At 45.0% G+C, this 176,828-nt stretch carries 159 protein-coding genes, 7 pseudogenes and 1 riboswitch; of the genes and pseudogenes, 65 read left to right on the top strand and 101 right to left on the bottom strand.

What is annotated here, in order from left to right; genetic code table 11:
- Both NL646_RS19240 and NL646_RS19235 read right to left on the bottom strand, forming a co-directional pair.
- On the bottom strand, positions 1-967 hold a 967-nt coding region (locus tag NL646_RS19240), incomplete at its 3' end, for a tandem-95 repeat protein (RefSeq protein WP_253664566.1).
- Positions 897-3,716 (bottom strand): tandem-95 repeat protein, encoded by a 2,820-nt coding sequence (locus NL646_RS19235; protein WP_253664565.1) that lies wholly within the window; start codon positions 3,714-3,716, stop codon positions 897-899. The genes NL646_RS19235 and NL646_RS19240, both read right to left, overlap by 71 nt.
- A gap of 399 nt (positions 3,717-4,115) precedes the next feature.
- On the opposite strand from NL646_RS19235, the gene NL646_RS19230 reads away from it, so the two are divergent.
- The 4 genes from NL646_RS19230 (at position 4,116) to NL646_RS19215 (ending at position 8,718) form a co-directional block, all read left to right on the top strand.
- Complete coding sequence (locus tag NL646_RS19230) at positions 4,116-5,426, top strand: TolC family outer membrane protein (RefSeq protein WP_005464216.1); 1,311 nt, start codon at positions 4,116-4,118, stop codon at positions 5,424-5,426.
- A 2-nt stretch (positions 5,427-5,428) separates the two neighbouring features.
- Positions 5,429-6,049: an OmpA family protein gene (locus tag NL646_RS19225; RefSeq protein WP_021453008.1), complete on the top strand. Its 621-nt coding sequence runs from the start codon at positions 5,429-5,431 to the stop codon at positions 6,047-6,049.
- 150 nt (positions 6,050-6,199) lie between these two features.
- Positions 6,200-6,553, top strand: coding sequence for a DUF2750 domain-containing protein (locus tag NL646_RS19220; RefSeq protein ID WP_005477755.1), 354 nt, complete (start codon positions 6,200-6,202; stop codon positions 6,551-6,553).
- A 188-nt stretch (positions 6,554-6,741) separates the two neighbouring features.
- A complete protein-coding gene (locus NL646_RS19215) occupies positions 6,742-8,718 on the top strand; it encodes a GGDEF domain-containing protein (protein WP_253664564.1) in 1,977 nt (658 codons plus the stop codon).
- Between the two features lie 8 nt (positions 8,719-8,726).
- On the opposite strand, the gene queC is transcribed toward NL646_RS19215, so the two are convergent.
- Positions 8,727-9,425 carry a 7-cyano-7-deazaguanine synthase QueC gene (gene queC / locus NL646_RS19210; protein WP_025518541.1) on the bottom strand — a complete coding sequence of 233 codons (699 nt, stop codon included), beginning with the start codon at positions 9,423-9,425 and terminating at the stop codon, positions 8,727-8,729.
- 14 nt (positions 9,426-9,439) lie between these two features.
- Positions 9,440-10,090 (bottom strand): 7-carboxy-7-deazaguanine synthase QueE, encoded by a 651-nt coding sequence (gene queE, locus NL646_RS19205; RefSeq protein ID WP_045607852.1) that lies wholly within the window; start codon positions 10,088-10,090, stop codon positions 9,440-9,442.
- Between the two features lie 165 nt (positions 10,091-10,255).
- On the opposite strand from queE, the gene NL646_RS19200 reads away from it, so the two are divergent.
- Positions 10,256-11,065 (top strand): Cof-type HAD-IIB family hydrolase, encoded by an 810-nt coding sequence (locus tag NL646_RS19200; RefSeq protein WP_025500068.1) that lies wholly within the window; start codon positions 10,256-10,258, stop codon positions 11,063-11,065.
- Between the two features lie 111 nt (positions 11,066-11,176).
- Here NL646_RS19200 and NL646_RS19195 read toward each other — a convergent pair whose 3' ends face one another.
- From NL646_RS19195 to NL646_RS19150, 10 genes are all read right to left on the bottom strand, one after another.
- A complete protein-coding gene (locus NL646_RS19195) occupies positions 11,177-12,640 on the bottom strand; it encodes a bifunctional NUDIX hydrolase/phosphatase PAP2 family protein (RefSeq protein ID WP_170927696.1) in 1,464 nt (487 codons plus the stop codon).
- Between the two features lie 306 nt (positions 12,641-12,946).
- Entirely contained in the window at positions 12,947-14,497 is a 1,551-nt protein-coding gene (locus tag NL646_RS19190; protein WP_253664563.1) for a trypsin-like serine protease, read from the bottom strand.
- A 199-nt stretch (positions 14,498-14,696) separates the two neighbouring features.
- Entirely contained in the window at positions 14,697-15,179 is a 483-nt protein-coding gene (locus NL646_RS19185) for a GNAT family N-acetyltransferase (RefSeq protein WP_253664562.1), read from the bottom strand.
- Between the two features lie 195 nt (positions 15,180-15,374).
- A complete protein-coding gene (locus tag NL646_RS19180; protein WP_253664561.1) occupies positions 15,375-17,252 on the bottom strand; it encodes a propionyl-CoA synthetase in 1,878 nt (625 codons plus the stop codon).
- Between the two features lie 57 nt (positions 17,253-17,309).
- The gene (gene prpF, locus NL646_RS19175) at positions 17,310-18,497 is read right to left on the bottom strand and encodes a 2-methylaconitate cis-trans isomerase PrpF (protein WP_253664560.1); all 1,188 of its coding nucleotides are present in this window, start codon (positions 18,495-18,497) and stop codon (positions 17,310-17,312) included.
- A 9-nt stretch (positions 18,498-18,506) separates the two neighbouring features.
- A complete protein-coding gene (acnD, locus tag NL646_RS19170; protein ID WP_193231952.1) occupies positions 18,507-21,098 on the bottom strand; it encodes a Fe/S-dependent 2-methylisocitrate dehydratase AcnD in 2,592 nt (863 codons plus the stop codon).
- A 225-nt stretch (positions 21,099-21,323) separates the two neighbouring features.
- A complete protein-coding gene (prpC, locus tag NL646_RS19165; protein WP_005500536.1) occupies positions 21,324-22,466 on the bottom strand; it encodes a 2-methylcitrate synthase in 1,143 nt (380 codons plus the stop codon).
- 131 nt (positions 22,467-22,597) lie between these two features.
- A complete protein-coding gene (prpB, locus tag NL646_RS19160; RefSeq protein WP_005464610.1) occupies positions 22,598-23,494 on the bottom strand; it encodes a methylisocitrate lyase in 897 nt (298 codons plus the stop codon).
- Between the two features lie 12 nt (positions 23,495-23,506).
- A complete protein-coding gene (locus NL646_RS19155; RefSeq protein ID WP_005464619.1) occupies positions 23,507-24,220 on the bottom strand; it encodes a GntR family transcriptional regulator in 714 nt (237 codons plus the stop codon).
- A 264-nt stretch (positions 24,221-24,484) separates the two neighbouring features.
- Positions 24,485-24,883 carry a GFA family protein gene (locus tag NL646_RS19150; protein ID WP_005477765.1) on the bottom strand — a complete coding sequence of 133 codons (399 nt, stop codon included), beginning with the start codon at positions 24,881-24,883 and terminating at the stop codon, positions 24,485-24,487.
- Positions 24,884-25,150: 267 nt separating this feature from the next.
- Between NL646_RS19150 and NL646_RS19145 the strand changes: the two genes are divergently transcribed.
- The 4 genes from NL646_RS19145 (at position 25,151) to NL646_RS19130 (ending at position 29,451) form a co-directional block, all read left to right on the top strand.
- The gene (locus tag NL646_RS19145; RefSeq protein ID WP_253664559.1) at positions 25,151-26,122 is read left to right on the top strand and encodes a tripartite tricarboxylate transporter substrate binding protein; all 972 of its coding nucleotides are present in this window, start codon (positions 25,151-25,153) and stop codon (positions 26,120-26,122) included.
- Between the two features lie 241 nt (positions 26,123-26,363).
- The gene (locus NL646_RS19140) at positions 26,364-26,858 is read left to right on the top strand and encodes a tripartite tricarboxylate transporter TctB family protein (RefSeq protein ID WP_015296786.1); all 495 of its coding nucleotides are present in this window, start codon (positions 26,364-26,366) and stop codon (positions 26,856-26,858) included.
- A 19-nt stretch (positions 26,859-26,877) separates the two neighbouring features.
- Positions 26,878-28,404, top strand: coding sequence for a tripartite tricarboxylate transporter permease (locus NL646_RS19135; RefSeq protein ID WP_005464542.1), 1,527 nt, complete (start codon positions 26,878-26,880; stop codon positions 28,402-28,404).
- Positions 28,405-28,680: 276 nt separating this feature from the next.
- Entirely contained in the window at positions 28,681-29,451 is a 771-nt protein-coding gene (locus tag NL646_RS19130) for a sulfite exporter TauE/SafE family protein (RefSeq protein ID WP_025546085.1), read from the top strand.
- A 127-nt stretch (positions 29,452-29,578) separates the two neighbouring features.
- Here the strand turns inward: NL646_RS19130 and NL646_RS19125 are convergent, their stop codons facing one another.
- From NL646_RS19125 to vopN, 13 genes are all read right to left on the bottom strand, one after another.
- Positions 29,579-30,550, bottom strand: a complete 972-nt coding sequence (locus NL646_RS19125) for a TAXI family TRAP transporter solute-binding subunit (protein ID WP_005464586.1) — start codon at positions 30,548-30,550, stop codon at positions 29,579-29,581.
- Positions 30,551-30,778: 228 nt separating this feature from the next.
- A complete protein-coding gene (gene vopD / locus NL646_RS19120) occupies positions 30,779-31,783 on the bottom strand; it encodes a type III secretion system translocon subunit VopD (protein ID WP_005464399.1) in 1,005 nt (334 codons plus the stop codon).
- An 11-nt stretch (positions 31,784-31,794) separates the two neighbouring features.
- Positions 31,795-32,994: a type III secretion system translocon subunit VopB gene (vopB, locus tag NL646_RS19115; protein WP_253664558.1), complete on the bottom strand. Its 1,200-nt coding sequence runs from the start codon at positions 32,992-32,994 to the stop codon at positions 31,795-31,797.
- A 3-nt stretch (positions 32,995-32,997) separates the two neighbouring features.
- On the bottom strand, positions 32,998-33,486 hold the full coding sequence (gene vcrH / locus NL646_RS19110; protein WP_005464462.1) for a SycD/LcrH family type III secretion system chaperone VcrH: 489 nt from the start codon (positions 33,484-33,486) through the stop codon (positions 32,998-33,000).
- Between the two features lie 12 nt (positions 33,487-33,498).
- On the bottom strand, positions 33,499-35,322 hold the full coding sequence (gene vcrV, locus NL646_RS19105; protein ID WP_253664557.1) for a type III secretion system needle tip protein VcrV: 1,824 nt from the start codon (positions 35,320-35,322) through the stop codon (positions 33,499-33,501).
- A gap of 4 nt (positions 35,323-35,326) precedes the next feature.
- Positions 35,327-35,611, bottom strand: a complete 285-nt coding sequence (vcrG, locus tag NL646_RS19100) for an LcrG family type III secretion system chaperone VcrG (protein WP_005464408.1) — start codon at positions 35,609-35,611, stop codon at positions 35,327-35,329.
- A 60-nt stretch (positions 35,612-35,671) separates the two neighbouring features.
- Positions 35,672-36,085 carry an LcrR family type III secretion system chaperone VcrR gene (gene vcrR / locus NL646_RS19095; RefSeq protein ID WP_015296792.1) on the bottom strand — a complete coding sequence of 138 codons (414 nt, stop codon included), beginning with the start codon at positions 36,083-36,085 and terminating at the stop codon, positions 35,672-35,674.
- Positions 36,085-38,211: a SctV family type III secretion system export apparatus subunit VcrD gene (gene vcrD / locus NL646_RS19090; protein ID WP_080524939.1), complete on the bottom strand. Its 2,127-nt coding sequence runs from the start codon at positions 38,209-38,211 to the stop codon at positions 36,085-36,087. Before vcrD ends, vcrR begins: the two co-directional genes overlap by 1 nt.
- Positions 38,195-38,539 (bottom strand): type III secretion system chaperone VscY, encoded by a 345-nt coding sequence (gene vscY, locus NL646_RS19085; RefSeq protein ID WP_005500523.1) that lies wholly within the window; start codon positions 38,537-38,539, stop codon positions 38,195-38,197. The genes vcrD and vscY overlap by 17 nt, the downstream gene beginning before the upstream one ends.
- A gap of 5 nt (positions 38,540-38,544) precedes the next feature.
- Positions 38,545-38,922, bottom strand: coding sequence for a type III secretion system protein VscX (gene vscX, locus NL646_RS19080; protein WP_005500522.1), 378 nt, complete (start codon positions 38,920-38,922; stop codon positions 38,545-38,547).
- The gene (gene sycN, locus NL646_RS19075; RefSeq protein ID WP_021448584.1) at positions 38,922-39,293 is read right to left on the bottom strand and encodes a type III secretion chaperone SycN; all 372 of its coding nucleotides are present in this window, start codon (positions 39,291-39,293) and stop codon (positions 38,922-38,924) included. Before sycN ends, vscX begins: the two co-directional genes overlap by 1 nt.
- Positions 39,280-39,564 carry a TyeA family type III secretion system gatekeeper subunit gene (locus NL646_RS19070; protein WP_005464474.1) on the bottom strand — a complete coding sequence of 95 codons (285 nt, stop codon included), beginning with the start codon at positions 39,562-39,564 and terminating at the stop codon, positions 39,280-39,282. The genes sycN and NL646_RS19070 overlap by 14 nt, the downstream gene beginning before the upstream one ends.
- Complete coding sequence (gene vopN, locus NL646_RS19065) at positions 39,545-40,438, bottom strand: SctW family type III secretion system gatekeeper subunit VopN (RefSeq protein ID WP_005464652.1); 894 nt, start codon at positions 40,436-40,438, stop codon at positions 39,545-39,547. The genes NL646_RS19070 and vopN overlap by 20 nt, the downstream gene beginning before the upstream one ends.
- Positions 40,439-40,624: 186 nt before the next feature.
- On the opposite strand from vopN, the gene vscN reads away from it, so the two are divergent.
- Genes vscN through vscU form a run of 8 tightly spaced genes read left to right on the top strand, consistent with a single transcriptional unit; the run spans position 40,625 to position 47,497 of the window.
- On the top strand, positions 40,625-41,947 hold the full coding sequence (gene vscN, locus NL646_RS19060) for a SctN family type III secretion system ATPase VscN (RefSeq protein WP_069521563.1): 1,323 nt from the start codon (positions 40,625-40,627) through the stop codon (positions 41,945-41,947).
- Positions 41,944-42,405 carry a type III secretion system central stalk protein VscO gene (vscO, locus tag NL646_RS19055; RefSeq protein ID WP_005464592.1) on the top strand — a complete coding sequence of 154 codons (462 nt, stop codon included), beginning with the start codon at positions 41,944-41,946 and terminating at the stop codon, positions 42,403-42,405. Before vscN ends, vscO begins: the two co-directional genes overlap by 4 nt.
- 9 nt (positions 42,406-42,414) lie before the next feature.
- Positions 42,415-43,755, top strand: a complete 1,341-nt coding sequence (gene vscP, locus NL646_RS19050) for a type III secretion system needle length determinant VscP (RefSeq protein WP_253664556.1) — start codon at positions 42,415-42,417, stop codon at positions 43,753-43,755.
- Positions 43,731-44,717 (top strand): SctQ family type III secretion system cytoplasmic ring protein VscQ, encoded by a 987-nt coding sequence (gene vscQ, locus NL646_RS19045; protein WP_079857775.1) that lies wholly within the window; start codon positions 43,731-43,733, stop codon positions 44,715-44,717. The genes vscP and vscQ overlap by 25 nt, the downstream gene beginning before the upstream one ends.
- On the top strand, positions 44,714-45,364 hold the full coding sequence (gene vscR / locus NL646_RS19040; protein ID WP_005377232.1) for a SctR family type III secretion system export apparatus subunit VscR: 651 nt from the start codon (positions 44,714-44,716) through the stop codon (positions 45,362-45,364). Before vscQ ends, vscR begins: the two co-directional genes overlap by 4 nt.
- A 13-nt stretch (positions 45,365-45,377) precedes the next feature.
- Positions 45,378-45,644 (top strand): SctS family type III secretion system export apparatus subunit VscS, encoded by a 267-nt coding sequence (gene vscS / locus NL646_RS19035; RefSeq protein WP_005464497.1) that lies wholly within the window; start codon positions 45,378-45,380, stop codon positions 45,642-45,644.
- Positions 45,641-46,426 (top strand): SctT family type III secretion system export apparatus subunit VscT, encoded by a 786-nt coding sequence (gene vscT, locus NL646_RS19030; RefSeq protein WP_005464642.1) that lies wholly within the window; start codon positions 45,641-45,643, stop codon positions 46,424-46,426. Before vscS ends, vscT begins: the two co-directional genes overlap by 4 nt.
- Before the next feature lie 15 nt (positions 46,427-46,441).
- Complete coding sequence (gene vscU / locus NL646_RS19025) at positions 46,442-47,497, top strand: SctU family type III secretion system export apparatus subunit VscU (RefSeq protein ID WP_005477705.1); 1,056 nt, start codon at positions 46,442-46,444, stop codon at positions 47,495-47,497.
- Between the two features lie 110 nt (positions 47,498-47,607).
- Here the strand turns inward: vscU and NL646_RS19020 are convergent, their stop codons facing one another.
- Positions 47,608-48,525 carry a LysR family transcriptional regulator gene (locus tag NL646_RS19020; protein WP_015296802.1) on the bottom strand — a complete coding sequence of 306 codons (918 nt, stop codon included), beginning with the start codon at positions 48,523-48,525 and terminating at the stop codon, positions 47,608-47,610.
- Between the two features lie 128 nt (positions 48,526-48,653).
- Between NL646_RS19020 and NL646_RS19015 the strand changes: the two genes are divergently transcribed.
- From NL646_RS19015 to NL646_RS19005, 3 genes are all read left to right on the top strand, one after another.
- On the top strand, positions 48,654-49,568 hold the full coding sequence (locus NL646_RS19015) for an alpha/beta hydrolase (RefSeq protein WP_253664555.1): 915 nt from the start codon (positions 48,654-48,656) through the stop codon (positions 49,566-49,568).
- 71 nt (positions 49,569-49,639) lie between these two features.
- A complete protein-coding gene (locus NL646_RS19010; RefSeq protein WP_140128131.1) occupies positions 49,640-50,578 on the top strand; it encodes an alpha/beta hydrolase in 939 nt (312 codons plus the stop codon).
- A gap of 87 nt (positions 50,579-50,665) precedes the next feature.
- The gene (locus NL646_RS19005; protein WP_253664554.1) at positions 50,666-51,292 is read left to right on the top strand and encodes a hypothetical protein; all 627 of its coding nucleotides are present in this window, start codon (positions 50,666-50,668) and stop codon (positions 51,290-51,292) included.
- Positions 51,293-51,364: 72 nt separating this feature from the next.
- On the opposite strand, the gene vopQ is transcribed toward NL646_RS19005, so the two are convergent.
- From vopQ to NL646_RS18905, 20 genes are all read right to left on the bottom strand, one after another.
- Positions 51,365-52,843, bottom strand: coding sequence for a type III secretion system effector VopQ (gene vopQ, locus NL646_RS19000; protein WP_025574044.1), 1,479 nt, complete (start codon positions 52,841-52,843; stop codon positions 51,365-51,367).
- A 9-nt stretch (positions 52,844-52,852) separates the two neighbouring features.
- Positions 52,853-53,311 carry a CesT family type III secretion system chaperone VecA gene (vecA, locus tag NL646_RS18995; RefSeq protein WP_005464648.1) on the bottom strand — a complete coding sequence of 153 codons (459 nt, stop codon included), beginning with the start codon at positions 53,309-53,311 and terminating at the stop codon, positions 52,853-52,855.
- Between the two features lie 226 nt (positions 53,312-53,537).
- Complete coding sequence (vopR, locus tag NL646_RS18990) at positions 53,538-54,515, bottom strand: type III secretion system effector VopR (protein WP_047123552.1); 978 nt, start codon at positions 54,513-54,515, stop codon at positions 53,538-53,540.
- Between the two features lie 10 nt (positions 54,516-54,525).
- On the bottom strand, positions 54,526-54,975 hold the full coding sequence (locus NL646_RS18985; protein WP_005464342.1) for a type III secretion system chaperone: 450 nt from the start codon (positions 54,973-54,975) through the stop codon (positions 54,526-54,528).
- A 242-nt stretch (positions 54,976-55,217) separates the two neighbouring features.
- The gene (gene vopS, locus NL646_RS18980; RefSeq protein WP_253664553.1) at positions 55,218-56,381 is read right to left on the bottom strand and encodes a T3SS effector adenosine monophosphate-protein transferase VopS; all 1,164 of its coding nucleotides are present in this window, start codon (positions 56,379-56,381) and stop codon (positions 55,218-55,220) included.
- Positions 56,382-56,384: 3 nt separating this feature from the next.
- On the bottom strand, positions 56,385-56,813 hold the full coding sequence (locus NL646_RS18975) for a CesT family type III secretion system chaperone (protein WP_021822432.1): 429 nt from the start codon (positions 56,811-56,813) through the stop codon (positions 56,385-56,387).
- Between the two features lie 212 nt (positions 56,814-57,025).
- A complete protein-coding gene (vscL, locus tag NL646_RS18970; RefSeq protein WP_005464499.1) occupies positions 57,026-57,664 on the bottom strand; it encodes a SctL family type III secretion system stator protein VscL in 639 nt (212 codons plus the stop codon).
- The gene (vscK, locus tag NL646_RS18965; protein ID WP_021448596.1) at positions 57,643-58,308 is read right to left on the bottom strand and encodes a SctK family type III secretion system sorting platform protein VscK; all 666 of its coding nucleotides are present in this window, start codon (positions 58,306-58,308) and stop codon (positions 57,643-57,645) included. Before vscK ends, vscL begins: the two co-directional genes overlap by 22 nt.
- Positions 58,301-59,047, bottom strand: a complete 747-nt coding sequence (vscJ, locus tag NL646_RS18960) for a SctJ family type III secretion inner membrane ring lipoprotein Vsc (RefSeq protein ID WP_005500485.1) — start codon at positions 59,045-59,047, stop codon at positions 58,301-58,303. Before vscJ ends, vscK begins: the two co-directional genes overlap by 8 nt.
- The gene (gene vscI / locus NL646_RS18955) at positions 59,047-59,391 is read right to left on the bottom strand and encodes a SctI family type III secretion system inner rod subunit VscI (RefSeq protein ID WP_005464519.1); all 345 of its coding nucleotides are present in this window, start codon (positions 59,389-59,391) and stop codon (positions 59,047-59,049) included. Before vscI ends, vscJ begins: the two co-directional genes overlap by 1 nt.
- A gap of 8 nt (positions 59,392-59,399) precedes the next feature.
- Positions 59,400-60,026 carry a YopR family T3SS polymerization control protein VscH gene (gene vscH / locus NL646_RS18950; protein WP_253664552.1) on the bottom strand — a complete coding sequence of 209 codons (627 nt, stop codon included), beginning with the start codon at positions 60,024-60,026 and terminating at the stop codon, positions 59,400-59,402.
- Positions 60,023-60,382, bottom strand: a complete 360-nt coding sequence (gene vscG, locus NL646_RS18945) for a YscG family type III secretion system chaperone VscG (RefSeq protein ID WP_005477707.1) — start codon at positions 60,380-60,382, stop codon at positions 60,023-60,025. Before vscG ends, vscH begins: the two co-directional genes overlap by 4 nt.
- Positions 60,383-60,385: 3 nt before the next feature.
- Complete coding sequence (gene vscF / locus NL646_RS18940) at positions 60,386-60,634, bottom strand: type III secretion system needle filament protein VscF (RefSeq protein ID WP_253664551.1); 249 nt, start codon at positions 60,632-60,634, stop codon at positions 60,386-60,388.
- An 11-nt stretch (positions 60,635-60,645) separates the two neighbouring features.
- A complete protein-coding gene (locus tag NL646_RS18935) occupies positions 60,646-60,855 on the bottom strand; it encodes an EscE/YscE/SsaE family type III secretion system needle protein co-chaperone (protein WP_015296814.1) in 210 nt (69 codons plus the stop codon).
- Positions 60,842-62,143: a SctD family type III secretion system inner membrane ring subunit VscD gene (gene vscD, locus NL646_RS18930; protein WP_005464668.1), complete on the bottom strand. Its 1,302-nt coding sequence runs from the start codon at positions 62,141-62,143 to the stop codon at positions 60,842-60,844. The genes NL646_RS18935 and vscD overlap by 14 nt, the downstream gene beginning before the upstream one ends.
- 5 nt (positions 62,144-62,148) lie before the next feature.
- Complete coding sequence (gene vscC / locus NL646_RS18925; RefSeq protein WP_253664550.1) at positions 62,149-64,047, bottom strand: SctC family type III secretion system outer membrane ring subunit VscC; 1,899 nt, start codon at positions 64,045-64,047, stop codon at positions 62,149-62,151.
- Entirely contained in the window at positions 64,035-64,463 is a 429-nt protein-coding gene (vscB, locus tag NL646_RS18920) for a YscB family type III secretion system chaperone VscB (RefSeq protein WP_065767454.1), read from the bottom strand. Before vscB ends, vscC begins: the two co-directional genes overlap by 13 nt.
- A gap of 12 nt (positions 64,464-64,475) precedes the next feature.
- Positions 64,476-65,474 carry a type III secretion system regulon anti-activator ExsD gene (gene esxD, locus NL646_RS18915; protein ID WP_074534445.1) on the bottom strand — a complete coding sequence of 333 codons (999 nt, stop codon included), beginning with the start codon at positions 65,472-65,474 and terminating at the stop codon, positions 64,476-64,478.
- Between the two features lie 131 nt (positions 65,475-65,605).
- Positions 65,606-66,466 carry a type III secretion system transcriptional regulator ExsA gene (exsA, locus tag NL646_RS18910; protein ID WP_253664549.1) on the bottom strand — a complete coding sequence of 287 codons (861 nt, stop codon included), beginning with the start codon at positions 66,464-66,466 and terminating at the stop codon, positions 65,606-65,608.
- A gap of 621 nt (positions 66,467-67,087) precedes the next feature.
- Positions 67,088-67,504 carry a YscW family type III secretion system pilotin gene (locus tag NL646_RS18905; protein ID WP_253664548.1) on the bottom strand — a complete coding sequence of 139 codons (417 nt, stop codon included), beginning with the start codon at positions 67,502-67,504 and terminating at the stop codon, positions 67,088-67,090.
- 388 nt (positions 67,505-67,892) lie between these two features.
- Between NL646_RS18905 and exsC the strand changes: the two genes are divergently transcribed.
- The gene (gene exsC / locus NL646_RS18900) at positions 67,893-68,339 is read left to right on the top strand and encodes a type III secretion system regulatory chaperone ExsC (RefSeq protein ID WP_020840558.1); all 447 of its coding nucleotides are present in this window, start codon (positions 67,893-67,895) and stop codon (positions 68,337-68,339) included.
- A 7-nt stretch (positions 68,340-68,346) separates the two neighbouring features.
- On the top strand, positions 68,347-68,658 hold the full coding sequence (gene exsE2 / locus NL646_RS18895; protein ID WP_021448606.1) for a T3SS regulon translocated regulator ExsE2: 312 nt from the start codon (positions 68,347-68,349) through the stop codon (positions 68,656-68,658).
- A gap of 107 nt (positions 68,659-68,765) precedes the next feature.
- Here the strand turns inward: exsE2 and NL646_RS18890 are convergent, their stop codons facing one another.
- Complete coding sequence (locus NL646_RS18890) at positions 68,766-70,286, bottom strand: aldehyde dehydrogenase family protein (protein WP_053812619.1); 1,521 nt, start codon at positions 70,284-70,286, stop codon at positions 68,766-68,768.
- 235 nt (positions 70,287-70,521) lie between these two features.
- Between NL646_RS18890 and NL646_RS18885 the strand changes: the two genes are divergently transcribed.
- Complete coding sequence (locus NL646_RS18885) at positions 70,522-72,282, top strand: sigma-54-dependent Fis family transcriptional regulator (protein WP_140338648.1); 1,761 nt, start codon at positions 70,522-70,524, stop codon at positions 72,280-72,282.
- Positions 72,283-72,342: 60 nt separating this feature from the next.
- Here NL646_RS18885 and NL646_RS18880 read toward each other — a convergent pair whose 3' ends face one another.
- Positions 72,343-72,480, bottom strand: coding sequence for a hypothetical protein (locus NL646_RS18880; RefSeq protein ID WP_005464410.1), 138 nt, complete (start codon positions 72,478-72,480; stop codon positions 72,343-72,345).
- 579 nt (positions 72,481-73,059) lie between these two features.
- Between NL646_RS18880 and NL646_RS18875 the strand changes: the two genes are divergently transcribed.
- A complete protein-coding gene (locus NL646_RS18875; RefSeq protein ID WP_005464314.1) occupies positions 73,060-73,263 on the top strand; it encodes a hypothetical protein in 204 nt (67 codons plus the stop codon).
- 496 nt (positions 73,264-73,759) lie between these two features.
- On the opposite strand, the gene NL646_RS18870 is transcribed toward NL646_RS18875, so the two are convergent.
- The 6 genes from NL646_RS18870 to NL646_RS18845 all read right to left on the bottom strand — a co-directional run bounded on the left by NL646_RS18870 (position 73,760) and on the right by NL646_RS18845 (position 81,195).
- Positions 73,760-74,302, bottom strand: a complete 543-nt coding sequence (locus NL646_RS18870; RefSeq protein WP_031839630.1) for a hypothetical protein — start codon at positions 74,300-74,302, stop codon at positions 73,760-73,762.
- A gap of 232 nt (positions 74,303-74,534) precedes the next feature.
- The gene (gnd, locus tag NL646_RS18865; protein ID WP_005477829.1) at positions 74,535-75,983 is read right to left on the bottom strand and encodes a decarboxylating NADP(+)-dependent phosphogluconate dehydrogenase; all 1,449 of its coding nucleotides are present in this window, start codon (positions 75,981-75,983) and stop codon (positions 74,535-74,537) included.
- Positions 75,984-76,022: 39 nt separating this feature from the next.
- Positions 76,023-76,739 carry a 6-phosphogluconolactonase gene (pgl, locus tag NL646_RS18860; protein WP_253664547.1) on the bottom strand — a complete coding sequence of 239 codons (717 nt, stop codon included), beginning with the start codon at positions 76,737-76,739 and terminating at the stop codon, positions 76,023-76,025.
- Entirely contained in the window at positions 76,736-78,238 is a 1,503-nt protein-coding gene (gene zwf, locus NL646_RS18855; protein ID WP_005500460.1) for a glucose-6-phosphate dehydrogenase, read from the bottom strand. The genes pgl and zwf overlap by 4 nt, the downstream gene beginning before the upstream one ends.
- Before the next feature lie 654 nt (positions 78,239-78,892).
- Positions 78,893-79,579 (bottom strand): response regulator, encoded by a 687-nt coding sequence (locus tag NL646_RS18850; RefSeq protein ID WP_017448947.1) that lies wholly within the window; start codon positions 79,577-79,579, stop codon positions 78,893-78,895.
- Positions 79,576-81,195 (bottom strand): sensor histidine kinase, encoded by a 1,620-nt coding sequence (locus NL646_RS18845; RefSeq protein ID WP_253664546.1) that lies wholly within the window; start codon positions 81,193-81,195, stop codon positions 79,576-79,578. The genes NL646_RS18850 and NL646_RS18845 overlap by 4 nt, the downstream gene beginning before the upstream one ends.
- Positions 81,196-81,690: 495 nt before the next feature.
- Between NL646_RS18845 and NL646_RS18840 the strand changes: the two genes are divergently transcribed.
- The 6 genes from NL646_RS18840 to NL646_RS18815 all read left to right on the top strand — a co-directional run bounded on the left by NL646_RS18840 (position 81,691) and on the right by NL646_RS18815 (position 88,176).
- Positions 81,691-81,918: a hypothetical protein gene (locus NL646_RS18840; protein WP_005500455.1), complete on the top strand. Its 228-nt coding sequence runs from the start codon at positions 81,691-81,693 to the stop codon at positions 81,916-81,918.
- A gap of 134 nt (positions 81,919-82,052) precedes the next feature.
- Positions 82,053-83,468, top strand: coding sequence for a TolC family protein (locus NL646_RS18835; RefSeq protein ID WP_005500452.1), 1,416 nt, complete (start codon positions 82,053-82,055; stop codon positions 83,466-83,468).
- Between the two features lie 3 nt (positions 83,469-83,471).
- Positions 83,472-84,452, top strand: a complete 981-nt coding sequence (locus tag NL646_RS18830) for an HlyD family secretion protein (RefSeq protein ID WP_005500450.1) — start codon at positions 83,472-83,474, stop codon at positions 84,450-84,452.
- A gap of 20 nt (positions 84,453-84,472) precedes the next feature.
- The gene (locus NL646_RS18825; RefSeq protein WP_025525144.1) at positions 84,473-85,639 is read left to right on the top strand and encodes an ABC transporter permease; all 1,167 of its coding nucleotides are present in this window, start codon (positions 84,473-84,475) and stop codon (positions 85,637-85,639) included.
- A complete protein-coding gene (locus tag NL646_RS18820; protein ID WP_129830038.1) occupies positions 85,636-86,787 on the top strand; it encodes an ABC transporter permease in 1,152 nt (383 codons plus the stop codon). Before NL646_RS18825 ends, NL646_RS18820 begins: the two co-directional genes overlap by 4 nt.
- A gap of 402 nt (positions 86,788-87,189) precedes the next feature.
- Complete coding sequence (locus NL646_RS18815) at positions 87,190-88,176, top strand: cytochrome-c peroxidase (RefSeq protein WP_025625392.1); 987 nt, start codon at positions 87,190-87,192, stop codon at positions 88,174-88,176.
- Between the two features lie 71 nt (positions 88,177-88,247).
- Here the strand turns inward: NL646_RS18815 and NL646_RS18810 are convergent, their stop codons facing one another.
- From NL646_RS18810 to NL646_RS18780, 7 genes are all read right to left on the bottom strand, one after another.
- A complete protein-coding gene (locus NL646_RS18810) occupies positions 88,248-89,672 on the bottom strand; it encodes an aspartate kinase (protein ID WP_100088234.1) in 1,425 nt (474 codons plus the stop codon).
- A gap of 91 nt (positions 89,673-89,763) precedes the next feature.
- Positions 89,764-90,150 carry an ectoine synthase gene (locus tag NL646_RS18805; RefSeq protein ID WP_005464385.1) on the bottom strand — a complete coding sequence of 129 codons (387 nt, stop codon included), beginning with the start codon at positions 90,148-90,150 and terminating at the stop codon, positions 89,764-89,766.
- A 15-nt stretch (positions 90,151-90,165) separates the two neighbouring features.
- Positions 90,166-91,431 (bottom strand): diaminobutyrate--2-oxoglutarate transaminase, encoded by a 1,266-nt coding sequence (gene ectB / locus NL646_RS18800; protein ID WP_023584215.1) that lies wholly within the window; start codon positions 91,429-91,431, stop codon positions 90,166-90,168.
- A gap of 34 nt (positions 91,432-91,465) precedes the next feature.
- Positions 91,466-91,999, bottom strand: coding sequence for a diaminobutyrate acetyltransferase (ectA, locus tag NL646_RS18795; protein ID WP_042770575.1), 534 nt, complete (start codon positions 91,997-91,999; stop codon positions 91,466-91,468).
- Between the two features lie 301 nt (positions 92,000-92,300).
- Positions 92,301-93,962 carry a BCCT family transporter gene (locus NL646_RS18790; protein WP_253664545.1) on the bottom strand — a complete coding sequence of 554 codons (1,662 nt, stop codon included), beginning with the start codon at positions 93,960-93,962 and terminating at the stop codon, positions 92,301-92,303.
- A gap of 188 nt (positions 93,963-94,150) precedes the next feature.
- Positions 94,151-94,897, bottom strand: coding sequence for a 3'-5' exonuclease (locus NL646_RS18785; RefSeq protein WP_005485660.1), 747 nt, complete (start codon positions 94,895-94,897; stop codon positions 94,151-94,153).
- Positions 94,894-96,774: a DUF294 nucleotidyltransferase-like domain-containing protein gene (locus tag NL646_RS18780; RefSeq protein WP_005485718.1), complete on the bottom strand. Its 1,881-nt coding sequence runs from the start codon at positions 96,772-96,774 to the stop codon at positions 94,894-94,896. Before NL646_RS18780 ends, NL646_RS18785 begins: the two co-directional genes overlap by 4 nt.
- Positions 96,775-97,212: 438 nt before the next feature.
- Here NL646_RS18780 and proV point away from each other — a divergent pair, with 438 nt between their 5' ends.
- The 13 genes from proV to NL646_RS18715 all read left to right on the top strand — a co-directional run bounded on the left by proV (position 97,213) and on the right by NL646_RS18715 (position 110,406).
- Positions 97,213-98,400, top strand: coding sequence for a glycine betaine/L-proline ABC transporter ATP-binding protein ProV (gene proV / locus NL646_RS18775; RefSeq protein ID WP_193262885.1), 1,188 nt, complete (start codon positions 97,213-97,215; stop codon positions 98,398-98,400).
- A 3-nt stretch (positions 98,401-98,403) separates the two neighbouring features.
- Positions 98,404-99,489 (top strand): glycine betaine/L-proline ABC transporter permease ProW, encoded by a 1,086-nt coding sequence (gene proW, locus NL646_RS18770; RefSeq protein WP_021823169.1) that lies wholly within the window; start codon positions 98,404-98,406, stop codon positions 99,487-99,489.
- Complete coding sequence (gene proX / locus NL646_RS18765) at positions 99,482-100,489, top strand: glycine betaine/L-proline ABC transporter substrate-binding protein ProX (RefSeq protein WP_023584220.1); 1,008 nt, start codon at positions 99,482-99,484, stop codon at positions 100,487-100,489. Before proW ends, proX begins: the two co-directional genes overlap by 8 nt.
- A gap of 276 nt (positions 100,490-100,765) precedes the next feature.
- Complete coding sequence (locus NL646_RS18760; RefSeq protein ID WP_015296838.1) at positions 100,766-101,377, top strand: thermostable hemolysin; 612 nt, start codon at positions 100,766-100,768, stop codon at positions 101,375-101,377.
- 80 nt (positions 101,378-101,457) lie between these two features.
- Complete coding sequence (locus tag NL646_RS18755; RefSeq protein ID WP_253664544.1) at positions 101,458-103,017, top strand: AMP-binding protein; 1,560 nt, start codon at positions 101,458-101,460, stop codon at positions 103,015-103,017.
- Positions 103,018-103,042: 25 nt separating this feature from the next.
- Complete coding sequence (locus tag NL646_RS18750; protein ID WP_020840540.1) at positions 103,043-103,726, top strand: TenA family transcriptional regulator; 684 nt, start codon at positions 103,043-103,045, stop codon at positions 103,724-103,726.
- A gap of 8 nt (positions 103,727-103,734) precedes the next feature.
- Positions 103,735-104,529: an SDR family oxidoreductase gene (locus NL646_RS18745; RefSeq protein ID WP_253664543.1), complete on the top strand. Its 795-nt coding sequence runs from the start codon at positions 103,735-103,737 to the stop codon at positions 104,527-104,529.
- Positions 104,530-104,543: 14 nt separating this feature from the next.
- Positions 104,544-105,182, top strand: a complete 639-nt coding sequence (locus NL646_RS18740; RefSeq protein WP_005485703.1) for a hypothetical protein — start codon at positions 104,544-104,546, stop codon at positions 105,180-105,182.
- 3 nt (positions 105,183-105,185) lie between these two features.
- On the top strand, positions 105,186-105,842 hold the full coding sequence (locus tag NL646_RS18735; RefSeq protein ID WP_005464355.1) for a response regulator: 657 nt from the start codon (positions 105,186-105,188) through the stop codon (positions 105,840-105,842).
- Positions 105,832-107,244, top strand: a complete 1,413-nt coding sequence (locus tag NL646_RS18730) for an ATP-binding protein (RefSeq protein WP_005500417.1) — start codon at positions 105,832-105,834, stop codon at positions 107,242-107,244. The genes NL646_RS18735 and NL646_RS18730 overlap by 11 nt, the downstream gene beginning before the upstream one ends.
- 203 nt (positions 107,245-107,447) lie before the next feature.
- Entirely contained in the window at positions 107,448-109,397 is a 1,950-nt protein-coding gene (locus NL646_RS18725; protein ID WP_024700571.1) for an LTA synthase family protein, read from the top strand.
- A 158-nt stretch (positions 109,398-109,555) separates the two neighbouring features.
- Positions 109,556-109,921 carry a VOC family protein gene (locus NL646_RS18720; protein WP_020840697.1) on the top strand — a complete coding sequence of 122 codons (366 nt, stop codon included), beginning with the start codon at positions 109,556-109,558 and terminating at the stop codon, positions 109,919-109,921.
- 101 nt (positions 109,922-110,022) lie between these two features.
- The gene (locus NL646_RS18715) at positions 110,023-110,406 is read left to right on the top strand and encodes a hypothetical protein (RefSeq protein WP_253664542.1); all 384 of its coding nucleotides are present in this window, start codon (positions 110,023-110,025) and stop codon (positions 110,404-110,406) included.
- 81 nt (positions 110,407-110,487) lie between these two features.
- On the opposite strand, the gene NL646_RS18710 is transcribed toward NL646_RS18715, so the two are convergent.
- Positions 110,488-111,222: a hypothetical protein gene (locus NL646_RS18710; protein WP_005464478.1), complete on the bottom strand. Its 735-nt coding sequence runs from the start codon at positions 111,220-111,222 to the stop codon at positions 110,488-110,490.
- Between the two features lie 31 nt (positions 111,223-111,253).
- Entirely contained in the window at positions 111,254-111,412 is a 159-nt protein-coding gene (locus NL646_RS18705; protein WP_005477734.1) for a hypothetical protein, read from the bottom strand.
- Positions 111,413-111,940: 528 nt separating this feature from the next.
- Positions 111,941-112,042: riboswitch (glycine riboswitch) on the top strand.
- A gap of 117 nt (positions 112,043-112,159) precedes the next feature.
- On the opposite strand from NL646_RS18705, the gene NL646_RS18700 reads away from it, so the two are divergent.
- Positions 112,160-113,536 carry a sodium:alanine symporter family protein gene (locus NL646_RS18700; RefSeq protein WP_229617369.1) on the top strand — a complete coding sequence of 459 codons (1,377 nt, stop codon included), beginning with the start codon at positions 112,160-112,162 and terminating at the stop codon, positions 113,534-113,536.
- A gap of 108 nt (positions 113,537-113,644) precedes the next feature.
- On the opposite strand, the gene NL646_RS18695 is transcribed toward NL646_RS18700, so the two are convergent.
- A complete protein-coding gene (locus NL646_RS18695) occupies positions 113,645-114,211 on the bottom strand; it encodes a hypothetical protein (protein WP_005477711.1) in 567 nt (188 codons plus the stop codon).
- Entirely contained in the window at positions 114,212-114,847 is a 636-nt protein-coding gene (locus NL646_RS18690; protein ID WP_005464660.1) for a LysE family translocator, read from the bottom strand.
- 221 nt (positions 114,848-115,068) lie between these two features.
- Between NL646_RS18690 and NL646_RS18685 the strand changes: the two are divergent.
- Both NL646_RS18685 and NL646_RS18680 read left to right on the top strand, forming a co-directional pair.
- Positions 115,069-116,286, top strand: a pseudogene (locus NL646_RS18685) (carboxypeptidase M32); the annotation flags it as partial.
- 77 nt (positions 116,287-116,363) lie between these two features.
- Positions 116,364-116,654 (top strand): hypothetical protein, encoded by a 291-nt coding sequence (locus NL646_RS18680; RefSeq protein WP_253664541.1) that lies wholly within the window; start codon positions 116,364-116,366, stop codon positions 116,652-116,654.
- 325 nt (positions 116,655-116,979) lie between these two features.
- Here the strand turns inward: NL646_RS18680 and NL646_RS18675 are convergent.
- Positions 116,980-117,367, bottom strand: a pseudogene (locus tag NL646_RS18675) (IS5 family transposase); the annotation flags it as partial.
- A 373-nt stretch (positions 117,368-117,740) separates the two neighbouring features.
- Positions 117,741-119,300 (bottom strand): methyl-accepting chemotaxis protein, encoded by a 1,560-nt coding sequence (locus NL646_RS18670; protein WP_253664540.1) that lies wholly within the window; start codon positions 119,298-119,300, stop codon positions 117,741-117,743.
- Between the two features lie 264 nt (positions 119,301-119,564).
- Here NL646_RS18670 and NL646_RS18665 point away from each other — a divergent pair, with 264 nt between their 5' ends.
- A complete protein-coding gene (locus NL646_RS18665) occupies positions 119,565-121,097 on the top strand; it encodes an EAL domain-containing protein (protein WP_253664539.1) in 1,533 nt (510 codons plus the stop codon).
- A 1,085-nt stretch (positions 121,098-122,182) separates the two neighbouring features.
- Here NL646_RS18665 and NL646_RS18660 read toward each other — a convergent pair.
- Positions 122,183-124,270, bottom strand: a complete 2,088-nt coding sequence (locus tag NL646_RS18660; RefSeq protein ID WP_253664538.1) for a replication endonuclease — start codon at positions 124,268-124,270, stop codon at positions 122,183-122,185.
- A gap of 263 nt (positions 124,271-124,533) precedes the next feature.
- Between NL646_RS18660 and NL646_RS18655 the strand changes: the two genes are divergently transcribed.
- From NL646_RS18655 to NL646_RS18645, 3 genes are all read left to right on the top strand, one after another.
- Positions 124,534-125,205, top strand: coding sequence for a hypothetical protein (locus NL646_RS18655; RefSeq protein ID WP_253664537.1), 672 nt, complete (start codon positions 124,534-124,536; stop codon positions 125,203-125,205).
- A 192-nt stretch (positions 125,206-125,397) separates the two neighbouring features.
- Positions 125,398-126,555: a hypothetical protein gene (locus tag NL646_RS18650; protein ID WP_253664536.1), complete on the top strand. Its 1,158-nt coding sequence runs from the start codon at positions 125,398-125,400 to the stop codon at positions 126,553-126,555.
- Positions 126,556-126,936: 381 nt separating this feature from the next.
- Entirely contained in the window at positions 126,937-127,248 is a 312-nt protein-coding gene (locus NL646_RS18645) for a hypothetical protein (protein ID WP_253664535.1), read from the top strand.
- An 11-nt stretch (positions 127,249-127,259) separates the two neighbouring features.
- Here NL646_RS18645 and NL646_RS18640 read toward each other — a convergent pair whose 3' ends face one another.
- Positions 127,260-128,858, bottom strand: a complete 1,599-nt coding sequence (locus NL646_RS18640) for a recombinase family protein (protein WP_253664534.1) — start codon at positions 128,856-128,858, stop codon at positions 127,260-127,262.
- Between the two features lie 56 nt (positions 128,859-128,914).
- Here NL646_RS18640 and NL646_RS18635 point away from each other — a divergent pair.
- Positions 128,915-129,178: pseudogene (locus NL646_RS18635) on the top strand (carboxypeptidase M32); the annotation flags it as partial.
- Positions 129,179-129,268: 90 nt separating this feature from the next.
- On the opposite strand, the gene NL646_RS18630 reads toward NL646_RS18635, so the two are convergent.
- Complete coding sequence (locus tag NL646_RS18630) at positions 129,269-130,228, bottom strand: LpxL/LpxP family Kdo(2)-lipid IV(A) lauroyl/palmitoleoyl acyltransferase (protein WP_005500398.1); 960 nt, start codon at positions 130,226-130,228, stop codon at positions 129,269-129,271.
- Positions 130,229-130,913: 685 nt separating this feature from the next.
- Between NL646_RS18630 and NL646_RS18625 the strand changes: the two genes are divergently transcribed.
- The gene (locus NL646_RS18625) at positions 130,914-132,341 is read left to right on the top strand and encodes an APC family permease (RefSeq protein ID WP_253664533.1); all 1,428 of its coding nucleotides are present in this window, start codon (positions 130,914-130,916) and stop codon (positions 132,339-132,341) included.
- Positions 132,342-132,453: 112 nt separating this feature from the next.
- On the opposite strand, the gene NL646_RS18620 is transcribed toward NL646_RS18625, so the two are convergent.
- Positions 132,454-132,813: a hypothetical protein gene (locus NL646_RS18620; protein ID WP_005485673.1), complete on the bottom strand. Its 360-nt coding sequence runs from the start codon at positions 132,811-132,813 to the stop codon at positions 132,454-132,456.
- Between the two features lie 377 nt (positions 132,814-133,190).
- On the opposite strand from NL646_RS18620, the gene metA reads away from it, so the two are divergent.
- From metA to NL646_RS18585, 7 genes are all read left to right on the top strand, one after another.
- Positions 133,191-134,132 carry a homoserine O-succinyltransferase gene (metA, locus tag NL646_RS18615; protein WP_005464332.1) on the top strand — a complete coding sequence of 314 codons (942 nt, stop codon included), beginning with the start codon at positions 133,191-133,193 and terminating at the stop codon, positions 134,130-134,132.
- Positions 134,133-134,280: 148 nt separating this feature from the next.
- Positions 134,281-135,006 (top strand): type IV pilus biogenesis/stability protein PilW, encoded by a 726-nt coding sequence (gene pilW, locus NL646_RS18610; protein ID WP_005477819.1) that lies wholly within the window; start codon positions 134,281-134,283, stop codon positions 135,004-135,006.
- Positions 135,007-135,336: 330 nt separating this feature from the next.
- Positions 135,337-136,266 carry a phosphate/phosphite/phosphonate ABC transporter substrate-binding protein gene (locus NL646_RS18605; RefSeq protein WP_253664532.1) on the top strand — a complete coding sequence of 310 codons (930 nt, stop codon included), beginning with the start codon at positions 135,337-135,339 and terminating at the stop codon, positions 136,264-136,266.
- The gene (locus NL646_RS18600; protein ID WP_253664531.1) at positions 136,266-138,425 is read left to right on the top strand and encodes a GGDEF domain-containing phosphodiesterase; all 2,160 of its coding nucleotides are present in this window, start codon (positions 136,266-136,268) and stop codon (positions 138,423-138,425) included. Before NL646_RS18605 ends, NL646_RS18600 begins: the two co-directional genes overlap by 1 nt.
- Positions 138,426-138,599: 174 nt before the next feature.
- Positions 138,600-141,755, top strand: coding sequence for a response regulator (locus NL646_RS18595; RefSeq protein ID WP_253664530.1), 3,156 nt, complete (start codon positions 138,600-138,602; stop codon positions 141,753-141,755).
- Between the two features lie 17 nt (positions 141,756-141,772).
- Positions 141,773-142,246 (top strand): hypothetical protein, encoded by a 474-nt coding sequence (locus NL646_RS18590; RefSeq protein WP_021454613.1) that lies wholly within the window; start codon positions 141,773-141,775, stop codon positions 142,244-142,246.
- Between the two features lies 1 nt (position 142,247).
- Positions 142,248-143,336 carry a sulfate ABC transporter permease gene (locus NL646_RS18585; protein ID WP_253664529.1) on the top strand — a complete coding sequence of 363 codons (1,089 nt, stop codon included), beginning with the start codon at positions 142,248-142,250 and terminating at the stop codon, positions 143,334-143,336.
- Between the two features lie 80 nt (positions 143,337-143,416).
- Here NL646_RS18585 and NL646_RS18580 read toward each other — a convergent pair whose 3' ends face one another.
- From NL646_RS18580 to NL646_RS18555, 6 genes are all read right to left on the bottom strand, one after another.
- The gene (locus NL646_RS18580) at positions 143,417-144,043 is read right to left on the bottom strand and encodes a sugar O-acetyltransferase (RefSeq protein WP_025610125.1); all 627 of its coding nucleotides are present in this window, start codon (positions 144,041-144,043) and stop codon (positions 143,417-143,419) included.
- Between the two features lie 182 nt (positions 144,044-144,225).
- A complete protein-coding gene (locus NL646_RS18575; protein WP_253664528.1) occupies positions 144,226-144,558 on the bottom strand; it encodes a hypothetical protein in 333 nt (110 codons plus the stop codon).
- 183 nt (positions 144,559-144,741) lie between these two features.
- On the bottom strand, positions 144,742-145,287 hold the full coding sequence (gene cyaB, locus NL646_RS18570) for a class IV adenylate cyclase (RefSeq protein ID WP_063517429.1): 546 nt from the start codon (positions 145,285-145,287) through the stop codon (positions 144,742-144,744).
- 87 nt (positions 145,288-145,374) lie between these two features.
- Positions 145,375-145,809: a DUF962 domain-containing protein gene (locus tag NL646_RS18565; protein WP_005477866.1), complete on the bottom strand. Its 435-nt coding sequence runs from the start codon at positions 145,807-145,809 to the stop codon at positions 145,375-145,377.
- A 124-nt stretch (positions 145,810-145,933) separates the two neighbouring features.
- On the bottom strand, positions 145,934-146,287 hold the full coding sequence (locus NL646_RS18560; protein ID WP_062867046.1) for an MmcQ/YjbR family DNA-binding protein: 354 nt from the start codon (positions 146,285-146,287) through the stop codon (positions 145,934-145,936).
- 32 nt (positions 146,288-146,319) lie between these two features.
- Positions 146,320-146,802, bottom strand: coding sequence for a MarR family winged helix-turn-helix transcriptional regulator (locus tag NL646_RS18555; protein ID WP_005464470.1), 483 nt, complete (start codon positions 146,800-146,802; stop codon positions 146,320-146,322).
- Between the two features lie 120 nt (positions 146,803-146,922).
- On the opposite strand from NL646_RS18555, the gene NL646_RS18550 reads away from it, so the two are divergent.
- Positions 146,923-147,810: a DMT family transporter gene (locus NL646_RS18550; RefSeq protein WP_253664527.1), complete on the top strand. Its 888-nt coding sequence runs from the start codon at positions 146,923-146,925 to the stop codon at positions 147,808-147,810.
- A 67-nt stretch (positions 147,811-147,877) separates the two neighbouring features.
- Here the strand turns inward: NL646_RS18550 and NL646_RS18545 are convergent, their stop codons facing one another.
- The 13 genes from NL646_RS18545 to NL646_RS18485 all read right to left on the bottom strand — a co-directional run bounded on the left by NL646_RS18545 (position 147,878) and on the right by NL646_RS18485 (position 164,357).
- Entirely contained in the window at positions 147,878-148,705 is an 828-nt protein-coding gene (locus NL646_RS18545; protein ID WP_253664526.1) for a helix-turn-helix transcriptional regulator, read from the bottom strand.
- 134 nt (positions 148,706-148,839) lie between these two features.
- On the bottom strand, positions 148,840-149,481 hold the full coding sequence (locus NL646_RS18540; RefSeq protein ID WP_020838923.1) for an alanyl-tRNA editing protein: 642 nt from the start codon (positions 149,479-149,481) through the stop codon (positions 148,840-148,842).
- A 111-nt stretch (positions 149,482-149,592) separates the two neighbouring features.
- A complete protein-coding gene (locus NL646_RS18535; protein ID WP_253664525.1) occupies positions 149,593-151,758 on the bottom strand; it encodes an Ig-like domain-containing protein in 2,166 nt (721 codons plus the stop codon).
- 557 nt (positions 151,759-152,315) lie between these two features.
- Complete coding sequence (locus tag NL646_RS18530) at positions 152,316-153,824, bottom strand: EAL domain-containing protein (protein ID WP_021453483.1); 1,509 nt, start codon at positions 153,822-153,824, stop codon at positions 152,316-152,318.
- 352 nt (positions 153,825-154,176) lie between these two features.
- Complete coding sequence (locus tag NL646_RS18525) at positions 154,177-155,166, bottom strand: manganese-dependent inorganic pyrophosphatase (RefSeq protein WP_253664567.1); 990 nt, start codon at positions 155,164-155,166, stop codon at positions 154,177-154,179.
- Positions 155,167-155,452: 286 nt separating this feature from the next.
- Entirely contained in the window at positions 155,453-156,724 is a 1,272-nt protein-coding gene (gabT, locus tag NL646_RS18520) for a 4-aminobutyrate--2-oxoglutarate transaminase (RefSeq protein ID WP_253664524.1), read from the bottom strand.
- A gap of 14 nt (positions 156,725-156,738) precedes the next feature.
- Positions 156,739-158,166, bottom strand: a complete 1,428-nt coding sequence (locus NL646_RS18515) for an NAD-dependent succinate-semialdehyde dehydrogenase (RefSeq protein ID WP_253664523.1) — start codon at positions 158,164-158,166, stop codon at positions 156,739-156,741.
- A 54-nt stretch (positions 158,167-158,220) separates the two neighbouring features.
- The gene (gene aguA, locus NL646_RS18510; protein WP_253664522.1) at positions 158,221-159,303 is read right to left on the bottom strand and encodes an agmatine deiminase; all 1,083 of its coding nucleotides are present in this window, start codon (positions 159,301-159,303) and stop codon (positions 158,221-158,223) included.
- Positions 159,304-159,315: 12 nt separating this feature from the next.
- A complete protein-coding gene (gene aguB, locus NL646_RS18505; protein WP_025611931.1) occupies positions 159,316-160,182 on the bottom strand; it encodes an N-carbamoylputrescine amidase in 867 nt (288 codons plus the stop codon).
- A 17-nt stretch (positions 160,183-160,199) separates the two neighbouring features.
- Positions 160,200-161,477 (bottom strand): FAD-binding oxidoreductase, encoded by a 1,278-nt coding sequence (locus NL646_RS18500; RefSeq protein ID WP_253664521.1) that lies wholly within the window; start codon positions 161,475-161,477, stop codon positions 160,200-160,202.
- A 37-nt stretch (positions 161,478-161,514) separates the two neighbouring features.
- Positions 161,515-162,999 carry an aldehyde dehydrogenase gene (locus tag NL646_RS18495; protein ID WP_253664520.1) on the bottom strand — a complete coding sequence of 495 codons (1,485 nt, stop codon included), beginning with the start codon at positions 162,997-162,999 and terminating at the stop codon, positions 161,515-161,517.
- Between the two features lie 35 nt (positions 163,000-163,034).
- Positions 163,035-163,592 carry an HTH-type transcriptional regulator PuuR gene (puuR, locus tag NL646_RS18490; protein ID WP_005464588.1) on the bottom strand — a complete coding sequence of 186 codons (558 nt, stop codon included), beginning with the start codon at positions 163,590-163,592 and terminating at the stop codon, positions 163,035-163,037.
- A gap of 18 nt (positions 163,593-163,610) precedes the next feature.
- Entirely contained in the window at positions 163,611-164,357 is a 747-nt protein-coding gene (locus tag NL646_RS18485; RefSeq protein WP_253664519.1) for a gamma-glutamyl-gamma-aminobutyrate hydrolase family protein, read from the bottom strand.
- A gap of 340 nt (positions 164,358-164,697) precedes the next feature.
- Here NL646_RS18485 and NL646_RS18480 point away from each other — a divergent pair, with 340 nt between their 5' ends.
- Together NL646_RS18480 and NL646_RS18475 are read left to right on the top strand one after the other, a co-directional pair.
- Positions 164,698-166,041, top strand: a complete 1,344-nt coding sequence (locus NL646_RS18480; protein ID WP_005485605.1) for a glutamine synthetase family protein — start codon at positions 164,698-164,700, stop codon at positions 166,039-166,041.
- An 18-nt stretch (positions 166,042-166,059) separates the two neighbouring features.
- Positions 166,060-167,535, top strand: coding sequence for a Na+/H+ antiporter NhaC family protein (locus NL646_RS18475; RefSeq protein WP_021449153.1), 1,476 nt, complete (start codon positions 166,060-166,062; stop codon positions 167,533-167,535).
- A 91-nt stretch (positions 167,536-167,626) separates the two neighbouring features.
- On the opposite strand, the gene NL646_RS18470 is transcribed toward NL646_RS18475, so the two are convergent.
- Positions 167,627-168,088 (bottom strand): hypothetical protein, encoded by a 462-nt coding sequence (locus NL646_RS18470; protein ID WP_005500350.1) that lies wholly within the window; start codon positions 168,086-168,088, stop codon positions 167,627-167,629.
- Between the two features lie 341 nt (positions 168,089-168,429).
- On the opposite strand from NL646_RS18470, the gene NL646_RS18465 reads away from it, so the two are divergent.
- Both NL646_RS18465 and NL646_RS18460 read left to right on the top strand, forming a co-directional pair.
- Positions 168,430-168,876, top strand: coding sequence for a DUF3291 domain-containing protein (locus NL646_RS18465; protein WP_005500348.1), 447 nt, complete (start codon positions 168,430-168,432; stop codon positions 168,874-168,876).
- Positions 168,877-168,989: 113 nt separating this feature from the next.
- Positions 168,990-169,235 (top strand): annotated as a pseudogene (locus NL646_RS18460) (lactoylglutathione lyase); the annotation flags it as partial.
- 111 nt (positions 169,236-169,346) lie between these two features.
- Here the strand turns inward: NL646_RS18460 and NL646_RS18455 are convergent.
- From NL646_RS18455 to NL646_RS18445, 3 genes and pseudogenes are all read right to left on the bottom strand, one after another.
- Positions 169,347-170,305 (bottom strand): annotated as a pseudogene (locus tag NL646_RS18455) (IS1595 family transposase).
- A gap of 496 nt (positions 170,306-170,801) precedes the next feature.
- Entirely contained in the window at positions 170,802-171,296 is a 495-nt protein-coding gene (locus NL646_RS18450) for a hypothetical protein (protein WP_129147797.1), read from the bottom strand.
- A 3-nt stretch (positions 171,297-171,299) separates the two neighbouring features.
- Complete coding sequence (locus NL646_RS18445; RefSeq protein ID WP_025534831.1) at positions 171,300-171,737, bottom strand: DUF5675 family protein; 438 nt, start codon at positions 171,735-171,737, stop codon at positions 171,300-171,302.
- Positions 171,738-172,038: 301 nt separating this feature from the next.
- Here NL646_RS18445 and NL646_RS18440 point away from each other — a divergent pair.
- Positions 172,039-172,377 (top strand): annotated as a pseudogene (locus NL646_RS18440) (transposase); the annotation flags it as partial.
- 690 nt (positions 172,378-173,067) lie between these two features.
- Here the strand turns inward: NL646_RS18440 and NL646_RS18435 are convergent.
- The 5 genes and pseudogenes from NL646_RS18435 to NL646_RS23460 form a co-directional block, all read right to left on the bottom strand.
- Positions 173,068-173,484 (bottom strand): hypothetical protein, encoded by a 417-nt coding sequence (locus NL646_RS18435; protein ID WP_154215590.1) that lies wholly within the window; start codon positions 173,482-173,484, stop codon positions 173,068-173,070.
- 344 nt (positions 173,485-173,828) lie between these two features.
- On the bottom strand, positions 173,829-174,245 hold the full coding sequence (locus NL646_RS18425) for a lysozyme inhibitor LprI family protein (protein WP_025534833.1): 417 nt from the start codon (positions 174,243-174,245) through the stop codon (positions 173,829-173,831).
- A 625-nt stretch (positions 174,246-174,870) separates the two neighbouring features.
- Positions 174,871-175,314 (bottom strand): hypothetical protein, encoded by a 444-nt coding sequence (locus NL646_RS18420; RefSeq protein WP_029863876.1) that lies wholly within the window; start codon positions 175,312-175,314, stop codon positions 174,871-174,873.
- Between the two features lie 177 nt (positions 175,315-175,491).
- Entirely contained in the window at positions 175,492-175,965 is a 474-nt protein-coding gene (locus NL646_RS18415; protein WP_029863877.1) for a GNAT family N-acetyltransferase, read from the bottom strand.
- 664 nt (positions 175,966-176,629) lie between these two features.
- Positions 176,630-176,828, bottom strand: a pseudogene (locus tag NL646_RS23460) (hypothetical protein); the annotation flags it as partial.

Here is a 176,828-nt window from a genome sequence, read left to right as displayed (position 1 = left end):
TTGAGTTGTTTTCTAAAGAAACGGTTAATTGGTCTTCTGGCGTATCAGTATCAGCGACTTCCAACGTTGCAACTACCGTATCGGTACTCACCGCGTCTTCAGTGATGCTTTCTACAGCATCGACCTTGATGGTTGGTGCATCGTCCACTGGGTTAACGGTAACAGTCACTTTCGCTTGGTCAGTCAGTGCACCATCAGTAACGGTGTAAGTGATTTCGGCGTCGCCATTGAAGTTTTCTGCCGGTGTGAAAACAAGTTTGCCATTCACCACTTCAACCGTACCCTGCTCTTTAGGAACAGAGGCTGATTCAATACTCAGCTTGTCGCCATCCACATCAGTATCGTTTGGCAGGACATCAATCGTCACTGGCGTGTCTTCGTCAGTAATCGTCGTGTCATCTTTTGCCACTGGTGCATCATTCTCTGGCGTCACATCAACGTTCACCGTGGTGGATTCCGATACCCCACCCGACGTGACGATGTAGGTGAAGCTGTCTGTACCGTGGTACTTGTCATTTGGCGTGTAAGTCACGCTGCCGTCAGGATTGACCGAGACCGCGCCGTTGGCTGGGCCGTTATTGGCATCGAGCGACACCACTTTACCGTCGCCTTCGAACGTGTCGTTACCTAAGACCTTGATGATGGTTGGTGTGTCTTCCACAACCGTCGCTTTGTCTGCCACAATGTCCGCCACAGACGCAACCGTAAAGTCCACCCTTTGGCTAATGCTTTCGCCGCTTGGATCAGTGGCAGTAAAGGTTAGGGTCTCTGAGCCGTTCCAGTCTGCTGTTGGTGAAATGGTCGCGATGCCATTTTCAATCGAAACCAGCACGTTGCTGTTGCCAGACACTGAGAAGTTCAGTGCGGAGTCGCTATCTTTAAATGCGTCGTTTAAATCAATCGTGTAGGTCGCAAAGTCTTCCGATAACTCTATGATCTGCAATGGCATTTTCAACAGTCGGTGCATCGTTAACACGATTCACAATCAAACTGTCACTGTCGTTAGCTGTTGGATTTACACCATCCGACACTGACGCGCTGATTGTTAGGTCTTTAAGGTTGAGCTCATCGTTGTTAACTGCATCGACGCCCGCTTGAGTCAGCTTGACTTCATCGCCAACTAACACAAAGTAACCGTTTGAGTTATTTTCTAAAGAAACGGTTAGTCGGTCTTCAGGCGTGTCAGTATCGCGAACCGTTAAGGTTGCGACTACCGTATCAGTGCTCACTGCGTTTTCAGTGATGCTTTCTACGGCATCAACCTTGATGGTTGGCGCATCGTTTACTGGATTTACTGTAACAGTTACTTTCGCTTCGTCGGTCAATTGGCCGTCCGTTACGGTGTAAGTGATTTCGGCGTCGCCATTGAAGTTCTCGGCCGGAGTGAAAACAAGTTTGCCATTCACCACTTCAACCGTACCCTGCTCTTTAGGAACAGAGGCTGATTCAATACTCAGCTTGTCGCCATCTGCGTCGGTGTCGTTTGGCAGGACATCAATCGTCACTGGCGTGTCTTCGTCAGTAATCGTAGTGTCATCTTTTGCCACTGGTGCATCATTCTCTGGCGTCACATCAACGTTCACCGTGGTGGACTCACTGACGCCACCGGAAGTGACGATGTAGGTGAAGCTGTCTGCACCGTGGTAGTTGTCGTTTGGCGTGTAAGTCACGCTGCCGTCAGGATTGACCGAGACCGTGCCGTTGGCTGGGCCGTTATTGGTATCCAGCGATACCACTTTGTCAGTGCCTTCGAACGTGTCGTTACCTAAGACGTTAATTATGGTTGGCGTGTCTTCGACTACATTTGTGCTGTCAGCCTTGATGTCGACTACTGGTGCAACCGTGAAGTTCACCGTTTGGCTAACGCTTTCGCCGCTTGGATCAGTGGCAGTAAAGGTTAGGGTCTCTGAGCCGTTCCAGTCTGCTGTTGGTGAAATGGTCGCGATGCCATTTTCAATCGAAACCAGCACGTTGCTGTTGCCAGACACTGAGAATTCTAGCGCTGAGTCGCTATCTTTAAATGCGTCGTTTAAATCAATCGTGTAGCTCGCGAAATCTTCCGATAACACTTGGTCTGCAATGGTATTTTCAACAGTCGGTGCATCGTTAACACGGTTCACAATCAAACTATCACTGTCGCTAGCCGTTGGATTAATACCATCCGATACTGACGCGCTAATAGTTAGGTCTTTAAGATTAAGTTCATCATTATTAACTGCATCAACGCCTGCTTGAGTCAGCTTGACTTCATTGCCAACCAACACGAAGTAGCCGTTTGAGTTGTTTTCTAAAGAAACGGTTAATTGGTCTTCTGGCGTGTCAGTATCGCGAACCGTTAAGGTTGCGAGTACCGTATCGGTGCTCACTGCATCTTCAGTGATACTTTCTACTGCATCAACCTTGATGGTTGGCATATCGTTTACTGGATTTACTGTAACAGTTACTTTCGCTTCGTCGGTCAATTCACCGTCCGTTACGGTATAAGTGATTTCGGCGTCGCCATTGAAGTTTTCTGCCGGAGTGAAAACAAGTTTTCCATCCACCACTTCAACCGTACCCTGCTCTTTAGGAACAGAGGCTGATTCAATACTCAGCTTATCGCCATCCACGTCGGTGTCGTTAGTCAGTACATCAATGGTAACTGCGGTGTCTTCTTGTATAGATGTGGTGTCATCAACTGCAACAGGACTGTCATTTACAGGCGTAACCGTAACAGACACTTTCGCTTCGTCCGTCAAATCGCCATCAGTTACGATGTAAGAGATGGTCGCTTCCCCATTGAAGTTCTCAGCTGGCGTGAACACCAGTTTGCCGTCGACAATGTCAACTGAGCCTTGCTCTGAAGGAACTGATGCTGATTGAATGCTGAGTACGTCACCTTCAACATCACTATCATTGACTAAAACATCAATCGTAACAGCGGTGTCTTCTTCTGTCGTAATTACATCATTTTTTGCGTTTGGCGCATCATTGATAGGCAGAATATCGAGATTTGCAGAACCAGATACCACTAGGTCTTCGTCATCAATAATGTCGAAAGTGAAAGAGACTTCTGTGTCATCATCGATTTGCGGAGTGAAAGTCCACGTGCCATCACCATTGTCGACAAGAGTGCCATTCCCTTTATCGATAATGAGGTTCTCAACAGATAATGTGTCTTTGTCTTCATCATCAACATTTGACAGTAACTCTTCCGTCGTAATGATGATTGAACCACCGTCCTCTTCAATCGCATCTAGAGTAACTGGCGTTGTTGCCAAAGGTTTATCAGTGCTGTCAGCACTCGTTTGAAGATTACTTCGGAATAGATCGTTCAGTGCTAGAACTTGTGTTTGCGATAGTCCTAGAGACTCAATACCAATGGTTTCAAAACTGGTGGATGCCAAGAGTTCAGTACCATCGCGAACAATTGTCGCACTGGTTTGCAGGCTAGAGCCGCCGTTCTCACCAGCTGCTGGCGCAAACTCTTCATCTACAGCAGAAGGGTCTTGTCCTTGTTCGATTGCACTAATAATTTGTAAAACATCATCAGTGACATCTTTAGAACCCTGCTCTTGAGTCAATTGCACGTTTAAATCCAGAGGGCCAACATCTGTTGATGTCACAACCACTTCTCCTGGTCGTGGCTGTTGTCCCTCCGTTAGTACTCTCAGCTTCCCATCTAATCCTATTACAACGACTTGATTGCCGAGTGAAACTAACGCTGTACGATCCATATAAAACTTCACCCCAAATTACTGTCAACTTTTTGACTAACGATACTAATTTGCTAAATATTGCCCGAATATATACTGCAATAACAGTAATTTGATGCCTATTTTCAACTTATAAGTCACAATTTTCCCATATTGTCGATTTTCAGTTGGTGGGTGATTTAGATCTCTGTATAAGCAACTATAAATGTAACAAAACCAAATAAAGGTGATATTAGTTCGAAGTTAAGCCCCGAGCAGGCGTATTTTCGTATCACTTTTGAAACACATTCTAAACAAAGCGATTGGTTACATCGTCGATTATTAGTGGTATTGTGCGCTAAATTATTGACGCCCTTATAGGTATTCCACTTATAAGCCCTCTCGCCTCGAGAAATTACATAACCATCTAGGAGAATCACAGTGAAGTGGACTCGTGCCAACGCCTTTTGTATTGGTGTATTCGCCGCTAGTCATGCTTTTGGGCAAACACTAGAGCAAGCCGTAGAAAATACGCTAAAAACAAATCCCGATATTAAAAGCGCGTTCAATGAATTCGTTAGCAAGCAGTATGTGAATGAAGCATCTGGCGGTGCTTACCTCCCTTCCGTCGATCTTGACGCAGGTATCGGTTACGAAGGTATAAATCCTGCAGAATCAGGACGAGACTCAACCGATCTGACTCGTAAAGAAGCCACTATCACTTTAACGCAATTGATTTGGGATGGCTCTGCCACTCTTAATGATATGGACCGTACTGCTGCAGATGCAGAATCTGTGCGATACCAACTACTTGCGGATGCGCAAGACACTGCGTTGGAAGTGACTAAGGTGTACTTAGATTCCGTTAAAGCGTATGAAATTCTTTCTCTTTCAGAGAACAACCTGAAAGTTCATAAGAAAATTTATGAAGACATTAAAAAACGTGTCAACTCAGGTATCGGCTCGACCGCAGACCTGACTCAAGTTGAGGCGCGTTTAGCAAAAGCGCACGGTAACTTAGTTGCGGCTCAAAATAACCTGTTTGATAGCCAAACGATGTTTACGCGTCTTGTCGGACAATCGCCACAAGGATTGATCTTCCCACGCGCGGATCAAAACTTCATCCCATACACAATCGATGAAGCGATTGACTTGGCATTTGAATCTCACCCTGTCATCAAAATCTCGGTTGCAGATGTGGATTCAGCTAAGTTCCAGTACAAACAATCGAAAGGAACTTACTACCCGACCATTTCTGTAGAAGCAGCACAAACATGGCGCAACGATGCCGGCGGTATTGAAGGCAGCAGCGATGAAACGACAGCAATGCTTCGAATGCGTTACAACTTGTTCAACGGTGGTAGTGATGTTGCGAACGCAGAAAGCTTTGCATATCAGTTAAACAAAGCGAAAGATCTACGAGAGCGCGCATACCGAAATGTCGAAGAAGGACTTCGCTTGTCTTGGAGTGCGTTAGATTTAACTCTGCAACAAAAAGAGTTTTTAGCTGACCACGTAGACTCAGCTTCTGAAACGGTCATTGCTTACGAAAAGCAATATCGCATTGGTAAGCGTACTCTACTTGACCTTTTGAATACTGAAAACGAACTGTTCGAAGCAAGAAAGAACTATTTAGACGCTAAATACGCGGAACAATACGCGAAGTACCGAGTGATGAATGCTACGGGTCAACTGTTGAATGCTTTGCGTGTTGATGTACCAACAGAATGGAACCAGAAGGTGGAGTACTAATCATGAAACCGATGAAACTGCTATTGGCATTAAGCGTTATCGCCGTTACGCAACAAGCAATCGCTGAAGATGAGTACGATTACCGTGCATTCCCTACCGCAGAACAAATTGCTGACTTACAAGACGAAGATAACGACGGTGTGATTAACGCTCGCGACCTATGTCCGGGGACGCCAGCTGGCTCTGAAGTTGACAATGATGGCTGTGGCGAATACATCAAAGCATCTGAGAAAATGCAAGTTCGTGTGCTATTTGCCAACGATTCTGATGAGATCAATCCGGTATTTCGTCGTCAAATTCGTGAGTTGTCCGAGTTCTTGAAGGATTACCCAACGACCTCGATTGAACTACAAGGTTACGCGAGTAAAACAGGTGGTTCAAAACACAATCAAGATCTCTCTGAACGACGAGCGAAAAACGTGCGTGACGCGCTATTAAGTTACGGTATTGAACCAAATCGTGTTCGCATCATTGGTTTTGGTGACACACATCTAGCAGAGCAAGGCACCGATCAGGTAAGTCACGCACTTAACCGCCGAGTGACCGCATCTGTTGTTGGTTACAAGGGTAAAGTTAAAAAAGAGTGGACGATCTTTACGACGCTTCCTGAAGCAGAAAGCTAATCTAAACTTTTACACTCTCACATCGCACTCAGATTTGACAAAAGGAGCTTCGGCTCCTTTTCTTTTCATAGTGGCTTGAAGCCGTATTATGCTTTAGGAATCGGCGCTTTAGTGGTAATCTAGCGGCGTCATAACAATGAGAGTTTTGAAATGAGCAAACTTACATCAGATATCCAAGCAAACCTTGATCTTTTCGTAGCAGAAACGAAAGAAAACCAACTCGTTTGGGGTCTACGCAATGAAGAAGGTTGGTTGTCTTGCGATTCAACTGAGTTCGAAAATAGCGAAGTAATGCCTTTCTGGTCTTCAAAAGAAGATGCTGAAGCGCACAACGTTGAAGAGTGGGCAGATTTTACTGTTCTTGAAATTCCACTAGATATCTTTGTAGAAGATTGGCTTCTGACTCTTGCTGAAGACGGCGTTCTTGTTGGTACAAACTGGAATGATCAGCTAGAAGGCAAAGAAATGGAGCCTCAAGATCTAGCGAAGCTATACGTAGACTAATCGCGTTGACCTCGGCACTTGTGCCGGGGTTTCTATTCCCTCCCCTAATTCTCAACACAAATATCGACCCACTTCATAGTTTTTCCATTCAGTATTGTTTATTCACTTCACGTGGTCACATCGCCTATAAGATAATGGGTATAACATACTGAAAAGATTATATAAGAAAAACAAAAGGCTACTTCCTTATGCGCGCGCTGTCTCCTTTGCTTGCGTCACTGCTTTTTTGCAGTCAAATATACGCAAGTGACTCTACCGAGATTGAACACACCCAAAACTTTACGCAATGGCACGCTGTCTATCAAACAACGTTACACAACGATGCGGCTTCTGCTCTTAGCATGCTTCAAGACCGTTATCATACTTCCGTCTCTGACAGCGAGAGACTTTACGTCAGTGGGTTGATTTATGAGTACATGGCCAACATTAAGCAGCCTTATTACGGAAGTAGCCAAATCTTAAACAATGATTTCGCGAAGTTAGAATCTGAGTACATTCTCGCTTTAAACGAACGTAAACATGGCAGTTATGACGCTTCAGTTGCCAGTTTCAACTCGTTAAGGCAAAAGATGAAACAAAATGGTGACGTGGAAGGTAAAGCGTTGATGAATTACCAGCTTTGCTACACGCTAAACCAGCAAGGCCGTTACCACAAAGCAAACTTCTTTTGCTCATCTCTCGAAAGCCATTTAGACGATAAGCACGCAGAGGCCTTTCCTGCAGACTTGGCGTTGCGAGTCGTAGCGAACAACTACAATTATCGCGGCGACTACGAAAAAGCTCTGAGCTTGTACCGCCGCCTGCTTGCCAATATGTCTTATCAAAGCGACCCATCTGGTATTTATAACGATGTCGGCAATTTACTCGCCGAATTAGGACAGTTTGAGCAATCGGAGCAATACCTCATCCAATCCTTGCTTGCGCGCCAACTTGAGGAGGCCCCACTCAAAGTGGCGCAAGTCGAACACAGCCTAGCTCGGATGTATAACAAATCGAAAGATTTCGATAAGGCCATTAACCACTACCAGAACTCATTGAAAATCTTGGAAGAGATCCACTATCCGTATGGACAAGGCTTGGCGTATTTGGGGCTTGCTTCCGCCATTGCTGAAACTGGCAACCTTGAACAAGCCGTCAAATACATTAACAAAGCACTCGGTTTGGGCGAACGATACGAAAACAACCATTTACAAACCGAGGGGCATTTAGCCGCTGGTTTTGCTTATCTGAAAAATGGCGCGCCAGAAAAGGCGATCGAGCACGGAAAAGAAGCGTTCACACTAGCAATGGAAAACTCAAGGCCATTGCTACAAGCGAGAGCGCAACTGTTGCTGTCCAATGCTTACCAAGAACTTGGGGATTACAAAGCGGCGCTAAGTCACTATGAAGCGTATTCAACATTGGAACTAGATAACCGAGACACCAGCAACATCAAGGCAATGGAAGCTCTCGACCTCACCAAAAATGAGTACGAATACGAACTGCAACTGATCAAACTTGCGAACGAGCGGAATTTAAAGCAGAGCGAGTTTGAAAAGCTTACAGATCAAAAACGCGCGTACAATTTTGTGGTTGCCTGCTTAGTGCTTCTTTTGGTGTTGGCAATAATGGCTCAGCGACAAACTCGAAATAAAGCACGGATAGACAGTTTAACGTGTGCCTTAAACAGAACCGCGATCATTGAAACCATCAAAAGCCAAACCTCGAAAACTCATCAAGAGATGCGATATGTTCTGGCTTTAATTGACTTAGATAACTTTAAAGCCATCAATGATACCTACGGCCACCCTACAGGCGATTTGGTTTTGAAACACGTTTGTCAAAGCATCCGCGTAAAACTCAATAAAGGTGAATACATCGGGCGTCTAGGTGGAGAGGAATTTGTTCTTTTACTCAAAAACGTTGATGAAATTGATGTACCGTTCCGAGTTCAAAGCTTGCATAAAACCATTTCGGAAAAACAAATCAAAACGGAAAGAAATGAAGACCTTCGTGTAACGGCAAGCTTGGCCTACCTATCGACATCAATGCCACTCACCAACTTCGATGAGCTGTACTCGATATTAGACCAAGCTTTGTATCAGGCGAAGAGAAATGGCAAAAACGCGGTTGTTGATGCGTATAATGAGCCAATTAACCTGAGTTCAGAATTTGCAAATTCGTGAAGGTCTGTTTATAGACCTTCTGATTCCTGCTTTTGAACCAAAGATTTCATAACTGCATCTTTGTTATTCAAGTAATCATCGAGCCCGGCTTTGCGTAAATCACACGATGGGCAATCGCCACAACCATCACCGATGATGCCGTTGTAGCAAGTTAGCGTGTTTTCACGCACCAGTTGTAAAGCATTGTATTGATCCGCTAACGCCCATGTTTCTGCCTTATTGAGCCACATCAGCGGTGTTTTAATCGTCAGAGCTCGATCCATACCTTTAACCAACGCCGTGTTCATTGATTTCACAAAATCGTCTCGGCAATCTGGGTAGCCACTAAAGTCCGTTTCACACACGCCAGTAATCACCGTATCGGCACCGATTTGGTAAGCGTAAATGCCAGCAAGAGTTAAGAACAAAATATTACGGCCAGGCACAAACGAGTTCGGCAAACCATTCTCTTGTAATTCGTGAGAAACAGGGATGTCATCACGCGTCAGAGAGCTGATAGCAAGTTCATTCAGTAAACCAACATCCATCACTTTATGCGCTTTCACATCAAGATCTTTGGCGATCTTTTGTGCAACTTCGATCTCCAGTTTATGACGTTGGCCATAATCAAAAGTGATTGCATGCACTTCATCAAACTCTTTAAGGGCTTGCACGAGACAGGTTGTCGAGTCTTGTCCGCCACTGAAAACAACAACAGCTTTTTTCATTTTACTCTCCGAGCTTAAGCAATACTTAGGTATTTATGAGTTTGAATAGATAGACGCCAATTGCGCGAGATGCACGTTTCGATACACAACTGAGTTGCGCGAGGCTTCTGGCTGATTGGTTGTAAAGCGATCACCGTTTCTGTCTTTATATCAGCGTTTACAAGTAATTCATCAAGATGGTCGATGTCTTTTTGCGTACCGACTGGGTGCTTGATTTCATTAGCACGCTCCAACGCACTTTTCAGTACGGGCAATTTACCTTTCATCGCCACTTTTGGTGACACTGTCACCCACGTTTTTTCAGACGTGACGACTTCTGATGTCCCACTGGTTTCAATCTGGCACTGACAGCCCATATCTTCAAACGCTTTGCTCAACGGACGCAAATCGTAAATACACGGTTCACCACCAGTGATAACAATATGCTTCGCATTGAAGCCTTGCTGTTTGTATTGTTCTACGATGTCTTCAGCCGATGCCGTGCACCAAGTCGGAGAATCTTCCGTCTTCACCAAAATATCACCGATAGGACGCTGATCCTTTTCTTCGGCATCCCACGTTTGTTTTGTATCACACCAACTGCACCCCACTGGGCACTCTTGCAAGCGAACGAAAACGGCAGGAACACCAGTAAAGATCCCTTCCCCTTGGATGGTTTCAAACATCTCATTTAGCTTATACAACGCAGAACTCACTTAACTCATAAAACTTCGAGGCGAAGACCTTAATGGAGAGGCGTGTCTAGGTCAATTCAAACCAAAAATTAATTGTTAAAATAGCCCATTTTGTAGTTTCATACTCAGGTTCCCATTATTTTAAGGTAAGTAAAGATGTACAAACTGATCGCCCTAGACATGGACGGCACGTTATTAAACAGCGACAAAGCGATTTCAGAAGAAAACAAACACGCTATCGCGAAAGCTCGTGAAGCTGGCGTTACTGTCGTTTTGGCTTCTGGCCGCCCACTTGAAGGCATGCAGGCAAAATTGGATGAGCTGAATATTCATTCCGATAAAGATTTTGTCCTTTTCTACAATGGTTCTATGGTTAAAAACGTAGGTACAAACGAAATTATCCACCAGCAAATCATTGATGGTAAAGCTGCTAAATTAGTCGCTCGTAAAGCGAAAGAATTAGGCGCTTATGTGCACGCATTCAGCCAAGTGCACGGCTTGATCACTAATGAGAACAACCCATACACTGACATCGAAGCCAACATTAATGGCTTAGACGTGACAGAGATGAATTTTGAATCGTTAGAAGATGATCATCCAATCATCAAAGCAATGATGGTTGCCGAGCCAAGTAAACTCACCGAGGTCATCGCTGCGCTTCCACCTGAAATGCGTGAAGAGTTTACTGTTGTTCAAAGTGCCCCATTCTTCCTAGAGTTTCTTAACCCAGCGAGCAACAAAGGCATCGGAGTTGCAGCGATTGCTGAGTACTTAGGAATTCAACCAGAAGAAGTGATCTGTATGGGTGATGCTGAAAATGACCACCACATGCTGAAGTACGCAGGTCTTGGTATCGCGATGGAAAATGCGATGGAAGAAACCAAGAAAATCGCAGATTACATCACTGAAAGTAACGACGACCACGGCGTAGCGAAAGCAATTGAGAAATTTGTTCTTAACGCTTAGATCTCGCTTTATAAAAGTAGCTTTAATAAAAGTAGCGTTACAGAAGTAAGCGCCTAAAACACAAAAAGCCTCGCGAATTGCGAGGCTTTTTACTTGATACCGAAGAACTTATTATTCTGACAGTTTGAGCTCTTCTTGGTACTGATTTTGATGAGTCAATCTTCTTGCCATAAAGATGAACAACAGCATCAATATCGGATAATGGAACGTCATAAACACCAATGACCAAAAACCGCTGGAAGAGACGCTCGTCGCTGCAAACAAATACACCTGCTGAGTCAATATCAACGCCAAAGTGACAAAAATCATCTGCTTACTGTTTAATCTCACCTGAGACTCCTTAAACGTAAGCACGAGTGCAGAAGCCGTGATCAACATCGCTAACCAGTTGCCAAACACAGGTAACGGCCAAATCACCGAAATAACGACTGTCACAGCAGTCAACGTAAACCACACTCCTTTTGAGCTGAGGAGTTGATCAACATTGACCTCTGGATTCGTTTCCAAACGTAATACGTGCCAAGCAACCAAGATGCCCAACAAGGCGCCCAATAACATATCAAGAATAAACGCAGAACCTAGGAAGAACTTGCACAGCATGACTATTAGCGTAATAGCGGCCATCAACACCGTGGTACTGTTAAATCCAAAGCTGTGCGTTCTTTGGAACAAAAATGTCAACACACAGAACCAAACCGCAATAGGCAAGCTTGGAAAACTAAAGCCGTAACTGTTTGGAAGTTCCGCCATAGGCACGTACACATGCGGCCTTGGTAGAGAAAATCCCTGCTGTGCCACCAAAACCATTAAAGATGTCGCGGTAATGGCGAAGAACAGTCGGTACACAAAGCGACTATCAAAGCGCATCATGACGAACGGGAATAAAAACAGCAAAATAGTCGGCGTCGTCAGCTCCATCACTACGCTTGCAAAGTCGTACGCGGCTTTGTAACTGTTGTCTGAAAGCTCACCAATCCAACCTTGTAGTTCCATCACCCAAGAGAGCTCGACCTGACGGAATGTAGGTGCAGACTCAATTAGCTGTGTAACGTAAGAAACCGGCTGGTTTGTTGCATTAGCAAAAAGGTTAACAACTTCTGGCCATTGAGCCGGATAGCGATATTGAGATGCCGTAAGTTCACTTGGGTTAAGCAGCATGGCAGAAGCCACTTCCACACCGTAATGAGGCGCAAACCAAGAAGGCAGCTCGTTTCCACCCAATGAGTTATTCATAGAAAAAGCGATAACTTCAGAATCAGATACGCAGTCGAACAAGATCGCAGTTGAGGTTCTACCCAACTCATTACCGACAGTTACTGCAAGCCCCGTTTCTTCCCACGTTTCTCGTTGCGCGGCAATTTCTGGAGATTCACCTTCAATAATAGTACCTCCCGGCAAGGAGATTTTGTTAGTGAGAATTTCATGAACCAGTACAAGCTTATCGTCGGCTCGAACAACACAGAGCGCGCCTTTAATTCCATTCAATGACGCACCGGATACCGATTTTGCCATTGTCATTGAAGACGTAGAAAGCAAAGCAGAAAAGAGAGTGAGAAAAAACAACTGTCTCAGCACAAGATAAACCTTTAATGAAGAGAATAATGACCAATGCATGATGGCAGTATTACCAATATTTTTCGACATAAATTAAGTAACGAGTTATGCATATGATGCACAAGTCAAAAAAGTCATCGGAGAAAATTCTTAATGTAAATCTGACAAAAATCAGACAAAACGTGAAATATTGATCGCAATTCTGCCAGTTATATAAGCAAACTGTCAGGATAAAGTCATAGGTATTTTGTGGGTTCTCATATTTAAAACAACAAAAAGGAGCTTATTATTCGAAAACAATAAACCCCATTTATGATTAGTATGACTTTATAGCTTTATCCACGCATGAGTCCATGCAGAACCTAAGCCCGGCTCATAAGCGCTTGGCGTCGAACCACACCAAAGACTATGTGGCCACGGTAAACATTGATAAGACGAGCCCTGATTAGTCACAACATCGCCAGCGAGGTATTGAGCTCCAGCTTGATAGATGTTAATTGAAGGAACAGACACAACTGGCGGCTCAGTCGGCGGGATGACAGGATCTTGATGTGACGTACAGTTTGCATCGCTCACTGCTTGCCAAACGCCCCAGGAACCCGATTCTGCTGGGTTATCGCCTTGAGTCCACCATTGTGCTTGCCACACTTTTCCATTCCACGTGACAGTATCGCCTTTATTGTAAACAGATGAGGCTTTCCATTCGTTTGCACAGCTTCCTGTTGGTGGCGACGTTACCGATTTGGCTGTTGCAGACACAACCGCTTGATATAAAGTACTGGTTTTATCAACACCGAAGTTCAACGTCACTCTAGCTTCACCCGCTTGTGATGCGCCAAACTCCACATCCACACGACAGCTCGTATTTGCAGCTAACGTTGTTTGAGAACATTGATCGTTGGCAATCAGTGCTGCATCAGTCACTCCTGAGCCGCCAATGTGTACATTTTCGACAGTGAATGCAGTATTTCCCGAATTACTAATCACAAATCCATGCTGCTTGAGTTCGCCAACATTAAACGCAGGCAACGTTTGATTAGCAGTGTAACCAACAGAAACGTTATCTTTCGGAGGCGTTGAAGTGCCGATGACGCCATCCACAAAACTGCGCAATGCTGCAATATCACTGTACACGCCGTACATACCCGGACGTGCACACCCTATTCCCCAGCTAACCACGCCAAGTTGGGTAATCGCACCGCCGCGATTAATAACGATCGGGCCACCGCTGTCACCCTGACATGAATCTATCCCACCTTGCGGAATGCCTGCACAGAATGCCACTTCCCCAACGGTGGTGTAGTTTCCACCCGCCTGACGACAAGTGGCATCCGACACCAGAGGAACATCGACTTCTTGCAATCTTGTTGGCGAACTACCGCCTTCTGACGTTCGACCTAAACCTGCAACTGTCAACCAATCTCCAATACTGGCGTATTGCGCCAAGCTGCCGTCAGCAATTTCAACGGCGGATACACCTTGAGGGACAGAATCTAGCTTTAGAACCGCAATATCATAAGAAAGCGTGGCGCGGCGATAAGACGGATGCATGTGGATTTCACTCACATTCGCTCTTACTCCATCGGTGCCGTTGTACACGACGCCACCAATTTTCACGGCAATTTGACTCGGTGAATCGCCCTCCACACAGTGAGCCGCCGTCAATACATAGCCATTGCCGATGTAACTGGCACCGCAATAGGAGCGGTTACTGTAGCGACTTACAATTTGTGTGTAGAACTTCCATTCAGTTGGATCGGCGGTAATGCCGCCCACGATTTTCGGTTGAATGATGTGGTTTTGCGTCTGTGATAAATCATCAGCACTTGCAAACATTGGCAAGACTGCCAAAGCAAGTAACGATTTTGATAGTTTCAAAGTATTATCCTCTTGTTTTTGTAAGCACGATCCTCGTGCTACTCATAAAACAAGCAGACAAATTCAATGTTACCAATGTAAGTTGAGTAGCAAATTCATAGCTTGCGAGCCACTTAAACGCAAAAGTCTATTGATGAACTGAATGATTTCAATTCCACATGGTTTCTGTCACTGAATTACCGTCAACGAGACGTATTAATTACGATGGATTTAAGGGCTTTCGCAAACAGTGAATATGATGCCCAAACCCTTGTTTTTCATACAATCCGAGAGCTTGGCGGTTAAAACTCCAAACCTCAACAAACATTTGGGTCGCGCCGTAATCGATAAAGGTAGCTTCTATCTTATCGAGCAAAGCTTGAGCCGTTCCTTGCTTTCGATATTCCGGCATCACATACAACTCATCCACACTACCCATCATCACAGGTTGGCTGACAACGGAAGTTAACTCACAAAAGTGACCAGAGACAAAACCGATAACTTCATCTCCGACTTTCGCTACATATACCAAACACTCGGGATTATCGATGTAACGAGCAATGCTTTTCTCTTGCTCGATTTCTTCGGCAGTTTTAAACAATTCAAGGGATTGAACATGGTGCTCATCGTGCAAATCGAACATAAGATCGTTGAGCACTTCTAAATCATCAAAACTCGCAGCTTTGATTACAAATGCAGACATACTAAGGGTTACCAAAATTTGAGTCCGTATAGTGTGTTGCGAAAACACAGGCTTGGCAAGCCACAAAAGCGCCTACTCACGATTGTTTTCTGGAGCACCAACGCAAAAAAGCCCCTGTACAAATCAGCATACAGAGGCAGAACCAAACTACGGAGTTCGAGGATCAGGGTTTCATTTGAGTACGACGATAAATTGTTAGCGTCGTAATACTCGCTCTATTTCATTAAGGCTCGTTGGATCATCAATCGTCGATGGCACGGTGTATTGTTCACCATCAGCAATTTGGCGGATGGTTCGACGCAGAATTTTACCCGAGCGTGTTTTCGGTAAGCGATCTACAACCAGTGCGTGTTTGAAGCATGCAACCGCGCCAATCTCATTTCTCACCTTGCCCACAAGTTCGCCTTCTAGCGCTAACTCATCAACCTTGACGCCATCTTTCAGCACAACGAAACCAAGTGGTAGTTGCCCTTTCAGATCATCGTGAATGCCAACAACCGCACATTCTGCAATGGCTGGGTGACCACCAACAATTTCTTCCATTTCACCAGTAGACAGACGGTGGCCAGCCACGTTAATCACGTCATCGATTCGTCCCATGATGAACAAGTAACCATCTTCATCAAGGTAGCCGCCATCGCCAGACACATAGTAACCCGGGAATTGGCTTAGGTAGCCCGTTTCAAAACGATCATGGTTTCGCCATACCGTTGGTAAGCAGCTTGGCGGTAACGGACGTTTTAGCGCAACGAAACCTTGTTGATTAGGTTTTACTGGTTCACCCAGCTCATCGAGGATTTCTACTTGATAACCCGGAATAGGCTTAGTTGAAGAACCCGCTTTTACTGGCATCATTTCAATGCCCGTTGGGTTCCCTGCAATCGCCCAACCTGTCTCTGTTTGCCACCAGTGATCGATAACTGGTTTGTCGGTTTTACTTTGTACCCATTCGAGCGTAGGAGGATCTAAACGCTCACCAGCCATAAAGATAGTTTTCAGGTTTGACAGATCATACTGCTTTAAGAACTCGCCTTCTGAATCTTCTTTCTTAATCGCGCGGAAAGCGGTAGGCGCAGAGAACAACGCATCCACCTTGTACTCATCACAAACACGCCAGAATGCCCCCGGATTCGGAGTTCTGACTGGCTTACCTTCAAACAGTATTGTAGTGCAACCGTGAATTAATGGCGCGTAAACAATATACGAGTGACCAACTACCCAGCCCACGTCGGATGCCGCCCAGAACACACCACCTTGCGGGATGTTGTAGATTGCACTCATTGAGTACTTCAGTGCCACGGCATGACCACCGTTATCACGCACTACGCCTTTTGGTTTACCTGTCGTACCCGAGGTGTAAAGGATATATAGCGGATCTGTCGCCAGTACTGGTACACAAGCATGTGGAAGTGCTTGGCTGTACTCTTGCTGCCAGTCCAGATCTCTCTCTTGGTTTAGCTCGGCTTCACATTCTGGACGCTGGAAAACAAACACTTTCTCTGGCTTCCAACGACTGTCCATGATCGCTTTGTCAACCAAAGGTTTGTACGGAATGATTTTGCTGATTTCAATGCCACACGATGCCGTCATAATGACTTTTGGCTCTGCATCTTCAATACGTACCGCCAGCTCATTAGGCGCAAAACCACCAAACACAACTGAGTGAATCGCACCCAAACGTGCACAAGCAAGCATTGCCATTGCCGCTTCTGGGATCATCGGCATGTAAACAACAACTCGGTCGCCTTTTTCAACGCCTTGGGCAGACAGCATACCGGCAATTTTCGCAACTTGATCGCGTAGCTCTCGGTAAGTGTAAGTCTTTTTATTTCCCGTTACTGGTGAGTCATAAATTAGCGCAGTATTATCACCACGTCCTTGTTCGCAATGGTAATCCAGTGCTAACCAAGACGTATTCATCACCCCATCTGGGAACCAACGTTCGATGCCGTTCTCATCAGATTTCAAGATGGTTTTAGGAGATTCAAACCAGTCGATATTCTCCGCTTGAGCGCGCCAAAAACTCTCCGGTTCGTTTTTCGCCCATAAATATTCTTTTTCGTATGAAGACATATTGCTTCCTCCAGTATGTCCTGACATTGCTCTCGTTCTATTCAAAGACCGTTCTTTTCACTCAAAGACATCAGAGGGTACACGCACAAATCCCTCCATTAGTATTCTCGCACTTCGGCTCATGATGGCTTTTTGTACCACCCAGCCTTGTTCGGTTTGCTTCGCTTGTGCTCCGACTTTTAGCGTCCCTGACGGATGACCAAAAGTCACTGACTCTTTTTCGCCTCCACCAGCAGCCAAATTGACTAATGTTCCCGGTACACACGCCGCCGAAGCAATCGCAACGGCTGCTGTTCCCATCATTGCATGGTGAAGTTTGCCCATCGACAACGCACGTACCAGCACATCAATTTCCGACTCATTGACCGCTTTACCACTTGAGGACTGGTAACTTTTCGGCTTGGATACAAACGCGATTTTTGGTGTGTGCTGGCGTGTCTGAGCTTCTTCAAGCTCAGAAATCAGACCCATTTTTAACGCACCATGCGCACGGATGGATTCAAACATCGCTAATGCTGCGTCATCGTTGTTGATTTGCTCTTGCAGTTCTGTGCCCTGATAGCCAATCGACTCAGCATCAATGAAAATGGTTGGAATACCTGCGTTGATAAAGGTAGCGTTAAACGTACCCACATCAGGCACCACCAAATCATCGACTAAGTTGCCAGTTGGGAACATGCTGCCTTCCCCATCTGCCGGATCGACGAAATCGACCTGAATCTCAGCGGCCGGGAACGTCACGCCATCAAGTTCAAATTCTCCGGTCTCTTGTACGAATCCGTTTACAATCGGCACATGAACTAAAATAGTTTTGCTGATGTTTACCTGCCAGACACGTACAGTCACAATGCCATTTTCTGGAAGTCGATCTTGCGGGATCAGACCAGCATGAATCGCAAAAGGCCCAATTGCGGCAGACAAGTTCCCGCAGTTCCCACTCCAATCGACGAATGGCTTATCTATCGACACTTGTCCGAACAGGTAGTCGACATCGTGGTCGTCTCGGCTGCTGCGCGAAACAATTACCGTTTTACTGGTACTAGAAGTGGCGCCGCCCATTCCGTCGATTTGTTTAGCGTAAGGATCAGGACTGCCGATAACTCGCAACAACAGTTTGTCACGCGCTTCACCTGCGACTTGCGCCTCTGGTGGCAAATCTTCAAGGTTGAAAAAGACACCTTTACTCGTGCCGCCACGCATGTACGTCGCAGGCACTTTAATTTGGCTAGGAGTACTGTTTTCCATAATTACTCCTTATTGCGCTAGGAAATCTTGTGCGAAACGCTGCAGTACACCACCTGCGTTATACACGTGCACTTCGTCAGCGGTGTCTAAGCGACAAGTAACCGGAACGTCGACTTTCTCACCGTTGCTACGTGTAATAACCAAGGCTAAATCTGCACCCGGCTTGATTTCACCAACCACGTCATACAGTTCAGTACCATCCAGTTCTAATGTATTGCGGTTAACACCCGGCTTAAATTGCAATGGTAACACGCCCATGCCAACCAAGTTAGTTCGGTGAATACGCTCAAAGCCTTCTGCAACGATGGCTTCTACACCAGCCAATCGAACGCCTTTTGCTGCCCAGTCACGAGATGAACCCTGACCATAATCAGCACCAGCGACTACGATCAGTGGCTGTTTGCGGTTCATGTAGGTTTCAATCGCTTCCCACATGCGTACAACCTGACCTTCTGGCTCGATTCGCGCCAGAGAACCCTGAACCACTTCACCGTTCTCTTTCACCATTTCGTTAAATAGTTTCGGGTTAGCAAAGGTCGCACGTTGCGCCGTTAAGTGATCGCCACGGTGAGTCGCGTAAGAGTTGAAGTCCTCTTCCGGTACACCCATTTTGGCAAGGTATTCACCCGCCGCACTGCTCGCCATGATCGCGTTGGATGGTGACAGGTGGTCTGTTGTGATGTTGTCACCAAGAACCGCTAATGGACGCATGGCAGACAGTGTTCTTTCACCCGCCAGCGCACCTTCCCAGTAAGGTGGACGGCGAATGTAGGTACTCATCGGACGCCAGTCATAAAGCGGGTTGGCGCTTTTCTCTGCATCATCGAGCTTAAACATCTGGATATAAACCTGATTAAACTGCTCTGGCTTAACGTGTTTACCGACCACTGCATCGATCTCTTCGTCACTTGGCCACAAATCATTGAGGTAAATTGGTTTGCCGTTCTGGTCGGTGCCAAGTGCATCACGCTCGATATCAAAACGAATCGTACCCGCTAGCGCATAAGCCACAACCAATGGTGGTGAAGCCAGGAAAGCTTGCTTCGCGTAAGGGTGGATTCGGCCATCAAAGTTACGGTTACCAGACAGTACCGCTGTCGCGTATAAATCGCGATCGATGATCTCTTGCTGGATTTTCGGATCCAACGCGCCACTCATACCGTTACAAGTGGTACATGCGTAACCGACAATACCAAACCCAAGCTTCTCTAACTCAGGTAATAAGCCCGCTTCTTCCAGGTACAAGCGTGCAACTTTAGAACCCGGAGCAAAAGACGATTTCACCCAAGGTTTACGCACAAGGCCAAGTTCGTTGGCTTTCTTCGCTACAAGACCAGCCGCAACCACGTTCCTTGGGTTACTGGTGTTTGTACACGATGTGATAGCAGCAATAATCACTGCACCATCTGGCAACTCGCCTTCTTTCTCTTCCCATGTACCGGAGATACCACGTTGTGCCAGTTCAGAAGTTGGCAAACGGCGGTGCGGGTTTGAAGGACCAGCCATGTTACGGCTGACAGATGACAAATCGAATTCAAGTACGCGCTCGTAAACCGCAGTATCAAGATCGTCTGCCCAAAGTCCGGTTTGCTTTGCGTATTTCTCAACTAAGTCAACTTGCTGTTCGTCACGACCAGTCAGTTTTAGGTAGTTGATCGTCTGCTCATCGATGTAAAACATACCCGCGGTTGCACCGTATTCTGGTGTCATATTGGAGATGGTTGCACGGTCACCAATTGTTAGGTCGCGAGCACCTTCACCAAAGAATTCAAGATAAGAAGAGACAACACGCTCATTACGTAAGAACTCTGTAATCGCCAGAACGATATCCGTTGCGGTAATACCCGGTTGACGTTTCCCAGTCAGTTTCACACCCACGATGTCTGGTAGACGCATCATTGACGGGCGGCCAAGCATCACGGTTTCGGCTTCCAGACCACCAACACCGATCGCGATAACACCAAGTGCATCAACATGAGGTGTATGACTATCGGTACCAACACAGGTATCTGGGTAAGCAATACCCTGCTTCGCCTGTACAACCGGAGACATTTTCTCCAGGTTGATTTGGTGCATGATGCCGTTGCCTGCGGGAATTACGCTGACGTTTTCAAAAGCCGTTTTACACCACTCAATAAAGTGGAATCGGTCTTCGTTACGGCGCTCTTCAATCGCGCGGTTTTTCTCGAATGCTTCTGGATCAAACCCTGCGTGTTCTACCGCAAGCGAGTGGTCAACGATAAGCTGGGTTTCAACCACTGGATTCACTTTAGACGGGTCACCACCCTGATCGGCAATGGCATCACGTAAACCTGCTAAGTCAACAAGCGCTGTCTGACCTAGAATGTCATGACAAACAACACGTGCTGGGTACCAAGGGAAATCGAGATCACGCTTACGCTCAATAAGCTGTTTTAGGCTGTCTGTTAATACGCTTGGATCGCAGCGGCGTACGAGCTGTTCGGCAAGAACGCGTGAGGTGTAAGGGAGCGTTTCATAGGCTCCAGGAGAGATAGAGTTTACGGCTTCGCGGGCATCAAAGTAATCAAGTTGAGTCCCCGGAAGCGACTTACGGAATTGGGTATTAATAGTTGTGCTCATGGTTTGCTTCCATTCAATCTGTACATCTTGGCCTTCTCCCCATCACTCTAGAAACGCTACTCTAGCAAAGCAGTTTGGAGAACTTGATTGGAGAACTTTTTGAGATGTAGTCGCTCTAGTAATGTTTGTGACGAGAAGTCCTCCTTCTTCTGCCAAGAGAGTGAAAACAGAAGAAGGAGGAGATAAACCAATCAAAGCATGTAATGACTTTGACTGGCTTTCGCGCTAGCGATTCTCAATAGGCACCCACTCTTGATGATCTGGACCTGTGTAATCTGCGCTTGGGCGAATAATGCGGTTGTTCGCGCGTTGCTCGTACACGTGTGCAGCCCAACCAGTTAAACGGCTCATCACGAAAATCGGTGTGAACAGCTTGGTCGGAATGTCCATAAAGTGGTACGCCGATGCATGGAAGAAGTCCGCATTACAGAACAAGCCTTTCTCACGCTTCATCACCGATTCAACACGCTCAGATACTGCGTATAAATGCGTGTCACCCACATGCTTCGACAATTCCTCAGACCAACGTTTGATCAGTGCGTTGCGAGGGTCGCTTTCTCGATAAATCGCATGACCAAAGCCCATGATCTTGTCTTTATTCGCCAGCATTTGCATGATGTTAGCTTCGGCTTCATCCGGCGTCTGCCAGTCTTCAATCATCTCCATCGCTGCTTCGTTTGCACCGCCGTGAAGAGGGCCACGAAGCGTACCGATTGCAGCCGTGATACAAGAATGAATGTCTGACAATGTTGATGCACAAACGCGTGCTGCGAAGGTTGATGCGTTAAACTCATGCTCTGCGTAAAGAATTAATGAACAGTGCATCACTTGCTTGTGTAGCGCTGATGGCTCTTTATCTGTAAGTAATCGCAAGAAATAACCGCCGATGCAGTCTTCGGTTTGATCTTCTGTGTCGATACGAACGCCATCGTGACTAAAACGGTACCAGTAACAGATGATGGCTGGGAACAAGGCTAACATGCGCTCTGTTGCTTGCAGTTGCTCATCAAAGCTCATTTCCTGCTCTAAGTTACCCAATACAGAACAACCCGTACGCATTACGTCCATTGGGTGCGCGCTTGCTGGGATCAGTTCTAAAGCTTGCTTTAGCTCGGTCGGCAAACCGCGAAGGCTCAGTAGGTGTGTCTTGTACGCATCAAGTTCTTGTTGGTTCGGCAAGTGACCGCGTAACAGAAGATGTGCAACTTCTTCAAATTGAGCATTATTGGCAAGGTCAGTAATATCGTAACCGCGATAAGTCAGACCGGTCCCCGTTTTACCGACAGTACATAAAGCTGTGCTTCCAGCGCTTTGACCACGCAGGCCAGCGCCACCTAACTCTGCTTTCTTTGCTACAGTTTGAGGCATTGTTTGAACTCCTTTTCTGTCTGGCTTTGCCCTCTTTCGGAGCATTTTTAGCCAGACGAATTTCACGTTATTGGATTAGATAAATTCCGATTATCTTTTCTTGGGCTTCCGTCTATCTTTTCTTTTCCCCGCTATTTCCCTTCAGAGAATAGCTGGTCAAGTTTGTCTTCGTAGTCGTGGTAGTTCAGGTGTTGATACAACTCTTTGCGTGTTTGCATCGAATCAACCAGCGCTTCCTGATTGCCCACTTCTAGTAAGTGTTTGTAAACCGTTTCAGCGGCCTTGTTCATGGCACGGAACGCACTTAATGGGTAAAGCACCATGTCCACTTTCGCTTTTGCTAATTCGTCACAGCCATAAAGTGGTGTTGCGCCGAATTCAGTAATGTTGGCCAGAATAGGCACATGTTTTCCGGTTGCTTGCTCTAGCGCATTTGAGAACTGTAGGTATTGATCCAGCTTGTTCATCGCTTCTGGGAAGATCATGTCCGCGCCAGCTTCCACACACGCAATGGCACGTTCAATCGCGCTGTCCATACCTTCAACCGCTAGTGCATCAGTACGAGCCATAATCACGAAGCTTTCATCATTACGCGCATCCACTGCCGCTTTCACGCGGTCAACCATCTCTTGCTGGCTGACAATCGCTTTATTTGGGCGGTGGCCACAACGTTTTTGTGCAACTTGGTCTTCCATGTGCACCGCTGCCGCACCCGCCTTTTCCATTTGCTTAATAGTGCGAGCGATGTTGAATGCGCCGCCAAAACCGGTGTCGATGTCAACCAAGAGCGGCAAATCACACGCGTTGGTGATGCGGTCAACGTCAACCAGTACGTCGTTCAATGTTGTAATGCCTAGATCAGGCAATCCGTATGAAGCGTTAGCAATACCGCCACCAGACAAGTAAATCGCTTGATGCCCCAAGTTCTTCGCCATCATGGCGCAGTACGGGTTAATGGTGCCGACAATTTGCAGCGGATTATTTTGTTCTACGGCGAGTCTGAACTTCGCCCCCGGTGTTAAGCTCATGACGAATTCCTTCTAGTCTTTGTCTAAACTTTCTGTATGTATAATTTGTGATTGGATGAGCTTTCGACTTCCTGAGATGTGTCGTCTCATCAACATTTCTGCAAGCTCTTCATCGCGATTGCGAATGGCTTCCAGAATGAATTTGTGCTCAGTCAGCGCTTCATTTGGACGAGATTGCGCGCGCGGTGACTGATAGCGGTACATGCGCAGCAAGTGGTAAAGCTCGTCGCACAACAGAGAAATCAGCTTACTGTTTCGGCTTGCTTGGATGATGCGATAGTGAAAATCAAAATCGCCATGCTGATGGAAGTAAGAGGCGCCTTCCACTTGGTCGATGTGCTTTGAATGTGTCGACAACAGCATTTCCAAGCTCAATAACTCTTCTTGCGTAATGTGTCGTGCTGCTAGTCGTGCAGCCATGCCCTCCAGAGCTTCGCGCACCGAATACAGTTCAATCAGTTTGGCTGGAGAGAAGGTCGTCACTCTTGCGCCAACATGAGGAATACGCTCAATCAATCCAAGCCCTTCCAAACGCATTAATGCTTCGCGTAGCGGACCACGGCTGACTTGGTATTTCCTTGCTAGCTCGGGCTCCGAGATTTTGCTACCCGGTTCCACATCACCATTCACGATCACTTCGATCAATGTTTCTGTCAGTGTTTCGGACTTGGTGTGTTCTTTCTCAGAACCCAGTACTTTGTAACGAGCTTTCAACTCAGAGTTCATATTCAGGCACTCACTTAATCGACATCAAAGTGTCTACAATTTCTTAACCTGAATTTAAAATAGACGATCAAAGTGTCGACAATCAAGTAAATTGTCGACAATTTAGACTAAGGTCGTAGTTTGAAATGGACAAATTTGGGGAAATTTAATGATTTACAGAGGATTTTTGTAATGAAAAGAAACAATTGTCGACAACTATAAATACTCTAATTTATTGATAATTAAAGAAAGATGTATAATTGCCGAGCAAAAAATCGAGAGCCACTACTCTTTTGGCACAAATTGGTCGTAGACTTCCTGCGCTGTCATCTTTTTAGAGTGAGGATTGAGCTCGTAGTAACCCGGCTTTTCATCAGTAAAGATTTCTAGCGTCAACTTAAAATCAGGATTATCGAATAAGCCAGCAGAAAGGATGTATTCGTTGGTTGGCAAGAGATGGTAAAACAAGTTCGTCCCACACTCGCCACAAAAACCTCGTACAGCCCAATCTGAAGACTGATAACGTTTTGGCTCTGCTCCTTTAAATGTGACTTCTGGGCCACAATGCACGGCATGAAGTGCCCCACTCGACCATTTTCGACACATTGAGCAGTGACACAAGCTCACTTCATTCTTGGGTTCTGCGATAACTTCGATTGCGCCGCACAAACATGTTCCTTTCATTCCTCTTTCCTTATTCATTTGTTGTCGCCCTATTATGGCCTACCGATAAGCACATCCGCGTGACCTATCCCCTGTTTCTCGTCGTGAACTTTATGAACAAAATAGCCGCAATGCTCAATATTCTCTTTATCTCCGTTTTAAAGACAGACATTTAACAGTTAATTAACCTTTACACAAAGTTCAGCCTTAACGCTTACACGGCATTAAGACGGAGCAAAATAATAAGGCTCATCAAAAAATAGAGTCGCCAACATAAGGAACGTGAACATGTTAAAGGTAATCAAACCAACGCTCGCCGCTTCAATCATCGCAGCTTCATTCTCATTCAACGCTTTTGCTGCGGATATTGAAAAAATGCACTTCTTGATCCCAGGTGGCGCTGGCGGCGGTTGGGATATGACCGCCCGTGGTACGGGTGATGTGTTAGTAAAATCAGACATCGTAGAAAACGTGTCGTTTCAAAACCTATCAGGTGGTGGCGGCGGCAAAGCGATCGCTCACTTAATTGAAACGGCAGATCGCCAAGAAGACACGCTCATGGTGAACTCAACACCAATTGTTGTGCGTTCTCTTAGCGGTATTTTTCCTCAATCCTTCCGTGACCTAACGCCTGTTGCTGCAACTGTTGCCGACTACGGCGCGATTGTTGCCTCTGCGAACTCGCCATACAACACATGGGAAGATGCAGTAAAAGCGTTTGGAGCCGATCCTCGCAAAGTGAAGATTGCTGGTGGCTCAGCGCGCGGCTCTATGGATCACCTTGTCATTGCGGCGGCATTTAATGGCGAAGGTTTTGATGCGCGTAAGGTCCGTTACATTGGCTATGATGCGGGCGGTAAAGCAATGGCAGCCCTGCTTTCTGGCGAAACCCAATTGCTTTCAACAGGTTTAGGTGAAGTACTGGAAATGTCCAAATCTGGCCAAGTGAAAGTACTTGCTATCACTGCGCCAAAACGCTTAGAAGCCGCGCCAAACATTCCAACATTAACGGAATACGGCAACGAAACGGTATTTGCGAACTGGCGTGGATTCTTTGCTGCACCGGGCGTTAGCCAAAAGAAAATCGACGAATGGAATGCCGCATTCACTAAGATGTACAACACTGACGAGTGGCAAGTCGTTCGTGACCGCAATGGTTGGATAGACAACTACAAAGCGGACAAAGCGTTCTTCGCGTTCCTTGAAGATCAAGAGAAGCAAATGGGTGACCTGATGCGTGAGCTAGGCTTCCTGAAATAACCGTTATTCCGGGGCTCCCTCCGATAGCAACTTAGCGTAAAACCTGAGTTGCTATTCGCCCCAACGGCATTTGCACTCTAAGTTTCACCGTATATGGACATTGTCGACACTCGGCATACACACTCCTTTGTTTATTGATTGTTAAGCATATCGACTAGCAGCGAAATGCTTACTTGTTAATGGATTACTTTGCACATTAACGTTCATATACGGTCTTTTTTATTCTTGTTAGGAGTTGAATATGTCTCGTTCAACCAACGTTTTTACCAAAGAATATCTACTCTGCCGCGACCGTGTTGGCGCCATGATTTTCCTGCTCTTCTGCCTTTGCTACGGTTATCAAACGTCTCAAATCGCACTGTTTCCGGGCGATGAGTATGAACCGTTTACGGCGCGCACCTTGCCAACCATTCTGACTTATATCGGCATCGGGCTTTCTCTCTTGCTTCTTGTGACTGGCCAACCAGATAAAAAGAGCGGCGCCGTTTTAACCTTCAACTGGAAGCTACTGATCTCGTTCTTAGTGCTGATGGCCCTTTACGGCTTGGGCCTAACCTACTTGGGCTTTGTACTCGCGACAGGTTTCTTTTTGCTTGCGGGTTTCTATCTGCTTGGAGAAAGACGCAAACCCGTTTTGTTTGGTGCCTCTTTCCCATTCGTTATCGCCTTTTATTTATTGCTCACTCAAGGTTTGGATATCTATCTCGAACCGGGTTTGATTTTCACCATCTGGTAGCCAAAGAAAGGACTGAATTATGTTAGATGGAATTCTACAAGGTTTATCCACCGCGGTGATGCCAATGAACATCATGATGGTGATTGTTGGCTGCTTCGTCGGCACATTTATCGGCATGCTGCCGGGTCTTGGCCCTATTTCGGCCATCGCGTTGATGATCCCGATTACTTATGGTTTAGAGCCTTCATCAGGCCTCATCTTGATGGCGGGTGTTTACTACGGCGCCGTATTTGGTGGTTCAACCTCTTCAATTTTGATCAACGCACCGGGTTGTTCTTCAACGGTCGTAACCGCATTTGACGGCTACCCAATGGCGCAAAAAGGTCAAGCGGGTAAAGCGCTAGCATTAGCGGCTTACTCCTCTTTTACTGGCGGCACGCTTTCGGCCATCATGCTGCTCGTGGCTGCGCCAGCCTTGGCTAACGTGTCATTAAGCTTTCAATCTTCTGATTACTTTGCGTTGATGTTGCTCGGCTTGTCTGCCGTTGCGGCTTTTGCTGGTAAAGGTCAGGTCATTAAAGCGTGGATGATGACCATTCTTGGCTTGATGCTGTCGACAGTCGGTATCGATAAAGGCGTTGGCGTCGAGCGTTTCACTTTTGGTTTAACCGATTTGATGGACGGTTTTAGCTTCCTTCTTCTTGCCATGGCGACGTTTGCTTTGGGCGAAACCTTAATGGGGATCCTCAAACCTTCAAACGATACTCGTGATGAAGAGCAAGACAAATTGAGCAACATCGGCTCGATGAAAGTCACCAAAGAGGAAATTAAAGAAGTCGCTCCGGTATCGATCCGCTCTTCTATCCTAGGTTTCTTTACTGGGGTACTTCCGGGCGCTGGCGCAACAATCGCGGCATTCCTAAGTTACGGCTTAGAGCGCAACTTGGCTCCAAAAGAGAAAAAAGAAGAGTTCGGTAAAGGCAGCATTCGTGGTCTGGTTGCGCCAGAATCTGCGAACAATGCCGCATCAAGTGGCTCATTCGTTCCATTGTTAACGCTGGGTATTCCAGGCTCAGGCACCACCGCTATTATGCTTGGTGCGTTAATCGCCTACGGCATTCAACCTGGCCCTCGCCTGTTTGTTGAACACCCAGATGTCTTCTGGTCAGTCATCATCTCAATGTACTTTGGCAACATCGTGCTTGTGATTCTTAACTTGCCGTTAATTCCTTACATCTCGAAACTGTTGGCCGTTCCAAGAACAGTACTTCTACCGATGATTTTGTTCTTCTCAATTACAGGTGTGTACTTAGTTTCGTTCAATACGATGGATGTGTTTGTGATGCTACTTGTGGCGATGGCTGCCATTGCACTTAGACTGGCAAACTTCCCGCTCGCACCATTGCTGCTTGGCTTCATCCTCGGCGGCTTGATGGAAGAAAACTTGCGCCGAGCGTTGATGATTTCTGACGGAGAGTTGAGCTTCTTGTGGGAGCGTCCGATTACGTTGACGTTTACTGTGCTGGCAGTATTAGTGCTGGGTAGCCCGCTGTTTGTGAAGCTGTTTCAAAAGCTTAAAGCGCAACCTGTAAAAGTTGAGCAATAATCGTCGATTCCTCCTTCTTGATAGCCCCTAAAAGCCACCCTCGCGGTGGCTTTTTCTTTCTTCGATCTTTCTACGATTTCTACGATATAGCTACGATGAAGTAATATCACGGCTAAGAGAAAAATTTCGCTAGAAAGAGGTTCACGTTATCAAAACCACAACGGAACTGAACAATTTCGTTTTGGAGCATGTAAAGTAAATCTCATAAAACGTTAGAACATGCGTTCTCAAAATCTAAGACTCTAATAACCAATAAGAACATAACAAGGAATGTTTATGCTGCTGGAATTGGCTCTGTTGTTTGCTGCAGGCGTGGTAGGTGGAATCATGAATTCGATAGCAGGAGGTGGGAGTTTTATCACCTTCCCCGCCCTAATGGCGGTTGGCGTGCCGCCCATCATGGCTAACGCCACCAACACTTACGCGGCGTGCGCGGGATACATAAGCGGTGCCGTGGGCTTTCGTGAAGAAATTTTGAAAAACAAACAAGAACTGCTATTCACCGTTTCGTTCAGCTTTGCCGGTGGCGCGGTTGGCGCGTATCTTCTTCTCAATACGCCAGAGTCACTGTTTTTGGAAGCCATTCCTTGGCTACTTTTGTTTGCTACGGTGCTATTTCTTACAGGTTCGCGGTTAACAATGATCATCAAATCCATCACCAAAGAACATAAACACGCTGGCGTTATAGGCTTAATCGCATTGAGTTTGTTGTTGGTGGGCGTTTCAGCATACGGCGGATTTTTTAATGCCGGATTAGGTGTGATTGTTCTGAGTTACCTCGTTGTGGCGGGCCATCAAGACATCAACTTGATGAATGGGCTTAAACTTCTGGTTTCAACGTGTGTGTCTCTCATCGCTATCGTCATTTTTGTTGCGAACGGCTCTATCGATTGGAGTAAAGGCAGCGTGGTAATGGTCGGGACATTAGTTGGCGGCTATCTCGCCGCGCGTGTGTCTCGCCAGCTTAATCCGAGCCACGTTAAAGGCTTTGTCGCTCTCTCTTCGATTATCATCACCATTTACTTTTTTATTGACGTTTACGCCTAACCCAAACAGAAAAAGCGCCATCAACTTAATGGCGCTTTTGCGGCTCTCAATAAAGGTTTCTAAAAAGAAGTTTATTAAATAACGTGAAAAAGTGAGTTTAGGAAACCGTTTTAAGGTGGACTACCACTTACTTAATCAACCCAACTTCTTTGTAGTATTTAAGCGCACCGGGATGAAGTGGCGCAGACAAACCATCTTTCACCATTTCTTCTTTCTTCAAATTCGCAAACGCAGGATGAAGACGACGGAAATCATCGAAGTTTTCAAACACGGCCTTCACGACGTTATACACCACCTCTTCAGGCACGGCAGTAGATGAAACAAACGTCGCACCAACACCGAATGTCATCACATCATTATCCGAGCCGCGATACATGCCGCCAGGCACGGTAGCAACGCGGTAAAAACTGTTGTCGGCGATAAGCTTATCCACTTTTGGGCCTGCGACTGTCACGATGTTACTGTCGCACGAAGTGGTTGCTTCTTTAATCGCACCACTTGGGTGACCAACGGTGTAAACCATTGCGTCGATTTTATTATCACAAAGTGCTTTCGATTGTTCTGCCGCTTTCAGTTCCGAAACCAGTTTGAAGTCATCGTTGCTCCAACCATATTCCTTCATCAACACTTCCATAGTGCCTCGCTGACCAGAGCCAGGATTACCAATGTTGACTCTTTTACCCTTTAAATCATCAAACGTTTTGATATTTGAATCTTGACGAGCAACCACCGTAAACGGTTCCGGGTGAACAGAAAATACCGCGCGCAGCTCTTTAAACGGACCATTTTCAGCAAACTGACTGGTGCCGTTATACGCGTGATATTGCCAATCTGATTGCGCAATACCTAAATCTAACTCGCCTGCGCGAATGGTGTTGATGTTGTATATCGAACCGCCCGTACTTTCGACCGAACAACGAATGCCGTGCTCTGCTCGAGATTTATTTACCAAGCGACAGATAGCCCCACCCGTGGGATAGTAAACACCTGTGACACCACCCGTACCTATGGTCACGAAAGTCTCTTCGGCGGCAACTGAATAGCCGGCAGTCAACGCTGCAAGTGACGCAGCTAGCGCGATGTGCTTAAACTTAAACATTGAACGTCCTTTTCCTTTGTTTATGACGGTTTAAGTATAGCAATCGTTAACAATTTGATAACGTTTGAGTTCTCATCCTTGAACTTTACTTCTCACGCCCTATTCGAGAATGATTTACAAAACCACATAATAATCTGATATATAAAGAGTATTTTTTATTCTATCGTTTTAAACACAAAAAAAGCGTTGTATAAACAACGCTTTGTCAGTACTAAAATAAAACCGCAACTACACTGTCGGGATAGATGCGCGCCACGCTTGGTTCTGACTATCAGAGATAGAACGGAACAGCTCACGCAACTCTTTAAGCAGCCCTTCTTGGAAGCCGATGTTCTCATCTGCTTTTTGCTTCGCTGCTTGAGCACGCGTCGCTTGCACTTCATCGTCCTTGCTGCGAGCTTGCGCTTTAGTTTGTTCAACGTTCGATGCTGAGTTTGCCATCTGTCCAAGAGCTTGAAGAATCGCGTTCTTCGCTTGGTTTGAGCTCATCAGTTTATCGAACTTGCGACCGCCGCTAGTCAATTGAGCCGTGGTGTCTGCAATGCTGTCTTTCGCTAGCGAATGTGCGCGTTTTACTTGATCTTGTTGAGTTTTTGACAAGTTACCGTTGTTCATCAACTCTTCTACTTGATCGAAGCCCGCCTTTTGCGTTTTCAGCACGTTGTTGCTTGCCATCTCGGTCTTAATTTCTTTACCCGCTTTGAACGAACCAAGCGCACCGATAATTGCTGTAGCACCCGCTAACACACCAGATACAACCGCCATCGCGATCATCGCGCTAGCAGAGTTGTTCAGCTCTGCCGCTTGGCTTTGCAAACTCGCAACGTTGGCTTCAACCGCAATTTCACGTTGAAGCACTTGCTGTTCACGGCTTAGCTTCGACACTTGGTAAAGCAGCGTCAACAAAGACAGCGATTGAGAAACCGCGTCCGAAGGTGATTTGATCACTTCTTCACCGTTCAGCACTTTCGCGGTAGTGCTCATCAGTAGATCAATCGTTGGTGCAAGCTCACCCATCAGGTTCGCAACCACTTGTGCTTGATTACTGATCGCAGGAGCTTTCGGCCCATCTAATTGATAGCGACCTGCACCAGAAACGTTTGACTCACCGTTGCTTTTTACTGCACCCGCTTCCAATTTGGTCTCTGGTGTTTTTTCTGCTTTGGTTGTTTTGATAGTGTCGCCCAAACCATACAGTTCACCGCGACCCGTTCCACCAATTTTATCCAACATACTTCCGCTCCTTAAACCGTTGCAGGACGGCTTAACACCGTTTGCATGGTTTCACTTTTCGCCTGAATCATTTGCATGATGATGCTCATCAGCTCTTGGAAATCTTCCATCAACTTGCCAATTTCTTCTTTTAGCTTATCGATGACTGCCTGGCTCAACGTCATTTTGGCGCGGAGATCCGTGATATCGGCTTGTATTTCCGTAACGTTCGCATTGTTGGCAGCGTGAACGCTGTCCGTTGCGCCCTTACCTATGTTAACCGTAAGGTCAACCGTTTCAGCGCCGTAGCGAATCGCTTTGGCTGTGGTTGTCGCAGCTTTAGAACCCATGTATGCAACTTTTGCCATATTGGCTGCAGCTTTAGTGGCAATATCTGTCACTTTCTGCGCAATTTTGCTGGCACTTTTCGCGGCAAGTTTCGCGATGCCACCAGCCGCCGCGCCACCAAAGGTCACGATTGCACCGATGACAGCGACAGCAATTTCTAATGCCATCACCACTTTGTTCAACACATCGACATTCACACCCGCTTCTTTTAGCGCGTCTTGAACGGCTGGTTCTTGCAGTGCCATGCTGACTGCACCCATGACGCCACCAGCGATCATAAGCGCGCCAGCTGCCGCACCAACGCCAGTAGCAACCATGATGGCACCTACCACAATGGAGACAACCGCGCTGATCCAACCAAAGATCTTCGCCGCTAAGCCCGATTTCTGAGCCTCTTTAGCTGCAGCTTCTGATTCCTTGATTTTCTCTTGGTTCTCTGCCATTTCTTGTTCATGTTTGGCTTTTGCGACTTTCACTTCTTGAATTTTCAGCTCGTTCTGAGCACTTTTCAGTTTGTCTGTAATCGCCGCAAGCTCCACTTCAAAATCGTCCGCAGAACCTGCGATGATTTTAACTGCGATCGAACCCGTCTGACCGGCAACAGCATGTAGCGCTTTTGCGATGGTATCGACGATCTTTTGCAGTTGAGCCATGGCTTTTAGCGTCAAGTCTGTCACTTTGTCGCTCACGGCTGCATTTGGGGCATCTAGCTGAACTTTCACTCTTCCTGTGTTCAGAGTGTCAGCATCTCTACTCTTTACGTTTTCAACCGTTACAGAAGGCGTCGCAGTAGACGCCGTTTTCTGTACGTTCTCTAACGTAGTTTGGCCAGACTCAGGGATGTAAACCTGCGTCTGAGTGCGGTCAAGTGCAATAGAACTCATAGTCTAATTACTCCTTTTGTTTCTCACCGCTTCTAACATGATGCCTGCACGTTGATGCAAGTCTGCATATTGTGATTTACCGGCAGACATCTCCTTCGCGCTGTAAAACCCACTCTCTGCTTCCGTCAGTTGTTCCAATTTCAGGTGACATTCTGCAGAGTGAAAAGGTGGGCGTGGATCGTTAATGTCCACGAGCGCTGCGTAGCTGTAGGCATCAATCGCCTGCAGATACTCACCCAGTTCCTGACGAGCAGCACCAAGGCCAATGAAAAATCGCGCCTGATAATGATCCAGCATGCTAAGCAGTTGGAAAACTTTGGCAGCTTGTTCAATCTTTCCTGATTGGAAGAAGTTGTAGCCGACCGCGTAAATGTGTTCGATGGTATCTGCCGATACATCGTGCAACATTTTCAGCGTGCCTCCCTCTTCCAGAAAAGACAGCAGCTCTTCTGCTTGCATTTGAGATGGATCGGTCGCGTTTGTTTTAGTCATGGTTGGTTATCCTTAAATGGCTCGTAGGATTTCTTGTAAAATACTGTGGTACTTCTGAACAAACTTGTTCATCGCTTCAACGGTCGAATTGTATTGCGAGCTGATATCGTTTAGCTCAGTGGTTTTGATTTGAACTTCGTCGTTGAGCAGTTTGGATTTGTCGCTGACCGAACTGGAAAAGTTGGACAGTTTCTTGGTTTTTTCTTCGTCTTTAAAACTCGCGCCGTCAGCTACCGTTACACCCTGCTTTTTCAGAAAATCCGTGTGTGTGCTAATGCCATTGTCGGTGAGGTATTTATACTCAGGCGAGTTCTGAAAATCGGTAACAGAGTTGTAGTTGAAGTCGCTCGCACTAAAAGCATTGTCATCCGGTTTGTAAGTACCATCAACACTCTGCGTAGAGTGAATTTTCGACTGAACAACACCAAAGATTTTTAGTTGCACGGTTAAATCTTGCAGTGCTTCCTTTTGCTCGTTACGTTTTTCCAAGCGATTTACGCGACGCTCGTTTAATGCAAACAGCACTTGTTCATCAAAACGGTCACCAATACTGGACTCAACGACAGCCAACAAATCGCGAGCCGTCAAAGAGTGCTCTGCGCGAACCTCAAGATCCTTTTTCTCTTGCTCGGTGATATTGAGTAGACGATCTTTCAACGCACCTAAGTTCTTGCGTAATGTTTCGTAACGTTCGATAAACGAGGCGCCTGTCGACTCACCCTTCAGCATTTTTTCAAACTGGAAACGGATGTCTCGTTCCGTATTGTTTTTTATCAGCTCAACCTGATCCGCAGAGATTTGCGTTTTTTGGATATCGGCAATCGCTTTATCGTTGTAAAAAGCATCGATTTCGGTGTGAATAAGACTTACTGCAAAATTCGCAAACAAGCTTGAAAGCGTCAAAGAATCCGAGCTTTTGATGATGGCATCTAACGCTTTTCGTAAATTTTCAGTCCCACCGGTTTCACCGTAAGCCGCAGTAAACTGGCCTTTCACTTGCGTCGCCATTTCGCTTAACGCTTCGCTAAGCTGCTGTTTAGAAATACCTGGCGTCCACGTAATTCTTTTCGCTAATTGGTCCGCGTCATCTTTAGTTAAAGTGATACCAATCTGGTTAAAAGCGTTCTGCAATTGCGTCGAGACGTTCGTAACAAAATTCGCTTCGGTTAGCAGAAAATCAGATGCTTTGAGCTGGGCCAGATTCACCGATGGCAAATGAGCAAACGCATTGCGAAGGAACGAAGATGCACTCTCACGAACCACGCTAGAACTCATTTGACGCGCCAAATCATCAACAAATGAGGCAATATCCCCAGTCGCTGATTTCAGCTCTTCAGCGCTTAACTTTGCAATCTGCTGCGCTTGCGTGCTTTCGGTTCCAAGCTGAAATTGAGTCACAAACTGAGTCGGCAATGACGAATCCACTTTGTCCGTAAGCTGGTCGGCAAACCAAGTTTGGAACTGACTTGCCAATGCATTGTTCATCTGCGTCGCAAGTTCGGCGGCGTCCACTTCACCGTTTGAACTCACGCGTTGTAGCGACTTCATCCAAATAGATGCGCTTTCGCTGAGCGCAGCACCCGAAAATGCGCTGTTTTTCTCTTTCAATTGAGTCAGCGTATCGACGTAAAGTGCGATGCTCTGTTCGTCAGTTTGACCTTTAATGGTTGGCAAATGCGCGATCAGTGAAGCAAGCTGCTGAGTTTCCGCATCACCTAAAATTGGGGTCAATTGCTCTGTTAGGCTTTGTCCAAACGTTGGCAGTGGCGTACTGCTTGCGGCGGCGGTTGCCGCACCAGTTGCTGAGCCCGTTGTTGTCATATTCGTCATATCCAAACCTCTAGATCACCATACCGCGCATCATGGTTGGTCGCTTTCGTCTTTTACCCTGCACGCCTTGCAACTGATGCTGTTGCTGCCTGCGGCGCTGAACTTCTTCGATGAGTTCTTGCTCTGCGTGTTGCATTAACTTCGGCGAGGCGTTTAAACCGCCAAGCAGAACTTCTCCTGCTACGGGGCCAACACCGAGTCCTTCTAATAGCTCACTAAAAATGTCATTTCTTTCATCCGCATTTCGAATGGCTAACTCTGCATTTTCAATAGCTTGGGTAAAGGGTTGCTTCATATTGATTCCTATCTTAAAGCGTGTCTTCTCATTGGCGCTGTCAGTAACAGTCGAGAGTTTTTACATTTTTCTCTTTTTCAGTGGGCGATAGTCTGCAAGCCGCAAAAAATACCAGTCGGCTTGTTGATCGTGGCTAGCGCCACAGGCGCGTAAGTAGAATTGAGCCAGGCGTTGGCTACTCATGTTGCTACCACGCAACACATCAACGTTACCGCGGATAACCCAATCAGAAGGAAAAAGAGGGATGGCGTGCTCAGCCAAAAGAAATAGGCAAGAAAAGGGGTTACTCAACCCCAAATTCGGACTCACACGTTTGAGGAGTACAATAATGATCTCCCCTTCTTCGACACGAAACACCAGTTCCATGCCATCAACTTCCATGCGATAACCAAGTTGAATCGCACTTTTTTGCCAAAAGTACGGCGTCACGTGAATCCCCGTTTGTTCCAACGATTGTACAAGTGCGGCGTTCATTACATCCCTACCCGTCCAAGTGGCTGAATGTTGATCTGCTGAGTGAGTTCTTGAAAAGACAGAACGGGCAAATCGTAATATTCGGATTCAATCAGCTTTCGAACATAACGACGTACATCCATTGAAACCACCAGAACAGGCTTGTTCGGCATACGGCTTAAATCACCTACGGTCTGTTTTACGTCGCTAACAAATTGCTGCGTAACCGAAGGATCAAGCGCTAAGTAGCTGCCCGCCGAGGTTTGTCGAATACCGCTGCGAATCGTGTCTTCGAGGCTCTGATCGAGAAGGTATGCCGGCAGCATGTTCTGACCGCTCGCGTACTTGTAACAGATGTAACGCTTTAAGCTTGAACGAATGTATTCCGTCAACTGGACGACATCTTTTTCCTTTTGTCCCCACTCGACCATGGCCTCCAAAATGACGCGAAGGTTACGAATCGAAATGTCCTCAGATACCAAACGTTGCAAAATCTCCGTCATTTTTTGTAGCGGGACGATGCGCTGCGCCTCTTTCACCAGTTCAGAATAACTGCCTTCCATTTGCTCAAGTAGGTAGCGAGTTTCTTGAATCCCAATGAAGTCTTGCGCGTACTCTTTCAATACGTGTGATAGATGGAACGTCAAAATACGGTCTGGTGTAAGGAAGCCGACATGGCTCGCAGTCAACTTCTCTTGATAGCTTTGTGCGACCCAAAGACTCGAGACTCCCGGTAGGAAGTCGTCATCTTGCTCAAACGGCACACCAAGCAACTCAATCTGGTCGCTTCCTTCTGTGACCAGCAATTTGTCTTTCTCAATACGACCACGTGCAACGGGCACTTCTTGCAACTGAATCAAGTATTCGCCGTTTTTCATCCCGTCGTTAAAACGCAAGTGAATTCCCGGAAACGGTACGCCAAGATCGAGATACAACGCGCGTCTTACTCTGGCGAGTTCGTCGTTCAGTGCGACGGCTTCTAGGCTTTCTTGTAAGCTTGAATCCAGATCGATAAGCAGTGGCACTGTCATCGCGAACTCTTCTTGCTCACCCAATTTGCCTTTGCTACCACGAGACGGTGTTGGTTTATTGGGTTTCGCGGCAGGAGAGCCAGCTCCCTGCGCGACAAAGCTCGGCAGATCGCTGTTTTCAGATTCGGTTTGCTTTTTCTGTTGATAGAAGAGGTAAAAACCTCCGCCACCGACCACCAAAGCCAGCACTAGGAATGTAATTTTCGGAAAACCAGGGATCAGAGCGAACAAGACCAGCAGCACACCACCAATCAACAGTGCACGAGGCTGAGCCGTGACTTGCCCACCAATGTCGGAGCCCAAGTCGGCCGAGTCTTCGTGGGAAACACGCGTAACGATAATACCAGCGGTGATCGCGATAAATAGCGCAGGAATCTGTGATACCAAGCCATCGCCTACGGTCAAAATCGCAAACAGCTCAAGCGCCTCTGACGCGCTCATGCCTTTTTGCGTGACGCCAATGGTGACGCCACCCAAGATGTTCACGATGATGATCACCAAGCCCGCAATGGAGTCGCCTTTGACGAACTTCATTGCACCGTCCATCGAGCCGTACATTTGGCTCTCTTTCTCGATCAGAGAGCGGCGATGACGCGCCTCGTGAACATCGATAACTCCAGCGCGCATGTCACCGTCGATACTCATCTGTTTGCCCGGCATGGCGTCAAGAGAGAATCGAGCACTAACTTCAGCAACACGCTCCGAACCTTTGGTGATCACCATAAACTGTACAATAGTGATGATCAGGAAGACCACGATACCAACGACAAGGTTGCCGCCAACGACGAAGTTACCAAAGGTGTAAACGATTTGACCCGCATCGCCTTGAAGCAGGATCAAACGTGTCGTGGTGATTGACAGCGACAAACGAAATAGCGTCGTGATCAGCAATACTGCCGGAAACGCCGAAAACTCCAGTGGCGTGGTGATGTAAATCGCCAACATCAGCAGCACGACAGCAATACTCATGTTTGCGCCGATCAGCACATCCACTAGTGCAGTTGGCAAAGGCAAAATCATCATAAAGACGATCGCCAGCAACATCACTGCGAGCATGATGTCTTTGCGTTGTCCTACCTTGTTTAGAATATCGATCAACTTATTCATGAGATTCACTATGTAAAGATTGCAGGTAGCGTCGATGCGCTTGGCGTGCGCCCTCGACGTCATTTTGTTTCCAGCGCGCTTGGCTCAAGCAAAACCAAATTCCCGCCGCTTGCACAGACTGCGATTGCGACTTCAGTAAGCCTTCACATACCGCAACAGCGCGGGTGTAACGGCCAGTTTGCAAACACGCGACCGCGAGCGTGTGTAACGCATCTTCGCGTTCTGGTTCGAGTTCTAACACAGCATCTAATATCGCGATGGCTTGCTCGGGTTGTTGGTATTGAACTTGAAGCGCAGCGTGAACCAGCAGCAGCTCAATATCTTTGGTGCTTAGCATGTGGGTTAAACCTGAATAAGAAGATTGAGCGCCATGGTGAGGTAACGCTGGTCCAGTTGTGTGCTTTGTAGCGTTTCGGCGGCTTTAGCAAGGTTCGCCGAGCCTGATTCCTGTGCGAGTTGCTGAACACGAGCTAAAGTGTTGTCGAATTGCTGGCGGTACTTTTCTGGACGAAGCAGTTCACAATGGTTCAGTTTTGGCTTCGCTAACGCCAACAAATATTGATCGGACGGTCTTAGGTCATACAGTTTTTCCAAATGAGTAGCGACGGCTTGCCCATCCGGCAGTAACTGAAATCGTTTGGGGAAATCCGTTTCGACTTCACCATGGGAAACGTGAGTAAAGGCTTCAATGCCGACATTTAACGTACTAACTCGGGTCATCAACTTGCCACTTCATCGTGAAGACGCACTAAAAGCGCGAACGCTTGTTCGAGTGTCGGCAGCGTCACTTCATCGCCTTCAATTTTGGCGGAAAACACCAAGGTTTCGTCGTCGAGCAAACCAGTTTTCATTTCAAATGGCCAACCCTGTTCGGCATGGCACAAACGCAACGCATGCTGAATACGCTCGCTCGACTGATGCCACGACAACGCACGCGCCAACATAAGGAAAAGTCGATCATGATGTTTTTCTATGTGCAATGTGCCGCTTTGCTCAAAGCTCAACTGCACACGTCCTGCGGTAGAAAAATCCACCGCATCTAAGCCCATTCCTCGGCAAAACTCATCGACTGATGCATCAATCCAACTCATCGTCCCACGCTTCCTCTTCTTCTAAATCAATGGCTTCGTCTAGCGCCTTTTGTGCGGCTTGTATTAGGTTTTGTCTCTGTTCGTCGTCAGCAAATACATCAACGGGGATGTGTCGTATCAACTTGTGCAGCTCTCGAAAAAAATCGATTTTCTGTTCTATTGCCACCAACTCCATTGATGTTGCGATCTTCCAAATCTCTTCACTGCTGACCCAACGTTGCTCGACCAGAGCAATTACGTCAGCCATCAAATCAGAAGCCTGATAAGCCATGACTCATCCTTTCTGGTTTGAACATTTGAAATAGCCGCCCTACCTGATCTTGCAAGGTGTTTAACGTTTTGAGTTTTTGCATGTCGGACATCAGCAGTTGCAATTTGACGGAGTCAATGTTGCTGCCTTGAACGCTAAGGTCGGCGCTCATGCCTTGCAGCATGAAGTCCACCGCAGTAGAGACTTCTTGCTCACCAAAACGCTCGACAACATCCTGATATGCAGAGCCAAGCCCTTGATAGCTGTGCACCGTATCGCGGTAAAAGCCGCGCAATTGATGAAGAGAGCTGAACTCTTGCTCTTTGCTAAACTCATCAGCGAAATGAGAAACACGGATTTCGGTGTCGATTTGCGACCAAGAATCCGGGTTCTGCTCGATTTTCAAGATCGCTTGGTCAATCAGCGCCAATAAGTGCTTGCTTTCCGGATTGGCCGATAAGTATTTCTTCACTGCTTTTAGAGCTAAGTATTGGTGGCTTTTCTCTTCCGAAAACCCGTTCAAATACGCTTGAAGCTGAGCGATGGTCGAAATGTTGCCACCCGCCATTTTGGCCGCAAGATCTTTGATTTTTTGGTTTTTCTCTAGATCAGGTACCTTTCTGAGGTAATCAGAAACCAGCTCATGCGCTTCGTTAACGCGAACGCCACCGTCTTTTATTTTGCGTTTGGTGAGATCTTTTTCTGCTTTTTCGGAGCCAAGTGATGTGAGCTCTTCCATCGCGTCAAAAAGCGATTGAGTGGCGTTGTGCACGCGCACTGTCTCACCTCGATAACTGCCTTTTACGGCACTGTCCGCACGAGACGATTCCAATCCATTTCGGACCGATGCATCAAACTTGGTGTTGGTTGCTATCTGACTATTGATAATGCTCATTCACTTGCACTCCTTTCGTACAATACAAGCGAATTATATGAAGTGCGTTTTTATCAGGCTGTCAAAATCAGACGTGTTTTTTTAGGGCGTTTTCAGTTTTCTAAAAACTCCCGACCAATATTCACTATAAATACCAACCCATCCTTTCTATTCTCCCAGCATCAATCATTGCGCATATTTTTTACATTGAACGATTTCTCATACATCACCGATATTCAGCAATCTGCGATCAAACAAACGCGTTTGATCCAAATTCGCGGACGCGTTACTCAAGTAACCGGCACCATCATCAAGGCTGTGGTGCCGGGCGTACGCGTTGGAGAGTTGTGTGAGCTGCGCAATCCCGATCAAACCATATCGTTGTTGGCTGAAGTCGTCGGCTTTCAACAACATCACGCTCTGCTTACCCCACTTGGCAACATGTTCGGCATTTCATCCAATACCGAGGTGAGCCCGATGGGGAAAATGCACGAAGTCGGTGTTGGCGATCACTTACTGGGTAAAATCCTCGATGGACTGGGCCGCCCTTTCGATGGTGCACAAAGCCAAGAGCCAAGTGCTTGGTATCCCGTTTATCGTGATGCCCCGCCACCGATGCAGCGTAAATTGATCGAAAAACCAATTTCGCTTGGCGTTCGCTCCATAGATGGTTTGCTCACTTGTGGTGAAGGCCAACGTATGGGCATTTTCGCTGCGGCTGGCGGCGGTAAAAGTACCTTGCTGGCGAAGCTGATTCGCTCTGCGGACGTAGACGTAACCGTTCTGGCTCTGATTGGCGAACGTGGGCGAGAAGTGCGAGAGTTCATCGAACACGACTTGGGCGAAGACGGTATGGCGCGTTCAGTGCTGGTCGTTGCGACATCCGACAGACCAGCCATGGAGCGCGCAAAAGCGGCGTTCGTTGCGACTTCTATCGCCGAATATTTCCGAGACCAAGGCAAGCGCGTTTTGCTGCTGATGGACTCCGTCACCCGTTTTGCTCGTGCCCAACGTGAAATTGGCCTTGCCGCTGGTGAACCACCAACTCGACGTGGTTATCCGCCTTCTGTTTTTGCCGCACTGCCAAAACTAATGGAGCGTGCAGGCCAATCGGACAAAGGCTCTATCACTGCCCTTTACACCGTATTGGTCGAAGGTGACGACATGACCGAGCCTGTCGCAGATGAAACGCGCTCCATTCTGGATGGACACATTATCCTTTCGCGGAAATTGGCAGCGATGAACCACTACCCGGCCATCGATGTGCTCCGCTCTGCAAGTCGAGTGATGAACCAAATTGTCGAGCCGAATCATCAAGCATCTGCCGCGCATCTGCGTGAAATGTTGGCGAAATATGAAGAAGTCGAGCTGCTTATCAAAATCGGCGAGTACCAACATGGCGCTGACCCGCGTGCCGATCTGGCAATCGCGCAAAGTGACGATATTCGCACCTTTTTACGTCAAGGTACCCATGAGCCAAGCGACCTTGAAGGTGCTATCGCTCAACTGAAAGGCATCGCAGGTCAATGATCGAACGATTATTAGAAATTAAGAAAATTCGTGCAGACCGCGCCGATAAAGCCGTTCAACGCCAAGAATACCGAGTTGCCAACGTGGCGGCAGAGCTGCAAAAAGCAGAACGCTCGGTAGCGGACTATCACGTTTGGCGTCAGGAAGAAGAAGAACGCCGCTTCGCGAAAGCCAAACAGCAAACCGTGCTTCTTAAAGAGCTGGAAACGCTAAGACAAGAAATCGCCTTACTTAGAGAACGGGAAGCCGAGCTCAAGCAGCGCGTAGCAGAAGTAAAAGTGACGTTAGAACAAGAGCGCACTCTGCTAAAACAAAAACAACAAGAGGCCCTTCAAGCCCATAAAACCAAAGAAAAATTCGTTCAGTTGCAACAACAAGAAATCGCGGAACAATCGCGCCAACAACAGTACCAAGAAGAACTCGAGCAAGAAGAGTTTCGCACTGTCGATATTATCTAAAGGTTCATCATGCGCATTAAACCAAGTACGGATACCCCAAGTACGCAGCCTCATTCATCACAATCTCCGATGCCGATTGACGATCATGCCATGCTTCAATCGCGTTTTGAGCGTGCGCTCAAGGAAAACCCAGACCAAACCAAACCAAAGCCAAATGAAACCAATAATCAAGCGGCTTTAGAAGCTAAAAAACCGTTTACTGAAAATTACTCAGAGCGCTCTCTTGCGTCATTACATTCGACAGGTAGCAACCAGCGTAAGACTGCTGAGAAATCTGCTTTTGCTCAAAGTGGTGACGCCGTCACAGAAAATAAAAACAACGAATCAGATACGTCGTCACCTATCGCTCTGAACACCCAAGACAAAACGCCAAGCGATATGGACGCACACATGAAATCTGACATTCGAATTCCTACTACCGGTGATAAGAAACTACCAATGGAGCCTTCGAATAAGCGTGAGAAAAACGCTGACGAGCAAGATGCATTTGAACGCTTGGTCGAAGATCATGATGATTCTAAAACCGAACTCGCGACAGCTAAAACAGCAGAGTTACACGAGTCGACACAGTCGCCGAAAGATACTAAGCACATTCCTACTGCGGGAACGAAACCGGACACTATGGAAACGGTATCCGACGCTTTAGCGTCGACATTAGCATCAACAACCGTTGCGTCTGCGACGTCTGCGTCACTCGCCTCTCATCCTGTCACTTCAGCAGTGCACAAAACTGCAACTAAAACTGAAGTAAACAAGCATGAGGGTGACTCATCACTTGGCTTTAATTCGCGCAATTTGAAAACACCACTCCCGAATGATGAACATCCCAAAGCGAGCCAGGCTGAGCGCACGTTGCTAGATAAAGCCATGTTGGATTCAGAAAAAAGCAGTGACAAGCCGATGCATCAACCAGTCACAACACCGATTACTCAAGGCGATGTGATTTTGAAAGGCATCTCGACTCCACAACCAACTCAACCAACTCGTGAAGTCAGCCAATTGATTCAGCAATTGGTGGATAAAGTGTACGTGGCCCTACCAACGGCATCGAATGAGAAAGAAGTACGATTGTTTCTGAGCGAGGGCCAACTCAAAGGTGGCGAAATCCACATCAAGTTAGATTCGCAAGGTTATAGCGTGACGATTCGACAAGACCATGCGCTTTCCATCATCAATCAACAAGCAAGGCAAGATCTGGCAGAACGTTTAAACCGCATGGGCTTTGAACAGCCTTTGCGCGTCTCGATCAGCGAGCAGACGTCGCAACACGGTCACACACAGCAAGATCAACAACAATCACGCCAACAACGTAGCGTTTATGAAGAATGGCAACCCGAGGCGGATCAATGAAATTAACCATCCCAACAGTCGATGCCGAGAGCATTGCGCTGACCAATCAGCTCTGCGCTAAACAATGCCACTTTCAAGGACGTGACGAGCACAGCATCTCAATAACCGCATCGCAAAAACCGGAATTTTCTGGCTACCGCTTGACCACTCTGGTTGGTGGACAAACCATTCAAGTCGATTTTTGTTCCGCGCAACTGCAGCAATGGCTTCACTCAACTTTGAATGCGACAGCGTTTGAATCTCTCCCAAACTCGTTGCAGTTAGCTCTGCTCAGTACGCAGATTGAGCCTCATGCTGACGCGTTCAAACGCCTATTTGGTCAGTTACCGATCCTCAGCAAATTACAACCGCTGGAACAAAGCGAAACGCAGCGCAATACCTTAATGCTGACGCTAAACAAACCGAGCGCATCACTTTGTTTGTGGGTAAGTGAAGGTCAAAGCGTTTTAGTTGATGCGCTGCCGCCATGCTCGTCGCAACTGACTCAGCATATTGCCCTTCCTGTCTGGCTAAGCCTTGGCAAAACGCACCTGGACTTAAATCAATTCCATTCGTTAGAGCTTGGAGACGTGATCTTTTTTGACCAATGCTACATCGCCCAGCAACAAGCGATTGTTCAGGTATCCAATAAGAATCTGTGGCGTTGTCAACTTGAAGACAACACCCTCTACATCATTGAGAAAGAAACCGATATGAATGACGTAAACACATCCGAAACACTCACAGACCACCAGCAACTGCCTGTGGAACTCACGTTCGACATCGGCCACCAAACCGTCACGCTGGAACAACTCAACCAACTGCAACCTGGGTACGTTTTCGAGCTCAACCAACCGGTGTCTAAGCCCGTGACACTGCGCGCGAATGGTAAAATCATTGGAGAATGTGAACTGGTAAACGTCAACGATCATTTAGGTGTACGTGTGCTTGAATTATTCGGCGGCACTCAGGAGCCGGCATGATTCAGTTACCTGATGAGCTAAACCTCATTGTCAGCCTAGCGTTGCTGGCATTGATCCCGTTTATCGCCATGATGGCGACCTCATTTGTGAAACTCGCGGTCGTGTTTTCGCTGCTGCGAAATGCGCTTGGCGTACAACAGATTCCGCCGAATATGGCGCTGTATGGCTTGGCGATCATTTTGTCGATTTTCATCATGGCACCGGTTGGCTTTGAAACGTACGACTACGTAAAACAGCACGACATTTCTTTGGAAGACTCTGCCAGCGTTGAGGGCCTGATTGAAAGTGGTTTACAGCCGTATCGCGAGTTTTTGAAAAAGCACATTCGTGAAACCGAAGCGATATTTTTTACCGACGCAGCACGCACACTGTGGCCGCAAAAATACGTGGACCGTTTGGAATCCGACAGCTTATTGCTGTTGCTGCCTGCATTTACGGTCAGCGAGTTAACGCGGGCTTTTGAAATCGGCTTCCTACTCTACTTGCCGTTTATCGCTATCGATTTGATTGTTTCCAATATTCTGCTCGCAATGGGGATGATGATGGTGTCACCGATGACCATTTCTCTGCCCTTCAAGTTACTGCTTTTCGTTTTGCTTGATGGCTGGACAAAACTCACGCACGGCTTAGTGCTGAGTTACGGTTGATGAAGGAGAGAGAATGAATCCTGCAGAAATCATCCATTTCACAACGCAAGCACTCACTTTGGTTCTGTTCTTGTCGCTACCACCAATTTTAGTCGCAGCATTAGTCGGCACCTTAGTGTCGCTGATCCAAGCACTGACTCAGGTACAAGAGCAAACGTTAGGGTTTGTCGTGAAGCTCATTGCCGTGATCATCACCTTGTTCATCACAACGCAGTGGCTAGGTGCAGAACTGCACGCTTTTGCCTCACTCGCTCTGGATAAAATTCCACAAATACGATGAGTTACGACGATTTACACCAAGCTTTGTTTCTTTATAGCTTGACGCTGCCAAGGCTCATGGCGTGCTTTATCTTTCTGCCTATTTTGAGCAAACAGATGCTTGGCGGCGCAATGATCCGTAACGGCGTACTTTGCTCACTTGCGTTGTTTATTTTTCCCGTCGTAAACGAGCAAGCATTGCCCGCCGAAACTGACGGCCTTTGGTTGATTGTGATTCTAGGTAAAGAAGTCTTGCTGGGTATGCTGATTGGCTTTGTCGCAGCCATTCCTTTTTGGGCGATTGAAGCCACTGGCTTTTTGGTGGATAACCAACGCGGTGCGGCGATGGCGAGCATGTTCAACCCAACGCTGGGTTCTCAATCCACCCCAACGGCGGTGTTACTCACCCAAACATTGATCACCTTGTTCTTCTCTGGCGGTGGCTTTGTTGCATTTATCTACGCTCTGTTTAAAAGCTACACCACTTGGCCAATACTCGGCTTTTTTCCGATGGTCACGGACGCGTGGGTAAGCTTTTTCTATGATCAGTTCCAACAGTTAATGTGGCTTGGTGTATTAATGTCGGCGCCACTTGTGCTCGCGATGTTCTTAGCCGAATTTGGCCTTGCGCTGATCAGCCGCTTTGCGCCACAACTCAACGTTTTCTTCTTGGCGATGCCCATCAAAAGTGCCATCGCGAGTGTGTTATTGATCGTCTATCTCGGATTAATGATGGATCACTTTGAAGCACTATTTTATGGCATCACTCGCTTTGGCGATCAGCTCAACACGATTTGGAAATAAAGGTTAGGATGTTCTATGAGTGGTGAAAAAACCGAACAACCCACCGCCAAAAAGCTGCGCGACGCCCGCAAAAAGGGACAAGTCGCAAAGAGCCAGGAGATCGTCTCTTCGGCGCTAATTCTGGCACTCATCGCCGTGCTGTTCGCCTTTGCCGATTACTACATGTCGCACATCTCTGCCCTACTTTTGCTGCCAAGCGAGCTCGCATATCAAGGCTTTCAAGACGCATTGATCGATGTTGCCATCGCTATCGCCAAAGAGATAGCCTACCTCCTCGCGCCAATTATTTTGGTCGCCGCGCTTATCGCGATTTTTTCTAACATGGGGCAGTTTGGTTTTCTTTTTAGTGGCGAATCCATCAAGCCCGACATTAAGAAAATCAACCCTGTCGAGGGCGCAAAGCGCATCTTCTCGCTAAAAAGCGTCATTGAGTTCATCAAGTCGATACTCAAGGTGTCTCTGCTTTCCTGCATCATTTGGGTTACGTTGCGGGGCAACATCAACACCTTAATGCAAATTCCAACTTGTGGATTAGAATGCGTCCCTGCGGTGACGGGAGTTATGATTAAACAATTGATGATCATTTCATCGGTTGGTTTTGTCGTGATCGCTGCGGCAGATTTTGCCTACCAGAAGTTTGACCACACGAAGAAGCTCAAAATGAGCAAGGACGAAGTGAAACGTGAATACAAAGAGATGGAAGGCAGCCCGGAAATCAAAAGTAAACGCCGTCAGCTTCATCAAGAACTTCAAGCTTCTAATCAACGCGAAAACGTTAAGCGCTCCAACGTATTAGTAACGAACCCGACTCACATCGCGGTTGGTCTGTACTACAAAAAAGGCGAAACACCGTTGCCTGTCATCACTCTGATGGAAACCGATGCGATGGCTAAACGCATGATTGCAATTGCGCGAGAAGAAGGCGTGCCAGTAATGCAAAAAGTGCCATTAGCGCGTGCGCTTTATGCCGACGGCAACGTTGACCAATACATCCCCAGCGAGTTAATTGAAGCCACGGCAGAAGTGCTCCGTTGGCTGGCGTCATTGGAATCTGATGGTACTCAAAGATAGTTTTATTCAAAGGACAAAGTACGTTGCTTTGTCCTTAATAAAACTCAGGTTGATTTAATATTTCTAGCACGGATACGTCTGCAGAAAGCGCGTATGATTTACTTGTAAACCTAAAGCTCAGCGCGCTTTTCAATCAGAAAATCCATAAGGACGCGGATTTTCTTGGGCATGTTTTCACGTGAAGGGATATAGAGATAAAAGCCCGGAAACGGTTTACACCAATCAACAAAAACGCGCTCCAGTTTCCCTTCTTCAAGATACTTCAATACCCATAAATCAATGTGCTTGATAAGTCCCACACCCTGAATAGCAGCTTGCAACATGCTGTAATCGTCGTTGAACACCGCATTGCCTTTCGGTTCAAATATCACCGTATGTTTATCAACATCAGGAGACGTGAGTGACCAATGGTCAAGTGTGCCACTTGAGGTAAAACGGTACGCGAGGCAGTTGTGATACTCTAAGTCATTCGGCGTTTCAGGTTTGCCATATCGCTTGAAGTAATCTGGAGAACCGACTATCGCGTTTGTCAGATTTGGAGTGATTGGAATCGCGACCATGTGCTCATCCAAGCTAACACCTAAACGTATTCCTGCATCCATCCCTTCCGCAACAATATTTGTCAGACCGTCATCCATGATCAGCTCTAAACGTATTTTCGGATAACGAGATAAAAACTCCCCCAAGTGCGGTTCGATAAGAAGCCGAGCGGCTGTTCTAGACACGCTAATACGAATGAGCCCCGCGGGCTCGATATGTAAATCATTCAGCGAATTTAGGGCTTGCTCAATATTGGTCAATGAAGGATGAAGGGTGTCGAGCAAACGCTGCCCTTCTTCGGTCAGAGACATGTTTCGTGTCGTGCGATTTAGCAGCCTGACTTGAAGTTGTTTTTCTAGTCCTTTGACATGCTGCGACAATGCAGCCCGCGTCACTCCCATTTCGGAGGCGGCTTTCGTAAAACTACGATGGCGCGCTACATGCGCAAACCACGTTAGTGAAGATATTAGGGAAGGTTCAATAGCCATTTGTTAAGTATAACTTAACAGTCATGTGTGTAAAACGATATTTATCTAATACAGTTCGTTCACTAGTATTAACTCAAGGCTTACGCCCCACGAGACAAAACAGTGAAACGCTACAGGAGAATTTCGTTATGTCTAAAGTTACTTTCAAAAATCTAAATGGTATGGGCATCTCTATTGCAGCGGTGATTAACGTTCCTGAAAACTTTGATGAATCTAAACCGTATCCTGCCATTGTTGTTTCTCATCCTGGTGGCGGCGTTAAAGAGCAGACAGCGGGAACCTACGCGAAAAAACTATCAGAACATGGCTTCGTGACTATCGCATTCGACGCATCGTTTCAGGGCGAAAGTACAGGTGAGCCTCGCCAACTAGAAAACCCTCACATTCGTACCGAAGATGTGAGTGCCTTTATCGATTATCTCACCACTCTTGACTACGTAGATAACGAACGCATTGGTGCAATGGGGATTTGTGCAGGTGCCGGTTACACCGCGAACGCAGCGATTAATGACCGCCGCATTAAGGCTGTCGGTACCGTCAGCATGGTTAATATCGGTCAAATGTTCCGTAATGGTTGGGATAACAGTGTGAAAGACAGCGACGCCATCCCTTACATCGAGGCGGGGTCACTCGCCAGAACTTCAGACGCGAGCGGCGCTGAATTTGTCACAATCCCAATGGCACCGTTAAAAGAAGAAGACGCACCAAACGAAGAGTTACGCCAAGCGTGGGAGTATTACCACACCGATCGCGCGGCATATTGCACAGCGCCGGGCTTTGCAACCGCACGTAGTTTGAATCAAATCATCACTTACGATGCGTTTTTCAAAGCAGAAGCGTTCTTGACTCAGCCATTGCTGACCGTTGTCGGTAGCGAGGCTGGCAGCAAATGGATGAGCGATGACCTAATGGAACGAGCGGCAAGTACGGATAAACACATGTATGTCGTTGACGGCGCAAATCACATGGATCTTTATGATGGTGAAACCCCTATAGCAGAAGCGATTGGAGCTCTAGCGCCGTTTTTCCAACGCACGCTTTAACAGATTGATTTGAGATACCAGATAGTTTGGCTCTGCGATCTCGAGCCAAATTTGAAACTAGGAACAAAGATATGAACACTCAAAAAGTAACATTCAGAAACGCAGATATGGCTTGGGATATAGCGGCACTTATTCTACTACCTGAAGGTTTTGATGAATCCAAACGTTACCCAACCATGATAAGCGTTCACCCATTTGGCAGTTGCAAAGAGCAAACGTCAAGCGCGGTATACGGAAAAGCATTAGCTGAGCTTGGTTACGTGGTGATCGCCTTTGATGCGAGTTTTCAAGGTGAATCTGGAGGGTTACCTCGTTATGTTGAAGACCCAAGCCAACGCGTTGAAGACATCAGTCGCGTTATCGACTACGCAGTAACCCTGCCGTATGTCGATGAAACTCGAATTGGTGGCTTGGGAATTTGCGGTGGCGGGGCTTATGTCATCAGTGCCGCTTTAACAGAAAAACGTTTGAAAGCGGTAGTTGGCATTACGCCAGTCAATGTGGGACGCTTATTCCGTGAAGGATTCAGCTTGTACAACCCAAACGGCACGCTGGAAGCAATGGCGGCACAGCGTACCGCTGAAGCTCGCGGCGGAGAGTTACAAATCAACGAACTTCTTCCACCAAGCCTAGAGTTTGCCAAAGAAAATGGCTTAACGGAGCGCGATGTGTTTGAGGCGACTGACTACTATAAAACTCCTCGTGGACAGACTGAAGGCGGAGCCACGCGCATGTTGTTTTCTCATGCTCAGAAAACCCTAAGTTGGGATGCTTTTGCCTTCACTGAAACTTTATTAACTCAACCAGTGATGACCGTGATTGGTCAAAAAGTGGGAGCGTTTGGCGCTTATCGCGATGGTCAGGAGGTTTATGGTCGAGCTGTCGCGTCAAAGGATCGCCAACTAGTTGATCTAGAAAACTGGTCTCACTATGAGTTGTATGACCATCCACAAGCAGTTGGAATGGCAATGGAGAAAGTCTCGCCCTTCTTGGATAAGCATTTGAAGTAATCTGAAATCAAGAGTGCCACCAAACCGGTCGCACTCTTACTTCTCTGTTATTCCTATTTCCCAGTTAATAGCCATAGGTCAGTGACTATGTTTCGATGGACGCTCATCGTTCTATTTATATTGTTCGTACTTTTGATGGTGGTTGCTCTCGTCGTTACTCAAATCGAAAACTCACAATACCGCAAACACAAACAAAAGCAGGAACATCTGCAGCGCTCGTTAACCGGTGAGTCTAAAACCGCAATCGTCGTTTTCTCTCGCTCAGGAAATACCGCCACTCTGTCCGAACATATTGCCAACAAAACAAATGGGCATGTTTATGAAATTTTTGCCAAAAGCTACGAGCTCGGCATTCCAGGATGGATAAGTGCGTTGAAAGATGCCAGAAGTAATGTTGCAGAGATCGTCCCACAGCATATCGACCTCTCCTCTTACGATACGGTTTATCTCGGCTCTCCTATTTGGTTATACAGTCCAGCCCCACCTATTTGGCAATTTGTGAAAGACAACGATTTAACCAACAAACGGGGCATATTGTTTAACTCGTTCAATAGCAAATTTGAACAACACTTTATTGACGAATTTGCTGCATTAGTTCGAGCCAAAGGCGCAACAAGCTTCGAGCATCAATATGTAAAACGAGGAAGAATGGGAGACCAGTTATCTACAGACGAAATGTTAGCCGCGTTTGACCATCTCAACCCCAATCAATAAGTTCACGTTAAACATGGCACTGTTTAAGCGGCGATATAATAGGCAAAAAGGGAGCGAATGCTCCCTTTTCTTTTAAATCCAGCCTTCGGCTAAGTACATTAGTCGTAACTGGCTTGGTGAGCCGAGTTTATCTAATGCATCAAGCTGGGCGTCACTTAGGTTCGGGCTCTTATCGAGATACACACGTCCGTTTGCCGCGTCCAAAGGCAGCTTGTACGTCAACTTCTCGTTGATTTTGTTCGCTTCACCTTTATCCATTGCTCGGACAGCAGGCATCAGCCAATCCCAATCTTCACTTAACAGCTTTTTAAATGCACCGTTCGCCGTAGATTCCGTCTGACTTGGCATGTCTTCATCGCTCAGTTTAAGCAATGAGTCGACATCAGGAACGAGATGTTCACTCGGGCTTGAGCCAAGCATTTGTTTGAGTGTTAAGCGTGCGGCTTCCATCTCTTGCGCTTCTTTTGGCGCTTGAGGTGAGCTCATTGATGTATCTTCTTTAGGACCAAGATACGCCATCAGTGCGCGAACTGCCGCCGGCTCTTGCATGCTAAAAGTGAAATCGCCCTTCACGTTTGAAATTTCCAAACGTGGCAGCACGCCAGACATTGGCCCTTGTTTGAGTTGGTCTTGCACTTCGTTATTTAAGCCATACGCCCCAGCTTGGCCAGCAACAAAGCCCCCGCCGCTGATAATGCCAGTGGCTAAAGCAGTTCCAATGGCTTCTTTTGCTATCGGCGTAACCCCTGCCGTCGCCACAGAGCTTACACCAAACGTACCCAAACCGCCTGTCGCCATACCAAGTGTGGCACCAACTGCGCCCTCAGCGGACAGCATCGCGTGACCAATGGCTAACGTTTGTTGCATTGGCATCGATAAGCGCTGATCTCTTCCCGGCAATTGCGAGATTTGTTCGAGTTGATGATGATACGCTTCGGCATCACCATTGACGGATGCTTTATGAAGTTCACGCCCTGTGGCGACGAGCAAACCCACGCCGGGTAACGCCAAATTGATGGCAGCGTTAACACCCGAGCCTTTCAGCTTCTCTTTTCCCATTTCCAACAACTGCGCGCCGAAACCGTCCATTTTCCCAGGATACTGGTTTTCCAAACTGACCTGCATACGCGGATCTTTGCTGATCGAATCAAACGTATTTTTGAGCTGCTGATAGGTGTCACCGTCGACTTTTACTTCATCAAGTAGGCTCACCACTTCCAAAATTTTTCGCTCGGTTAATGGTTCTCCTCGGTAGCCTGACGGACTGACTAATGAATAAGCCAAAAGTGCGGTTTCTGGTTTTTCTTCCTTAAGCAGTGCCTGCTTCAAGTCGAGGTGCGTTTTGATGTTTTCTTGGAAGAACTTAGTGTATTTTTTTCTTAATACACCTTCGCTAACAGAAGCAAACTTGTGGCCTTTATGGAACGTAGATGGCTCTTTGACTTCGCCTCTTTTGCTGATTACTCGGTCATCTTTTTGCGCGGCAATGGCACGAAACTGTTCCAAATCGGGTACTGGGCTTTGACTGATTTTTTGCGTTGTATTCACCATAACTCCCTCCTACACACGCAGTGGTTGAACATGACTTTGTTCATGATTTGAAGTGGCTGAAAGATCTTGATCCAACATGGCAAAACGCGCTTGCCAAAGTTCGGTCTGTTCGATGATTTCGTGGAACCAAACTGTCAAGTTGGCTGAATTAAGATGCTCGGTAGGTTGGCGACCCGCTAAGACAAGTTGTCGACCATTCGGGGCGAGCGATAACGCCAAGTTGCCGCTGCCTACTCTTTGGTAATTTGCGCGGGCTAATAGCTCTAAGCCTCTTACGCGCAACTCTCCCGATTTTTCTAAGCCGCCAAACGCAACAGAGAGCATTAAGGCGTCATCTTCTGTGGCGGTGAAGTACAGCACGAATCGATCATCAACGAGAAGCTGACAACGATTTCCATCTTCTAAAATGAGCGGTGGTAATTCATTTAAACGACAAAACTCATCGAGCAGTGGTTGAATCGTGTTCATAATCTTTCCTCTTGTTTCCGTCACTCTATTGAACACCGATTCCCATTTTGACGATGTCGCTAATGGTTTTATTTTTGTCACTTTCACCGTTTCTTTGTGATGATGGCCTCAGATACAACCTCAATTTAACTATTTGGTTTATAAATAAAAAAGAGCAACACTCAGCTGCTCTTTTCTTACGGGTTCGATTTTCATATTCGATGTTAAATCAACGTACAAACCTCGATTAACCAAGTTTGTGGCTATCGAAAATCACTTCTGTTGGGGGGAACATGTTCGATACTGGCGGGCGTTGGGCATCACCGAACATGGTCGCACCAAATGCTGACGCCGCCCAAGGATCGACGATTTTTACGTCTTTATTCCATGTCGATGGGTCTTTAATGTCGCTGCCTTCTTGTCTCCCCACCAATACATAAAGGTGCGTGCCAGAATGGCCTTTTTTAAACGCCACAACTTCTACTTTTGGCTGGTTTTCTGGTGTGCCCGACATGCCTTGAATCATTTCAGCAGCGGCAGCGAAAGCAAATGTGGTACAGCAACCTGCCTTGGCATTTTGTACATACTTAGCAATGTTCTGTAATGTACTTAGCTGCGGAGCATTGCCTCTTTGAGCGGCAGCTTGAACTGCGCTGGCAGACATGGTCGCTCTTTGATCTTGCGCGATACGTGCTTGGTTCGCGTAAAGAGCTTTTAGCCTTGGCGCGCCTTTTGTTTCATAAAACTGCGACCCTTTTTGACCAAACGTATTTAAGTCTGTACACGCAAAATCCCCCAGCTTTTGAAGGTTGTCTTTGTGCCCGTTGATTAGCGCCACGCTGGATGAGGCTTTGCTGGTTTTGGAAGACGAGGTGTCGGTTTGTGCGGCAGGCCAATGCGAACTTGGGCCAGACGACAATCTTTCAAGATTTTTCAAATTGCCGAGCGTCAGTTTATTTTCGCCATTGAGCACGTTTTGTAGCATTTGCTTCGCCACATCTTTTGGAATGCCCTGCTTGGTGAGCAGATTCACCACGATGTCTTTCGCTTTGTTCTGATGGCTAATACGAGCGCTCACGCTTTTGTTTTTTGGCGCACCTTCTTTGACGAAAATGTCTTTGCCGTTGTGTGCTCGAATCTCTTTATCGTCCGCTTGATTCTGTGTCGCTAAATGTGACGTCAGCTGGCTCAACGACTGCATGTGTGACGTATTGATATTAACCATGTAAAAAACCTTAAACTTGAATAAACGGGTGTGAGCCAGTTTGTTGGCTAAAATCGACAACCGTGTTGTTTTGGAACAGTTGCACCCAAGTGTCACTCAACTCATTCAACTGACTGATCACGTTGGCTAATTGGCTGATCTCGGTGTCTGCCGTGATGGCGATTTGAAGCAAAATGTCTTTGGTGGTTGGGTTGATGCAAAACTGCACTCCGCCCGTTTCGCGATACAAAAAGTTGTATTCCAGCAGCACTTGGAGCTTGTCGGCGGTGAGAATATCTTTCTCTACCACTAGGCTTTTTGAGACAAGCACCTCGTTCTTCTCTTGCACAAATTGCACATCGATAGCGTTATCTTCGCTGAAACAGAGCGACCACATTTGATGCTCAAACTCTGTAACACGCTCAAGGTTGAGTGAATCCCCTAGCTCTGCGAGAAGAATATTGATCTTTCCGGTATCCATGTTGTTTCCTGTTAAATTTGATGACGGCTTATTGAATTAAGCGCATAAAGGTGAGGGACATTTTAGGGTGAGCTTTGAAGTTGGACTTTATTTAAACGTCCGAATTTTATTGCTATTGGCCGTTTCAAAAGTCGATGAGATTGAATCGCATGAACAGCGGCAACAAAAAGAGCGGCGCTCGCCGCTCTTACCAACATACAAATACCAACACCGAAAATCACTGAGTTATTTGGTGCGCTAAGTTATTTGATACCGTGAAGGCTATTTTCGGCATTCATCGCCAGAGGATTGAACGAGTCATTACGCAGTTCAGCGATGGCATAAAGCATGCGCCCCATGCGTCCGTTGCCATCGGTAAAGCCATGATAACCAATCACACCAGCAAACAAATGTTTACCGAGGTCTTTGTCCGCAACTGGATTCTCTTTCAAAAAGCCTTCGATGTGTTGCTTCAACATGCCTTCCCCACCAATACTAGATGGTAATGTGCCGCCAGAGATATTTGGCCCACGGTAATCGCGTTCTACATTTGGTACCAAACGAGCATGTAACTCTTTTAGGTTGTCCATATTCAGCAAGTCTTTACCGTTGGTCGCGTACTCTTTCAATAATGACGTGATGTTTTCCGCATCGTTCCCTTTTGAGTTTGAAGCGTTGATGATCCAAGCCGCTGCGCGTTCAACATTGTTCGTCACGCCAGCTTTATTGAAAGCGTCTTCAGGAAGATCTTCTGCATACACGCCTTGGTCTAAATCCGTACTTGCTAACCCTTCAATATGTCGCTGCGCTGCTTTTAGGTGCATCACCTCCATGTCAAAGACAGCTTGCATTTGGTTGATGCGTACTTCTGGATTTTTCTGAGCAGCCGCCACGCCACCACCGTAATCTTTCACCACACGCACCGCGAGCGACTTAACGGCATCATCACCAATCAGCGCTTTGAGGTTCTTGCCAGAATCCGTCTCTAGCATCACTTCTGTCATGGCTCGTTCGGCAAGTTGGCTCAACTCAGCGGCGTGAGACTTCACCATTTTGCTGTCCAACTTCGCAAACGCATTCAGAACATCTGAAGGCGTTTTGAGGTTCGCGTCTTTAAACAACATCTGACCATGCTCGACAGAAGACGATGTTTGCAAACGTTGAGCTTGTCCCTGTTCGTTGTCAAACACTGCTTTTGTGATCGCTTTTGCCACAGACTGCGTGTTGCCTTCACGAAATAATTTCCCAGTAGCTTCAAAGAAGCGCGCGACTGCACCACTTGTAGGGTTTGCGCGTGTAAACTCTTGAGTAGCAGCATTGATCGTATATTCCTTACCACCAATGCTGAGTTTGCCTTCATTTAGAATCTCATTACGAGCTTGTGGCATCGCCGCTTGCAATGCACTCACATTTCCAAAACTGATCATGATTTACACCCTTAATGTAGAGAATTGGTTAGCATCCATCACTGGCGCGCTTGGCTCGTCACTGATTGTTGAGTTGGTCGTGCTTTTTAACCACTCAATGAAATTGCCGAGAGATTCATCCAAAATCGCTGCATCCAGCCATTGCTGACTTAGATGAACAAAGCCAACAAAACCGACTTCCTCGTCCCAGTAAACGGCTGGTGAGCCTTGAGTGAGCGACGCTTTCATGTATTGCAGCATCACGTCATGTTCTGGTTTGTCGCCAGAAATCAAGCCAATGAGCGTCAGGCGATCATCCTCAGCACGCACAGTGATTGCCGTGTCTTGGTCAATCAAAAGATGACAGCAATCGTCGCCATCAAAAACCAGTTGTTCTATTTGGCAACGGTGAGCAAAATCCGTCATCAAAGCGGTAATAAATCCATTAGCCATTTGAATGAATAATCCTATAGTGCTTGTTACGAATTCGGCGGACGAGTCATGAAAACAGAGTGACCCAGGCCGTTTTGATGCTGTTATTTTTCATCATTCGGCGCGATTAATATGCTAAAGATGGTCGGATTTTTTTCGTTTTAAGACGTTTGAAAACAACAAAGCTCAGCAATGTGCTGAGCTTTGTGTTCGATTGATTTGGCGGTGACGCTCTACTCTGGTGACGTCATTTTCCGCTCACTGAGTTGTTTCACCATCGCTTGCTTTAACGCCTGAATCTGTCCATCGATACTGGCGTCAATAATGCCGACTTCGGTTTCCAGTATGCAGCCACCGTTTTTGAGGCGCGCATCGGCAACCACATCGACATAACCCACTTCAGGAAAATCACTCAAAACGCCAGCAACTTTCTCTCTCACGTCAACCACTTGCTCAGGATGAACGTGTAAGATCACTTGCTTTTGATTACTCACCAATTGCAGCGCTTCTCTGACCACGCTGATCGTGGTGTCAACGTCATCAAATGTGTCGATGATTTTACGCACCGCGTCTAAGACGACGTTCGTCATTTTGTGCTCAACTTGCAGGTAATATTCATTGCAGCGAGCCAAAGTAGCGACCATCGCCTGCGCATTTTCTATTTTCGCCTGCTCCAAACCATCTTGATAGCCGCGCTGCTTTTCGGTTTCATACGCTTGCTGCGCTTTAGCAATGATGCTGTCGGCTTTCGAATTCGCCGCTTCAACCAAATGTTGCGAATCGAGATAACTAACGTAATCCTTGGCTTTGAGCACCTTTAAACCTGGCGCTAACTGCAAGTTGTCGGTTTTTATTTCAACAAATGAAACCATTGGGGAATAACCTGTTTTGCGATTTTTTTGGTGAGTCGGTACGCGAGATCACGTTGCTCTTCAACGAGCCAAGAGGTGTTTTCTTTCACTTGGCTAAGTGATTGATCGAGCTTGAACTGCCAACGGAGCAAAATATCGTGAGAAGAGCTCGCTAAGATGAACTTCATCCATGCGTAGCCCTGTTTGAGCATGTGACGTTCAACTTCGTCTTCTTTCATCATGTCTGGTAGCGCTTTTTGCCAACCTTTCGGCCATTGTGACAACAACATCGGCCCTTGCTGAATAAGAAAACGGGCGATATCCAAACCAAACACGTTGTTCAAACACTGCTTGGGCTTTTTAAGAACCACTTGGCGCATCGCAAAACTGTGCAACGCCCCGCCAATGGTGAGCATTAACGTACTGAGCGCATCAGGAGGAAGCAGAGCCAAGCTATGGTGTGGCTTGTTAAAAGCCGTTTCTGGCACAGGCGCAAGCGCCCACTCTTCTAAACACCAAAGGTTGAAGTTTGGGTTATCTCGCCAGCCATCCAAATTAAGAAGCCAAGGCTGTTTTGGCACGATCCAGTTTTGCTCTAGGTACTGACATGGGCAGTAGTTGAACTGATGCAGCACCTGAGCCATCGGTGTTTCAGGTTTAACCACGCTTTGCGCTCCTGCGGCACCACGTGAACGTCGCGACATTCGAGCCAATCAATAGCAGTACCATAAACACTAAAATCCCGATGAGATGGTTCGCCGTTTCTTTGGTAACTTGTACCGACAAAATACTTTTAAATTGGTTGCTTTGAGTCGTCACTCGCACCTCCGAAGATGGCACCATCACGACGCTAATGCGGTCGTAATTCAGCCCTTCAATACTGTTGTTCACCAACAATTTGATTTGAGGCACGTAAGAGTCCAACGCTACATCGGCAGCATGTTTAATAAACACCGATGCCGAAGCAGGAGTCGGACGCTCGCCTGGGCGAAGATCTTGATCTTCGAGTACCACGTGGACTCGCGCCACCAGCACACCATCAATTTGCGACAGCGTTGATGACAATTCTTGCGATTTTGCGTAAACCAAACGCGCTCTTTCCGCCAATGGCGAGGAGATTAAATCGTCTTTCGGAAACACTTCTTTTAACGTCGAGAACTGCTCTCTTGGGTAGCCTTTGCGTTTTAATGCATCAACGGCGAACGCGATTTGCGAGCTATCGACCATCAATTTTACTTTGTTGTCTTTGTCCGGTTCTTTGGTCGCCACCACGCCTTCCGATAACAAGATCGACAGCATTTCGTTGCCTTCTTTTTGGCTCACATTGGTGTAAAGCTCGGTTTGGCAACCCACCAAAAACAGCGCCAATACAAGGCAAAGCGCGCGCATTTTATTTTTCATCATTACTGCGCCTTCAAAAGCGTTTCGACATTCTGTGTGGTTTTACCCACGGTTTTCGCGATCAACTCTTCTTGAAACGTGATTCGCGTTAACGCCCACTGCATTTGCAACAGTTGCGCAGGATCGTCACCGACCATTTTCATGCTGTCTTGCAGACTGCTTTTCGCGTTGTCGATGGTGTTTTTTAGTTCGCTGATGTTTTCTAGCAAACCGCCTTCTAAACCGTTGTTCCCCTCCGGAATAGACATGGCTTGTTCAAAACGCTCACTCAGCCCGTCTTCGACTTGAGCATCTTGCAACTTCTCAAGGTTGGTTTGCATCACCTCGGTGTACTGTGTATTGATCATGTGTACTCCTACGACAAATCTAACTTATGGCTGTGAGTCATGATGTTCTTCACCATCGCGTTTTTTTGGATAACAAAACTCAGCTCTTCACGTACTAAATCGACTGTTGATGTCATCTCTGGCAAAGACTTTAACTCTGCCCAACAATGCCAAAGCGCTTGTTCTTTCTGAGCGCCAAGTGGGAAGCTTTGCGCAAGCATCGCTTTTAATGCTGCTCTGTCTGTTGGCGGCTCAGCCATTAACTGGCCAGCAAAATCTCCGAGCAACTCTTGTTTCAGAACGCTCAATAATTCCGGAACGGCATCATCCGTTCCTTTGGCGCTTTTCGCCTGATGAAAGGCGTACCACAGCGCTTCTTTTTGCGTTTGAGGATCAGAAAAAACGTCCTTTAACGAAGAAAGCACGCTTTGTTTAGAGACAGTCTCTGCTTCCTTGATTGACGCATACCAATCTTTAATTGCGTTGAGTTTCTCTTCTACTTTTGTCAGCGTGTCTTTGGGAGCTGAGCGAGAAACTTCGGCCGTAGTTTCTCGCGTCATAAGCTCGCTCATTCGCTTCGCATCGTCGCCTTCATAGTGACGAACCTCGGTTGAATGAGCGGGCGTTTGTCCGACAAAGCTAGGGTCGGCTCTCATCCAAGATTCCTAATGTCTTGGGTGAAGCTCGCCGCAAAAGCTTGGCTTTCTTCGCTGCCTTGAGCTGCCAGTTCCATCCAACGTTCAGCTTGGCTTAGTAACCCTGCTTTTGCAGCCGCTAACGCCGCCAAACTGATCAGGTCAGGATACGCGGTGCAAAGTGGCTCAAGTAATCGATGTGCCTCTTCGTACGCGCCTTTGTTCATCAGGCTCATCGCACGAATCATTACTACGACTTCTTCAGAGTTCGAGGTCTCCTCAAGGCAATCAGCAATCGTATTGGCCTCTTGATGACGATGCATCCCCGTCGCCATCAAAGCAATTTCAGCCAACAGCTGGCGTAATTCTCGTTCCATGCATTACACCTTCTGCAGGATCGACTGCATTACATCTTTGATCGCACGAGTGGTGGTTGCGTTGATGTTGTATACCACTGACCATTTGTTGATAGCGTGCTGAAGTTCAGCCAGCTTAGATGGATCGTCCGCGTTGGTTTTTAGATATTTAATTGCATCGGTGACGGATTTGTTCGCGTCTTTCGCTTGTAGCTCAAGTTTCGTTTTAACGTCATCGAGGTTTACACTGTTGGTCGTATCGTAAAATGACATAGGATTTCCCTTTATTTTTGGTTAGCTTCGTATGCTTCAATCACAACCTGTGCCGCTGTGTATGCTTCATACTGTTTTAGTAGCAATTGATACTGCTGCGGAGGACATCCCAAGTCCAACTGACGCTTTACCGCTGCCTGTGCTTGTAAGAGCTTGCTCTTAATGTTTTGCACTTCAATGCCACTTAGGTCGTTATTTAGAATCTGTTCAAGATTTGTCATGGTTTTTCTCGCCTTCGTATCCAAGTTCAATAGTGATAACGCGCCCGCCTTTCACCAGCTCAATCCCTGCTGGTGTTACGCTGGATATGCGATAACCCTGCGGAGTGCGAGCCCCTACCATGTAGCGAACGTTATCGGTAAGAATGACGTATGGCACTTGGCCAAAATTAACGCTACGAAACGGGAAGTCGATGTCCGTGCCTTTGCTGACTTTGGGAATCGATTTCAAAACCAGATACGGCTTTTCACCATACTGCTCACGAAAATCCCGAGTCACGCCGTAAAAGCGTGTAGTTTCGATGTCGTCTAATTCACCACGTACTTCAATGCGGTCACCACTTGTCACTAATTGAACTTTTTTAAGCAGCTCCGCGTTGGTGAGCAGCTCTTTTAATGTGTCCATGTACGCGCCTGCACGCTGCAGTTCGACTTTCCAAGCGACCAAACCGGGTACATCGCGTTCTAAAATTTGTTCAACTTGGTTCCATTTGCTGGCGTCATCGATGTAGCCCGTCAGCAGCAACGTGCCAGTTTCATCCCCGTTCTCGACTTTCACTTGGTGATAGCCAAGGTTACGAAGAATAAAGCGCACGCCTCGGCGGATTTCTTCCATCGTTCTTAGGTCACTTTTGTAGTTAATACCCAGAACATCGATTCTTCCCAGCAGTTGCAGTTTCTGCGTTCTGTCTTCGACATAACCTTCTAAAACCGCTTGATGAGCAGTAGCGTTCCACTCCACACGCACATCATTGAGCCCAAGCTCATTTAAAATATTGCGTACCAACACAATCGGTTCGGCTTCTGCCACAACTTCACTGTCATTGCCATTGGCTTGGCTGTACCACATGCCAGCGAATATCGCGCTTGGTATCGCGCTGCACAGCACGGCTATCAGTGCGGTTCTTTTCCAGCTTGTGCTTTGCGCAGTAACGACTGGTGCATCTTGTTTGGTTTGAGCATCCGTAACGTTGGTGACAATCAGCTCGTCTTCAACGTAACCCAGTGCAAATTTCACCACACCAATAGAGATCACCGCATGGCGCTCTAACTCGATGCCCGATTCACCAACCGCTCGGTTTTCACCGTTGATGGTTACGTCCTGACATCCACGCAACATCACCGATTCACTGTCACACACTAAGGTGAAGTGATTGGCTTCTACGCCAGCATCCGATAACACAAGGTCTGCGATAAAGTCGTCGCTACCTAAAACCAATGCGCCTTCTGGCAGTGTGACTTCAACCCCGGAATGCACGCCGGATAAAATACGAATTTTCCATTGCTGCATTTCGGTTATGGCTCCTCTGAAGGGCGAACACATTCGGCCTGTGAAAGGTCACATTCTGCCACTTTGACTCGCCAGCCTACTTGCCCGGACGGCAATTGACATTGAGTTAGCAGCGAGGATTTTTGCTGTGACAGTAAGTCTTGCTGATAACGTTCTGCCTGCGTTTTTGACGTACAGCTGAATACTTCAACAACCGATTTAAATTCTGCGCTATTGTTCGAGATATTGTTGAGCTGGCCAATACTCGGGCGCAAATCATGCTCATTACCTATCAGCACGCTGTCGCCAATGCCATCAACCACGATTCTCGGCTCGATAATGAACATGCGAACTGTTCGGCGCGTTGTGTTGGTATTACTGCGGAACAAAGCACCTAGATACGGAATGTCGCCCAACAGTGGGACTTTACGTAGCTGATGGCTAACTTCGTCTCGGTATACGCCACCAATGAGTAAGCTTTGCCCTTGTTTTACCGTCGCTAACGTACTGATTTCGGTTTTACGTACCGATGGAAGATCATCCACACCACCATCTGGGATCTTTGCGCCATCTTCTAAGTGAAGGCTCAAGTTGATCTCTGGTCGCGTCGCGAATCTGTCGCCGACGATACGAGGCACAATGCGCAACAAGGTGCCATACGTCACTTCTTCCAAAGCCGCCGTCTCTTTGCCAACCAATTTGACGTAAAACGTGCTGCTGTTGTTTAGCACCGCTTCGACGTTTTCTTGCGTGAGCAGCGTTGGTCTGGAAACGACTTGCGCACTGCCTTTCGATTCCAATAAACGAATTTGTGCCAACAAGTAGTTCAAGTTGGTCGAATCCAACAAGGACTTGAAACTCTGACCACTGCCCAATGTGACATCGCCGTTATCAACGTCGCCGGTTGTTTTGATGTCGACAATGCGGTTGTTTCCAACCGATACACCCGCACGCCAATCCACACCGAGCTGACGTAAATCGTTTGCGCTGATGTCCACAATAGATAACGCCACCTCGATACGAGATTGTGGCTGATCGAGTTGAGTGACCAGCTTGCGATATAACGGCAGTCTTGCTTGGGTATCGCGAACGATGATCGCATTCAGCCCCGGCTCCGCTTCTACGGTTGCACCGCCGTGCACAGACGCAGTTTTGCCGCGAGGTTTTGCTGCTTCTGCGGGTAATCCGTTTACAGGCGATGCTTGTACAGACGCAGAATCCGTAATTTGAGTTTGAACACCGCCAACCACACGGCTCAATACCGAAGCAATCCCCGGAACGGTAATGCTTTGGTCGCGATACGAGATACTTCTGTCCGTCGCCGAGGCATATTTAAGCGGAATGAGTTCCACAAACAGCTCATCCGTCGAGTTGGACTTTTGCAGCAATCGGCTCTCTAACGCTTCTGCGGTTTGCACTACCAACTCAACGTAACGTGGCGGCCCAGCTAGATAGACCAGCCCTTTGTTCTCGGCAGCGCGCCAACCATAACGAGCATCCCAAACACCGGTTGAAATCAAGGTACTGCGAAGCTCGCGTGCGGTAAGCAGTTCCAATTGCAGCAACCGGGAGCGCGTTTCTGTCGCTTTGTAAACGTGCAGTACTGCGCCATCGAAGTACCACATCAAGTTATAAACTTGCGCTAGGTAGTCGAGAAACTCCGCTGGATCTTCTGGCGTGAATCGACCACTCACTCGGTCATTCACTTTGTCGCTCACCGACACCGATACTCGATAGTTGGCACCAAAGTTGTTAAGCAGATCTTTCAGCGAATCGTTATCGGCATAGTAACGAAACGGTTGTTCTGGCCAATTGAGGTCTGTCGCTTGTACAGAAAACATCGGAACGACACACAGCGCGCACAATGTCATTTTGGCGGCAATGCGCCCTATTTTTGGCATGAGAGTTCGCATTACGGTAACCACACATGATGACTGATGGTGTGATTAACACGCTCGTGTTCAAGCAATTCCATGTAGCGTTCACACACGGTGGCATGTTGCGCAAGAAGTTCTGCAAACTGGTCATTTGAAGTATTTTCTATCATCGCTTTGCCTTGCAAAATCAATTGTTGATCAGCGTTTGTGGTGAGCACGCTTGGCGTATCTCGAAGCGTTTTTAGTGATAGCTGCATACAACGTTTTAATGCTTGTTCTTTCTGGTAATCGAGATGTTCATTGAATCGAAGTGGTAAGGCAGTTTCCCATAAGATCCATGATGAGTGCTGTTTGATTGTCAGTGTTAACTGGTCTACTTCGATGGTGTAAGCGCCATTTTCTCCGGCAATAAAAGGCCCTATCCCTAGCGTTTCCGCTAGAGATTTCATCATTTTATCTAACATATACTGCCCTATTTAAATCTGGCTGAGATGGTTACAAGCCTGACCGCATTGGCCACTTTGAATATCAAAATAGTAGTGATCAACATCGCCAACGATCTGCATGTCTTTAAACCATTGCCACACTTTAGCAACGGCATTGAGGTCGTTATAAACCACGTCACATGCATCCCAGACTTCATTGAGATCCGGTGCTTGTAAACGAGCCTCAGAGCACCACGTTTTCCAATCAGAGATGAACATATCCGTCGTTGAAGTGTAGTCCGCCAGTTCTTTCAAGTTGCTTAACGACGGTTGCCACTTATCGACCAACGCTTTATGAGATTCAATTACTTGTGACTGCTGCTCGTTCAGTGTATTTAGCTGCGCTTTTAACTGCGTTTGCTGGCTCTCAATCAACGCAAGTTGTTGTTCAACAAAAATCGCGCTGGTGTCTTCTCCCGATAACTTCGACCAGTACTCTTTTTGAATATCCAGCTGATTCATCAGTTGTTCCACTTTGACCGAGGCGTGCAACGCACTTTGGTCGGTTTGTCGATGAATCCATTCGGTCAACGCCAAGTAGCAACAAAGGATCAGCGTTTTTGGCGTGGCCAAGTTAAAGCGAAAGCCCAATCGAGAGTTGATGTATTCGAGCCTCTGCTCAAAGGTCGCCACTCGTTGACTGTCACTTAACTGAGCGCCAATTTCTAAAAACAGACGCATGGCAAAACGGTCAATCGATGTACCCAATCTCAAATACGTTTTCACCAATTGGCTGGCGCACAAACTGTCCACCACACTTCTGTCCAACAAGCGTTGCAACAACGATAACTGGTCGTCATTCAGCACCCCTTCACTCAACAGCTGTCGGTGATTCACGTGGACAACATTGAGATCCTGTGATGGCTGAGACGCACTCTCATATCGTGCTCCTCTTTGCAAAACAGTGACTTTCCTTTGCGTCACAATGCTGTCAGGAAAAAGCGAACGGCGTCGCCAATGCTGCTTTTTCATTTGTGTTCTTCTCCGCATCCCTTTCGAACACTCCAGAATGAAAGGGATGTAATAAATTTGAATTATTCGTTCTTACGCTGAACATAATAGAATTTTATGTCCGTCGGTGACTTTCAAAATTAGTCAGAAAATTTTAGTCATAAGTCATTTCAATTAGCGATAGCGACTTGCTCATCACCGGAACGGACCTTACTTGGCGTAGTGCCAAAGCGACGTCGATAGCTTTGAGTAAAGTAAGATTGGCTGGAAAATCCCGCTTCCATTGCCACGTCGACAATGCTCATTTTGCTCGTCAGCAAAAGCTTGTGTGCGTGCAATAAGCGACGCTCACTGATCCAAGCTCTTGGAGAGATGCCATAGTGCTCATTAAAAAGCTCTTTAAAGGTTGTGAGACTGGCACCAAATTCTTGAGCATAATCCGTCAGTTTCCACTCTTTCAAATAGTGCTGCTCCATAAAGCGGCGTAAGCGGTCTGAGGTTCGGTTAGTTTGCTGCGATAGCAAGGCATAGAGGACTTCGCCCCCTTGACTGTGCAGCAATAGAATCAGCATTTCTTCGTACTTCAAACGCATGATAGCGTCTGGGTACAACTGCTCCTCCAGCGTTTTCATGCCGGAAAGCACTTGCTCAATGAGAATGTTCAAACCAAAAGAGAACAAACCCGAGTTGAGTTTGTCCACTTTTGGCAACGTCATGAGAAGATCGCTGTGTTTTTGCAGTAATTGGCTTACTAGCTCATTGTCGAATTCAATGATAGATGAGTGATAATTCCCACCCTGTGGTGAGTACTCTAACAAGTAGTCACCTTGAGAGAGAAATACCCCACTCCCGGCAACGACATCTATGGTGCAATCGCCAGTTTGAACTCGTAATTGACCATTGTGAACGACAACAATATGAGATTGGTCTGAGTGAAATACTTCGTCATGTTTTTCGTAGTGAGAAAAACTGCGAATTTTTCGCAAGCTAGAGCCGACCGTTTCTGTGTTTAGTTGGCCTGACACATCCATTTTCTACCCTTCATAATTTTTAATTTCTCTCATGTGTAAAAGAGAAACTGTCAAAGCACTACTTTGTTTGTTGTTATTTCCTAAGCAGTACAATTTCAATTAAAGAAGCAAAGAAAAGAGCATAGAAGTTCATATCACTTACCATACCCCCCGAAATAAATAGCGAATAGCTCAGAAACTGCCATTCCTTCGAGGAATTAAGCAGCCTAAGCTCAAATACAGGCTTCTGAATGAGTAGTTTTTTTATTTTCAGATAGCGCTTTTACTTTCTTATAAGTCTATTTTTATTAAATAACGTTATGCTATTTAAACTCTGACTTTGTTTTTATATTAGAATAAATTAAATTACTAATATGATAATGAAAATTAGGAAAACCACATTTCCAAAACCTTCAAATTGTTTGTTTTTTAATCCAAAACGCCAAGCCAACGTGTTCAAGGCGTAGGATATAATCATAAATCACACACTTGTGGCAATAGTTATTAATATAATTTCCAACTGTCCCGATGACTCATTTTTCGCAATTTTATTTATAAAAACGCTCAACAATTCTTTCACATTGAATTGGCTATTTCTATTCACATTTAATAAATTAGATAGCGCTAATTAAATGTAACCGATTACTTTTTTGTTTCTATTTCTATAGGAAAAAGTCTTAAATCCACTTTCTGGCTTCCCTCTCTGAATATATATTTTTGCTCATTTTGGGCGATAATTTGACCTTGAGAATAGAGTTTCCCTATCACTTTCATTTCTCCTTTCCCGGCTTGAATTGGCGCAATAAGAAAAGAATATTGAACTGGTAACTGAACACCTTGATATTGCTGAGAAGCAACAGTAAGACATTGATTTTCAAAAGCTTGACACATCTCCACCTCTATATAGGTCGAAGCTGGAGGATGGTATCCTTCGACAGAAATCCACCCATATACATTCGCTTGGCTCTGAACGGAAAATGGCTGTGCAGTCCCCACGGATTGAGCGCATCCAGTCAATAACATTAAACCGATAAGACCGGCCCACTTACTGCTTTTCATTTAGGCTCCCATAAATTATTTTTATCGTCTTATTATGATTTATTTTTACACAAATTCTTATGTGTACGTTTAAATTTTCGGCTTATATTTATTCTACAGATGGACAGCAATAACGTTCCACGTACAACACGTAATTAACATAGTATTTAATTTTTAAGATAACACAATTCTAATTCTTCATCGCTTGTCGATATAAACCAAAATCTCACCATAATAGAATTTAATAACCGTTAATCTTTATATGCACCAGCACTCATTTGTAAGATTAGAAGCAAGGTGTCAATTCTGGGTTTCCGACCAAAATATAATAACTAACAACCAAAATTGATAAACACACCCCACGATATCGAATATGTTTCCCGATAAAATTCTCAAAAGGACTGTTTCTATGTCAGCACGCCAAACTATCGATGAGGTTTTACAGAAGTTTGCTCATCAAATAGGCTTGCCTGAACTGCATTTGACGGACAATGAACTAAGCTTAGCTTTTGATGATCACTTAAAGGTTCATTTCATCTTTCATCCAGAAACGAATACGCTGCAACTGGAAGCGGAAATTGTTGGATTACAAATCGTCAATTCTGATCTTTATCGTTCTTTTTTGGCGTTCAATTACCATTGGCCAGAACACCAATTATTTTTCAGTTTAGATAATCATAGGCACGTACTGTGTTTGAATAAACTGATTGGCATCGAGCAATTGGATTATGAATATTTTGAAAATGCGTTGGCGGAATTGTTGACGCAAAGCGAGTCATGGGAGTCGTTGCTATCTGCTCACGTAGTGGCCGAAGATACGCCTGCTATGCCTCAAAGTTTAGATCTGAGAGTTTAGGTGTCTTATGTCTAATGACATCCAATCTGCACGCAACAGCCAACCCATTCACGGATTGGAGCAAGTAGAGCGACGTGAACTTGCGCCACAAGGAACGTTTCAAGGTCGCAAAGTGACCCTACTCTCTTCATCAGAAAACAAACAGGCACGCATGAGCTCAAAGCGAGAACTGAGCGAATGTTTAAACCAGTTCGCGAGCCTTGAATCTTGCAATCAAGTCTTGGATTTTGAAAAGCCAACTGGATTTGAGAAGCAAAGCGCTGCTATCGAAAAGCTTTTTGAGCGAAAGATAGATGTGATTGCTCGAAGCGAAAAGTAAACACAAGTTATCACTCACGCACACTCCCTTCTGTGGTTTAATGAATGCCAATAAAAAACCCCGACAATTCGGGGTTTTTAGTTCGTATTTAACTTAAGATATCAAGCTTAGAAAAAGCCTAACGGGTCAATGCTGTAGCTAATCAGTAAGTTCTTAGTATTTTGGTAGTGATCCAGCATCATCTTGTGCGTTTCACGCCCGATCCCCGATTTCTTGTAGCCACCAAACGCTGCGTGTGCAGGGTAAGCGTGGTAACAGTTGATCCAAATTCGACCAGCTTCGATATTACGGCCCATGCGATATGCCACGTTTGCATCACGCGTCCAAACGCCTGCGCCTAAGCCATACTCCGTATCGTTCGCTATTTCCAACGCTTCCGCTTCATCTTTGAACTTAGTGATAGCAATCACTGGGCCAAAGATTTCTTCTTGGAAGATTCGCATCTTGTTGTGGCCTTCCAGCATTGTTGGCTGAATGTAGTACCCTTGACTGATTGACTCCGGCTGTTCTGATACACCGCCACCAAAAACCACTTTTGCGCCTTCTTCACGGCCGATTTCTAGGTAGCTTAAAATCTTATCAAACTGTTCTTGAGAAGCCTGAGCACCAACTTGAGTATCGGTATCGAGCGGGTTACCTTGCTTGATTAACTGCGCACGTTCCGTCAATTTCTCTACGAAATTATCGTAAATCGCTTCATGAACCAGCACACGAGATGGACAGGTACAAACTTCGCCTTGGTTGAAGAAACCAAGTAACGTACCTTCAATACACTTATCGAGATACTCATCTTCGTAGTCGAAAATATCTGAGAAGTAGATGTTTGGAGATTTACCACCCAACTCAACTGTCGATGGGATCAAGTTGTCTGCCGCACATTTTAGAATGTGATTGCCAACTTGTGTTGAGCCCGTAAACGCGAGTTTTGCAATGCGGTTGCTGGTTGCTAACGCTTGGCCTGCTTCTGAACCAAAGCCGTTTACAACGTTGATGACGCCCGGAGGAAGCAGATCACCGATTTTTTCCATCAAAACTAGAATGGACGTTGGCGTTTGCTCTGCTGGCTTCAATACCACACAACAACCCGCCGCAAGTGCCGGTGCCAGTTTCCAAGCCGCCATCAACATAGGGAAGTTCCAAGGGATGATTTGACCAACTACGCCAATCGGCTCTGGGAAGTGATAGCTTGCCGTGTGCTCATCCAGCTCCGCCGCACTGCCTTCTTGTGCGCGAATACAACCCGCAAAGTAACGGAAATGATCCACCACTAAAGGCAAGTCCGCCGCCAAGGTTTCACGAACTGGTTTGCCGTTTTCCCATGTTTCTGCAACCGCAAGTTCTTCTAAATGCTGTTCAATACGGTCTGCGATTTTCAGCAAAATGTTCGAACGTTCGGTCACACTGGTTTTCGCCCACTTTGCTTTGATGTTGTGTGCTGCATCCAATGCTAAGTTGATATCTGCCTCGCCAGAACGGGCAACTTTACAATACGCTTGCCCGTTGATTGGTGAGATATTGTCAAAGTACTCACCACCCGTTGGTTTTACCCATTCCCCACCGATAAAATTATCGTAATGCGATTTGAAATTAACGATGGCATTTTCACTACCTGGCTGTGCATAGATCATAACTCTTCCTTTTGTTTCTCGTTCATTAACGACAGTGTCGTATCGCACTGTTCACAAAGAGCATTACGCAAGTCACACGCCAACTACGCCACACTTGTTGTTAATTAAATGTAAAACTATGATTACCAAGCGATAACAAACCAAGTGAGCGATGTTTGAGCGGATGTATGGTGTGAACACCAATGTTCAAGTGTTCCAAAATGGCACACCCTCACTGTGACAAAATGGTACAGTCATGGAACTTCAACACATTAGCGATAACAACTGGCTTTCTACGTCATGGATCCGAAGTGAACAGGCGGGTTTAAAACAGCGTCGACGCCCTGAAGATATTCGAGTGACACCAGCGACACTTCAAGATAGGCGTCACCAACTCAACTTCTTATTGGAAACCGTCATCCAGTTTGCTCTCCCGCTGTTTAATCAGCTTTTTGCTCACAGTGACAGCCGCTTAATTCTGACGGATGCCGACGGCGTCATCATCGGCAGTTGGGGGCAACCTAAGTTCCGTGAAAAGTTGACCGAAATAGCGCTGAGTTCGGGGGCGTGTTGGCAAGAAAAGGTCAAAGGCACCAACGCGATTGGGACTGCGATAATTGAAGCAAAACCGGTCTCTGTCATCGGCGATCAACACTTTATCCAACACCATCGTTTTATTAGCTGCTCGGCCAATCCTATTTTCGATCATCTTGGTCATTTGATTGGCGTATTAGATATCACCAGCGAGCAAAAGAAACATGATTTCTCAACGCAAGTGCTGGTACAAAACATGGTTCAGCAAGTTGAAAATCAATTGCTTAACTTGATTCCACAAGGGCATATTCGTGTGGATTTGGCGTGTGAGAAAGGCTTACTGAACAGTGGGTGGCAAGGGATTATCATCGCCAATGAAGATGGACAGATTCTTGCGCACAACCAAGTTGCTTCTCAACTCCTCGCGCAACAAAACGTCATCGGGCAATCGCTCGACGACATTCTTTCTATCCAGAGTGCAGACCATCCTTTCGTGTTCAAAACAAAGCCGCTGACCGACAAAAAAGTGAAGTCTCGTTCCGTTACCGCTTCCAATGATCTGCATTATGGTGATTCCACTGTCGAGCATTGCTGGCAACAAGCCAATCGCGTTATCGATAAAGACATCAGTTTACTGATTCTCGGAGAAACTGGGGTCGGTAAAAATGAGTTTGTAAAAGCGCTACATAAAAACAGCCAGAGAAAAACTGGCCCTTTGGTTTCTGTCAACTGTGGCGCACTACCGAAAGATTTGGTTGAGTCCGAATTGTTTGGCTACGTAGCTGGTGCATTTACTGGCGCAAACAGCAAAGGCTATCAGGGTAAAATTCGTCAGGCTCATAAAGGGATTTTATTTCTGGATGAAATCGCCGACTTACCGTTAGAAGCTCAAAGCCGCTTGCTTCATGTGCTTCAAGATAAGACTGTACTTCCCGTTGGTTCAAACCAAAGTGTTCAAGTCGATACGCAAATCATCGCGGCCACGCATAAGGATCTCGATAGCTTGGTTAGCGATGGGTTGTTCCGTCAAGATTTATACTATCGTCTCAACGGTTTGATCATCGAATTGCCTCGCTTTGAAGAACGAGATGATAAGCAACAACTGATCGAGAATATCCATCGGCGTCATGCTGAATCTGAACAACAACTCTGTCCTCACCTACTTTCTCTGCTGCTTTCTTACTCTTGGCCAGGAAACCTGCGAGAACTCGATAGTTTAATCAAAGTATCCGCGTTAATGGCGCAAGGTGAAGAAACGTTGGATCTCGCTCACGTACCGACTCACCTGAGTAAGAAGCTCAGCCAAGCTCAAGACGTGAAAACCGCGGCAGAGCCAACATTAAAACTGCGTGCAACCGTGGAAGACAAACTGCTTAAAACATATCAAGCAAATCAGGGCAACATCAGCAAAACCTCTCGCATGCTTGGCGTGAGTCGAAATACGATTTATAGAAAGCTGAAAAGCCTCGGCATATTGGGTTAATCCATAACCTCAGATACAAAAAGAGCACCTTTGCGGTGCTCTTTCTATTTGAAACCTAGCTTACAGGCCGCCTTGTTGTTGCGCCTGTTTTACTAATGCCTGACGTTGAGTTTCCTTCTCAGAGATCACTTGGTTGTCCTTGTGTATTTCCTGATCCAATTCTGCCGGAATGAAAACAAAGTACTTGTTAAGAGTCATCTTAGAACCTCAATTTGTTGTGTTAATCACCTTCTTGGTCAACATAAACAACACCAGAAAAACACGTTTTACTGGATCCTTGTTGCTGGTTTCAAAAAATAAAGGATGTTCATTTATTAAACATCCTCCATGTGGGTGCTAATTATAGGCGTAGTTCAAAGGCTTACCTAGCACTCTTTTTCGCCTTTCTTGTAACCTTAGTTTCATTCTCAAAACTGATGCAATCACACATATTCAATAAAGTATTGTTAAACAAAGAAAAGTGATTTTCGATTCTATAAATCAACAGGATGAGAAGCACTTCCCCTGCACCTTATAAAATTAAGGTAGGCGACGTTTTAAATTACAAATTCATGCATAACAGTCACTGGCCTGTGCAGTAAAATTCTTTTGACGTGATAATCAAATAAGCTCATATCGCTGCAACTTCATCCACAAATTTGTCTACCAGTTCAATATTTCACCTTTTTTGAGAAATCTTTAGCCACTTTTTTGGGTGAAAATGCCAAGAAAGGAAGACAATCTAAGTGTGGAATATGACCACACTTGTCTATCCCCACTCCGCTTTGGGAGGCGTTTATGAAAAGTAACAAACTTGGCCATGTGATGTCTTTCAGCAGAATGTTTTCCTTCATTGCGTTTTTGACGGCGACATTCGCATGGATTCTCAGCATGTATGCCTTATTCACTGTTTCTGTAGTGGCTCTTGTGGTCAGCGCAATTCTCTACCTCAAAGACAGGTTCTATCAAAACAAGAAAACGACCACAGAAAAGAGCGCCTAGGCGCTCTAGTGACTAATACACCTAGACGTTAGGTAAGCATTTATTTCATCTTGGCATAACTTAGGATCACTAACCATAACATCAATGCTCAGCTTGCTCGATGCTAAAGAAAATGGTGGGTATTCATAGTAGCCTTGAGCTGTTGCAAGTGAAGTTAGTCATACTTGTTCAATAAGAAAAACAGGCCACACTAAAGCAATCGCTGACAACAACCAAACTTCGAGCAAACGACTTAATGTCGTCGACACTGCTCTGCCTATCTTTGCTTTATATGTAGCTTAAACACAACTGACAAGAGTGTTGATACTAGTGCCAATGACGATAACATAACGCGTATTCACATAGATAATTTGATATTTGCTTAGTTAGTTGATCTTTTAAACTTAGAAAGTCGAAGTGAGTGCTGAGTAGCGTGAAAGCAACACCACATGTAATCAAACTTATCAGAAAAGCGACCATACAAACTGTTTTTATACTTGGCGTATCATCCATTGCCCTACTCTTCCCTATTAGAGCCTAGCGCTCTTTCACGTGTCTTTAATAACTTATCAACCCTTTCTAATTCGTGAAAATAACCATACATAGCAATGCGATTAATCTCTGCATCCGTACAAAGACTCTCATTTATTACCATTGCTTCCATCGTCATTCCGCTGGACGCGATTGTGAAAGGTGGACACGCTAAGTAACCATTACTTTCTGCAATATGCTCCAATCGCCCAAATTCAAAAATTTGAACTGGAATAGCAATGATAAGGGACAAAACAACTGTTATTATTATCACTTTAATCGGCACTTTGATTAACTGTGTCATTCGATCCAATAAAATATAAACCAATAATGTGGGACTAAAGAGTAAGCTTGCGATACTTAAAACATATGACGCATCAATGTAGACCACTTGAAAATCACTACTGAGCTGACGCGGTAAAGATTCGAAAGCGAAATGATGATAAAGGCGATAAATGGAATAAATGATCAGCAATATGAACATAAGCAACACGAAAACTGTGTGAAATGGATGCTTCCGTTGTGTCATTTCTATTACCTTGGCCTTGTAGTTGAGGAGACGCCAGAGAGCAGCTTAGCTTCACTCTTCGAAAAGAAATATTAAACTGATAGCAAAAGCATTCTCTCCCATTTCTGAGAAGTGCGTGACGAATCAACGTTTGATGTAACTTTTAAATCTACCAATATCTCAATATCTTACAGACACAAAAAAGGATGCCACTTGGGCATCCTTTTACATTTAGTCGGTCTACTTAAAACAATTACACGTCGTAAGTTGTAGACGCTGTGTTACCGCCTGTACCTGTCCAGTTAGTGTGGAAGAATTCACCACGCTCACGGTCGATACGCTCGTAAGTGTGAGCACCGAAGTAGTCACGTTGAGCTTGCAGTAGGTTCGCAGGTAGACGAGCTGTTGTGTAACCGTCTAGGAACGTTAGTGCAGAAGTCGTACATGGCATTGGGATGCCTGCTTCCAGAGACTTAGCTGCAACTTTACGCCATGCTACTAGGCTGCTTTGTAGGATACCTTTGAAGTAATCATCAGAGCCTAGGAATGCTAGTTCTGGGTTTGCTTCGTATGCATCACGGATGTTGCCTAGGAACGCAGAACGGATGATACAACCACCACGCCACATAAGAGCAACGTTACCGTAGTTTAGATCCCAGCCATTCTCGTTTGATGCTTCACGCATTAGCATAAAGCCTTGAGCGTAAGAGATGATCTTAGACGCTAGTAGCGCTTGACGTAGTGCGTCAACCCACTCTTGCTTGTCACCTTCTACTGGCGTGATGGTCTTACCGAACAGTTTCTCAGCTTCAACACGTTGATCTTTTAGTGCAGATAGACAACGAGAGAATACTGACTCAGAGATAAGCGTTAGTGGAATACCTAGGTCTAGTGCGTTGATGCCCGTCCATTTACCTGTACCTTTTTGGCCAGCAGTGTCTAGGATTTTTTCAACTAGAGGTTCACCATCTTCGTCTTTGTAGCCAAGGATGTCAGCGGTGATTTCAACTAGGTAGCTATTTAGCTCAGTGTTGTTCCACTCAGCGAATACCGCTTGCATTTCGTCTGCAGACATACCAAGGCCGTCTTTCATGAACTGGTAAGCTTCAGTGATCAGCTGCATGTCGCCATATTCGATGCCGTTGTGAACCATCTTAACGAAGTGACCTGCACCATCGTTACCAACCCAGTCACAGCAAGGCTCACCTGCGTCAGTTTTTGCAGAAATGCCCTGGAAGATAGGCTTAACTGCCTCCCAAGCTTCTGGAGCGCCGCCAGGCATGATAGATGGGCCAAAACGTGCACCTTCTTCACCACCAGATACGCCAGTACCAATGAAGTGGATGCCTTTTTCGCGTAGTGCTGCAACGCGACGGTTTGTATCTGGGTAGTTCGTGTTACCACCGTCGATGATGATGTCGCCTTTGTCTAGTAGAGGGACTAGAGCGTCGATGAATTTATCGACAACGTCACCTGCGCGAACCATTAGCATCACTTTACGTGGCGTTTCTAGCTTCTCTACTAGTTCTTCTAGAGAGTATGCACCGATGATGTTCGTGCCTTTCGCTGGTCCTTCCAGAAACTCGTCTACTTTGGCAGCAGTACGGTTGTGAGCTACCACTTTAAAACCGTGGTCGTTCATGTTTAGGATAAGGTTTTGACCCATTACTGCTAGGCCAATTACACCGATATCACCTTTCATTGTTTCTCTCCAATTGTCTTTCATTGACGAGCAAGCGCATTAAGCGATTTTTGCTGCTGCGTCCAAATCTAAATACCATTCCGTCAGACCCGCTTTTGCATGGATCTTCGCCGCCGGATATGGCAGTACGTTAGCTGGTGAACTGTTGATTTCTTCAACAATGTCCGCTTTACCCGCGCCAAGTACTAAATAACTAATGCGTTTCGCAGCTTCTAATACACGTGCGCTTTTCGACACACGAAGTTGGCCCGACTCAGGATGCGCTGCTACAAGAGATAGGTTCGCATCATCATAATTCGTTTGGCCAGGGAACAAAGAAGCTGTGTGACCATCTGCACCAACGCCTAATAAGATCCAGTCAAACACAGGTGTACCGTTTTCAGTCGGGATCACCTCTGCCATCTCTTTTGCAAAGCGCTCTGCTTCAGCTTTAGGCTCATCTTCGCCGCGGATACGGTGAATGTTTTCCGCAGGGATATTTACTTGGCTAAACAGCAATGTGTTTGCTTCACCGTAGTTGCTTTCTGCATCATCAGGTGCCACGCAGCGTTCATCACCCCACCAGAAGTGAAGGTTTTGCCACTGAATCGAAGTTGCGTAAGCCTCAGAAGCCAACAGTTTAAACAGCATTTTAGGAGTGCTGCCGCCAGAAAGAGAGATGTGAACAGGTCGGCCCATTTCGCTGAACGCTTTCATGTCGTTAGCTAGGCTTTCTACTACCTGCTCCGCAGTTTGATAGATCTTATGGTTGATCATAGTTCACAGTAGTCCGTATCTGTTAGGTTTTTACATGGGAAACGCCAAGCGCGGTTATCACGCTGAAGCAAGTCATCAGACTCTTTAGGACCCCATGTACCACATGCGTATCCGAAGAGTGATTGAGGATCTTGTTTGAAGTCTAAAATTGGCTGAACGTACTGCCAACATGCTTCAACTGCATCGCTACGTGCAAATAGCGTCGCATCGCCATTTAGAGCATCAAGTAGAAGACGCTCGTATGCAGTTAGCATTTGAGTCTCTTGCAGGTCTGCGTAGTGGAAGTTCATTTTCACTTCCTTCGCTTTAAAGCCTGCGCCTGGTTCTTTCAAACCAAAGCTCATTTGAATACCTTCGTCTGGCTGAATGCGAATGATCAGTTTGTTTTCTGGCGCATTTTGGCCAAACACTGGGTGCGGTGTTTGTTTAAAGTGAATAACCACTTCAGTAACGCGAGTCGGAAGACGCTTGCCAGTGCGTACATAGAAAGGTACACCATTCCAACGCCAGTTGTTGATGTAAGCTTTTAGCCCAATGTACGTCTCAGTACGAGAATCGTCCGCTACGCCGTTTTCTTCACGGTAACCCGGAAGGTGTTGGCCACGCACGTCTGATGCAGTGTACTGACCAAGTACAAGATCGTTACGTAGTGCTGTTTCATCCAGTGGTTTTAGGCATTGAAGCACTTTCACCACTTCATCACGCATTGAATCTGCGTTGATTTGTGCTGGTGGTTCCATACCGACCATTGCCAATACTTGTAGCAAGTGGTTTTGGAACATGTCGCGTACAGCGCCAGAGTTGTCGTAGTAACCACCACGCTCTTCTACGCCTAGGAATTCAGCGCCTGTGATTTCCACGTAATCAATGAAGTTACGATTCCAAAGCGGTTCAAACATCGCGTTAGAGAAACGGAAAACAAGTAGGTTTTGAACCGTCTCTTTACCTAGATAATGGTCGATACGGTAGATTTGATGTTCTTGGAAGTGCTCGTGAATCTCTTTATCCAACGTGCGTGCTGACTCAAGGTCGTAACCGAACGGTTTCTCGATGATCAGACGTTTCCAGCCATCTTCCTCATTGTTCAAACCATGTGCTGCAAGGCTTGCAGGGATCACACTGTATAGGCTTGGAGGTGTAGCTAGGTAGAAAAGCGTATTACGTTGTTCGAATTGATATTCGTCGGCAAGTTGGTCTAAACGTGTTGCCAGCTTGCTGTAATCTTGCGTGTCAGAAGTGTTAATTGCTTGGTAATGCAGATGGTTGATAAATGCATCAAGCGTTTCTGGCTCGGTTTTTTCCATTTCTTGAAGCGATTTTTTCAGCTTCTCGCGGTAGGACTCGTCACTGTATTCAGTACGACTTACGCCAAGAATGGCAAAACTCTCTGGAAGCTGCTTGTTCGCATAAAGGTGGTATAAAGCAGGAATGAGCTTACGGTATGTAAGGTCACCTGAAGCACCAAAAATAACGATGCTGCTGTTTTCTGGTATTACCATCATCTTTCCCTTAAAAACGAGGTACTTATTGTGTGCCCGGATACGGCTAAAGGATGAGCCAACCCTATCAATGACACTCAAAAATAGAAAATTGGTCTTACCTATTACGTTGATAGGTAAAGTCTATAGGCCCAAAGAACCTCAAGAAGTTGCGCTCCTAATCATCAGAAACACGACGTTTTGAGGCCATTTAGGTCACTTATGTCTCAAGAGCACAACCTTGCGCTCAGTGGAGGAAAGTCCGACACGGGGCAGTATTGTCTACGACTATTTGATTTACATCAACACTTGGCTGTGCAAACGTTTAAATAACTTACTTAAAACGTCATAAATGTTTGTATTTTATGGATAAAAAAAGTAACACTTAAGTTAGTTAAAATTTAAGCAAAAACTCTAATTCGGACAAAAATCACCCACACTTGCAATCCATTACATAATAAGTGTGAAATAAGCCAAATCTATTTCCTCTGTGCAAATGTGTTAATCCGATTTGTTTTCATGGGACGAATCACTACTACGCCCTCATCTGTCAAAAACAACTTCATCAACCTTTTCTTTTAAAGATTATTTTTAGCTGATACAAAAAAGCGGTGACTAAAAATCACCGCTTTAACTGTATTATACGCTCAAAATACGATCTGGGCTCACGCTTTGTTACCGTATCACTTTTTTATAACAACGTTCCGGACGACCTACCGTGCCGTAGTTTAGATCCGCTTCTAGTTCACCCGAGCTGATCAAATATTCCAAATAACGTCTTGCCGTGGTTCGGCTAGCGCCAATCTTTTCTCCCGCTTCATCAGCCGTTAGCGCGGCTTCCCCAACAAACAAGTCGCGAATTTTATCGAGCGTTACGCTATCTATCCCTTTAGGCAAGCGTTTAGGGCAACTGTCCGTCCCTGTATTTGATTGCAACATGCGGTCAACCAAACCTTGATCGAGGCTTTTCGCGACATCCAGCTGTTGGCGCTGAGTGATGTATTTTTTAAGTGCCGCTTCCAAGCGTGGGAACATGACGGGTTTTAACAGATAATCCACCACACCTCCGCGCATCGCTTGCTGTAGTGTGTCAACATCCCGAGCCGCGGTAATCAAAATCACATCACAAGTTTGATTGTTTGAGCGCAGCGTATTTAGTATCTCCAACCCTGTACCATCCGGCAGATAAACATCCATCAAAAGCAGATCTGGCTTGAGCACTTCGAGCTGCATTTCCGCTTCTAATCGCGTCGTTGCAATGCCAACCACATCCAACCCTGCCAATTGGCTCAGGTATTTGTGGTGTAATTCAGCAATGGCAATGTCATCTTCAATGATCATCACTCGCGTTGCCATGTTCATACTTGTTCTTCCTTTGGCAAATACACGGTTATTCGCGTTCCATGTCCTGTGTTTGGTAGCATTTCAACATGCCCGTGATAGCGGGTCGCTAATTGGTTCACTAGGTGCAAACCTACCCCTCTATTTTGTCGAGATTTTGTCGAAATGCCTTTTTTGAAAAGGGTTTGAGGTTCAATGTTCTCTGGCAACCCACATCCGTGATCGCTGACTTCTAAAATCACTTCGTTGCCGTAATCGCTAACCGAGACTTCGATGTTTCGACGCTCTGATGCAACGTTGGATTCATTGCGAATAACGCTCAAAGTCGCATCAAACGCATTGTCGATCAAGTTACCTAAAATGGTGACCAGATCTTCCGAATTTAACCATTCAGAAAGCGGCTCCAAGCGACTGCCCTCCTCGACCACCAGCTGCAAACCCAGTTCTCGTGCTCGCTCTGTTTTTCCCAACAACATACCCGCAATAAGCGGATCTTTTATGGTATCTCGCAAAAACTCAATCATGGCTTGATAATGGGCGGTTTCTTGCCCGATGAGCTTTTGCACAGCCTCAAGCTCACCCATTTGTACTAAGCCACTGATCGTATTGAGCTTGTTTCTATGCTCGTGAGTTTGAGAACGCAACAAGTCTGCATATTCTTTGGTTTGCGAGAGCTGCTCCGTAAGCTCATTGATCTCGTCGCGCAAACGAAAACTTGATACTGCCCCGACAATCTTTCCTTCCACAAAGATGGGTGAGCGGTTCGCAATTAACCGCTTATGATTAAGGAAAATTTCAATGTCGTGATCTTCTTGACCCGTTTCAAGAACGGTATATAAGTCGCTGTCGCGTAATGTATCCGTAAGCGGTTTGTTGAGCGCCTTATCTCTGTCAATGCCGAGAATCTGGCAAGCACTGCGGTTGATGGAACGAAGCACACCTTGTGCGTCAATGCTGAGTACACCTTCTTTGATAGTGCTCATGGTGACTTCCAGTTCACCATACAGACGGCCGATCTCTTCTGGTTCGAAGCCTAAAATCGCGCGCTGGAATTTTCGAGACGCGTAATTGGACACCACGGCATTTGCCACCACTACGACGACAACCATCAAAATTAAAAAAGCGAGGAATGGCTCAATGCGATCTTGGAGCCTGTCGAGCAAATACCCCACCGACACCACACCAATGATGTTACCTTGTGCGTCGAATATCGCCGCTTTACCGCGGACGGAATAGCCCAAAGAACCACGCGCTGTAGACACATAGGATTGACCTTCGACCAGAGCTCGTTGGTTGTCGCCCCCTTTCATTGGCTTACCAATTCGCTCATCTACCGGATGAATTAAGCGCACGCCTTGGTTATCCCCAATCACAATAAAGGCTGCACCAATCGCTTTGGTGAGCGCACGAAAGGACTCTTGATAAGGTTCTGGCTGCTGAGCTTCCACCATCTCAATGACGATTTCAGACTCTGCAAGGAAACGGGCAACACCGAGTGCCTTTTCACCCATTTCGTGTTCTTGATTGACTTTGAGGTAGGTAAAACCTGCGGCGACGAGCAGAAGTAACTCGACCAAGCCCGAGAGCGTCATAATGACCAGCATGCGCTTTCTAAAGCTGATGGTTCTCCAACTCATGGTACATCCTTACCGTTAACCCACTTCCACGTCACTGTGGTGTTGTTCTAAGTTAACATCGAGTTAACAGCAAGGCTTAGATCAGATGATAAATCTGTGAACACGGCAAACAAAGCGTGACTTTTATGGTGAATTAATAGGCGGCATGAAACATAAAATTACATCCATTCATCAGGCACAATATTCCTTGCTGATATTCAATGGTATACATAAATTGCCCTTTAAAGCATGATTGCGATCACACCAAATTTAGCGGTTTTTGAGGCACATTGAGACTTTCCATCGTATAATTTTTAGTCAAGAAGCCACAAAGAGCATCTTATAAGAAAGCAGTGAAGCTGGAAGTCTATTATTAGCTCAACATTTAAGTCAGGCAATTTGGAAATAACTTAATAAAAATACAAATACTGACTATATGACAAACACTTAGACACCATCTGCAAACTGGAAAACTATAAACAGAGGTGAATTTATAGTTTAGAAGGAACACCAAACATGGAACGCGATACATTTGGAATTTGCCTGAATAAGGCTATGCTGTCAGAGAATATGTATTCAACTTTTACACACGTCAGGGCTTATGAAAAAAACGGAGGTAATGCTTCGGATCTCAAGGTGTTACTCTCGTTTCCTCAAATGAGCGGTAAAGATTTGTTGAACACGATGCGTGGTTCTCGCCAACTAGAATGGCGAGCGGAATTCCACTGCCCTCGTATGAAATAAACTCTTAACAACCTCGCGCTCAGTGATTGGCGATGCTGAGCGCTGATTTACCCTTAATTCTTCCTTTCAACCACTTAACAGCGTGAGTTGATTACTTTATATTAGAGCCAATACTCTACAACAAAGTAGCCATTATGAAACAAACTGGAAAGTTTTGGGTATTGGGCCTTATTAGTAGCTCCATTTCTCTTGCCTGCCATTCAGCACCAATCACGTTTGACACTGCGTGGCAGTTGTTACTAGAAAACAACTATTCTCTTAAAGCTCAACGTGCAAATGTTGAGAACTATCAATATCAAGAAAGCGCAACCAGCAACCTTAATCTACCTCAAGTAAGCATTGGTGCTAACTACACACGCTTGGACACCGACGTTACTCTTTCAGGAAAACAGATCCTAGATAGCACTGGAACACACATTAATGTGCCACCTGCTTTTCAACCCATTTTTGGTGCCTTAGCGAACACCACCTCAACCATTACTGAGCGCGATATTTTCTCTTCTTCTATCCGTGCGATTTGGCCTATCTTTACTGGTGGCCGAATCTCAGCTGCGCAATCTGCCGCGGCGGGTAAAACCGATGAAGCGAAAAGTCAGTTAGCCATGGAGCAACAGGCTCGCTTTGAAGACCTTTCTAAATACTACTTCTCAGTTGTACTTGCCAAAGAAGTGCTCGCTACGCGCCAAGCTGTAGAACAAGGTTTGAAAAAGCACCGAGATTTTGCCATCAAGCTGGAAGAGCAAGGACAGATCGCTCGCGTTGAACGCCTACAAGCTGAAGCCTCATTAGACAAAGCCAAAGTAGAAACACGCAAAGCAGCCAGTGACTTGAGTATTGCGCAAGCTGCTCTTGGAAAACTTCTCGCGCAAGAGGATTCTGTGGAACCAGCAGAAACCTTGTTCATTAACGATAACCTGCCACCACTGAGTGCATTTATCGATCAGACCTTGCTCACCTACCCTGGGCTCGACATTTTGGATGCCAAGCACAAACAGGCATCGAGCTTAATTAAGGCAGAGAAAGGCAAATACTACCCAGAAGTTTACTTATATGGCGATTACAGCCTGTATGAAGACGATTCGTTGGCCAGCCAAATGAAACCGGATTGGCTCGTAGGGGTTGGCGTTAACATTCCATTGATTGAATCCACAGGTCGAAGCGAAAAAGTTAAAGCCGCACAAAGCGTTGTATCTCAAGTTGATGCTCTTAAATCTCAAGCCAAACAAGACTTATCTTTACTTGTGCAGAAAACGTATCTAGAAGCGCAGCAAGCGATTGATGAAGTGCAAGGCTTAGAATCCAGCATCGCACTAGCCAATGAAAACCTGCTTCTGCGAGAGAAGGCATTCACTCAAGGTCTTTCTTCTTCTCTCGATGTGGTTGACGCTCAGCTTTATGTCGCCAGTATCGAAACTCAACGTTCGGCAGCGCGCTTCCGCTATCTGATTTCACTAACCAAACTATTAGCATTAAGCAGTGAAATGAACAGCTTCGAACAATATCAAAATACCGCTTACGCCCCAGCGAAAATATCCAAAGAGGTTAAATAAGTCATGGCAGCAAAATCTTTAAAACCCGTTCTACTTTCACTTTGCGCCTTGGGTGTGGCTTCTTGGGTTGGCTATCAGTTTTACCAAGCTTATCAACCAGAACCAGTTCGCTTGCAAGGTTTGATTGAAGCTCAGCAATACAGCATTTCATCAAAAGTCCCAGGTCGCATCGACGAAGTGATGGTTCGCAAAGGCGATGATGTTGAAAAAGGCCAGTTAATTTTTACGCTTCACAGCCCAGAAATCGAAGCGAAACTGGAACAAGCAAAAGCTGGTGAAAAAGCGGCAGATGCACTAGCGCAAGAAGCAGAGAAAGGTGCACGTGAGCAACAAATTCAAGCCGCGAAAGACCAATGGCTAAAAGCGAAAGCCGCAGCGGATTTGATGGAAAAAACCTATAACCGCGTGAACAACCTGTATAAAGATGGCGTGGTTGCCGAGCAAAAACGTGATGAAGCGCTAACCCAATGGCAGGCTTCTAAATACACCGAAAGCGCCGCTTTCCAGATGTATGAGATGGCGAAAGAAGGGGCTCGTAGCGAAACCAAAGTGGCCGCGGCTGAGAAAGCTCGTATGGCGTCTGGTGCAGTTGCTGAAGTGGAAGCTTATGCGAAAGATACTCAAATCTACAGTTGGTTTGACGGTGAAGTATCTCAAGTACTTTTACAAAGCGGCGAGCTCGCACCGCAGGGCTTCCCAGTCGTGACCGTCATCGACACTGAAGATGCGTGGGCAACACTGAACGTGCGCGAGGATCTGCTTAAACACTTCACTAAAGACACCACATTTAACGCATACCTGCCAGCGTTGGATAAAAGTGTCGAGTTTAAAGTCACGCACGTTGCAGTAATGGGCGATTTCGCAACTTGGCGAGCGACCGATGCAGCACAAGGTTTCGATCTGCGTACCTTTGAAGTAGAAGCTCGCCCTACTCAACCAGAACCAGAACTGCGCATGGGTATGAGCGTTGTGGTTGAGCTGTAATCGCTCAAGGTAAAAAGTGTATGACGATTAAGATTTCACAACGGCATGTGTTACGGCGCGATAAGTGGCTACTGTCGTGCTTAACTTGGGTGCCTATTTTGCTTTCGCTTACCATTTGGGGCGTGTTTTCCGCGGGGATTGCGAGAGACCTGCCGATTGGCGTGGTCGATTTACAACATTCGCAGCTCTCTCGTAAGCTGATCCAAACGTTGGATGCCTCTTCAACACTGTCTGTGGATTATTACTACACCAGCGCGAATGAAGCCAAGAATGCCATGATTGAAGGCGATATTTACGCTTTTGCCGTCATTCCATCTAAGTTTGACCAAGACATTTTGCTGCATCGCCAACCACAGCTTTCAGTGTTTTTTAACAGCCAATATATTTTGGTGGCAAAGTTAATTAATTCAGCCGTGGCACAAGCTCAAGGGTACTTTGATGCTCAGGTGCAAGTGATGGGCAATCTCGCCAAAGGCAATACAACGACGTTGTCCGCGCTCGGCCAAGCTGTGCCAGTGTCGACCCAAATCACCGCGCTGTTTAATCGCAACACTAACTACGCGCAGTTTTTGGTCACCGCTATCGTGCCTGCGATTTGGCAAATTTGTATCGTTGTGAGTACGATTTTGATCCTTGCGGCACACTTTCGCATTTATGGGGGCAAAAATGGCTTTGAGTTTTTGGGTAATAAACCATACACAAAACTCAGCGCAATTTTGAGCCAATACATCCCAGTGTTTATGTTGCAAGGTGCCTTGTTCCTCTACTGGTTTTATGTGTTATTGGACTGGCCGATGGAAGGCAGTCTCGTAGTCATGTTACTGGCTCAATTTGTCACCATTGTTGCCTGTATCATTATGGGCGCACTGTTTTTCTTTTTATCGATGGACCCTGCCCGCGCAATGAGTTTTGCTGGTGCGTTTACTGCGCCAAGTTTTGCTTTTATGGGGATTACGTTTCCAGTTTCCGACATGAACACGCTCGCTCATGCTTGGCGCTCACTATTACCTATCACCCATTACATCGAAGTTCAGGTTGGTCAGGCAAGCTACGGAGCTTCAGCCACTCAATCGTTTAGTGCTTTGTGGCCAATGATCTGGTATGTGGTGCCACTCTTACTGACAGCCGCATTCATTCATAAATACCGAGCGGCAGCACTGTCGACTCAGCAAAGGGAGGCAGCATGACACTCTGGCAACTGATTAAAGCAGAGATTCGCTCTGTGCTGACCAACCCCGTCGTCACATTAACTGTTTTTGGTGGCGTGGTTTTTTATTCGTTTTTGTATCCGCTGCCATACGCTCAACAAACCCCTAGAGAGCAGCCAATTGCGGTCGTAAACCTAGACGGAAGCCAAACCAGCCTAAAGCTAGAGCGTATGGTCGATGCGACACCTCAAGTCAAAATCGTCTCGCGTTTACATACAATTGAGGATGCAAAACAAGCGTTTTTGAATCGCGAAATTACGGGTTTCTTAGTGATCCCTGAGCACTTCTACAAAGACGTAATGTTAGGTAAAAGCCCGACTCTTGCATACGCCGCAGACGCCTCTTACTTCTTGGTTTACGGCACGGTCGTTGAAGGTTTAGCTCAAGCAGGCGGTACATTAGGCGCACAAGTTAAAGTCAGCAAAATGGTGATTGAAGGCGTACCCCTTAGTTTGGCGAGCCACAATTACTCTGCTATCAAGCTGAACATGAAACCGACCTTCAACCCAACGATGGGCTATATCGAATACGTGGTTCCTGCTGTCTTTGTGCTGATTTTGCAGCAGACACTTATTATGGCAGTTGGCTTGCAAACCGGTTCACAGCGTCATGGCCGAGGCTACTGGTCTCAGGTATCAACCGGGTCATTGTTATTGGTAAGAACGTTGGTGTTTATTGCCATTTATTACTTACTGAGCGCGTATTACTTTGGTTTTAGCTTCGAACGTCTGAGTGTGAATCACATTGCCAAAGGAGGTGAGCTCTTAACCATGCTCTTCCCGTTCTTGCTGGGTTGTTGTGGGTTGGGCTTTTGGCTTGGCTATCTACTACCAAGAAGAGAACTGGTCACCTTAGTGGTTCTAGTCAGTTCAATGCCTCTCATCTTTTTAGCGGGCTTCATTTGGCCAGTTGAGTCGATACCTGCTCCACTACTTTGGATAGCCGATTTGAGCCCGAGTACTTGGGCAATAAAAGGCTTCTTGGCGCTCAACCAAATGGGCGCGACATGGCAACAGGTTGCCAAACATTGGACAGCATTGTGGTTGCTTGTTGCGCTATGGGGTGGCGTGGCGTATTGGATAGCAAAACGTAACAACAAACCCGTTGTTACCGAAAGCCTAAGTTAGTTTTTCTCTGCAGCTCAAAGAGATAAGTTGACAGAAATCACAATTCCATGACCAGATGAACAACAAAGGGGGCGAACTATCGCCCCCTTTGTTGTATTTGAACGCCTCACAACCTCAGATTGAAATTGACTTTAATCAAGGATTCGTCCGATAAATAACTTTAAACATTTGTGACAAATTTGTAACCAATACTCACAATAGCCTGCTCCAGCTTGACGTACAAAAATCCATCACTTTTAACATCGTTTTTTGCCATAAAAACCATCGAATTTTTGCATTTTATCGAATAACACCTTTCCTATACCGTAATTTCCGATCGCACCAACGGCTGTTTTATCAGCGGTTTCATAAGAAGTGCGCCGCTCTAGTGAGAGTCGAAAATCACGTCAAAAGGAAGTTATTATGAAAACTCTTATCGCAGTGAGTGTGTTATCTATATTGTCTTTCGGTGCCCATGCTGAACGTCAATCCAACGAACCCATCAAGGTCATCGAACCCATTTCTGGGCTCGACAGTAAAAAGATTGAATTGGGTAAAACGCTGTGGTTTGAACCGAGACTGTCGGCGTCGAACACCATTTCTTGCAACTCTTGCCATAACATCGCTAAAGGTGGCGTTGATAACTTACCAAGCTCAATTGGTCACAAATGGTCAATTGGTCCAATCAACTCACCTACGGTGTTTAATTCAGATTTGAATTTCGTTCAATTTTGGAATGGGCGAGCGAAAGATCTGCAAGAGCAAGCCGCTGGCCCTATCGAAAACCCATTGGAAATGGCATTTACCCACCAGCTCGCGGTCGACACTCTTCAATCTATCCCTCAATACCGCGAGTGGTTTCAGCAAGCTTATGGCAGCAACAACATCACCATTGATAACGTGACCGATGCTATCGCAACATTTGAACAAACACTGCGTACGCCAAATTCTCCATTCGATTTATGGTTGAAAGGTAACGACGACGCACTCACTACAGCACAAGTGGAAGGCTATCAACTGTTTAAAGACAAAGGCTGTACTGCTTGTCACAGCGGGCCATTAGCGGGCGGACAAATGTATCAAAAAATGGGGTTAGTGAAACCATTTGCAACAGACAACCCAGATGTTGGCCGCAAAGCTATTACCGGAAGTGATTTCGATAAGTTCGTCTTCAAAGTCCCAACCTTACGTAACGTAGAATTGACCTACCCGTACTTCCATGACGGGTCTGTTTGGGATCTTCAAGAAGCGGTAGAAATGATGGCCGATCTGCAACTTGGTCAAAAGCTAACGAAAGAAGAGTCCACCAAAATCACTGAATTCTTACGTTCTCTGACAGGCGAGCAACCACAAGTCACCTTGCCTCACTTACCACCATCAACTCATGAAACCGCAAGGCCAAATATTTAAAATTTGGTTGGCACTAGATAGAACAAAGGAGCCGAAAGGCTCCTTTTGTTACGTCTAAATCGATGAATCAATTAAGCCACATGCTCCATTGCGTTCGAGCCTTCGACAGGCGTAAAAAACTCATCGTGTAATGCACAAATGGCGCGTTGATATTCTTTGTCACTGACGACAAATTGCACGTTTACATTACGCATTGACGAGTGCAACGCCACCGGTGTGACACCACTGTTCATGAGAGAAAGGACGCCCTTCGCTAACGTTTTGTTAGTGTCGATGTGTGAGCCGATGGCTGAAATTAACGCAACCATTCGCCCTTTAATGGAGGCATTCGGGTAACGTTTTTCGGCCTTGTATAACACTTTGTTTAAGCTGTCCGAGCTACCGCCAAGGTAATACGTAATCGAGTTAGCGTTCATCTCTTTACCGATCAAGCTGACGCGTGCATCAGAGATGATTTCCATCAATTCGTAACTCACGTTGTCAACCTTGCCGACCATCGCTTGATCGAACAAGTGCAGTGCGAAGACCTTTTCTTTACCAGCAATGATTTCCACTTTGTCTTCTTCTGGGCGATACCCTGAAGATATCAACGTACCTTCATGTTCTGGCTCAAACGTGTTTTTGATTTGCAGCTCAATCCCACTTTCGCGCAAACCAGCGGCGGCATTGGGATGAATCGCCTCCATGCCCAAATTAGCAAGTTGATCCGCTACATCGTAGTTCGTGCTTCCAATTGGCAACACTTTCTCTGGGCCGACCACGCGCGGGTCCGCTGAGCTCAAATGGTATTCTTTATGGATGATGGCTAGGTCTGCTTTGGTGATAGCTGCAATACGACTAAACGTCATTTCACTGTAGCCTCGGTCATAAGTGTGCATCAAACCTTCTTTACAATACGCATACCCCGTGACGATAGGCAGTTCTTTGGTCACATCGATATCAGCAAACGCGTCGCGAATGGAATCATCGAGACTTCTTGGTTCCTGATTATCCCAACCAGAGAGATCCACAAACCTCGCATTGATGCCCATGTTTTTCAGCTTAAGCGCTGTATTATACGCACTGTGCGCTTCACCAATCGACGATAGAAACTCGCGAATTTGTGGCAGATAGTGACGCAGAGAAAACTGTCCGTATTGGCAGGTTTCTAGAATATTAGCGATACAATTTTTCGCCTCTGCAATGCGTGAACGAATGAACTTATCCGCTCGAATGCGATTCATTGGATCCGCAAAGATGTTTTCGTTAGTAAGCAACATGCGGCTTTCCACATACGCTAAGGCGTCTTGCCATTGATCGTCACGTTTCGCAATTAACTGATAGACACCTGCTTTGCTGGTTTTTTTACATTCTAATAGCGCGTCGGTCATGCCACCGTATGCTGACACAACAAAAATGCGGTTGTATGGCGTTTTAGGACGAAGAATAATATTGTCGAGAACAGCATCAAATGCTGTCATTGAAGTACCGCCGATTTTTTCTACGGTAAAAGTCATGATAAGCCTTTTTTGATTGGTAACGTTAAGTGAAATAGAGAAAAAGAAAGCGCGTAGAAATGTGAGGCGACGTGCGCCTCACACTTAGCTTTTAGTCAACGAGCGGGTAAACGCCGTTTTCATCGTGCACTTCGGCACCTGTGATTGGGGGATTGAAAACGCACGCCATGACCATTTCTTTGTTTTTGTATGCTCTTAGGTAATGCTCGTCGTGCTTGTCCAGGATGTACAATGTGCCCGGTTTGATTGGGTAAGTTTCGCCCCCCACCACTTCGATTTCACCTTCACCGCTCATGCAGAAAACGGACTCTAGGTGATTTTGGTAATGAATATGCGTTTCCGTTCCTTCATAAATCGTGGTGATGTGGAAAGAAAATCCCATGTTGTCATCTTTCAACAACATACGTACGCTTTCCCAGTTATCCGCGACTACGCGACGCTCACTATTTCGACACTCGTCAAGTGTTCTTACGATCATAATTGATAATCCTTATTAAGATGCTTGTTTGAAGTGTTTTGCAGCAATCGTTTCCACTGCACGTTCAAAGATGCTTAATCCTTGGTTCAGCTCAGATTCACTGATGGTCAATGGACAGAAGAACTTCACCACCTCATCGTCTGGGCCTGCGGTTTCAATCACCATGCCGTCGTCAAAACATGCTTTAGCGATTTCTGCTGCCAAGTCACCGTGAATACACTCGATGCCAATCATCATGCCGCGTCCCTTTTTCTGAACGAACATTTGCGGGAAACGACGCACGCAGCGATCAATCACTTCACTCACATTTTGCGAACATTGCTTAATGTGCGTTTCGAAATCGTCATTTGACCAGTAGATTTCTAGTGCTTTTGCCGCAGTAATAAATGCGTGGTTGTTACCACGGAACGTGCCGTTATGCTCGCCTGGTTTCCATTGGTCAAGTTCTGGTTTCAGCAGTACAACCGCCATTGGCAGACCATAACCACCGATTGATTTCGATAGCGTCACAATATCGGGGTCAATGCCTGATGGCTCAAAACTGAAGAATGTCCCAGTTCGGCCACAACCAGCTTGAATATCATCGACAATCAATAGAATGTCGTTTGCTTTACATATTTTACTCAGGCGCTGTAGCCACTCATTGGAGGCGGCGTTTAAACCACCCTCGCCTTGTACCGTTTCCAGCAATACGGCTGCTGGTTTGTCCATCCCAGCAGAGTTGTCATTCAGCATAGTTTCGAACAGTGCCAAACCATCAACGCCTGCATAACCTTCAAACGGAATGCGCGTTACGTTTGTAAGGCTTGAGCCGTTACCTTGTCGGTGATGCTGATTACCTGTAGCCGCCAGCGCGCCTGCGGTACAACCGTGGAAACCGTTAGTGAATGCAACAACGCTGCTTCTGCCTTTCACTTTTTTCGCCAACTTGAGTGCTGCTTCCACCGCATTCGTACCAGTTGGGCCGGTGAATTGAACTTTATAGTCCAGTTTTCTTGGTTTTAAGATGTAGTTATCCAGCGCGGCGAGAAAGCCCGCTTTCGCTTCTGAATGCATGTCCAAACCGTGAGTGATGCCATCCATTTCGATGTATTCAAGCAGTGCTTGCTTCAATACAGGATTGTTATGGCCATAATTTAGGGATCCCGCTCCAGCGAGGAAGTCTAAGTAGCGTTCACCTTGTTCTGTTTCTAGCCAGCAACCTTTCGCTTTGCGAAATACCACTGGAAAATTGTTTGAATATGAGCGTACGTTGGATTCCTGCTTTTTGAAAATATCCATGATGAGACCGTTTTTGATTCCTATTGTTTGAGGATTATTTGAGAGGAATGCGATACAAAAACTCTGTATCGTGCTTGCCTTTAAAATGGGCTTTTTCATCCAAAAAGGTGCTGACTTGGCCATGATTGCCGTTCATCGCATCTAACTTTTTGAACAACGCCCAAGAGGCTTGGTTATCTTCCGTGATGGTCGTTTCTACCGATTTAACCTCGCTCAGCGCTTCCCTTTCGAGAAGCTCCTTGAGCATACGAAATGCTAAACCGTTACCTCTGAATCGAGGTGATACAGCGACTTGCCAAATGAATAATACGTCTTGTTCGTCAGGCTTCTGATAACCCGAGATGAAGCCAGCGATGTCGCATTTGTGCTCAACCAAAATACTGGTTTTGCTGAAATGCGTTGACTGTAGAAAATTGCAGTAAGAAGAATTCATGTCCAACGGAGGACAATCTGCAATTAAGCTGTAAATGCCGTCACCATCAGAGATTTTAGGTTCACGAAAAATCCATTTTTTGCTTGGGTCTTCTCCAATTTCAGGATAAAGCACCCAAGGTGCTGACGTGATCATTTTGAAATACATATCCTTTGATGTCTAATTAAATTTCGTATTTATTATGGACATTCTTTACGGTTAAAAATCAAATAATCGGCGTTTTAATCTGGATTAATGTGACTCGAATCACACCAAAACAACATTTAACCTAAATTTAAAATAGTTTGAACTCTAACTTATTAAAGCATCATTTAATACGAAACAACTCAACATGAGTCAGAATGCAGTGGGGTTTCAAAGGGTGGACTTAAGGTTTTTTACATAAAAAAACGGCACACTTTCGCATGCCGTTTTAAGGTTAGTTTTGTCGTCGTGGCTATTTATCTTTTTTGACTGCCTTGGTACTTGGACGAGGTTCATCCATTAGACCTTTAATCAAAGAAACTGTCGCAACAAGCAATACGATGGTAAATGGTAAGCCTGTAGTTACTGCCATCGCTTGAGCCGCTGCCAGCCCGCCACCGAGCATCAGTGCGATGGCGACTAAGCCTTCAAACGTACACCAGAAAACACGTTGTGGTGTTGGCGCATCGACTTTACCACCAGCCGCAATCGTATCGATCACAAGAGAACCTGAATCCGACGACGTGATAAAGAACACAACCACCAGAATGATACCTACTACCGATGTGATTTCTGCAAACGGCATTACGTCTAACATGGCGAACAGTTTAAGCGGAAGCTCAGCATTGAATACGGCTTCATAACCGTCATTCACGTACTGGCTGATCGCTGTGCCACCAAAAGCCGTCATCCAAAGCACACAAACCGTCGAAGGAATCAAAATAACGCAGATGATGAATTCACGAACCGAACGTCCACGTGAAACACGAGCGATAAACATGCCCACGAATGGTGACCAAGAAATCCACCAAGCCCAGTAAAACGCCGTCCAACCTTGCGAATAGTTCACGTCTTCACGTTCAAACGGCATAGACAATGCGGGAATGTTAGTTATGTACGACGCAATGTTGTCGAAAAAGCCAGTCAGAATCGCCATTGTTGGGCCAACGATGATCACAAAGAACAGCAACATCGCCGCCAGAATCATGTTGATTTCAGACAGACGTTTTACCCCACTATCCAGGCCTGCAACCACCGAGATCAGCGCCAATGCCGTGATCACTACAATCAACACGACTTGAGTTGTGTCGGTCATTGGCACACCAAACAAGAAGTTCAAACCTGTTGCTGCTTGTGAAGCGCCATAGCCGAGCGATGTCGCCAGACCAAATACCGTCGCAACAACCGCAAGAATGTCGATAATGTGCCCTACCCAGCCCCAAACTCGTTCGCCAAACAGCGGGTAGAAGATGGAACGCATGGTCAGTGGCAACCCTTTGTTGAACGAAAAAATCGCTAAGCCAAGGGCCAACAACGCATAAATAGACCAAGGGTGAAGTGCCCAGTGGTAAATGGTCGCAGCCATACCAAGTGCAGATGCAGCATCTGTATCACCAACTGCACCACCAAGTGGAGACCAGTCGGTGCGCACACCATTTTCAATGTTCACGCCGCCAAGTGCAGAGCTGAAGTGCGACATTGGCTCAGACACACCAAAAAACACTAATCCGATGCCCATACCGGCTGCGAACAACATCGCTAGCCAGCCTGCATAAGAGTAATCTGGTGTCGCTTCAGTACCACCAATTCGAACTCGACCAAGCGGTGTCACAATCAAGACCAAGCAGACAATGACAAATACGTTGCCAGAAGCAAGAAAGAACCAGTCAAGATTGGATACTAGCCAAGCACGTAAGCCAGCGAAAAAGGGTTCAACTTGTTGGCGAAAAGTTAGCGTTGCCACAACAAAGAGGACGATAGCCATCCCAGAAATTGCGAAAACTCGGTTGTGAATGTCTAAGCCGAATGGGCCGACTTTTAACGCAACGTTATCCTGACCAATCTGATAGTCAGTATCTATCGCGTTTACCTTTCCATCGGGACGTTTAATCCCACCATTATTGTCGGTGCTCACGAATAATCTCCTTAACAATACGTGACCAAATTTAAATACTTTGTAGGAGTTTGAGTGATGATTAGTTCACATCACCAAGCACAAGTTTAAGTATATGTATTTTCTTAAAGTAGTAGCTCTCATTAGCATCTTAAAAGGAAACACCTCCATCGATCATTTGATGTTTTTGTGTTTAAGGTAAATAACCTTTATTGCCAAATAGCAGAAATTGGCATGTCTCGGTTAAAGTGATATTGCAACTGAGCTTGAAACAACTCTGCCGTCGCCAATGCATCCGTTAATGCGTGATGCGGTTGATAAGCAGGCAGACCATATCGTTCCCGAGCATGCCCTAACCTCACTGACCCTGGCTTCTTACCTTTTAACTTATTCCAAATGCCTGAACATTCTCGGCGTTGAAGTGCGTACTCGATATCCAATGTATCGACGACGGGAAACTGAATCCCTTCGCCAATGGTGTTTAAAAGCGCATTATAAAAAAACTGCCGCTCGATATTCTTGTAGTGCACCAGCACCACCTTGCCAGCGAGCGCATCCAAAATCTCACCTAGTATTTGTGTTAACTGGGGTGCGTTTTTCACTTCAGAATCCGTAATGCCATGAATAACGACAGACTCCTCATTAAGCTCTCGGTTCGGATTTACAATCCAATGCGCTGAACCACTGCACTGCACTCGGTCAATCGTAAACGGCACAAGACCAATGGTAAGAATGGCATCCTCTTCTGCATTTAAGCCCGTCGTTTCAAAATCTACCGAGACAAACGGCACCTCTTTTAATGGCGTATCCCCATTCACCATCGGGGTCGAATAGTAACGCTTCAACCGTTGATCTTGCGCTTGCTCTGCCAACTGCTCAAACAATACTGACCACTCCGGCGTTTGCGAAGTATCGAGCAGCGGTGTACTCGCCTTACTTTTTGCCAACCACATCATTTACTGCTTCTTTGGTAGCGGAACTTAATGAAGTTCTGCGCATTGCTTAGAATTTGGAATGCCGCTTTCAGATTACGACGTTCGAAATCGGACATGTTTTCTGGCTCGATGTTGTTATCTGGCTCGTCGCCATTTTCAATATCCAAGGCTTGATGACGGATTCGAACCATGTAGATAAGCTCCATCGCATCTCGCAAGTCCATTCCTCGCCCTTTTGGCAGGATCCCAGCGTCATTGATGTCGTCTAATCGATCAAATGAGTTTTGCGAGCGCGAACCAATCGCCAACGCATGCACTCGAATCAAATCTGCCAGCGGCGCGGTACCGCGTCGTTTAAGGTTGATAGAGTTGCGATGACGCCCATCTTTCTCCATCACGAAATCTTTAAAAAATCCTAACGGCGGCGTTCTTCGAATTGCGTTGTAAGCCATACAAGCCAAAAATCGATTGTTCTTTTTGGCTCGTCTGACGATAAAACTACTCAGTTGCTCAGCCCATTTCACCCGGCCATGAATCCCTAGCAAATCGAAGAAAATATTGCTGTTGAGCAACCTCTCTGGGGTCGGATGATCGATCCAATCGCCAAAGCACTCTTCCCATTGCGATTTGGTTTTTCGCCATTCAGGATTGGTAGCCATAATGTCGCCCGTACAATAGGTATAGCCGCATGCCGCCAATCCATCACATACAAATTTCGCAAACTGCGCGAAATATTCGCCGTGCTTGTCAGGATCGTAACTGTCATCAAGAATCAGCGCGTTATCTTGGTCAGTGACAATGAGCTGCTCATCTCGCGCCATCGATCCCATCGCAACCAGACAGTATGGAATTGGAGCAGGACCAAGCTCTTGCTCGGCGAGTTCCGCTAATCGTTGCTTAAAGCTGCTGCCAATCACCGACATCGCTCGTCCAATCATGTGTGCGTTGGCGTCTTCATTGACCATGCGAACAAAACAATCTTTCACTTGCAGGGAAACTTGTTTGAGATCCTCCACACTGGTCTGTTGGAAAATCGAGCTCACCAGCAACAGGCTGTTTTGAGATTCGTAACGGACAATGTCCGTCATACCGATGATGCCTATTGGCTTTTTGTCTTTGAGAATCGGCAGATGATGGACGTTGTAGCGAAGCATGGTCAGCATCGCTTCAAACACATACGCGTTGTAATCAAGCGATACCACGTCGTAACTCATGACCTCGCTCACCGATATATTGGTATCAATCCCCTGCGCCAAAACCCGTATACATAAATCGCGGTCAGTAAGAATGCCAAGCAGTTGGTCATCATCCTCTTCGGTCAGTTCTTCAGTTGGGCGGACGATGAGCAAGGCGGTGACGTTTTCTTCTGCCATTAGGCTTGCAGCTTCTTGAATAGAAGCGGTCGCTTCGAGCGTCACAGGGTCACGAGTCAGGATTTTACGCGCTTTTGCGGTTGTTAAATCATTGCCATCGGAGCGACTAGAGATCGCATTGCGAAGCCGAGCGCTATCTTCAAGCTCCATAAAATCCGCGAAGTTTTCAAACTCGTCGCAAAGCTCGTTGAAGATGTTCTCAGGAATGCAATACACCAAGGTGTCTTCAATCGCTTTTGCTGGCATACGAACGCGGTTGTTCATGAGCAACCCCATTTGCCCGAACAGGCCACCAGCATCAATACGGTTATAAAGTTCACCTTTGCGTCGATAAATCTCTACTGCACCACTGCGCACCATATACAAATCGCGAATCGTATCGCCAAATTTGAGGATGTCGGTACCTTGACGGAAATACGCCACTTCTGCATGAATGGCGATTTTTTTTAACTGCTCTTCTGGCAGTTCATCGAAAGGAGGATGTTGGCTAATGAAATTGAGTACTTCTAACTGCTCGGCTTCCATTCTTTATTCCATGCGTTGCCTAAAGTAACCAGATCAATATCATCTCGATTTAGCATAAGCAACAGATAACGCTAAGACTTCTGCTTACCTCATCATGTTATGTTTGCTTCTTCCAAACACAGATTTGAACTCTAATCATTTCACTGTTCTTTCTGCCTCTAAATACTGAGCAATAAATATGCAACCCTACTGTGCCGACATGTATTAAAAACTTAAAAATAAATTCAACGTCGTGTTTATCGCCTAAAAACACAAACAAACACATTCATAACTAAATGTTTTAAAAAGATTTATCAATAAAACAACGAAAGTTCATTACTACGAAAAATATGACCACAGAACACCAATAAGCTAAGCCAATCATTTGAAAACTTTCATCAATTTAATTAGAGTACAAAACGTTAACTCGTGATAAACACATAACAAAGGACAATTAACATGGATCCCATACTGGAAGTTAAGGGACTTTATAAAGTGTTTGGAGAAGCTCCGGAGCGAGCATTCTCACTCATCGAAAAAGGCGTTGATAAAGACGATATTTTTGAACAAACTGGCTTAACCGTTGGCGTCAACGATGTATCTCTGACCATCAATGAAGGCGAGATTTTTGTCATTATGGGTCTCTCTGGCTCAGGAAAATCCACTCTCGTTCGACTTCTCAATCGACTCATTGAACCCACCAAAGGCAGTGTTTACCTCAAAGGGAAAGACATTGCTCACATCTCCGAAGAAGAACTGCGCGAAGTTCGTCGGAACAACATTTCAATGGTTTTTCAAAATTTTGCGCTCATGCCCCACATGTCGGTGATAGAAAATGCCGCTTTCGGCCTGGAACTCGCAGGCGTCGATGTGACTGCTCGCCACGAAAGTGCATTATCAGCGTTGCAGAGAGTTGGATTAGATACCTACGCTGAATCGTTTCCTGATGAACTATCAGGTGGTATGAAGCAGCGTGTCGGTCTTGCCCGCGCCCTAGCTTGCGACCCCGATATTTTGCTGATGGATGAAGCGTTCTCAGCGCTCGATCCTTTGATTCGTTCTGAAATGCAGGATGAATTGATTCGTCTGCAAAATGATGATAAACGCACCATCGTGTTCATTTCGCACGACTTGGACGAAGCCATGCGCATCGGTGACCGAATTGCCATCATGCAAAACGGCGAAGTTGTGCAAGTCGGCACACCAGATGAAATTCTTCATAACCCCGCCAATGATTATGTCGAGGCGTTTTTCCGCGGCGTTAATGTCGCCAGCGTGCTAACCGTCAAAGATATTGCGCGCAAGAAGCCCGCTGCGGTATTCAAGAAATCCGAACACGACGGCCCAGGCTCTGCCATGCAAATCTTGATGGATCACGACCGTGATTACGGCATCGTCGTAGATAAATCTAGCCGATATTCCGGCATCGTTTCTCTCGACTCCTTACGCTTAGCCCACAAGGAAAATCGCTCCTTGGCCAGCGCACAATTAGAAGATGACGTGACCCTTCAGCCCGACCTGTCTGTGAATGACATTCTCGGCATCGTAGCGAGCGTTCCTTATGCTGTGCCAGTAGTCGATGAGCAAGGAACCTATTTTGGTGTCGTGACGAAGTCGCGTCTTCTGCAAACACTCGATAAGGATTAAACGATGTCTACAGAGCAAACAAATAACGATCCTTGGTCGCAAACCGCACCAACACAAGAAGACCCGTGGTCACAAGGTAGTGAGGCCGCAACTAACAACGATTGGTTGAACAGCGAAGCCGTGCAAGAGACACCTTTCGATATCATGAACCCATTTCAAGATGCCGTTCTCCCACTCGATAATTGGGTAGAATCTGGGTTGAATTGGCTCGTTGAACATGGTCGCCCTGTTTTTCAAGCCATACGAGTTCCGATCGATTTTATCTTGTCCTCATTCGAAACCGCGTTAGTCTCTACGCCGTCACCGATTATGGTGCTGATCCTATTTTTACTCGCGTGGCAGTTTTCTAACTTCAAACTTGGTTTATCAACGCTAGTATCGCTAGTGTTCATTGGCTTGATCGGCGCTTGGTCTCAAGCCATGACCACGCTCGCTTTGGTGCTCACTTCGGTGTTTTTCTGCTTGTTGATTGGCTTACCCATGGGGATCTGGCTAGCCAGAAGCCAAACCGCCGCCAAGTTTGTAAGACCAATATTGGATGCGATGCAGACCACCCCGGCGTTCGTCTACCTTGTTCCGATCGTGATGCTGTTTGGTATTGGTAACGTACCGGGCGTTGTCGTGACGATCATTTTCGCGCTACCGCCAGTGGTTCGATTGACCATTCTTGGGATTCAACAAGTACCGGAAGAGCTTATCGAAGCAGGTCACTCTTTTGGCGCAAACAAAAAGCAAATGCTGTATCGCATTCAATTGCCACTTGCGCTGCCAACGATCATGGCGGGCGTCAACCAAACCTTAATGCTTTCTCTGTCGATGGTGGTTATCGCCTCGATGATCGCCGTGGGCGGTTTGGGTCAGATGGTGTTACGAGGCATCGGACGACTGGACATGGGTCTGGCCGCTGTCGGCGGTTTAGGCATTGTGATCCTCGCTATTTTGTTGGATCGCATTACACAAGAGCTTGGCGTCAACGCCGGCAATACCAAACTTCGCTGGTACCATACCGGCCCTATCTCTTATCTGCTCAAATTTAAAACCAACAAGAACCAAAACGACCTAAAACTTAGGAGAAATACGAATGAATAATTCATGGAAGAAAGCACTGTCTGTCGGCGCGCTAAGCGCAATCGCATTTTCGACTTACGGCTTTGCCGGAGAGTTACCGGGTGAAGGCGTCACGGTTCAACCTGTACAGTCCACTGTCGCTGAAGAGACGTTCCAAACGTTGATCGTAAATCGTGCTCTGGAAGCTTTGGGTTACGATGTCCAACCAACCAAAGAAGTGGATTACAACGTCGGTTACACCTCGATAGCGAAAGGTGACGCAACATTCTTAGCGGTTGGCTGGTTCCCGCTCCATGCAGACAAATACACCATGTCAGGTGGTGATGATAAGTTTTTCCGAGAAGGCCAATACGTCAGTGGCGCAGCGCAAGGCTACCTCATCGATAAGAAAACCGCCGAGAAATACGGCATTACGAACATTGGTCAGTTAAAAGATCCAAAATTGGCGAAGTTATTCGACGCAAATGGCGATGGCAAAGCCGATCTTACCGGCTGTAACCCAGGTTGGGGTTGTGAAATGGTGGTTGAGCATCAGTTGGACGCGTTCAAACTTCGTGACACCGTCACTCACAACCAAGGTAATTACGCCGCAATCATTGCTGATACAATCTCCCGCTACAAAAAAGGCGACCCAATTCTTTACTACACATGGACACCGTATTGGGTAAGTGGCGTCCTTGTTCCGGGTAAAGACGTCGTGTGGCTAGAGGTGCCGTTCTCGTCTCTTCCTGGTGAACGTAAAGACATCGACACCACACTGAAAAACGGCAAAAACTACGGTTTTGAAATGAACTCTATGCGCATCGTCGCGAACAAAGAGTTCACAGAGAAGAACCCATCGGCAGCGAAACTGTTCGAAATCATCAAACTGAATATCAATGATGTCAGCGCTCAAAACATGATGATGAGCCAAGGTAAAAATAGCGCGGCAGACATCGAAGCGCACGTAAATGGTTGGATTAAAGCCAACCAAACAACCTTTGATGGTTGGATTGAAGAAGCGAAGAAAGCGGCAATGTAACGCCCAAAAGCCTTAAGAAACCGCTAAAGCTTTAGCGTATCTTTAGTTCCTCAGTGAGAAAATGAAAAGCCAGTCGATTATTTAGACTGGCTTTTTATTTAGATTACTCAAGAAAACATCGTATTAATATCAATTACATACCAGCACAAAACCCCAAAAGGCACTGCCATTTAAGCCTTCCTGTCGTTAAATAATTTATCAAAATTTCATTCCTTAAGAATTTCTTAAGTTTCGCGTTTTATTTTGTTGATAACTACTCAAACAAAGGAAGCGCTCATGAAACACCATGCACAAACTTCTGCAGATGGCTTTACTTTAGACATCGTTTATCCAATGCATCCGCTTTGGAGCCAAGTTATCGAGCATGTTTCTCAGCGTTATCAAGAAGCATTCTTTGCCGAGCTAAAACAATTTATGCCGGCGTATTTAACCCTCATTGAAGGCGGCCAAATTATTTCCGTATGCGGCTTTCGCATCGCCGAAGATGAGCCCTTGTTCCTTGAACAGTATTTAGAAGACGACGCCCAAAAGCTGGTTTCTAACGTATTTAACTGCGACGTAAAACGTTCGAACTTAGTGGAATTCGGTCACTTGGCATCTTTCGCTAAGGGCATGTCGTCTCTGCACTTCTACCTCATCGCAGAAATGCTGGTCAATCTCGGTTTTGAATGGTGCATCTTCACCGCGACAGACCCACTTCACGCCATGATGGCGCGCCTAGGATTGGAGCCTCATATCATCGCGCAGGCCGATCAAAACAAAGTCCCCGATGCCGAGTCCACTTGGGGGTCATACTACGAACATCAACCGCGTGTGTTAGCAGGCAATTTGCAAAAAGGACTAGAGCGTCTTCGATTAGTCCAAGAAAGAAAACGCAAACAAGCCTAGATAGAAAAATAAACGTCGTTAAAACCGCAAACACAACCAGAACAACTTGGTTAAACACAACGCCAGAATATAGGTGATGTATGAATATTCTCCTCGATGCCATTACAAAATGGGCAAAAACGACACCAGATCGAGTAGCACTTGTCGGCTACGAATCGAATCAAACGGTTGAACTGACTTACTCTGAATTGTTAAACAAGATCGAACTCGTTGCCGCCGAGCTTATTACACAGAACATCAAAGCACTCGCGCTACGCGCAGAAAACAGCATTGATTGGGCCATTGTTGATTTGGCGGCGATGACGGCAGACATAGTCGTCGTACCTATTCCGACTTTTTTCTCTGATGCACAAGTTGAACATACGTTAGAGCAATCAGGCGTCGATGCTTTAGTTGGCGATTGGCAAGCATGGTTGGCTTCTAATCCTAAGCAAAGCTTTAAGCAACAAGACAATCCGTTTTCCATTGCAAATTTGCCTTTGCTGCGTCGTAACCAGTTGGGAGATGAAGATACACAGGTAGCTTATCTACCAGAAACCGGAAAAATCACATTTACGTCGGGCTCGACTGGTCAGCCTAAAGGCGTTTGTTTAAGCAATGATCATTTGTGTTTGGTGGCAAAATCGCTCGCCGACGCAGTAAATAGCACGGCACACTCACACTTAGTGCTGCTTCCGTTATCGACGCTTCTCGAGAACATAACCGGCGTTTATGTTCCACTCATGTTGGGCGTGACGTCATATATTTTCCCCGGAGAGCAAACTGGCTTACTCGGTTCAAGCCAATTCGAACCGCGTCTGTTTGCACAAGCATTAGCGACCATCAAACCAGAAAGCTTAGTGCTAACACCGGCTTTATTGCTTGCGCTCATTCAGATCGCGAAACATCAGCCCTCTCTTGTGGATTCTCTAAAATTTGTCGCCGTTGGCGGCGCAAGAGTGTCGTCTCAACTGATTAACGCCGCGCATGCACTGAACATCCCTGCGTTTGAAGGTTATGGTCTGTCTGAATGTGGCTCTGTTGTTTGTTTGAATACACCAGGCGCATTTAAAGCAGGAACGTGTGGCAAACCACTTCCCCACGCTCAGATTCGTATCGCAGAAGATGGTGAACTGCTCGTCAAAGGCAACGTTGCTCTTGGCTATTTGAATGAGCCGTTTACTCAAGAATGGTTAGCAACTGGCGACTTAGCCCAAATTGACGCGCAAGGCTTTGTCACTCTCTCAGGACGCAAGAAGAACCTTATCGTCACCGCATACGGCAGAAATGTCTCACCGGAGTGGATTGAATCAGAAGCGTTGGCGTTTTTGCCGATGACGCCACTGATCGTTACAGGTGATAGCCAACAAACATTATGTGCTGTCATTGCCAATAGCGAAGACGTCGAAGCAAAGGTTCATGCATTAAACCGAACCCTACCCGATTACGCTCAAATCCGAACCTTATTGCTGCTGGACAACCCACGAGCCATCTCTGGTTGGTACACGGATAACGGCAAGCTCAAACGAAATCAAATCGAACATGATGTGGCTCAGTTATTAGCGAGCACAACGTCTGAATTAACGCTGCAAGCGCAAAAGATCCAACGCATCGATTTGCCCTTTCAGCAACACATTACGTCTTTCCAAACTGCATCTTAGTTAACGGCTTCTTAAGGAGAAGGTTATGACTTTATTTTTCGAACAACTCAAAAAAAGCACTGCCGCTGCTCAACAAGCAATGTTAACTGCGCCAGTCATCGCAGACGTTCAACAAGGCAACATTTCCAAAGATATGTATATCGCCTTTCTAACCCAAGCTTACCATCACGTTAAGCACACCGTTCCCTTGCTGATGGCGTGTGGAGGCCGACTATCTGGCGAATGCGAATGGGTACGAGACGCCATTGCCGAATACATCGAGGAAGAGAAAGGCCATCAAGAATGGATTTTAAATGACATTAAAGCATGTGGCGGTGATGCCGAAGCAGTGCGCAACAACAAAGATGTAGGTCAAGTCGGTGCGCCGATTGAATTAATGGTTTCCTACCTTTACCACAACATTGACCGCCACAACCCACTCGCGCTGTTTGGCATGGTGTGGGTATTAGAAGGCACCAGCGTCGGCATTGGTGGCCAAATGGCAGAAAAAATCCAGTCAACGCTAAGCCTACCGCCTTCAGCAATGACTTACCTAATTTCACACAGCGTGTTAGACCAAGATCATCTGCAATTTTTTGAATCACTGATGAACAAAATCACCAAAGTGGAAGATCAACAAGTCATCATCGACTCTGCAAAAATGGTGTTTGCACTGTACGGACAAATGCTGCGCTCTTTGCCTTCCTTCTCAACCCAACAAGCGGCGTGAGGTGAAGCATGATCATTAACAACAGCACTATTCTCCTGACAGGCGCAACGGGCGGAATTGGGCAAGCCATCGCGCGCGAGTTAGCAAAACGCGGAGCCAGCCTCATTCTTGTTGGGCGAAACGAAGAGAGCTTGCAAACACTACAGCGTGAACTGTCAAATCCAGAACATCATGATGTAGTCGTTGCAGACATCACCTCATCAGAAGGATTAACAGCGATTAAAGATCGAGCGCGTCAACATCAAAAAGTGGACGCACTGATTAACAATGCGGGCAGCAACGATTTCTCGTTGTTAAGCCACAAACGACCAACGCAGATTGCAGACGAAATCCAACTCAATCTCGTTGCGCCGATGCTGCTGTGCCAATCGGCGTTGACGTGGTTAAAGCAACCTGGGGTGATTCTCAATATAGGTTCAACATTCGGCTCAATTGGCTACCCAGGTTATACCTCCTATTGCGCGGCAAAAGCGGGGTTGCACCGTTTTACCGAATCGCTCGACAGAGAGCTGTTCGCAACCGGAATCCGTGCGCTGTATTTGGCCCCAAGAGCGACAGAAACCTCACTCAATAGCGATGCCGTCAATGAAATGAATCGACAACTGGGTAACAAAACGGACTCGCCGCAAGTTGTTGCCAATCACGTTGTCACCATGTTGGAAAAAGAAATTTCCGCGAAATGGATTGGTTGGCCAGAAAAGCTTTTTGCACGCATCAATCAACTGCTTCCAAGCGCGGTTTCTTCTGCGATTCGTAAGCAACAAGAAACCATTCACCAATACGTAAACCGAGTCAGTCATTGAAGAGGACATGGACGATGAATACCAAACAACTACTTTTTTGCGCTTTGACGGTTTGTTCAACGTTAGCTTCGACCGCTGCGTTGGCAGGTAATGCTCCACTGCAACAGATTCAAAAGAAATGGGCGGAATGTCAGTACAGCACGCCCGATGGTGACGAAAAGGAACAATGCTTCCATCGTGCGATTGCCAAAACCAGTATTTATCTCGACAGAGAACCCGGCAATCCCGAACTCACTGTTTGGCTGGCAATCAATAAAGCATCGCTGGCTGGTGCTCAAGGTGGCTTAGGTGCACTATCACTCGCCAAAGAAGCCAAATCTTTACTCGAAGGGGTAATTGCAACGTCACCGCAAACGCTTGATGGCTCTGCATACACCAGTTTAGGTTCTTTGTATTACAAAGTTCCGGGGTGGCCAATTGGCTTTGGTGATGACGATAAAGCCGAAGAAATGTTGAAAAAAGCGTTAGAGATCAATCCAAAAGGCATCGATCCGAACTATTTTTATGGAGACTTCCTTGCAGAAGAAGGTCGAGACAAAGAAGCGAAAGTGTATTTGACTCGCGCAATGCAAGCATCACCTCGCCCTGACCGACCTTTGGCGGATAAAGGTCGAAAACTGGAAATTGAAGCGACTCTTGGGAGATTGAAATAATCTATGCGCTTATTACTCGTAGAAGATGACAAACTACTCGGTCAATCCATGGTGACTTCATTAAGTCGCCATGGGTACACCGTGGATTGGGTAGAAAAAGGGTCTGGCGTGACTAGCGCACTCAAAACAGAAGCGTTCACTGCCGTGATTTTGGATCTCACTCTCCCCGATATCGATGGATTGGAAGTTCTGCGTAATATTCGCAAAGGCGGATTTAAGCTCCCAGTGATGATACTTACTGCACGAGACGACATTCGCGATCGCGTTCAAGGCCTTGATGGCGGCGCAGATGATTACCTCGGAAAACCGTTTGCACTCGAAGAGTTGCTCGCTCGCTTGCGTGTGTTGATTCGCCGCCAATCCGGTAGTGCAGAAGAAATCATTCAAGTTGGGCAGTTATCTTTATCCTTATCGGAACAAAGCATTCGCTACGATGACGCTCCGCTTAAACTCACACGCAATGAATTTAAAATCCTCACCAGCTTGATGACTAACGCCGGACGCGTGCAAAGTAAGGAGCAATTGCAACAATCGCTACACGGCTGGGATGAAGGTTCAAGCGATAACGCGATAGAAGTTCACATTCATAACCTACGTAAAAAAGCGCCCAACGTCGCCATCAAGAACATTCGTGGTGTGGGGTACATTCTTGAAAAATAAAAAACCTTACTCCATTAAACGCCAACTAACGCTCTCGGTTGGCTTGTTAGTCAGCGCGCTTTTGCTTATTTCTTTGTACTTCAGCTTTCAATCAGCCAAACACGAAGTCGAAGAAGTTTATGACGCTAGGCTTGGGCAATCCGCTAAGCTGATGCTGCTGACGCTGTCCATTTCAACCGAAACGGACACTCTCGCCAACCACAGAGAACTATTCGACCAGTGGATGAAGAACATCGATTCTTTGGCAAAGAGCGACGAAGACAAAGCCACCAAATTTGGTCACCCCTACGAACAGAATCTCGTTTTTCAATTCTACCGTGACAACAAGTTGATCTGGAGTTCCACTCCAGATCTGCGCTCTCTTTCTTCTTCTTTTGATAACAACGGCTACGCCGACATTACCAAAGACGGCGTGCAGTGGCGCACTTTCCAACTGTCATTACCACAGACCGAGCATGAGAACGAATACGTAGTCGTTGCTGAAAAGCAGAAGATACGTAAAGAGATCATCCATGAAATCGCTCTGTCGACGTCCATCGAACAGTTACTACTATTGCCGACTTTGCTGCTGTTGCTGTTCTGGCTGATAGACAGGTATTTCAGACCGATTAACGATCTACGCACGGCTATCACGCAACGAAACGTGCACCGCTTAGACCGCATTCATGTTACCGACAACACAACCGAGCTTGCTCCGTTGGTGGAAGCACTCAATTCATTGCTTTCTGAACTTGAACAAGCGTGGCAGAGAGAGAAGCGCTTTACGCGAGCCGCCGCACACGAGCTCAAAACGCCGCTGACAATCCTGCGCCTAAACGTAGAAAACGCTCTTGAAAGTAATGACCCAGAGCAGTTACGCGGAGACTTACACAACATCCTTCAAGGCATTGAAAGAACCGACCGTCTCATCCACCAACTGCTTACACTTGCTAAAGTAGACAGTTTATCTGAACGCGTCTTTGACAACGTCGAACTAACGCCATTGCTGCAAACCGTCGTCGCCGATTTAGCGCCACTTGCTTTAAGACAAGATCAAGACATCAGCCTCTCACCAGCGGAAGTCGCGCTTTCTGGCGACAAAATGTTGTTAGAAGTGTTGTTCCGTAACCTTGTAGACAACGCCATTCGCTATTCAGGCGCACACAGCGAAATCCAAGTTAGTGTGCAAGAAAATAGAAATGCCATCAAAATCTTGGTTTCCGACACTGGCCCGGAGATTCCACAAGAAACGCGAGAAAGGATCTTTGAACAATTCTACCGAGGTCACTCAGAAAAAGGCGATGGTGCGGGGTTGGGCATGTCTATTTGCAAAGACATCGCCACGCTACACAGCGCAACGATAGAGCTGATTACGAGAGAAAATGGCAAGAACACGTTTGTCGTCGCATTCCCAAAGTACTAGCGAAAAAAGACAACTAAAAAGGCGATATGGAGCACACTTCTATCGCCTTGTTTCGCCCCAGACATGAGACGCCTCCCACTCTTACATAGACATACGAATACTTACAATTCAGCCCATAGATTTTCATTATAATTCACGTTTATTTCACGCTCGCTTTGCTAGAAACGACACAACATCACGACTAAGTCCATCACAAAATAAATATGAAAAGTTCGTCTAAGAGACCCATGTTTGGGCCATTGCAACCTCTCGCTGTTTTTTCTTTGTTTTCACTTGCATTTTTGTCCATATCACGCATTTTACTCGCCTTTTGGCAGTTTGATCGTATTGAATCCTTCAACGACTTCCTTTACATCCTAGGCCAAGGCGTGCGTGTTGATATCGCAACGTTATGCTGGTTGTTCATCCTCCCTGCTCTGCTTTCTTCTTTCATGCCACTAAAAGGCAAGGTCGGAGAATGCTGGAAATGGGTATTGCGCCTTTGGATGGTCGCAGGGCTATGGATTCTTGTGTACATGGAGCTGGCAACGGCGCCATTCATTCAAGAATATGACCTACGTCCGAACCGCCTGTTTGTTGAATACCTCATCTACCCGAAAGAAGTGATGAGCATGCTTTGGACTGGCTACAAACTAGAACTGTTTATTGGTGCAATCGGCACTGCTTTGACGCTAGTTTTAGGCTGGAAATGGAGCAAAAAACTGACCGATAGCGCGCAACAAATCAATTGGAAATGGCGCCCTCTTTTGGCGGTTTTCGTTGTGCTTCTTTGTGTTGCAGGCGCTCGTTCGTCTTTGGGTCACCGTCCACTCAACCCTGCTATGGTGGCGTTTTCGAACGATCCACTGCTTAACGACTTAGCACTGAATTCGTCTTACTCATTGCTATTTGCTGTCAACAATATGAAGTCAGAAAAGAGCGCAGAGCAGTTCTACGGCAAGATGGACAATCAAAAAATGTTGGATCTCGTTCGCGCTTCATCAACGAAGGTCGACTTTGATCCTACATTGCTACCAACCATGAACAGCAACCCAGCGACGTACCAAGGCAAGCGTAAAAACTTGGTTATCTTGTTACAAGAGAGCTTGGGCGCACAGTTTGTGGGCTCTTTGGGTGGTCTGCCTCTTACACCAAACCTTGATGAACTGATGCAAGAAGGCTGGCAGTTCACGCAAATGTACGCAACGGGCACTCGTTCAGTTCGTGGTATCGAAGCGGTAACAACAGGCTTCCCGCCATCGCCTTCTCGCGCGGTTGTTAAACTGAGTAAGAGCCAAACGGGTTTCTTTACTATTGCTGATTTGCTGAAAGAACAAGGCTACCACACACAGTTCATTTACGGCGGTGAAGCAAACTTCGATAACATGAAGACCTTCTTCTTCGGCAATGGCTTCGACCAAATTGTTGAAGAGAAAAACTATACGAACCCGGGTTTTGTTGGCTCTTGGGGAGTGAGTGACGAAGATCTTTACAATAAAGCAGATGAAGAGTTTGAGCGCCTTTCAAAAGGTGACAAACCTTTCTTCAGCCTTGTGTTCACATCAAGCAACCACAGTCCTTATGAGTACCCAGAAGGTAAAATCGAACAATACGATTCTGAGCACATGACGCGTAACAACGCGGTGAAATACTCAGATTACGCTTTGGGAACGTTCTTCGACAAAGCGAAAAAATCATCATACTGGGATGACACGATTTTCATCGTAATTGCGGACCACGATGCTCGTGTATTTGGTGCAAACCTTGTTCCTGTTAAGCACTTCCACATCCCTGCTTTGATCATTGGTAAAGACATTCAACCACGTAAAGATGACCGCATCGCCAACAACATTGATATGCCGCCAACGCTGCTGTCTCTTATTGGTGTGGACGCAAAAACACCGATGATTGGCCGTGACTTAACTAAGCCACTGGCTCGCGAAGATGAACGCGCAATGATGCAGTACGACAAAAACTTCGGTTACTTAACCCGAGATAACTTGGTTGTACTTTCTCCTGGCGAAAAAGTGTCGACCATGGAATACGACTTTGAAAGCCAAACGATGAAACCGCTAGAGGTCGATGAATCCGTTATTGACCGAGCAAAAGCAAACGCGCTGTTTGCATCTAAAGCGTATCAAAACAACTGGTACTCTTCGAAACGTACCAACTAATATCCGCTGATTCAGTTAGGAAAAAAGGAGCCAAATGGCTCCTTTTCTTTGTTTTAGAGCGACTAGATTTTTAACGTGAAAATTCACTACTGACAACACCTGTCATGCTCTTTCGGTAAATTCAGCCTCATCTATTTAACAAAGTTGAGGAATAATCCATGCTGACTATCAATTCATTCGTTCTCTATGTAGAAAACATTCACGTGAGCCAAACATTTTACTCGAGACTGTTTGATTGTGAGGTCACGCTTTTATCTCCTACATTTGCTTCTATGCCACTTTCCCATAGCGTCAAACTTACGCTCAAACAAAGTGACGTGCTTACTCCAGTCAGCATGGTGAAAGGTGGAGGAGCCGAGTTATCGTTGTCTGTAGCAGACGGGCATCAACTGGAGCTGGTTTACAACAAGTGGAAAGAGATGGGCGTAGACTTTATTCAGCCACCAATGACCTCGGTGTATGGGTTAAATTTTGTAGCGACCGATCCTGATAAGCATCGCATTCGCGTGTTCATTAGTGAATAAAAATGCGTTAAAAATGCTTTTTACCATTCCCAACTAGACTTCAATAAATTAGACTCAGGGGACACTAATAAGCTGCGTTGTATATAACTAAAGGAATGCCCATGAGCTCAAGTATGATCCTTAGCGAATCCCTAATTGAAAGTGGACGTGATATCCCACTAAAAGAACTGCTTTATGCAAAGCGCGTGTTAGACAACTACATGGCGGTAGCAAAAGACACAAGCCCGCTTGAGCTATTAACAGAAATGAAAGCTGCAACTAAACAAGTAGAATACTTCACTACAGATAACAATCCGTGTGAAGCGCGCAATGTCATTAGCAGTATGATTGATGAGATCGACAGTGCAGAAACGTTTACTGCTTTCAAAACTCTCGCAGGAAAGCCATCTCAAGCTTTGAACGAATTAATTGAAGATCGCGCTCAACTCATTAGGTATGAACGAGAACTTTTGCTTGCATCAGGTTATGATGCCTCTCGTATCTAACGAGTTTTAGCTTGACATAGGTAAAGGAAAAGGAGCTCAGTGAGCTCCTTTTTATATGAACAATCGAGTGTATTATTGAGCTTATAAACCCATATCCGATGTGATTTCTTTGATCTGTTTGAGATCCATTTTGTAGACTTCAATTAGTTGATCGATTTGGCTAAGTCGAGAATTTGCTTCATCGTGCTTATCGCAAGCATCGGATTTTACATCCCACGACTTCCCTTCTAAGAACACATCACACTCTTTCTTCAGCTTGTCGATTTTCGGCAGTAGCTTCTCTCGCTCTTTCTCTAACGCTTCTAGATCTTGCGAGATTTTGAGTTCTTTCTGGAACACTTCACGAGAGCGTTCAAACATGGTTGCTTGCATATCCGCTTGGCGAGTGAGCTTTTCATTCTCTGTCTTGCTCGAGCTCAACTTGTCATTCTGTTGCTTCACTTGAGATTCCAACGACAAGTTAACCTTCTCGACCTCGGTAAGCTGAGCTTGTAATTTTTTCAGCGCTTTCTGATGTGCAGCGTCCTTTTCTGCGAGTAGTGCATCCACTTTCTCTTGGATTTCTTTGTCTAGCGACTCTTCACGAGTTTTAACTTGAGAAACTAACGCGGTTTTATCTTGCGCAAGCGCTTGATATTTATCTTCTAAAACTTGGTAAGTAGATTCCCATTTATTCGCCGTCAAAACGGAGCCAGCCAAGCCCCCAAATGCCAAGCCTAGTACCGCTGCAATTGCGATATATATGTGTGTGCGTTTGTCACGTTCCTCAATGACAACCACTTCATCTTGTTCTTCAATATTTTTTTGAGAAGTCACCGTATATTACTCCAAGGACTCTTCTATCTTGCTAGCGAATCAGTTCCGCAATCACAATGGATGCGGTATAAATCAGGAATGCGCCAATCAATGTTATGACGGTCGCTTTTTGGACTTTTTCATTGGTTCGATAACGGAATAGCACAAACGCTACAACTATCAATACCGCAATGGCTAACAATCTGGTCATACAGCCTCCTTGTCCAATCGTGTAAAACTGACTAACTCCCAAGACAGTTTCACAAAAGTTTATTGTAACTCATTTCTACGTTACGTAAGGTCAACTTAGCGTAGATTTTCATTCGCGTGTGCTAGATTGGATCAATTTTGTGCTCTTAATTGAATAACTTACCTAAGGCTCACTGGCGATGCATTGCCAAAGATTATGTTGGTAAGTGAGAATATTACCAATAGAAATAGTATCAATTCCCTACTCTACTTAACAAACCTCTATCCAGTACGCCATAAAAATACCTTTTGTTCAAAAATGTGTTGAAAATAAATCGTCCAAGGGTGTTGAAATGGTCAAGAAACATGATAGAGTTCACACGTTAATGGTGACCAGCATCATTAACTAACCTTTACTCATTTGATTGAGTAAATGTTCCGATGAAGACTGCAGGAGAGTGGTTATTAACCAAACTTTAACATTTGGTTAGATTAACTCGCCGAAGAATTAACTATTTCAGGTGCTACCTTGGTAGCGGGGACTGTAGTTGGAGGAACCTCTGGAGAGAACCGTTAAATCGGTCGCCGAAGGAGCAAGTCCTGCACATGTGTGCGGGGTGAAACTCTCAGGCAAAAGGACAGAGGAGTGGAAAGTTACAACCTAACTATTTGGCGTTCCCGCCTTCTTTAAATAGCTTAGTTCTATTGGAGATCCTTGATCTCGTCCTTTCCCTCTTCTCCTTATTAGTTGTTTTATTAAGGGGAAATCATGAACGACCTACAATCTTTACTACAAACCATTGATAACTTTGTCTGGGGTCCACCACTGCTTATTTTGCTTGTGGGAACCGGTGTTTACTTCACTTTTAGCCTAGGCTTGATCCAGTTTAAGCACCTACCAACCGCGTTAGCCATGGTATTCAGTAAAGATAAGTCATCTGATAAACAGGGTGACGTTTCTAGCTTCGCAGCACTTTGTACTGCACTTTCTGCAACTATCGGTACTGGTAACATTGTCGGCGTTGCAACCGCAATCAAACTTGGTGGCCCTGGCGCCCTATTCTGGATGTGGCTTGCTGCCCTATTCGGAATGGCGACGAAATACGCTGAGTGTCTGCTTGCTGTTAAATACCGACGCGTTGACGACAATGGCCAAATGATTGGTGGCCCAATGTACTACCTACAATATGGTGTTGGCTCTAAAGCACTAGCCATCATGTTTGCGGTATTCTCACTTGGGGTTGCTTGTTTTGGTATCGGTACGTTCCCGCAAGTAAATGCGATTCTTGATGCAAGTGAAATCTCTCTAGGTGTAAACCGTGAGCTTGCTGCTTTCATCCTGACGCTTTTGGTTGCATTTGTAACTCTAGGTGGCATCAAATCTATCGCAAGTGTCGCAGGTAAAGTGGTTCCAGCAATGGCGCTGTTTTATGTGTTGGCGTGTCTTAGCGTGATCATCATGAACGCAGATCAACTACTAAATGCTGTTGAACTTGTGTTGGTATCTGCTTTCACGTCTACCGCAGCAACGGGCGGTTTCCTAGGTGCTAGCATCATGTTGGCAATACAATCTGGTATTGCGCGTGGTGTATTCTCAAACGAATCTGGTTTGGGTAGCGCGCCAATGGCCGCAGCAGCAGCGAAAACAGACTCTTGTGTTAAACAAGGTTTGATATCGATGACAGGTACCTTCTTCGATACCATCATCATTTGTACCATGACAGGTCTAGCCCTGATCCTAACTGGCGCTTGGCAAAGTGATTTTTCAGGTGCCGCGATGACAACACATGCCTTTGCTGTTGGTCTCAACGCAGAAACATTTGGCCCAATGCTGGTGTCTATCGGTCTGATGTTCTTTGCGTTTACAACGATCCTTGGTTGGAACTACTACGGTGAGCGTTGTGTGGTGTTCCTAATGGGCACAAAAGCGGTTCTGCCTTACAAGATTATCTTCCTTGCTCTAGTGGCTTCAGGCGCGTTCCTGCATCTAGACATAATTTGGATTCTGGCAGATATCGTAAATGGCTTGATGGCGATCCCTAACCTTATTGGTTTGATTGCGCTTCGTCATGTTGTACTGGCAGAAACGAAATTGTTCTTTAACCCTTCAGTTCAATCTGATGATCTTGATGCGGTAAAAGCATAGCTCTACAAAGAACCGTTAAGCCTGCACTTAAACGAGTTAGAAACCTTAAAACACAAAGCCCGCTCATGTTTAGCGGGCTTTATTTTTATCTAGATTCAGATGACTGCGTTAATCACGTAACCACTGATGTTCAACCTTCTCTCCACGCTGTTCAAAAAACTTAGCGTTTTGCTGTTTGAACTGATCAACTTTAATATCCGCGATTGGCCAATGGGCAAAATCTTCCGTAATGAAAGACTCATCAACGCCAAATTCTAGCGAATCTAAATGCTTACCTATGTAACGGTAAAAATAACTCTGTCCGACGCTATCACACACCATTGGCACATGCGCCATTCGCTGGCGATTCACTGATACGGATGCCCAAGTTGTGGCGTTCGGTTTGCAAGTTTTCTCCTGCACAACATCGATTTCAAACTTGTTGTCTAACGTCGTAGATACAAAAACGACGATCGCATCGTCAAGGTAAACTCGTCTTAACAAGAGCTGTTTGGTGTCGTGCGTTCGCGCCTTTTGGATACCATTAGAAAACGGCTCAAAGTGCGCCCAGTGCCACCCCCACTCCATCCCCCGAGGTGAAAACTTGATTTGTGGTAATGTCATCCAAGCAACAGCACTCGCAAACCCCAACAAAAACAGCGTCAACATTAAAGCAAGTCGGTATAAATTGCGCATTTAAAGTGGTTCTTCAATCAGTAACTTAATTCCTAGCGCAACAAGCACAGCACCTGTTACTCCTTCCATCCATTTCATAAAGCTGGCATTTTTGAGCAAGTTCTTTGCTGAGTTTAAAGCCCCCGCCAAGCCACATTGCCAAACCATTGCGATAACAAAATGGATAGCGGCCATCGTCATAGATTGCAACAATGGTGAGCCTTCCGGATTAACGAATTGCGGTAAAAATGCCAAGTAAAACACTGCCGTTTTTGGGTTTAATACATTTGAGAGAAAGCCCTCTCTAAACGAACGTTTTCCACTGTATACCTGCTGAATTTGTTCAGCGACAGTAATGCCTCCGTCTGAAGCCATTAGCGCTTTCAAACTGCTGATACCAAGCCAAATGAGGTACGCGGCTCCAATCATTTTAACGATTTGGAATAGCTCAGCGGATTGTGCAAGGATGGCAGAAATGCCCACGGCAGAGAAAAACGCATGTACAAACAAGCCAAAACAAATGCCTAAACTTGTTGTACACCCATCTTTTAAGCCCGAACGACTTGTATTACGAAGAACTAATGCGGTATCCAGCCCCGGCGTCAGCGTTAAAATCGTGATAGCGATAAGAAACGCTTCAAAATTTAGTATGTCCATATTGTTGTGATAATTAATGGGTAATGCATCATCAATACCGCCAATCAACTCGATTCGCAAGCTTCTTTTTTAAGAGCGCTATACAACCGGATGAATTTGTGGACAATGAGACGTCATTAAATGTTAATTATTAGTAAATTAACTTCAGTTGCTTAGCGCGACTTGATGTGAAGGACCCTTTTCGGGTGTTTAGGGAAAGAACAAAAATAAGAGTAGTCACAATGAATGCATTTACAAAACTCGTCGAACATTCAAAAAAAGTCGCCAACTTTGGCCATTTATTAGAAATTGTAGGCTGGGATCAAGCTGCTGTGATGCCATCAGGCGGTGCTGAAGCACGCTCCAACGCAATGGCTGAACTTGAAGTACACATCCACTCACTCATGACTCAGCCGCATCTTGAGGATCTATTTGCACAAGCAGAAGAAGAAACCCTCGCCACGCAAGAGCGAGCCATGTTACGTGAAATGAAACGCGAATGGCAGCTTGCAAACCTTCTTCCAGAATCATTAGTTCAAGCAAGTTCTCTTGCCGGTTCGAAGTGTGAGCACGCTTGGCGCACACAGCGTTCTAATAATGACTGGGCCGGTTTTGAGAAGAACTGGGCAGAAGTTGTAAAGCTATCCCAAGAAGAGGCTCAAATTCGTGCAGACGCAAATGGCACAACGCCATACGATGCGATGCTGAATGTTTACGAGCCAGGCACGACGTCAGCTTCGTTAGATACACTGTTTTCTGACGTCAAAACATGGTTGCCTTCTTTAATTGACGAAGCAATTGAAAAGCAAAAATCAAATAACATTCTGCTTCCTAACGGCCATTACCCTGCTGAAAAACAAAAAGCACTGGGCCTGCAAGTGATGAAGCTGCTCCAGTTCGATTTCGAGCATGGTCGACTCGATGAGAGTGTCCACCCGTTCTGTGGCGGCGTTCCTACCGATGTGCGTATCACAACTCGTTACGATGAGAGTGAGTTTATGCAATCATTAATGGGAATCGTGCACGAAACTGGCCACGCTCGTTATGAACAAGGCTTACCTAAGGAATTGGCTGGCACACCAGCGGGTGAAGCGCGATCAATGGGCATTCATGAATCACAATCTCTATTCTTCGAGATGCAAATTGGCCGCAACAGCGCCTTTATCGATCATCTTGCTCGCTTGGCTTCAAATCATTTCTCTGGCAACGAGTTCGCGAAGGACAATCTAGCGAAGATATACACGCGAGTAGAAAAAGGCTTCATCCGAGTTGATGCAGATGAACTGACCTACCCTGCGCACGTTATCCTTCGCTACGAAATTGAACGAGATCTCATGAACGGTGTGATTAAACACACTGACGTCCCTGAATTGTGGAACGAGAAAATGAAAGCGTATCTGGGGCTATCTACAGAGGGCAACTTCAAAAATGGTTGTATGCAAGACATCCATTGGACAGAGCGATAGTTTATAATGTAACTTGCGTAATACTCTATACAATATTCTCTTCTTCTTGTAGTATCGCCATCTTGTTTTTTATGGCTGATGAAAAAATGAAGATAGAAGCTAATCATAATAATCATGTACTTATCGCTGAGATTCAAAAGATTGAGAATGATGAGCGGGGGGATCACCGAATCGCATTCCAGATAAACAAAAACTGGGGCGACCAGTATTTTGAGCAAGAAGATGTTGACGAAGCAGGTAGTACTGAGGCTTTACTTAGAAACACAGCTAAAGAGCTTGCCTTGGAGTTCATTCCAGATTCAGAAAATATTAAGTTCAAGGAAACTGACAAAAGAGCAAACGTTGTTAGTATATTTTCCTAACTTATTTGAAACTTATTTGAATTGGTCTGGATACCAACTGTCAGATCCGAAACAACGATGTAACCAGATCTGACAGATGACAGTATCACGCCGTTGCCCTTTTGCTTATTGACACATTTACTCAGTGGCAACTCACACCACTGGAATCACCGTGCTCTTGCGCATAAATGATGTTCCTCTTTTGAATTGCTATACGCATTCGCTGGAAGGCTCAATGTCGCTTCTGGACAGAAGTCAGCTAGAATAAAGTCTGATATGGCTTATTTCGAATAAGAGAATGTATTGGAAACTTCCAAAGATGTGGCCAACTTTTATTGACCACTACACCATAAACCTTGAGGCCAGTGGCATCAATTGCCAGATGTTGTATTGCACCTCTGGTTTTGGTTTTAAATGAAACCTCAACTTCCTTAGCTCGGCGGCTTATACAGGTGTAGTGCGGACAAACTAGCGGGGTGTTAGCCAGCTTAAATACTGAGTCTAGAAAACCTTGCAGCGCTCTCAATGGCATAGAGAAAACGCGTTTCACCATCAGTGCGGTAGTAATGGCTAAGTCGCTGAATCGGCGAGGTCTACCACGCTTGCCTTGTTTGTTTTGATTCCACTCGGCTATCGTTTCCTCATCAATACAAAAGGTCAGAGAACCACGGTTGATTAAGGCTTTATTTATTGTACTGCTTCCAGTTAGTTGTTTTGTAACGAGGTTTAGGCATGAGGCTACGATGATAGATGGGTGTAGCCGATCAGATCGTAGCTTCTTGATTTGGTTCCATCGATTTAAGCAACAAAGCCCGCCAATTTCTATATCTAAAGAAACAGACTCTGTCCTAGAAAAGGCTGTTGAATGGCAATTTCACCTATAATAATCGTCCTTAACAACCTCTGAGTATCTGAAAAGAATACTCAGAGGGTTGCTGATCAAATAGATCCGTTAACTTCCCTTTTAAAACGACAAAATCGTTTGGCTTCACTAGCTAAAGAGATTCTAGCCCAGAAATAATCTGAATGGCACCGAGTCGAAAGTGGATAACTGTCAGATTAAATCTAAATGTATATATAAGTTGATAATTTATATGTATAAATAGACTAAACCTTAAACGATCCTACAAGGTTGCCAATATTCTCTGACAGATCTGTCAAATTCAAACTGGACACCTCTAGATGTTCACTCGCGTCAAGTGAAGTCCTCACTGACTGACTTACCGAATCCATATTCATGTTGATTTCATTTGCCACGATGGACTGTTGTTCAGTAGCTGCGGCCACTTGAGTATTTAAATCAAGTATAGTGGCAACTTGTATAGCAATCTTAGAAATTGCTTGGCGTGTCAACTCTGATTCAGACGCACTTAGTTTAATAATTTCTTTACTATGATTCATCGAGATTACAGCGTTTTGGGCTTCATCCTGTAATTGACGTATCATTGCGTCTATCTCATCGGTTGATTGTGCTGTCTTACTAGCAAGGTTGCGAACTTCGTCAGCAACAACTGCGAAACCTCGGCCTGCATCGCCTGCTCTAGCTGCTTCAATAGCAGCATTTAAAGCTAACAAGTTAGTTTGGTCAGATATACCACGGATGACTTCTACAATGCCCCCTATGGAGTCTGTCTTATTTGCAAGGCTTGTGATTACACTAGATGTTAAGTTCATATCGTTTTCAAGTCTAGCTATGCCATGTTGTGTTTTTTCTAGCATGTCAGTTCCGATTTGCGCTTCATTATTGACCATTTCAACTGCGTTGGCTGCACTAGATGCATTTGAAGCAATGTCATTGACTGTCGCAATCATTTCGTTCAATGAAGTAGCGACCAGTATAGTTTGATCGTTCTGTGCTTGACCTCTTGTTAGTGCACGCTGCGATTCCTCGTGCAAATCATTCGCGCATTTATGAAGTTCGGTTCCCATATCAATAACTTGGCTAATTATTTCATGTACTTTTTCGACGAATATGTTGAAAGAGGATGATATTTGCGAGATTTCATCTTTGCCATTGGAAGGAAGTCGTACTGTTAGATCACCATCTCCATTTGAGATATCTTTTAACGCAAGGTTGAGTAGAGATAATGGCTCCATTAATTTATTCAGTGAGAACGACAATAATATAATACAAATTGCAGACACTCCCATCATGCTAGTCAACTGATAAATCATTATACCTTTAGTTGCATCTTTAACTTCAGTTTCAGGGATGCCTATGTCTAATGCTCCAAACAACTTGCCGTTAACATAAATTGGCGTCATTATGTCATAGACCCAAACTTGTTGAATATCAGCATACCATTTAGAGTGTTGTTTTACTCCCTGGCTTGCTCCATCAATAGTATAAACGTCGTTATAAACTTTACCTATCTTCTGCTCATCACTATGAGCTATAGCTTTTACACTACGGTCGATAATTACAGCGTAGCTAACGTCTGTGCGTTGTTTCAATTGTTCAACTAGAGCTTGTATATCCGAAGTTGGATTAGATGAATTCTCGAGTATATAGCTAACATTATCAGCGATTAATTCGGCTTTTGTTTTAGATTCGTGAAGAATGATATCGCCTATTTTTTCACTAGAAATAAAATACGTGACTCCCATGCTTGCAATGGCTGCTAAAGTAAACATGGTACATACTGCTAGTAATATTGTTTTTTTCATTTAATTGTCTCGGTATAAATGTGACTTATTGCATAGGTGTATGATTATGCAATACTCCCTCGAGCCAAAATCCGTTTGATGTGAATAATAATGGTTTAATAAAATTTGTTAGAATTTTCGATGTAAATCAAAGGGGGTACTTTACACAATGGGAATCGAAAAAACAATTATCTAGTGAATGAATTGCACTAGGGGTATAAATTGCTCATAATAGGCTTCTTTAGGTTTACAGATTAATAACATTTACTAAGTAAATTAAAAGTTATGAAAAAACATTTCAATTTGAGCGGGGATTACTCATGTAGAAATAAATCAAGGATAGATTTTATATGTTTGTTAATGGTGTTTGTATTATTTTCTTTTATTTCAATCCAGTCCGAGATTGATTTGGTTGAAAATATATATTTCCTCACAAGAGAGTATGAAGAGTGGGAGATAGATGAGATTATATTTGTTCTTGTGTGGGCATCAATATTCACTACACTTTATTCTTATCGACGTTTTTGTGATGTAGCACTAATGTCTAAGAAAAGTGAATGGGAAGTTAACAATGATGTTTTGACGGGAGTGAAAAGCAGGAAGTACATATTGGGTTTTATCGATTATTTAGAAAGTAATTTCGATAAAATCGATATTGCCGTATCTTTTGTGAGCTTAAATGATTTTAAAATGATAAACAGTTATTATGGTCATGCGTATGGAGATGATTTGCTCAAGAATGTTGCTAATAGACTATTATCTATAATCGACAGTAATGGCGTCATAGCTCGCCTGGGTGGAGATGAATTTTTAATTATTCATTATAACCTAAAAGATAGATTGGAATGGGAAAGAAATATACAATTGATAAGCTCATCTCTAAATGAACCATATTTAATAAGAAACAAGAAAATTTCTATCACTCATAGTCATGGAGCTGCCTCATTTCCAGAATGTGGACATACTATCCATGAAACTATTAGTTCAGCTAACTACGCGATGCTTCAGTCTAAGGTGAGTAAATATAACTTTCCTACCATTGTCGATAGAGATTTATATAATGAAATGCTTCTTAAAAAAGAGATTGAAAAAAAGATAGTGAGTTCTTTTATAAATAACGAACTATATATTGTTTTTCAGCCAATTGTTGAAATGGATGACATGGAAATCATTGGTTATGAAGCATTGGTACGTTGTAGTATCGATTCATGTATGGTAAACCCAGAGTTGGTTGTTGAAACATTGGAAAAAAATGGCTTATCAGAAGATTTTCTTCGATGGCTAATATTTAAATCTTCTCAAGAGAGCACAGATTTTTTGGGTTGCAATCAGTATCTTTCAATAAATATAACTGCAAGTCAGATACTTTCTTCCAGTTTCATTTCTCTTATCAATGAGGTAAGTGAAAATCTGTCTTGTAAAAACATTAGACTTGAGATAACAGAACATACTGCGATATCAGATTATGATAAGCTATCTGAAATAATCCTGTATCTAGATGAAATTAATATAGCTCTGATGATAGATGACTTTGGGACGGGTTACTCCTCGATGGATAGGTTAAACCAGCTTGATGTTAAAGCGATTAAGATCGACAGGACATTTTTAGATATTTCAAGCGTCAAGAGTAAAATAATACTAAAATCAATATTTGATGTGGCTACAGAATTGAAAATAGAAGTGGTCGTAGAGGGTGTTGAGACTATCGAGCAGTTCTTTTATTTATCAAATTTTCCAGGAATTAAGGTTCAAGGTTATTACTTTCAAGCACCAGCAACAAAGAATGATATTTTGAAGTTCTTGTCTGATTTTAAATAAAATTACTTTATAAGTTACTGGGTATCAAGCGATGCCTCGTTGCAAGCTGGGTTCTTAGAAGAGCAGCACTTGGTAACAGGTATCGTCTACTCAACAAGTTATGAGTCACTAAACTAACAGGCTGTTTATGCGATTTGGTCGCGACCATATCAGCAAACGTGTAAGATCGAGTATGCGCCAGTATAACTTCTTTTATTTGAGCCCTTCACCTTTGACGGGCTTGTTTTTTAACCATATCTGGAAACTTTCCGTTCAACCTCTTTTGGTTTATTTTTTATCTCTTGCAATTTACTTAAATTTATGAGGCTGTAAAATTTAACGGTCAGACAGTCTTAATGCCCCTTCTTCTTCAGTATTTATTTTACCTTTTCAGGTTTAATATATGGATTTAATATCTTTATTTTCAATGGATTACATTCATTTTGTTCATTATTTGTCATTACATCACTTCCTTCTTCATTTCTTTTTCCTGTGTAGTTTCTGAATATTAACCCTTTTGCGTTTACTGCTTTTTTAAACTCTTTATGGTTTACTTACTTGGCTTTTCTAGGTTGTTTTTTATTCTGCTACAGTATATTTATTTCACCTTTTTCAGTTTGCACCTTTTACTGATTATCGATTATTGGTTCAAAGCATTTAAAATTAGTAAGTTACGATTGTGGACACCTCATTATTTTTTGCACCTTTAAACCTAAAGTGGTTTATTGCATTTATATTCAATAACTTATCAACAAAAACAGAGAAAGTGAAAACATCACCTCGCTCTCTTAACCCGCCATGACGGGTTGCTGCTCTTTTTTTTTTGTTATGAAAAAGCGCAGCACGGAACGCAGTGACTGTGCGAGCACTTGGATAACTATCTTTAAGTGCCCCCGAAACTTTTTTGGAGGAGTACTGCGACGGAAAAAAACGGGGGTAAGCTCTTAGGAATGATTGGAGCGAAGCGAGGGAATGACTTAGAGCGCTGCACTTAAAGGTAGCGAGAACTAACTTCCAAGGACGCTTTGGCGTCTGCGCAGCTTGCTGCGCTCAATAACGACCAATAGGGCGCTTTAGCGCCCGTATCTAACTTTGATTGTTTATGGTTATAATGCCTTATTTAATAAGTCATCTTCATTGACTTGGATGCCTTTGATATTGCTCTTCCACTCTTCTTTGGTAAGCGTAATTGTACTGTATTCAGTGCCTAGCGTTGTTCTTTTCAGTACCTTCTCCCCGAAGCGGTTTATGTCCTCTACGGTGTTATATGTTAGCTTCTCTGCCTGTCTCATGAATTCTCTGTAATCTGTACCTTTTGCGCCGCTTTTTAGTCTTTTTGTTTTTACAGATGAGGTGCCGATGATTGCCAAGAGCTCCTTGGCTTTGCTGTATTCGTCATCTAGTCTTTGCAGGTACTCTGCCCCACTTGTTGCCTTCCTTTTTGCTTTCTCGGCTTCGCTTTTCATTATTCGCAAAATTAGCGCCCTTTTAGCATTTTCCAAGCTTTTCGGCTTTTGTATTTGCTTTTTAAGCTCTGGTACTTTTGCCTCAATAAGTATTCTTGCCATAAAGTTTTTCACAGCATTGCCGCCCACCTCTTCCATGAGGCTGTTGATCTTTTGGGCTTCTTTTAAAATCTTACCCTCTCTGCTTACAATCTCGAAAGAGCGCCTGCTCTTGTTGGCTATTTTTCTACAATCCGTATATTTGGTTTTGACACCTTTATAACCAAAAGGAGCATGGCTTCTAATGCCCGTTGCGTGCTTCCAGGCATCGATGGCAACCAGCTCTGTCCCCTTTATCTTGCCGCCCTCAAGTTCTGCACTGCTTGTCTTCGTCATGTATTTCAACATGTACGAAGCCGCGCTAGCTTCTTCCTTGTCGAGCTTTTCCCCATTCTCGTTTCGCCCCTTCTCGATGATTGCGCAGCGTCTTTTGTCTTTTCCAAAATAGTGCCTGAAAAGCTCTTTATATTGTTCCTTAAACTCAGGGTTGCAAAAGAGCATAATGTGCCAGTGTGCGCACCCCGACTTGTGCGGCTCGACCACGCGCTTGCCAAAACCGTTACCGCCGTCAATCCCGAATTTTAAGTCCTTACCAATTTTCTTGGTAAAGCTTTTGTTAAGGTTGCGCCACTGCCCCTGCAAAAAGTCGTGCGAGTCTCTTGCGCTTGCGCCCTTCCAGCACAGTTTGCCCTCGGAAGGGTTTGAGTGATACTCTGGAGGGCAAGTTGGCGTAATAAAGAGCCATGTATACCCTTTTTCTTCTGCAATCTCTTCCAGCGCCCTTAATTCGAGGTATAGCTCTGTCAGCTTTGCTTCATTTGTTTTTTGCATTTCAAATGCCGATTTGCCGCTTTTTGTTATTTTACTTTTCAGGTACTTCTCTCTGTACTTCTGTTGTTCCTTGCGCTTTTTGATGGAGCGTTCGCCAGCATAGGCGTTATATCCCATCACCTTATTTTTCTGGCGCTTTTTTACTTTATCTGCGCCAATATTTTTAAGGCGCATATCATCATGCAGCAGCTCTGCTTTCACATGTCTGTTAAAGTTGTTCCTGCATGTCTTTTTATCATTCAGCCTTTTTAGTGTTGCCATGGCTGTTTTTTTGAGCTCACCCTTTTTGTTTAGTGCGGATGGAAAAATGCTTGTTAGTTTCTTGCCTAGCGCTCTTTCTAATTGCTTTTGAAAATGCAGGTGAAACTCTACTGAGTGTACATTAAAAACTTTTGCTGACTTCGCCATTAAATGAATGACAACTGCACACAGCTCTTCTCCAGCATCACGAGTGTTTTGCTCTGATGCATTAAAGTATGCTGACGCCCTAAACCTCGCTCTCAATGTCTGATTGATGCAAGGCATTGTGCGTCCATTCCTTTCTTTAATTATTTCGTAAAGTCTTCTTTGTCTATTGCCTTTAATGGACTTAAAAGCGTTAAAGCGCTTAATGCGTTGCTTTTCGGCAAGGTTGTCAGAGAAGATGGCGTTGCACTCCCTGTTAATTCTTTTTGCCTCTATTGTTATCGGTGCTTTATACTGATTAAATAGCACGCTATAGCTTCTTTCAATCTTAGCAATTTCACTATGGGGATCTTCTGTGCCTTCTATGATTAAAGCAAAACTAGAGCACATCAAATCAAGATGAGCTCTAATGTTTATTTTTTCCTCGGCACTATTAAATTTAATATTTTTCATTGGCATCTGATTTATTTATTAATTATATTTTACCAAATAAACAAATCAAATTCCAATAGCTTGCCAAGGTGTATATTTTCAACCAATAACGGTTATTTAATCAAACTACTTCTAGCTAAACCTCAAATTATCTTCCACCTAAAGACCTGCCCTACAAACAATAATATTACAAGCTAGTAAATCAATCAAAAATCACACAACAAAACACTTAATTAAATTTCTAATAAGTGATATCATTGAACTAAGCCAAAACGAATTACCACATGAAAACCTACAATGATACATTTACTTGCAACAATGCAACGATAAACATCTCTATTATTGCAAGCCTGAAATATGGCATTTATTCTCTTAATATTATCTTGGATATATTTGAGAATGGGGTTAATTACTCTCAAGAAGCGCTTAAAGCATATAACTCTAGCATTTCAATTACACTTAATGAAAAGCAAGTGGTTAATGGGAGTGGCGAGCACGCCATTTATCAGCACATCATTTCTAAGCTTTCTGAATTCGCATCTAAAGCCATTTTAAATGATGATATTTCCTTTGATGCCCAGCAAATATTTGAACACTTCTCAACAAAAGTTCTAAATTTAAAATCAAAGGAATGTATATCCCTTGCAGCATTTAAGCTAATAGATGGGCTATATTTATTTGAACATAATTTACAAAAAGAAGATGCTATCTGTTCCACGATGCTTGAATTTGCATTGAAACATGGCCTTGTTTATGAAAAGGCGGGCAAGCTCTTAGCTGATAAAGTAAAGCTTTCGGAAATCTTTAAAATTAGTGAAAACGCAGCTTATAAAGCAACAATAAACACGACATCTACCAGTAATTTACTATCAAGGCTGGTAATTCTCACTGATACTATAATCTATAATCCTGTTTCAGATGAAGCTAATAGGATCATGGCGATCATTAACAGATAGAAGCCTACTGTTTATTTCGTAAAAATCTTATCGTTTTTAAAAGGGTTTTCAATACCCTTAGTGACCGACTAAGGTTATGTTCGTGCCTCACATAACCGTCGGTGGGGGATAAATCCCCTCAACCCCTTAACCCTCCCCTGAGCGGAGGAAATAAAACGAACACTTATAATAAAAATAATAAAGGTGACTACTATGTATATGTTTAATCACATCGACACATACGCTCTAAATGCATCTAAAGATAAAAAGGCTTTTGGAACTGTTGTTAAAGAATTTATGAGAGAGCCTGGCAATTGTCCTCATGTACCTCATCCGCTATCTCCAAAAATTCTTTATGGCGTTAATGCTTACGTTGCTGAACAAATGATAAAACAGCGTGTAGCAAAAGCTAAAGATAAAATTGGACGCAAGATCAGGAAAGACGCTCAAGTTGCCCTGTCAGGTGTTGTTTCTTTTCCTCGTGAGTTGCGCGATGAGAGCGAGGAGTTTTATCAGTCTTGGGTTAGAAAGAATATCGATCACTTTAAAAAGAAATATGGTGTAAATCTAATTTCCATCATCGAGCATGATGATGAAGAGCATCCTCATTTGCATTATACGGTCTCTGTGCCTGAGAGTGTCGTTAATGGCGAATGTAATATTATGTTTATCCACGAGCCTGTAAAGATGAGAGAAACCACCAAAGGGGGTAGAAAGAAAAAGTATGCTGCATATAAAAAAGCCTTTATAGCGCTTCAAGATGAGTACTTTAATGAGGTTGCCATTCACTTCGGTTTATTGCGCACTGGCCCGCGCCGTAAACGACTTAGTCGCAAAGAATATATGACAGCTAAGCATGAAGCTAAACTTGTAGCTAATGCAATACATGAGAACGAACAAAGGCAAAGCGAATTAACCCAGCAGGCTCAAAAAATTGAAAGCAAACAGGATAAATTATCAACCTTGGAAAGCTCAGTTAAAAAGAATGCTAAACAGGTAATTCAAAAAAAAGAGGACTTGAGAAAAAGAGAGGCAGCCCTAAATAAAAAAGAAGAAAACATTGCAACTCAGGAAAAATTACTATTAACTTTTCTTGATGAAAATCCAGAACCAAATAAGGCGAAAAACTTCTACTCAAAAACGGTTCGCAATCTTAAACTTAAGCTCGATGAATATATTAATCTATTTAAAGAATATAGGTCTAAGTATAATAAACTAACTGTAACTCATAAGAATCTAGAAGCTAGTCACGATATAATTATAGTTGAAAATGAAAAGATAAAAAATGAAAACCTTAAACTTAAAGCGGCTTTACAAATATATAAAAACTCTGCTAATATAATTGAAAACACAATGTCATATCATCCATGAGAAAACTTAAAATAAGTACAACATCTAATGATTGTCAGAGACTAATTGATAACTGTATTAAGTGTGGCGATACTTTGCTGCTCTCTTTCTTTATTGATAAAGTAACACCAACATCCATACTTGAATTTATTGATAACTTTTATTTTTCAGAAAGTAGCGATAAATGCTATATGACTTCTTATTCGAGAAATTTATACGCACTTAGTCCCTGCGAAGTATATTTTAAATTTGACGAATATTATTTAGATATTGTTAATTTTGAGCATCTTTTTTCTTCATCTAATGATTTTGAGGATGACTATCTGTTTGATTATATTTTGCAAAATCAAATAGCAATTGAATTTGACAATTTAGAGACCAACTTGATGAGAGGGAAAATTCATGGCAACAGCTAGAAACATGATATATCACAAGCTACTTGATCATTGCACTCATGCAGCTTTGAATCATTGCTGCGACATTAATATCAATTCAATTAAGACTGAGTTTTCTGGCGACTCGGTTGAGACATTTAGACTAAATGTTGAATTTAATGTTACTCAAAACCTTAATGGTCAGTATGAGGATTTTATGTTCGCAATGTGTGCGTATTACATAGTTGATAACGATAATGTAGAAACTAAACTTGATGTATATGCGTTTCCTGATTCGCTTTCAGGTATAAAAGAAGTCCCTCCTTCCATAATTCATTAATAAAAATCCCCTTATCGAGGCTTTCTTTTGTAGAAAATAGTAGTTTGATAGCTATCATTTTCAGTTATGTAGTTGAGTGATAGGTGATTTCCGTTGTTAAAATAACAAGCTAATGATTGAGTCTTAAAATCAATCACTATCTGCTTAACTGACTGAATCAATATCTGCTTAAACAGTTTTCTTTCACTTGAGTTTTTCATGTTTAAGCACTTATTTGCAAGGCTTTTCAGTTTTTCATAATCAGCTTCACCACTTGATTGAGTTAGTTTTTTATTCAGCATTTCTGTTAACTCTTCTCTCTTTGAGTCAAGCTCATCTATTTCTTTCATGATCTCAAGCTTTAGGCTCATCGACTTCATTTTCTTTTGTTGTTTCATCAACATTTTGAATTCATTGTCGATATCAGCAATTTGCGCTCTGATGCTTTCTTCGTTCCCTTTAACGACTTTATGACTTTTCAAAAAATCAGGATTAAGTTCCTTGTGTATTGCATTAATAAAAGCGTGCTCTAATCGCTCACACTTAAAGCTTGAACAACAGTCCAACGTTTCCTTGTGCTTTCTGCAATGTAGTCGCATAACGCTTTGTGTGTACTCTCCCTTGCGATTCACTTGCTTTTGCATCTGTGAACCTGTCGTATAACCGCACTTGCTGCATACACATCTATCTTTACCGTAACTTGAGAGTAAGTATGTCACGCTACCATACGCTTCTCTACTGTTTGCTTTTTTCTTCTTTCGCTCTTGAATCACTAGAAACTCGTCTTTGCTGATCATCGCAGGGTAAAAGTTCTCAAACTCAAACTTCTCTTCAACTGTTACACCGTCACTATCATAGCTTAGTTTAAATCTGTTTAAGCCATAAAGCGCAGGGTTATCTAGCACTTTCCTTATAGTTGTGATGCCCCATCGTTTACGCCCTGTTGGTGATTTGATTTCCTTTTTCGCGAGTTCTCGACTGATAGTGTTTAGTCCCTCATGGTTCAAATACATGTTCACAATTAACTCAACAGCTTTGGCTTTTTCGTTTAGCACATAGCCTTCTTTTGTATTAGTGATCCAAGATGGCACACTAGTAAAATTTGTAGTGTGCTCCCCTTTTTCGTGCTTCAGTATCTTACCTTTTATACTGCCCGCCGATAGGGCTTGCTTTCGCTTAGATTCTTCGTGAGCACGCTGCATGACAGCATAAATACCGTAAAAAACCTCAGGTCTTCTGTTCATTTCGCGTGTGTTGTAGATGTTTCCATCGTTTGCAGTGATTATCGAAATCCCGTCATTAATCAGGCTGCTAAACTGCATTTGTGCAAAGAATGGCGCTTCTCTACTTAGTCTGTCTAACGACTCAACAATGAGTATTGAACCTTTTGCTACATCTCCACTTTTTACAGCTTCTAGGAAACCACCCAGCGCTCCTTTTCGAATGTGTGCAGCCTTAAATGCAGAGAATCCCCTGTCTGTCATGATGAGGTCTTCATTGATGGTCAAGTTGTACTTCTCAGCAGCTCTGTGAGCACACTCAAGCTGTCTTCGCTCTGAGTCTCCGTCTTCTTGCGTCTTTCTGGAAAAGCGTATGTACAGATACACCTGAGCTTCATTTTGTTCAATCATAACATCACCATAACCTTAATTTTTTCAGTACTATATATGAAAGTTACTTTTGACGCTATACAGACGGCTCTTTTGGTTATTTCCCATCGTACACACTAGGAGCCATGTACGCGGCACAATTTATGGCAGCGATGAAGAAGACGATCGACGTTGATGGTGTAATTCAAAGTGGTGACCTTTCACCTATCTTTACTTGGTTATCAGACAATATCTGGAGCAAAGGTAGCTTGTTAACAACCGATGAGCTCGTAAAACAAGCAACAGGTGAAACGCTTAATGCTCAACACTTCCAAGCCCACTTGAAAAGTCGTTACCTATAACTGCTGAGCTTAATATAACGTTAAGACCCACGAGTTAAGACTCAAGAAAGTCAATGCCCAAGGAACGTAGCTCCTTGGGCATTTTTCTTTTTAAATACTGATATCCATTGCAGGGACAAGTCTTGGTTTATACAAGCAGTCTTCACCTTCTGGCCTGGTTTTAAAACGTCGGTGGAGCCACATGTATTGGCTTGGGCTTGCCATGATAGATGTTTCAACGATTTTATTAACGAAAGCCGCAGCACTATCGGGATCGTCTTTTGGAAAACCATCCACTGGCGCATCAATCGTCAAGGTATAATGCCCATCTTCGCCTCTGACCATCGTAAATGGGACAATTGCGCAATTTGTATTATCGACTAGCAAGCTAGTGCCCGTTGTTGTACACGCATTTTTAACTGCGAACAACGGAGCAAACGTCGAACGTCTGTTACCGTAATCATGATCCGGCGCATACCAAACACGCTCGCCAGAGTTGAGTGCTTCAAGCATGGCTTTGACATTTTTACGATCGATCAACGTACGGTTAGAACGAGAACGACCTTTGTATTGGAAATAGTCGAAACACGGATTGTTGTTTGGTCGATAGACACCCGTCCCAGATTTTTGAATGCCAAATGCGCGAGCACCTAATTCCAAGTTCATTGAATGGACGGCCAACATTAAGGCACCTTTACCGGACTTTTCTAACGCTTCTAAATGCTCCATTCCTTTAATCGTAACGTGCTTACTGACTCTTTTATCTGACCAAAACCATGCCATCGCTGTTTCGAAGAGTGCAATACCGGAGTTGTCGATATTATCTTTTAAAATTGCCTCGCGTTGAGATTCGCCCATGTGAGGAAAACAAAGCTCAAGATTGCGCCGTATCGTTACTTGACGCTTTTTCATTATTCGCATGGCTAAACGGCCAATACCGCGTCCTAGCGCTAATTGAATATTAAAAGGAAGAAGGCTCAATGAGTACATCACGCCGATGAGAATTAACGTACCCCAATAACGAGGTAAAAGAAATTTAGCCTTAAATTCAGGCTTTTTGTATTTATTCATGTGTGAAATGTCAGATGCGGGCATCTATAAGTGGGAGAAACAATGATAATAAAAAGCACTTTTATCATTGATAACGCTAATAACATAAATTAAAGCGCGCGGATTCTATGGTTCTTCGACACACTACACAATAAGAACTTTACAAGAATATGTTGGGCGTGCAAAAACACCAAAGACGAGCTCGGACATTAACATCTACTGATGAAATGAATCCACCCGCCTTTCATAAAGTTTGGATAAACATAACCGTGTATTTACAATACCTTGGATTGCGTATTACCCCCAAAGAACGGCGATCAGAAAAATAGCCGCAAACAATCCAGCGATAACTAACATTAAGTATGATAGCTTGCCTGTTCCACCTTTTGGCGCTTGATTACAACATCCCATTTGACTTCTCCTTAACGATTTTCGTTCCCTTTAACTTAACGCTTACCCTTGGGTGAAGGTCAACCTGAGGCAGTTTGTTGTGTGTCTCTTTTACTTTTTTCGCGCCAATACACCAACGCAAACGTTTATATTGCTTACAAATAAATCACTGAGTTTTCGGTTCATTTTTGGGTAAATACATACCATTTTTCGCTATATACCCGCCGTTTATAACAACCCTACAATACGCGCGTCTTACTTGTAGCACGCGGGTTTTCCAACCATGAATTCGTGGCTCGTTTATTAAAGGTATCGAATGAGCAATATCGCCAAGTCCGCTGTTAAACTCAGTGTTTTCTCTGTGATCATGATTACGGTTACATCCGTTGATAGCATCAGAAACATACCGGGTGCCGCCTTATTTGGTAGTCATGCCATCTCTTTCTTTTTACTTGCTGGTTTATGCTTTTTCATTCCCACAGCTTTAGTGTGTGCCGAGCTAAGCACGACTTACCCTCAACAGGGTGGCGTCTATCTTTGGGGAAAAGAAACGATTGGACCTAACTTCGGCTTTGCGACCGTTTGGTATCAATATGCGGAAAATATCGTTTATTACCCGCCGCTGATCTCTTTCATTGTCGCTACAGGTGCCTACCCATTTTTCCCTGAACTGGCGCAGAATAATATTTTCATGTTAATCATGATTAACGTGATTTTTTGGGCGCTAACATTGGTAAATATATTCGGCTTACGTTTGTCATCGATGATCACAAACGTGTTTGGCACTCTAGGGCTCATTTTCCCAATTTTGCTGATCATTGGCTTGGGTGGTTACTGGGCATATACCAATCCGGGAGAGTCTCATATCTCCCTTAGTCATGTCTCCGACTGGCTACCCGATTTCTCTCAAGATGGAATTGGAGCAGGTTTCACCGCTGTCGTGCTTTCATTGACTGGTTTAGAAATTACCACCTCATATGCGAGTGAAGTAGAAAATCCACAAAAGGCGTACCCAAAAGCACTCTTAGCTTCTACGGCGCTGATTTTGGTTTCTTTAACAGCTTGCTCGCTGTCAATTTCATCGGTGGTATCAAGCGATCACGCCAGCTTAAGCGAAGGTGTGATCTTGGCGTTCAAAACCTTCTTTGATGATTTGAACCTCTCGTTCATGCTGCCTGTGATAGCTTTGGCGATTGTGTTTGGCACGCTAGCAAGCTTGAACAACTGGATTATTGCACCGACAAAGAGCCTGCATGTGGCGGCGAAAGACCAGTTTATGCCAATCGCACTGTCGAAAGAAAATCAAAACCAAGCACCTGTCGCCCTACTCTTATTGCAAGGGGCTATCGTTAGCGTGTTGTCCTTAGTGTTTATTTTGGTTCCAAACGTTAATCAAGGTATGTGGCTGCTGAACATCTTAATGACTCAGTTATACATGGTGATGTACGTGTGTATCTTTATTAGCTTTTTGGTGTCACGACGCAAACACGCAGACATCGAACGACCATTTCGTGTCCCTGGCGGTAAAGTGGGAATGAACGTGGTGGCTGGTTTAGGATTAATTAGCTGCATGATCACTATCGTGGTGTCGTTCGACGTACCAGCAGGTATCAGCGCAGAAACGGGCGCGTATGCACTCGTATTGGGGTTCATCGCATTCAGTTTGCCAGCTATCGCGGCGGTGATGTATCGCAATCGAAAAGTTCGCTCTCAAGATCAACTAATCGAAGCTTTAGCAAGCTAATTTTTCCGGAATACGCAATAGATTAAAGCCGCGGCAGTTACCTGTCGCGGCTTTTTATTTTTACATATTTTGTCTAAAAGTCATGCAAAGCATTCTTGCAACCCCACGCGTTCTAGTGGGTATTTCGTTTGCCTTCTTTTTGGTATTGCTGAGAAATTTCGAAGTAGATATGCATGTCTATTGGCTCAGGTGTATTCAAAAGCATTTTGCCGACTTCGCGCTGAAAATGGCCGTAGTTCCCAAGCTCATCGGTTAGGCCTAGTTGCTCGTAACATGATTCGCTTGCGAACATGCCATACGCGTAATAATGATGATTTAGATCTTTTTGTTTGTCATAGCCAAGCTCTTGAAGTGCCTGATCAATTTCATCGGGAACGTAAGTGTTTTTATCGCCAAACGAACGCAACAACACGCTTGGAACCTCTTGAGCAATGCTCTGAATTTTCGTTTTTTTCTTAAAAATACCGAACATAATGTCCTCCACTGACGATGTCTCCAAATACCGCACACAACGTGGGTTGAGCGAGCGAATAGTTTTTAGTATGGCTCACGATTTAGAGACTAAGTTACATTCAAGTCACGTTTGTATACTAACTTGATCGCATAATGCGCATCAAATAATAGTCACCTCGTTTCAACCTCGTCTCATCAGAAACCCTGTTTTAATCACAATTGCTGGCTGCATTGCTGTGCCTTTCCCATACTATCTAATAGGCGTCGCTATCTTCTGCTATCAGTGTTTTGAAATAACCTTGGCTAAAGTCACATTTCGTATCGACATCCATTTTAATTTAAGTTAGCTTTAGAAGTATAGACGTCTAGATTGACTAAGCTTAGGGAGAGAAAGTCGTGCCAATTAGAATTCCAGATCAACTACCTGCTTCAGATGTACTAAGGACAGAGAACATCTTTGTAATGAGCGAAACTCGTGCCGCGAGTCAAGAAATACGTCCTTTGCGAGTACTGATTCTGAATTTGATGCCCAAGAAAATCGAAACAGAAACGCAGTTTCTTCGCCTCCTTTCAAACAGTCCATTGCAAGTAAACGTCGAGCTACTGCGCATCGATAATCGACCAAGCAAAAACACACCAACCGAGCATTTAGATACGTTTTACCGTCAGTTTGAGATGGTAAAAGGGAAAAATTTCGACGGTCTTATCATCACTGGTGCGCCACTTGGTCTGGTGCAATTTGAAGATGTGATCTATTGGGATCATTTAAAAACCATCATGGAATGGGCGAAAGACCATGTTACCTCAACGTTGTATGTGTGTTGGGCGGCGCAAGCAGGCTTAAAGTTGTTGTATGACTTGCCGAAAAAAACGCGTAAAGAAAAGCTTTCCGGTGTATATCATCACCAAATTCATAATCCATTCCACCCTATTTTGCGTGGGTTTGATGATACGTTTTTAGCGCCCCATTCGCGTTATGCCGATTTTTCGCCACACTTTTTAGAAGAACATACTGACTTAGATATTCTCGCCACATCCGATGTGGCGGGCGTGTATCTGGCAACGACCAAAGACAAGCGAAACGTTTTTGTTACCGGCCATCCAGAGTATGACTCGCACACTCTTCATAATGAGTACATTCGGGATTTGGGTGAAGGGATGGAGCCAGCAATTCCGGTCAATTACTACCCGAACAACAACCCAGATAACCCTCCCATTGCGAGTTGGCGAAGCCACGGACACTTGCTGTTCTTGAACTGGCTCAACTACTGCGTATACCAACAAACGCCTTACGATCTGGATCACTTCAGCGAAGATGCTTTCACTAAAGACGATTAAATCAAGAATTAAGTTTGTGAACCGAGCCGCCATCTGGCGGCTTTTTCATATCAGTTTGCAAACCTGATCGCATAGTGCTTTTTCCTCAATGGGCTTTTGCTACGTAATTCATATCATGCTGTCAGATTCAGGGATGTGGGGAAGAAGAATGAAAACCGTAACGCTCAGTGCACTAATGTTGATGACGCAGTTTGCACTCGTAGGCTGTGTTACCGTAAAAGAAAACGGCGCTCCTATCGTGAAGGCCGATCCTGTTGCTATGGCAGAATCTCGCATCGCTCTTGGGCTTGGTTATCTCGAAGGTGGCAATATGATCCGAGCGCACGACAATTTGCAACAAGCCTTGAGCCACGCCCCACAGTACTATCGCGCACAGCTTTCTATGGCACACTACTACGAAACCGTTGGTGAAGATGCGAAAGCAGAAGACATGTACAAACGCTCTTTACGCCAACACACCAAAAACGGCAACGTGCTCAATAACTACGGAACATTTCTATGTAAACGAGGTGATTTCCAACAAGCCGACCAAATGTTTAACCGCGCAATTGAACAACCTTATTACTACCTCATCCCTGCAAGCTACGAAAACGCCGCTTTCTGCGCATTAAAATCACAAGATAAAGACAAAGCAAAATACTACTTTACGCGAGCTATCGATCACGACCCACACCGCCCAAAATCGATTCTCCAACTGGCTAAACTCGAAATAGAAAGTGGCAACTTTACCGATGCAAGAATTCGACTGATGCGATTTAATCAAATGTACGGTGTGAAAAAACCGTCACTGCAACTTATGATCGAGTTAGAACGTGCGGCAGGTAATGAAGCGCTAGAGCAAAAATACGTAAAACAGTTAGAACGCATGTCTTAACGAGCCACACTAATAACCCAAACAGCATAAGTCTTTGCTTAACTTCTCATTTTATTTTCAGGCTCACTTACACCGTTCAAGTTAAGTGAGCCTTGTTTCTCAGAACGCCGACAAATCCCCTGTTTCACTTGTGTTTCAGTCACTGAAAGAGCGACATTACTCCTGTACTTAACATTCAAAATCGGTACTATTTGAAAGATACGTGACCGAGTCACTTTTTGAGTTCTAACTCAATAATTACTGAATGATTGTGCGCTTCGTTGAAGTGCAATTTGCTTTTATTTTGAATCTTGTCGTTCAAGAACATATACCCAAGGATGTTGACGCCGGATGAAACCTGCCTGCACACTCTTACTGCTTGCTTCTTTAAGCTCCCCCTTTCTTGCTAGCGCTCAACCCGTCAATGACCTGGTATTTACCGTAGGTATCGTTTCCGACAAAGCAAAAAGTAAAATCAAAAAAGCAACACCCTTTGCTCAATATGTGTCCGGAAGGCTGAATCACCTCGGTTATACCTCTGGGTCGGTACAAGTCTTCAACAACTATGGACAACTTGCAGTTGCTCTCAAAAATGGCAGCGTTCAAATTGCAACAGCTACACCGTTTAACGCCGTAACCCTAGAACGAGAATCTAACAGCCAAGTGCTCGCCGTAAGGTGGAAAAAGGGACTCGAAAAATACCACTCTGTATTTTTCACCCATCAAGGCAGTGGCATTCATTCCTTGGCCGATCTGCGCGGCAAAACGCTCATTTTCGAGAGTCGCAACTCCACCAGCAGCTTTTACTTACCTGCCATTACATTGCTCAACCAAGGCGAAAAATTAGAATACCTTCGCTCTATAGATGATCACCCAACGAAAGACCGTATCGGCTATTTGTTTTTGGATGAACATTTGGAACAATCCAACGAAATCAACCTATCCGTTTGGGTGTATAAACAGCGCGTTGCCGCCGGGGCGTTCAGTAATTTCAACTGGAACAACCCAAAAGATTTGCCAGAAAACATGAAGGAAAAACTGACCATTTTCCATAACTCGGTTGAGATCCCGCGTGATTTGGTTTTAGCGTCGCCTACTTTGAGCCAATCGACCCAAAATGAAATTACATCGATTTTATTGAAAATGGATGCCTCACCAGAAGGTTTGCATGCCTTGGATGTATTCCAAAATACCAAGCGCATATCAGCACTCACGCCAGATATGGCAACGTCTCTCGACACGGTTCGAAAGTCTGTTAACTTGCTACCAAAGGCAAACTGATGCTGAACAAACTTTCGCTAGAAACCAAATACATTTTCGCGACCATCTCCGTCGTTGTTTTGGTGGTTGTGGTCAACCTTGTACTTTACATGCATGGCTACGACACATACTCAAACAATCTCGCGCAGCAGATTACGCAAAATTCTCAAGATAAGACGGAATCCTACGTCAAACAAAAAGGATTAGTGTACGCGGAGTTGTTGTCTAAGCAGCTGTTTGATCCGCTTTACAACGATAACATCAGCCAAGTCTATGGACAGATTACGGCAACCTTAAGCCAACCGGACGTATCAAAAATCCATGTTGTAGATAACGATGGACTTGTATTCCACGACGGTACACCTCAGCTTGCCATGTTTGCTCAGCCCCACTACCGCTCAGACTTTATTCTTAAGGCCATTGAACAAGAACGTGTCCAAGTCGCTCTATCTAGAGAACAACTGGAAATTGCCGCGCCTATTCACCAATCAGATGTGACGCTTGGAGCCGTATATTTGGAGCTCAACCTTGCCCATTTATTAGAAGAAAAAGAGCAAAACATTGCACAAGTTGCAGCGATAACGTCTAAAGATAAACACAACATGTTTATTTTGCTGCTGGCAATCAGCATTATTTCTATCTTCATGGGTAGCTTATTCGCGTTCGCTGTAGGTCGCTCGTTGGTGAAACCAATCAAACAGTTGAGTGAACAGTTTTCGGAATTTGATACCCAAGCACTTCCAGTTACCGATATTCAACGCAAAGATGAAATTGGTGAGCTGATTACTGCCTATAACAAGATGTCTAACAAGGTAAACACCTACACAACCCGTGTTGAGTTCATGGCCTATCACGACATTCTGACTTCGCTTTCTAATCGTGAAAAGCTGCTGATTGATCTTCAAGAACAAATCAGCGCCAAGCGAGCGCCAGCGCTTGCCGTCCTGTTTGTCGATTTGGATGATTTTAAGCACATCAACGATAACTACGGCCACAATGTTGGGGACAAATTACTGGTGCACCTTTCCGCGTTATTAAGGAATGAACTGCCAATTTATATCGAACCAGATTATCGACCATGGATACTCGCAAGCCGCGTTGGGGCGGATGAGTTTGTCGTCGTATTCCCATGCAATAACAGCTTAGAAGCGCGCGAGATAGCCAACCAAATTCATAGACAAGTGCTATCACCATTGAGGCTCGACAGTCACAATATCCGCTTAACCACCAGCCTTGGTGTTGCGGTATATCCAGAGTTTGGCTGTAACGCAGATTCGTTGCTGCAACTTTCATCCCTTGCCGCACAAGAATCAAAACGTCGCGGCAAAGACATTATGTCCGTTTACGATCCCGCATTCGATGCGACGGTGAAACAACGACTCTATATCGAAAGAGAACTGAGTCGCTCCATCCACGACTTATCTCAGTTTGAGCTTTGGTATCAACCTAAATTTGACCTTAAGACCTACCAGTTGATTGGGGTTGAAGCTTTAGTGCGATGGAATCATCCCGAGAAAGGTTACATTGGCCCTGAACAGTTTATTCCGATTGCAGAACAAAACGACTTGATTCTCGATCTTGGTGAGCATTTGATCGAAACCGCGATCAAGCAAAGAGCGGAATGGGCAGAAGCATTCGACCATGATTTTCATATCGCGTTGAACTTGTCCCCACGACAAATCTACCGTCAGGATCTTAGCCTCATATTTGAGCACTTTTTATCGCGATACAATGTATCCGCCAAAGACATTCACGTAGAAGTGACGGAGTCACTTTTGATGGACGACATCGAAAAAGCCCACTTCGTTTTGCGCAAACTGCAAGCCACTGGTATTGAAGTCTGGTTAGATGATTTTGGTACTGGCTATTCTGCCCTGTCCTATCTTCAACAAGTTAACTTTGATGGGCTTAAAATCGATCGCTCATTTATCGCGCAAACCCAGGAAGACAACAAAGATGACTCTCTGGTACGTGCCATCATTTCAATGGCTCACAACCTCGGAATGAAAGTTGTGGCAGAAGGTATAGAAACCCAAACACAACTGGCGCTGATCGAGCGTCTAAATTGCGATGTGGCACAAGGCTTTTTCTTAGGCAAGCCTGTTCCAGCGGCGCAGCTCCTAGAACTTGAAAATACCTGCCAAGCGATGAAGCACAATGCCTCTTCCATCGTAGGTTAAAAACTGGCATGAAAAGCTCATAACGCTCTGCTTCTTGCTTGGCGTTATGAGAAGCTTTCTGCAAAACACGTCACATTTTTATCCCCTTTTAAACCCGATTGCACTCACAGCGCTAACAACCCAAATAGATAAACTACACTTTTCATATCAACCCTTTGGATATGGAAATGCGCTGTGGTCGGAATTTTTTCGTGGAATAACCTATCAGTTAAACACAAACTGTTTGGCCTTGTCTTACTGCCAATCATTTTGTTGTTTTTTCTGGCGGGACAACACGTTCATAATCTTTCGACTCAAGCTCAAGATTTACAAAAAGCTCAATTATTCTCTGTTTACATCGACAAAGTCTCTTACCTGTTTAATTTACCCAATAACCCATCCATCCCGAATAAAGCTGACAAAACAGCGCAGCTCATTCAAGAACTAAAAGAAACGACCCCCCGCGTTTTTGGCGACAATTCTGAGGTTTTGCCTTTACTTGCGAGTTTTGAAGAAGCCAGCCTCTCGATGTTTACAGCAATCGATATCGAAGAAAAACTGGATATTGCAGAATGGCGAGCAGATACTTTTGAGCAAATCCTACTTAATCTCGACAAGGTCTATTTTAGTAACGTCAGTTACGAAACCGATCGCCATCTTTCCTCCTTAATGCAATTGGAATGGTTAATGTTTTGGTCGACGGAAGAGCGTCGATTGAGTGAATATCTCATTTATTCAGCCAATAAGCGTCTTCATTACGACGACGCTGTTCGTGATGAGATTCAATCTCTGATTCAAAACCAACAACTGCTTGTAGAGCGCTTCGTCGCGCTCAATGCCAACCATAACCAAGTCCAATTGCTGATAGAAACCTTTAGCAACAAGGTATTTCAAACTAGCCAAGAATTTCGTGATAAGTTACTTAACCAAGAGGAACTACAAGCGTTATCTCCTCTTAAAACGGGAGCTGGACTTGCTGCGCTGAACACGCGGCTGGCGCTACTTCATGACATCAACGATACGATGGAACATGAGCTGCAAACGAAGCTCGCACAAACCATTAAAGCAACCACGCAACAGCGGTTGGTATTCATTGTTCTCATGTCGTTGGTGACGATTCTTGTTATCAGTTTAACCATTCGCTTGGTGCGTAAAGTGACCAACAACCTGCATCTTGTTCTTGAGTTTTTAAGCCGCGAAAATTACAGCGAAGACTCACCACTTTCGGAGCTCATCAAAGGCAAAGATGAGTTAAGCAAGTTTGCTCAAGAAGTGGAAAAACTCAGTCATGAGAGAGAGCAAGCAAAACAGAAACTCACCAAAGCCAAAGAAGATGCCGAGCGCGCCAAAGACGACGCGATTGAAGCCAGCAAAGCGAAAAGTAGCTTCCTAGCGAACATGTCGCACGAGATTCGTACTCCGCTCAACGGTGTAATAGGTATTTCTGAAGTGCTGGCAGACACCCCGTTGACCGCTACACAGCGAGATTACGTCGACACAATAGAGACGTCTTCCCAATTGCTGCTCAGCCTGATTAACGACGTGCTGGATTTTTCCAAAATTGAGTCCGGTATGTTGCTGATAAGTCCTCATTCAACCTGCGTGCGAGAATCAATTTATGACATCGCCTCAATCGTGTCCCCAAAAGCAAAAGAGAAAGGCATCGAATTAACCGTCAGCATTAGCCCAAACACGCCTTATCACATCGTCATTGACGATCACCGCTTGCGTCAGGTGATCATGAACTTCATGTCCAATGCCGTTAAATTTACGGAACGAGGCAGTGTAGAGCTTTCGATTACCACGCTTGAAAGTAATGAATCGGAAGCCATCATCGAGTTTTCCGTGCAAGACTCAGGCATCGGCATCGATGAGCAGCAACAGAAACGAATATTCGCACCATTCGCTCAGGAGGACGATTCCACCACCCGCCAATTTGGAGGTACAGGTTTAGGCCTTGCCATCAGTACGCAACTTGTAGAACTCATGGGCGGAAGCATACAGCTTGAATCTGAAAAAGGCCGCGGAAGCCGTTTCTACTTCCAACTCACAGCGCCGATTTCTCAAGCCCATTTTCGTGCTCGACATACCGTGAATAATCAAATCTGGCTCGTCTGTGACGACAGTGACCTAGAAACAAAACTGCGCAATGAGTTGAGCTTCTATCAAATTCAAGTGCATCAATCTGTTCATGATCTGAGTGCTCTTCCAACATGGATTAACGACAAAGAACGCATCATCATTCTTTATGTTGAAACGACACCAGATGCCGCAGTGAAGAACACAGATTTGATGCGAAATTTGGAACATCAACATGTGCAAGTTTGCCTAATCAAACATCTACACAGCCAACAGCTTGATTTCGGTCACCCTGTCGCAGCGATCATTACTCAACCTTTGCTAGGACAACGTCTACTCAAAGCGGTTGAAAGCTGTGCTGAACGATTTACTCAATCTATTTCCGTCGTTCAGCCTGCAACCCGACTTGAAGCATTACCCAAAGTGCTCGTTGTAGACGACAATACTGTGAACCAAAAAATTGCTGGGTTGCATGTCACCAAAGCAGGTTTTAGTTTTGATGTCGCTGCTAATGGTGAGGAAGCGGTCGACATGTTCAGAACATCCCAATACTGTCTGATTTTGATGGACTGCATGATGCCGGTGATGGATGGGTTTGAGGCAACAAAACAGATCCGCCAAATAGAGCTGAAAGAAAATCGAACGTTCCGCATTCCTATCATCGCGTTAACAGCAAGCGTTGTTGATGACGATATTCAAAAGTGTTTTGACGTCGGCATGGACGACTACGTACCAAAACCGTTTAAGGCGGATTTACTCAAAGAGAAACTTGATAAAGCCGTTGGGTTGCGACTTCCCGTAACTGCATCGACAAAGCTCAACCAATCAAGCTTGCCCGCTTTTGAAGAACCCGAATTTAAACAACGCGTTGGTGAGACGTTAAGTGCTGCGCCAATGCGACGTGAACGGATTTTATTGGTGGAAGATAACCGAGTGAATCAAAAAGTTGCTTCTTTACTGTTAAGCAAAGCTGGCTATCAGTTTGAAGTCGCAGAAAATGGCCAAATCGCAGTGGAGATGTTCCAGCGCGATGGTGGCTTCGACATCATTTTAATGGACTGCATGATGCCGGTGATGGATGGGTTCGAAGCAACGAAACAGATCCGCGCTTATGAAGCAAACTTAGGACTCGAAAAAACGCCGATCATCGCGCTAACAGCCAGTGTGGTCGACGACGATATTCAACGCTGTTTTGACTCCGGGATGGACGCTTATGTGCCTAAACCAGTGAGAAAGGAGAAACTGTTGCATCAAATCGAAAACGTAATGTAGGCGAGCCACACATGAGCATGATTCTCCCCCCTCATAATCAACGAGCGCTGCGACTACTGGTCTCCGCTTGTTTGCTGCTTATATTTTTGTTGCCTTGGAGCCATCAGGCATTTGCCGCAGAAAGTTACGCCATTTTTTCACTTAACGCTCAGTTTGACGCGTTGACCATTAATAAAGCGAGGAAGCTCTACCGAGGCAAAACCAGACTATTACAAGGCCAACGAATTGAACTCTCTGATTGGCCAGAGACGTCCGTTGAACGAACGGAGTTCTATCGCTACCTGCTTAATAAAAACTTGGCTCAAATGAATGCGCATTGGGCCAGCCTTTCGTTTTCAGGCAAGGCGCGTCCACCCAAAGTAATTGATCAACCCAGTATTGAAATCTTGTTAGCTTGGATGCGGGAACAACCTAATCGCATTGGCTATGCCCCCGTCGACTCGTTGCCGTCGGATGCTCATGTTCTTTATGTCGTCAGTTCGGAGAAATGAAATGAAGAGATCGCTCCTCGCAGTACTTATTAGCAGTGTCGCTTTTCCGAGCTTAGCAACAGTAGAACTGACCGATAACTTATCGCTTAGCGGGTTTGGCTCCATTGCTTGGGCGCAGTCCGACAACGAAACTTCATTGCTCGTGAATCGATTTATTGATGATGACAGCTGTTTCGATTGCGACACCACATTCGGCCTCCAACTTGATTACTTCTATCAAGCTTTTCGTGCTTCTGTTCAAGTCGTCAAGCGACCGCAAGATCATTGGAGTGAACCCAAAGTAGAATGGGCTTACCTCGCTTACACCTATAACAACGTCGAAATTCGTGGTGGTCGATTGCGTTTGCCCGTATTCCTTATTTCTGAATACAACTATGTGGGACAAGCGTTTACCACCGCCAGACCGCCGAACGAAGTGTATGACAGCATTCTCGGGATCACGGCGTATGATGGCCTATCCGTTAGATGGAATTACGACCTTAATGAGAATGTGATGATCACTGCAATGCCGTTTGTGGGCTACGGTTACAGCAGCGACGTTACCATCAGTGAAGATACGGACATTAGTATAGACACCAACTATTCAGCAGGGCTTAACTTGACGTTAAGCGGTGATAACTACCGTTGGAACTTTGCGTATTTGAATGCCGAGTACGATCAAACCACCGTACTTTCTAACGCCATGCAGCCCATACCAGGTCAAGGCAGCGCGGTGGGAACAATACGACTGAAAGGTGAAGACCAACACATCCAGCTGTTTTCGCTGGGTGCAAAATATGAGTTTGACCGTATAACCGTCACAGCCGAAGGACAAACCAGCGATATCTCGACCTCGTGGTACGCCGCTACCAGCTACAACCTAAACAAGTTCACCCCTTACGTGGTTTATGGCCAGCAGTTTGACGACAACGAAAAGAAGACCGGTGACAGCGTCCTGACAGGGTTAAGGTTTGACGTGGATTACAACGTGTCAGTGAATGCCGAATGGCAACACTTTAAAGCTTTCAACAACGACTCCGGCGCGTTTTCTCTCCCACCAGCCGATACCAATGCCAACCTTTACACGGTGATGTTGAATTTCGTCTTTTAGCTACTCAATACAAGAAAAGGCAGATTAGATGGTCCAATCTGCCTTTTCTTGTTTCTATCTATCGCTTCATGTGCCCAGCGTTAAGCCTCTTCTTGGTCGCTATAGACATTGCCCTCGACTTTACGATCCTTGAAGTAAAACTCTCGGTCATGCTCGCCGATTTCACGTAGCACACGACAAGGGTTCCCCACCGCAACGACATTACTTGGAATATCTTTGGTCACAACGCTCCCTGCACCAATAACCGAGTTTTCACCAATCGTCACACCCGGTAACACCACGGAATTTGCGCCAATCCAAACATTGTCTTCGATGTGAACAGGAATATTGAACTGAGCCACTTCCCGACGTAAATCTGGCTCTATAGGATGTCCTGCTGTCGCAATCGTCACATTCGGGCCAATCATCACGGAATTGCCGATATAAATATAGGTGTCATCGACAAGTGTAAGATTGAAGTTGGCGTACACATTATCACCCAGGTAAGTGTGACACCCCCAGTTTGCTCGAAGCGGCGGCTCTAAATAACAGTTATCGCCCACAGCCCCAAGTAAACGCTGAAGAATTTCACCACGTTTTTCGCCCTCTGAAGGTCGCGTTTGGTTGTAGTCATAGAGAATCTCTAGGCATTGTGTTTGCTGTTTTGCGAGTTCTTCGTCAGTACAAAAATAAATCTTCTGACTATGCAGCATTGATTGTCGGTCCATGTATCCATCTCATTTAACGTTCTATTACCTTCGGTCTTACAATAACCAATCACAGTGACAGACCGGAGTATGTCTTGTAGAAACTAGCAAACCTTGCATGAACAAAATTTGCAAAAAATCATGGAAACCTTGCGGATTACTGCACGAAAAAACAGGAAGTTGCGCCATCGCACAAAATGAAATTAACTCACTGATGAATTGTTTTGCTTTGCTTTTTCTCGCTTCATCTTTAGCTGCTTATCTTTACGTTTTAGAGCACGGAAGAACTTGGACTCTTCGTGATACCAGCCCACAACACTAACCGGGAAACCAACTAACATCATGATGAAGAAATCTGCCGGAAACTGCTCCGTCACGTCCTGAAAAGTGTGAAGCTCTCCAAAAATGAACAAACCGATCATTTTACCCACCAACAACGCACAACAAATCATAAAAAACGATTTCATGATGTAGTGCCATTTTCCTTTCTTTCTCTCCTCTCGCCAATAAACATACTTATGTTCTCGGTTATACATTACTCCTCCACAAAGTGACAGCGTCACTCATTAAATGATAGTGTGGGTTCAGTGCATCAGCACTATGGTAATCATAGTGCTGTTTACTAGGAGTTGCCTGTCAAACCAATGAGAAGAACACAAAAATGACATTGTGTTTTGAGAAGAATTCGCTTCGCGTTTTAGAAAGGAAAGAAATAGCGACTATGCTGATAAAATCTCTTTGTATGAGCGATGCTCTCTATCCGCTTCGCTCAGATGAAACTGCTGCGCAAGTGCGACTAACTGCTCGCGATAGCGAGCCAAAGCAGTTTCGTCGTCGGTCATAATAGCGAACTCCGCAAAGTGACCAAAACCATCGAGAAAATCTAAGGTGATATGGAACTCGCCGACAAAGAAGATACTTCTGATTTTCTTGCTGCGTTGAATCACTTCGTAGCCCATGTTTTCGAGCATACTTTGAGCAGAATCTAACTTAGTGATATTTGTTGCTTCACAACGGTCAGCTTCTGGCCCTTTTACAATCCACAGTTTGATGCCAGCAGGCTGAATTTCTCTGAGCACTAAACTCTTCCCCTGCTGAGTCAGCGTGCGTTGTGGGGTATCGTAAAACCAATCTGACTCTTGGTTGTTTTCGAACATGACTTCATGCTCAATCTGTTTGAGCGTGTTTAAAAATGCATCATGATTTTTTACTCGATACTTTAACTCGACTTCAAACTGCCCTTGGAAATGCGCGTCACTCACCACTCGCCTCTACTACATAAACGTCGAAAGGAGCCGAATACTACACTCAAAATCTTAATCGTGTTGTGGCAATACACTCAGCTTGCGCATTTAGTGCTTTCGAAACACCCAGATTGGGCCGATTAATAAGAACTGTAGGTCCTCAAAAAAGGATGGCTTTTTGCCCTCGATTTTGTGCCCAATGAACTGAAGAATCCACAAAGCGCCAAACAACAGCATAGAAATGTGTAAGACGGGTAGCTGTAGAATCTCCAACGACCAAATCAAACCAATACACGCTAACGTGTAACCGAGCATCATCATGAACACACTGAGAGATAAACGGAAGTAAAAGACCCAAACCGGAATGACAGCGAACCAAACCCAGTTGAGCTGAAAACCTAAGATTGAAAGTTGAGGAATGGACCAAATAAGCCCAACCACAGAAAGATAAATACCCGGTACGGCAACTTTGTGAATTTTTTGATTGATTGGGTTTTGATGGCTTTCACCGTAGGCTTCTAACCAGTCAGATAGTGCTCGCATATCACTTCCCTTTTTACGCAACTTCTTTTTATATAGTCCGAGCTCAAAAAAGGTGCGAGTTTTTCAGCGAGCAATTGATGGTTTTCGTTATTGCCTAAATGCTTTTCTGAAATGCTATTTGGCTTCAGTGTCCAAGCAATGTACGTTGCGCTTTGGGCAGTTTCGCTACAACCAAATCGTAAGAGCACTCGCACAAGTCTTGAATGAGACCATCTTCGGCATCACCATTGAAATACACTGTGACCCAATGGCGTTTGTTAAGGTGGTAGCCCGGTGTGATGTCGGTAAACTGGGACGTTAGCACTTCTCCATCTTCCGGTTTCACTTTAACACTGACGTATTCTCGACCACCACGCTCCGCGATTATCGCGAACATCTTGCCTTTTACTTTGAACACAAGCGCGTCAGGGCCAAAGGGGAAGTCACTTTCGGCGCACATAAATGTCTCTAAAAAGGATTCCAATTCTTTGATATTCATGCTCATTCCTTGTTTTTTTGCAACGAGATTCGCTATTCAAATTGAGGCAGTAGTAACTTTAACGCCTGATTCACTTGTGACTTTTCATCCGCCGACAATCCACTAATCAAACTATGTTGTACATCCACATGCTCTTGGATCAACGACTCAATCAACGCCAAGCCTTCAGTTGTTAGCTCAACAGTAACACTGCGTCGGTCTTCTTTACTGTGCTCTCTGGCAATAAAGCCTTTCTTTTCTAGCTTGTCTAAGCGGTTGGTCATCGCTCCGGACGTGAGCATCATCGACGCAATCAACTCTGATGGGGTGAGACGGTAAGGCGCTCCGGCACGGCGCAGCGTGGCTAACACATCAAATTCGCCCATTTTCAGGTCATATTGTTTGTGCAGATCAGCGACTCGACACTCCATATGCTTAGCAATGCGCATTAGCCTACCCATGATAGCCATTGGTTCGGTATCAAGATCTGGTTTTTCCTTTGCCCACTGCGTTACTACTCTATCAATTGCGTCCACGAGTTTTCTTTCTCCAATACGAATTCGGCCTGGCGATTTATTTTAACATAAAGATACTTTACAAAAAGCAATCTAGCGCGTACCTTTACAATTAATTATCTCAACGTAAAGATATTTTACATGAACATATTACTCGCAATGATCCCCGCATTTTTCTGGGGCACTACTTATGCCGTTACGCAGTTCACTCTTCCAGACTGGCCGCCTGTGTTGCTGGGAGCACTGCGGGCACTGCCAGCCGGACTACTGCTACTGGCAATCAAACCTTCGCTGCCTAAAAAGCACGAATGGAAAGTGTTATTGGTATTGGGCACGATTAACATCGCCTTCTTCTTTGGCCTCATTTTTGTGATGGCGTTGACCCTACCTTCTGCAATTTCCGGTGTCGGCATGATTTCTGTCCCCGTCTTTGCCATGCTGTTTGGTTGGGCGGTTTACAAACGTCAGCCTAGCGCAATACAAGGTATTAGCGGCGCAGTGTTGATTGCGTTAGCGTGGTTCTTGTTCGATCCAAGCTCAATCTCGCTCAACCCTATCGGCTTAGGGGCGATGCTGGCGGCCATCATGTGTATCGTGATTGGCAGTGGCGTAACCAAATCACTCGGCACAAAAATGCATTGGTGGACGGTACTCACGTGGCAGTTGATTTTGGGTGGAGTATTGCTGTCTATCGCCGCGGCTGTGTTAGCTACCATCAATCCGCAGCCTTATGTGCATGCCGTACAGAATATAGATATGACCAACACACTCGGGCTGCTTTGGGTCATTGTGCTCAACACCGCGCTAGGCTACGGCATGTATGTGTGGTTGTTGCAACGCATGTCTGTGGTCGACTTTACGTTTGGTGGCATTGCCAACCCGATTGCAGGGATCGTCTCTGGGTTATTGCTGTTGGGTGAAAACTTTACCCCACTCCAATACAGCTTGATGGTGGGTATGATTGTGATGTCTTTACTGCCTCAAATTTTAACGTCGTTGCGCGCAAGAAAAGAAGCAATAACGGTTTAAGTAATCATCCCCATCATATTCAAGAGAACGCCCGATTTTGTATCGGGCGTTTTGTTATTCAATACGATCAACTCGCTCTGAGCTGGGCTTGTTTTCGATAAGCAAGCGGTGTGACACCATATTCTTTTCTGAAACAGGCACCAAAATAAGAGGCATGCTTAAAACCACATAGCTCAGCTATTGCACTGACACTCGCATCGCTGTTGCACACCATTTTTTGTGCTGTATCTAGTCGTGCAGCCTGCAGCACGTCAGTAAACGTCGTCCCTTCCTTGTTCAACTTTCTTTTTACCGTCGACTCACTCATGTAAACCAGTTTCGCAATTTCTTTGAGCGTCCACGGCTTCGTTAGATCTTTAGAAATCAGCGCGCGAATACGTGAAGACAACGAAGAATATGAACGAGTTTCTGCCTGACTGGCGCTCTGCTCAAAGTGCATCAACAAATACAAAAGCATGCTGTTGATATCGAGCAATTCATCATTTGAACGGTTACCACAGCCCTTTTTCACCATTGCTTTTAATGCTGAGTAAATATCCACGATTCCCGGACGTAAAGTGAAACTCACCACCACATTCCCCGAGAACACGCCATCGCAAAGCTCGCGGAAGTTCAACTGTTGATTGAGTTTTTCAATGAAACACGCAGCCAGTCTGAAACCCGAAATATTGGCATTTTCTACGAACGAATTGATGGCGATTTGCCCTTTGAAATCCGCGCCAATAGCGACCAAACAAGGTGGGTCGATAAGCTGTTTAATGCCTTTAGAATCACATAACTCCAAAGCACAGTTATGGTTTAAGACAATGTAAAAATCCGTCGAGCTAATATCAAACTTTTGATTTATCGGACAGTGTTGCACCTGCCCGTCAAGAACCTCAATCAAAGCCTTCATTTACATTTCCAAAATGAGTGTCAACGCTATCTTGAAACGATATGAACAAAGTGCGTGAATGTTAGTTCTCGCGGTCAGAGAGTCAATTTGAATTTTTTTAATCAGCGTTCAGAAATACTGAACGCTGAAATCGGTTAGCTAACCAGAGTAATTTCGACTCTTTCTTTTCCTTTACCAACGTTTTTACGTTTTAAGGCAATGCGGCCGACTTCAGAGGTGCGCTTAAGGTGTGTACCACCGCAAGGCACTTGAGCGAAGCCTTCCACTTTCCAATAGCGCCTTTCTTGGCCTTCGTCAGAGAATGCGCTCTCAATCTCAGCGTCCGAATCGATAACTGCCTGAGCTCGTTGTTGAAACTCCGCCAGCAGTGGCGTGATGCTTTCAGGCCATTCAAAATCAATTCGGCTTTTATCTGCGGAGATATGTGCGCCAACCTTCTGAATGTTTGCAAATTTTTGCGTGAACAGTTCAAGTATAACTTCCGCCGCAAAGTGGAGCTTCATCAACGCATAACGCCTTTGCCAGTCAATTTGAGTGATCACTTGGTCGCCAACTCGAAACGTGGGTTGACGTTCTAGAGTGTAAACAATGCGTGAGCCAGACTTAATTGCACCGACGACAGGAATCCCGTCGATCGTACCTGCATCGCTCTCTTGTCCGCCGGATTCAGCATAAAAAATAGTGTGGGATAACTCGACTTCTTTGTCCGAAATTCGAGTTACCGTGGAGGTGAGTTCTGTTTGGTAAGGGTTTTTCCAAAATACCTTGACGGTCATATGGCCTTCCTTTGCACATAATATTGACGTACATCGATGCTACGCGGCTAATAAGTGAAGTCAAGCGATGCTGATGAGATAAAAAATAAGCTCCCGAAGGAGCCTATTCATTTACTTAAGAGGAACGCCAGGCGCGTCAGACACGCAGGAAGCATAAGCCGGGTCTCGAGCATCCATCACCAACTGCGCTCGACCTCGATGCAGGTTAATGATGTCATACACGACGCCCTCATGATGCGGTAAATCCATTAGCGAAGTAGACCAATATTCCGAGTTTGCTGGCCAACCAAAACCTCCGCCATCTTTGTCTTCTTCATAGATGCTTTCAGTCCCGTCCCAAACACTGCCTCGTGATGCACGATACAAGCTAAACAACTCAGTGCGAGTGGCACGACGCCAGTTGTCACGACCAGCAAAGTTTCTTACAGACAAATCATGACACCAGTTTGCGTATTGGCTGGTTAAGCCTGCGCGATCACGTCCGTACTGGTTGAACATCGCAAAGTCACCCACAGGGCCGCGTGTACCGTCTTCCGTTTTGATGCCAACGTAAGTTTTTGGTTTTGTCGCGTCGTAGCTCAAAGGTTTAACAAGCTCATAGCCTAGTTTGTTCATGAGCTTCACTGATGGTGGTGCGGTAAATAGGCGACCATCTTCATCACTCGCTACCATCAAACACGCTTCCGCGCTTCCTTCTCCTGAACGAGGCTGTGGGCAAATAGAGATGGCAGACTCTTTTTCTTCCGCCTCAACAACCTTGACCTCAGAGGTGCCTTTTAACTCCCCAAGGGAAGCTGAAATGCTGACCGAACCAAGCTGAGCACTATTTGAGAGCCCACCAGCAATCAAATCTAAAACCGCTTTATTACTGCTTCGCCATGTCACTCGATGCGTTACATCCTGAGTGGTTTCATCGCTATATTCACCGTAGGCATAAAATCGCTGGACGTTCTTTTCCTCTAGAGTGATTTCACTAGGATGAACATGGATTTTTTCTAATACCGCATTCGTTACTTGAATTTGCAATGGTGCACTGGTGATCGCATCTTTGGTGGCGTAAACCATTGCCTGCCCTACCGCAAGACCTTTAACGCGAGCGCCTTCTAGTTGCAGAACATCTTGATTATCAACCCACCAAGCAACCTGTTCGGTCAACTCAACGCGGCTTTCATCGCTATAAACTCCTTGTGCAGACAGCTGGGTTGAGTTGCCTTTTGCCACGCTCGACACATTCGTTGTCACTTCAATATTTGTTAGGATTGCATCGGTCACCTGCACTTGTATTGGCTCGCTTTGCACACCATCTAACGCAGCCGTCACCAACGCTGTTCCTTTATGTTTGGCTTTCACAACGTTGTCGACAATCTCAACCACATCGTTATCGACGTGCCAAGTGATACCTCGGGTGAGGTCGACTTGTTCACCATCGCTCAACGTTCCCATGACCACCAAAGACTTATGTGTGCCCAATGGCATTTCCAGTGCGGTTGACGAAATGTCCATACTCACTAATACCGCAGGCGTGACAGTAATAGAACCATGCGTACTGGTTAAGCCATCAAGCTCGGCATAGATATCCGCGTCACCCTCATCTTGTGCGGTGAAAATACCATTTATGCCTGGCATGACAACGCTACAATCTGTGGAGTCCCACTCTACGAGATGGCTAATATCACGGGTTTGTTTGTCGGTATATTCACCGTAAGCTTTCGCTTGAAAGCTTAGCCCTTTGGCAATCGCCTTATGTGGCAGATCGAAGTAAATGTTGGTCAACTTCGCGTCCACAACCTGTACGGTCATTTCGCTACTGAACTCATCTAGGTCTGCGCGAATGACCGAAACACCTGTTTTAAGCGCTGTAATCACACCGCGTTCGTCGATGTTAACAATGTCAGCATTTTCAACGTTCCAAACAACTTGTGATGTAAGGTCGTCTTGAGTGCCATCGTTATAAAAGCCGATGACTTTCACCTGCGCCAGCTCACCCTCTGCAAGCGACACACGGCTTTGGTTTAGTGCAATACGAGACACCACTTTGTCTGGTACTGGCGGCTCTGGAATAACGGGATCAGAAGGCTCCGGCGGCGTCACCTCTGGCGTTTCAGGAACTTCCGGTTTGGAAATATCAGGAAACTCAGGCACTGGCAGTTCCGGTATTGGAGCTTCAATTTCTGGCTCGTCAGGTAATACTTCTTCTGGCAAGCTCATTGGTGGTCGGCTAGTGCTGCTTCCACTGTCGCTATTACAACCAAACAAACTCGTGAGGAGTAATAGCATTGCGATCTTATTAAAAGTATTTTTGCTTATCATAGAGTCAAACATTCAAACTTTTATTATTAGACAACATTAAAAATTCAAATTATGAATACAAACAACTCAGCAATACCGCTGACTGGTTAGCGCTTCGTATGTATGAAACTTTTTCTCTAATTCAACCTCCAACTCAGCTCTGATTTTAGTATCTCTCATCAAGATGTTTTCTCGATAACGGGTAATTGCTGAAATTAATTCACTTTTGGCCATCGCTAATTGCTCGTCAAACGAGCACATGAACTCATGTTCACTCATCGTGATTCTCACAATACATAAATTTAGAAATTACATTCTGTTTATTTACTTCGACGACCATCTATGAGATGGCAAAAAAATGTAATGGGAAGTGCTCAGTTCGACAATATGCCGAATATCAAAATCGTCTCATCGTGATATAAAAATCAGCTCAAGTTTTCGGTTTAGAGTTGGGAGTCAACTCTAATGACTTCCCTATTTTCTGGTAAACAATAGGCAAGAAAAAAGGTGCAACATTGGACACCTTTAAAATCAACGAACAGAAGTTACGCCTCCGGATTCGGTTCAGCAATATTCTCGATTGGCTCTGGTTTTGCGTACACATAACCTTGGATCAAGTAGATATTGTGCGTAGCCAAATACTCAATCTGTTTTCTGTTTTCTACGCCTTCGGCAATCATTTCACATTCCGCTTTCATCGCCGCAGACACAATAGAATCCAACACTTTAAGTTTTTGGTCGTCTGAGCCAATTGGATCAACGAACATTTTGTCCACTTTCAAGCAGCGAATACCCAAGTCCTGCAAGTAAGAAAAGCCACCATAACCTGTTCCAAAGTCATCAATTTTGAACTTGTAACCTTTGTTGGTGAGGTAGAGAATCTCTTTTTTCGCGGCTTCTACGTCTTTAACCGGAATTCTTTCTGTTAGCTCAAAATGAATTCGGTTTGCACACGGCCAATTCAAATCTGCCAACAGTTTGGTTAACGAACCGGTTTCTAAATGAGAAGAGACAATATTGACACTCACCCAAATCGACTCAGGCAGTGACTCAAGATCTTGGATGATTTTGCGAATCATCTGGTTCGTCATCGGAACAATCAATCCGCTCTCTTCTGCGGCGCCAATAAACATATTCGGTGGCACCAAACCATCGCGTCTTGACCAACGCACCAACGCTTCATAACCTACAGTTTGGCCATCTCTGCTATCCACAATAGCTTGATAATAAGGGATAAATTCGCCGTTATTGATACCGTTTTGAATCAGTCCTTTGATAGACTTTCTTAGGCTTTTACTTGAGATATAAAACAGCGCAAACACAATCCCAAGAATCAAAGTAGCAGGCACACCCCACACGAAAAGACGCTGATTCGCGTATGCGGCCAAGGCTTCACCACTGTAAATCTTGATGAGCATGTTGGCCTGAGATTCATCAGAGAAGAAAAACTCGCTCGATAGCGCATTGTCTTCATCAATAATGTTTGGCATGCCGCGACTGATTGAAAGGTCACCAAACATAGGTTCGTGATATTCAAATTTTACGAATAAGCACTCTTCACACGGCTCAGCAATAAGCTGTTTTATCCAACTGTTATCGAGAACCCAAAACACCTCAACGTGCTGATTGTCATAAATTACCATCCATTCTGCTTGGTCTTTGTATTCCGGCAAAATCAAGGAAATATAGAAGTTGGTATCTAATTGAACCCGTTCGGATGACGTAACTTTGGAGACAGGCATCCCTACGCTTGAGCACGAGTCGCCATCTTCCGTGGTCATGCCAATAAACCGAATGTAGCGGTTGTAGTAACGAGGGTCACGCAGCACTTTCATATCATCAGATTGACAGTTGAAGTCGAGCTGGGCGATCTGTTTGGTAATGGCACTCTCTAAAAACGTGGATCTGTGATTTAAGTATTCAACCAACGTTTTGATTTTCGCCTCTTTGATATACCCAACATATAAATTTGACAAGGCATTAAAAGCGACAGCAAAAATAATGATGGGGACTAGCCCTATTAAGATGGCATTTCTTATTGTCTTATTAGCCAAAACTTCTCCTAATGTTCTGCCACGAACAATTTTCAGTAAGCAGGTTCACTATCTCACTTTAATAAGTGGAAAAGTGGGGATGGACTCTCAATCGCAAAGAATAAGTGATTGAGCGGCAATTATTTGCTGAGACTACTGCTGCACATTGGCTTTTACAACTCTCTCGCATGAGATTATGAGCTAATAATGATAGCAATTGACCTTTATTATATACGCAATGGCTTATCGCAAGCGGGAGACTGTTTTCTTCTGCTCTTTTGCGTTGAATCTAAATTTCCAACTCTGTCTTGCCAAAAACGAAAAAACCACCTTTAACGGTGGTTTTTTGATTATTTTCAGTGTGGCTTAGTCACTAGAGTGATTCAATCGCTTGTTGAATTGCAGGACCAATTTGACGCTTGCGAGACGTCACGCCATCCAATACCAACATGTCATTGTCAATTTTCACATCAAAGGCTTTTGATAGCACTTTCTTATCTGCATCATCCGCCCAAAGCATGTTTGCACGTTTGTGCTTGGTATCTGTGATCGAGAAGAACAAGTAATCAAGATTCTGAGCTTTCTTATACGCTTGAATGGCTTCGTTGAAGTCCTGTTTGCGGTCAATCAACTGCTGCGCATTGAGCGTTTCTGCTACGCCGATGCCTACCTTTTTACCTGCGAATTCAAAGTTTTTGTAGTCCATCGTCAAAATCGTCTCTGCTGAGAAATGGCTCAGATCCGATTTCGCCAACAACATTTGTTCACCAAAACCTTTGATGTCTTTGATGCCTGCAATGTCCGCCAGCTTTTGCGCGTACTGTTTGTCATATTCGGTGGTAGTCGAAGATTGGAACACAACCGTGTCCGACAAAATAGCCCCTAAACCTGCACACGCAATATTCTTAGGCAGTTTAACGTTTAACTTCTCGGCATTTGCCGTAAGAATTGTTGCTGCAGAACCCCAAGCACGAATGTCCATCGTGACGATTTGCGGCATGCTGATTGGCGAACTTCCCATAGCGTGATGGTCAATAATCGCCACAATAGAGCTTGGATCAACCGATTTTGCGAGTTGAGTAGACTGATTGAAATCCACCAAACCAATATCGTGAGAAGAAAAGTCCGCCTTCACTTTTGGCGCTTCCATTCCACAGTATTCAAACACAAACTTACTTTCTGGATTGGCTTCGCCAGTTAACGCTGCTTCACCGCCGTAGATATGTGACGCTAAGATCACCGAAACTGCACTATCGGTGTCAGGGCTTAAGTGCCCAACCCAAACCAGATTGTCGGTATTGTTGTTTGCAAGTGTATTGAGATCCAGTACGCCTTCGGCAAAACAGCCGAAAGAAGCAAGCATGGTTAATCCAATTAGTGAACGTTTCATCAGAATCCTTAATAGTAAGTAAATTATAACCATTGGTAGTACGTAGACTATTGATTCAAATGTAATTTCTTCTCACCATCAAAGCACCTGATATCACTACATCAGTCAATTATTTTCGACATGAAACACATTTCACATCTCGTATTGCTATTTTTTTAACCTCATGTGGTTAACGTTTCATCAACTCGATGAAATAGAAAAGGAAACCGTTGCAAGCATGGGTTTCCTTTCTAGTTAACATTCAGTTTGAAGGCTAGTTTTACACGACTTCGAGAATGATTTTTTCCAGTTTGTCTAAACCTTCGTTCAGTACCTCAGATTCAATGGTCAGCGGCGGTAACAAACGAATCACATTCGCTTTTACTCCACAAGAAAGCAGGATAAGGCCGTTTTCTTGCGCTTTAGAAATCACCGCTTTAGTCATCTCTTGCAGTGGTTTGCCTGATTCTGGATCAGTAAATTCAATCGCCATCATCGCACCTGTAGTACGGATTTCACCGATAGCAGGCACTGACTGTTGCAGTTTCGTCATACGAGCATTGACCACTTCACCGATGCCCATTGCTTTAGCACACAAGTCTTCTTCTTCGATGATTTTCAGCACTTCAAGACCAGCAACGCAACCAAGTGGAGAGCCCGCATAAGTGCCACCTAAACCACCAGGTAGTGCTGAATCCATCACATCCGCTTTCCCAACCACCGCTGAGATTGGGAAACCACCAGCAATGCCTTTCGCCATTGTCATTAGGTCTGGTTCAATGCCTAGGTATTCTGTGGCAAACATTTTACCGGTACGAGCAAAACCCGTTTGGATTTCATCGGCAATCAGCATGATACCGTGCTTATCACACAGCTGACGCAAGCCTTGTGCAAACGCTTCAGGTGCTTTGTAGAAGCCGCCCTCGCCTTGCACTGGCTCGAAGATAATCGCCGCAACGCGTGAAGGTTCAATATCGCAAGCAAATAGATCGTCGATCGCTTGTAAGCTTTGTTCAACGCTGATGCCGTGGAACGCATTTGGGTACGGCGCGTGGTAGATTTCGTTCGGGAAAGGACCAAAGCCTGCTTTATATGGCGCAACTTTACCGGTTAACCCCATCGTCATGTTAGTACGACCGTGAAAACCGCCTTTAAACGCTATCACGCCGCTACGACCAGTATGAGCGCGCGCTACTTTCACTGCGTTTTCGACCGCCTCAGCGCCAGTGGTTAGAAAGATCGCTTTCTTCTTAGTCTCACCCGGTGCAAGTTCTGTCAGCTTTTCTGCCAGCTCAACGAATGACGCGTACGGCGTAACCATCGCACACGTGTGCGAGAAGTTATCCAACTGAGCTTTTACCGCTTCACTGATGCGTTTGTGAGAATGCCCGGTATTGGTCACCGCAATGCCCGCTGCAAAGTCGATGTATTTGTTGCCTTCGATATCCCATACGTAAGCGTTTTCAGCTTTCTCGACGTAAAGCGGGTACAGTGCGCCCATGCCTTGAGCGATAACTTGGCTTCTTCTTTCGTGTAGTTGTTGGTTTGTCATTGTTTTGTCCTTAATTAGTTGCCGCCAAAGCAGAGATATTTCACGTCCATGTATTCATCGATACCTTGTTTTGCTCCTTCACGTCCGATACCGGACTGCTTAACACCACCGAAAGGAGCCACTTCAGTAGAAATCATGCCTTCGTTAATGCCGACCATGCCGTATTCGAGCGCTTCTGCGATTTTCCAAACACGGTGGATGTTTTGGCTGTAGAAGTACGACGCAAGACCGTAAATGGTGTCGTTCGCCATTTCGATCAGCTGTGCGTCGCTGTCAAAACGAATCACTGGCGCGACAGGGCCAAAGATTTCCTCAGAGACAATCTTCATGTCGTGAGTAACGTCTTTGAGAACCACTGGCTGCATAAATAGACCATCAAGCTTTTTGAGTGCTGAAACCGGCTTCGCGCCTTGCTCAATAGCGCCATCGATAAGCGCTTGAATGCCTTGCTTTGCCAATTCGCTGATCACAGGACCGATGTTCACGCCCTCTTCCAAGCCGTTACCGACTTTGAGTTGCTGAACCGCTGCGTCGAACTTAGCAACGAACTCGTCATACACTTTGCTGTGTACGTAGAAACGGTTCGCACACACACACGTTTGACCTGCGTTACGGAATTTCGACGCCATCGCGCCCGCCACAGCTGCATCAATATCCGCATCATCGAATACGATAAATGGCGCGTTGCCACCTAGCTCCATTGAGGTACGTTTGATGTCAGCCGCGCTTTGCTGCATCAGCACGCGACCAACTTGAGTAGAGCCAGTGAACGACAACTTGCGAATCAACGGGTGTGAAGTGAAGATAGCACCGACCTGACGGGAGTTTTCACCTAGAACCACTTGCAGCACATCACGCGGGATGCCTGCTTGGTAGGCGAGCTCTGCAACCGCAAACGCAGACAACGGCGTGGATTCAGATGGCTTTACGACAAAACTACAGCCTGCCGCTAAAGCTGGCCCTGCTTTGCGCGTGATCATCGCAATTGGGAAGTTCCAAGGTGTAATCGCACAGGCAACACCAATTGGCTGTTTGATGGTCACCAAACGCTTGTCTGCACTTGGCGCAGGAATCGTCTCACCGTAGGTACGTTTCGCTTCTTCAGCAAACCATTCGATAAAGCTCGCGCCGTAAAGCACTTCACCTTGAGCTTCCGCTAGCGGCTTACCTTGTTCTAACGTCATCAAACGGCCAAGGTCGCCTTTGTTTTCTAACAGGAGTTGGAACCAACGATTGAGCATACCAGCGCGCGTTTTTGCTGGCAGTGCCGCCCATTCTTTCTGCGCGACATGGGCACGTTCAATGCTATTTAAAATGTCATTCTCGGTTGAGACTGGTGCGTACCCAAGAAGCTCTCCGGTCGCCGGATTAGTCACTGCAATGCCCTGTTGCGGGTTCGCTACCATAAACGAAACAAGGCTTTGGTTTTGTATCTGTTGCATGGTCATTCCTTTTGACAGCTCATCATCGCCGCTGAGTCAGCGGCGAGCTTGTGTTTAAGCGGGGATCTGCTGCGTAATGCAGTGAATGTTCCCTCCGCCGAGTAGAACCTCTCTCGACGGTATCGTGATGATTTGGTATTCCGGCATCGCGTTTTGCAAAATATTGATCGCAATGGCGTCGGTGTCTTCATCCAACATCGGTAAGAACACATGGCCGTTGACGATAAGAAAGTTCGCATAAGAGGCACTTAGGCGTTCGCCAGCTTGTCGGCTCATTCCTGAACTGGCGTCAATGCCATTGGCTTCGCGCTCGCTATAATGCAACGGACCCGGTAATGGCAAACGGGCAATTTCAATCTCGCGCCCTTTCGCATCTTGCTGCGATTTCAGCACTTGCTCTGCTTGACGAGACAACGCGTATTGCGGATCGCTTGGGTCATCGGTCCAACTTAGTACCACCTTACCCGGTGCGATAAAGTGCATCAGGTTGTCAACATGGCCGTCTGTTTCGTCATTGAATAAACCATTTGGCAACCAAATGATTTTTTCGATGCCGAGATACGCCTTTAACTGCTCTTCGATTTGCGCTTTGCTCAATTGCGGATTTCGCCCCGGACTAAGTAAGCACTCTTCTGTGGTGTAAAGGGTGCCTTCACCATCGGTGTGAATCGCCCCACCTTCAAGTACAAACGGAGCGCGGTAATAATCTATACCGATGATGTCGCACACCGAGCCAGCGACAAGATCGTCCTGCTGCCAGTTATCGTAAAGCCCGTTGTATTCGCCGCCCCACGCGTTAAATTGCCAACTAATCCCACGGCGCTCGCCCGCCTGATTCACGAGCACGGTCGGTCCAATATCGCGCATCCACGCATCGTTAAATGGGATTTCCACCAAACGTACGTCTGAATGGAGCATTTGACGCGCTCGGTCAAAGTTGTGCGAGCATACCGCCACGCACACCTTGGTCACTTCCGCGATTAAGTTCGCGATTCTGGCAAAGGTTTCTTGCGCGGGTAATGCGTCATCACGCCAGTTGTCTTTCCTTTCTGGCCACGCTAGCCAAACTTCACTAACCGGCTGAAACTCAGCCGGAAAATAGAAGCCATCTTGCGCTGGTGTTGTCGATAACTTCATATTAACGCCTCTTTAAACAGCTAGTTTACCAACGCTGGTGTAAAGGTCTGGACGACGGTCGCGGAACAAGCCCCATGCGTGACGCGCTTTCGCTGTCGCAGCGAGATCGATTTCTGCGTAAATGATGGTTTCACCTTCACGTGGTGCTTCGGCAATTTTTGCACCGGTGTGGTCAGTGATAAAAGATGAGCCGTAGAACGTGGTCTCGATACCATCATCGACTTCAGTGCCGACTCGGTTTGACGCAATCACTGGAACGAGGTTTGCTGCCGAGTGACCTTGCATTGTACGTTGCCAGTGATCACGCGAGTCCAGTGTTGGATCTTGAGGCTCAGAACCGATTGCAGTTGGATAGAAAATCGCTTCCGCGCCGTGTAGAGCCAAACTGCGAGCAAGCTCTGGAAACCATTGGTCCCAGCAAATGCCAGCACCGAACTTACCGAACTTGGTTTGCCACACTTTGAAACCGGTATCGCCAGGGCTAAAGTAGTACTTTTCACTGTAGCCCGGACCGTCAGGAATGTGTGACTTGCGGTAGTTATCTAGTACCGTGCCATCGGCATCTATCATCACTAGCGAGTTAAAAAACGTGTTGCCCGCTTTTTCAAAGTAGCTAACAGGAATAACCACGCCGAGCTCTTTAGCCAACGCACTCATCTCTTTAATAAGACGACAATTCTCCGTTTCTTCCGCAAGCTCGAAATACTTCGCTTCTTGTTTTTTGCAGAAGTAAGGTGCAGCGAACAGCTCTTGAGGAAGAATCACGTTCGCACCGTTTTGTGCTGCTTCACGAATCGCCTTTTTGGCTTTAGCTAGATTTTCTTCCAGATCCCAGCTTTTCGTCAGTTGAAGGGCTGCAAATTTCACTACTTTGCTCATTGGATATTCCTTATCTCTTAAATCGCCAGTTTGTCACGTAGGTTGTAGTAAGCCGCGCCCATTGCCGTAAACGGAATTTGGAAGTGGCGGCCCCCCGGGAAGGAGTAATGTTTCAGAGCCGCAAACGCATCAAAGCGTTCTGCGTGTCCGGTCAGAGCTTCTGCCAGCAACTTGCCTGCGAGATGAGTACACGTTACACCGTGACCGCTGTAGCCTTGTAGGTAGTAAATGTTGTCTGCAAACGAGCCAAATTGCGGCATGCGTGAGTAAGTCAGTAAGAAGTTACCCGTCCAGGTGTAATCAATCTTGATGTCTTTCAATTGTGGGAAAACTTTTTCCATCTTCGGACGGATCAGTGATTCGATGTTTTCTGGGTCACGTGCACCGTAAACTACGCCACCTCCGAACAACAAACGCTTGTCGGCGGTTAAGCGGAAGTAGTCAAGCAAGTAGTTACAGTCTTCAACGCAGTAGTCACTGGTCAGCACTTGTTTTAGCTGCTCATCACGCAAAGGCTGAGTCGCCACCACTTGTGTGCCGCACGGGATCGCTTTGTTGCTGATGTTTGGTGCCAAACCACCAAGGTAGGCGTTACCTGCCAGTACCACGTACTTGCTCTTCACGCTGCCTTGCGCTGTTTTCACTACTGGCTTAATGCCTTTATCAATCGACACGACCGCCGACTGCTCAAAGATTTGACCACCTAGAGACGTAAACGCAGCGGCTTCACCTAATGCCAGTTTTAGCGGGTGAATGTGACCACCGCGCATATCCAGCAAACCGCCAGTGTACACTTTCGTACCTACCGCTTGTTCTACCTCTCCTGCGTCAAGCAGAGTCAGTTGGTCGTTGCCGTAACGCTCCCAGTTCTTCTTATGTTCTTCTAGCCCTTTGAGTTGTTTACTATTCAGTGCCGTGAACAAGCCACCTTGCTTGTAATCGCAGTTGATGTCGTATTTGTCGATCAGACCACGGATGATATCGCCGCCTTCAAAAATCATATCGCACAGAGCTTTGGCTTGGTTTTGGTCGTAACGGCTTTCAATCACGTCAACATCTCGGCTGTAGCTGTTAACGATTTGGCCACCGTTACGACCAGTTGCTCCAAAGCCCACTTTTGCGCTTTCTAACACAACGACTTTAAAACCCTTTTCGGCTAGGTGCAGCGCAGAAGAAAGACCAGAGAATCCCGCACCGACTACACACACATCGCACTCGATGTTGTCTTGCAGTTGTGGGTATTCCGGCATGTTTGGCACAGAGTGCGCGTAAAACGAATCCGTATGCTTGTTCATAGAACTATTCCTTTATTTATCGTAATCGTCAGCAGGCTTAAGGATGTAGGCGAATCCAAGTGGTTTTGGTTTCGGTGAATTTTTCAATCGCGTGGAGAGACTTATCTCGACCATTTCCGCTCATTTTGAATCCACCAAATGGGACCGTCATGTCACCTTCGTTGTAGTTGTTGACCCAAACCGAGCCGGCTTGCAGTCGTTTTGCTACACGATGAACGCGGTTGATATTGCTACTCCAAAGTGCGGCACCTAGGCCGTACTTCGAATCGTTAGCGATCTCAATTGCTTGCGCTTCATCTTTGAATGGAATGACACACAGCACCGGACCAAAAATTTCCTCTTGGGCGACACGCATCTTGTTGTCGACGTTGTCTAAAATGGTTGGGGAGACAAATGCGCCCTGCCCATCGACATCGCCGCCACAACGTACGTTTGCACCTTCTGATTCACCTAACGAGATGTATTCCAACACTTTTGATTTATGATCTTGGTCGATAAGCGCGCCCATGGATGAACTTGGGTCCATTGGGTCTTTTGGCGTGAACGCTTTCGACGCTTGAATAACTTTTTCTATGAACTGATCTTTGATGCTTTCGTGAACAAGCAAGCGGGTTGCCGCGACGCACACCTCACCTTGATTGTAGAAACACCCTGCAGCGGTTTCTGCTGCTGCGCGGTCTAAATCATCACAATCTTCAAACACGATATTCGCGTTCTTGCCGCCCGCTTCTGCAAACACACGCTTTAGATTGCTCTCACCCGAGCTGACCATCAGTTGACCTGCAATGCGCGTTGAGCCAGTGAAGGCGATGCAGTCTACATCTTGGTGTTTCGCCAGCGCGTCGCCAGCTTCATGACCAAAACCCGTCACGACTTGGAAAACGCCTGTTGGCAAGCCCGCTTGAGATACAAGCTGGCCTAAGAATATCGCGGTCAGTGATGACTTCTCTGAAGGTTTTAAGATCACGCTGTTACCAGCTGCTAAAGCAGGGCCAAGCTTCCAACACGCGAGCCAAAGTGGGAAGTTCCACGGCACAACCGCGGCAACCACGCCAATTGGCTGATGAGAAATAAAAGCGTGTACGTCTTTTTCTGTTGGGGCAACTTCACCGTACACTTTGTCGATCGCTTCGGCGTACCAGCGCAAAGAACTCGCCGCGCCAGGAATGTCGGTAGAGAAGCTGTGAGAGATAGGTTTACCAGTATCGAGAGTTTCTAATAGTGCTAACTCTTCTTGGTGTTGATCAATCAGGTCAGCAAACTGTTTAAGCACTGCTTTGCGATGAGCTGGGCTGCTTTCACTCCAGATACCAGATTGAAATGCTTGGCGAGCGTATGATACCGCGAGGTCGACATCTTCACTTTGGCAACGGGCGATTTCGGTGAATATCTCGTCTGTTGCTGGGTTAACTACCGGGATGGTTTGCCCTGTTAAAGCGGCACTGTATTCACCGTTAATGTACGCCCTGTTTTCGATGTTTAGATTGTTTTTTAGCTCAATCCATTGCTCTTGGGTTTTCATACGCTCTCCTTGTGATCACACAAGGCAAGCCCCCACTAAAATGTGGTTGGCGTATGCGCACTTATCAATCGACAAGCCTTGTCTGTGTGATTCGTAAATCGATGTGGCTTCGTCGTATCAATAATGTACGACTCGCCGGCTGTGAGGACGTAGGAGTGGCCTTTGTACTCTAGAGTGATTTCTCCCTCTAAAATCGTGCCGACCTCTTCGCCTTCGTGTCTGATTTCCGCCGCACCTGTTGTTCCATGTGGTGCGTATTCTTCGATCAAGAATCCAATAACTTGATCTTTGTCGCCATTCGTCACTAGTTTCATGGATACCGTCTCGCTCCCAATTTCCACGAGATCTGACGGTTTGAAGACCACTTTCACTTCATCATTCGAAGACTGTTCAAAAATGAAAAACTCCGACAGTGATAAAGAAAATACGTTGACGATTTTTTGTAGTGAGCTGACCGACGGGCTCACTTTGCCATTTTCAATGGACGAGATTGCACTGTGGGTAATACCAGCGCGTTCGGCTAATTCCCTTTGTGACAATCCATGTTTTTTACGTAACTGAACAATATTTTTACCAATCTCATGATTGTCCATTCATGCAGCTCCAAACGTTTAACGAGAGGCTGCCATCATAAATTCATTGAATAAAATTTGAGAGAAATGATTGTTTTTTGCTTTCCATTCTGGGTGCCACTGCACGCCAACGAAAAATTTTTGTTGCGGAAGACTAAATGCTTCTACTAGGCCGTCCGGGGCTTTAGCTTCAACTTGCAGCTGAGGAGCAAGCTGATCGACGCCTTGATTGTGCAGCGTGTTCACTTCAAAAAAGGTGGTATTTTCCCAGTGATTTTGTACCAACCATTGTTCAAACAAACTCTGCTTTTGCACTAATACCGCATGAGCGGGCGCGTATTTTTGTTCGAAATCTTCAACAGTCGCTTCGCGATGATCATTAAAGCCTGAGTCGTGCACGGCTGGGTTTAATGAGCCGCCTAGTGCAACATTCATCTCTTGGAAACCGCGACAGATACCAAGGCACGGAGTGTTTTGGTCTACCGCGTGACGAATTAACGTCAGTGATAGTTCATCACGCGCTTCATCTTTATGGCTTTCTTCATGTGTTGCATTGTATCGATGCGGAGCAACATTCGAATGACTACCAGGAAATAGGAAGCCATCACACATGTCTAATATGGTGGCTACGTCATCTCCCGACATTTCTGGAGCTAACATAATCGGTAGCCCTCCAAAATCCTTAACGGCGCGTAAGTAAAAGTCGTTGACCGCTTGTATCTGATAGCCACCTAACTCTTTAGTGCAGCTAACCACACCAATGATGGGTTTGCGTGTTCCTGACATGATATTTCCGTGTTCGATTTATTTAACATTTACCCTACAAACCATGTACAAAATTATCAACACGGATATTCGTTATTATCGTCACAACGTGATCTAACGCACTATTTAGGCCACTAAATTGAATATTTATGCTCATTATATTGAACAAAACAAAACCAACTGTTACAAAATAGTTAACAGAAAGACATAAAAACCAGCCGTTAAACACCAAAAGCACAGTATAAGTGCATGTTTAAATTAAAAATAACCTGAAAAACAAACAATTTAATTAAAACGCTGTAATTTATTTGTTAATTTGGTTATTTCTAATTTCTACTCGTCAGGCTATTTGGAGAAGAAAATGGAATCGTATCTACAGGAAGTACAAAATTTTAAACAAAAATGGCCCGATATAGAGTTTATCGACCTTATCTTTACCGATATCAATGCCACTCCAAGAGGAAAGCGCATCCCGATAGACGCACTAGAGAAGCTTGATAAAGGGGTAGCACTCCCCCTCTCGACCATCACCCTCGATACTAAAGGTAACGTCGTTGAAACTGCGGGGTTGGGCGAAGATCTCGGAGAGCCAGATCACCTCTGTTACCCAATCAGTGGTACTTTGATGCCAACGGCAAAGGAACAAGTTGGCCAACTACTGCTTAGTATGATGGATGAAACCGGGGAACACCCTAACCCACTGTTCATCCGCAACATTCTCGCGTCTATGTTGCAAACGCTGCATGCCAAAGATCAGTACCCATGTGTCGCGCTAGAGCTAGAATTCTATTTAATCGACAAAACTCGCGGGGAAAATGGCGAACCATTAACGGCAATTAATCCAACGAAGAAAACACGAGAAAAAGACACCGAAGTTTACGACCTTGATGGATTAGATGACTACGCGGATTTCTTGACCGATCTTAATCGAATCGCATTAGAACAAGGGTTGAATACGTCCGGTGCTCTTTCTGAGTCTGCACCGGGACAGTTCGAAATCAACTTCAACCATTCCAAAGACGTACTGCGAGCGTGTGATGAAATCATCATTGCAAAACGTTTGATTCGCCAAGTGGCTCACCAGCACGGGTTTGATGCGACATTTATGGCGAAACCTTTTGGTGAACAAGCGGGTAATGGCATGCACATTCACCTCAGCTTGGTTGATAAAGATGGTAACAACCACTTTAGTCAAACCGATGGTCAAGCTAGCCCCTTCTTCTATCAAACCATGGCAGCCATGTTGTCACAAACCTCCGATGCCATGGGTTTGATTTGTCCGAACGTTAACTCCTTCCGCCGCTTTTTACCGGGTGCATATGTGCCAACAAAAGCTGACTGGGGAGAAAACCACCGAGGCGTGGCGCTGCGTGTGCCGATTAGCGACAGTAAAAACCGTCGTATTGAGCATCGTATCGCTGGCGCTGACGTTAACCCTTACATTCTCGCTGCAGTAGTACTTTCCGCAGTATTAGCGAGTGATAACTACACCAAAGACCAATGTCCGCCAACCTTAAGTGACGATGCTGTTGAACTGCCGCTGCGTATGTCAGAAGCGCTAGAGCGACTGGAGCACAGCGAGTTGGCTCAATACATCTCACAAGACTTTATTGACTTGTATCTAGCTTGCAAGCGGAGTGAACTCGCAGAATTTGAGCGAGCGATTACTCCATTGGAAATCGACTGGATGTTGCACTCGGCATAAACAAAGGAAATGCACTTTATGACAACGCAAACCAAGGCGCTGGATGCGCCGCTTAAAATCAATACTCAACATATTATTGTTTCTTTAATCTCAGTTGCGACGTTTATCTTTTTTACCACAATCGGATTAAATCATGAGGAAGGCGAAGCCTACGGATGGATGAGTCTTCTGCCAACCGCGTTGGTTTTGGTCTTTGCCCTCACGACACACCGAACTGTGGAAGCCCTTTTTAGTGGCGCAATTGCTGGGGTACTTTTGCTCAACCCAACCGAAGCGGTCGAGCAAATTGTCGATATTTCGATGAGTGTGATGATGGATGAAACCATCGCATGGATCATCCTCGTATGTGGTTTGATGGGCGGTTTGATTGCCGTGTTGGAGAAAGGCGGCAGTATTTTGAGCTTCTCCGATATGCTTGTCACCAAGGTTAAAAGCCGCAAGCAATCGATGTTGATGACATTTGCTCTGGGTATCCTGATCTTTATTGATGACTACTTGAATGCAATTGCGATTTCATCATCGATGAAAAAAGTCACTGACGGCTACAAGATCTCTCGTGAAAAGCTCTCTTATCTAGTGGATTCAACCGCAGCGCCTATCTGTATTCTGGTGCCAATTTCAACTTGGGCTATCTTCTTTAGCTCACTGCTAGAAGCAAACGGCGTCGCTGAAGCAGGCCAAGGTATTCAGACGTACATGCAAGCAATTCCTTACATGGCTTACGGCTGGGTAACTTTGGTGATTGTTCTGCTGGTTGCGATGGAAAAAATCCCTGACCTCGGCGCAATGAAAAAAGCAGAAGAGCGTGCGAAGAATGGTCAAGTTCGTCCAGACGGCGCAACCGATGTGGACTTTGGTTCTGAAGTTTCTGCGCACACCAATCCGACAATGGGTTTGATCAACTTCCTTTTACCGATGATCGTCCTCGTTGCTGCCAGCTGGTACTTTGGTATCGACCTACTGGCGGGGGTTTTCGTCGCACTGATCTTCACCATTAGCTTCTACGGCGCACAAAAACTGATTTCGATGAACGATATGTTCGAAGCTGTTTATGATGGCATTAAAGTCATGCTACTGCCGCTTGCAACCGTAATTGGCGGCTTCATGCTGAAATCCGTCAATGACTCGCTAGGTGTCACGCAATACGTGATTGAGACCGTAAGTCCTTACTTATCGGCATCTTACTTCCCTGCGATTATCTTTATGATTACTGGTGCGTTGGTCTTTGCTACGGCATCTTCTTGGGGAACATTCGCGGTAGCGATGCCAATCGTTCTGCCTTTGGGTGAACAGCTTGGCGTGCCGCTACACTTAACCGTTGCGGCTCTACTTTCGGCATCAGCGGCCGGTAGCCACTCTTGCTTCTTTAGTGACTCTACCGTGTTGTCTGCACAAGGCTCTGGTTGTACGTCCATGCAACACGCGACGACACAGTTCCCTTATGCACTGATTGGTATTGTTGCAACCGCGATTTTCTTCTTCATCATCGGTTAAGATTGACCCTAAAAGCAAAAGCCCTGCTCACCAATGAGCAGGGCTTTTTAGTTTGGCGAAACATCCAAAGCGGAAATAGACAGAACCTCAACTAAACCTGCACCGCTTTAATATGCTTGATGATACTGGCGTAAAGTAAGGCATACCAAACGATGAATGGCAGAACATCGACGGACGAGCTCACCACAATGCCATCCTCAGGCATCACCGTCATGTAGTAGGCAAGCAAAAATACAGATATCGGAATTAATAACGTACAAAACCGCACTGACACAACAAAGCTGATACTAAAGTATCGCCCAAGGAAATCCGTACCATGTTCGGAACCATTGGCCTTATACGCCCAGTACGTACCAAACAAGACAATCAGAATATAAGACACAGATTCGACAGCATCCCATACATTTTGTGGTTCGAGTGGCGAGATGGAAATAAGCTCAATACCAATAGTCACAAACGCTATGCTTAAAAACATATACAAGAACTTATCTTTTTCCGACAGTTTGTTGGCTCGAATATCGTTCTTCAGACTTTGTACATCCCAAAAATACATAGCGACTCCTTTAAGTATTGCTCGTCTTGAACTGAACACGCCGAGTGATACTTGCGCAATTAATTCATAGTAACTCGAAATATAAATTAAAAATCAAATAGATAGTCAAATCGACTAAAAATACTCTCGCACAAATGGGATGGTTTGTCTCTAAGAAATCTCTCGTTATCGGTACCGTCTTGAACTCAACAAGACCAATGTACCAAACCGATTTTTACAATGTAATTGGCAGTCAAAATCACTAACTTTCTAATTTATCTTTGAAGGCATAAGCAATACATTGCATCATAAGAAGCCGTTTACCGCTATTGCACTAACTTACCGACCAAGGAGGGTCTGAAATGAAATTAGCACAGTTAAATATTGCGCTTGCCAAATATCCTCTGGATGCACCTGAAATTAAAGAATTTGTAGACAATTTAGACTTAGTTAATGGTATTGCTGAAGAGAGTGAAGGCTTTGTTTGGCGTTTAAAAGACGACTCCGGTGATGCCACCAGCATTAAATTGTTTGAAGACCCAAACATGATTGTAAACATGTCTGTCTGGGAAAGTACTGACGCACTCAAAAACTTTATGTTCCGTACTGACCATAGAGATTTCATGCGCCGAAAAAGCGAATGGTTTCATCGATTAACAGAAGATAGCTATGTTCTATGGTGGGTTGAAGATGGCCATATACCAACACCACAAGAAGCTTTATTCCGCCTTCAACATTTGCGCGATAACGGAGATACGCCCTTTGCTTTCACATTTAAAACTAACTTTACAGAAGCAGATCTTGCGTGAGCTATGCGCTGGTTAAATCGCTAAGTTGTATAAAGCACCGATATAACATGCCTCACCCCATCATGGAGTTGTGCACTTCAAGGGAAATAGTAACAGACTCAAAAGGACAAAGAGTGATAGATCATTTTGAAATTAAGGTAGCGGCATTCGAAGAATGTCGTGCGTTTTACATGAATGCGCTCGAGCCATTGGGCATTGAACTCAAATGGTCAGATGAAAATGCTGCTGGTTTCGGGCTTTCGAGCGAGCCAAATGTAAGATTTCTCATTGAAAAAGGTGTCAGCAATTCAACATGCCACATCGCTTTTTCTGCATTAGACAAACGACAAGTTACAGCATTTCACAAAGGGGGTTTGAGTTCGGAGGTTGCATTGCTGACACCATAACAAGACATTGCTTGCTAGTGTAAGATTTTATCACAAAGAACTTTATGAAATTATCTGAGTTACAAAGCTATATTCAAGAACTCGCTATGTTCCTTTTAACTGTTGCTGAAGAATTAACATCCTGTTTTCGTTAAGTTCTTCAGTCACATCCATGTATCGATGCCAACCAAGGTAATGCTCTAAGTATTTTGTCGCCACTCCGAGGAATCGTTTAATTCAACCCTTTAAGCGGCCATGGTGAGCGTTAACATTCTGAATGTGAAACACTTTATCTATCACCCGAATCCCCTCAGATACATTCAGCCTTTTATAGATCAAATCATGGCGTAGGGTTATGGCGACATACGGTTGAAAGCCATCGGTGCAAAGGACACTATCTTTTTGCAACTTTCCTTTCAATTCTTTGACTAATGCCTCTTTTGAAACATTAAGGAGGCTCGCTTCAAAGGTATGTTTACCTAGATCACGAATGGTGAGGACAGGAACCCAGTCTTCTTTGGATCGGCCGCGCTTAGAGGCTTTCATTCAACCTCATTCTGGGTTTTCGTGTCAGTGTTCTTGAACCTTTCTCTGAGTATGCGAACAGCGTTTCGTCAGCTTCGATAATTCCTTCAAGCCCTGATGCATTAAGGGTTGTAGGTAATTCCAGAAATCTGTGTCACCAGCGGAATGAGGTCTTTAGGTTAACACCGGGCGCTCTGGCGCTAACACGAAGCACTTTGCTCTCCATTATGCATTTCATTTAGTGCTCCAATTATTCTTTGTAATGAAGACGAGCCAACGATATCCCTGTTGTAGCCTTAAAGGTTTTCAAGCAGCTCTTACAGCAATACCGCTGCATGCTGTTCACTTTCCCGTGGCGATTTATCAAAGAGCTATGACTGTGAGGATATTCAGGCCCATCGACAACAAACAACACCAAGTCATTGATAATATTGTGGTTTTTATTTATCTCTTTAAGCAGCATCGTAATATGACGTAGATCGACTATCGATGAGTTTCGCCAGTTGGGTGACGAGTTTAATAAAGTGGGCTTGGAGCATAAAAACACCCTCTCGTTGCTGCCTACTTTAAGTGTAGCAAAAACTTAAAGGAAGATAGCGTTTCAAATTTGCATAGGATTCGGTCACCGAGTTTTAACAACCACACCAACATGCTGAATTTAAGCCTAAAATCTGACAACACAAAAGAAGCTACACCAGATAAAGAACCCGAAAGTTAGAAACCGTAAACGGTTAAGTCCAAGCGAAAACTCCGCATATAGTGACAACGGAAAGAACGTGAAAGGCACTCTACCTCAAGCGTAGAAGCTAGCTTGGTACTCACTCAACCCTTTAATAAAATTAGTAATACTTTCCATTTTTCCTCATAAAACATAACGCCCAGCTAAAGGGTGAGCAACGCTATCACCTGACCTAAAGCATTGTGCCATAAACACTAAATATGAAGTAGAAGCAAAAATGCCAGCGTTGGGAATCACTCTAAAATGCTTTGTTAGCTTTTTATTCCATAAATTAGAACTCTATTATTTATAAAATATCAGTCTACGCTTCGGATTGAAACTTTCTGGATCCTTTCAAGTAAGTTCTTTCCATAAGGCGCTAGCGCTGTTTGAGGGCTTGAGTTCATATATAAATTCAAAGCACGAACAACATCTTCTTTAGTTTGAGATAATTGTTCGACGTCTCCCCCATTGAAATCCGTAAAAACTATTCCCTGTAATTCATTTAACCACTTTGAAAACGAATCGGGCTCTGATGAAAGCACAGCCAATGTAACATGAGTATGATGAGTCAAAGCAACTAACAACAAAGGAGATACCTCTCCAGAAACAGCACCATCTCGGTGGAGCCATATTTCACCAAGAGTATTTATTGTAGGTACAACTAATATTGAATCATCGCCTCTCAACTGCTGTTGGATTCTAGGATAATTACTTTTCATCCACTGAAGATTGATCTCTGTACGAAGAGTCGATGCAATCACAGAAGTTGAAAATACTAGGAAAAATAAAATTCCAATTCTTTTTAACATGAATCATTTCTCCAGTTGATTTGTTACCCTAATTTCAACACTTTTAAACTTACCGATCTCTGAAAAAATCTCTTTTAAAGCCACCTTACTATTGCTTACATAATAATGTGAATCTTTTAATACACCCCAACTTTTACCAGGCATAAGACAACCTTCCGTATTTTCATGGTAATTGCCAGCGTGAATCAATACATAATTTCTTCCTGGAACATTTTTTAATTCATACACATTTTTATATTTGGCACCACTAAACGGTTCCATTTTGTATGTACCAGCTGAAATTCTTTTATCAGATCCCTCAACTATTGAGTCAGGGCCACCCGGCTCTAAAATAAACCAACTTTTGTCTACACCATCAATTGTTAGTTTTCCTAACGTTGTTTCTCCATATTGCTTTATGCGTCTAAGGTTTAATGTTGCTTTACTTTTCTTGCTAGTCATCCAAGAGTCTCCAAGGTAAACTAAGAGCACATTAAAAAGAATAAGTTTATTAGGCTCCCCGGAGATACCCTTTTTGGGCAAATATCAAACTAAAATTGAACTTAACAGTTTTAATTTTTACATCCGACGATTTGATTCAAAAGCTAACGCCCTGTTAAGGAGCTTGGATTCAAGTACGAAGTGCGACACCTCTGAACATAAAATGAACATAAAAACTGTAAGGTGCGATAATCATGAACTTTGCTCCCGCCAAGAAGTAAAAAACATGAAATACACGCACCTCACTTAGAACGAAAGGTATATGATTTCTGCGCTCAAAAAGCAAGGAATTAGTGTCGATAAAATCGCAACACAACTCGGGCGTCACAGATGTACTATCTATCGCGAATTCCAACGCAATTCTCTACACAACGCATACCGACCTAACCCGTCTTACCAACCTGCTCGAGCAAAACAAAAAGCTCGAAGCAGACTAAATCGTTCAAGGAGTGATAAACGCTATTTCAAAACCGACTTTAGATTGGTCGAAGCCCTACTACAACTGGATTGGAGCCCAGACCAGATTGTTGGACATTTGAAGTTTAGAGGCCACCCAGCAATGAGCCATGAGCTCATTTATCAGTATATTTGGAGCGACAAAACTGAAGGGGGACACTGCGTTTATCTTTGGTGATTTCATATCTTCCTCAATACTTCCCGATTCTTTGTAGCAAACTAACGCCGCGTTACGTGGTGAACAACGCCCCTACTTCACTTAATAAAACTACCTTAATCACTGCACTAAAATTTGCAACCAAAACTGCCGAGCGTTGAGAATCCATCTTGAACACATTGTTAATAAAGTACTTTCCACGCGCTCTAGACTCAAAAAAAGCACCAGACTTAACACCAGTAACCAACTAGATTTTTACTGGCTACTGCCCCACGATAGCTTCCACAAACAAGGTTTCAGCACGTTGCTAACTTGACTGGTTGAAAACGGGCCACCCACAGAAGTTAAGGTTAGATAATTGCCACATCGATGAACTAATGAAAGCGAAAATGGTGGTTGGCATATTAGCGCTTTCGACGATTTTAAATGGCATTCTCAGTAAAGAACTTACAAAACCGATAGCGAATGACTTGGCTGATTTGAACTGGAAAACTAGCAATCAACACAGAACCACTAGCCATAAAAACTATACGTTAACAGTAGCTTATTAACGCCGTATTAAGTGGTGAGCAACGCACCACTGCACTCAATAAAACCACCTTAATCACTGAACTAGAATTTGCAACAAAAACTGCCGAGCGTTGTAAATCCCTCTTAAATTGCTTGTTATGTGTGTTCTTATTTTTTACGCTTTCTCTTTTCTATTTGTGACCATAAGCCATTACCCATTACGCCGAGAAGAATATTACCAATCCAGCCTGAAATACCTGAGACGAACCAATTAAGAAATTCTTCAATTGATTCTTTGAACTCGATTGGGATTAGACCCAACAAACCAGTTAACTGAGCCGATAATAGCCCTACGATTCCTGATAATTTAACCAAAGGATATGACATCAAAGTTAATACTAGAAATATCAAGATGCCCTTATATCTAAGTACATTATTTGAACGTTGATATTCATCTACTGTTTTGCTTTTGATTACACGACGAAACCAAGTAATAGTGAAAATTTGTGAGGCAGTCATTAGCACTATTACCAAAGGATAGATACTATCTCTTAGGGATTTTAACTCGGCTTCTTGATCTGACATATATAAAGCGCTAGTTGTCATGTGGAGCAATTCTGCAACAAGTGTAAGCAGCGCGAGCGAATTTACTAAGTAACTACGTTTCTTCTCTATCTCACGAACCCGATTCTCCTGGTTTGCATCACGATTTGACTGTGAACTAAGTTTGGGTTTCTTTTTATTACGTTTTGATTTTTTTAGACATATTCTTTCGTATTTTCACTGGAGCACATAACGCCCAGTTAAGGGGTGAGCAACGCAATACCGAAGCTCCCGCATACCACCTTAAACACTAAACGCAACGCATAGCAAAAATGCCACGCGTTGCGAATCACTCTTGAACAGTTTGTTATGTGCGTGGTTGAAACCTACTCTACACTTGGCTCCGGTAAAACTGGTGGTGTACTGTCCATATAAGTTAAAAAGTTTTCCCATAACTCATGCGTTCTTTGCTTAGTTAACTTAGTTTTGCACGATATCGCCTTAATTCCACGAATAGTTCCATCACGCCATTGCGTATAAATCGAATCACAGTGAGAAGACATATATGCTTGCCAATCCTGTTGAGCAAGCTTAATTGCTGCGATCAGTTCTGGGTCATGAGAGTTGTGCTCAAAGCTAGTGTTTAGATATTTGTCTAATTTAACTTGTGCTGACTCTAATTCAATAGCGGCACATTGGTTTATCTCGATTGTGGTCATCGCATTATTACAGTCAACGGACTCTTCTTCAGCAAGAGCACCAAACGAAAGACTAGCTAATATGATGATTAGACACTTATTCATCGTTTTCTCCGAAAGCACATAACGCCGCATTAAGGGGTGAACAACGCCACCACCCAAACTAAACCATTGTGCCGTAAACACTTAAGCCAATTCAAACCAAAACTGCCAAGCGTTGTGAATCCCTCTTGAATGCTTTGTTAGTTGCCTGACCTAACGCTTTGATTTGAAGTGGATTGCCGCTTTGCCAACACTGTCTTTGTGTGTTTTGAAAAACTCAAATCAGGCGCCGTTTCAAAGCGCCTGTCACTGAAACCACTTGGAACATACAACGCCGTAGAAAACGGGCTAACAACACCCAAAAGCTCCTTTGGACAGACAATATTACACAGCTAACTTTCAACAAATAAATCGGTTTCTGAAATAGAAAATCCAACCAAAAAAAGAAACTAACAATCGATTTTCACAAACCCAAATAACTAGAAATTTAAATACGATCACCTAGCCAAAAGCACATGGACATTAGCCCTAAACATTCTGATTTAGGTACATTTTTCCTCGTTGGCAACTAACGCCCAATTAAGGGGTGAGCAACGCTACCACCCAACCTAAAGCATTGTACCGTAAACACTAACATTGAAGTAGAAGCAAAAATGCCAAGCGTTGGGAATCCCTCTTAAATTGTTTGTTAGCACTCTGACTCACATGAAGGCACATTACCTAAAATTGCTTTGTACCTTTGTGCTTGCTCTAACGCTGCTCTCGCTGAAAACAACTGACTCTCTGCATTTCGACGAGCACGAGTTTCTGCATTTGGATTATTACCCTTAATGTCAAAATCAGGAGAGTGAACCCTTTCGTAACGAGCTTCAGCGTCAGCTAATTGCTTTAGTGCAAATTCCACATCACTTTTCCTAGCTAAGTCAGCAAAATAGTACTCTCGAGCTTTTTGCGGGTTGGATAGAAAATTTTCAACATCAGCCTTTAAGGTTTTTAAGGTATCCGTATTTGTATAAACGAGGAAAATTTCAGATTCTACGGGCTTGATATACCAAGTATGGCTCCAAACACCACCGTAACAACTTTTTGTGTGCTTATAATGAAAACCATTTTTCGTGTGGATTTTGCTCATAACTGCCTCATATGACCAATAAATTACATTAGATGTTGCTAAATATACGTAGAGAGTGCTAACGCCGCGTTAAGGGGTGAACAACGCTACCACCCAGCCTAAACCATTGTGCCGTAAACACTAAAATTGAATCAAACCGAAAATGCCAAGCGTTGAGAATCCCTCTTAAACGCCTTGTTATAAATATTTTTCGTAACACTGTTCAAGCTGAGCTTGACCCCAAAGTTCGCACCTTTCCTCATGGATCAACTGAAATCCATGTTTAATGTACAGTGACTTTGAAGCGGACAAACCTGCGACTGTCCAAAGAATTACTTTCGAGTAATTTTTTGCTATACAAAAACTAAGTGCCTTCTCAATTAAAGTTTTTCCTAGCCCTTTGCCTCGAGCCTTTGGATCTACAGAGAACCAGCGAAGTTGAGCTTCAGTATTTGAGTTTTCACAAATACAAATGGTTCCTACCAATTCACCATTAAGTCTGGCTAACCAAATTCTCTCTCGGCCACTATTACGTTTTGCAAACTGAGCTAAAGGCTCGGCAACATATGCTTCAAAAGTAAAGTCATAGCCATACTCTTTCGAATAGAGTAAGCCATGCTGTTTAACGATATGACCTAAATCTCCAGGCTCTAATGTATTGCTAATTATCATTACTTCTCCCTAGCGATGATTTTGAATATATTTATAACGCCGCGTTAAGTGGTGAACAACGCGACCACCAAACCTAAATCATTGTGCCGTAAACACTTAAACTGATTCATACCCAAAATGCCAAGCGTTGTGAATCCGTCTTAAACGCTTTGTTAGGGTACATTTTACTTGACCAATGCAGCAAAAGGCATATCATTCCTTTTAAGCGGTTATCCGCGAGGTGTCAGGCAAAGGTAGTAAAGACTAAAGAATCAACGACTAAACTTAAAAATACTCAAAGTTAACCAATAAACTAAAACTACTGAAAATCAAAAACTAAATAAAACGAAACTAAGACTTAATAAATTAAAGCTAACTAAAATACGAATCTAAAACTTAAAATACTTAAAGCTAACAAAAAACTAATGATGAACCTGTAAGCCTGATAGTCACTAACCCTCACAAAGGTGTTGGCTATGAAAATAAGTTTTAGTATTTCCGCAGCATTTCGTGCTTGGTTTCTAAAATTTGAGTTTGGTTTAGACAAAAGTAAGTCGAATCCAGACGACGAGCAAGAAGCTTAATCAATAGAGCCCACAACTGACACTGTGGGCTTTTTTGTGTCTGTACCCTAACGCCTTGTTAAGGTGTGAGGCACGCAATACCGAGGTTTCCGCATACCGCCTTAACCACTAAACTTAACGCATAGTAAAAATGCCACGCGTGCCGAATCACTCTTGAACAATTTGTTAGGCAGATAGCTCTTAGCTAACTCGATATCATTCAAAACAACGTCATTGGCACGCTCTTTACTGTTCTCACCTGTTGGAGTAAAGCCCTGCTTTGCATAAAAATTCAATGCACGTTCATTACTATCAAGTGCC

Origin of the sequence: Vibrio sp. Y20_XG_PY13 (genome assembly GCF_024181925.1) — a bacterium.
Taxonomy (GTDB): Bacteria; Pseudomonadota; Gammaproteobacteria; order Enterobacterales; family Vibrionaceae; genus Vibrio; species Vibrio parahaemolyticus.
The sequence above is the reverse complement of the archived record's forward strand: the minus strand, read 5'-3'. Positions and strand labels throughout refer to the sequence as shown.

Coding starts and splice junctions, on each gene's coding strand:
- NL646_RS19235 (WP_253664565.1), bottom strand. CDS start 3,716: ATGGATCGTACAGCGTTAGTTTCACTCGGCAATCAAGTCGTTGTAATA.
- NL646_RS19225 (WP_021453008.1), top strand. CDS start 5,429: ATGAAACCGATGAAACTGCTATTGGCATTAAGCGTTATCGCCGTTACG.
- NL646_RS19220 (WP_005477755.1), top strand. CDS start 6,200: ATGAGCAAACTTACATCAGATATCCAAGCAAACCTTGATCTTTTCGTA.
- NL646_RS19215 (WP_253664564.1), top strand. CDS start 6,742: ATGCGCGCGCTGTCTCCTTTGCTTGCGTCACTGCTTTTTTGCAGTCAA.
- queC (WP_025518541.1), bottom strand. CDS start 9,425: ATGAAAAAAGCTGTTGTTGTTTTCAGTGGCGGACAAGACTCGACAACC.
- queE (WP_045607852.1), bottom strand. CDS start 10,090: ATGTTTGAAACCATCCAAGGGGAAGGGATCTTTACTGGTGTTCCTGCC.
- NL646_RS19200 (WP_025500068.1), top strand. CDS start 10,256: ATGTACAAACTGATCGCCCTAGACATGGACGGCACGTTATTAAACAGC.
- NL646_RS19185 (WP_253664562.1), bottom strand. CDS start 15,179: ATGTCTGCATTTGTAATCAAAGCTGCGAGTTTTGATGATTTAGAAGTG.
- NL646_RS19180 (WP_253664561.1), bottom strand. CDS start 17,252: ATGTCTTCATACGAAAAAGAATATTTATGGGCGAAAAACGAACCGGAG.
- prpF (WP_253664560.1), bottom strand. CDS start 18,497: ATGGAAAACAGTACTCCTAGCCAAATTAAAGTGCCTGCGACGTACATG.
- acnD (WP_193231952.1), bottom strand. CDS start 21,098: ATGAGCACAACTATTAATACCCAATTCCGTAAGTCGCTTCCGGGGACT.
- prpC (WP_005500536.1), bottom strand. CDS start 22,466: ATGCCTCAAACTGTAGCAAAGAAAGCAGAGTTAGGTGGCGCTGGCCTG.
- prpB (WP_005464610.1), bottom strand. CDS start 23,494: ATGAGCTTAACACCGGGGGCGAAGTTCAGACTCGCCGTAGAACAAAAT.
- NL646_RS19155 (WP_005464619.1), bottom strand. CDS start 24,220: ATGAACTCTGAGTTGAAAGCTCGTTACAAAGTACTGGGTTCTGAGAAA.
- NL646_RS19150 (WP_005477765.1), bottom strand. CDS start 24,883: ATGAAAGGAACATGTTTGTGCGGCGCAATCGAAGTTATCGCAGAACCC.
- NL646_RS19145 (WP_253664559.1), top strand. CDS start 25,151: ATGTTAAAGGTAATCAAACCAACGCTCGCCGCTTCAATCATCGCAGCT.
- NL646_RS19140 (WP_015296786.1), top strand. CDS start 26,364: ATGTCTCGTTCAACCAACGTTTTTACCAAAGAATATCTACTCTGCCGC.
- NL646_RS19135 (WP_005464542.1), top strand. CDS start 26,878: ATGTTAGATGGAATTCTACAAGGTTTATCCACCGCGGTGATGCCAATG.
- NL646_RS19130 (WP_025546085.1), top strand. CDS start 28,681: ATGCTGCTGGAATTGGCTCTGTTGTTTGCTGCAGGCGTGGTAGGTGGA.
- NL646_RS19125 (WP_005464586.1), bottom strand. CDS start 30,550: ATGTTTAAGTTTAAGCACATCGCGCTAGCTGCGTCACTTGCAGCGTTG.
- vopD (WP_005464399.1), bottom strand. CDS start 31,783: ATGTTGGATAAAATTGGTGGAACGGGTCGCGGTGAACTGTATGGTTTG.
- vopB (WP_253664558.1), bottom strand. CDS start 32,994: ATGAGTTCTATTGCACTTGACCGCACTCAGACGCAGGTTTACATCCCT.
- vcrH (WP_005464462.1), bottom strand. CDS start 33,486: ATGACTAAAACAAACGCGACCGATCCATCTCAAATGCAAGCAGAAGAG.
- vcrG (WP_005464408.1), bottom strand. CDS start 35,611: ATGAAGCAACCCTTTACCCAAGCTATTGAAAATGCAGAGTTAGCCATT.
- vcrR (WP_015296792.1), bottom strand. CDS start 36,085: ATGAACGCCGCACTTGTACAATCGTTGGAACAAACGGGGATTCACGTG.
- vscY (WP_005500523.1), bottom strand. CDS start 38,539: ATGCTAAGCACCAAAGATATTGAGCTGCTGCTGGTTCACGCTGCGCTT.
- vscX (WP_005500522.1), bottom strand. CDS start 38,922: ATGACCCGAGTTAGTACGTTAAATGTCGGCATTGAAGCCTTTACTCAC.
- sycN (WP_021448584.1), bottom strand. CDS start 39,293: ATGAGTTGGATTGATGCATCAGTCGATGAGTTTTGCCGAGGAATGGGC.
- NL646_RS19070 (WP_005464474.1), bottom strand. CDS start 39,564: ATGGCTTATCAGGCTTCTGATTTGATGGCTGACGTAATTGCTCTGGTC.
- vopN (WP_005464652.1), bottom strand. CDS start 40,438: ATGAGCATTATCAATAGTCAGATAGCAACCAACACCAAGTTTGATGCA.
- vscO (WP_005464592.1), top strand. CDS start 41,944: ATGATCGAACGATTATTAGAAATTAAGAAAATTCGTGCAGACCGCGCC.
- vscP (WP_253664556.1), top strand. CDS start 42,415: ATGCGCATTAAACCAAGTACGGATACCCCAAGTACGCAGCCTCATTCA.
- vscQ (WP_079857775.1), top strand. CDS start 43,731: ATGGCAACCCGAGGCGGATCAATGAAATTAACCATCCCAACAGTCGAT.
- vscR (WP_005377232.1), top strand. CDS start 44,714: ATGATTCAGTTACCTGATGAGCTAAACCTCATTGTCAGCCTAGCGTTG.
- vscS (WP_005464497.1), top strand. CDS start 45,378: ATGAATCCTGCAGAAATCATCCATTTCACAACGCAAGCACTCACTTTG.
- vscT (WP_005464642.1), top strand. CDS start 45,641: ATGAGTTACGACGATTTACACCAAGCTTTGTTTCTTTATAGCTTGACG.
- vscU (WP_005477705.1), top strand. CDS start 46,442: ATGAGTGGTGAAAAAACCGAACAACCCACCGCCAAAAAGCTGCGCGAC.
- NL646_RS19020 (WP_015296802.1), bottom strand. CDS start 48,525: ATGGCTATTGAACCTTCCCTAATATCTTCACTAACGTGGTTTGCGCAT.
- NL646_RS19015 (WP_253664555.1), top strand. CDS start 48,654: ATGTCTAAAGTTACTTTCAAAAATCTAAATGGTATGGGCATCTCTATT.
- NL646_RS19010 (WP_140128131.1), top strand. CDS start 49,640: ATGAACACTCAAAAAGTAACATTCAGAAACGCAGATATGGCTTGGGAT.
- NL646_RS19005 (WP_253664554.1), top strand. CDS start 50,666: ATGTTTCGATGGACGCTCATCGTTCTATTTATATTGTTCGTACTTTTG.
- vopQ (WP_025574044.1), bottom strand. CDS start 52,843: ATGGTGAATACAACGCAAAAAATCAGTCAAAGCCCAGTACCCGATTTG.
- vecA (WP_005464648.1), bottom strand. CDS start 53,311: ATGAACACGATTCAACCACTGCTCGATGAGTTTTGTCGTTTAAATGAA.
- vopR (WP_047123552.1), bottom strand. CDS start 54,515: ATGGTTAATATCAATACGTCACACATGCAGTCGTTGAGCCAGCTGACG.
- NL646_RS18985 (WP_005464342.1), bottom strand. CDS start 54,975: ATGGATACCGGAAAGATCAATATTCTTCTCGCAGAGCTAGGGGATTCA.
- vopS (WP_253664553.1), bottom strand. CDS start 56,381: ATGATCAGTTTTGGAAATGTGAGTGCATTGCAAGCGGCGATGCCACAA.
- NL646_RS18975 (WP_021822432.1), bottom strand. CDS start 56,813: ATGGCTAATGGATTTATTACCGCTTTGATGACGGATTTTGCTCACCGT.
- vscL (WP_005464499.1), bottom strand. CDS start 57,664: ATGGTTTCATTTGTTGAAATAAAAACCGACAACTTGCAGTTAGCGCCA.
- vscJ (WP_005500485.1), bottom strand. CDS start 59,047: ATGATGAAAAATAAAATGCGCGCGCTTTGCCTTGTATTGGCGCTGTTT.
- vscI (WP_005464519.1), bottom strand. CDS start 59,391: ATGATCAATACACAGTACACCGAGGTGATGCAAACCAACCTTGAGAAG.
- vscH (WP_253664552.1), bottom strand. CDS start 60,026: ATGAGAGCCGACCCTAGCTTTGTCGGACAAACGCCCGCTCATTCAACC.
- vscG (WP_005477707.1), bottom strand. CDS start 60,382: ATGGAACGAGAATTACGCCAGCTGTTGGCTGAAATTGCTTTGATGGCG.
- vscF (WP_253664551.1), bottom strand. CDS start 60,634: ATGTCATTTTACGATACGACCAACAGTGTAAACCTCGATGACGTTAAA.
- NL646_RS18935 (WP_015296814.1), bottom strand. CDS start 60,855: ATGACAAATCTTGAACAGATTCTAAATAACGACCTAAGTGGCATTGAA.
- vscD (WP_005464668.1), bottom strand. CDS start 62,143: ATGCAGCAATGGAAAATTCGTATTTTATCCGGCGTGCATTCCGGGGTT.
- vscB (WP_065767454.1), bottom strand. CDS start 64,463: ATGTTAGATAAAATGATGAAATCTCTAGCGGAAACGCTAGGGATAGGG.
- esxD (WP_074534445.1), bottom strand. CDS start 65,474: ATGCGGAGAAGAACACAAATGAAAAAGCAGCATTGGCGACGCCGTTCG.
- exsA (WP_253664549.1), bottom strand. CDS start 66,466: ATGGATGTGTCAGGCCAACTAAACACAGAAACGGTCGGCTCTAGCTTG.
- NL646_RS18905 (WP_253664548.1), bottom strand. CDS start 67,504: ATGAAAAGCAGTAAGTGGGCCGGTCTTATCGGTTTAATGTTATTGACT.
- exsC (WP_020840558.1), top strand. CDS start 67,893: ATGTCAGCACGCCAAACTATCGATGAGGTTTTACAGAAGTTTGCTCAT.
- exsE2 (WP_021448606.1), top strand. CDS start 68,347: ATGTCTAATGACATCCAATCTGCACGCAACAGCCAACCCATTCACGGA.
- NL646_RS18890 (WP_053812619.1), bottom strand. CDS start 70,286: ATGATCTATGCACAGCCAGGTAGTGAAAATGCCATCGTTAATTTCAAA.
- NL646_RS18885 (WP_140338648.1), top strand. CDS start 70,522: ATGGAACTTCAACACATTAGCGATAACAACTGGCTTTCTACGTCATGG.
- NL646_RS18880 (WP_005464410.1), bottom strand. CDS start 72,480: ATGACTCTTAACAAGTACTTTGTTTTCATTCCGGCAGAATTGGATCAG.
- NL646_RS18875 (WP_005464314.1), top strand. CDS start 73,060: ATGAAAAGTAACAAACTTGGCCATGTGATGTCTTTCAGCAGAATGTTT.
- NL646_RS18870 (WP_031839630.1), bottom strand. CDS start 74,302: ATGACACAACGGAAGCATCCATTTCACACAGTTTTCGTGTTGCTTATG.
- gnd (WP_005477829.1), bottom strand. CDS start 75,983: ATGAAAGGTGATATCGGTGTAATTGGCCTAGCAGTAATGGGTCAAAAC.
- pgl (WP_253664547.1), bottom strand. CDS start 76,739: ATGATCAACCATAAGATCTATCAAACTGCGGAGCAGGTAGTAGAAAGC.
- zwf (WP_005500460.1), bottom strand. CDS start 78,238: ATGGTAATACCAGAAAACAGCAGCATCGTTATTTTTGGTGCTTCAGGT.
- NL646_RS18850 (WP_017448947.1), bottom strand. CDS start 79,579: ATGAACATGGCAACGCGAGTGATGATCATTGAAGATGACATTGCCATT.
- NL646_RS18845 (WP_253664546.1), bottom strand. CDS start 81,195: ATGAGTTGGAGAACCATCAGCTTTAGAAAGCGCATGCTGGTCATTATG.
- NL646_RS18840 (WP_005500455.1), top strand. CDS start 81,691: ATGGAACGCGATACATTTGGAATTTGCCTGAATAAGGCTATGCTGTCA.
- NL646_RS18835 (WP_005500452.1), top strand. CDS start 82,053: ATGAAACAAACTGGAAAGTTTTGGGTATTGGGCCTTATTAGTAGCTCC.
- NL646_RS18830 (WP_005500450.1), top strand. CDS start 83,472: ATGGCAGCAAAATCTTTAAAACCCGTTCTACTTTCACTTTGCGCCTTG.
- NL646_RS18825 (WP_025525144.1), top strand. CDS start 84,473: ATGACGATTAAGATTTCACAACGGCATGTGTTACGGCGCGATAAGTGG.
- NL646_RS18820 (WP_129830038.1), top strand. CDS start 85,636: ATGACACTCTGGCAACTGATTAAAGCAGAGATTCGCTCTGTGCTGACC.
- NL646_RS18815 (WP_025625392.1), top strand. CDS start 87,190: ATGAAAACTCTTATCGCAGTGAGTGTGTTATCTATATTGTCTTTCGGT.
- NL646_RS18810 (WP_100088234.1), bottom strand. CDS start 89,672: ATGACTTTTACCGTAGAAAAAATCGGCGGTACTTCAATGACAGCATTT.
- NL646_RS18805 (WP_005464385.1), bottom strand. CDS start 90,150: ATGATCGTAAGAACACTTGACGAGTGTCGAAATAGTGAGCGTCGCGTA.
- ectB (WP_023584215.1), bottom strand. CDS start 91,431: ATGGATATTTTCAAAAAGCAGGAATCCAACGTACGCTCATATTCAAAC.
- ectA (WP_042770575.1), bottom strand. CDS start 91,999: ATGATCACGTCAGCACCTTGGGTGCTTTATCCTGAAATTGGAGAAGAC.
- NL646_RS18785 (WP_005485660.1), bottom strand. CDS start 94,897: ATGATGTGGTTGGCAAAAAGTAAGGCGAGTACACCGCTGCTCGATACT.
- NL646_RS18780 (WP_005485718.1), bottom strand. CDS start 96,774: ATGGAAGCCGAGCAGTTAGAAGTACTCAATTTCATTAGCCAACATCCT.
- proV (WP_193262885.1), top strand. CDS start 97,213: ATGGATCCCATACTGGAAGTTAAGGGACTTTATAAAGTGTTTGGAGAA.
- proW (WP_021823169.1), top strand. CDS start 98,404: ATGTCTACAGAGCAAACAAATAACGATCCTTGGTCGCAAACCGCACCA.
- proX (WP_023584220.1), top strand. CDS start 99,482: ATGAATAATTCATGGAAGAAAGCACTGTCTGTCGGCGCGCTAAGCGCA.
- NL646_RS18760 (WP_015296838.1), top strand. CDS start 100,766: ATGAAACACCATGCACAAACTTCTGCAGATGGCTTTACTTTAGACATC.
- NL646_RS18755 (WP_253664544.1), top strand. CDS start 101,458: ATGAATATTCTCCTCGATGCCATTACAAAATGGGCAAAAACGACACCA.
- NL646_RS18750 (WP_020840540.1), top strand. CDS start 103,043: ATGACTTTATTTTTCGAACAACTCAAAAAAAGCACTGCCGCTGCTCAA.
- NL646_RS18745 (WP_253664543.1), top strand. CDS start 103,735: ATGATCATTAACAACAGCACTATTCTCCTGACAGGCGCAACGGGCGGA.
- NL646_RS18740 (WP_005485703.1), top strand. CDS start 104,544: ATGAATACCAAACAACTACTTTTTTGCGCTTTGACGGTTTGTTCAACG.
- NL646_RS18735 (WP_005464355.1), top strand. CDS start 105,186: ATGCGCTTATTACTCGTAGAAGATGACAAACTACTCGGTCAATCCATG.
- NL646_RS18725 (WP_024700571.1), top strand. CDS start 107,448: ATGAAAAGTTCGTCTAAGAGACCCATGTTTGGGCCATTGCAACCTCTC.
- NL646_RS18720 (WP_020840697.1), top strand. CDS start 109,556: ATGCTGACTATCAATTCATTCGTTCTCTATGTAGAAAACATTCACGTG.
- NL646_RS18715 (WP_253664542.1), top strand. CDS start 110,023: ATGAGCTCAAGTATGATCCTTAGCGAATCCCTAATTGAAAGTGGACGT.
- NL646_RS18705 (WP_005477734.1), bottom strand. CDS start 111,412: ATGACCAGATTGTTAGCCATTGCGGTATTGATAGTTGTAGCGTTTGTG.
- NL646_RS18700 (WP_229617369.1), top strand. CDS start 112,160: ATGAACGACCTACAATCTTTACTACAAACCATTGATAACTTTGTCTGG.
- NL646_RS18695 (WP_005477711.1), bottom strand. CDS start 114,211: ATGCGCAATTTATACCGACTTGCTTTAATGTTGACGCTGTTTTTGTTG.
- NL646_RS18690 (WP_005464660.1), bottom strand. CDS start 114,847: ATGGACATACTAAATTTTGAAGCGTTTCTTATCGCTATCACGATTTTA.
- NL646_RS18680 (WP_253664541.1), top strand. CDS start 116,364: ATGGCTGATGAAAAAATGAAGATAGAAGCTAATCATAATAATCATGTA.
- NL646_RS18670 (WP_253664540.1), bottom strand. CDS start 119,300: ATGAAAAAAACAATATTACTAGCAGTATGTACCATGTTTACTTTAGCA.
- NL646_RS18665 (WP_253664539.1), top strand. CDS start 119,565: ATGAAAAAACATTTCAATTTGAGCGGGGATTACTCATGTAGAAATAAA.
- NL646_RS18660 (WP_253664538.1), bottom strand. CDS start 124,270: ATGAAAAATATTAAATTTAATAGTGCCGAGGAAAAAATAAACATTAGA.
- NL646_RS18655 (WP_253664537.1), top strand. CDS start 124,534: ATGAAAACCTACAATGATACATTTACTTGCAACAATGCAACGATAAAC.
- NL646_RS18650 (WP_253664536.1), top strand. CDS start 125,398: ATGTATATGTTTAATCACATCGACACATACGCTCTAAATGCATCTAAA.
- NL646_RS18645 (WP_253664535.1), top strand. CDS start 126,937: ATGGCAACAGCTAGAAACATGATATATCACAAGCTACTTGATCATTGC.
- NL646_RS18640 (WP_253664534.1), bottom strand. CDS start 128,858: ATGATTGAACAAAATGAAGCTCAGGTGTATCTGTACATACGCTTTTCC.
- NL646_RS18630 (WP_005500398.1), bottom strand. CDS start 130,228: ATGAATAAATACAAAAAGCCTGAATTTAAGGCTAAATTTCTTTTACCT.
- NL646_RS18625 (WP_253664533.1), top strand. CDS start 130,914: ATGAGCAATATCGCCAAGTCCGCTGTTAAACTCAGTGTTTTCTCTGTG.
- NL646_RS18620 (WP_005485673.1), bottom strand. CDS start 132,813: ATGTTCGGTATTTTTAAGAAAAAAACGAAAATTCAGAGCATTGCTCAA.
- pilW (WP_005477819.1), top strand. CDS start 134,281: ATGAAAACCGTAACGCTCAGTGCACTAATGTTGATGACGCAGTTTGCA.
- NL646_RS18605 (WP_253664532.1), top strand. CDS start 135,337: ATGAAACCTGCCTGCACACTCTTACTGCTTGCTTCTTTAAGCTCCCCC.
- NL646_RS18600 (WP_253664531.1), top strand. CDS start 136,266: ATGCTGAACAAACTTTCGCTAGAAACCAAATACATTTTCGCGACCATC.
- NL646_RS18590 (WP_021454613.1), top strand. CDS start 141,773: ATGATTCTCCCCCCTCATAATCAACGAGCGCTGCGACTACTGGTCTCC.
- NL646_RS18585 (WP_253664529.1), top strand. CDS start 142,248: ATGAAGAGATCGCTCCTCGCAGTACTTATTAGCAGTGTCGCTTTTCCG.
- NL646_RS18580 (WP_025610125.1), bottom strand. CDS start 144,043: ATGGACCGACAATCAATGCTGCATAGTCAGAAGATTTATTTTTGTACT.
- NL646_RS18575 (WP_253664528.1), bottom strand. CDS start 144,558: ATGTATAACCGAGAACATAAGTATGTTTATTGGCGAGAGGAGAGAAAG.
- NL646_RS18565 (WP_005477866.1), bottom strand. CDS start 145,809: ATGCGAGCACTATCTGACTGGTTAGAAGCCTACGGTGAAAGCCATCAA.
- NL646_RS18560 (WP_062867046.1), bottom strand. CDS start 146,287: ATGAATATCAAAGAATTGGAATCCTTTTTAGAGACATTTATGTGCGCC.
- NL646_RS18550 (WP_253664527.1), top strand. CDS start 146,923: ATGAACATATTACTCGCAATGATCCCCGCATTTTTCTGGGGCACTACT.
- NL646_RS18545 (WP_253664526.1), bottom strand. CDS start 148,705: ATGAAGGCTTTGATTGAGGTTCTTGACGGGCAGGTGCAACACTGTCCG.
- NL646_RS18540 (WP_020838923.1), bottom strand. CDS start 149,481: ATGACCGTCAAGGTATTTTGGAAAAACCCTTACCAAACAGAACTCACC.
- NL646_RS18535 (WP_253664525.1), bottom strand. CDS start 151,758: ATGCTATTACTCCTCACGAGTTTGTTTGGTTGTAATAGCGACAGTGGA.
- NL646_RS18525 (WP_253664567.1), bottom strand. CDS start 155,166: ATGCTTGCTTCTTTCGGCTGTTTTGCCGAAGGCGTACTGGATCTCAAT.
- gabT (WP_253664524.1), bottom strand. CDS start 156,724: ATGACAAACCAACAACTACACGAAAGAAGAAGCCAAGTTATCGCTCAA.
- NL646_RS18515 (WP_253664523.1), bottom strand. CDS start 158,166: ATGCAACAGATACAAAACCAAAGCCTTGTTTCGTTTATGGTAGCGAAC.
- aguA (WP_253664522.1), bottom strand. CDS start 159,303: ATGAAGTTATCGACAACACCAGCGCAAGATGGCTTCTATTTTCCGGCT.
- aguB (WP_025611931.1), bottom strand. CDS start 160,182: ATGAGCAAAGTAGTGAAATTTGCAGCCCTTCAACTGACGAAAAGCTGG.
- NL646_RS18500 (WP_253664521.1), bottom strand. CDS start 161,477: ATGAACAAGCATACGGATTCGTTTTACGCGCACTCTGTGCCAAACATG.
- NL646_RS18495 (WP_253664520.1), bottom strand. CDS start 162,999: ATGAAAACCCAAGAGCAATGGATTGAGCTAAAAAACAATCTAAACATC.
- puuR (WP_005464588.1), bottom strand. CDS start 163,592: ATGGACAATCATGAGATTGGTAAAAATATTGTTCAGTTACGTAAAAAA.
- NL646_RS18485 (WP_253664519.1), bottom strand. CDS start 164,357: ATGTCAGGAACACGCAAACCCATCATTGGTGTGGTTAGCTGCACTAAA.
- NL646_RS18480 (WP_005485605.1), top strand. CDS start 164,698: ATGGAATCGTATCTACAGGAAGTACAAAATTTTAAACAAAAATGGCCC.
- NL646_RS18475 (WP_021449153.1), top strand. CDS start 166,060: ATGACAACGCAAACCAAGGCGCTGGATGCGCCGCTTAAAATCAATACT.
- NL646_RS18470 (WP_005500350.1), bottom strand. CDS start 168,088: ATGTATTTTTGGGATGTACAAAGTCTGAAGAACGATATTCGAGCCAAC.
- NL646_RS18465 (WP_005500348.1), top strand. CDS start 168,430: ATGAAATTAGCACAGTTAAATATTGCGCTTGCCAAATATCCTCTGGAT.
- NL646_RS18450 (WP_129147797.1), bottom strand. CDS start 171,296: ATGTTAAAAAGAATTGGAATTTTATTTTTCCTAGTATTTTCAACTTCT.
- NL646_RS18445 (WP_025534831.1), bottom strand. CDS start 171,737: ATGACTAGCAAGAAAAGTAAAGCAACATTAAACCTTAGACGCATAAAG.
- NL646_RS18435 (WP_154215590.1), bottom strand. CDS start 173,484: ATGTCAGATCAAGAAGCCGAGTTAAAATCCCTAAGAGATAGTATCTAT.
- NL646_RS18425 (WP_025534833.1), bottom strand. CDS start 174,245: ATGAATAAGTGTCTAATCATCATATTAGCTAGTCTTTCGTTTGGTGCT.
- NL646_RS18420 (WP_029863876.1), bottom strand. CDS start 175,314: ATGAGCAAAATCCACACGAAAAATGGTTTTCATTATAAGCACACAAAA.
- NL646_RS18415 (WP_029863877.1), bottom strand. CDS start 175,965: ATGATAATTAGCAATACATTAGAGCCTGGAGATTTAGGTCATATCGTT.